This is a genomic window from Diaphorobacter limosus, from assembly GCF_033100095.1.
GTDB lineage: Bacteria > Pseudomonadota > Gammaproteobacteria > Burkholderiales > Burkholderiaceae_C > Alicycliphilus > Alicycliphilus limosus.
This window is the reverse complement of the sequence record NZ_CP136921.1, coordinates 201,808-424,235: the sequence shown is the minus strand read 5'-3', so window position 1 is coordinate 424,235 and position 222,428 is coordinate 201,808. Positions and strand designations below refer to the sequence as shown.

At 67.2% G+C, this 222,428-nt stretch carries 207 protein-coding genes, 10 tRNA genes and 2 pseudogenes (2 of these 219 only partly in view); 93 read left to right on the top strand and 126 right to left on the bottom strand.

Going from position 1 to position 222,428, the window contains the following annotated elements; genetic code table 11:
- The 4 genes from acnB to P4826_RS02090 form a co-directional block, all read right to left on the bottom strand.
- A protein-coding gene (gene acnB, locus P4826_RS02105) for a bifunctional aconitate hydratase 2/2-methylisocitrate dehydratase (protein ID WP_317702355.1) crosses the window boundary here: on the bottom strand, positions 1–2,321 show its 5' portion. 271 nt of this gene lie to the left of the window's left edge; the window shows 2,321 of its 2,592 coding nt (coding positions 1–2,321); its start codon is at positions 2,319–2,321; the stop codon falls past the left edge of the window.
- 119 nt (positions 2,322–2,440) lie between these two features.
- Positions 2,441–3,043, bottom strand: a complete 603-nt coding sequence (locus P4826_RS02100) for a hypothetical protein (RefSeq protein WP_317702354.1) — start codon at positions 3,041–3,043, stop codon at positions 2,441–2,443.
- A 55-nt stretch (positions 3,044–3,098) separates the two neighbouring features.
- Positions 3,099–4,109 (bottom strand): HpcH/HpaI aldolase/citrate lyase family protein, encoded by a 1,011-nt coding sequence (locus P4826_RS02095; RefSeq protein WP_317702353.1) that lies wholly within the window; start codon positions 4,107–4,109, stop codon positions 3,099–3,101.
- A 165-nt stretch (positions 4,110–4,274) separates the two neighbouring features.
- The gene (locus tag P4826_RS02090) at positions 4,275–5,261 is read right to left on the bottom strand and encodes a malate dehydrogenase (protein WP_317702352.1); all 987 of its coding nucleotides are present in this window, start codon (positions 5,259–5,261) and stop codon (positions 4,275–4,277) included.
- Positions 5,262–5,458: 197 nt separating this feature from the next.
- On the opposite strand from P4826_RS02090, the gene P4826_RS02085 reads away from it, so the two are divergent.
- The 15 genes from P4826_RS02085 to rnk all read left to right on the top strand — a co-directional run bounded on the left by P4826_RS02085 (position 5,459) and on the right by rnk (position 19,771).
- Positions 5,459–6,250, top strand: coding sequence for a GntR family transcriptional regulator (locus tag P4826_RS02085; protein ID WP_317702351.1), 792 nt, complete (start codon positions 5,459–5,461; stop codon positions 6,248–6,250).
- Positions 6,251–6,411: 161 nt separating this feature from the next.
- A complete protein-coding gene (gene sdhC, locus P4826_RS02080; protein ID WP_317702350.1) occupies positions 6,412–6,846 on the top strand; it encodes a succinate dehydrogenase, cytochrome b556 subunit in 435 nt (144 codons plus the stop codon).
- 24 nt (positions 6,847–6,870) lie between these two features.
- Entirely contained in the window at positions 6,871–7,236 is a 366-nt protein-coding gene (gene sdhD, locus P4826_RS02075) for a succinate dehydrogenase, hydrophobic membrane anchor protein (RefSeq protein ID WP_317702349.1), read from the top strand.
- Between the two features lie 63 nt (positions 7,237–7,299).
- Positions 7,300–9,105 (top strand): succinate dehydrogenase flavoprotein subunit, encoded by a 1,806-nt coding sequence (sdhA, locus tag P4826_RS02070; RefSeq protein ID WP_317702348.1) that lies wholly within the window; start codon positions 7,300–7,302, stop codon positions 9,103–9,105.
- Positions 9,106–9,136: 31 nt separating this feature from the next.
- Positions 9,137–9,841 (top strand): succinate dehydrogenase iron-sulfur subunit, encoded by a 705-nt coding sequence (locus P4826_RS02065; RefSeq protein ID WP_317702347.1) that lies wholly within the window; start codon positions 9,137–9,139, stop codon positions 9,839–9,841.
- Positions 9,842–9,847: 6 nt separating this feature from the next.
- A complete protein-coding gene (locus tag P4826_RS02060; protein ID WP_317702346.1) occupies positions 9,848–10,120 on the top strand; it encodes a succinate dehydrogenase assembly factor 2 in 273 nt (90 codons plus the stop codon).
- A 52-nt stretch (positions 10,121–10,172) separates the two neighbouring features.
- Positions 10,173–11,465 carry a citrate synthase gene (gltA, locus tag P4826_RS02055; RefSeq protein WP_317702345.1) on the top strand — a complete coding sequence of 431 codons (1,293 nt, stop codon included), beginning with the start codon at positions 10,173–10,175 and terminating at the stop codon, positions 11,463–11,465.
- Positions 11,466–11,640: 175 nt separating this feature from the next.
- Positions 11,641–12,336: a response regulator transcription factor gene (locus tag P4826_RS02050; RefSeq protein WP_317703690.1), complete on the top strand. Its 696-nt coding sequence runs from the start codon at positions 11,641–11,643 to the stop codon at positions 12,334–12,336.
- On the top strand, positions 12,333–13,742 hold the full coding sequence (locus P4826_RS02045) for a sensor histidine kinase (protein WP_317702344.1): 1,410 nt from the start codon (positions 12,333–12,335) through the stop codon (positions 13,740–13,742). The genes P4826_RS02050 and P4826_RS02045 overlap by 4 nt, the downstream gene beginning before the upstream one ends.
- A gap of 199 nt (positions 13,743–13,941) precedes the next feature.
- A complete protein-coding gene (locus tag P4826_RS02040) occupies positions 13,942–14,430 on the top strand; it encodes a tripartite tricarboxylate transporter TctB family protein (RefSeq protein WP_317702343.1) in 489 nt (162 codons plus the stop codon).
- A 31-nt stretch (positions 14,431–14,461) separates the two neighbouring features.
- Entirely contained in the window at positions 14,462–15,973 is a 1,512-nt protein-coding gene (locus tag P4826_RS02035) for a tripartite tricarboxylate transporter permease (RefSeq protein WP_317702342.1), read from the top strand.
- A 186-nt stretch (positions 15,974–16,159) separates the two neighbouring features.
- Complete coding sequence (locus tag P4826_RS02030; RefSeq protein ID WP_317702341.1) at positions 16,160–17,278, top strand: S-(hydroxymethyl)glutathione dehydrogenase/class III alcohol dehydrogenase; 1,119 nt, start codon at positions 16,160–16,162, stop codon at positions 17,276–17,278.
- Between the two features lie 107 nt (positions 17,279–17,385).
- Positions 17,386–18,246 carry an S-formylglutathione hydrolase gene (gene fghA, locus P4826_RS02025; protein WP_317702340.1) on the top strand — a complete coding sequence of 287 codons (861 nt, stop codon included), beginning with the start codon at positions 17,386–17,388 and terminating at the stop codon, positions 18,244–18,246.
- Between the two features lie 81 nt (positions 18,247–18,327).
- Positions 18,328–19,146 carry a mechanosensitive ion channel family protein gene (locus tag P4826_RS02020; protein WP_317702339.1) on the top strand — a complete coding sequence of 273 codons (819 nt, stop codon included), beginning with the start codon at positions 18,328–18,330 and terminating at the stop codon, positions 19,144–19,146.
- A gap of 217 nt (positions 19,147–19,363) precedes the next feature.
- A complete protein-coding gene (gene rnk, locus P4826_RS02015; protein WP_317702338.1) occupies positions 19,364–19,771 on the top strand; it encodes a nucleoside diphosphate kinase regulator in 408 nt (135 codons plus the stop codon).
- A gap of 63 nt (positions 19,772–19,834) precedes the next feature.
- On the opposite strand, the gene P4826_RS02010 is transcribed toward rnk, so the two are convergent.
- The 7 genes from P4826_RS02010 to P4826_RS01980 all read right to left on the bottom strand — a co-directional run bounded on the left by P4826_RS02010 (position 19,835) and on the right by P4826_RS01980 (position 26,991).
- Positions 19,835–20,983 (bottom strand): acyltransferase family protein, encoded by a 1,149-nt coding sequence (locus P4826_RS02010; protein ID WP_317702337.1) that lies wholly within the window; start codon positions 20,981–20,983, stop codon positions 19,835–19,837.
- 164 nt (positions 20,984–21,147) lie between these two features.
- On the bottom strand, positions 21,148–23,784 hold the full coding sequence (mdeB, locus tag P4826_RS02005; RefSeq protein ID WP_317702336.1) for an alpha-ketoglutarate dehydrogenase: 2,637 nt from the start codon (positions 23,782–23,784) through the stop codon (positions 21,148–21,150).
- A gap of 131 nt (positions 23,785–23,915) precedes the next feature.
- Positions 23,916–24,731, bottom strand: a complete 816-nt coding sequence (locus tag P4826_RS02000; protein WP_317702335.1) for a dioxygenase family protein — start codon at positions 24,729–24,731, stop codon at positions 23,916–23,918.
- 48 nt (positions 24,732–24,779) lie between these two features.
- Positions 24,780–25,178 (bottom strand): alternative ribosome rescue aminoacyl-tRNA hydrolase ArfB, encoded by a 399-nt coding sequence (arfB, locus tag P4826_RS01995; protein ID WP_317703689.1) that lies wholly within the window; start codon positions 25,176–25,178, stop codon positions 24,780–24,782.
- An 11-nt stretch (positions 25,179–25,189) separates the two neighbouring features.
- A complete protein-coding gene (locus P4826_RS01990; protein ID WP_317702334.1) occupies positions 25,190–26,071 on the bottom strand; it encodes an alpha/beta fold hydrolase in 882 nt (293 codons plus the stop codon).
- Positions 26,065–26,511: a type II 3-dehydroquinate dehydratase gene (aroQ, locus tag P4826_RS01985; protein ID WP_317702333.1), complete on the bottom strand. Its 447-nt coding sequence runs from the start codon at positions 26,509–26,511 to the stop codon at positions 26,065–26,067. Before aroQ ends, P4826_RS01990 begins: the two co-directional genes overlap by 7 nt.
- A gap of 126 nt (positions 26,512–26,637) precedes the next feature.
- A complete protein-coding gene (locus P4826_RS01980; RefSeq protein WP_317702332.1) occupies positions 26,638–26,991 on the bottom strand; it encodes a hypothetical protein in 354 nt (117 codons plus the stop codon).
- A gap of 201 nt (positions 26,992–27,192) precedes the next feature.
- Between P4826_RS01980 and P4826_RS01975 the strand changes: the two genes are divergently transcribed.
- The 3 genes from P4826_RS01975 to P4826_RS01965 all read left to right on the top strand — a co-directional run bounded on the left by P4826_RS01975 (position 27,193) and on the right by P4826_RS01965 (position 30,446).
- The gene (locus P4826_RS01975; RefSeq protein WP_317702331.1) at positions 27,193–28,998 is read left to right on the top strand and encodes a glutamine--tRNA ligase/YqeY domain fusion protein; all 1,806 of its coding nucleotides are present in this window, start codon (positions 27,193–27,195) and stop codon (positions 28,996–28,998) included.
- A 20-nt stretch (positions 28,999–29,018) separates the two neighbouring features.
- Positions 29,019–29,558 carry a DUF924 family protein gene (locus P4826_RS01970; RefSeq protein WP_317703688.1) on the top strand — a complete coding sequence of 180 codons (540 nt, stop codon included), beginning with the start codon at positions 29,019–29,021 and terminating at the stop codon, positions 29,556–29,558.
- A gap of 75 nt (positions 29,559–29,633) precedes the next feature.
- Entirely contained in the window at positions 29,634–30,446 is an 813-nt protein-coding gene (locus P4826_RS01965) for a DUF4377 domain-containing protein (protein ID WP_317702330.1), read from the top strand.
- An 85-nt stretch (positions 30,447–30,531) separates the two neighbouring features.
- Here the strand turns inward: P4826_RS01965 and P4826_RS01960 are convergent, their stop codons facing one another.
- Positions 30,532–31,935, bottom strand: a complete 1,404-nt coding sequence (locus P4826_RS01960) for an aspartate ammonia-lyase (protein ID WP_317702329.1) — start codon at positions 31,933–31,935, stop codon at positions 30,532–30,534.
- A 383-nt stretch (positions 31,936–32,318) separates the two neighbouring features.
- Here P4826_RS01960 and P4826_RS01955 point away from each other — a divergent pair, with 383 nt between their 5' ends.
- Positions 32,319–33,137 (top strand): peptidoglycan DD-metalloendopeptidase family protein, encoded by an 819-nt coding sequence (locus P4826_RS01955; protein WP_317703687.1) that lies wholly within the window; start codon positions 32,319–32,321, stop codon positions 33,135–33,137.
- Between the two features lie 9 nt (positions 33,138–33,146).
- Positions 33,147–33,752, top strand: coding sequence for a pseudouridine synthase (locus P4826_RS01950; protein WP_317702328.1), 606 nt, complete (start codon positions 33,147–33,149; stop codon positions 33,750–33,752).
- 34 nt (positions 33,753–33,786) lie between these two features.
- On the opposite strand, the gene rarD is transcribed toward P4826_RS01950, so the two are convergent.
- Positions 33,787–34,668, bottom strand: a complete 882-nt coding sequence (rarD, locus tag P4826_RS01945; protein ID WP_317702327.1) for an EamA family transporter RarD — start codon at positions 34,666–34,668, stop codon at positions 33,787–33,789.
- 550 nt (positions 34,669–35,218) lie between these two features.
- On the opposite strand from rarD, the gene P4826_RS01940 reads away from it, so the two are divergent.
- Entirely contained in the window at positions 35,219–35,659 is a 441-nt protein-coding gene (locus P4826_RS01940; protein ID WP_317702326.1) for a thermonuclease family protein, read from the top strand.
- 192 nt (positions 35,660–35,851) lie between these two features.
- Here P4826_RS01940 and P4826_RS01935 read toward each other — a convergent pair whose 3' ends face one another.
- The gene (locus P4826_RS01935; protein WP_317702325.1) at positions 35,852–37,306 is read right to left on the bottom strand and encodes an amidase; all 1,455 of its coding nucleotides are present in this window, start codon (positions 37,304–37,306) and stop codon (positions 35,852–35,854) included.
- Between the two features lie 6 nt (positions 37,307–37,312).
- Positions 37,313–38,236 (bottom strand): DHH family phosphoesterase, encoded by a 924-nt coding sequence (locus P4826_RS01930; RefSeq protein WP_317702324.1) that lies wholly within the window; start codon positions 38,234–38,236, stop codon positions 37,313–37,315.
- Between the two features lie 60 nt (positions 38,237–38,296).
- Here P4826_RS01930 and P4826_RS01925 point away from each other — a divergent pair, with 60 nt between their 5' ends.
- Both P4826_RS01925 and P4826_RS01920 read left to right on the top strand, forming a co-directional pair.
- Positions 38,297–39,067, top strand: coding sequence for a pseudouridine synthase (locus P4826_RS01925; RefSeq protein ID WP_317702323.1), 771 nt, complete (start codon positions 38,297–38,299; stop codon positions 39,065–39,067).
- A gap of 62 nt (positions 39,068–39,129) precedes the next feature.
- A complete protein-coding gene (locus tag P4826_RS01920) occupies positions 39,130–40,965 on the top strand; it encodes a hypothetical protein (protein WP_317702322.1) in 1,836 nt (611 codons plus the stop codon).
- Between the two features lie 535 nt (positions 40,966–41,500).
- Here the strand turns inward: P4826_RS01920 and ylqF are convergent.
- Positions 41,501–42,457 carry a ribosome biogenesis GTPase YlqF gene (gene ylqF, locus P4826_RS01915; protein WP_317702321.1) on the bottom strand — a complete coding sequence of 319 codons (957 nt, stop codon included), beginning with the start codon at positions 42,455–42,457 and terminating at the stop codon, positions 41,501–41,503.
- 54 nt (positions 42,458–42,511) lie between these two features.
- Between ylqF and P4826_RS01910 the strand changes: the two genes are divergently transcribed.
- Positions 42,512–42,736 carry a hypothetical protein gene (locus tag P4826_RS01910; protein ID WP_317702320.1) on the top strand — a complete coding sequence of 75 codons (225 nt, stop codon included), beginning with the start codon at positions 42,512–42,514 and terminating at the stop codon, positions 42,734–42,736.
- Here the strand turns inward: P4826_RS01910 and P4826_RS01905 are convergent, their stop codons facing one another.
- From P4826_RS01905 to P4826_RS01895, 3 genes are all read right to left on the bottom strand, one after another.
- Positions 42,737–44,917, bottom strand: a complete 2,181-nt coding sequence (locus P4826_RS01905) for an FUSC family protein (RefSeq protein ID WP_317702319.1) — start codon at positions 44,915–44,917, stop codon at positions 42,737–42,739.
- Positions 44,918–44,954: 37 nt separating this feature from the next.
- The gene (gene gshA / locus P4826_RS01900) at positions 44,955–46,484 is read right to left on the bottom strand and encodes a glutamate--cysteine ligase (protein WP_317702318.1); all 1,530 of its coding nucleotides are present in this window, start codon (positions 46,482–46,484) and stop codon (positions 44,955–44,957) included.
- A gap of 267 nt (positions 46,485–46,751) precedes the next feature.
- Complete coding sequence (locus tag P4826_RS01895; RefSeq protein WP_317702317.1) at positions 46,752–47,675, bottom strand: SDR family NAD(P)-dependent oxidoreductase; 924 nt, start codon at positions 47,673–47,675, stop codon at positions 46,752–46,754.
- 189 nt (positions 47,676–47,864) lie between these two features.
- Here P4826_RS01895 and P4826_RS01890 point away from each other — a divergent pair, with 189 nt between their 5' ends.
- The 3 genes from P4826_RS01890 to P4826_RS01880 all read left to right on the top strand — a co-directional run bounded on the left by P4826_RS01890 (position 47,865) and on the right by P4826_RS01880 (position 51,056).
- Positions 47,865–49,646: a peptidase M14 gene (locus P4826_RS01890; RefSeq protein ID WP_317702316.1), complete on the top strand. Its 1,782-nt coding sequence runs from the start codon at positions 47,865–47,867 to the stop codon at positions 49,644–49,646.
- Between the two features lie 28 nt (positions 49,647–49,674).
- Positions 49,675–50,064, top strand: coding sequence for a fluoride efflux transporter CrcB (crcB, locus tag P4826_RS01885; RefSeq protein WP_317702315.1), 390 nt, complete (start codon positions 49,675–49,677; stop codon positions 50,062–50,064).
- Positions 50,065–50,192: 128 nt separating this feature from the next.
- Positions 50,193–51,056 carry an LOG family protein gene (locus tag P4826_RS01880; RefSeq protein WP_317702314.1) on the top strand — a complete coding sequence of 288 codons (864 nt, stop codon included), beginning with the start codon at positions 50,193–50,195 and terminating at the stop codon, positions 51,054–51,056.
- Between the two features lie 32 nt (positions 51,057–51,088).
- Here P4826_RS01880 and P4826_RS01875 read toward each other — a convergent pair whose 3' ends face one another.
- The 5 genes from P4826_RS01875 to P4826_RS01855 all read right to left on the bottom strand — a co-directional run bounded on the left by P4826_RS01875 (position 51,089) and on the right by P4826_RS01855 (position 56,970).
- Positions 51,089–52,630 carry a DNA recombination protein RmuC gene (locus P4826_RS01875; RefSeq protein ID WP_317702313.1) on the bottom strand — a complete coding sequence of 514 codons (1,542 nt, stop codon included), beginning with the start codon at positions 52,628–52,630 and terminating at the stop codon, positions 51,089–51,091.
- Between the two features lie 65 nt (positions 52,631–52,695).
- Positions 52,696–53,673, bottom strand: coding sequence for a 2-hydroxyacid dehydrogenase (locus P4826_RS01870; protein WP_317702312.1), 978 nt, complete (start codon positions 53,671–53,673; stop codon positions 52,696–52,698).
- Positions 53,674–53,693: 20 nt separating this feature from the next.
- On the bottom strand, positions 53,694–55,109 hold the full coding sequence (locus P4826_RS01865; protein ID WP_317702311.1) for a sodium:proton antiporter: 1,416 nt from the start codon (positions 55,107–55,109) through the stop codon (positions 53,694–53,696).
- Positions 55,110–55,155: 46 nt separating this feature from the next.
- Complete coding sequence (pncB, locus tag P4826_RS01860; RefSeq protein WP_317703686.1) at positions 55,156–56,355, bottom strand: nicotinate phosphoribosyltransferase; 1,200 nt, start codon at positions 56,353–56,355, stop codon at positions 55,156–55,158.
- 129 nt (positions 56,356–56,484) lie between these two features.
- Positions 56,485–56,970, bottom strand: a complete 486-nt coding sequence (locus P4826_RS01855) for an acyl-CoA thioesterase (RefSeq protein ID WP_317702310.1) — start codon at positions 56,968–56,970, stop codon at positions 56,485–56,487.
- Positions 56,971–57,192: 222 nt separating this feature from the next.
- Between P4826_RS01855 and P4826_RS01850 the strand changes: the two genes are divergently transcribed.
- The 3 genes from P4826_RS01850 to P4826_RS01840 all read left to right on the top strand — a co-directional run bounded on the left by P4826_RS01850 (position 57,193) and on the right by P4826_RS01840 (position 59,948).
- Complete coding sequence (locus P4826_RS01850; RefSeq protein WP_317702309.1) at positions 57,193–57,747, top strand: phasin family protein; 555 nt, start codon at positions 57,193–57,195, stop codon at positions 57,745–57,747.
- A gap of 276 nt (positions 57,748–58,023) precedes the next feature.
- Positions 58,024–59,073: an extracellular solute-binding protein gene (locus tag P4826_RS01845; protein WP_317702308.1), complete on the top strand. Its 1,050-nt coding sequence runs from the start codon at positions 58,024–58,026 to the stop codon at positions 59,071–59,073.
- A gap of 116 nt (positions 59,074–59,189) precedes the next feature.
- Positions 59,190–59,948, top strand: a complete 759-nt coding sequence (locus tag P4826_RS01840) for a 3-hydroxyacyl-CoA dehydrogenase (protein WP_317702307.1) — start codon at positions 59,190–59,192, stop codon at positions 59,946–59,948.
- A 120-nt stretch (positions 59,949–60,068) separates the two neighbouring features.
- Here the strand turns inward: P4826_RS01840 and P4826_RS01835 are convergent.
- The 12 genes from P4826_RS01835 to folC all read right to left on the bottom strand — a co-directional run bounded on the left by P4826_RS01835 (position 60,069) and on the right by folC (position 67,765).
- Positions 60,069–60,145, bottom strand: a tRNA-Asp gene (locus tag P4826_RS01835).
- Positions 60,146–60,192: 47 nt separating this feature from the next.
- Positions 60,193–60,268, bottom strand: a tRNA-Glu gene (locus tag P4826_RS01830).
- Positions 60,269–60,289: 21 nt separating this feature from the next.
- Positions 60,290–60,365 (bottom strand) — tRNA-Ala (locus tag P4826_RS01825).
- A gap of 17 nt (positions 60,366–60,382) precedes the next feature.
- Positions 60,383–60,459: transfer RNA gene (locus tag P4826_RS01820), tRNA-Asp, on the bottom strand.
- 49 nt (positions 60,460–60,508) lie between these two features.
- Positions 60,509–60,584: transfer RNA gene (locus tag P4826_RS01815), tRNA-Glu, on the bottom strand.
- Positions 60,585–60,601: 17 nt separating this feature from the next.
- A tRNA-Ala gene (locus P4826_RS01810) sits at positions 60,602–60,677 on the bottom strand.
- A gap of 61 nt (positions 60,678–60,738) precedes the next feature.
- Positions 60,739–62,160 carry a glutamate--tRNA ligase gene (gene gltX, locus P4826_RS01805; protein ID WP_317702306.1) on the bottom strand — a complete coding sequence of 474 codons (1,422 nt, stop codon included), beginning with the start codon at positions 62,158–62,160 and terminating at the stop codon, positions 60,739–60,741.
- Entirely contained in the window at positions 62,157–63,371 is a 1,215-nt protein-coding gene (locus tag P4826_RS01800; RefSeq protein ID WP_317702305.1) for an O-succinylhomoserine sulfhydrylase, read from the bottom strand. The genes gltX and P4826_RS01800 overlap by 4 nt, the downstream gene beginning before the upstream one ends.
- Before the next feature lie 128 nt (positions 63,372–63,499).
- A complete protein-coding gene (gene purF / locus P4826_RS01795; RefSeq protein WP_317702304.1) occupies positions 63,500–65,005 on the bottom strand; it encodes an amidophosphoribosyltransferase in 1,506 nt (501 codons plus the stop codon).
- A gap of 76 nt (positions 65,006–65,081) precedes the next feature.
- On the bottom strand, positions 65,082–65,570 hold the full coding sequence (locus P4826_RS01790) for a CvpA family protein (protein ID WP_317702303.1): 489 nt from the start codon (positions 65,568–65,570) through the stop codon (positions 65,082–65,084).
- 27 nt (positions 65,571–65,597) lie between these two features.
- A complete protein-coding gene (locus P4826_RS01785) occupies positions 65,598–66,425 on the bottom strand; it encodes an SPOR domain-containing protein (RefSeq protein ID WP_317702302.1) in 828 nt (275 codons plus the stop codon).
- A 14-nt stretch (positions 66,426–66,439) separates the two neighbouring features.
- A complete protein-coding gene (folC, locus tag P4826_RS01780) occupies positions 66,440–67,765 on the bottom strand; it encodes a bifunctional tetrahydrofolate synthase/dihydrofolate synthase (RefSeq protein ID WP_317702301.1) in 1,326 nt (441 codons plus the stop codon).
- A 48-nt stretch (positions 67,766–67,813) separates the two neighbouring features.
- On the opposite strand from folC, the gene P4826_RS01775 reads away from it, so the two are divergent.
- The 4 genes from P4826_RS01775 to argG all read left to right on the top strand — a co-directional run bounded on the left by P4826_RS01775 (position 67,814) and on the right by argG (position 70,816).
- Positions 67,814–68,203, top strand: coding sequence for an ArsC family reductase (locus P4826_RS01775; protein ID WP_317702300.1), 390 nt, complete (start codon positions 67,814–67,816; stop codon positions 68,201–68,203).
- Positions 68,204–68,309: 106 nt separating this feature from the next.
- Positions 68,310–68,966, top strand: coding sequence for a glycine zipper 2TM domain-containing protein (locus tag P4826_RS01770; RefSeq protein WP_317702299.1), 657 nt, complete (start codon positions 68,310–68,312; stop codon positions 68,964–68,966).
- A 127-nt stretch (positions 68,967–69,093) separates the two neighbouring features.
- Positions 69,094–69,411: a pyrimidine/purine nucleoside phosphorylase gene (gene ppnP / locus P4826_RS01765; protein WP_317702298.1), complete on the top strand. Its 318-nt coding sequence runs from the start codon at positions 69,094–69,096 to the stop codon at positions 69,409–69,411.
- Between the two features lie 64 nt (positions 69,412–69,475).
- Positions 69,476–70,816 (top strand): argininosuccinate synthase, encoded by a 1,341-nt coding sequence (argG, locus tag P4826_RS01760; RefSeq protein ID WP_317702297.1) that lies wholly within the window; start codon positions 69,476–69,478, stop codon positions 70,814–70,816.
- Positions 70,817–70,904: 88 nt separating this feature from the next.
- Here the strand turns inward: argG and queC are convergent, their stop codons facing one another.
- Both queC and P4826_RS01750 read right to left on the bottom strand, forming a co-directional pair.
- Complete coding sequence (gene queC / locus P4826_RS01755) at positions 70,905–71,612, bottom strand: 7-cyano-7-deazaguanine synthase QueC (RefSeq protein WP_317702296.1); 708 nt, start codon at positions 71,610–71,612, stop codon at positions 70,905–70,907.
- Positions 71,609–72,280: a 7-cyano-7-deazaguanine/7-aminomethyl-7-deazaguanine transporter gene (locus P4826_RS01750; RefSeq protein ID WP_317702295.1), complete on the bottom strand. Its 672-nt coding sequence runs from the start codon at positions 72,278–72,280 to the stop codon at positions 71,609–71,611. Before P4826_RS01750 ends, queC begins: the two co-directional genes overlap by 4 nt.
- A 160-nt stretch (positions 72,281–72,440) precedes the next feature.
- Here P4826_RS01750 and P4826_RS01745 point away from each other — a divergent pair, with 160 nt between their 5' ends.
- Positions 72,441–72,806: an SPW repeat protein gene (locus tag P4826_RS01745; RefSeq protein ID WP_317702294.1), complete on the top strand. Its 366-nt coding sequence runs from the start codon at positions 72,441–72,443 to the stop codon at positions 72,804–72,806.
- A gap of 106 nt (positions 72,807–72,912) precedes the next feature.
- Here P4826_RS01745 and murB read toward each other — a convergent pair whose 3' ends face one another.
- Positions 72,913–74,001, bottom strand: a complete 1,089-nt coding sequence (gene murB / locus P4826_RS01740; protein WP_317702293.1) for a UDP-N-acetylmuramate dehydrogenase — start codon at positions 73,999–74,001, stop codon at positions 72,913–72,915.
- A gap of 68 nt (positions 74,002–74,069) precedes the next feature.
- On the opposite strand from murB, the gene P4826_RS01735 reads away from it, so the two are divergent.
- From P4826_RS01735 to P4826_RS01725, 3 genes are read left to right on the top strand one after another with little or no spacing between them, the layout of a single operon-like run.
- Positions 74,070–74,555 carry a YajQ family cyclic di-GMP-binding protein gene (locus P4826_RS01735; protein WP_317702292.1) on the top strand — a complete coding sequence of 162 codons (486 nt, stop codon included), beginning with the start codon at positions 74,070–74,072 and terminating at the stop codon, positions 74,553–74,555.
- Between the two features lie 13 nt (positions 74,556–74,568).
- Complete coding sequence (locus tag P4826_RS01730) at positions 74,569–75,213, top strand: retropepsin-like aspartic protease family protein (protein WP_317702291.1); 645 nt, start codon at positions 74,569–74,571, stop codon at positions 75,211–75,213.
- A 26-nt stretch (positions 75,214–75,239) separates the two neighbouring features.
- Positions 75,240–76,238: an HD-GYP domain-containing protein gene (locus tag P4826_RS01725; protein ID WP_317702290.1), complete on the top strand. Its 999-nt coding sequence runs from the start codon at positions 75,240–75,242 to the stop codon at positions 76,236–76,238.
- A gap of 14 nt (positions 76,239–76,252) precedes the next feature.
- Here P4826_RS01725 and plsY read toward each other — a convergent pair whose 3' ends face one another.
- The 6 genes from plsY to P4826_RS01695 form a co-directional block, all read right to left on the bottom strand.
- A complete protein-coding gene (gene plsY, locus P4826_RS01720) occupies positions 76,253–76,885 on the bottom strand; it encodes a glycerol-3-phosphate 1-O-acyltransferase PlsY (RefSeq protein WP_317702289.1) in 633 nt (210 codons plus the stop codon).
- A 30-nt stretch (positions 76,886–76,915) separates the two neighbouring features.
- Positions 76,916–77,416 (bottom strand): Cys-tRNA(Pro) deacylase, encoded by a 501-nt coding sequence (ybaK, locus tag P4826_RS01715; protein ID WP_317702288.1) that lies wholly within the window; start codon positions 77,414–77,416, stop codon positions 76,916–76,918.
- Between the two features lie 62 nt (positions 77,417–77,478).
- Positions 77,479–78,540, bottom strand: coding sequence for an aldo/keto reductase (locus tag P4826_RS01710; protein WP_317702287.1), 1,062 nt, complete (start codon positions 78,538–78,540; stop codon positions 77,479–77,481).
- 66 nt (positions 78,541–78,606) lie between these two features.
- The gene (locus P4826_RS01705) at positions 78,607–79,692 is read right to left on the bottom strand and encodes an ABC transporter ATP-binding protein (protein WP_317702286.1); all 1,086 of its coding nucleotides are present in this window, start codon (positions 79,690–79,692) and stop codon (positions 78,607–78,609) included.
- Between the two features lie 2 nt (positions 79,693–79,694).
- Complete coding sequence (locus P4826_RS01700) at positions 79,695–81,419, bottom strand: ABC transporter permease (protein ID WP_317702285.1); 1,725 nt, start codon at positions 81,417–81,419, stop codon at positions 79,695–79,697.
- A 58-nt stretch (positions 81,420–81,477) separates the two neighbouring features.
- On the bottom strand, positions 81,478–82,803 hold the full coding sequence (locus tag P4826_RS01695) for an ABC transporter substrate-binding protein (protein WP_317702284.1): 1,326 nt from the start codon (positions 82,801–82,803) through the stop codon (positions 81,478–81,480).
- A gap of 152 nt (positions 82,804–82,955) precedes the next feature.
- On the opposite strand from P4826_RS01695, the gene P4826_RS01690 reads away from it, so the two are divergent.
- From P4826_RS01690 to P4826_RS01665, 6 genes are all read left to right on the top strand, one after another.
- A complete protein-coding gene (locus P4826_RS01690; protein WP_317702283.1) occupies positions 82,956–83,888 on the top strand; it encodes an alpha/beta fold hydrolase in 933 nt (310 codons plus the stop codon).
- A 117-nt stretch (positions 83,889–84,005) separates the two neighbouring features.
- Positions 84,006–85,001: a diaminopimelate dehydrogenase gene (locus tag P4826_RS01685; RefSeq protein ID WP_317702282.1), complete on the top strand. Its 996-nt coding sequence runs from the start codon at positions 84,006–84,008 to the stop codon at positions 84,999–85,001.
- Positions 85,002–85,189: 188 nt separating this feature from the next.
- Positions 85,190–86,294 (top strand): peptide chain release factor 2 gene (prfB, locus tag P4826_RS01680; RefSeq protein WP_317702281.1). Its coding sequence is split into 2 segments (ribosomal slippage): positions 85,190–85,270 and positions 85,272–86,294, totalling 1,104 coding nucleotides; the frame shifts between segments, so codons are not numbered across the junction.
- A gap of 18 nt (positions 86,295–86,312) precedes the next feature.
- Complete coding sequence (gene pepN, locus P4826_RS01675; RefSeq protein ID WP_317702280.1) at positions 86,313–89,021, top strand: aminopeptidase N; 2,709 nt, start codon at positions 86,313–86,315, stop codon at positions 89,019–89,021.
- Between the two features lie 23 nt (positions 89,022–89,044).
- Entirely contained in the window at positions 89,045–90,052 is a 1,008-nt protein-coding gene (locus tag P4826_RS01670; protein WP_317702279.1) for a class 1 fructose-bisphosphatase, read from the top strand.
- 12 nt (positions 90,053–90,064) lie between these two features.
- Positions 90,065–90,140 (top strand) — tRNA-Thr (locus tag P4826_RS01665).
- A 573-nt stretch (positions 90,141–90,713) separates the two neighbouring features.
- Here the strand turns inward: P4826_RS01665 and P4826_RS01660 are convergent.
- The 11 genes from P4826_RS01660 to P4826_RS01610 form a co-directional block, all read right to left on the bottom strand.
- Positions 90,714–91,097, bottom strand: coding sequence for a single-stranded DNA-binding protein (locus P4826_RS01660; protein ID WP_317702278.1), 384 nt, complete (start codon positions 91,095–91,097; stop codon positions 90,714–90,716).
- A gap of 19 nt (positions 91,098–91,116) precedes the next feature.
- A complete protein-coding gene (locus P4826_RS01655) occupies positions 91,117–92,067 on the bottom strand; it encodes a hypothetical protein (protein ID WP_317702277.1) in 951 nt (316 codons plus the stop codon).
- Positions 92,057–92,431 (bottom strand): hypothetical protein, encoded by a 375-nt coding sequence (locus P4826_RS01650; RefSeq protein ID WP_317702276.1) that lies wholly within the window; start codon positions 92,429–92,431, stop codon positions 92,057–92,059. The genes P4826_RS01655 and P4826_RS01650 overlap by 11 nt, the downstream gene beginning before the upstream one ends.
- On the bottom strand, positions 92,421–93,011 hold the full coding sequence (locus tag P4826_RS01645; RefSeq protein WP_317702275.1) for a hypothetical protein: 591 nt from the start codon (positions 93,009–93,011) through the stop codon (positions 92,421–92,423). Before P4826_RS01645 ends, P4826_RS01650 begins: the two co-directional genes overlap by 11 nt.
- Positions 93,011–93,316, bottom strand: a complete 306-nt coding sequence (locus P4826_RS01640; RefSeq protein WP_317702274.1) for a hypothetical protein — start codon at positions 93,314–93,316, stop codon at positions 93,011–93,013. Before P4826_RS01640 ends, P4826_RS01645 begins: the two co-directional genes overlap by 1 nt.
- A complete protein-coding gene (locus P4826_RS01635) occupies positions 93,313–93,783 on the bottom strand; it encodes a hypothetical protein (RefSeq protein WP_317702273.1) in 471 nt (156 codons plus the stop codon). Before P4826_RS01635 ends, P4826_RS01640 begins: the two co-directional genes overlap by 4 nt.
- Positions 93,784–93,838: 55 nt before the next feature.
- On the bottom strand, positions 93,839–94,090 hold the full coding sequence (locus tag P4826_RS01630) for a hypothetical protein (RefSeq protein ID WP_317702272.1): 252 nt from the start codon (positions 94,088–94,090) through the stop codon (positions 93,839–93,841).
- Positions 94,091–94,237: 147 nt separating this feature from the next.
- Positions 94,238–94,933, bottom strand: coding sequence for a hypothetical protein (locus P4826_RS01625; RefSeq protein WP_317702271.1), 696 nt, complete (start codon positions 94,931–94,933; stop codon positions 94,238–94,240).
- A 105-nt stretch (positions 94,934–95,038) separates the two neighbouring features.
- Positions 95,039–95,320 (bottom strand): BrnA antitoxin family protein, encoded by a 282-nt coding sequence (locus P4826_RS01620; RefSeq protein ID WP_317702270.1) that lies wholly within the window; start codon positions 95,318–95,320, stop codon positions 95,039–95,041.
- Positions 95,307–95,585, bottom strand: coding sequence for a BrnT family toxin (locus P4826_RS01615; RefSeq protein WP_317702269.1), 279 nt, complete (start codon positions 95,583–95,585; stop codon positions 95,307–95,309). The genes P4826_RS01620 and P4826_RS01615 overlap by 14 nt, the downstream gene beginning before the upstream one ends.
- Before the next feature lie 20 nt (positions 95,586–95,605).
- Positions 95,606–96,964, bottom strand: coding sequence for a tyrosine-type recombinase/integrase (locus P4826_RS01610; protein ID WP_317702268.1), 1,359 nt, complete (start codon positions 96,962–96,964; stop codon positions 95,606–95,608).
- Between the two features lie 175 nt (positions 96,965–97,139).
- Between P4826_RS01610 and P4826_RS01605 the strand changes: the two genes are divergently transcribed.
- Positions 97,140–97,206: transfer RNA gene (locus P4826_RS01605), tRNA-Ser, on the top strand.
- Between the two features lie 54 nt (positions 97,207–97,260).
- Here the strand turns inward: P4826_RS01605 and P4826_RS01600 are convergent.
- The 17 genes from P4826_RS01600 to rpsB all read right to left on the bottom strand — a co-directional run bounded on the left by P4826_RS01600 (position 97,261) and on the right by rpsB (position 112,882).
- Entirely contained in the window at positions 97,261–97,644 is a 384-nt protein-coding gene (locus P4826_RS01600; RefSeq protein WP_317702267.1) for a single-stranded DNA-binding protein, read from the bottom strand.
- A 25-nt stretch (positions 97,645–97,669) separates the two neighbouring features.
- Positions 97,670–98,446, bottom strand: a complete 777-nt coding sequence (locus P4826_RS01595) for a TrmH family RNA methyltransferase (protein ID WP_317702266.1) — start codon at positions 98,444–98,446, stop codon at positions 97,670–97,672.
- Positions 98,443–99,078 (bottom strand): ribonuclease HII, encoded by a 636-nt coding sequence (rnhB, locus tag P4826_RS01590; protein ID WP_317702265.1) that lies wholly within the window; start codon positions 99,076–99,078, stop codon positions 98,443–98,445. The genes P4826_RS01595 and rnhB overlap by 4 nt, the downstream gene beginning before the upstream one ends.
- Positions 99,053–100,201, bottom strand: a complete 1,149-nt coding sequence (gene lpxB, locus P4826_RS01585; RefSeq protein WP_317702264.1) for a lipid-A-disaccharide synthase — start codon at positions 100,199–100,201, stop codon at positions 99,053–99,055. Before lpxB ends, rnhB begins: the two co-directional genes overlap by 26 nt.
- A 16-nt stretch (positions 100,202–100,217) precedes the next feature.
- Entirely contained in the window at positions 100,218–101,018 is an 801-nt protein-coding gene (gene lpxA, locus P4826_RS01580) for an acyl-ACP--UDP-N-acetylglucosamine O-acyltransferase (RefSeq protein WP_317702263.1), read from the bottom strand.
- The gene (gene fabZ / locus P4826_RS01575) at positions 101,018–101,461 is read right to left on the bottom strand and encodes a 3-hydroxyacyl-ACP dehydratase FabZ (RefSeq protein ID WP_317702262.1); all 444 of its coding nucleotides are present in this window, start codon (positions 101,459–101,461) and stop codon (positions 101,018–101,020) included. Before fabZ ends, lpxA begins: the two co-directional genes overlap by 1 nt.
- Entirely contained in the window at positions 101,458–102,456 is a 999-nt protein-coding gene (gene lpxD / locus P4826_RS01570; protein ID WP_317702261.1) for a UDP-3-O-(3-hydroxymyristoyl)glucosamine N-acyltransferase, read from the bottom strand. Before lpxD ends, fabZ begins: the two co-directional genes overlap by 4 nt.
- Positions 102,457–102,484: 28 nt before the next feature.
- Complete coding sequence (locus P4826_RS01565) at positions 102,485–103,009, bottom strand: OmpH/Skp family outer membrane protein (protein WP_317702260.1); 525 nt, start codon at positions 103,007–103,009, stop codon at positions 102,485–102,487.
- Positions 103,009–105,306 carry an outer membrane protein assembly factor BamA gene (gene bamA / locus P4826_RS01560; RefSeq protein ID WP_317702259.1) on the bottom strand — a complete coding sequence of 766 codons (2,298 nt, stop codon included), beginning with the start codon at positions 105,304–105,306 and terminating at the stop codon, positions 103,009–103,011. The genes P4826_RS01565 and bamA overlap by 1 nt, the downstream gene beginning before the upstream one ends.
- A 44-nt stretch (positions 105,307–105,350) precedes the next feature.
- On the bottom strand, positions 105,351–106,712 hold the full coding sequence (gene rseP / locus P4826_RS01555) for an RIP metalloprotease RseP (protein WP_317702258.1): 1,362 nt from the start codon (positions 106,710–106,712) through the stop codon (positions 105,351–105,353).
- A 103-nt stretch (positions 106,713–106,815) separates the two neighbouring features.
- On the bottom strand, positions 106,816–107,991 hold the full coding sequence (ispC, locus tag P4826_RS01550) for a 1-deoxy-D-xylulose-5-phosphate reductoisomerase (RefSeq protein ID WP_317702257.1): 1,176 nt from the start codon (positions 107,989–107,991) through the stop codon (positions 106,816–106,818).
- Between the two features lie 3 nt (positions 107,992–107,994).
- The gene (locus P4826_RS01545) at positions 107,995–108,843 is read right to left on the bottom strand and encodes a phosphatidate cytidylyltransferase (RefSeq protein ID WP_317702256.1); all 849 of its coding nucleotides are present in this window, start codon (positions 108,841–108,843) and stop codon (positions 107,995–107,997) included.
- Between the two features lie 42 nt (positions 108,844–108,885).
- A complete protein-coding gene (gene uppS, locus P4826_RS01540; protein WP_317702255.1) occupies positions 108,886–109,641 on the bottom strand; it encodes a polyprenyl diphosphate synthase in 756 nt (251 codons plus the stop codon).
- 46 nt (positions 109,642–109,687) lie between these two features.
- The gene (gene frr / locus P4826_RS01535; protein ID WP_317702254.1) at positions 109,688–110,248 is read right to left on the bottom strand and encodes a ribosome recycling factor; all 561 of its coding nucleotides are present in this window, start codon (positions 110,246–110,248) and stop codon (positions 109,688–109,690) included.
- A gap of 39 nt (positions 110,249–110,287) precedes the next feature.
- Complete coding sequence (gene pyrH, locus P4826_RS01530) at positions 110,288–111,010, bottom strand: UMP kinase (RefSeq protein WP_317702253.1); 723 nt, start codon at positions 111,008–111,010, stop codon at positions 110,288–110,290.
- A gap of 51 nt (positions 111,011–111,061) precedes the next feature.
- Positions 111,062–111,955: a translation elongation factor Ts gene (tsf, locus tag P4826_RS01525; protein WP_317702252.1), complete on the bottom strand. Its 894-nt coding sequence runs from the start codon at positions 111,953–111,955 to the stop codon at positions 111,062–111,064.
- A 174-nt stretch (positions 111,956–112,129) separates the two neighbouring features.
- Positions 112,130–112,882, bottom strand: a complete 753-nt coding sequence (gene rpsB, locus P4826_RS01520; RefSeq protein ID WP_317702251.1) for a 30S ribosomal protein S2 — start codon at positions 112,880–112,882, stop codon at positions 112,130–112,132.
- A gap of 190 nt (positions 112,883–113,072) precedes the next feature.
- Between rpsB and P4826_RS01515 the strand changes: the two genes are divergently transcribed.
- From P4826_RS01515 to P4826_RS01500, 4 genes are read left to right on the top strand one after another with little or no spacing between them, the layout of a single operon-like run.
- Positions 113,073–114,419 (top strand): amidase, encoded by a 1,347-nt coding sequence (locus P4826_RS01515; protein WP_317702250.1) that lies wholly within the window; start codon positions 113,073–113,075, stop codon positions 114,417–114,419.
- 48 nt (positions 114,420–114,467) lie between these two features.
- Complete coding sequence (locus P4826_RS01510) at positions 114,468–115,715, top strand: FAD-dependent oxidoreductase (RefSeq protein WP_317702249.1); 1,248 nt, start codon at positions 114,468–114,470, stop codon at positions 115,713–115,715.
- 29 nt (positions 115,716–115,744) lie between these two features.
- Positions 115,745–117,265: an NAD(P)H-hydrate dehydratase gene (locus P4826_RS01505; RefSeq protein ID WP_317702248.1), complete on the top strand. Its 1,521-nt coding sequence runs from the start codon at positions 115,745–115,747 to the stop codon at positions 117,263–117,265.
- Positions 117,266–117,274: 9 nt separating this feature from the next.
- Entirely contained in the window at positions 117,275–118,105 is an 831-nt protein-coding gene (locus P4826_RS01500) for an isocitrate lyase/PEP mutase family protein (RefSeq protein WP_317702247.1), read from the top strand.
- Here P4826_RS01500 and P4826_RS01495 read toward each other — a convergent pair.
- The 4 genes from P4826_RS01495 to P4826_RS01480 all read right to left on the bottom strand — a co-directional run bounded on the left by P4826_RS01495 (position 118,087) and on the right by P4826_RS01480 (position 121,199).
- Positions 118,087–118,689, bottom strand: a complete 603-nt coding sequence (locus P4826_RS01495; protein WP_317702246.1) for a hypothetical protein — start codon at positions 118,687–118,689, stop codon at positions 118,087–118,089. The two genes, P4826_RS01500 and P4826_RS01495, sit on opposite strands and share 19 nt — an antisense overlap.
- Before the next feature lie 263 nt (positions 118,690–118,952).
- Positions 118,953–119,936, bottom strand: coding sequence for an MlaD family protein (locus P4826_RS01490; RefSeq protein ID WP_317702245.1), 984 nt, complete (start codon positions 119,934–119,936; stop codon positions 118,953–118,955).
- A 14-nt stretch (positions 119,937–119,950) separates the two neighbouring features.
- Positions 119,951–120,745, bottom strand: a complete 795-nt coding sequence (locus tag P4826_RS01485) for an MlaE family ABC transporter permease (protein ID WP_317702244.1) — start codon at positions 120,743–120,745, stop codon at positions 119,951–119,953.
- The gene (locus P4826_RS01480) at positions 120,738–121,199 is read right to left on the bottom strand and encodes a MerR family transcriptional regulator (RefSeq protein WP_317702243.1); all 462 of its coding nucleotides are present in this window, start codon (positions 121,197–121,199) and stop codon (positions 120,738–120,740) included. Before P4826_RS01480 ends, P4826_RS01485 begins: the two co-directional genes overlap by 8 nt.
- 39 nt (positions 121,200–121,238) lie before the next feature.
- Here P4826_RS01480 and P4826_RS01475 point away from each other — a divergent pair, with 39 nt between their 5' ends.
- From P4826_RS01475 to P4826_RS01445, 7 genes are all read left to right on the top strand, one after another.
- The gene (locus tag P4826_RS01475; RefSeq protein WP_317702242.1) at positions 121,239–123,263 is read left to right on the top strand and encodes a heavy metal translocating P-type ATPase; all 2,025 of its coding nucleotides are present in this window, start codon (positions 121,239–121,241) and stop codon (positions 123,261–123,263) included.
- The gene (locus P4826_RS01470) at positions 123,260–123,643 is read left to right on the top strand and encodes a DUF3703 domain-containing protein (RefSeq protein WP_317702241.1); all 384 of its coding nucleotides are present in this window, start codon (positions 123,260–123,262) and stop codon (positions 123,641–123,643) included. Before P4826_RS01475 ends, P4826_RS01470 begins: the two co-directional genes overlap by 4 nt.
- A 65-nt stretch (positions 123,644–123,708) precedes the next feature.
- On the top strand, positions 123,709–124,329 hold the full coding sequence (locus P4826_RS01465) for a YitT family protein (RefSeq protein WP_317702240.1): 621 nt from the start codon (positions 123,709–123,711) through the stop codon (positions 124,327–124,329).
- Positions 124,330–124,364: 35 nt separating this feature from the next.
- Entirely contained in the window at positions 124,365–124,730 is a 366-nt protein-coding gene (locus tag P4826_RS01460) for a hypothetical protein (RefSeq protein ID WP_317702239.1), read from the top strand.
- Positions 124,731–124,838: 108 nt separating this feature from the next.
- Positions 124,839–125,333, top strand: a complete 495-nt coding sequence (locus tag P4826_RS01455) for a cupredoxin domain-containing protein (RefSeq protein ID WP_317702238.1) — start codon at positions 124,839–124,841, stop codon at positions 125,331–125,333.
- Between the two features lie 25 nt (positions 125,334–125,358).
- Positions 125,359–125,841 (top strand): DUF411 domain-containing protein, encoded by a 483-nt coding sequence (locus P4826_RS01450; RefSeq protein WP_317702237.1) that lies wholly within the window; start codon positions 125,359–125,361, stop codon positions 125,839–125,841.
- A 57-nt stretch (positions 125,842–125,898) separates the two neighbouring features.
- Positions 125,899–126,906 (top strand): P1 family peptidase, encoded by a 1,008-nt coding sequence (locus P4826_RS01445; RefSeq protein WP_317702236.1) that lies wholly within the window; start codon positions 125,899–125,901, stop codon positions 126,904–126,906.
- A gap of 75 nt (positions 126,907–126,981) precedes the next feature.
- On the opposite strand, the gene ettA is transcribed toward P4826_RS01445, so the two are convergent.
- Positions 126,982–128,643 (bottom strand): energy-dependent translational throttle protein EttA, encoded by a 1,662-nt coding sequence (ettA, locus tag P4826_RS01440; RefSeq protein ID WP_317702235.1) that lies wholly within the window; start codon positions 128,641–128,643, stop codon positions 126,982–126,984.
- Between the two features lie 258 nt (positions 128,644–128,901).
- Between ettA and P4826_RS01435 the strand changes: the two genes are divergently transcribed.
- From P4826_RS01435 to P4826_RS01420, 4 genes are all read left to right on the top strand, one after another.
- The gene (locus tag P4826_RS01435) at positions 128,902–130,620 is read left to right on the top strand and encodes a DEAD/DEAH box helicase (RefSeq protein ID WP_317702234.1); all 1,719 of its coding nucleotides are present in this window, start codon (positions 128,902–128,904) and stop codon (positions 130,618–130,620) included.
- 134 nt (positions 130,621–130,754) lie between these two features.
- Positions 130,755–132,617: a M14 family metallopeptidase gene (locus tag P4826_RS01430; protein WP_317702233.1), complete on the top strand. Its 1,863-nt coding sequence runs from the start codon at positions 130,755–130,757 to the stop codon at positions 132,615–132,617.
- Positions 132,618–132,937: 320 nt separating this feature from the next.
- Positions 132,938–133,014: transfer RNA gene (locus P4826_RS01425), tRNA-Arg, on the top strand.
- Between the two features lie 256 nt (positions 133,015–133,270).
- Complete coding sequence (locus P4826_RS01420) at positions 133,271–133,567, top strand: hypothetical protein (RefSeq protein WP_317702232.1); 297 nt, start codon at positions 133,271–133,273, stop codon at positions 133,565–133,567.
- Between the two features lie 226 nt (positions 133,568–133,793).
- Here the strand turns inward: P4826_RS01420 and P4826_RS01415 are convergent.
- The 6 genes from P4826_RS01415 to cysS form a co-directional block, all read right to left on the bottom strand.
- A tRNA-Ser gene (locus P4826_RS01415) sits at positions 133,794–133,886 on the bottom strand.
- 44 nt (positions 133,887–133,930) lie between these two features.
- Complete coding sequence (locus P4826_RS01410; RefSeq protein WP_317702231.1) at positions 133,931–135,199, bottom strand: aspartate kinase; 1,269 nt, start codon at positions 135,197–135,199, stop codon at positions 133,931–133,933.
- Positions 135,200–135,235: 36 nt separating this feature from the next.
- The gene (gene tilS / locus P4826_RS01405; RefSeq protein ID WP_317702230.1) at positions 135,236–136,243 is read right to left on the bottom strand and encodes a tRNA lysidine(34) synthetase TilS; all 1,008 of its coding nucleotides are present in this window, start codon (positions 136,241–136,243) and stop codon (positions 135,236–135,238) included.
- Positions 136,244–136,309: 66 nt separating this feature from the next.
- Entirely contained in the window at positions 136,310–137,284 is a 975-nt protein-coding gene (locus tag P4826_RS01400) for an acetyl-CoA carboxylase carboxyltransferase subunit alpha (protein ID WP_317702229.1), read from the bottom strand.
- Positions 137,285–137,339: 55 nt separating this feature from the next.
- Positions 137,340–137,987 carry a DNA-3-methyladenine glycosylase family protein gene (locus P4826_RS01395; RefSeq protein WP_317702228.1) on the bottom strand — a complete coding sequence of 216 codons (648 nt, stop codon included), beginning with the start codon at positions 137,985–137,987 and terminating at the stop codon, positions 137,340–137,342.
- Positions 137,988–138,032: 45 nt separating this feature from the next.
- Positions 138,033–139,409 carry a cysteine--tRNA ligase gene (gene cysS, locus P4826_RS01390; RefSeq protein ID WP_317702227.1) on the bottom strand — a complete coding sequence of 459 codons (1,377 nt, stop codon included), beginning with the start codon at positions 139,407–139,409 and terminating at the stop codon, positions 138,033–138,035.
- 220 nt (positions 139,410–139,629) lie between these two features.
- Between cysS and P4826_RS01385 the strand changes: the two genes are divergently transcribed.
- The 6 genes from P4826_RS01385 (at position 139,630) to P4826_RS01360 (ending at position 144,961) form a co-directional block, all read left to right on the top strand.
- Positions 139,630–140,742, top strand: coding sequence for a L,D-transpeptidase Cds6 family protein (locus tag P4826_RS01385; RefSeq protein WP_317702226.1), 1,113 nt, complete (start codon positions 139,630–139,632; stop codon positions 140,740–140,742).
- Positions 140,743–140,820: 78 nt separating this feature from the next.
- A complete protein-coding gene (locus tag P4826_RS01380; protein ID WP_317702225.1) occupies positions 140,821–142,215 on the top strand; it encodes a L,D-transpeptidase family protein in 1,395 nt (464 codons plus the stop codon).
- Positions 142,212–142,787: a peptidylprolyl isomerase gene (locus tag P4826_RS01375; RefSeq protein WP_317702224.1), complete on the top strand. Its 576-nt coding sequence runs from the start codon at positions 142,212–142,214 to the stop codon at positions 142,785–142,787. The genes P4826_RS01380 and P4826_RS01375 overlap by 4 nt, the downstream gene beginning before the upstream one ends.
- Before the next feature lie 17 nt (positions 142,788–142,804).
- Entirely contained in the window at positions 142,805–143,332 is a 528-nt protein-coding gene (locus P4826_RS01370) for a peptidylprolyl isomerase (RefSeq protein WP_317702223.1), read from the top strand.
- Positions 143,333–143,340: 8 nt separating this feature from the next.
- Entirely contained in the window at positions 143,341–144,123 is a 783-nt protein-coding gene (locus tag P4826_RS01365; RefSeq protein ID WP_317702222.1) for a UDP-2,3-diacylglucosamine diphosphatase, read from the top strand.
- Between the two features lie 4 nt (positions 144,124–144,127).
- The gene (locus P4826_RS01360) at positions 144,128–144,961 is read left to right on the top strand and encodes a M90 family metallopeptidase (protein WP_317702221.1); all 834 of its coding nucleotides are present in this window, start codon (positions 144,128–144,130) and stop codon (positions 144,959–144,961) included.
- A gap of 12 nt (positions 144,962–144,973) precedes the next feature.
- Here P4826_RS01360 and P4826_RS01355 read toward each other — a convergent pair whose 3' ends face one another.
- From P4826_RS01355 to P4826_RS01330, 6 genes are all read right to left on the bottom strand, one after another.
- Positions 144,974–145,930 (bottom strand): NAD(P)H-dependent flavin oxidoreductase, encoded by a 957-nt coding sequence (locus P4826_RS01355; RefSeq protein ID WP_317702220.1) that lies wholly within the window; start codon positions 145,928–145,930, stop codon positions 144,974–144,976.
- Between the two features lie 79 nt (positions 145,931–146,009).
- A complete protein-coding gene (locus P4826_RS01350; protein WP_317702219.1) occupies positions 146,010–147,800 on the bottom strand; it encodes an acyl-CoA dehydrogenase in 1,791 nt (596 codons plus the stop codon).
- A gap of 79 nt (positions 147,801–147,879) precedes the next feature.
- Entirely contained in the window at positions 147,880–148,812 is a 933-nt protein-coding gene (locus P4826_RS01345; protein ID WP_317702218.1) for an electron transfer flavoprotein subunit alpha/FixB family protein, read from the bottom strand.
- Between the two features lie 71 nt (positions 148,813–148,883).
- A complete protein-coding gene (locus P4826_RS01340; protein WP_317702217.1) occupies positions 148,884–149,633 on the bottom strand; it encodes an electron transfer flavoprotein subunit beta/FixA family protein in 750 nt (249 codons plus the stop codon).
- A 193-nt stretch (positions 149,634–149,826) separates the two neighbouring features.
- A complete protein-coding gene (locus P4826_RS01335; protein ID WP_317702216.1) occupies positions 149,827–150,615 on the bottom strand; it encodes an enoyl-CoA hydratase in 789 nt (262 codons plus the stop codon).
- Between the two features lie 14 nt (positions 150,616–150,629).
- A complete protein-coding gene (locus tag P4826_RS01330; RefSeq protein WP_317703685.1) occupies positions 150,630–151,535 on the bottom strand; it encodes a histone deacetylase family protein in 906 nt (301 codons plus the stop codon).
- 92 nt (positions 151,536–151,627) lie between these two features.
- On the opposite strand from P4826_RS01330, the gene P4826_RS01325 reads away from it, so the two are divergent.
- The 4 genes from P4826_RS01325 (at position 151,628) to mltB (ending at position 156,822) form a co-directional block, all read left to right on the top strand.
- Positions 151,628–152,548 (top strand): AAA family ATPase, encoded by a 921-nt coding sequence (locus P4826_RS01325; protein WP_317702215.1) that lies wholly within the window; start codon positions 151,628–151,630, stop codon positions 152,546–152,548.
- A gap of 1 nt (position 152,549) precedes the next feature.
- Positions 152,550–153,590, top strand: a complete 1,041-nt coding sequence (locus tag P4826_RS01320; protein ID WP_317702214.1) for a DUF58 domain-containing protein — start codon at positions 152,550–152,552, stop codon at positions 153,588–153,590.
- 104 nt (positions 153,591–153,694) lie between these two features.
- Complete coding sequence (locus P4826_RS01315) at positions 153,695–155,755, top strand: transglutaminase TgpA family protein (protein WP_317702213.1); 2,061 nt, start codon at positions 153,695–153,697, stop codon at positions 155,753–155,755.
- The gene (gene mltB, locus P4826_RS01310; protein ID WP_317702212.1) at positions 155,752–156,822 is read left to right on the top strand and encodes a lytic murein transglycosylase B; all 1,071 of its coding nucleotides are present in this window, start codon (positions 155,752–155,754) and stop codon (positions 156,820–156,822) included. The genes P4826_RS01315 and mltB overlap by 4 nt, the downstream gene beginning before the upstream one ends.
- Positions 156,823–157,801: 979 nt before the next feature.
- On the opposite strand, the gene P4826_RS01305 is transcribed toward mltB, so the two are convergent.
- The 9 genes from P4826_RS01305 to P4826_RS01265 all read right to left on the bottom strand — a co-directional run bounded on the left by P4826_RS01305 (position 157,802) and on the right by P4826_RS01265 (position 167,173).
- On the bottom strand, positions 157,802–159,073 hold the full coding sequence (locus tag P4826_RS01305; protein WP_317702211.1) for a branched-chain amino acid ABC transporter substrate-binding protein: 1,272 nt from the start codon (positions 159,071–159,073) through the stop codon (positions 157,802–157,804).
- 18 nt (positions 159,074–159,091) lie between these two features.
- Positions 159,092–159,880 carry a DUF2242 domain-containing protein gene (locus P4826_RS01300; RefSeq protein WP_425605202.1) on the bottom strand — a complete coding sequence of 263 codons (789 nt, stop codon included), beginning with the start codon at positions 159,878–159,880 and terminating at the stop codon, positions 159,092–159,094.
- Between the two features lie 149 nt (positions 159,881–160,029).
- Entirely contained in the window at positions 160,030–161,238 is a 1,209-nt protein-coding gene (locus P4826_RS01295; protein ID WP_317703683.1) for an ABC transporter permease, read from the bottom strand.
- Positions 161,238–162,011, bottom strand: a complete 774-nt coding sequence (locus P4826_RS01290; protein ID WP_317702210.1) for an ABC transporter ATP-binding protein — start codon at positions 162,009–162,011, stop codon at positions 161,238–161,240. The genes P4826_RS01295 and P4826_RS01290 overlap by 1 nt, the downstream gene beginning before the upstream one ends.
- Positions 162,008–163,378 carry an efflux RND transporter periplasmic adaptor subunit gene (locus P4826_RS01285; RefSeq protein WP_317702209.1) on the bottom strand — a complete coding sequence of 457 codons (1,371 nt, stop codon included), beginning with the start codon at positions 163,376–163,378 and terminating at the stop codon, positions 162,008–162,010. The genes P4826_RS01290 and P4826_RS01285 overlap by 4 nt, the downstream gene beginning before the upstream one ends.
- 11 nt (positions 163,379–163,389) lie before the next feature.
- A complete protein-coding gene (locus P4826_RS01280) occupies positions 163,390–164,811 on the bottom strand; it encodes an efflux transporter outer membrane subunit (RefSeq protein ID WP_317702208.1) in 1,422 nt (473 codons plus the stop codon).
- A 74-nt stretch (positions 164,812–164,885) separates the two neighbouring features.
- Positions 164,886–165,926: a tRNA (adenosine(37)-N6)-threonylcarbamoyltransferase complex transferase subunit TsaD gene (gene tsaD / locus P4826_RS01275; protein ID WP_317702207.1), complete on the bottom strand. Its 1,041-nt coding sequence runs from the start codon at positions 165,924–165,926 to the stop codon at positions 164,886–164,888.
- A gap of 55 nt (positions 165,927–165,981) precedes the next feature.
- Complete coding sequence (locus P4826_RS01270) at positions 165,982–166,419, bottom strand: CBS domain-containing protein (RefSeq protein WP_317702206.1); 438 nt, start codon at positions 166,417–166,419, stop codon at positions 165,982–165,984.
- An 88-nt stretch (positions 166,420–166,507) separates the two neighbouring features.
- Complete coding sequence (locus P4826_RS01265) at positions 166,508–167,173, bottom strand: DUF937 domain-containing protein (protein WP_317702205.1); 666 nt, start codon at positions 167,171–167,173, stop codon at positions 166,508–166,510.
- 285 nt (positions 167,174–167,458) lie between these two features.
- Between P4826_RS01265 and P4826_RS01260 the strand changes: the two genes are divergently transcribed.
- The 3 genes from P4826_RS01260 to P4826_RS01250 are packed head-to-tail and all read left to right on the top strand — an operon-like array spanning position 167,459 to position 173,395.
- Positions 167,459–168,757, top strand: coding sequence for an efflux RND transporter periplasmic adaptor subunit (locus P4826_RS01260; protein WP_317702204.1), 1,299 nt, complete (start codon positions 167,459–167,461; stop codon positions 168,755–168,757).
- Positions 168,758–168,770: 13 nt separating this feature from the next.
- Positions 168,771–171,938: an efflux RND transporter permease subunit gene (locus tag P4826_RS01255; protein ID WP_317702203.1), complete on the top strand. Its 3,168-nt coding sequence runs from the start codon at positions 168,771–168,773 to the stop codon at positions 171,936–171,938.
- Positions 171,935–173,395, top strand: a complete 1,461-nt coding sequence (locus P4826_RS01250) for an efflux transporter outer membrane subunit (RefSeq protein WP_317702202.1) — start codon at positions 171,935–171,937, stop codon at positions 173,393–173,395. The genes P4826_RS01255 and P4826_RS01250 overlap by 4 nt, the downstream gene beginning before the upstream one ends.
- Positions 173,396–173,413: 18 nt before the next feature.
- Here the strand turns inward: P4826_RS01250 and P4826_RS01245 are convergent, their stop codons facing one another.
- Positions 173,414–173,827 (bottom strand): DedA family protein, encoded by a 414-nt coding sequence (locus P4826_RS01245; protein WP_317702201.1) that lies wholly within the window; start codon positions 173,825–173,827, stop codon positions 173,414–173,416.
- A gap of 104 nt (positions 173,828–173,931) precedes the next feature.
- Between P4826_RS01245 and P4826_RS01240 the strand changes: the two genes are divergently transcribed.
- The 5 genes from P4826_RS01240 (at position 173,932) to P4826_RS01220 (ending at position 177,648) form a co-directional block, all read left to right on the top strand.
- Positions 173,932–174,321 carry a cupin domain-containing protein gene (locus P4826_RS01240; RefSeq protein ID WP_317702200.1) on the top strand — a complete coding sequence of 130 codons (390 nt, stop codon included), beginning with the start codon at positions 173,932–173,934 and terminating at the stop codon, positions 174,319–174,321.
- A gap of 97 nt (positions 174,322–174,418) precedes the next feature.
- Positions 174,419–175,348, top strand: a complete 930-nt coding sequence (gene ybiB, locus P4826_RS01235) for a DNA-binding protein YbiB (protein WP_317703682.1) — start codon at positions 174,419–174,421, stop codon at positions 175,346–175,348.
- The gene (gene cobA, locus P4826_RS01230; protein ID WP_317702199.1) at positions 175,345–176,085 is read left to right on the top strand and encodes a uroporphyrinogen-III C-methyltransferase; all 741 of its coding nucleotides are present in this window, start codon (positions 175,345–175,347) and stop codon (positions 176,083–176,085) included. The genes ybiB and cobA overlap by 4 nt, the downstream gene beginning before the upstream one ends.
- Before the next feature lie 313 nt (positions 176,086–176,398).
- Positions 176,399–176,680 (top strand): acyltransferase family protein, encoded by a 282-nt coding sequence (locus P4826_RS01225; protein ID WP_317702198.1) that lies wholly within the window; start codon positions 176,399–176,401, stop codon positions 176,678–176,680.
- Complete coding sequence (locus P4826_RS01220) at positions 176,677–177,648, top strand: IS5 family transposase (RefSeq protein ID WP_123676633.1); 972 nt, start codon at positions 176,677–176,679, stop codon at positions 177,646–177,648. Before P4826_RS01225 ends, P4826_RS01220 begins: the two co-directional genes overlap by 4 nt.
- Positions 177,649–177,960: 312 nt before the next feature.
- On the opposite strand, the pseudogene P4826_RS01215 reads toward P4826_RS01220, so the two are convergent.
- Together P4826_RS01215 and P4826_RS01210 are read right to left on the bottom strand one after the other, a co-directional pair.
- A pseudogene (locus P4826_RS01215) lies at positions 177,961–178,991 on the bottom strand (IS110-like element ISPa29 family transposase).
- A 281-nt stretch (positions 178,992–179,272) separates the two neighbouring features.
- The gene (locus tag P4826_RS01210; protein WP_123676633.1) at positions 179,273–180,244 is read right to left on the bottom strand and encodes an IS5 family transposase; all 972 of its coding nucleotides are present in this window, start codon (positions 180,242–180,244) and stop codon (positions 179,273–179,275) included.
- Between the two features lie 441 nt (positions 180,245–180,685).
- Here P4826_RS01210 and P4826_RS01205 point away from each other — a divergent pair, with 441 nt between their 5' ends.
- Together P4826_RS01205 and P4826_RS01200 are read left to right on the top strand one after the other, a co-directional pair.
- Positions 180,686–181,417: an acyltransferase family protein gene (locus tag P4826_RS01205; protein ID WP_317702197.1), complete on the top strand. Its 732-nt coding sequence runs from the start codon at positions 180,686–180,688 to the stop codon at positions 181,415–181,417.
- 35 nt (positions 181,418–181,452) lie between these two features.
- Positions 181,453–181,701: a putative hemolysin gene (locus P4826_RS01200; RefSeq protein WP_317702196.1), complete on the top strand. Its 249-nt coding sequence runs from the start codon at positions 181,453–181,455 to the stop codon at positions 181,699–181,701.
- A 65-nt stretch (positions 181,702–181,766) separates the two neighbouring features.
- Here P4826_RS01200 and P4826_RS01195 read toward each other — a convergent pair whose 3' ends face one another.
- Positions 181,767–184,673 carry a C1 family peptidase gene (locus P4826_RS01195; RefSeq protein ID WP_317702195.1) on the bottom strand — a complete coding sequence of 969 codons (2,907 nt, stop codon included), beginning with the start codon at positions 184,671–184,673 and terminating at the stop codon, positions 181,767–181,769.
- 191 nt (positions 184,674–184,864) lie between these two features.
- Here P4826_RS01195 and P4826_RS01190 point away from each other — a divergent pair, with 191 nt between their 5' ends.
- Positions 184,865–186,265 (top strand): BaiN/RdsA family NAD(P)/FAD-dependent oxidoreductase, encoded by a 1,401-nt coding sequence (locus P4826_RS01190; protein ID WP_317702194.1) that lies wholly within the window; start codon positions 184,865–184,867, stop codon positions 186,263–186,265.
- 6 nt (positions 186,266–186,271) lie between these two features.
- Here the strand turns inward: P4826_RS01190 and sufT are convergent, their stop codons facing one another.
- The 6 genes from sufT to sufB form a co-directional block, all read right to left on the bottom strand.
- A complete protein-coding gene (gene sufT / locus P4826_RS01185) occupies positions 186,272–186,826 on the bottom strand; it encodes a putative Fe-S cluster assembly protein SufT (protein ID WP_317702193.1) in 555 nt (184 codons plus the stop codon).
- The gene (sufU, locus tag P4826_RS01180; RefSeq protein ID WP_317702192.1) at positions 186,823–187,290 is read right to left on the bottom strand and encodes a Fe-S cluster assembly sulfur transfer protein SufU; all 468 of its coding nucleotides are present in this window, start codon (positions 187,288–187,290) and stop codon (positions 186,823–186,825) included. Before sufU ends, sufT begins: the two co-directional genes overlap by 4 nt.
- The gene (locus tag P4826_RS01175) at positions 187,287–188,546 is read right to left on the bottom strand and encodes an aminotransferase class V-fold PLP-dependent enzyme (protein WP_317702191.1); all 1,260 of its coding nucleotides are present in this window, start codon (positions 188,544–188,546) and stop codon (positions 187,287–187,289) included. The genes sufU and P4826_RS01175 overlap by 4 nt, the downstream gene beginning before the upstream one ends.
- A gap of 115 nt (positions 188,547–188,661) precedes the next feature.
- Positions 188,662–189,921 (bottom strand): SufD family Fe-S cluster assembly protein, encoded by a 1,260-nt coding sequence (locus P4826_RS01170; RefSeq protein ID WP_317702190.1) that lies wholly within the window; start codon positions 189,919–189,921, stop codon positions 188,662–188,664.
- Positions 189,921–190,691: a Fe-S cluster assembly ATPase SufC gene (gene sufC, locus P4826_RS01165; RefSeq protein ID WP_317702189.1), complete on the bottom strand. Its 771-nt coding sequence runs from the start codon at positions 190,689–190,691 to the stop codon at positions 189,921–189,923. The genes P4826_RS01170 and sufC overlap by 1 nt, the downstream gene beginning before the upstream one ends.
- Positions 190,692–190,762: 71 nt before the next feature.
- The gene (gene sufB / locus P4826_RS01160; RefSeq protein ID WP_317702188.1) at positions 190,763–192,241 is read right to left on the bottom strand and encodes a Fe-S cluster assembly protein SufB; all 1,479 of its coding nucleotides are present in this window, start codon (positions 192,239–192,241) and stop codon (positions 190,763–190,765) included.
- Between the two features lie 295 nt (positions 192,242–192,536).
- Here sufB and rpsU point away from each other — a divergent pair, with 295 nt between their 5' ends.
- From rpsU to P4826_RS01145, 3 genes are all read left to right on the top strand, one after another.
- Positions 192,537–192,749: a 30S ribosomal protein S21 gene (rpsU, locus tag P4826_RS01155; protein ID WP_007833691.1), complete on the top strand. Its 213-nt coding sequence runs from the start codon at positions 192,537–192,539 to the stop codon at positions 192,747–192,749.
- A gap of 89 nt (positions 192,750–192,838) precedes the next feature.
- Positions 192,839–193,300, top strand: coding sequence for a GatB/YqeY domain-containing protein (locus tag P4826_RS01150; protein ID WP_317702187.1), 462 nt, complete (start codon positions 192,839–192,841; stop codon positions 193,298–193,300).
- Positions 193,301–193,528: 228 nt separating this feature from the next.
- Positions 193,529–194,440: a bifunctional GNAT family N-acetyltransferase/nucleoside diphosphate kinase regulator gene (locus P4826_RS01145; protein ID WP_317703681.1), complete on the top strand. Its 912-nt coding sequence runs from the start codon at positions 193,529–193,531 to the stop codon at positions 194,438–194,440.
- Between the two features lie 21 nt (positions 194,441–194,461).
- Here the strand turns inward: P4826_RS01145 and P4826_RS01140 are convergent, their stop codons facing one another.
- A complete protein-coding gene (locus P4826_RS01140) occupies positions 194,462–195,355 on the bottom strand; it encodes a LysR substrate-binding domain-containing protein (RefSeq protein ID WP_425605252.1) in 894 nt (297 codons plus the stop codon).
- 98 nt (positions 195,356–195,453) lie between these two features.
- Here P4826_RS01140 and P4826_RS01135 point away from each other — a divergent pair, with 98 nt between their 5' ends.
- The 7 genes and pseudogenes from P4826_RS01135 (at position 195,454) to P4826_RS01105 (ending at position 202,759) form a co-directional block, all read left to right on the top strand.
- Entirely contained in the window at positions 195,454–196,542 is a 1,089-nt protein-coding gene (locus P4826_RS01135; protein WP_317702185.1) for a tartrate dehydrogenase, read from the top strand.
- A 113-nt stretch (positions 196,543–196,655) separates the two neighbouring features.
- Positions 196,656–198,005 (top strand): glutathione-disulfide reductase, encoded by a 1,350-nt coding sequence (gene gorA, locus P4826_RS01130; RefSeq protein ID WP_317702184.1) that lies wholly within the window; start codon positions 196,656–196,658, stop codon positions 198,003–198,005.
- Positions 198,006–198,198: 193 nt separating this feature from the next.
- Positions 198,199–199,230, top strand: a complete 1,032-nt coding sequence (locus P4826_RS01125) for a patatin-like phospholipase family protein (RefSeq protein ID WP_317702183.1) — start codon at positions 198,199–198,201, stop codon at positions 199,228–199,230.
- A 44-nt stretch (positions 199,231–199,274) separates the two neighbouring features.
- Positions 199,275–199,562: pseudogene (locus P4826_RS01120) on the top strand (altronate dehydratase); the annotation flags it as partial.
- Between the two features lie 59 nt (positions 199,563–199,621).
- The gene (locus P4826_RS01115) at positions 199,622–201,091 is read left to right on the top strand and encodes an NAD-dependent succinate-semialdehyde dehydrogenase (protein ID WP_317702182.1); all 1,470 of its coding nucleotides are present in this window, start codon (positions 199,622–199,624) and stop codon (positions 201,089–201,091) included.
- A 186-nt stretch (positions 201,092–201,277) separates the two neighbouring features.
- Complete coding sequence (locus P4826_RS01110) at positions 201,278–202,084, top strand: aldolase/citrate lyase family protein (RefSeq protein ID WP_317702181.1); 807 nt, start codon at positions 201,278–201,280, stop codon at positions 202,082–202,084.
- A 36-nt stretch (positions 202,085–202,120) separates the two neighbouring features.
- Entirely contained in the window at positions 202,121–202,759 is a 639-nt protein-coding gene (locus P4826_RS01105) for a DUF938 domain-containing protein (RefSeq protein ID WP_317702180.1), read from the top strand.
- Positions 202,760–203,025: 266 nt separating this feature from the next.
- Here the strand turns inward: P4826_RS01105 and P4826_RS01100 are convergent, their stop codons facing one another.
- Complete coding sequence (locus tag P4826_RS01100) at positions 203,026–204,066, bottom strand: DnaJ C-terminal domain-containing protein (protein ID WP_317702179.1); 1,041 nt, start codon at positions 204,064–204,066, stop codon at positions 203,026–203,028.
- 136 nt (positions 204,067–204,202) lie between these two features.
- On the opposite strand from P4826_RS01100, the gene murI reads away from it, so the two are divergent.
- The gene (gene murI, locus P4826_RS01095) at positions 204,203–205,078 is read left to right on the top strand and encodes a glutamate racemase (RefSeq protein WP_317702178.1); all 876 of its coding nucleotides are present in this window, start codon (positions 204,203–204,205) and stop codon (positions 205,076–205,078) included.
- Between the two features lie 31 nt (positions 205,079–205,109).
- Here murI and hutG (P4826_RS01090) read toward each other — a convergent pair whose 3' ends face one another.
- From hutG (P4826_RS01090) to P4826_RS01020, 15 genes are all read right to left on the bottom strand, one after another.
- A complete protein-coding gene (gene hutG / locus P4826_RS01090) occupies positions 205,110–205,925 on the bottom strand; it encodes an N-formylglutamate deformylase (protein WP_317702177.1) in 816 nt (271 codons plus the stop codon).
- Between the two features lie 32 nt (positions 205,926–205,957).
- The gene (locus P4826_RS01085) at positions 205,958–207,073 is read right to left on the bottom strand and encodes a histidinol-phosphate transaminase (RefSeq protein WP_317702176.1); all 1,116 of its coding nucleotides are present in this window, start codon (positions 207,071–207,073) and stop codon (positions 205,958–205,960) included.
- Positions 207,074–207,077: 4 nt separating this feature from the next.
- Positions 207,078–208,331, bottom strand: coding sequence for an imidazolonepropionase (hutI, locus tag P4826_RS01080; protein ID WP_317702175.1), 1,254 nt, complete (start codon positions 208,329–208,331; stop codon positions 207,078–207,080).
- Between the two features lie 65 nt (positions 208,332–208,396).
- Positions 208,397–208,975 (bottom strand): HutD/Ves family protein, encoded by a 579-nt coding sequence (locus tag P4826_RS01075; protein WP_317702174.1) that lies wholly within the window; start codon positions 208,973–208,975, stop codon positions 208,397–208,399.
- A 25-nt stretch (positions 208,976–209,000) separates the two neighbouring features.
- Positions 209,001–209,750 (bottom strand): IclR family transcriptional regulator, encoded by a 750-nt coding sequence (locus P4826_RS01070; protein ID WP_317702173.1) that lies wholly within the window; start codon positions 209,748–209,750, stop codon positions 209,001–209,003.
- Positions 209,751–209,806: 56 nt separating this feature from the next.
- Positions 209,807–210,733, bottom strand: a complete 927-nt coding sequence (hutG, locus tag P4826_RS01065) for a formimidoylglutamase (protein WP_317702172.1) — start codon at positions 210,731–210,733, stop codon at positions 209,807–209,809.
- Between the two features lie 13 nt (positions 210,734–210,746).
- Positions 210,747–212,459 (bottom strand): urocanate hydratase, encoded by a 1,713-nt coding sequence (gene hutU / locus P4826_RS01060; RefSeq protein ID WP_317702171.1) that lies wholly within the window; start codon positions 212,457–212,459, stop codon positions 210,747–210,749.
- A 215-nt stretch (positions 212,460–212,674) separates the two neighbouring features.
- Complete coding sequence (locus P4826_RS01055; RefSeq protein WP_317702170.1) at positions 212,675–213,796, bottom strand: pyridoxal phosphate-dependent aminotransferase; 1,122 nt, start codon at positions 213,794–213,796, stop codon at positions 212,675–212,677.
- 142 nt (positions 213,797–213,938) lie between these two features.
- Positions 213,939–215,498 (bottom strand): histidine ammonia-lyase, encoded by a 1,560-nt coding sequence (hutH, locus tag P4826_RS01050; protein WP_317702169.1) that lies wholly within the window; start codon positions 215,496–215,498, stop codon positions 213,939–213,941.
- A 54-nt stretch (positions 215,499–215,552) separates the two neighbouring features.
- Positions 215,553–216,323 (bottom strand): histidine utilization transcriptional repressor HutC, encoded by a 771-nt coding sequence (hutC, locus tag P4826_RS01045; protein WP_317702168.1) that lies wholly within the window; start codon positions 216,321–216,323, stop codon positions 215,553–215,555.
- A gap of 14 nt (positions 216,324–216,337) precedes the next feature.
- The gene (locus P4826_RS01040; RefSeq protein ID WP_317702167.1) at positions 216,338–217,117 is read right to left on the bottom strand and encodes an ABC transporter ATP-binding protein; all 780 of its coding nucleotides are present in this window, start codon (positions 217,115–217,117) and stop codon (positions 216,338–216,340) included.
- Positions 217,114–217,947 carry an ABC transporter permease gene (locus P4826_RS01035; RefSeq protein ID WP_425605198.1) on the bottom strand — a complete coding sequence of 278 codons (834 nt, stop codon included), beginning with the start codon at positions 217,945–217,947 and terminating at the stop codon, positions 217,114–217,116. Before P4826_RS01035 ends, P4826_RS01040 begins: the two co-directional genes overlap by 4 nt.
- 37 nt (positions 217,948–217,984) lie before the next feature.
- The gene (locus P4826_RS01030; RefSeq protein WP_317702165.1) at positions 217,985–218,950 is read right to left on the bottom strand and encodes an ABC transporter substrate-binding protein; all 966 of its coding nucleotides are present in this window, start codon (positions 218,948–218,950) and stop codon (positions 217,985–217,987) included.
- Positions 218,951–219,160: 210 nt separating this feature from the next.
- A complete protein-coding gene (locus tag P4826_RS01025; protein ID WP_317702164.1) occupies positions 219,161–220,312 on the bottom strand; it encodes an acyl-CoA dehydrogenase family protein in 1,152 nt (383 codons plus the stop codon).
- An 18-nt stretch (positions 220,313–220,330) separates the two neighbouring features.
- Complete coding sequence (locus P4826_RS01020) at positions 220,331–221,563, bottom strand: CaiB/BaiF CoA transferase family protein (protein ID WP_317702163.1); 1,233 nt, start codon at positions 221,561–221,563, stop codon at positions 220,331–220,333.
- Between the two features lie 91 nt (positions 221,564–221,654).
- Between P4826_RS01020 and P4826_RS01015 the strand changes: the two genes are divergently transcribed.
- On the top strand, positions 221,655–222,428 hold the 5' portion of the coding sequence (locus tag P4826_RS01015; protein WP_317702162.1) for a LysR substrate-binding domain-containing protein. 153 nt of this gene lie beyond the right edge of the window; 774 of the gene's 927 nt are visible here — the first part of the coding sequence; the start codon lies at positions 221,655–221,657; its stop codon lies off the right edge, out of view.

Here is a 222,428-nt window from a genome sequence, read left to right as displayed (position 1 = left end):
CACAGGCTGCAGCCCGGCATTTCGGTGCGCGCGCCGGCCGTGCCAAACGCCGCGTAGTGGCCTTCCTTGATCAGCTCGCTCTCGTCCATCTTGGTGGGCGGGGCCACCCACAGCTTGGTCGGGATGTCGCGCTGGCCGCCCAGCAGCTTGGCGGCTGCGCGGAAGTGGCCGATGTTGGTCATGCACGAACCGATGAAGGCTTCGTCGATCTTGGTGCCGGCGACTTCAGACAGGAACTTGGCGTCGTCCGGGTCGTTGGGGCAGCAGACGATGGGCTCCTTGATGTCGTTCATGTCGATCTCGATCACGGCAGCGTACTCGGCGTCCTTGTCGGCTTCGAGCAGGTCAGGCTTGGCCAGCCAGGCTTCGACCTTCTCGATGCGGCGCGCCAGGGTCTTGGCGTCTGCGTAGCCGTCGGCAATCATGTTCTTCATGAGAACGATGTTGCTGGTCAGGTACTCCTTGATCGGCTCGGGGTTGAGCTTGATGGTGCAGCCAGCGGCGCTGCGCTCGGCCGACGCGTCGGACAGCTCAAACGCTTGCTCGACCTTCAGGTCTGGCAGGCCTTCGATTTCCAGGATCTTGCCCGAGAAGACGTTGATCTTGCCGGCCTTGGCCACGGTCAAGAGGCCTGCCTTGATGGCGTACAGCGGAATCGCGTGCACCAGGTCGCGCAGGGTCACGCCCGGTTGCAGCTTGCCCTTGAAGCGCACCAGCACCGATTCGGGCATGTCGAGCGGCATGACGCCGGTGGCGGCGCCGAAGGCCACCAGGCCCGAGCCTGCCGGGAAGCTGATGCCGATGGGGAAGCGCGTGTGCGAGTCGCCGCCGGTGCCCACGGTGTCAGGCAGCAGCAGGCGGTTGAGCCAGCTGTGGATCACGCCGTCGCCCGGGCGCAGGGCCACGCCGCCACGGTTGCTGATGAAGGCGGGCAGCGTGCGGTGGGTTTTCACGTCCACCGGCTTGGGGTAGGCGGCGGTGTGGCAGAAGCTTTGCATCACCATGTCGGCGCTGAAGCCCAGGCAGGCCAGGTCCTTCAGTTCGTCGCGCGTCATCGGGCCGGTGGTGTCCTGGCTGCCGACGGTGGTCATCTTGGGCTCGCAGTAGGTGCCGGGGCGAATGCCCTGGCCTTCCGGCAGGCCGCAGGCACGGCCGACCATCTTCTGCGCCAGGGTGAAGCCAGCCTTGGATGGAGCCGGAGCTTGCGGCAGGCGGAAGGCGGTGGAAGCGGCCAGGCCCAGGGCTTCGCGCGCCTTGGCGGTGAGCGAGCGGCCGATGATCAGGTTGATACGGCCACCGGCCTGCACTTCGTCGAGCAGTACTTCGGATTTGAGAGCGAAGTCCGCAATCTGGACGCCGGCTTTCTCGATTTTTCCTGCATAGGGGTAGATGTCGATAACGTCGCCCATTTCCATTTTGGAAACGTCCACTTCGATGGGCAGCGAGCCGGAGTCTTCTTGCGTGTTGAAGAAGATGGGGGCAATCTTGCCGCCCAGCGTGACGCCGCCAAAGCGCTTGTTGGGCACGAAGGGAATGTCTTCGCCGGTGGCCCAGATGACCGAGTTGGTGGCGGATTTGCGGCTCGAACCCGTGCCGACCACGTCGCCCACGTAGGCCACGACGTGGCCCTTTTTCTTCAGGTCTTCGATGAACTGCATCGGGCCGCGCACGCCGTCCTGCTCGGGCTTGAAGGCCGCGTCCGGGCGCTGGTTCTTCAGCATGGCCAGGTAGTGCATGGGGATGTCGGGGCGCGTGGTGGCGTCGGGCGCGGGCGACAGGTCGTCGGTGTTGGTCTCGCCCGGCACCTTGAAGACGGTGACGGTGATTTTTTCTGCCACCTTGGGGCGGCTGGTGAACCACTCGGCGTCGGCCCAGCTTTGCATCACTTCGCGGGCCTTGGCGTTGCCGGCCTTGGCCTTGGCCGCCACGTCGTTGAAGTAGTCGAACATGAGCAGCGTCTTCTTGAGCGCCTCGGCAGCCACCCCAGCCACATCGGCGTCGTCGAGCAGCTCGATCAGCGGGTGCACGTTGTAGCCACCCACCATGGTGCCCAGCAGCTCGGTGGCGCGAGCCTTGCTGATCAGCGCCACCTGCACGTCGCCATGCGCCACGGCGGCCAGGAAGGATGCCTTGACCTTGGCCGCGTCATCGACACCCGGGGGCACGCGATGGGTGAGCAAGTCCAGCAGGAACTCGGCCTCGCCAGCGGGCGGGTTCTTGATCAGCTCGATCAAGTCGGCGACCTGCTTGGCATCCAGCGGCAGCGGCGGGATGCCGAGGGCGGCGCGTTCGGCGGCATGGGCTCGGTAGGCTTGCAACATGACTTCTTTCTCCGGAATGGTCAGGGTTTTCAAAGTGGGGGCGATCACCAGTCGGCCACGGGCATGCCCACCGCCAAGGTGGTTAGTGCCAGCGGCCCGCCGACGGGCGCCGGGTTTTCTTATTTGGTTGCGGGGCTGTCCAGCAGGCTGGGCGGCGGGTTCTTCTTGAAGCCCTCGGCCACCGTGAACTGCTGTGGGCTCATGCACTCGTCGGCCATGCGCTGGCCTAGCTTCTGGTTCATGAGCATGGACTTGTTGGCGATCTGGATCCACACGGCGCCGGCCTGCTGATCCTCCAGGCGCACGGCACCGGTGGCCGATGCCACGGGGGCCATGTGGAACTTGAAGCCCTTGCCTTCGACATGGAAGCGGCCGGGCGACTGCGCATCACGCTCCACCTGCACGAAGGCGCCCAGTTCGCAGGCCATGCGGCCGGTGTGCACCTCGTCGGCAATGGCCAGTTCTTCGGGGGTGAGCGCGGCCTCGGCGGCGGAGATGCCGGCCGCGACCTGCATGGCGCCGCTGTGCAGGCGCGTGCGGCTGCTGGTGGGCGCGGCCTTGGCGACGACGGCCGCCTGCGGCTTGGCCTTGGCCTTGGCCGTTTGCGCTGGCTTGGCGGCCGTGCTCTTGGCGACGGTCTTGCCGGCCGGCTGCGCCGCCTGCTGCGCCATGGACCAGGCGGGGGCCAGCACCAGGAGGGCGGAAAGGACGAGGATTTTCATGATGACTCCGGCGGAAATAGGCGAAAACCTTGATTGTGGCGGCGAAATATCCGTATCAGGTCGGTGCGCTGTCAGGATTTGCAAACCAGGCCTGCGCCTGTTGCGGCAATGCACGTCCGGTCTGGTGTGCACGCTCCAGCAACTGCCAGAAATAGCGGTAGCTGGCGCGGTCGTGCAGCACGCCTTCTTCGCTGATGGGGGCCCAATCGGCGTCGATGGCGGCAGCAATGATGCGGGCAGCGCGGGCGATCTCGGCATCCTCGGGCGCGAAGGCGGCCAGGATGGGGCGGATCTGCGCCGGGTGGATGCTCCACATGCGTGTGTAGCCGAATTCGCGCGCGGCGCGACCGGCGGCGGCCTGCATGGCGGCCGTATCGCTGAACTCGGTGACCACGCAGTGCGAGGGCACCTTGCCATTGGCGTGGCAGGCGGCTGCAATCTCCAGCTTGGCGCGAACCACCAGGGGGTGCTGGAACTGGCCGGCAGAGGTCATGCCCGAGGCGGGAATGGCGCCGCCATGCGCCGAGACGAAGTCCATCAGGCCGAAGCTCAGGCTCTGGATGCGCGGGTGGGCGGCGATCTCGAAGGCGCGGTGCACGGCGGCGGGCGATTCGATCAGCGCATGCAGCGGCAGGTGGCCAGCGCCGGCGGCAAGCAGCGCGCGCTCGGCCTGCAGCACGTCATCCACCGACTCCACCTTGGGAATCATGATGTGGCACAGGCGCTGCCCGGCCTGGCCGGCAATGATGTCCATGTCCTGCGCAAATGCGGGGTGATCCACGGTGTGCACGCGCGCCGCCACGCGGGCGCCGGCGGCGGCGTTGCTGGCCAGCTGCGCGACCAGCTGGGCGTGCTCGCGCTCCTGGCCCACGGGGGCGCCGTCCTCGCAGTCCAGCGTGACGTCGAACACGCAGTGGCCAAACTCCTGCTGCATCTCGGCCTGCAGCTGCAGGCTCTTGCGCATGCGTGCCTCAACCCCGCTGTAGTGGTCGCACACGGGCAGGGTCAAGGCCGCCGCCTGGCTGCCAAGCAGTACTTCGCGGGGATGGGGGACGGCAGCGGTCATGCGGATGCGGGGGTTGGGGGCAAAAATCTGGTGTGTGGCCACGGCAGCGCCATGGCAACACAGCAGACTTCTATCAATATAGAAGCTGCTTGCGCTGTGAGGACAAGGATTTCAACATGTTTCAACGCTGAACCCCTTGTCTATCATGCGCAACGCGCTATCGTTTTACAGCAGGTGCTTGACGCCGTCCTGCTCGCCCTGCAGCTCGGCCAGGGTCTTGTTGATGCATTCCTGGCTGAAGGCGTCGATCGGCAGGTCCTTGACGATGTGGTACTTGCCGCCTTCGCAGGTCACGGGGTAGCCGAACATCACATCCTTGGGGATGCCGTATTCGCCGTTGGACGGGATGCCCATGGTGACCCACTTGCCGTTGGTGCCCAGGGCCCAGTCGCGCATGTGGTCGATGGCGGCGTTGGCGGCCGAGGCGGCCGACGACAGGCCACGTGCGGCAATGATGGCCGCGCCGCGCTTGCCCACGGTGGGCAGGAAGGTGTTGGCGTTCCAGTCGTGGTCGTTGATGGTGTCCTTGACGGACTTGCCGCCCACGGTGGCGAAACGGTAGTCGGCGTACATGGTGGGCGAGTGGTTGCCCCACACGGCCAGCTTCTCGATGTCGCCCACGGCCACGCCCATCTTGGTGGCGATCTGGCTGGCAGCGCGGTTGTGGTCCAGGCGCAGCATGGCGGTGAAGTTCTCGCGCGGCAGATCCGGCGCGCTCTTCATGGCGATGTAGGCGTTGGTGTTGGCGGGGTTGCCCACCACCAGCACGCGCACGTTGCGGCTGGCAACAGCGTTCAGGGCCTTGCCCTGGGCGGTGAAGATCTGGGCGTTGGCGGCCAGCAGGTCGGCGCGCTCCATGCCGGGGCCGCGCGGACGGGCGCCGACCAGCAGCGCGTAGTCGGTGTCCTTGAAGGCCGTCATGGGGTCAGAGTGCGCCTCGATGCCGGCCAGCAGCGGGAAGGCGCAGTCTTCCAGTTCCATGATCACGCCCTTGAGCGCGTTCTGGGCCTTCTCGTCGGGAATTTCGAGCAGTTGCAGGATGACGGGCTGGTCCTTGCCCAGCATTTCGCCGGAGGCGATGCGAAACAGCAGGGCGTAACCGATTTGACCTGCGGCGCCGGTGACTGCGACGCGAACGGGCTTCTTGCTCATGAGAAAACTCCAAAAAGGAAGTGACAGAAAAAACCTGTGGGTGCGTGCACCAAGGCCTGTAACCGGCAGCCCGTGCTCCGCAAACAACTGCTGATTTTACTGTCGATTCAGGGTTACGGTCAATTTGTCTTATGTCTTATATAAGATATGATTAGCGACTGGAAACACCCTCGCCCACAGGCACAGCCAGCACCACCATGTCGTCCCTGCTTCCGCCCAGCACCGAAGGCACGCCCCCCGCAAGTGGCGGCGCGGCAACGGTCACGCCGGCCTTCAGCCCGCTGTACCAGCAGATCAAGGGGCTGATACTGCACAGCCTGCAGCATGGCGAGTGGAAGCCCGGCGAGGCCATTCCGAGCGAGATCGAGCTGGCCGCACGCTTTCGCGTGAGCCAGGGCACGGTGCGCAAGGCCATCGACGAGCTGGCGGCCGAGAACCTGGTCACGCGCCGCCAGGGCAAGGGCACGTTTGTGGCCACGCATGCCGAGCGCCAGGTGCAATACCGCTTCCTCAAGCTGCTGCCGGACGCCGGCGACGCCAGCGAGGAAGGCCCGGCCCAGCGCACCATTCTGGAATGCCGCCGGCTGCGCGCCAGCGCCGACATGGCACGCAGCCTGGCGCTGCGCGCAGGCGATTCTGTGATCCAGATCAAACGTATCCTGTCTTTTGTCGGCGTACCGACCATCCTGGAGGACATTTGGCTGCCCGGCCAGGCATTCAAGGGACTGACGGCCGAGCAGCTGGCGCACTACCAGGGGCCCACCTATGCCATGTTCGAGCTGGACTTTGGCGTGCGCATGGTGCGTGCCGAGGAAAAAATCCGCGCCGTGCTGCCCGACGAAACGCAGGCCCAGTGGCTCAACGTGCCCGCCGGCACGCCGCTGCTGAGCGTGGAGCGGCTGGCCTACACCTACAACGATGTGCCCATGGAGTTGCGCCGCGGCCTGTACCGCACCGACACCCACCACTACCACAACAAGCTGAACTGACCGCGGCAGGACGGCCGAATCGAACTGACTCACGCCTGACATTCGACACAATTAGCGCAAATACGCAGTCGCCGCATCACCTCCGTATTGCACTGCAATAGAATTTTGGGTTGTCTGCACCGCGCGATTACCACGCAGTTACCACCAAGAAAGTACCCACCATGACAGAGCTAGCCAAAAAGAAGAGGCCCGAGTTTCGCAACCTCAACCTCTTTTCCGATGTCAGAACCTACCGCCTGCCGCTGGCCGGTTTCATCTCCATCCTGCACCGGGTCAGCGGCATGCTCATGTTCATCCTGCTGCCGCTGGTGATCTGGATGTTCGACACCTCGGTGTCCTCGGAGATTTCGTTTGGCCGTTTCAGCGCCGCCTTCAACGTCGGCCTGGGCTTCGTGCCCGGCTGGTTCATCAAGCTGGTGACGCTGGCCCTGATCTGGGCCTACCTGCACCACCTGGCCGCCGGTGTGCGCCACCTGTACCTGGATGTGTCGCACAAGACCACCAAGGACTTTGGCCGCCAGTCGGCCGTGGCCACGCTGGTGTTCAGCATCGGCCTGACGCTGATCCTCGGCGCCAAGCTGTTTGGCCTGTACTGATTCAACAAGAAAAGGAATGACACCATGGCTGTGACCTACGGCTCCAAGCGCACCGTTGTCGGTGCCCACTATGGCTGGCGCGATTTCGTGGTGCAACGCATCACCGCCATCCTGCTGCTGGCCTTCACCCTGCTGCTGCTGGCGCAACTGCTGTTCACCAAAGGCCCCATCGGCTACGACACCTGGGCCGGCATTTTTTCACCGCAGTGGATGAAGGCGCTGACCTTCTCGGTCATCGTGGCGCTGATCTGGCACGCCTGGGTCGGCGTGTGCAGTGTCTGGTACGACTACGCCAAGCCCGCCGGCCTGCGCCTGGTGCTGCAGGCGCTCAGCGCCATCTGGCTGGTCAGTTGTGGTGGTTGGGCCGTGCAGGTGCTGTGGCGCCTGTGAGCACGCTGCACCCATAGCCCCACCCTTCTTTCAGAACCCATTAGCACCCCACACACCACAACCATGAGTTACACCAAAAAAGATATTGCCGTGCGCAAGTTCGATGTCGTCATCGTCGGCGCCGGCGGCTCGGGCATGCGTGCCTCGCTGGAACTCTCGCGCGCCGGTCTGTCCGTCGCCTGCCTGACCAAGGTCTTCCCCACGCGCTCGCACACCGTGGCCGCCCAGGGCGGCGTATCGGCGTCGCTCGGCAACATGAGCGAGGACAACTGGCACTACCACTTCTACGACACCATCAAGGGCGGCGACTGGCTGTCCGACCAGGACGCCGTCGAGTTCATGTGCCGCGAAGCGCCCAACGTCGTCATCGAGCTTGAGCATTTCGGCATGCCGTTTGACCGCAACGCCGACGGCACCATCTACCAGCGCCCGTTTGGCGGCCACACCGCCAACTACGGTGAAAAGCCCGTGCAACGCGCCTGCGCCGCCGCCGACCGCACCGGCCACGCCATGCTGCACACGCTGTACCAGAAGAACGTCGAGTCCAAGACCAACTTCTTCGTCGAATGGATGGCGCTGGATCTGATCCGCAACAGCACCGGCGACGTGGTCGGTGTAACCGCCCTGGAACTGGAAACCGGCGACCTGTACGAGCTGCACGCCAAGGCCGTGCTGCTGGCCACGGGCGGCGCGGGCCGCATCTTTGCCGCATCGACCAACGCCTTTATCAACACCGGCGACGGCCTGGGGATGGCGGCGCGTGCCGGCATCCCGCTACAAGACCTGGAGTTCTGGCAGTTCCACCCCACCGGCGTGGCCGGCGCGGGCGTGCTGCTGACCGAGGGCTGCCGCGGCGAGGGCGCTATTCTTTTGAATAGCAACGGCGAACGCTTCATGGAGCGGTACGCACCCACCTTGAAAGACCTGGCGCCGCGCGACTTCGTCTCGCGCTCGATGGATCAGGAGATCAAGGAAGGCCGTGGCTGCGGCCCGAACAAGGACTACATCCTGATGAAGCTCGACCACCTGGGCGCGGACACGATTCGCAAACGCCTGCCGTCGGTGGAGGAGATCGGCCACAACTTCGCCAACGTCGACATCACCAAGGAGCCTATCCCGGTGGTGCCCACCATCCACTACCAGATGGGCGGCATTCCGACCAACATCCACGGCCAGGTCGTGGTCTGGGACGGCAGCCAGAACAACATCGTCAAGGGCCTGTACGCCGTGGGCGAATGCGCGGCGGTGTCGGTGCATGGCGCCAACCGCCTGGGCACGAACTCGCTGCTGGACCTGCTGGTGTTCGGCAAGTCGGCAGGCAAGCACATCGTCAAGTTCGTCGGCGAATACGGCAACCACCAGGACATGCCGGCCGATGGCAGCGACCGCACCCTGGCGCGCCTGAACCAGCTGGAGGACTCCAAGGATGGCATCTACGCGCAAGACCTGGCCAATGAGATCCGCCAGACCATGCAGTCGCACGCCGGCGTGTTCCGCACGCAAAAGGGCATGGACGAGGGCGTGGTCAAGATCGCCGCGATCCGCGAGAAGGTCGGCTCCGTCACGCTCAAGGACAAATCCAAGGTCTGGAACACCGCGCGCATGGAAGCGCTGGAGGTGGACAACCTGATCGAGGTGGCGCAGGCCACCATGGTCTCGGCCGCCGCGCGCAAGGAATGCCGCGGCGCCCACACCGTGGACGACTACGAACACCCGGCTGACCACCCCACCGCGCCGCTGGGCCGCGACGACGCCAACTGGCTCAAGCACACGCTGTGGCACAGCGCCAGCAACAGCCTGACCTACAAGCCCGTGAACATGAAACCGCTGACGGTGGACAGCATCCCGCCCAAGGTCCGTACGTTCTGATCGCGCCACCGCCCCACGAAAGACACACACCATGCAACGCACTTTCAAGATCTACCGCTACGACCCGGACAAGGATGCCAAGCCCTACATGCAGACCGTGAGCGTCGAGCTCGACGGCCACGAGCGCATGCTGCTGGACGCCCTGCTCAAGCTCAAGGCGCAAGACCCTTCGCTGTCGTTCCGCCGCTCCTGCCGCGAGGGCGTGTGCGGCTCGGACGCCATGAACATCAATGGCAAGAACGGCCTGGCCTGCCTGACCAACATGAAGACGCTGTCGGGCGACATCGTGCTGAAGCCCCTGCCCGGCCTGCCGGTGATCCGCGACCTGATCGTGGACATGACCCAGTTCTTCAACCAGTACCACTCGATCAAGCCCTACCTGCAGAACGACACCCCCACGTCGCCCTCCAAGGAGCGCCTGCAGTCGCCCGAGGAGCGCGAGGAGCTCGACGGCCTGTACGAGTGCATTCTGTGCGCCAGCTGCTCCACGGCCTGCCCCAGCTTCTGGTGGAACCCCGATAAATTCGTCGGCCCAGCGGGTCTCTTGCAGGCCTACCGCTTCATCGCCGACAGCCGTGACCAGGCCACGGGCGAGCGCCTGGATAACCTGGAAGACCCATACCGGCTGTTCCGCTGCCACACCATCATGAACTGCGTGGACGTGTGCCCCAAGGGCCTCAAGCCCGCCGCCGCCATCAGCAAGATCAAGGAGCTGATGGTGCGCCGCGCCATCTAAGCCGCGATGGCCGACGACGCCCTGCTTGACGAACGGGATGTGGCCATCCTGCGCTGGCGCAGCCGGCGCGGGCTGGTGGAGAACGACCTGTTCATCGAGCGTTTTTTTGAGCGCCACGGCGCGCACCTGACGGCTCGCCAGGCGCACGCGATGACGCTGCTCATGAATCTGTCGGACAACGACCTGCTGGACCTGCTGCTCAAACGCAAGGAGGCCGAAGGCGAGATCGCGACCGACGATGTGCGGGCCGTGCTGGAGCTGCTGCGCGAACGCGCTTGAGGCAGCCCTCCATAGCCCCCTCTTACCGAGTCATCAACCAAGGAAACTGGAAATGAAACTGGCAGACAACAAAGCAACGCTATCGTTCAGCAACGGCAAGCCGAGCGTGGAACTTCCCGTGTACCAGGGCAGCATCGGCCCGGACGTGATCGACATCCGCAAGCTGTACGGCCAGACCGACATGTTCACCTACGACCCGGGCTTTCTGTCCACGGCGTCCTGCCAGTCGGCCATTACCTACATCGACGGCGACAAGGGCGAGCTGCTGTACCGCGGCTATCCCATCGAGCAACTGGCACAAAAGTGCGACTACCTCGACACCTGCTACCTGCTGCTCAATGGCGACCTGCCCAACGAAGGCCAGCGCACCGACTTCCACAAGCTGGTGCTCAAGCACACCATGGTGAACGAGCAGATGCAGTTCTTCCTGCGTGGTTTCCGCCGTGACGCCCACCCCATGGCCGTGCTCACCGGCCTGATCGGCGCCCTGTCGGCCTTCTATCACGACAGCACCGACATCAACAACCCCGAGCACCGCCATATCTCGGCCATCCGGCTGATCTCCAAGCTGCCCACGCTGGTGGCCATGGCCTACAAGTACGGCGTCGGCCAGCCCTACATGTATCCGCGCAATGACCTGTCTTACGCCGGCAACTTCCTGCGCATGATGTTCGGCACGCCCTGCGAGGACTACAAGGTCAACCCGGTGCTCGAGCGCGCCATGGACCGGATCTTCATCCTGCACGCCGACCACGAGCAGAACGCCTCCACCTCCACCGTGCGCCTGTGCGGCAGCTCGGGCACGAACCCGTTCGCGGCCATAGCCGCCGGCGTGGCCTGCCTGTGGGGCCCGGCCCATGGCGGCGCCAACGAGGCCTGCCTGAACATGCTGGAGGACATCCAGCGCAATGGCGGCGTGGCCAAGGTCGGCGAGTTCATGGAGCAGGTCAAGGACAAGAACAGCGGCGTCAAGCTGATGGGCTTTGGCCACCGCGTCTACAAGAACTACGACCCGCGCGCCAAGCTGATGCAGGAAACCTGCAACGAGGTGCTGGCCGAGCTGGGCCTGGAGAACGACCCGCTGTTCAAGCTGGCCAAGCAGCTGGAGAAGATCGCCCTGGAAGACGACTACTTCGTCTCGCGCAAGCTCTACCCGAACGTGGACTTCTACTCCGGCATCGTGCAGCGCGCCATCGGTATCCCGGTCAGCCTGTTCACCGGCATCTTCGCCCTGGCCCGCACCGTGGGCTGGATCGCCCAGCTCAACGAAATGCTGGCCGACCCCGAGTACAAGATCGGCCGTCCGCGCCAGCTGTTCACCGGCTCGCCGCGCCGCGACGTCTAAGCCACCCAAGGCCTCCTGACCACAAAGCCCGCCGGCACAGCGCCTGCGGGCTTTGTGCTTTGTGGGCGAGCCCGCGGCTACCATGGCGGGCACCCGCCTACCTGCCCAAGGAACCTCCGCCGCCATGACCCAGCCCCCCATCGAAGCCCGCATCGCCGCCCTCACGCCCAGCGCGATGTGGCGCTGCCTGGTGATAGAGGACGAGCTGGAGAACGCGCGCTACATCGCCGACGGCCTGCGTGCCCAGGGGCATGTGGCCATCATCGCCCACGAGGCGGGTGACGCGCTGCGCCGCGCCTGCGGCGAGACCTGGGACCTGGTGATCCTGGACCGCATGCTGGGCCCGCAGGTGGATGGCCTGCACATTCTGCAGAGCATGCGCGGCCTGGGGCTGCGCACCCCGGTGCTGGTGCTGTCGGCGCTGAGTGCGCTGGACGAGCGCGTCCGCGGCCTGAAGGCCGGCGGCGACGATTACCTGACCAAGCCGTTCGCCTTCTCCGAGCTGTTGGCACGGCTGGAGGCGCTGGTGCGCCGCTCGCGCACGGGTGAGGAGGTCAAGGCGCTGCAGCTCGGTGACCTGCGCCTGGATCTGGTGCACCGCACGGTGCAGCGCAATGGCCGTCTCATCGCCCTGAAGCCGCGCGAATTCCGCCTGCTGGCCTATCTGCTGATGCATGCCGAGCAGCCCCTGACGCGCACCATGCTGCTGGAGGCGGTGTGGGACTACCGTTTCGACCCGCAGACCAACCTGATCGACGTGCAGATCAGCCGCCTGCGGCAAAAACTGCAGGCGCCGGGCGAGGCGCCGCTGATACACACCGTGCGCGGCGTGGGCTACCGCATCGGCCTGCAAGCCGAGGGCGGCGCATGAACCGAACCGATGCGCCGCGGGCCGCGCAGCCGCTGCGCCTGTGGCGCAGCGCCGGCCTGCGGCTGGCGGCGCTGTTCGGCTTTCTGGTGCTGCTGACCATGCTGACCACGCTGGCGCTGGTGTATCTGCAGGTGTCCACGGTGCTGCACCGCAACCTGGAACGGCAGCTGCAGCAGGCGCAGCAGCGCCTGGCTTTGCAGTACGCCCATGAGGGCCCGCAGGCCACGGCCCAGGCCATCGGCCACATGCTGCAGGACGGGCGCGACACGGATCTGGAGCTGGTGCTGCTCACCACGCCCGATGGCCGCTTCCTCGCCGGCAACCTGGCCGTGCAGGCACTGCCACCGCTGGCGCTGATCGGCGCATCCGCGCACCCGGTGGCTCTGGGTAGCCAGGGCATCACCGCGCAGCTGCTCGCCCACCGCCTGCCCGACGGCGCCATGCTGGTGCTGGGCCACGATCTGCGCGAACTGCGCGACATCGAATCCACGCTGGCCACGGCCAGCCTGATCGCCGGCCTGTTCGCGCTGTCGCTGGCGCTGGTCAGCACCTGGTTCTTCCGCCGCGAGCTCGGCCGCAGCGTCGATGCGCTGCACCAGACCATGGCCCGCATCGCCGGCGGCCAGCTGCACGAGCGCGTGCCCGCCCAGGCCGCCAGGGACGACGAGTTTGCGCGGCTGGAGCAGGACTTCAACCACATGCTCGACCGCATAGAGCAGCTCATGGCGGGCGTGACCCATGTGTCCGACGCCATCGCGCACAACCTGCGCACGCCGCTCACCCGGCTGCGCCTGCGCCTGCAGCACGCGCATGACGGCGCGGCCGATGCCGCTGCGCTGCGCGCGGCACTCGGCAGCGCCATGCACGACATCGACGACCTGAGCCGCGTGCTGGACAAGCTGCTGTCCATCGCCCAGGCCGAATCGGGCACGCGCCGCGCGCCCTTCACGCCGCAGGCATGGGGCGAGATCGGCGCCGACGTGGTCGAGCTGTACGAAGACCTGGCCGAGCACGAGGGCGTCACGCTGACATGGGAATGCACGCACCCGGCCCCCCTGCTGGGCGACCGCAGCCTGCTGGCCGGCGCGCTGGTGAACGTGGTGGACAACGCCATCAAGTACGGCGGCCGGGGCGCCAGCGTGCGCGTGCAGTCGCGCAGCGCGCGGGACGCGGACGGCGCCGCCTGCAGCGAAATCTGGGTGCAGGACGATGGCCCCGGGGCGCCGCCCGAGGCTCTGGCCACACTGGGCGAGCGCTTCCTGCGCCTGCGCCCCGAGCTGCCCGGCCATGGCCTGGGACTGGCCAGCGTGCGCGCGGTAATGCAGCTGCATGGCGGCAGCATGCGGCTGGAGCCGGCCCGGCCCGGCCTGCGCGTGGCGCTGCGCCTGCCGCAGCACACACCCTGAAGTATCAATAGAAAAATAAGCCTCTAGCGCTTAATGGGAAAGCGCCAATAGCTATTATTTTTATAGTTAACAGCGGCAAGCATTACCGTTTGGCAATGCTTTGGTCACCCCGCTTGCGCGGCATGGCGCCTACGATGCCCGCTCCCCCTCTATACACACCAACCCGGCCTGCACGCAGGCCGGTCAGGAGACCTTTGCCTTGAAAATCAATAGCCAGAGAGACTTCACCGCCGGGCTGCTGTTCAGCGCCTTTGGCGTGGCCTTTGCCTGGGGCGCCACCACCTACAACGTGGGCAGCGGCGCCCGCATGGGGCCGGGCTACTTCCCGCTCATCGTCGGCATTCTGATCGCGGTGATGGGCGTGCTCATCACCGCGCGTTCCTTCATCACGCATTCCGAGGATGGCGACCCCATAGGCGCGATTGCCTGGCGTCCACTGGGCTTCATCATCGGCGCCAACCTGGTGTTTGGCGTGCTGCTGGGCGGCCTGCCCAGCATTGGCCTGCCGCCCATGGGGCTGGTGGTCGCCATCTATGCGCTGACGCTGATCGCCAGCCTGGCGGGCGACCAGTTCCAGCTCAAGGGCGTGCTCGTCCTGGCCACCGTGCTCTCCGTGGGCAGCTACCTGGCCTTCGTCGTGGCGCTGAACCTGCAGTTCCCGGTATGGCCCACCTTCATCACCGGCTGAGCCCGGGCGCAACCCATCACGAGGAATCATCATGGAACTGATAGAACATCTTTCACTGGGGTTTCAGGTCGCGTTCACGGCGCAGAACCTGTTGTACGCCTTCCTGGGCTGCCTGCTGGGCACCTTGATCGGCGTGCTGCCGGGCCTGGGGCCGGTGGCCACCATTGCCATGCTGCTGCCCACCACCTACGCCCTGCCGCCCACGGCAGCGCTGATCATGCTGGCCGGCATTTACTACGGCGCGCAGTACGGCGGCTCGACCACCGCCATTTTGGTGAACCTGCCGGGCGAGTCGTCCTCGGTGGTCACGGTGATCGACGGCTACCAGATGGCGCGCAAGGGCCGGGCCGGGCCGGCGCTGGCCTCGGCCGCGCTGGGCTCGTTCGTCGCCGGCTGCGTGGGCACGCTGGTGATCGCCGCCTTTGCCCCGCCGCTGACCGAGGTGGCCTTCAAGTTCGGCCCGGCCGAGTATTTCTCGCTGATGGTGCTGGGCCTGATCGGCGCGGTGGTCATGGCCTCGGGCTCGCTGCTCAAGGCCATCACCATGATCCTGGTCGGCCTGGCCTTTGGCTTGGTGGGCACGGACGTGAACTCGGGCGTGGCGCGCTACAGCTTCGACATCCCGGAGCTGACCGACGGCATCAGCTTCGTGGCGATTGCCATGGGCATCTTTGGCTATGGCGAGATCATCGCCAACCTGTCCGTACCCACGCACCAGCGCGAGGTGTTCACCGACAAGGTGACCGGCCTCATGCCCACCAAGGAGGACTTCAAACGCATGTTCCCCGCCGTGCTGCGCGGCACGGCCATTGGCTCGGCGCTGGGCATACTGCCCGGGGGCGGCGCGCTGCTGTCGGCCTTTGCCGCCTACACCATCGAGAAGAAGTCCAGGCTCAAGCCCGGTGAGATACCTTTCGGCCAGGGCAACATCCGCGGCGTGGCCGGCCCCGAGTCGGCCAACAACGCGGGCTCGCAGACCTCCTTCATCCCGCTCTTGACACTGGGCATTCCGCCCAACGCCGTGATGGCGCTGATGGTGGGCGCCATGACCATCCACAACATCCAGCCCGGCCCGCAGGTGATGACCAGCAACCCGGAGCTGTTCTGGGGCCTGATCGCCTCGATGTGGATAGGCAACCTGATGCTGGTGGTGCTGAACCTGCCCATGATCGGGCTGTGGATCAAGCTGCTGTCCATCCCCTACAAGTGGCTGTTCCCGGCCATCGTGCTGTTCTGTGCGATCGGCGTGTACTCGGAGAACAACAACACCTTCGAGATCTGGATGGTGGCCATCTTTGGCGTGCTGGGCTATGTGTTCCACAAGCTCGCCTGCGAGCCCGCGCCGCTGCTGCTGGGCCTGATCCTGGGGCCGATGATGGAGGAGAACCTGCGCCGCGCCCTGCTGCTGTCGCGCGGCGAGTGGAGCGTGCTGGTCACGCGCCCGCTGTCGGCCTCGCTGCTGGCGGTGGCCGCGGTGCTGGTGATCATCGTCATGCTGCCCGCCGTGAGCAAGAAGCGCGAGGAGGCCTTCGTGGAGGATTGACCACCCTACAGCCTCCGGACATCCGGCGCCCGGGCGCCCGGCCCATGCCCATTGCGGGCCTGGGGCCGGGCGCCTTTGTCATGCCGGGGCCGCGTGCGGGCGGGCCATACTACGAGCCTTGCACCATGCGGGGGGCCTGCCCTGCCCGCCATATCCCCCAATCATTCGCCAGAGGAGAGCGTTTCCATGAAATCCCGCGCCGCCGTTGCCTTCAAGGCTGGAGAGCCCCTGCAGATCATCGAGATCGACGTCGCCCCGCCGCAGCCGGGCGAGGTGCTGATCCGCATCACCCACACCGGCGTATGCCACACCGACGCCTTCACCCTCTCGGGTGACGACCCCGAAGGCATCTTCCCCGTCGTGCTCGGCCACGAGGGCGCGGGCATCGTCGTTGAATGTGGTGCGGGCGTGACCAGCGTCAAGCCGGGCGACCATGTGATCCCGCTCTACACCGCCGAATGCGGCCAATGCCTGTTCTGCAAGAGCGGCAAGACCAACCTGTGCACGGCAGTGCGCGCCACCCAGGGCAAGGGCGTAATGCCCGACGGCACGACACGCTTTTCCTACGACGGCAAACCCCTCTACCACTACATGGGTTGCTCGACGTTCAGCGAATACACCGTGGTGGCCGAGGTCTCGTTGGCCAAGGTCAGCCCCGAGGCCAACCACGAGCAGGTGTGCCTGCTGGGCTGTGGCGTGACCACCGGCCTGGGCGCGGTGAAGAACACCGCCAAGGTGCAGCCGGGCGATACGGTGGCCGTGTTCGGTCTGGGCGGCATAGGCCTGGCGGTGATCCAGGGCGCAAAACTGGCCAAGGCCGGCCGCATCATCGCCATCGACACCAACCCCTCCAAGTTCGATCTGGCGCGCACCTTTGGCGCCACCGACTGCGTCAACCCGAAAGACCACGAGCAGCCCATCCAGCAGGTGATCGTGGAGATGACCGGCTGGGGCGTGGACCACAGCTTCGAGTGCATAGGCAACGTGAACGTCATGCGCGCGGCGCTGGAATGCGCGCACCGCGGCTGGGGCCAGTCGGTCATCATCGGCGTGGCAGGCAGCGGCCAGGAAATCAGTACCCGCCCGTTTCAGCTGGTCACGGGCCGCAGGTGGCTGGGCACGGCGTTTGGCGGCGTCAAGGGCAGGAGCGAGCTGCCCGGCATGGTGGAAGACGCCATGGCCGGCAAGATCCAGCTGGCGCCCTTTGTCACGCACACCATGGGGCTTGCCGACATCAACCGCGCCTTCGAGCTGATGCACGCGGGCAAGTCCATACGCTCGGTGATCAACTTCGCCACGCTGTAAAAAAGTGAGCTGTTTGCGCTTTCATTTCAATGGGTTCACGGCATTTTTTATGTGAATACGCTTCAAACCAAGCGCAAACAGCTACCAATATAGGAGCTTACACCCCCATGTCCGACACCCTGGAATTGCTCTCCAGTCACGCCTGCTTTGGCGGCGAGCAGCGCTTCTACCGCCACGCCTCGCGTGAGATCGGCCTGCCGATGCAGTTCTCCGTCTACCTGCCGCCCCAGGCGCTGGCCGGTGGCAAATGTCCCGCCCTGCTCTACCTGGCCGGCCTGACCTGCACCGAGGAGACCTTCATGGTCAAGGCCGGCGCGCAGCAGCAGGCGGCAGAGCTGGGCCTGGCCCTGATCGCCCCCGACACCAGCCCGCGCGGCGCCGGCCTGCCCGGCGAGGCCGACGCCTGGGACTTTGGCGTGGGCGCGGGCTTCTACCTCGATGCCACGCAGGCGCCATGGGCCGCGCACTGGCGCATGGAGAGCTATCTGCTGGACGAGCTGCTGCCGCTGGCCGGCAGCGCCCTGCCCATCGACGGCGCGCGGCTGGGCATTTTTGGCCACAGCATGGGCGGGCATGGCGCGCTCACGCTGGCGCTGCGCCACCCGGGGCGCTTCAAGAGCCTGTCGGCCTTCGCACCCATCTGCGCGCCCACGCGCTGCCCCTGGGGCGTGAAGGCCTTCACGGGCTACCTGGGCCCGGATCGCGCCGGCTGGGGCGCGCATGACGCCACCGGGCTCATGGAGCAGCAGAGCACAGCGCCCTATCCGGCCGGCATCCTCATCGACCAGGGCCTGGCCGACAAATTCCTGGCCGAGCAGCTGCACCCGGAGCTGTTCAACGCCGCCTGCGCGCTCGTCGGCCAGCCGCTCACGCTGCGCCGCCACGAGGGCTACGACCATGGCTACTACTTCATACAAACCTTTGTCCAGGATCACCTGCGCCACCACGCGCAGCAACTGGCCGGATAGCATCAGGCGTTTGCAATGATTTGCATTGGTCGATAGTCACAGGCCATAGGATGGAGCCCTTTTTTTGCAGCAGGAGGCTCCATGAACGCCCAAGAAATCTGGCAATTCATCAGTCCCCAAGGGGCTGAATTCGGCATCAAGCTGCTCACGGCGATTGCCGCCTGGGTGGTGGGCCGCTGGCTCATCAGCCTGGCGGTGCGCCTGATGGGCAAGGTCTTCGAGCGCGGTAACAAGATCGACGCCACGCTGTCGCAATACCTGCAATCCATCGCCTCGGTGCTGATGAACATCGTCCTGATCCTGGCCATCCTGGACATCTTCGGCGTCAAGACCACCTCGTTTGCCGCCCTGCTGGCCGGCGCCGGCCTGGCCATAGGCGCAGCCTGGAGCGGCATGCTGGGCAACTTTGCCGCCGGCGTGTTCATGCAGGTGCTGCGCCCGTACAAGGTGGGCGACTTCATCAGCGCCGGGGGCGTGGTGGGCACCGTGAAAGAGCTGGGCCTGTTTGCCACCACTGTCATCACGCCCGACAACGTGGTTACCGTGGTGGGCAACGGCAAGGTGTTTGGCGACAACATCCAGAACTACAGTGCCCTGCCCGTGCGCCGCGTCGATTGCGTGGCCAAGGTGGCCAACAGCGTCAACCCGCTGGACGCGATTGCGCGCCTGCAACCGGTGATCGCCGCCATCCCCAACGTAGCGACCGACCCGGCGCCGGTGATCGAGATCCTGGAATTCACGCCCGAGGGCCCCAAGCTGTGCGTGCGCCCCTTCACCCACACCGACCATTACTGGCAGGTGTACTTCGACACCCACAAGGCCATCGTCGAAACCTTTGGCGCCGCCGGCTACCCGGTGCCAGAGACCCCCATGGCCTACCGCCAGTCGGCCATGCAATAGCGCGCTTAAGCGATTGCGCCTGTTTGCGCAAGCGCACAAAAAATCACAGTCGGCCAGTGCGGCAAACCTTGGCAAAAACCCGTACTGGCCCGACAATGGAGCGCAACGCACCGTTGGGTGCCTTTTTTTTGCATGCAAAAACGCCTTGGCCCGGACAACCCCGTTGCCCGGGCTTTTGTCCGTTTTTGCCCCGTCTATTCGTACCAAGGGAACCAACATGAACAGCAAACCATCCATCACCGTCTCGTCGCTGGACTTCGAGCGCCTGGAATCCTTGCTGGAAAAGCAGACCGGCGATTTCCCTGGCCGGGACGCACTGGAGGCCGAGCTTGACCGCGCCGATGTGCTCGACCCCAAGGACATGCCGCCGAATGTGGTCACCATGAACTCCACCGTGCGCTTCACCATGCTGGAGACCGGCAAGAGCAGCACCCTGACCCTGGTCTATCCCAAGGAGATGGACGGCAGCGACAACAAGGTGTCGGTGTTCGCCCCCGTCGGCATTGCCCTGCTCGGCCTGAGCGTGGGCGACGAACTGCCCATGCCCAGCCCCACGGGCCGGGTCACGGTGCGCGTCGATGCCATCGAATACCAGCCCGAGAACGCCGGCGAGCTGCACCGCTGAGCCTGGCGCGGTAGCTGGTTCAACAGGCAGCCCTCGCGGGCTGCTTTTTTTTCTGCCCGTCCCTCACATCAGGGCACTGCTGATCAGCCCGGCACCCACCATGCCCGCCTGCCAGCGCAGCGCCTCCTGCCAGGAAGGCAGTTGGCGCTCGACGCGCTCGTACAGCAGATGGCCGGCGGCAATCGACAGCACAAACGCCAGTACCATGCCCGCGGCTACCGCCCCCAGGGCCTGCGGCCAGAACCAGCTGACCACGGCGTTCACGGCCACGCACACGGCAAAGTGGACGAGAAAGACCGAGTAGGAGATCTGCCCCAGCCGGTTCAAGGGCGCCCAGCCGCCCCAGCGCGCCACGGCCGGCAGGCGCAGGGCCGGCACCAGCAGCAGCGCCGTGGCGCCGGCCAATGCGATGCGCGCGCGCCACTCCAGCGCCAGCGCCGCCAGCACCAGGGCGGCCAGCAACAGCGCCCAGCCCCAGGCACCCCAGGGCCGCCGCGACTGCACGGCCCAATAGGCCAGCATGCCCAGCCCATAGGCGCCAAAAAAGTACAGCGCCCAGTTGTCCCACTGCGCAGCGCGGTTGAAGCCCAGCAGCGACGCAGCCACCCCCAACACCACCAGCAGCTGCGCGCCGGTCATGGCCCAGGGCCAACGGCGCGCCAGCCGGTCGCCACCCCAGCGCGCGCGCAGCCGCGTGGCGGCCGTGGTCGCCCCGGCCAGCAGCATGGTGGTCAGCACGAACAGCTGGAAGTCGATGGCCACATACCAGACCCCGGCCGACAGCGACTCCTCGCCCAGCACGCCCTGCAGCAGCAGCGCATGCGCCAGCAACTGCCACAGGCCGGGCTCGGCCGACACCGAGTCATGCGCAAACCACGGCCGCACCGCCGCCTGCACGAGGATAGCCACGACCAGCGCCACGGCATAGGGCAGCACCAGGCGCACAAAGCGCCGCGCCATGCGCGGCCAGGGGTCATCAAACCGCGCATGGCCACGCGGCGCCAGGCTGGCAGCCGCCAGAAAGCCACCCAGCACCAGAAACACCTGCACCGCCATGCGCGCATCTTCCTGCAGCCAGGCCATGAGGCCGGGCAGAACCTGGCCCAGCTGGTCGGACATGGGGCCATAGAAAGCGAGGTGGTGCCAGACGATGGCCGCGCAGGCCAGGCCCTTGGTGCAGTCGATAAGGGCGCTGCGTTGAATGTGGGACATGAAAGATGGCGGGAGATGAACGGGTGCGCACGGTTCAGCGCCGCCCAGGGCATCGGGCTCGGCAAAGGGGCGCAATGCCAGGCATAACGCGCCAGCCACCCCATTGGTTACAAACTGCGCGCCGCCGCCGCGCCCGAGCCCGCTTTATGCGCTTTACCCGCCCTTCACCCCTGGGCCAGGGCCTGCCGGGCGGCCGCGGCAATATGCGCCGCATCCACCCGGAAGAAGCAGCGCAGCGCGGCGCGCGTGTCGCTGCGGCCAAAGCCGTCGGTGCCCAGTGTGCGGTAGGCACGCCCGACCGGGACATAGGCACGCACGCTCTCGGGCACGGCGCGCACATAGTCGGTGGCGGCGACGATGGGGCCGCCGCAACTCGCCAGCACCTGGGCGATCCAGGGCGTCGCACCGCTGTCCTCGCAGGCCTGGCCATCGCGCGCCAGCTCGCTCCAGCTGGTCACGCTGAGCACTTGCGCGCCAATGCCCTCGGCCGCCAGCAGCTCGGCGGCCTTGACGACCTCGGTGAGGATGGCGCCCGAGCCCAGCAGCGTCACCTGTTTTGCAGATGAAACAGGCGCCTCGCGCCCGTCCGACAAGCGCGGATAGCTATCGAACAAGTAGCAACCACGCAGCACCCCCGGGTGCGCGGTTTCGGGCAGGTCGGGCTGGGCGTAGTTCTCGTTCATCAGCGTGACGTAGTAGAAAACGTCGCGCTGCTCGGTCAGCATCTCGCGCATGCCCGCGTCCACAATCACCGCCATCTCGCCGGCAAAGGCCGGGTCGTAGGCCTTGCAGTTGGGGATGGTGGCGGCGATGAGGTGGCTGCTGCCGTCCTGGTGCTGCAGGCCCTCGCCGCCCAGCGTGGTGCGCCCGCTGGTGGCGCCCAGCAGAAAGCCGCGCGCGCGCTGGTCGGCGGCGGCCCAGATGGCGTCGCCCACGCGCTGAAAGCCGAACATCGAGTAGTAAATGTAGAACGGCAGCATGGCCAGGCCGTGCACGCTGTAGCTGGTGGCCGCCGCCGTCCAGCTGGCGATGGCGCCGGCCTCGCTGATGCCCTCTTCCAGAATCTGCCCGTCCTTGGCCTCGCGGTACGAGAGGATGGAGCCTATGTCCTCGGGTGCGTAGCGCTGGCCGACGTTGCTGTAGATGCCGACCTGCTTGAACAGGTTGGCCATGCCGAAGGTGCGCGCCTCGTCGGCGACGATGGGCACGATGCGCGGGCCCAGGCTGGCGTCTTTGAGCAGGCCGCCGAGCATGCGCACAAAGGCCATGGTGGTGCTCATGTCCTTGCCATCGGCCTGCAGGGCAAATTGGGCGTAGCTGGCCAGCGGCGGCACCGGCAGAGGCTCGCACGTGGCTTGACGCCGTGGCAGGTAGCCGCCCAGCTGCGCACGCCGCGCCTGCAGGTACTGCATCTCGGCGCTGTCGGGCGCGGGCTTCAAGAATTCCAGGCCCACCGCCTGCGCGTCGGTAAGCGGCAGGTTGAAGCGGTTGCGAAATTCGATCAGCTCCTGGTCATCGAGCTTCTTCTGGCTGTGCGTGGTCATCTTGCCCTGGCCGGCCGTGCCCATGCCGTAGCCCTTCTTGGTGTGCGCCAGGATGACCGTGGGCTGGCCCTTGTGCGCGGCCGCTTGCGCGTAGGCGGCGTAAATCTTCACCAGGTCGTGGCCGCCGCGTTTCAGGCGATCGATCTGCTCGTCGGTCATGCCCTGGGCCAGCTGCTGCAGCGCGGGGCTTTGGCCAAAGAAATGGTCGCGGTTGTAGCGCCCGTCCTTGGCGGCAAAGGTCTGCATCTGGCCGTCCACCGTCTCGCCCAGGGTGCGCACCAGGGCGCCCGTCAGGTCGCGCGCGAACAGGCCGTCCCAGTCGCTGCCCCACATCAGCTTGATGACGTTCCAGCCGCTACCGGTGAACAGGCGCTCGAGCTCAGCGACGATGCTGCCGTTGCCGCGCACCGGGCCATCGAGCCGCTGCAGGTTGCAGTTGACCACCCAGACCAGGTTGTCCAGGCCCTCGCGCGAGGCCAGGGTCAGCGCGCTGGTGCTCTCGGGCTCGTCCATCTCGCCGTCGCCAAACACGCCCCAGACCTTGCGCCCGCTGCAGTCGAGCAGGCCGCGGTCGGTCAAGAAGTGCATGAAGCGCGCGTGGTAGATGCTGCTGATCGGGCCTATGCCCATGGAGCCAGTCGGAAACTGCCAAAAATCCGGCATGGACCAGGGGTGCGGGTAGCTGCACAGGCCGCGCACGCCCACCGTGGGGGCGGTGATCTCCTGGCGGAAATGCAGCAAATCCTGCTCGCTCAAAAAGCCTTCGAGGTAGGCGCGCGCGTACACGCCGGGCGCGCTGTGCGGCTGAAAAAACACCAGATCGCCGCGGTGCTGGCCCGGCTCCAGCCCTTCGCGGGCATGGAAGAAATGGTTGAAGCCGGCCTCGAACAGATCGGCCGCGCTGGCGTAGCTGGCGATATGCCCACCCAGCTCGCCATAGGCCTGGTTGGCGCGCACCACCATGGCCAGGGCATTCCAGCGCATCAGGCTGGCCAGGCGCTCCTCCACCGCCAGGTCGCCCGGGAACACAGGCTGCTGCTGCGCGGCGATGGTATTGACATGGGGGGTATTGAGCTCGGGCTGCCAACCCACGCGCCTGGCATGGGCCGCACGCGCCAGCTCGTCAAGGATGAAGCGCGCTCGCTCCGGGCCTTGGGCGGCAACCAGGGCGGCAAAGGCGTCGCGCCATTCGGCGGTTTCTTGCGGATCGGTGTCCGGCATGGTGTTCAGGGCGGAAATGGGCGTGGGAGCATTCATGGACGCCACTGTATGCCCGAATGCGCCACAAAGGGTATTTGAGACGCTTGCTGCCGCCCGACATTGCGCAGTGCTGAAACTCCTTTATTGATAGCTGTTCGCGCTTTTGTACAAAGGGCTATGGGCCAATTTCACCCTAAGGAGAACGCATCCATGGCGAGCATGCCGTACATCACCTCGCGGCTCAGGTACTCGGCGTGGGCGCCCGCACCCGCCGCCCCCAGCGCAAAAAACAGCGGCAGGAAATGCTCCTCGGTGGGGTGGGCACGCCGGGCATGTGGCGCGCGGGCGCGGTAGTCCAGCAGCGCCGCCAGGTCGCCGCGCTCAAGCTGCTGCTCGATCCAGCGGCTGAACTCCAGCACATAGGGTGCGGGCTCGCTCACACCCCCGAAGAATTCCGCCAGGTTGTGCGTCATGCTGCCCGAGCCCGCGAGCAGCACGCCCTGCGCGCGCAGGCCGCGCAGGGCCGCGCCCAGGGCATGCACCTCGGCCGGCCCGGCGCCCAGGGGCAGGGCCAGCTGCACCACGGGCAGGTCGGCCTGCGGGAACAAATGCATCAGCGGCACCCAGGCGCCATGGTCGAAGGGGCGCGCCGCGTCGCCCCGGGCATCCATGCCGGCCTGCCGCAGCAGATCCAGCACCTGGCCAGCCAGGGCCGGATCGCCCGGCGCCGGGTATTGCAGCTGGTAGAGCTCGGGCGGAAAGCCACCAAAGTCATGCCAGGTGGCGGGCCGCGCGCCGGTCATGACGGTAACGCCTTGGGCCATCCAGTGCGGCGACATGACGACCACGCCGCGCAGGTCGGGGTGTTGTGCGCGCAGCTGGGCGCCCCACTGCGTCAACGCCGGGCCGGTGCTGCCCGGCGCCAAAGCAAACAGCGGCGCACCATGCGAGACATACAGCGTCGGCAGCGCCGCCGGGGATATGGGTTGCGGATCTTGGTTCATACACCCCTCATGTGGGCGCGGCGCGCCCAATGCCAAGAGGCCCGCGCCCTATTGCGTATCCGCCGGCCGGGCACGCAGCGCCTTGATGCCGGAACGCCGGCTCTTGGATTCCAGCCGCCGCCGCTGCGAGCCCAGCGTGGGCCGCGTGGCGCGGCGCGGGCGCGGCGGCCGCGCCACGCTGTCCACCAGGGCCTGCAGGCGCGCCAGCGCGTCCTGGCGGTTGGCCTCCTGCGTGCGGTATTGCTGGGCCTTGATGACCAGCACGCCCTGCAGGGTGATGCGGCCATCGCGCAGGGCCAGCAGGCGCAGCTTCACGTCCTCGGGCAGGGAGGACGCGGCAATGTCAAAACGCAGGTGCACGGCGCTCGCGACCTTGTTCACGTTCTGCCCGCCCGCGCCCTGGGCGCGCATGGCGCTCAATTCCACCTCGGCCGGGTTCACCTGCATGGCCGCCACACTCAAGCCCCCAGCTCCGCCAGCAGGGTCTGCGCAAACGCCTGCGGGCGCTCGAACTGCACCCAGTGGCCGGTGTCGTCGATCAGCGCCATGCCGCGAAAGTCCGGCGCGGCGGCGGCATAGGCACCCTCCAGCGCGACTATCCATTCCTTGTACAACGCATCGTCGCGGCCGTAGATGGCATGCACCGGACAGGTCACCCGCGGCAGGGCAAGCGCCAGCGCATCGGTATGCGCCAGGCGCCGGCGCGGCATGCGGTCGCGCACCACGTTGGCCACATGCAGGCCCAGGGCCAGGCCGTCCAGGCCGTCGATCAGCGCCTGGTCCTTGAGCATCAGCGCCGCGAGGTTGTAGCGGTGCGTGGCCAGCTGCCCGTCTGCCGGCAGGTGGCGCCAGGCCTTGAGTTCAAACTGCCGCCTGGGCACCACGCCCATGGCCGGCGCACCCACCAGCACCAGCTGGCGTGCCAGCTCCGGATGCTCGGCCAGCAGCAGGCCGGCCGTGAGGCCGCCAAACGAGAACCCCACCAGATCGCACGGGCGCGGCCCGAACAGCGCGCGCAAGCCCTCGGCCAGCGGTTCGACCAGGGCGTCTGCATCGCCACCCCGGGTGGGCGACGCCGACGCACCAAAACCGGGCAGATCCGGAATCCACAGCTCGCGCCCGGCGGCCAGCAGATCGTCGATGTTGCGCACCCAGTGCGTCCAACTACCGCTGCCGCCATGCAGCAGCACCAGCGGCGGCCGGTCGGGCCGCGCATCGCCCCAGACATGCCAGACCATGTCGCCGTCGCCGCAGGGCGTGGTCTCGCGCCGCGCCAGGGCCTGCAGGCGCAGCACCTCGGCGGGCACGGGCAAGGTGGCCAGCGCGGGGGCGCTCACCATTGCGCCAGCCCGTCTATGGCCAGGGCATAGCCCTGCACGCCAAAGCCGCACATCACGGCCCGGGCCACGCCAGACAGGTAGGAGTGGTGACGAAACGCCTCGCGCGCATGCACGTTGCTGATGTGCAGCTCCACCAGCGGCACGCCCGTGCCCTTGACGGCGTCCAGCAACGCCACGCTGGTGTGCGTATAGGCCGCGGCGTTGAGCACCAGCCCCGCCAGCTGGCCCGCCGCATGCAGGCGGCCGGCCTCGTGGATCCAGTCCACCAGCGCGCCCTCGTGGTTGCTTTGGCGGAACACCAGCGTGAAACCATGGCGTGCGCAGGCCTCGGTGCAAAGCTGCTCGACATCGGCCAGGGTCTGCGAGCCATACACCTGCGGCTCGCGCGTGCCCAGCAGGTTGAGATTGGGGCCGTTGAGAACGTAAACGGTTTTGGTCATACGGTGAGATACGCGGTTCTACCCCGCCTGCGCGGACCCGCAAGCCGTCCATTATGCGGGCCGCTGCCCAAGCAAAAGCGGCCACTGAGGGCCGCCTGTGTCATCCGTCTGCCAGCTGCGCCAGCGTCAATCGCGATGCCCACGGTGACCCCGGTGGCCGTCATGGCCACGATGGCGATCGTGGTGGTGGTGTCCACGCCAGTGGTGGTCATGGCCGCGGTAATACACCGGCGGCGGCGGCGCGTAGTACACGGGACGCGGCGGCACATACACCGCCGGCGGCGGTGCGTAGTACACGGGCGGCGGCGGCACGTAATACATGGGTGCGGCATTGCCGAAACCCATCACCACGCCGGGCGCACCCACGCCCACCGACCAATACACATCACTGCGCGCCTGCGCCGTGCCGGCGCCCGCCATCAAGGCCAATGCCACACCGGCCGATGCGACGGCGGCAAACCAAGAGCGACGTTGGGTCATGAAAAATTCTCCTTTGACGTTGAAACCTGCCTGCCCTCCGCAGGCCACGGCCCCACTGGCGCCATTGAACATGAAAAGGATTGTCAGACTCCACAACGCGCCAGCTGGGCAATAGGATGTCATGAACCCCTGTTTATGTTGTTTCCGAACGTAGCCCCTGCACAGCACAGGCGCTGCAAGCACACGGCCTAAAATCGCGGCATGAGCACCCCAGTCCACAACGACACCACAGAACCCCTCAAGCCCAGCAACTTCCTGCGCCAGATCATCGACGCCGACCTGGCCCAGGGCACACATGCCAACAACCGCTGGGCCGGCACCCCCGGCGACGCCGCCCACCAGCAGGCCGGCGCACTCGACCCGGCGCGGATACGCACGCGCTTTCCGCCCGAGCCCAACGGCTACCTGCATGTCGGTCATGCCAAATCCATCTGCCTGAACTTCGGCCTGGCGCGCGACTATGGCGGCGTGTGCCACCTGCGCTTTGACGACACCAACCCCGAGAAGGAAGAGCAGGAGTACGTGGACGCCATCATCGATGCCGTGCACTGGCTGGGCTTTGACTGGAAAGACCCGGACGGCCACGAGAACCTGTACTTCGCCAGCAACTACTTCGACTTCATGTACCGCGCGGCCGAGTACCTGATCGAATCCGGCAACGCCTACGTGGACGAGCAGACGGCCGACGAGATGCGCGCCAATCGCGGCGACTTTGGCAAGCCCGGCGTGGACAGCCCCTACCGCGGCCGCACCCCAGCGGAGAACCTGGCACGCTTTCGCCAGATGCGCGATGGTGTGCTGGCCGACGGCGCGGCCGTGCTGCGCGCCAAGATCGACATGGCCAGCCCGAACATCAACCTGCGCGACCCGGCCATCTACCGCATCAAGCGCGCCGAGCACCACAACACCGGCGACAAATGGTGTATCTACCCGATGTATACCTTCGCGCACCCGATCGAGGACGCGCTGGAGTGCATCACCCACAGCATCTGCACGCTGGAGTTTGAAGACCAGCGCCCGTTCTACGACTGGCTGCTCGATCGCCTGGCCGAGGGCGGCCTGATCGCCCAGCCGCATCCGCGCCAATACGAATTCGCGCGCCTGAACCTGACCTACGTGGTCACCAGCAAGCGCAAGCTCAGGCACCTGGTGGACAACGGCATCGTCAGCGGCTGGGACGACCCACGCATGCCCACCATCGCCGGCCTGCGCCGGCGCGGCTACACGCCCGCATCGATCCAGGCGTTCTGCGAGCGCATAGGCGTGACCAAGGACTACAGCTGGATCGACTACGCCACGCTCGAAGGCTGCCTGCGTGAAGACCTGGAGGCCAAGGCCCACCGCGCCATGGTGGTGCTCGACCCGCTCAAGCTGGAACTGACCAACTGGGCCGAGGTGTTCGGCAGCGGCGATCACCTGGAGCCCTGCAGCCTGCCCGCCCTGCCCCACGCCGCCGAGGGCGAAACCGTGCCTGAGCGCCGCTTCAGCCTGGGCCGCGAGGTCTGGATAGAGCGCGAGGACTTCGCCGAGCTGCCGCCCAAGGGCTACAAGCGCCTGTTCCCGTCTAACCGCGTGCGCCTCAAGGGCGGCTACGTCATCGAATGCACGGGCTGCGAAAAGGACGCCGCCGGCAACGTCACCAAGGTGCTGGCCACGGTGGTGCCGGACACCAAGAGCGGCACGCCCGGCGCCGACAGCGTCAAGGTCAAGGCCGCCATCACCTGGGTGGGCGTGGCCGACGGCGTGCAGGCCGAGGTGCGCCTGTACGACCGGCTGTTTACCGACGCCCAGCCCGACGCAGGCGGCAAGGACTACCTAGCCCTGCTCAACCCGGACAGCCTGAAGGTGGTGACGGCCTACGTGGAGCCCTCGCTGGCCGCCGCCCAGGCCGAGGACAAGTTCCAGTTCGAGCGCTTCGGCTACTTCGTCGCCGACCGCAAGGATCACGCGCCGGCCAAGCCGGTGTTCAACCGGGTGACGGGGCTCAAGGACAGCTGGGGCAAGTGAGCCCCTTGCCGCTCTCGCACATGACGCCCGAAGCCATCCTGCATTTCTGGTTCGACGAGCTGACGCCGGCGCAGCATTTCGCCAAGGACGCGCAGCTCGATGCCGCCATGGGCCAGCGCTTTGGCGCCCTGCTCGAGGCCGGCGCGCGCGGCGAGCTGTCTGGCTGGCGCGTGAATGCGGCCGGGCGGCTGGCCGAGATCGTGCTGCTGGATCAGTTCTCACGCAACATCTACCGCGACACGCCGCAGGCCTTTGCCCAGGACGGCATGGCCCTGGTGCTGGCGCAGGAGCTGGTGACGCAAGGACTCGACAGGCAATTGCCCAGCGCCCAGCGTGCCTTTGCCTACATGCCCTACATGCACAGCGAATCCCGCGTGGTGCAGGCGCAGTCGGCGCGGCTGTTCGCACAGCCCGGGCTGGAGGTCAACCTGCCCTTTGCGCTGCAGCACCAGGCCATCATCGAGCGCTTTGGCCGCTACCCGCATCGCAACGCCATCCTGGGGCGAGCATCCAGCGACGAAGAGCTGACGTTTCTGCGCCAGCCCGGTTCGGCGTTTTGACCAACCCCGGGCAGGGTTTGACGTTTGCGTGACATTCACGCCCGAACCTTTGCCCCGCAACCGCGCCTAACACCGATGAACAAGAACCAGCGCACCACCCTTCACACCCTCTACGTCCTGGCCCTGGCCGCCCTGATGGGCGCCTGCACCAGCGCCCCATCACAACCCGCGGCCCCCATGCCCCCGACCATCGCGCAGCACAGCACCCCCGACCTGGCCTCGTACGACTGGAACCTGACGGCCGCCTTCGATGCCCAGGGCCAGCCCGACGGGCGCTGGCTGCTGGCCGGGCGCGAGCCGCTGCAACTGCACTTTGAAGACCAGCGCCTGTCGGTGCGCAAGCTGTGCAATGTGCTGGGCGCCGACTTTGGCACCCAGGGCAACGACATCCAGCTGACCCAGACCATGTCCACCAAGCGCGCCTGCGCCGACCAGGCCCTGATGCAGCTGGAGGATCGCGTGGGCGCGCTGCTACCCACCATGAAGCGCTACCAGCTGCGCGCCGCCGGCACGCCCGAGCTGCAACTGTGGTTTGCCGACGGCAGCCGCTGGGAGCTGGCCGGCCAGCCCACGCCGCAGACGCAGTACGGCGGGCCGGCTGAGCGCATCTTTCTGGAGGTGGCGCCCGAACGCGTGGCCTGCAGCCATGGCGTGATGAAGAACGCCCAATGCCTGCGCGTGCGCGAGATCCGCTATGCCGACAACGGCGTGAAGCAGTCGGTGGGCGAATGGCAGATGTTCTACGGCGAGATCCAGGGCTGGCAGCATGAGAAGGGCATGCGCAACGTGCTGCGCATCAACCGCTACGCGGTCAAGACCCCGCCGGCCGATGCCTCGGCCTACGCCTATGTGCTGGACATGGTGGTGGAGACGGAGCGCGTGAAGTAAGCCCCCAAGCGACCACCAAAACCATCATAAAAAAACAGCTGCAGCGCTTTATCAAAAAGCGCTAGCAGCTATTTTTTTGATAGTTTTACTTGTCTGAGGTGATGGCGCCCGCCTGCGTCAGCCGCTCGGCCACCAGCAGCTTCTGCATCTCGGCCTGGCTCATGATGCCCAGGTCTTCGGCCACCTGGGCAATTGGCTTGCCGGTGGCGATGGCGGCCTTGGCGATGGCTGCGGCCTTTTCGTAGCCGATCAGCGGGTTCAGCGCCGTCACCAGGGTCACGGACTCGGCAATGCGCTCGTCCAGCAGGTTCTGGTTGGCGACGATGCCTTCCACGCAGTTGACCTGCAGCGTCTGGCAGGCGCTGGCCAGGTGGTGCAGGCTCTTGTGCAGGGCCCAGGCCACCAGCGGCTCGAAGGCGTTGAGCTGCAGCTGGCCGGCCTCGCAGGCCATGGTGATGGCGACATCGTTGCCAATCACCTCGAAGCACACCTGGTTCATCACCTCGGGGATCACCGGGTTCACCTTGCCCGGCATGATGGACGAGCCCGCCTGGCGCGGCGGCAACTTGATGTCGGCCACGCCCGCCTGCGGGCCCGAGGACAGCAGGCGCAGGTCGTTGCTGATCTTGGACAGCTTGGCGGCGATGCGCTTGAGCACGCCGGAGATGTCGACAAAGGCGCCCGTGTCCGAGGTGGCGGCGATCAGGTTGGCGGCGGCCTTGACCGGCACGCCCGACAGCTCGGCCAGCTTGGGCGTGACCACGTCCACATAGCCCACCGGTGCGTTGATGCCGGTGCCTATGGCCGTGCCGCCCATGTTGATCTCGCACATCAGGTAGGCGGACTCGCGCAGGCGGCGCTCGTCGTCGGCCAGCATGGCGGCGAAGGCGGCGAACTCCTGGCCCAGCGTCATGGGCACGGCGTCCTGCAGCTGGGTGCGGCCAATCTTGAGGATGTTGGCGAACTCCCGCGCCTTCGCCTCGAAGGCGCCGCGCAGCTCGGCCAGGGCCGCCAGCAGGGTCTGGATGCCGAAATACGTGGCCATCTTCACGGCCGTGGGATAGGTGTCGTTGGTGCTTTGCGAGGCGTTGACATGGTCGTTGGGGTGGATCACGTCATAGCGGCCCTTGTGCAGGCCCAGGTACTCCAGCGCGCGGTTGGCGATCACCTCGTTGGCGTTCATGTTGGTCGAGGTGCCGGCGCCGCCCTGGATCACGTCCACCACGAACTGCTCGTGCAGCTGGCCGGCGACCAGGTCGTCGCAGGCCTTGGAAATGGCATTGGCTTGGGTTTCGTTGATCGCGCCCAGCTGCAGGTTGGCATGGGCGGCGGCCTTCTTCACGAAGGCAAAGGCCCGGATCAACTCGGGCATCTGGGCCACGGTCTGGCCGGTGATGGGAAAGTTCTCCACGGCGCGTGCCGTATGCACGCCCCAGTAGGCGTCGGGGGGGATGGTCTTGATACCAATGAAGTCATGTTCTTGACGCATGGTCGATATGCTTTCTGACAAATGGGGGGGAGGGGAAACAAAAAAACAATGCCCGGCTGTGCGAAAACTGAACAACCAAAGCGCATGCAAGCCACCGCGAGCGGGCCGCAAAAAAACTGTGCGGGTGCCATGTACCGTGCGGCGAACCTTGTGGGTCAGCATGAAAGCCGCGCCAGACGTGGCAATGCCCTGACCACCTTGGTGCCCAGGGCATTGGTGCAAATTATCCATCAATATGCAGGGCCGGCATGAGAACCTTGCCTTTTTGCATCGCCCCGCCTCTGGCGCCATGGCGCCGCTCTACACTGCCCGCCGTGCCATATCTGCCCCATCACCTCCCCTCTGCCAGATCCGGCTGCCAGCGCCGCACCATGCTGCAAGCCATGGGCCTGGCGCTGCTGCCCGCCAGCGCAGCGCTGGCCCAGGACGCCACCCCAGGCCCATGGCCCCAGGCGCTGCAGGTGCCCGGCGGCGTGGCCCGGCTGGCGCTGGGCCCGGCGCCCGAGCGTCCGGTGGTTCATGCCGGCGACATTCCGGTGCTGGTGCTGGGCGATGCCAGCGCCTGGACGGCCATCGTCGGCATACCGCTGGCCGCGCCCGTGGGCCAGGCCCATGTCAGCGTGCAGGCCACGGACGGCGCGCCGGCGCGGCGCATCGCCTATCAGGTGGCGGCCAAGAAGTACCGCGAGCAACGCCTGAACGTGGCGCCGCGCACGGTGGATCTTTCGCCCGAGGATCAGGCCCGCTACGAGCGCGAGCGCGACCACCAGCAGCGCGTCATGGCCACCTTCTCCACACCGTTGCCGGCCGACGCATTGCGCATGCGCCAGCCCGTGCCCGGGCGGCGCTCCAGCAGCTTTGGACTGCGCCGCGTGTTCAACGGCCAGGCGCGCAACCCGCACAGCGGCATGGACATAGCGGCCGCCACCGGCACGCCCGTGGTGGCACCGCTGCCGGGCCGGGTGATCGACGTGGGCGACTATTTCTTCAACGGCGGCACGGTCTGGCTGGACCATGGCGGCGGCCTGCTCAGCATGTACTGCCACCTCAGCGGCGTGGACTGCGCCGTGGGCGAGCAGCTCGCCACCGGCCAGGCGTTTTGCCGCGTGGGCGCCACCGGCCGCGTCACGGGCCCGCACCTGCACTGGGGCGTGATGCTGAACCGCAGCATGGTCGATCCGGCCCTGTTCCTGCCCGCATGACCTGACCACATGAGCCAGCGCCCCACGCTGCACCGGCCGGCGCCCGCCGCCCCGCGCCTGCTGCGCTTCAACAAGCCCTACGGCGTGCTGAGCCAGTTCACGCCCGAGGGGCGCTGGCGTGGCCTCAAGGACTTCATCACCGAGCCCGGCGTCTATGTCGCCGGTCGCCTGGACGCCGACAGCGAGGGCCTGCTGCTGCTGACCAACGACGGCCCCCTGCAGGCGCGCATCAGCGACCCGCGCCACAAGATGGAGAAGACCTACTGGGTGCAGGTCGAGGGCATTCCCGACGACGCCGCACTGGATGCGCTGCGACATGGCGTGGCGCTGAACGACGGCCCCACCCTGCCCGCGCGCGTGCGCCGGCTAGACCCGCCGCCTACGCTGTGGCCGCGCGACCCGCCGATACGCGTGCGCCAGAACATCCCGGACTGCTGGCTGGAGCTCATCATCCGCGAAGGCCGCAACCGCCAGGTGCGCCGCATGACGGCCGCCGTGGGTCACCCCACGCTGCGCCTGGTGCGCGCGGCCATTGGGCCGTACCGGCTGGACGGCCTGGCACCCGGTTGCTGGGCCGATGCCGACGTACCAAACTATCAAAAAAAGAGCTGTTAACGCTTATCCCACGGGCGCTACGGCCGTATTTCCATCAAACTTTCTGCGACTGGCCCAGGCGCAGTGCGCCATCGAGCACCAGCACGCCCACGGCCGCGAAAATGGGCCCGTAGCTCGGCCACTGCTCGCGGCCAATGCTCTCGCCCAGGGCCAGCGCCACCAGGGCCAGCAGCACCGGCTCCACATAGCTCAAGAGGCCAAACAAGCCCAGCGGCAGCAGCCGGCTGGCGGCCATGTACAGCGCCAGCGCCACGGCGCTCACCAGGCCCAACACCGGCACCATGGCCCACAGGTGCTGGTGGCCGGCCACCAGGCCCAGCGACGAGGGCGCGCGCGCCACGAACCACAGGGCCGCGGGCACCAGCAGCAGCATGTCCAGCCAGTGCCCGCCCAGGTGGTCGGTGGCCAGACGGCGGCGCAGCACGAAGTACGCCGTGTAGCCCAGGGCGACCAGCCAGGTCTCCCACGACATGCCGCCGGCGCGCAGCACCTCATGCGCCACGCCGGCGCCCGCGAGCAGCGTGGCCAGCCATTGCAGGCCGGTCAGGCTTTCGCGGTACAGCACCCGCCCGGCCAGCACCATCACCAGCGGCAGCAGAAAGTAGCCCAGCGACACCGGCAGCGCGCGCCCGTGCAGCGGCGCCCACAAGAACAGCCACAGCTGCACGCCCAGCAGCGCCGCGCTGGCCAGCAGCCCCAGTGCCAACGACGGCTGGCGCCGTGCGCGCCGCAGCAGCAGGCGCACGCGCCGCCACTGGCCCAGCGCCAGCAGCAGCACGGTGGTGAAGGGCAGCGTGGCCAGCACGCGCCAGCCGAAGATCTGCTCGCCATCGAGCGGCGCCAGCTGGGGCGCCAGGTAGTACATGGCGCCAAACAAAACCGACGCCACGACGGACGCTACAAGACCTTTGAACACGGGTATGGGGGCTGCGAGGAAAACCGGTGATTGTCGGTCATCGGCGGGCGCAGTTACCCTAGAAACGGCAGTTGGACATGCTTGGCAGTGCCGTGATCGGCGTGCCAGGCAAGGGCGAATGCCGCGGCTCCAAGGGTGCCTGTGCACCCTTGGACGGCATGAGCGGGTTCCGCCTCTGGCGGGACCGCGCCCTGCAAGGGGGACGCCGCAGCGGGCTACTGCCCGCAAGGAGGAGCAACGCCGCATGGCGCGGCGAGCGCGGTACTGACAAGTAGCGTAGCGTTGTCGCCCCACAGGTGAGTGCCGACGAAGCAGCAAACCTCAATATTCACGCGGCTTTCGTGAAGTTTGAAAGCGGTCAACTGCCGTTTCTAGGGTTATGCCCACGGCCTGTGGGCGGCCCTGTGGAAAACCACCGGTACAACCAGCCCCAAGCCGCGCCGGTATTGGGCTGCAGCGCATCGCTGATTTTTTAGGCAGCGCCTGCCGCGACCATGGCCGCGGCCCGCAGCGGGTATAGTGCGCCCCCTTTTGTCCTGCCGCCGCCCCCATGCCCGCCTCTACCGCCCTGCTCTGCCTGGTTGTCGCCATCCACGACGGCGACACCCTCAGCGCGCGCTGCGGCGCGCCCGGCGCCTGGCGCCAGGAGCGCGTGCGCATCGCCGTCGTTGATGCCCCCGAGAGCCGCCAGGCCTTTGGCCAGCGCGCGCGCCAGAACCTGGCGCGGCTGTGTTTTCGCCAGCAGGCGCGGCTGTACCGCCTGGGCCACGACAGCTACGGCCGCACCCTGGCCCATGTGCGCTGCCAAGGCCAGGACGTGGCCACGGCCCAGCTGCGCGCCGGCCTGGCCTGGGTGTATGCGCCGCAGGCAAAACAGCACCCCAGGCTAGTGGCCCTGCAGCGCCAGGCACGCGCCAATGGCCAGGGGCTGTGGGCGCAAAAGCGCCCGCTGGCGCCCTGGGACTATCGGCGCCAGTACCTGCGGCCCTAGTACAGCAACCTGGAAGTAGAGGAACACAATGAAAGCGATGGATTCGCGCACAGGGCAAGGCGCAAACCGCAGAGATAGCCGTAGCTATCGCGAGGATTTGCAACGCCGCCATGGGGGCGAAGGCGCGCTTTCATGTTTCGATATTTCCGGGTTGCTGTCCTAGCCATAGCCGGCAGGGAGGCTGGCGTGCGTTCAGGCCCCCGGCCGCACCGCCAGCCAGTCCCCTATCGCCCCTTCGTAGGCCGCTGCCAAGGCCAGCAGCGCCGCATCACCGTGCGGCCGGCCGATCAGCTGCAGCCCCATGGGCAGGCCCTGGGCATTGAAGCCGGTGGGCACGCTGATGCAGGGCAGGCCGGCAAAGGTGGCGTAGATGACCACCTCCATCCAGCGGTGGTAGCTGTCCATGGCCAAGCCGGCGATCTGCTCCGGCCAGCGCTCGGCAGCGTCGAAGGGCCACACCTGGGCGCTGGGCAGGGCCAGCACGTCATGGTGCTCGAACAGGCGCAGCAGCTGCTGGTAGAAGCTGGTGCGCGCTACGCTGGCGCCCATGAAATCGGCGCCGCTGACCTGCGCCGCCTGGTCATGCTCCCACAGCGCCTCGGGCTTGATATGGGCGCGGTTGCCCTCCTTCAGCAGGAAGGGGGCAATGCGCGACGCCACCAGCACGCGCCGCCACACCAGCCAGGCCTGCCACACGCGCTCGGGCGGCATGCCCAGGGCGCAGGGCTGCACGCTGCAGCCCAGGCTTTCCAGGCGCCGCAGCCCCTGGGCGCATATGTCCAGAATGCCGGGCTCCATGGGCAGGTAGCCGTCCAGATCAGCCAGCCAGGCGATGCGCGTGGATTTGACATCAAACAGGCCGCCAGCCATTTCAGGATAAGCGCCTTCAGCTATTGATAGTGGAGCATTTGGCGACCAGCCCGCCTGTGTCGCCAGCAGGCGCTGCAGGTCACGCACGCTACGCCCCATGGGGCCTTCGGTGCCCAGCTGGCTGATCCACACGTCCTGCGCCGGCCACATGGGCACGCGGCCCTGGCTGGGCCTGAAGCCAAAGATGTTCGCCCAGGCCGCCGGGTTGCGCAGGCTGCCCATGAAGTCCGAACCGTCGGCCACCGGCAGCAGCCGCAGCGCCAGCGCCACGGCCGCGCCGCCGCTGGAGCCGCCGGCCGACCTGGCGGGGTCATAGGCGTTCAGCGTGGTGCCGAACACCGGGTTGAAGGTGTGCGAACCCAGGCCGAACTCCGGCGTGTTGCTCTTGCCGATGACGATGCAGCCGGCCGCCTTCATGCGCGCGACCATCAGCCCGTCCTCGTTGGCGACGAAGCCCCGCATCAGCGGCGAACCCAGCGTGGTGGGCAGGCCGGCAGCGTTGGACAGGTCCTTGATCGCCTGCGGCATGCCGTGCATCCAGCCGCGCGACTGACCGCGCTCCAGCTCAGCGTCGCAGGCATCGGCATCGGCCAGCAGATAGTCCTCGGGCCGCAGCGAAACCAGCGCGTTGTAGCGCGGGTTCAGGCGCTGGATGCGCGCCAGGTAGGCCTGCATGACGGCGCGGCAGGAGACGCTGCGGGCATGAATGGCTTGCGACAGCGCGCTGGCGTCGAGCGCGGTGATGTCGTCGATGGAGATGGGCGCGGGCGTGGCCATATTTGCCTATGCCTTGAAGTTGCCGCCCAGCAGCTCGGGCAGGCGATCTGCGGGCAAGCGAAAGCCGCAGGCCTGGGCGTGGCCGCCGCCGCCCATGCTGACAGCCAGCGGCGAGCAGTCGTAGCCGCGCTGCGAGCGCAGTCCCACCTTGACCTGACCGTCCTTGGCCACGGCCCACATCAGCGCGAAGGTGCCGCATTGCTTGGACAGCAGCTCGCCCACCAGGCTGTGGAAGGCCCCGGGCGCGTTCACCATCAGCCCGGCCTGGCCGTTGAACAGCAGCGGCTGGGCGCCGCCGGCCACGTCCTGCGCCAGGTGGCGGAATTTTTCGTCCATGGCCTGGCCGCGCGCGACGAAGGCCGCCGTCTCGGCCGGCGCAAAGTCGGCAATCTGCTGCCAGCGTGCAAAGTCGAAGGGCTCCATGTCCAGCGCCGCCACATAGCCCGCCGTCTCGGGGTACTGCCAGGCCCACAGGTCGCGGTCTTCCACATGGCGCACCAGGTCGGGCAGCGGCGTTTCGGGGTGAAAGAGCTCCCAGGCCAGGCGTGCGCCCGACTTGGTCATGTCGAAATGCAGCGCGCCACAGCGGCAGGCAAAGCCGGCCAGCTGCTCGGCCGCGCTCTTGTGGTGGTCCAGCAGCACCAGCTTGGCGGCGCGTGCGTCGATCTCGGCCAGCAGCTCGGGCCCAAAGGAAAAATCCAGCACATAGACGGCCCGGCCGGCCAGCGGCGGCAGCTCTTCAACATTGCGGATCTGCCCGTGCGACAGGCCCAGGCATTGCACCTGCCCGCCATAGAAGCGCCAGGCGGCCAGCGCGGCGGCAAAACCGTCGGCGCAGCGGTCGTGGTACAGCACCAGGGGCTGGGGATCGTTGAGCGAGGGGGCCGCCAGCAGGGGCAGCGGCAGCAGCGTGGAGCGTGTGGACATCATGGCGGCGCATTGTGCGCCAGCCGATACCATGCCCGGCCTGCCCACTTCGTCTCACCATTCATGGAAACCCAGCCAGGCGCCAGCGCCCACCCACCTCTGTCCATCCTGTGGCAGGACGAGCACCTGGTGGCGCTGTACAAGCCCGCCGGCTGGCTGGTGCACCGCACGGGGCTGGACGCCGGCGAGACGCGCTTCGTGGTGCAGACCCTGCGCGACCAGATCGGCCAGCATGTCTACCCCGTGCACCGCCTGGACAAGGGCACCTGCGGCGTGCTCGTCATGGGCCTGCACCCGGCCGCCACGCGCGCCCTGGCCGGGGCCTTTGCCGCGCATGCCGTGCGCAAGCAATACCTGGCCCTGGTGCGCGGCTGGGCGCCCGAGAGCGCAGAGGTCAACCACCCACTGCGCCCCGACGACGCCCCACCCGATGCGACGGCCCAGGACGCCCACACGACCATCACCCGCCTGGCCCGGCTGGACCTGCCCGAGCCCAGCGACGCGCGCCATGCCGGCACCCGCGCCAGCCTGGTGCTGGCCCAGCCGACCACCGGCCGGCGCCACCAGATCCGCCGCCACCTGAAGCACCTGGCCCACCCCATCATCGGCGACGCCACCCACGGCAAGGGCCCGCTGAACCGCTGGTGGGCCGAGCGCCTGGGCCTGCAGCGCCTGTGGCTGCACGCCTGGCGCCTGCAACTGCCGCACCCGGTGGACGGGCGATGGATCACCCTGGACAGCGGCCTGCGCTGGCCCCAGGCGACACCGGGCGACGGCGCCGCGCCCTGGCGGGACTGGCAACGCGTGTTGGCCCTGCCCTGGCAGAACGACTGAAAGAACGCCTGAGCCGCGCGCCGCCGCGCTACCATGGGCCCCGCCACTGCCCCCAGCCCGCCATGCCCGACCTCACCGCCAGCACCGCGCACACCGAGTCCGACATGAACCAGGCCGACCTGCCGCTGGACGGCACGCTCTGCCCCGGCGAGGCCATGCACGGCCAGCACCTGCACCAGCTGCTGCGCGCCGCGCTGCCCGACAGCAGCCACCACAAGGCCGCGGGCTGGTTCGGGCAGACCGACTTTCTGTTCACGCGCCGCCATGTGGACGAGGACCAAGACGCCTACCACGACGGCCTGTTCATCACCCTCTGGAAGCGCTGGGACTTCTGGCTGGCCCTGCCCGACGACAGTACGGGCCCAGGCGGGCGCCTGGCCCAGGCCTGGGCCAGGCTGCGCCAGGACCATCAGCCCGCGCTTGCTGACGGCCTGCTGCGCCAGTACCGCGCCTATGACGATGCCGGCCGCCCCGGCCCATGGCAGCCGCTGGATGCAGACCATGCCAGCCCCGAGGCGCTGCAGGCCTGCGCCCAGGCCTGGCGCGGCGTGATCGACTACTGGCGCCTGGCCGAGGGCCAGCGCCGCGCCGGCCGGCCGCTGCGCGAGCGGCTGCACGCCGCCCTGACCACCGCGCGCGTGCAGGCGTTGACGCTGCTGCCGGTGTTCACCGGCCGCTACAACGACTGGTGGAACCCCGAGCGCAACGGCTGGTGGCAGGGCGATGTGTGGATAGGCGCACGCCAGCCCGGCCACCAGGGCAGCCGGCACTGGGGCCGGGCCCTGAAACTGAGCTGGCGCAACGGCAGCGAGCAGCCCGGCGACGAGGAGGACGACGCCCACGCCTGCTACCAGATCGACCTGGTCGAGGACGACACCCCGGCCCAGGGCACGGCCCAGCCGCCCGGCCTGCGTCTGAGCTATGGCCAGCGCCAGAGCGACGCCCGCCGCCCCCTGACCAACGACGCCGTGCAGCATATGGCGCGGCTGCTGCAACTGTTTACCGATCTGGAGCAGCAGCTGTACGCGGCCAATGCGCGCGAACAGCGGGCGCTGCGCTGCGCCCCCCTGGCCCCGGCCGGCGCCGCGCCAGCCCTGCCGCGCAGACCCCCGTTTGATCCGGACGAAACCGACGCCGATGTCCTCGGCCCGGCCATCATGGCCCTGTCGCATGGCTGGCAGAGCAGCGGCCGCAGCCACGCCACCCTGGTGCGCGAGCGCTGGACCGCGCAGGCCGAGGGCATGTGCCCCCCCGACGCGCAGCATGCCGGCGCCCCCGCGCCGCCGGCGCTGGTCGATCCGCGCATGGGCCAGGCCACGGATGTGCTACAGCTGGCACACGCCGTGCATGCGCTGGCGGACCCGGACTTGTCGGCACGCTTTCACCGCCGCTTTGCCTTTGCGCCCGGCGCCTTCGAGCACCATGCCGCGCGCAGCGGCCGGGCCGTGGGGCCATTGCTGTGGCAAGCCGATGGCAGTCTGCTGGCCCATGTCGATGGCGCCAGCGGCACGGCCGATCAGACCGGCGCCTGGTGGCAGCTCAGTGCCGATCGCCGGAGCATGACCGCCCTGCCCCCGGCGCAGGCGCCCGCCACCGTGACAAGCGCCGACGCCAGCAGCACGGCCCACGGCGTGACGGTGCGCGGCGACGGGGCCGGCGACCTGCACGGCCTGGCCGAGGACGGCCGCGCCCTGTGGCGCCACCATGTCGGCGGCGCGATCCGCAGCATCGCCCCGGCACCCGACGGCCACACCCTGGCCGTGGGCACGGCCGGCGGCTACCTGGTGCTGCTGCACAAGGGCAGCGGCACCGATCCCTATCTGGTCAGCAACTCGCGCTACGCCGAGGCCAGGCGCTTCATCTTCTGGGGTGATGCGCCGGCGCCGCTGGCCTGGTAGCGGCAAGGTTTACACTTCTTTTTTGATAGCTATCAGCGCTTTTCCCAAGGGCGATACCAGCCTTTTTTACCAAATCTTCGGCATGACTCAAACTCCTTCCCCCTCTGGGCCTGGGTGTCTACACATCTTTTGTATAGCGTGCCACGCAACATGTGTGCGGCCCTGGGGCTGTTTCTCCCTCTCCCGCTGGCGGGAGAGGGGGGGGTGAGGGGGCCAATGCCCGCGCTGCGCCCCATCACCCCCTCACCCCCACCCTCTCCCCCAAGGGGGCGAGGGAGTTGAAGCCCCGTCAAACAAGCGTTCTGCGCTACGAAAAAGGTGTGTAGACACCCATGCCCTCTGGGGGAAGGTTGGGATAGGGGCCAGGAGCGCAGGCATCAGGACGCGAGCGTCGCTGGCCCCACCCCGCCCTCCCCCAGAGTGGGAGAGAGTCAAGACAGCGGTCAGAGGCATATGCCTAATCAAGCTGTTGCAACACAAAAACGGCCAGCTCCGGGATCACCGAGCGGCGCTGCAAACCGGTTCCGGCCTGCAACTATTCACGGCGCTGCGCATTGCGCGCCCGGCGCTCGTCGCGCTTGCGCTGCTCGGCCTTGCGCTCGGCGCGCGCCTTGTCCTGCAGCTGGCCGGCGGCCAGCCAGGCCTCGAACTCGGGCACCGTCTCCAGCGTCAGGCGGCCCAGCGCTGCGCCGCGCAGGTCGGTGAGCACGATCTCGGCGGCCTTTTGCATGTTCAGGCGGCCGCCGCTCATCACGGCGCCGCGCTTTTTCGCGATCAGCTCCAACAGCTCTTCGTCGTGGCGGGCAGCGATCGCCTCTGCATCCAGGCCCAGCTTGTAGCGCGCATCGATCAGCGGCGCGTAGTGCTGCTTGAGGTAGGCCAGCAGCTCCAGCACCACCTCTTCCTCTTCATAGGCGTTGCGCCCCATGGCGCCGCTGGCGGCCAGGCGCAAGCCGCTCTCTGGCACGATGATGCGCGGCCAGAGCATGCCGGGCGTGTCCCACAGGTAGAAGTCATCGTCGAGCACGATGCGCTGCTCCTGCTTGGTGATACCGGCCTCGTCGCCGGTCTTGGCCTGGGTCTTGCGGCTCAGGGTGTTGATCAGCGTGGACTTGCCGACGTTGGGGATACCGCAGATCAGCACCCGCATGGGCTTTGAGAGGCCGCGCCGGTTGGGCGCGAGCTGGCGGCAGGCATCAATCAGCCGGCGCGCGGGCGCCGCGTCGGACGCATCCAGCGCGATGGCGCTGGTATCGGCGCGCGCGTTGTACCAGGCCAGCCAGGCGCCGGTACGCCCGGGGTCGGCCAGGTCCTGCTTGTTCAGCACCTTGAGCGTGGGCTTGTGCGCGGTCAGCTCGGCCAGCAGCGGGTTGCTGCTGGAGCCGGGCAGGCGCGCGTCCAGCAGCTCGATCACCACGTCGATGTCCTTGATGCGCTCGCCTATCGCCTTGCGCGTCAGGTGCATGTGACCGGGGAACCACTGGATGGCCATAAGGCTGTACTTTCACTAATCGGGGCTGGGAAAGGTGGCAAGGATAATCGCCCCATGCCCTCCTCCGACCCGCGCAAACAAGATTCCGAGCTCTTGCTCAAGGGCGTGATCTGCACGCTGATCGGCGCCATCATCCTGCTGGCCCCGCATGTGGCGCGCTCGCCGGATGTGCGCGAGCTCATGGCCCAGGTGTATCTGGCCGGCTGGTTCGCCCTGGTGCTGGGCGGCGCCTTTGTGCTGCGCTGGGGCCTGCTGCGCTGGCGCAGGCGCGGCGGCTGATCAATCGGCCCGCAGCGGCACGACCACCGCCATGGCCTCGCTGCGCAGCTGCCGGGCCAGCTCCTCGGCCAGGCACAGGCGGCGCAGCAGCCAGGGGGCCAGGTCGGTCTCGACCAGTGGCGGCAGCGCCTGCGGCTCGTACACCCCGGCCTGATCGGACGCGGGCGCGGTGGCCACTGCGGCGCCGGTCAACACCGCCTCCAGCCGCGCCGTAGCGGCCTGCAGGGGCTCTTGCACATCCTCGGCACGCAGATGGCCGCGGCGCAGCAGCAGCATGGACTTGACGGCGGTGAGCTGCGCCAGCAGCTGGTAGCAATGCACCTGCATGCGCTCCAGCGGCGCCAGCGGCGGGCGCACGGCGCGCGGCTCCTTCCAGGCGCGCGCCGTGGCCTGCACCAGCACGCCCAGGCTGTCGTAGGCCTCGCGGCGCGCCAGGCGCCAGGCCAGCTCGGGGTGGTTGTCCACGGCCTGCAGCTGGCCCAGGGCCAGGGCCTCGCGCGCATGGCGCGTCTGCGCCGCCAGCGCGCGCGCCACCAGGGCCGGTATCTGCTGGCGCTCCCAGGAGGGCAGCACATAGGCAAAGGCCCAGGCGATGCCGGCGCCTATCAGGGTGTCGGCCATGCGCTCAAGCAGCACGAAGCCGGCGCTGCCGCCCGCGCCCAGCAGATGCGCCTGCACCAGTCCGAGCACGGTGGCCGCCACGGCCGTGAACAGGTAGCGGCGCAGCGTGAAGGCATGGGCCACGGCCTGGGCCAGGGTCACACAGGCCAGCAGCGCCCAGTGCGGCAGGTTGGCCAGCAACACGATCGAGGCCAGCATGCAGCCCAGCAGCGTGCCGGCCACGCGCTCGTTGCGCCGCTCCAGCGTCTGCGCCAGGCTGCCGCGCAGCACGACGACGATGGTCAGCACGATCCAGTAGGCATGCTCGCGCCAGGGCAGCAGCTGCGACAGCGCATAGCCCACGCCGATCGCCAGCGCCGCGCGCATGGCGTGGCGCAGCGGCGCCGCGCTCCAGCGCCACAGGCCCAGCAATGGCCGCCAGCCCCAGCCCGTGGGGCTGACGAACATCTGCCAGCACACGCGCACCAGGGCCAGGTCGGGCGCGGCCTCGCCGCGCGCCAGGGCAACCAGGCGCGCCACCTCGTCATGGATATGGCCTATGCGGTGCGACAGCGCCTGCGCCAGCCGCGCGGGGGAAAAGCCAGCATCGCCCTGAGGCACGGCCAGCTGCAGCTGGGCGCGCAAATCCTCGAACGGCGCCGGCACCTGCCCGCGCAGCAGGGCATCGGCCAGCTGCTCCATCTGCGCGGCCAGCGCCAGCAGCACGCCATGCTGGCGTGTCAGCGCCCCGGCCTGCTCGGGCTGCCGGCGCAGTTCCTCCAGATCCAGCGCGCTGGCCAGCAGATGGTCGCGCATCTCCAGCGCGCACAGCAGCATGCCGGCCAGCCGCTGCTGGCGCGCGCTGCCGGGCGACTCCAGCACGATGTCGCGCGCCGACTGCAGTTGGTCGGCCAGCGTCGCCTGGCGCAGCAAGAGCTGGCCCATGAGCGGGTTGGCGCGCTCGCCCAGGGCCAGCACGGGCGTGAACTGCAGGGCCTGCAGCCGCATCAGAGCGGCCTGCGAGAGCAGCACATCGGCCAGCACCTGCGCGCGGTAGCGGCCATTGAGCAGCCGGTTGACCAGCACCGACCAGGGAACGAACAGCAGCGAGCCCAGGCCAAAGTAAAAGCTGGTGGTAAGGGCCGCGCGCCAGCCCTCGGCCCCGGTGTGCACCGGCACGGCCATGGAGAACACCAGCGCCAGCACGGCGGCGATGGCCACGGGCGCGCCGCGCTTGCCCCAGGCCATGGCCAGGAAGGCAAAAAAACTCGCCGGCACGATGAGCAGACCCAGCAACCAGGGCTGCTCGTGCAGCAGCTGCACGACAAAGAACAGCGGCAGCGCCAGCAGCGGCGCGGGCAGCATGTGCAGGAACTTGCCGCGCCGCGGCGCTGGAATGTCGGGCGGAATGGCGACGATGGCCCCCACCGCGGCCGCCGACCCCGCCGCGCTGCCCAGCAGCACATGCACCAGCGAGGAAATGAGCAGCAGCCCGAGCGCACCGGCCACGCCATTGGCGACGTAATGCGACAGCAGCACCCGCAGGGCGCCGCGCAGCCGGATCTCAAGGGGCATGGTCATGGCGCCCCATCCTACGACCGAATGGGCTCAGCCAGGTTCAGCCGAGCTGGCGCGGATCCATGTACTGCTGGCGCCAGTCCTCGAACGGCAGGGTGTCCGCATCCTCGATGGCCTTTTGCGCCGCCAGGGACTGCGCGGCCAGGGCTTCGTAGTGCTGCTGCTGCGCCGCGTCCCAGGGCATGGCCAGCAGCCGCTCGCGCGCCTGCTGCGACTGCGCGAAGGAAAACGCCTCGTAGCTGCAGCCATGCTGGCCCCGCATGGCGGCCAGCACCCGTGCCGACGGGGTCAGGCTGCTGTCGGCCAGCCGGGCCTGGGCCTGCTGCAGCGCGGCGGCGTAGTCGCCGCCGCCCTGGGCGGCATCCAGCGCCGTGGCGATGGGGGTGCATTCGCCCAGCAGCTGCGCGGCCCAGTCGGCCAGCGGCACCGCCTGGCCCGCACGCAGCAGCTGCAGGCCCGGTTCGCGCCCGCGCTCCGCAGTCTGGTGCTGGTTGTGCTTGATCTCGGCAATCTCCTGCGGCGTGTCCGGCGGACTGTCGGACAGCAGGCAGTGCAGCAAGAATATGTCCAGCAGGCGCATGGTGGGGGCGGTGATGCCCACGTTCTCGAACGGATCCAGGTCCATCAGCCGCACCTCGACATATTCCACGCCGCGCTCGCGCAGCGCATGCAGCGGGCGCTCGCCGCGCTGCACCGTGCGCTTGGGGCGGATGGTGCCGTAGAACTCGTTCTCGATCTGCAGCAGGCTGGTGCCCAGCTGGTTGTAGTCGCCACCGATGTTGCGTATGCCGATCGCCTCATAGGCCGGGTACGGCCGCGTGAGCGCCTCGTACAGCGAGTCGGCATAGCCCGACAGGCCGTTGTAGCTCACGGCCAGGCTGGCCTGGGCGTCGCTCTGGTAGCCCAGGCGGCCCATGCGCAGCGAGGTGGCGTGCGGCAGGTGCAGGGCCTGGCTGCCGTCGCCCATGGGCTGCAGGCTGTGCGTGCGCCCCTCGACGAAGCAGGGGCACAGCGCGGGCGAGGCGCCAAACAGGTAGAGCAGCACGAAGGCGTGGCGGCGGAAGTTGCGGATCAGCGCAAAGTATTCCTCGCTCGTCACGCCCGGCAGCGACCAGTTGTAGTGGATGCCCGAAATCGTCTGCATGCGCCGCCCGTAGCGGTGCGCCAGGCCCATGCGGTAGATGCTCTTGGCGCGGCCGATATGCGAGTTGCCATAGCGGCCTATGGGGATGGTCTCGTCCGTGGGCAGGCCGCAGGGCATGCTGGAGACCCAGAGCATCTCGCCACCCGCGCCGGCCAGCGTGCGCAGCACATATTGGTGGATGTGGATCAGCTCGTCCAGGCAGCCAGAGACGCTTTGGTGCGCGCCAGTGATGAGCTCGATCTGCGACTCGCTGTAGTCGGTGGTGATGCTGGCGTGCGTCAGGGCCGAGCCCAGCGCCTGCGGGTGCGGCGTGAGTGCCAGACCGCCCTCCGGCAGCACGCGCAGCCCCTCTTTTTCTATGCCGCGGCGCATACCCGCCAGGCGCTCGGCCGGCAGGGCTGCGATTCGCTGTTGCCAATTGTTCATTGTGTGCTGTTGCTTTTTTCTGCGAGGGGCCGGAACTTAGCACGCCGGGCCCGCGCCTGCCTGACAGGACCGCCAAGCGCCACGGCCCAGCAAGGGCACTAGTACAGCGACACGGAGGTATCGGAACAAGATGAAAGTGATGGATTCGCGCCCAGGGCAAGGCGCAAACCGCAGCGATAGCCGTAGCTATCGCGAGGATTTGCAACGCCGCCATGGGGGCGAAGGCGCGCTTTCATGTTTCGATATTTCCGTGTTGCTGTACAAGGCCTACGCGCTTACCCCGGCCTCTGCCGCCGCCATGGCCAGGCGGATCTCGTTCTGGCCCTGGGCGGCGCCGCTGGCGGGCACCTGCTCACCGTGGCGCTCGCAGACCTCGGCCAGGCGGGCGGCCAGTTGTTCGGGTACGTCGTCACCCACGCCCAGGTACAGGCCCTGGGTCAGGGTGATATGCGCGGCCTCGAAGGTGCCCGCGCCGGCGCACAGGATGGTGCGCGTGGGCGCGCTCTCGTGCGCCAGCACCAGCATGGCGGGCACCACGGCCTCGGGCCGGATGGCGGCCATGACCTCGTCGGGCAGCAGGCCCGCGGTCATGCGCGTGGCGGCCGTGGGCGCCAGCGCGTTCACATGGATGCCGTACTTGGCGCCCTCGATGGCCAGGGTCTGCATCAGCCCCGCCTGGGCCAGCTTGGCCGCGCCGTAGTTGGCCTGGCCAAAGTTGCCGTACAGGCCGGTGGAGGAGGTGGTCATGACGATGCGCCCATAGTTCTGCGCCTGCATCAGCGGCCACACGGCCTTGCAGCAATGCGCCGCGCCCATCAGGTGCACCTGCACCACCAGGGCGAAGTCGGCCATGTCCATCTTGGCAAAGCTCTTGTCACGCAGGATGCCGGCGTTGTTGACCAGGATGTCCACGCGCCCCCAGGCGTCCTGCGCCTGCTGCACCATGGCCTGCACGGCGGCAAAGTCGGTCACCGAGGCGCCATTGGCCAGCGCCTGGCCGCCGGCGGCGCGGATCTCGTCGGCCACGGCCTGCGCCGCGCCCACGCTGCCACCGCTGCCGTCCACCGCGCCACCCAGGTCGTTGACCAGCACCCTGGCGCCGCGCGCCGCCAGCGCCAGCGCATGCTGGCGCCCCAGGCCACCACCGGCGCCCGTCACGATGGCCACGCGGCCTTGGAAATCGAGGGTCATGGCAATCATCTCCAGAGAAAGAAAGTATAAAAATAAGAGCATCTGGCGCTTGCTACACAAGCGCTAAAGGCCTTTTTCACTCATATTCCCGCGGGCCTGCACGATCCGCGCCGCATGGCCCGGCCGGGTCATGACCTGCAGATAATGACATGCCGCCGCACAGCCCCCTTGCCATTCACCCCCACCACCATGACCGATACCGACACCGGCACCACGCTGCTCGACCTGAACCTGGACCGCACCCTGGATCTGTGGCTGCGCCGCTTCTCACAGCCGCAATGGCGCGGCCGGCATGTCGAGGGCTGGCTGTTCGAGGGCCAGGCCGAGCGCCGCGCGGCCGAGCAGCGGCTGGCGGCCGTGGGCGTGCAGGCGCGCTTTCACAGCGCCTACAAGCCGCTGGTGCAGCATTTCATCGACAACGTCGGCCGCGCGCAGCTGGTGGCGGCCCATGTGCGCTACCCGGTGCCGCAGATCGGCCCAGCGCAGCGCTTCAGGCTGGAGGCCTACCCGCTCGCCGCCCTGCTGCCCGAAGGCGGGCTGACGCTGGAGCCACGCGCCGACGCCCTGCTGCACTACGACGTCGAGCTTGAGCTGCAGGGCGGCAAGCGCCTGACGCAACGCGTGCACGCACCCAACCGCCGCCACGCCGACGCCAGCGGCGCCCCGGCGCTGTCGCCCACGGGCTGGCTGCGCGTGGGCACCATGGCCGGCGCGGCCAACCTGCTGGACTGCGCCGTCAGCACCGACTACGAGCAGGCCTTTGCCCAGGCGCTACACGCCGTGCGCGCCCATCCCTGGCCGGATGCGGAGCCGTATTTCGAGCGCCTGCAGCTGCGCATCGACCTGCCCGGCTACGAGCAGCCCATTGCCTGGGCGGGCGAGAGCATCAGCACGGCCGAGGCGCTGCACGAGGACTTGTACTTCTCGCTGCTCGAGTTCTTCCAGCAGCACAGCGGCCGCCCGCTGGGCGACCGGCGGCTGCAGCCCGGCCAGATCGTGCCCGACATACGCCTGGGCGCCACCACGCCGCGCGTGCGGGTCAGCCTGCAGCCCTTTGATGCGCAGGCGCAGGACGCGCTGGCCGCCGCACAACTGCCGCAGGCGGCAGCAGCGGCGCTGGAGAGTCTGGGCAGCGCCCCGGCGCCGGCCTATATCGCCCAGATCCTGCAGGGCTGGCCCGGCCAGCGCTTTGAGGCGCCCACGCGCCAGGGACGCAGCGTGTGGGGCTATTACCAGGCCGGCACGCAACGGCCGGTGTTCATCAGCGGTGGCCAGCATGCCAACGAGACCTCGGGCGTGGTGGGCGCGCTGCGCGCCGCCGACGCGCTGCGCCATGACGGCAGGGCCCATTTCGCGCTCATCGCGCTGGAGAACCCCGACGGCTACGCCCTGCACCGCGAGCTGTGCTGCCAGCACAGCGGCCATATGCACCATGCGGCGCGCTATACCGCCCTGGGCGACGATGTCGAATACCGCGAGGGCGCGCCACTGTATGAGCGCGCGGCGCGCCAGCAGGCGCTGGCCCTGTCGGGCGCGCAGCTGCATGTGAACCTGCACGGCTACCCGGCGCACGAGTGGACGCGCCCGCTGTCGGGCTATGTGCCGCGCGGCTTCGAGCAGTGGATGTGTCCCAAGGCCTTCTTCCTGATCCTGCGCTACCACGCCGGCTGGCAGCAGCCGGCGCGCACGCTGCTCGAGGCCGTGTGCGCGCGCCTCAAGGCAGTGCCGGGCCTGGCCGAATTCAATGCGCGCCAGCGCGCGCTGTACGAGCAGCATGCCGGCCCGATGCCGTTCGAGCTCATCGACGGCATCGCCTGCACGCAGGCACAGACCACGCACGACGCACCGGTGACGCTGGTGACCGAATTCCCCGACGAAACCGTGCATGGCGACGCCTTCCGCTTTGCACACCTGGTGCAGATGCACACCGTGCTCGCGGCGGTGCAGGCCTGGCAGCAGATCGAGCTGTGACGCGCGCCGGCCTGCCTACAATGCCGCGATGCTGCACGCTCTTGCCATCTGCCTCGGCGCCTGCGCCGGCGCCCTGGCGCGCTGGCGGCTGTCGCTATGGCTCAACACCCAGGGGGCGCTGCTGCCCTGGGGCACGCTGGCGGCGAACCTGATTGGCGGCTATCTCATCGGCCTGTGTCTGGCGCTGTTCCAGGCCCTGCCGCAGCTCGACCCTGCCTGGCGCCTGCTGCTCGTGACCGGCTTTCTCGGCGCCCTGACCACCTTTTCCACCTTCTCGGCCGAGGTGCTGGGCCTGCTGCAGCAGCAGCGCCTGGCGCTGGCCCTGGGCCTGGCTACCCTGCATGTGGCGGGCTCGCTGTGCATGACCTGGGCCGGACTGCAAAGCGCGGCGCTGCTGCGCCTTGAAAGCCGGTTTTAAACTATCATTTACATAGCTGTTAGCGCTTGCCATATAAGCGTTTCAAGCCAATTAATCCAACAATCAAACCGCCCACTGACGCTACTCCACCGCTCAAGCCGACGGCCCTTTTTCCGATACCAAGAATCATGCAAGCCAACACCGACCTTCAAGACAGCCGCCTGGCCAACGCCTGGGCCGAGCTGCACAACTACGCCGTGGCCGGCAATCCGCTGCACGCCGACTCCTATCGCCTGGCCTTTGCCGACCCCGAATTCATGCTGCGCCGCGAGACACGCGGCATCCGCTTTCAGCTGGAGCTGCTGAAGCCCGAGCTGGAACAGGCCGACCAGGGCATAGAACACACGGTGGTGGTGTATGGCAGCGCGCGCTTTGTTGCACCCGAGGACGCGGCCGAGCAGTTGGCCGAAGCCCAGGCCAGCGGCGATGCCGAGCGCATCGCGCGCGCCGAGCGCGCCGTGAAGAACGCCTACTACTACGACCAGGCGCGCCGCTTTGCGCGCCATGTGGCCGAATACAGCCAGACGCGTCCGCCGGCCGAGCGCCTGTACATCTGCACCGGCGGCGGCCCCGGCATCATGGAGGCGGCCAACCGCGGCGCGCACGAGGCCGGCGCGCCCAACATCGGCCTGAACATCACGCTGCCGCACGAGCAAAGCGGCAACAAATACATCACGCCCTCGCTGTCGTTCAAGTTCCACTACTTCGCGCTGCGCAAGATGCATTTCATGATGCGCGCCAAGGCCCTGGTGCTGTTCCCCGGAGGCTTTGGCACGCTGGACGAGCTGTTCGAGGTGCTGACCCTGGTGCAGACCGGCAAGGCCAAGGCCGCGCCCATCGTGCTGTTCGGCTCCGAGTTCTGGAAGCGCCTGATCAACTTCGACGCCCTGGTGGAGCAAGGCACGATCTCGCAGGGCGACCTGAAGCTGTTCCACTACTGCGACGACCCGGCCGAGGCCTGGGCCATCGTGCGCGCGTTCTACGAGCTGTGAGCCCACCTGGCCGCTGCCCGGTGGCCGTGTTCCTAATCGCCTTCGTCCTCTATCAATAAGTCCTCAGCACTCGCGCCGGCATCGTCCAGCGCCTGCTGCCCGGGCGCCGGCAGTTCCTGCACGTCGCGCAGGCGCCGCTGTATGGCGCGCGTGCGCACATCGACCTGCTCGAACTTCCTGGCCGCCGCGTCGATGGACTTGCGCGTCTGATCCACGATGACGCCAAACTTGGCGAATTCACTCTTCACCTGCCCCAGTACGCCCCAGACCTCGGACGAGCGCTTCTCGATCGCCAGGGTCTTGAAGCCCATCTGCAGGCTGCTGAGCATGGCCGCCAGGTTGGCCGGGCCGGTGATCATCACGCGGCAGTCGTTCTGCACCGCCTCCACCAGGCCGGGGCGGCGCATGACCTCGGCAAACAGGCCCTCGGTGGGCAGGTAGAGCACGGCGAAGTCGGTGGTGTAGGGCGGCGCCACGTATTTGCTGAAGATTTTCTTGGCCTCCAGTTTGATGGAGGCCTCGAAGGCATTGCCGGCGGCGGCGATCGCCCCCTTGTCGGCCTGGTCTTGCGCGTCCACCAGGCGCTGGTAATGCTCCACGGGGTACTTGGAGTCGATCGGCAGCCACACCGGCTGCTCGTCGCTGCGGCCCGGCAGGCGGATGGCAAATTCCACCAGCTCGTCGCTGCCGGGCTGGGTCTTGACGTTTTTCTCGTACTGCCCGGGCGTGAGCACGTTGTCGATGATGGCGCCCAGCTGCAGCTCGCCCCAGGTGCCGCGCGTCTTCACGTTGGTCATCACGCGCTTCAGGTCGCCCACGCCGGCGGCCAGGGTCTGCATCTCGCCCAGGCCCTTGTGCACCAGCTCCAGGCGCTCGCTGACCAGCTTGAAGGAGTCGCCCAGGCGCTGCTCCAGCGTGGCGTGCAACTTCTCGTCCACGGTGCGGCGCATTTCCTCCAGCTTGGCGGCGTTGTCCTGCTGGATGGCGGCCAGGCGTTCGTTGAGCGCAGCGCGCAGCGCCTCGGCGCCCTGCTGGCTGCTGGCCGCCAGGCCCGTGAGCTGCTGGCCCACCGCCTCCTGCAGGCCGGCGAACTGGTGGCGCAGCTGCTGCGTATGCGCCTCCAGCTGCGCCTGCACATCGCCCTTCAGGGCCTGGGCGGTCTGCGTGAGCTCGGCGCGGAAGGCGGCCAGCGCCTGCAGCTGCTCATGGCGCGCCTGGGCCTCATCGCTGCGGCCCTGCACCAGTTGCTGCTCCAGCCGCTGCTGCAGCGCGCCAAAGGCTGCCTGCAGCTCGGCGCGGCTGGTGCGCGACTCCTGCGCCGCCAGCTGCAGGCGCTCGTCCAGCAGCACCTGCGTGCTGTGCGTGAAGCCGCGCAGCTGCTGGCCCATGGCGTCCAGCGCGCCATCGTTCTTGGCCACCGCCAGTTGCGTGGCCTGCACTGCCGACTCCAGCGCCTGCAGGCGCTGCGGCCACTCGGGCGGCAGCGCAACACGGGGGCGGCGCAGTAACAGGGCGCACAGCAGCAGCACGACCAGCACCAGCAGGGCCAGCGCGATCATCATTTCAAGGGTCATGGAATACTATCGATTCAATAGCTGTTTGCGCTTTGTGGATAAGCGCTACAGCCTTTTTTTGCTTATTACTGATTGGGGGTATTCACCGGCGTCAGCGCGCCGCGCCCGTCAAAGAAGGCCACCAGGTTGTCCGCCGCCAGCCGCGCCATGGCCAGGCGCGTGGGTACGGTGGCACTGGCGATATGCGGGGTGAGCACCACGTTGGAGCGCTCCAGCAGGCCGGGGTGTACGGCGGGCTCGCCCTCGAACACATCCAGGCCGGCGGCGGCGATGCGCCCCTCCTTCAGGGCCTGGGCCAGCGCCGCGTCATCGACGATGCCGCCGCGCGCAATATTCACCAGCGTGGCCGTGGGCTTCATGCGCGCGAGCTCTGCCGCACCAATGGCGTGGTGCGACTCGGCGCTGTAGGGCAGCACCAGCACCAGGTGGTCGGCCTGGGCCAGCAACTCGTCCTTGCTGACATAGCGCGCCTTGCATTCGGCTTCCAGCTCGGGCGCCAGGCGCGAGCGGTTGTGGTAGATCACCTGCATGCCAAAGCCATGCGCGCCGCGCCGGGCAATGCCCTGGCCGATGCGGCCCATGCCCAGAATGCCCAGGGTGCTGCCATGCACCTCGGCGCCGGCGAACATGTCGTAGCGCCAGCTGTTCCACAGGCCGGCGCGCAGGTAATGCTCGGACTCTGTCATGCGCCGCGCCGTGGCCATGAGCAGTGCAAAACCGAAATCGGCCGTGGTTTCGGTCAGCACGTCGGGCGTGTTCGTGCCCTGCACGCCGGCGGCGGTCATGGCATCCACATCGAAATTGTTGTAGCCGACGGCCATGTTGGCGGCGATTTTCAGACGCGGGCAGGCGGCCAGCAGGGCGGTGTCTATGCGGTGGCTGCCGGTGATGAAGACACCATCCTTGTCAGCCAGGCGCTGGGCCAGTTCTGCCTGGCTCCACAGCACATCCTCGGGGTTGGACTCGAGCGCGAAATGCTGCGCCAGGTAGTCGGTGATCTCGGGAAAGATATGGCGTGTGACCAGGATGCGGGGCTTGGACATGGGGCGTTTCCTTTCTGTAGTCAGCGCAGCCAGATGAAGGTCATGGCGATGAACAGCGGCACCAGGATGCCGCAGGACCAGAGCATGTAGCCGAAGAAGCTGGGCATCTTCACGCCCCTATCCTCGGCAATGGCCTTGACCATGAGATTGGGCGCGTTGCCGATATAGGTGTTGGCGCCCATGAACACCGAGCCGGCGGAGATGGCCGCCAGAGTCGTGGCGTAGGTGGTCATCAGCGTGGCCGGGTCGCCGCCGGCGGTGTTGAAGAACACCAGATAGGTGGGCGCGTTGTCCAGGAAGGAGGACAGCAACCCGGTGGCCCAGAAGTACATGGCCGGGTCGGGCTGGCCATCGGCCCGCGTGACCGCGGAAACGATGGCGCCAAACGGCCCGTTGACACCCGCCTTGAGCATGGCGATGACCGGGATGATGGTCAGAAAGATACCGGCAAACAGCTTGGCCACCTCCTGCATCGGGCCCCAGCCGAACTGGTTGTCGCTGTGCACCTGGCGCGGCGTGAGCACCAGCGACACCAGCGTGATGGCGATCAGCCCCAGGTCGCGCAGCAGGCCGGGCAGGCCCACCGGGGTGCCGGCTATCGTCCATTGCACGCTGGACTTCCACATGCCGCTCATCAGCACCAGGGCCACCACGCCCAGGAGCAGCACGAAGTTGATCTTGCCGTCAAAGCCCAGCGCGGCGCCGCCTGAGTCGGGCGTGGGGTCGGTACGCCGCAGCTCGCCGTCCTGGCGGAAGTACCAGGAGTCAATGGCAAAGAACAGCACCAGCAGCACGGCGATCAGGAACAGCGTCTCGGGGAAGATGTGGCGCAGCGTCCAGAAAAAATCCACACCCTTCAGAAAGCCCAGGAACAAGGGCGGATCGCCCAGTGGCGTGAGCGAGCCGCCCGCGTTGGAGACGACGAAGATGAAGAACACCACCACATGGGCCACATGCCTGCGGTTGTCATTGGCGCGTATCAACGGGCGTATCAGCAGCATGGATGCCCCTGTGGTGCCCATGAAGCTGGCCAGCACCGCGCCCACCAACAGGATGCCGGTGTTGAGCACCGGGCTGCCGCGCAGGTTGCCGCGTATGTAGATGCCACCGGCGACGGTGAACAGCGCCGACAGCAGGATGACGAAGGGCAGGTACTCGGCCGCCAGGGCATGCACAAACTGGGCGCCCGCCGCCTGCGGCCCAAAGACGACCGCAAATGGCAGCAGAAATGCCAGTGACCAACCCACCACCAGCTTGCCGAAATGGTGGTGCCAGAACAGCGGCGCCACCATGGGCAGGAGCGCGATCGACAGCAGGATGCCGGCAAAGGGCACACCCCACAGCAGCGACAGCTGGCCGCCATCGATATCCGCGGCAGCGGCCAGGGCCGGCGCCAGGCTGAGGGCGGTCAGGGTCAGGGTGCGAAAAAGCTTCATGGGACAGTCTCTCCTGGGTTCTTGTTCTGATGCTGCGCAGCGGCGCTCATGGCGGGCTGGGAATGTCGAACACCTGGCGCAGGTAGGCCAGGTATTTCTCGTCGTCGCACATGTTCTTGCCCGGCGCGTCCGACAGCTTGGCCACCGGCTGGTCGTTGCAGCGCGTCATCTTGATGACGATCTGCAGCGGCTCATGGCCCAAATCATTGGTCAGGTTGGTGCCAATGCCAAAGGCCAGCTGGCAGCGGCCATGAAAGCGCTGGTGCAGCTCGATGATGCGCGGCACGGTGAGCGCGTCGCTGAAGATCAGCGTCTTGGTCAGCGGGTCAACGCGGTGGTTGCGGTAATGCTGCAAGAGCCGTTCGCCCCAGGCAAAGGGGTCGCCGCTGTCGTGGCGTGCACCGTCGAACAGCTTGCAGAAGTACAGGTCGAAGTCGCGCAAAAAGGCGTTCATGCCGTATACATCGGACAGTGCAATGCCCAGGTCACCGCGGTACTCCTTGGCCCACATCTCGAAGCCGAACACCTGGGTATCGCGCAGGCGCGGGCCCAGCGACTGGCAGGCCTGCAGGTATTCGTGCGCCATGGTGCCCAGCGGTGTCAGGCCCAGCTGCATCGCATACAGCACATTGCTGGTGCCGGCCAACTGCCCGGCGCCGCCGTTGCCACGGTCGTCGGTGCCCAGGCGTGCGCACAGCACGCGCAGCACCTCCTCATGCCAGGCGCGTGAAAAGCGCCGGCGGGTGCCATAGTCGGCAATCTTCAGGCTCTCCAGGCCGTCGGCCTGCAGCTGCGCGATCTTGGCGTCCAGCCGCCTGCGCCCCTCGGGGAAGTTGGGCTGCTTTTGCGTGTTGCGAAAGTACACCTCGTTGACGATGGCCAGCACCGGGATCTCGAACAGGATGGTGTGCAGCCAGGGGCCGGTGATGCAAATGTCGATCTCGCCTGTGGGCAGGGCGCTGACCTGTATGTACTTTTCGTTCAGCCGAAACAGCGCCAGAAAGTCCACGAAATCGCTCTTGATGAAGCGCAGCGAGCGCAGATAGGCCAGCTCCGCATCCTGAAAGCGCAGGGTGCACAGGGCGCGGATCTCGTCGCGAATCTGATCCACATGGGGCGCCAACTGCACGCCCGGGTTGCGGCATTTGAAGCGGTATTCGACCTGCGCGCCCGGAAACTGGTGCAGCACCACCTGCATCATGGTGAACTTGTACAGGTCGGTGTCGAGCAGGCTGGTGATGATCATGGATGCGCGCGCCAGCCCTGCGGGCCGGTGCTGGTCAGGGGCGGTGGCGGGCACCGCAGGGTGTTTGTCTCTGCGGTGATTCTGGCATCAATGTCTGGCACCCATGGCAATACCCATTGCCACCCTGCCCTATGGCGCCAGGCACAGGGGTTCAAGCACCTGGCGCAGCCGCTGGGGCAAGGGGCGCGGACGGCGATCACCCCGCCCCACATAGACATGCACGAAATGGCCGCAGGCGGCGCTCAACTCCTGGCCCTGGGCGAACAGGCCGACCTCATAGCGCACGCTGCTGCCGCCCAGCCGCGCCACGCGGATGCCGGCCTCAATCGTCTGCGGAAAGGCCAGCGGCGCAAAGTAGTTGCACTGGGTCTCGATCACCAGGCCTATGGTCTCGCCCTGGTGAATGTCCAGCGCGCCCTGCTCTATCAGATAGGCATTCACGGCGGTGTCGAACCAACTGTAGTACACGACATTGTTCACATGGCCATAGATGTCGTTGTCCAGCCAGCGGGTCGTGATCGGCCGCAGCACGGGGTAGGTTTGTCTGGCCTGCGGCGCGGGGCGCTCAGGGGCGCGACCGGCCTGCGAAGGGGAAGAAACATGGGACGCATTCATGGAAGGGTGATTCTGCCAGCCAGGCGCCGCGCATCGGCGCAGCCGTAACCAACGGAACATTGGGGCAATGACCCTAAAAATGTTGCACCGCAACAAAAAAGACTTGCAAGTCTCGCCAGGATGCCTAAAATTCGCCCCATGCTGCACTGCAACATGACTCAACGGTCAGTCAGGGCAGACCTCTTAACCCGTCCGCAAGGGCATTTCAATTGGAGTAATGACATGACCATGACCCCCGAGCAAATCCTCGCTTCCCAAAAAGCCAACATCGAAACCCTGTTCGGCCTGACCAACAAGGCCTTCGAAGGCGTGGAAAAGCTGGTGCAACTGAACGTTGCCGCCTCGCGCGCCGCCCTGACGGAAGCCGCTGCCCACACCCAGGCCGTGCTGTCGGTCAAGGACGCACAAGAGCTGCTGGCCCTGCAAGCCGGCCTGTTCCAGCCCATGGCTGAGAAGGCTGCCGCTTACAGCCGCCACGTGTACGAAATCGCCTCCGGCACCAACGCCGAGTTCGGCAAGGCCTTTGAAAGCCAGACCGCAGAAGCCCAGCGTAGCTTCAGCAACCTGGTGGACACCGCTGCCAAGAGCGCACCCGCCGGTTCCGAAACCACCGTTGCCGTGTTCAAGAGCGCCGTCTCCGCCGCCAACAACGCTTTCGAGTCCGTGCAAAAGGCCGTGAAGCAAGCCAGCGACGTGGCCGAAGCCAACTTCAACGCCGTTGCCAACTCGGCCGCCAACGCTGCCAAGACGGTTGAAGTCGCTGCCCGCAAGCGCTGATAGCCCGGCTGCGCACATGCCCATGTGCGCAGTTCAGGGTTAACACCTAAAATCTCAACTTCGATCTTGTTGTTCTTTTTAATAACAAGGTTCTCCAGTTGTCTCCTTGGATCCTCTCGAAACTCCGCGTTTCTGGGATCCCTTCAAGCCCGGTCTTCTGACTGGGCTTTTTTTGCGTGCTCGATGATGGCCCGCTGGAATCACGGTTTATTTAAGAACGATTCTCGTTTGCCTTATGATCCCGGCATCACATCACCGAGAAGGAACTGATACCCCATGTCCAAGCCCATCAAGTCACTGTTGGTCATCTGTGCACTCGCTGCAGCCGGCATCGCCAGCGCCCAGGAGCAGGTCGTCAACCTGTATTCGGCACGCCACTATCCGACGGACGAGGCCTTGTACAGCGGCTTTACCAAGGCCACGGGGATCAAGATCCAGCGCGTGGACTCGGACGACGCCGGCATCATGGCCCGCCTGAAGGCCGAGGGCTCGGCTTCGCCCGCGGACGTGATCCTGCTGGTGGACGCCGCCCGCCTGTACCGCGGCGAGGCCGACGGCCTGTTTCTGCCGGTGCGCTCCAAGGTGCTCGAGGACGCCATTCCCGCCAACCTGCGCGCAACCCCCACAGCCGACGGCGGCATCCCCTGGTTCGGCCTGTCCACCCGTGCCCGCGTCATCGTCTACAACAAGGCCAAGGTCAACAAGGACGACGTAGACACCTACGAGGAGCTCGGCGACCCCAAGAACAAGGGCAAGCTGTGCATTCGCTCGGGCTCGCACCCCTACAACCTGAGCCTGTTCGGCGCCGTGACCGAACACATGGGCGAACAAAAGGCCGAGGCCTGGCTCAAGGGCGTGGTCGCCAACCTGGCCCGCGCGCCCAAGGGAGGCGACACCGATCAGATCAAGGCAGTGGCCGCCGGCGAGTGCGATATCGCCGTCAGCAACAGCTACTACCTGGCACGCCTGATGCGCTCGGCCAAGCCCGAGGACAAGGCCGTGGTGGACAAGGTGGCCGTGGTCTTCCCGAACCAGCAGTCCTGGGGCACCCACCTGAACATCGCCGGCGGCGCCGTGGCACGCCATACCAAGAACCAGGCGAATGCCATCAAGTTCCTGGAGTACCTGGCCAGCCCGGAGGCGCAAAACTATTTTGCCAACGGCAACAACGAATGGCCCGCAGCCAAGGGCGTGGAACTGGACAACCCGGCGCTGAAAGCCATGACCGACGGCAAGCCTTTCAAGAGCGAGACCATTCCCATCGGGGCCGTGGGCGCCAACACCACCAAGGTGCAGCAGATGCTCGATCGCGTCGGTTTCCGCTGATCCGCTCCGGGGCAAGCCTTCACCGAACCCGGCCCGGCCGGGTTTTTTTTCATCCGATGAATTGCGACGACGTCATAATTGACGTGTACGTCAACGTTATTTGCAGGAGACCAGGAATGGAAATCAAGGGCAAGGTATTCATCGTCACGGGCGGCGCATCCGGCCTGGGCGAAGGCACGGCGCGCATGCTGGCCGCAGCCGGCGGGCTGGTGGTGATTGCCGACATGCAGCAAGACAGGGGTGAGGCCGTGGCACGCGATATTGGCGGCGCCTTCGTCAAGTGCGATGTGGCCAGCGAGGCCGACGGCCAGGCGGTGGTCGCCAAGGCCGTCTCTATGGGCAAGCTCATGGGCCTGGTGAACTGCGCCGGCATCGCCCCGGCGGAAAAAACCGTGGGCAAGAACGGCGCGCACGGCCTGGCCAGCTTCAGCAAGACCATCACCGTGAACCTGATCGGCAGCTTCAACATGATCCGCCTGGCGGCCGACGCCATGAGCAAAAACGAGCCCGAGGCCACCGGCGAGCGAGGCGTGCTGATCTCCACCGCCAGCGTGGCAGCCTACGACGGGCAAATTGGCCAGGCGGCCTATTCCGCATCCAAGGGTGGCGTGGTCGGCATGACGCTGCCGATTGCGCGCGACCTGGCCAAGAGCGGCATACGCAACATGACGATCGCGCCAGGCATCTTCGGCACGCCCATGCTGTTCGGCATGCCTAAGGAAGTGCAGGACGCGCTGGCTGCCGGCGTACCCTTCCCCAGCCGCCTGGGCACACCGGAAGACTACGCCAAGCTGGCGCGTCACATTTTTGAAAACGACATGCTCAACGGCGAGGTGATCCGCCTTGATGGCGCCATACGCATGGCACCGAAGTGATGTATTTTTAAGAGCTGCAAACGCTTGTCACGCCTGCCCTGCAGGCGTTTTTCTTTTGAAACGAAGCAGCAGCAAAAGCAAACGGGCTGCAACTTGCGATGCAGCCCGTTTTGAGAGACTTGGCGGAGTGGACGGGACTCGAACCCGCGACCCCCGGCGTGACAGGCCGGTATTCTAACCGACTGAACTACCACTCCGCGTCGGTGCCGCGTTCGGCTCTTGCGAGCCCAAGTGCGACAAAACTTGGCGACCCTACGGGGATTCGAACCCCGGTACTCACCGTGAAAGGGTGATGTCCTAGGCCTCTAGACGATAGGGTCAAACCTAGAAACTGTGCAGGTTGGTGGAGGTAAACGGGATCGAACCGATGACCTCTTGCATGCCATGCAAGCGCTCTCCCAGCTGAGCTATACCCCCGAACCTTGCGAAAACTTTGGCGGAGTGGACGGGACTCGAACCCGCGACCCCCGGCGTGACAGGCCGGTATTCTAACCGACTGAACTACCACTCCGCGTCGGTAGCTGCGTTGCGACTCTTGCGAGTCCAAGTGCAGCCAAACTTGGCGACCCTACGGGGATTCGAACCCCGGTACTCACCGTGAAAGGGTGATGTCCTAGGCCTCTAGACGATAGGGTCAAAACCTAGATTCAGTGTGGTGGAGGTAAACGGGATCGAACCGATGACCTCTTGCATGCCATGCAAGCGCTCTCCCAGCTGAGCTATACCCCCACTCAGATTTCAGAAACTTTCGTATCCGTCATCTGCTGAGCCTTGAATTATAGACAGGTTTTTAACGACTTTTCAAACGTGTGAGGATTTTTTCGCGCCCCAGGAGTTCCAGCACCGCATCGACCGACGGCGTGTGTGCCTGGCCCACGGTCAGCACGCGCACGGGCATGGCCAGTTGCGGCATCTTCGCGCCCTGCTCCTTCAGCAGTTGCTTGATGGCGGCGGCGATCGCCTCCTTGTTCCACTCCACCGTGGCCATCGCTGTGGCAAAGGCGTCCAGCAGCGGACCGGCCTCGGGCGTGACATGCCTGGCATAGTCTTCGGCGTTGCGCTCCACGCGGTCCAGATAGAACACACGCACCCAGCGTGCCAGATCGACCAGGGTCTCGCAGCGATCCTTGAACAGCGCGCAGATGCGCGGCAGACGCTCGTCCAGCGCCGCCGGGGCCACGCCTTCGTTCTCGACGAAGGGGGCCACCAGGCGCGCGAGCTCAAAGTCGTCGAGTGCCTTCATATGCTGGGCGTTGACCCAGCGCAGCTTGGCCTCGTCGAACTGGCCGGCGCTACGGCCCAGGTGGTCGAGGTTGAACCACTCCAGGAACTGCGCGCGCGAGAAGATTTCGTCGTCGCCGTGGCTCCAGCCCAGGCGCGCCAGGTAGTTGACCATGGCGTCGGGCAGGTAGCCCTCGTCGCGGTACTGCGTGACAGCCTTGGCGCCATTGCGCTTGCTCATCTTCTCGCCCTGCTCGTTCAAGACGGTGGGCAAGTGGGCAAACACCGGCACCTGCGCTCCAAGTGCCTCGAAGATGTGGATCTGGCGCGGCGTGTTGTTCACATGGTCGTCGCCGCGGATCACATGGGTGATGCGCATGTCGATGTCATCGACACAGACGCAGAAGTTGTAGGTGGGCGTGCCCACGGCTTCGCCGTTCTGTGCCGGGCGGGCGATGACCAGGTCGTCGAGCTCGCTATTTTGAAATTCGATGCGGCCCTTGCACTTGTCATCCCATGCCACCACGCCATCCTTGGGTGTCTTGAAGCGCAGCACCGGCTGTACGCCCTCGGGCACGGGCGGCAGCTGCTTGCCAGGCTCGGGGCGCCAGGTACCGTCGTAGCGCGGCTTTTCCTTGGCGGCGGTCTGGCGCTCGCGCAGCGCGTCCAGCTCGGCCATGCTCATATAGCAGGGGTAGACATGGCCGCTGGCCTGCAGCTGGGCCAGCACTTCCCTGTAACGCGCCATGCGCTGCATCTGGTAGTACGGGCCTTCATCGTGATCCAGCCGCAGCCAGGCCATGCCCTCCAGGATCACATCGACGCTGGCCTGGGTGGAGCGCTCGACGTCGGTGTCCTCGATGCGCAGGATGAAGTCGCCACCCATGGCGCGCGCAAAGGCCCAGGGGTAGAGCGCCGAGCGGATGTTGCCCAGGTGGATGAAGCCCGTCGGCGACGGGGCGAAACGCGTGCGTACTTTTGCTTGTGTCATGCCAGAGTGTCCAGGCCGCGCAAGAGGTCGGCCTTCAGGTCGTCGAGATGTTCCAGGCCCACGGAGATGCGCACCAGCCCCTGGCCTATGCCAGCGGCCTGGCGCTGTTCTTCCGTCAGGCGCCCGTGCGAGGTGCTGGCCGGGTGGGTGATGGTGGTCTTCACGTCGCCCAGGTTGGCGGTGATGGAGCACACGCGCGTGCTGTCGATCACGTGGAAGGCGTTGGCGCGCAGCTGCTCGGCGCCCTGCCCCGCCACGTCGAATGCCAGCACCGTGCCACCCATGCCGTTTTGCTGGCGCATGGCCAGCTCATGCTGCGGGTGGCTCTTCAGGCCGGGGTAGTAGACGCGCGCCACCTTGGGCTGCTGCTCCAGCCAGGCGGCCAGTTCCAGCGCGGCGGCGCTCTCGGCCTTGACGCGCAGGGCCAGGGTCTCCAGACCCTTCAAGACCACCCAGGCATTGAACGGTGCCAGGTTCAGCCCGCCGCTGCGCAAAAAGGTGCCCATGACCTTGTCCACCAGTGCCACCGTGCCGCACACGGCGCCGGCCATGACGCGGCCCTGGCCGTCGAGCAGCTTGGTGCCCGAGTGCACGACGATGTCGGCGCCCAACCTGGCCGGCTGCTGCAGCACGGGCGAGGCAAAACTGTTGTCCACCGCCAGCAACGCGCCGTGGGCGTGGGCAATTTCAGCCAGCGCGGCGATGTCGCACAGGTCGGTGAGCGGGTTGGTGGGCGTTTCGGCGAACAGCAAGCGCGTGTTCGGGCGGATCGCAGCCTGCCAGGCCGCCACATCGGTCTGCGAGACAAAGCTGGTCTCCACGCCAAAGCGCGCCATCTCGGTGCCCAGCAGCTTGATGGTGGAGCCGAACATGGACTGCGAGCAGACCACATGGTCGCCGGCCTTGAGGACCGTGAGCGCCACCAGCAGGATGGCCGACATGCCGGTGCTGGTGGCCACGGCGCATTCGGTGCCCTCCATGGCGGCCAGGCGGCGCTCGAAACTGGTGACGGTGGGATTGGCCGTGCGGCTGTAGGTGTAGCCCGCCTCCTCATTGGCAAAGCGGCGCGCGGAGCTGGCGCAGTCGCTCTGCACGAAGCTGCTGCTCAGGTACAGGGCTTCGCTGTGCTCGCCCCACTGGCTGCGCTCCACGGCCTCACGCACGGCCAGGGTGTCGGGGTGCAGGCCCGGGGGCAGGGATTTCTCGGTCACGGTGACAATCCTTATTCAAGAATAGGAGCTGCGTGCGCTTGTTGCACGGTGGTTTGAATCAACTTCTCTTATGAAACCGCCCATTGACAGGCGCAAGGCGCTCACTTTTTTCCGTCTGCGCCGGCAGGCTACTCCTGGGCGTTGGGCAGCGATAGGCGCGAGGTGTCTTCCTCGTCATCCTCGCCGCCGCGCTGGCGCCCCTCGTTCAGGGCCGTCACTTCCTCGTCGGAGATGTCGCCGGTGATGTACAGGCCGTCGAAGCAGGAGGCCTCGAAGCCCTGCACGCCCGGGTTGATCTTGCCCACGGCCTGCTTCATGGCCGCCACGTCCTGGTAGATCAGCGCGTCGGCGCCTATCACCTGGCGGATTTCTTCCTCGGTGCGGTCGTGCGCCACCAGTTCGGCGCGCGTGGGCATGTCGATGCCGTACACGTTGGGGTGGCGCACCGGCGGAGCGGCCGAGGCCAGATACACCTTGACCGCGCCGGCGTCGCGCGCCATCTGCACGATCTCCTTGGAGGTGGTGCCGCGCACGATGGAGTCGTCCACCAACAGCACGCGCTTGCCCTTGAACTCGCTGGCGATGGCGTTCAACTTCTGGCGCACCGACTTCTTGCGCGTGCCCTGGCCCGGCATGATGAAGGTGCGGCCGACATAGCGGTTCTTCACAAAACCTTCGCGGTAGGGCAGGCCCAAGAGCTGCGCCAGCTGCATGGCGCTGGGGCGGCTGGATTCGGGGATGGGGATGATGGCGTCGATCTGGCTCGGTGGCACGGTGGAGACCACACGCTTGGCCAGCGTCTCGCCCATGTTCAGGCGCGCCTGGTAGACCGAGATGCCGTCCATGATCGAGTCCGGACGTGCCAGGTAGACATACTCGAACACACAGGGATAGAGGCGCGGTTGCTGCGCGCACTGCCGGGTTTGCACGGTGCCGTCCAACTGCACGAATACGGCCTCACCCGGCGCGATGTCGCGCTCGAGCCGGTGCAACGTGCCTTCCAGGGCCACCGACTCGCTGGCCAGCATCACCGTGCCGTCAGCGCCCCGGCCCATGCACAGCGGACGGATGCCGAACGGATCGCGAAAGGCCAGCAGGCCATAGCCGGCAATCAGTGCCACCACCGCATACGAGCCCTTGATGCGCAGGTGCACGGCGCGCACGGCGGCAAACACGTCGTCCGTGGTCAGCGATGCGCCGCTGCTGGCGCGCGCCAACTCGTGGGCCAGCACGTTGAGCAGCACCTCGGAGTCGCTCTCGGTGTTGGTATGGCGGTGGTCAGTCTCGGCCAGCTCGCGGCGCAGCTGCTTGGCGTTGGTCAGGTTGCCGTTGTGCACCATGACGATGCCGAACGGCGCGTTCACGTAGAACGGCTGTGCCTCCTCCTCGCTGGCCGCGCTGCCCGCGGTTGGGTAGCGCACCTGGCCCAGGCCTATGCTGCCGGGCAGCGCGCGCATATTGCGCGTGCGGAACACGTCGCGCACCATGCCCTTGGCCTTGTGCATGAAGAACTTGCGCCCCTCCTGGGTGACTATGCCAGCGGCATCCTGCCCCCGGTGCTGCAGCAGCAGCAAGGCGTCATAGATCAGCTGATTCACAGGGGCGGTGCTGACGACGCCGACGATTCCACACATAGTTCGCGTTCCATTTTCAATGGCGGGAGACTTCCCGCCGACAACCATTGACTGCCCGCTGGCAGCAGCGCCCTCGCTACGACGGCAGATGCCGCCCCAGCTCCTCGGGCAGCACGGGCCGCATGCCCTTGAGCGCCACCTGCAGCCAGGGCGCCAGCTGCGACTGCCGCCACCAGGGCGCATCTTGCACCTGCAGCCAGCCGGCGACCAGCGCCACGACCAGCAGCAGCAGCAGGCCACGAAGCACGCCAAACAGTGCCCCCAGCGCCCGGTCGGCCGGCCGCAGGCCGACGGCATCGACAAGCTTCTTGAGCAGCCAGGCCAGCAGGCCGCAGGCAAACACCGCGGCAACAAACACCACCACAAAACCGGCCACATGGCGCCATGCGGCATCCGCCTCGCCCATGGGCAACCAGGCCCCGGCGGCATCGGCAAACCACTGCGCAGCAAAGAATGCAACGACCCAGCCAGCCAGCGACAACAATTCGAACACCAGGCCGCGCCACGCGCCAATCAACAGCGACGCGGCCAGCACCGTCAGAAACACCCAGTCCAGCGCTGCCATCGCCATCCATCCAGAGCCGGTGGCTTGTTACAACGCCAGCACGGAAGCCGACAGGCCAGCGCTCTTGACGCGCCCCACGGCCTTGTCGGCCTCGGCACGGCTGTCAAACGGCCCCAGACGCACGCGCGTGCGCTTGCCGTCCTTGGTGTCCACCACCTGGGTATAGGTCTTGAGGCCCGAGCGTTCCAGCTTCTCGCGCACCTCGCGCACCTTGTCGGCATCGGCAAAGGCACCCACCTGGACGATGAAACGGCCCTGATCGGCCGCAGCCGCGCTGGCGGCCTGCGCCGGCTGCTGGCCCCGACCTTCGAGCAGGGCCCGGGCGCGGGCCGCGTCATCCGGGCGTGCCGGCTTGGCGTCGGGCTTGGGTTCGGGCTTGTGCTCCACCTTGGGCTCGGGTTTCGGCTCGGCTTTCGGTTCCGGCCGGGGAGCGGGCTTGGGCTCAGTCCTGGCTTCAGGTTTGGCCTCGACCTGCGCGGCGGGTTCTGCGCGACTGCTGGTACCGATCACTTCCTCGCCAGCGTCCAACCCGGCCGCAGCCGGCTCTGGCTTGGCCCTGGGCTCGTCCTGGCTGGCGCCCTTGCCTGGTACCGCCAGCGGGGCGACCTTGTTGCGATCGGGAATGTCGATGGCCACGTCCACCGCCACCGGGCGCGGCTGGGTGTCGAAAACCAGCGGAAAGCCGACCACGCCCGCCAGCACCAGCACGGCCGCGCCGATCAGGCGATGGCGCGCCCGGCGGCGCATGTCGTCGATGCTCTCGGCCTGTGCGGCTGCGCGCGAGCGCCGTGCGCCCTTGTTGCTGTCGGCCTGCGGCTCGGCACCGCCGGGCCAACGAAACTTGAAAAATGCCATGGAGTGTGGACTGGTTAGGCGTCCAGATGCTTGGCGTGCAGTCGGGGCACTCCGTTTTTGAGCACGCCGCCCACCGTGTAGAACGAACCAAAGACCACAATTCTATCAGTGGGGTCGGCCGCCTCGACGGCCGCACGCAGCGCCTCTTCGGGACTGGCGTGCAGGCTGGTTCCAGCCTTGCGGCCGGTGGCCGAAGCCGCTGGCAATGTACTCCACTTCTGCTGCAGGCCGGCCGCGCTCTCGGCGCGCGGCGTGGGCAGGTCGGTGAAATACCAGCGGTCGATGAGGGGGGCGATCTTCTCCAGCATGGGCGCCAGATCCTTGTCGGCCATGGCGCCAAACACGGCGTGCGTGGTCGGAAAGTAGCCCATGGCGTCCAGGTTCGCCGTCAGCGCCGCCACCGAATGCGGGTTGTGCGCCACATCCAGCACCAGGGCCGGCTGGCCGGGCACGACCTGGAAGCGCCCGGGCAGCTCCACCCGCGCCAGCCCCAGGCGCACCGCCTGCGCCGTGACCGGCAGGCGCTGGCGCAGCGCCTCCAGCGCCGCCAGCGCGCCCGAGGCGTTGATGAGCTGATTGGCCCCGCGCAGCGCCGGATAGGCCAGGCCGGCATAACGCCGCCCGCGCCCGGCCCAGGACCATTGCTGCTTGTCGCCCGAATAGTTGAAGTCCTGCCCGAAGCGCCACAGGTCGGCGCCGATCTGCTGCGCCTGATCGATCACGCTTTGCGGCGGCAACGGGTCGCTGACCACCACCGGTCGGCCGGCACGCATGATGCCGGCCTTCTCGCGCCCGATCGATTCACGGTCTGACCCGAGAAACTCCACATGGTCGATGTCCACGCTGGTGATCACGGCGCAGTCGGCGTCGATGATGTTGGTGGCGTCCAGCCGCCCGCCCAGGCCGACCTCGAGAATGGCCACATCCAGGCCCGCCTGGCTCATGAACCGCAGGATGGCCAGAGTGGTGAACTCGAAGTAGGTCAGCGACACCTCGGTCCCGGCTTCCGTCCGGGCGCGCTCCACGGCCTCGAAATGCGGCAGCAGCGCTGCGGCAGCGACGCTGTCGCCGCGCACGCGGCAGCGCTCCTCGAAATGCACCAGATGCGGCGATGAATACACCCCGGTGCGGTAGCCGGCCTCCATGGCCACGGCCTCCAGCAGGGCGCAGGTGGAGCCCTTGCCGTTGGTGCCGGCGACGGTGATCACCGGGCAGTCAAAGCGCAACGCCAGCCGGCGCGCCACCTCGCCCACGCGGGCCAGGCCCATGTCGATATTCTTGGCATGCAGCCGCTCGCAATGCTCGAGCCAGCCTTGCAGTGTCTGGGGATAGGTTTGCATAGAGCCCGCGATTGTCGCCGAGCCGGCCATGGGCGATGATGCGCGCCCATGAGTACCCCCACCACGATCATCCTCTACGGCATTCCCAATTGCGACACGGTGAAGAAGGCGCGCGCCTGGCTCGCCGGGCAGAGCCTGGCCTACCAGTTCCACGACTTCAAGAAGCAGGGCGTGCCCGCGGAACGTCTGAGCGCCTGGATGGCCGCCGTGGGCTGGGACAGGCTGCTCAATCGCCAGGGCACGAGCTGGCGCAGGCTGGACGCTGCAGTGCAGTCCAGCGTGCAGGACGCCGCCAGTGCCGCCGCGCTAATGCGCGAACATGCCTCGGTCATCAAACGCCCGGTGGTCGAGTGGAACGGCACAGCCACGGGCCGCGTGACCGTGGGCTTCAAGCCCGAGACCTGGAACGAATTGCTGGCCGCCGGCTCCAAAACATAGGTCTTTACGCCAGATTTACCTGGCCGCCATGGCAGAAAAGCACACCCGGGTGAAACTGCCTGCGACCCTGGTGCGTTACAGGCTGACCGAAAGGAGCTTTCAGTCCATGAACAAGATCATCGTCCTTGCCACCCTCACCATGGCGGCCATGGCCAGCCAGGCCCAGGATCTGGGCCGCGTGCTGTCGGCCACCCCCATCACCCAGCAGGTGGCCGTGCCGCAGCAGGTGTGCGGCAACGAGACCATTTACAACGGGGCGCGCCCGACGACCGGCGGTGGCGCAGTGCTGGGCGCCATTGCCGGTGGCGCCGCGGGCAATGCCATTGGCAGCGGCGGCGGCCGCGCCGCAGCCACGGCCCTGGGCGTGATTGGCGGCGCGCTGCTGGGCAACCAGATCGAGAGCGGCCGCCCCGGCTACCAGAACGTGCAGCGCTGCACCACCGAGACCTACTACGACCAGCGCGTGATCGGCTACGACGTGACCTACGAATACGCCGGCCGCAGCTACACCACACGGACCCAGTCCGATCCCGGGCAGTGGATTCCGATTACCGTGCAGCCGGCCGTGCCGGGCATGTCCGGCTACACGCCGCCCGGCTACGCAGCGCAGAACGCCGGCGATCCCGGCTACGGTCACCCCGGCGCGGTCTACGGCACCCCGCCGGGCCCGCCGGCCTATGTGGTGCCGCCACCGACGGTCTACGAGCACCGCTACCCCTATTACGGCCACTACCCCTATCGCCAGCCGCGCTACAACTACTGAAGATCCGCAGCCACCACAGGAGCCCTCCAGGGCTCCTTTTTTCATGGCGCAGCGCACGCCAGGGGGCAGCGGCGCGCGCGGCCGGCCTAGAATTGCCGGTTTGTCCACCGCTCTTCAGTCACCACCCATGACCACCGAATCGATTGCTGGCGCCACGGTCAGCACCCAGGCCAACGTGTACTTTGACGGCAAATGCGTGAGCCACAGCCTGACGCTGGCCGATGGCACGAAGAAGTCGGTGGGCGTGGTATTGCCGTCCACGCTCACCTTCAACACCGGCGCGGCCGAGGTCATGGAATGCGTGGCCGGCGGCTGCGAATACAAGCTGGCCGGCAGCGATGCCTGGCAGACATCCGGCCCTGGCGACAAGTTCAGCATCCCCGCCAACTCCAGCTTCGACATCCGGGTCGATCAGGCCTATCACTACATCTGCCATTTCGCATGAGCATTTTTAGCCTGTAGCGCTTATCTATAAAGCGCTAACAGCTATCATTTTTGAGAGAACCTCCATGGCAACCATTTTGCAATCCCTGCCCGTCGGCCAAAAGGTCGGCATCGCCTTCTCCGGCGGCCTCGACACCAGCGCCGCGCTGCGCTGGATGAAGAACAAGGGCGCCCTGCCCTACGCCTACACCGCCAACCTGGGCCAGCCCGACGAGGACGACTACGACGCCATCCCGCGCAAGGCCATGGAATACGGCGCCGAGAAGGCGCGCCTGATCGACTGCCGCACCCAGCTGGCGCACGAGGGCATTGCCGCCATCCAGGCCGGGGCGTTTCACATCTCTACAGGCGGCATCAGCTACTTCAACACCACGCCGCTGGGCCGCGCCGTCACGGGCACCATGCTGGTCGCCGCGATGAAGGAGGACGATGTGCACATCTGGGGCGATGGCTCCACCTTCAAGGGCAACGACATCGAGCGCTTTTACCGCTACGGCCTGCTGACCAACCCCTCGCTCAAGATTTACAAGCCCTGGCTGGATCAGCAGTTCATCGACGAACTGGGCGGGCGCGCCGAGATGTCGGCCTTCATGACGAAGGAAGGCTTTGGCTACAAGATGAGCGCCGAGAAGGCCTACAGCACCGACAGCAACATGCTGGGCGCGACGCACGAGGCCAAGGACCTGGAGTTTCTGAACAGCGGCATCCGCATCGTCAACCCCATCATGGGCGTGGCGTTCTGGCGCGACGATGTGCAGGTGTTGGCCGAGGAAGTCTCCGTCACCTTCAACGAAGGCCAGCCCGTGGCCATCAACGGCCGCGAAATTGACGACCCCGTCGAGCTATTCCTGGAGGCCAACCGCATAGGCGGGCGCCACGGCCTGGGCATGAGCGACCAGATCGAGAACCGCATCATCGAGGCCAAGAGCCGCGGCATCTACGAGGCCCCCGGCATGGCGCTGCTGCACATCGCCTATGAGCGCCTGGTCACCGGCATCCACAACGAAGACACCATAGAGCAGTACCGCCTGAACGGCCTGAAACTGGGCCGCCTGCTGTACCAGGGCCGCTGGTTCGACCCCCAGGCCATCATGCTGCGCGAGACCGCCCAGCGCTGGGTGGCGCGCGCCGTCACCGGCACCGTCACGCTGGAGCTGCGCCGCGGCAACGACTACTCGCTGCTGAACACCGAATCGCCCAACCTGACCTACGCTCCCGAGCGCCTGTCGATGGAGAAGGTGGAAGACGCGCCGTTCAGCCCGCTGGACCGCATCGGCCAGCTGACCATGCGCAACCTGGATATTTCGGACACGCGCGACAAGCTGGGCGTGTACTCGCGCGCCGGCCTGCTGTCGCTGGGCGGCAATGCCGCGTTGGCGCAGCTGGAAGATGGCGCCAAGAAATAATGGTTAAACAAGGCTGCAGCGCTTATCCATCAAACGCTGGCAGCTATCAAAAAAGAACCGCCCCGCTGGCCCAAGCCGGGCGGTTTTTTCATGCCTGACGCGCCGCCCACTGTGCCCAGCCCTGGGCGCGCAGCACGCAGGCCGGGCAGTGGCCGCAGCCATGGCCCCAGGCATGCAGCCGGCCGCGCTCGCCCAGGTAGCAGCTGTGCGAGTCGCGCCGAATCAGCTCCACCAGCGCCGCGCCGCCCAGATCCTGCGCCATCTGCCAGGTGGCGGCCTTATCGAGCCACATCAACGGCGTCTCCAGCGTCAAACGCCTGTCCACGCCCAGACTCAGCGCCACCTGCAGCGCCTTCAGCGTGTTGTCGCGACAGTCGGGGTAGCCGGAATAGTCGGTCTCGGACATGCCGCCCACCAGCACATCCAGCCCGCGCCGGTAGGCCAGCGCCGCCGCCAGGGTGAAGAACAGCAGGTTGCGCCCTGGCACAAAGGTGTTGGGCAGGCCGTCTGCCTGCATGGCAATCGTCACCTCGTCGGTCATGGCGCTGCCGCCCAGTTGCGCCAGCACATCCACGGTGAGCAGATGATCCGGCCCCAGCCGGCCCGGCCAGGTCATGGCCTGCAGGCCGGTGCGCAGCCGCTCGCGGCAGTCGAGCTCGACACGGTGGCGCTGGCCGTAGTCAAAGCCCAGGGTCTCCACCTCGGCATAGCGCGTCAGCGCCCAGGCCAGGCAGGTGGCGGAATCCTGCCCGCCCGACAGCAGCACCAGTGCGCGGCGCGGCTGCACGGCGCTCATCGCGCGGCGGCCAGCGGCAGCGGATCCTGGCGCAGCCAGCGCACCACGGCGGCCAGCAGCACGCCATAGGCGGGCACGAACAACAGCAGACTCACCGCGAGCTTGATGACATAGTCCACCCAGGCAATCTCCACCCAGTTGGCCGCCATGAAGGCGTTGGAGCTGTGCCAGAAGGCGATCACAAAAAAGGCCGCCGTATCCAGTGCCTGGCCCACCACCGAGGCCGCGGCCGGCGCCAGCCACCAGACGCGGCTTTGTTGCCGGATGCGGTCGAACACCTGGATGTCCAGCAACTGCCCGAGCACATACGCGGCAAAGCTGGCAAAGGCAATGCGAAAGACAAAGCTGTTGAAGTCAGCCAGGGCGCCCCAGCCATTGAAACCGCCCTCATGGAACAGCACCCCGACGATGTACGAGGCCACCAGCGCCGGCAGCATGGCGCGCGTGATCACGCGGCGCGCGCTGACCTTGCCGATGAGCCGCACCGTGAGGTCGGTGGCCAGAAAGATGAAGGGAAAGCTGAACGCCCCCCAGGTGCTGTGAAAGCCCAGCAGGTTGATCGGCAGCTGCACCAGGTAGTTGCTGGCGATGACGATGGCGATATGGAATGCCACCAGGAGGGAGAGATAGAGCGGCGCGCGCGACGGCGGTGCCTGCAGCGAGGTCATGGCAGTCCTTTTTTGTGGATGGGGGCGAGGGAACCCATGTTGACGAAATCGAGGGGCGCGATTATAGGCGGCGCGGCGCGCAGCAGTGGAACCTTGGCCCCCGCCCGCGCTCTAACAAATTGCCACAATCGAATGGGTATTGCGGCAGGAGGTTGCAGCCATGAGGAACATGAAACATTGGCAGGATCCGCTCAATGCGCTGGTCGGCGCCTGGTTGGTGCTATCGCCCTGGGCCATGGGCTTTGAGGCCCAGATGGCACCCACAGCCAGCAGCGTGGTCGTCGGCTTGGCCCTGATCGCTGCATCGCTGGGCGCCATGTTCGTGCCGCGCGCCTGGGAGGAATGGAGCCAGGCCGTGCTGGGACTGTGGATGATTGCCTCGCCCTGGCTGCTGGGCTTCAGCGCCCAGATGGATGTCATGCGCGTGGCCGTCGCCTCGGGCATCGTCGTGCTGGCCCTGGCCCTGTGGGTGTTGCTGACCGACAAGGAGTACAGCGCCTGGATGCACCACGGCCCAGCCCATTGACGCCATGCGTCACGAGAAAACCGCCCTCGGGCGGTTTTCTTTCGGCACTTTTTGGACCTATCGCTTATCCATAAAGCGTCAGCAGCTATTTAAATATGAGCAACAACTACAACACCACCGGCTCAGGCTCCAGCCGAATGCCAAAGCGCTCATAGACGCTGGTCTGTATCGCGCGGGCCAGGGTCATCACCTCGCCGCCGGTCACGCTGTCATCCGGCGTGCCGCGGTTCACCAGCACCAGGGCCTGTTTGTCGTACACCCCCGCCTTGCCCACGCTCTTGCCCTTCCAGCCGCAGGCGTCTATCAACCAGCCCGCCGCCAGCTTGATGCTGCCGTCCGCCATGGGGTAGTGCACGATCTTCGGGTCGCGCGCGATGATGTCCTGGCACTGCTCGGGCGACACCGTGGGGTTCTTGAAGAAGCTGCCGGCGTTGCCGATGACGGCCGGGTCGGGCAGCTTGGCGCGGCGTATCTCGCACACCCAGTCGAAGATCTGCCGCGCCGTGGGCCGCGCCACACCGGCCTCGATACGCTTCCTCTCCAGATCCAGGTAGCCCAGTTCAGGCGCCCAGTCCTTGCGCAGCAGAAAGCGCACATGGGTGATCACCGCCCGCCCCGCCAACCCCATGCCCCGGCCCCAGTGGCCAGGCAGGCCGGCGCCCTCCTGCTCGGCCAGCGGCGCGGCATGCTTGAACACCGAGTCGCGGTAGCCGAAGGCGCATTGCGCGGCGTCCAGCGTGAAGGGCTGGCCCGTGGCCAGGTCGATCGCGACCAGCGAATGAAAGCGGTCCTGCAGCTCCACGCCATAGGCGCCAATGTTCTGCACCGGCGCCGCGCCCACGGTGCCGGGGATCAGGGCCAGGTTCTCCAGCCCCGGCCAGCCTTGGGTCAAAGTCCAGTCCACGGTGTCGTGCCAGGGCTCGCCGGCGCCGGCCTCGACGATCCAGGCCTTGTCGGTTTCTTCCAGCAGGCGCCGGCCCTTGATCTCCATCTTCAGCACCACGGGCTTCACATCGCCCGTGAGCACGATGTTGCTGCCCCCGCCCAGCACAAACAGCGGCTGGCGCGCCAGGCGGTGGTCGGCCAGCAGCTCATGCACATCCTGCGCCGAGCGCACGCGCACCAACGTATGGGCGCGCGCGGCAATGCCGAAGCTGTTGTAGGGCTGCAGGGGGACGTTTTTCTCGACTAACATCGGCCGGATTGTCGCACCCGCCCCACTGGGCTGCGGGTTTGCCCCAGGTTTGACCAGAGAGTATTGCCATGCCGTCTTTTGATACCGTTTGTGAAGCCAACTTCGTCGAAGTGAAGAATGCCGTGGAGAACACGGCCAAGGAGATAGGCACGCGCTTTGACTTCAAGGGCACGTCGGCCGGCGTGGAGCTCAAGGACAAGGAGATCACGCTGTTTGGCGACGCCGAATTTCAGCTGCAGCAGGTCGAGGACATTCTGCGCGGCAAGCTCAGCAAGCGCAGCGTGGACGTGCGCTTCCTCGACGTGCAAAAGCCGCAGAAGATCGGCGGCGACAAGCTCAAGCAGGTGGTCAAGGTGCGTAACGGCATCGACAGCGAGCAGGCCAAGAAGATCCAGAAGCTCATCAAGGAAAGCAAGCTCAAGCTGCAGGCCGCCATTCAGGAAGAAAAGGTGCGCGTGACCGGCGCCAAGCGCGACGACCTGCAGGCGGCCATGGCGCTGATCCGCAAGGAAGTGGCCGACCTGCCGCTCACATTCGACAACTTCCGCGACTGACCTTCCCCGCACCATGCGCTACCCGCTGACCTGCCTGAGCACCGCGCTGGCGTTTTGCCTGCCGGCGCAGGTGCAGGCGCAGGACGTGGCCCTGGCCGGCATTCTGGGTGGCAAGGCGCTGCTCGTCGTCAATGGCAGCGCGCCGCGCGGCGTGGCGCCGGGCGAGTCCCACATGGGGGTGCAGGTTGTCTCTGTGGGCCGCGAGGATGCCGTGGTGGACAGTGCCGGCGGCCGGCGCAGCCTGCGCCTGGGCGAGGCGCCGGTGCGCGTCGGCGGCAGCGGCACGGGCCAGCGCGTGGTGCTGAAGGCCGATGCGCGCGGGCATTTCGTCAGCAGTGGCCAGATCAACGGCCGCATCATGCAGTACATGGTGGACACCGGCGCCTCCACGATCGCCATAGGCCGGCCTGATGCAGAACGCATGGGCCTCAAGTTCGAGGAACAGGGCCAGAGCGTGAGGATGAACACCGCCAACGGCGTGGCCCAGGGCTGGCGCCTGCGGCTGGATTCGGTGCGCGTGGGCGATGTCGAACTGCGCGGCGTGGACGCCATCGTCACCCCCCAGCCCATGCCCTATGTGCTGCTGGGCAACAGCTTTCTGCGCGAATTCGAGATGAGCCGCAACGGCGACGAAATGATGCTGCTCAAGCGGCGCTGAACCACCCCACACAAACCACCCCGCCCATGACCGCACAGTCACCCGCCAACGCCCCGGATACGGTCGATAGCGAGTACGAAGACTTGCTGGGCCAGTGGTCGGATCTGGAGTCCGCGCTGTCGGTGCTGCTGGCGCGCCCGCGCAGCGTGCAGGACTTTGCGTTCAAGCTGCGCCAGTGCGACCGCTGGCTGCAGGACCTGGTGGCGCACGACATAGACGCCGCCCTGTACCTGATGTTCCAGCTCGCCGCCACCTCCAGCGTGGGCTACAGCGCCGCGCACGCCCTGGTGTGCGCCACGCTGTGCCACATACTTGGACACGAGCTGCGCCTGCCCGTGCAGGAGCGCGACAGCCTGGTGCGCGCGGCCTTCACCATGAACCTGGCCATGACGGCGCTGCAGGACGAACTGGCCCAGCAGCGCGAGCCGCTCACGCCCGCGCAGCGCAGCGCCGTCGATCAGCACCCGCGCGCGGGCCTGGACTTGCTGGAGGAGCTGGGCATCAGCGACGAGCTGTGGCTGGAGGTGGTGGGCCAGCACCACACGCCACAGCCCGAAGCCGACGCCCTGGCCGGCCTGTCGGCGCTGGAGCGGCTGACGCGCATCCTTGGCGCCATAGACCGCTACGCGGCCATGATCAGCCCGCGCAAGTCGCGCGCCGGCCGCAGCGCCACCGATTCGGTGCGGGCCATCGTCGGCCAGGATGCCGACGTGCGCGACGAGGTCGGCCTGACCCTGGTGCGCACCGTGGGCCTGTGCCCGCCCGGCACCTTCGTGCGGCTTGACAATGGCGAGACGGCCATCGTGCTGCGCCGCGGCGAGCGCGCCAACTTTCCGCTGGTGGCCAGCGTCGTCGATGCCAAGGGGGAGCCGCAATCAGAACCCCGGCTGTACCACACCGAGCGCGGCCAGCAGCGCATTCAGGCGGCGCTGGCGCGCTCGGCGGTCACCGTGGAGCTGCCCTACCGCACCATGGTGCGCCTGGGGCTGTATGCGGCGCAGCGCAGCGCCAGCGTCTCGGGCTGATCAGGCCTTCTTTTTCAGGCCTTCTTTTTTGTCCCCAGGCGCGATTCCTTGCCCTGGATGAGCCGCTGAATGTTCGCCTTGTGGCGCCAGGCCAGCAGGCCCGCCATGACCACCATGGCCACGCCCAGCCGCGCATCGCTGTACCAGACCATGCCGGCGCCCAGAAAATAAAAGAACGGCGCAAAAGCCGCCGCCACCAGCGACGCCAGCGAGGAATAGCGGAAGAAGAACGCAACGATGACCCAGGTCAGCAGCGTGGCCAGGCCCAGCCAGCCGCTCACGCCCAGCAGCACGCCCAGCGCCGTGGCCACGCCCTTGCCGCCCTCGAAACGGAAGAACACCGGCCACAGGTGGCCGGCAAACGCCGCCAGGCCGACCATGGCCATGGTGCCCTCCTCCAACCCGAAGGGCGCGCCAAACCAGCGCACCAGGGCCACCGGCAGCCAGCCTTTGGCGGCATCCAGCACCAGCGTGACGACGGCCGCCGCCTTGGAGCCAGAGCGCAGCACATTCGTAGCGCCGGGGTTCTTGCTGCCATAGCTGCGCGGATCGGACAGGCCCATGGCGCGGCTGACGATGACGGCGAACGACAGGGAACCGAGCAAATAGGCGGCCAGGGTGGCGGCAAGGGACAGGAGGATGCTCACGGCAGACAAGGAAGGAGGAAACGAAGCGCCCTATTCTGCCAGCGCGCACTGCACGGTTTTCGCCTGCAGCAGCCGCACGCACACCTGTGGGTCGAGCTGCAGCAGATAGCCGCGCCGCCCGCCGTTGATGGCGATGCGCGGCAGGCTCAAGATGCTTTCCTCGATGAACACCGGCATGTCCTTTTTGGTGCCGAAGGGCGAGGTGCCGCCCACCAGATAGCCGCTATGGCGATTCGCCACCTCGGGCTTGCAGGGCTGTACATGCTTGGCGCCGATCTGGCGCGCCAGGTTCTTGGTGGAGACCTTGCGGTCGCCATGCATGAGCACGATCAGCGGCCTGGCGTCCTGGTCCTGCATCACCAGGGTCTTGACCACCATGTGCTCATCCAGGCCCAGCTGGCGCGCGGACTCGGCGCTGCCGCCATGCTCCACGTAGTCGTAGGGGTGCTCGGTGAACTCCACGCCCTGCGCGCGCAACAGCTGTGTGGCGGGGGTTTCGCTCACATGGGCGTTCTTGTCTTTCTTGGCCATATTCAAAAATCATAGCTGTTTGCGCTTTATGGATAAGCGCTACAGCCGTTTTTTTATTCAAATCATTGCCCGGGGTCGCGCAGCTGCCAGCGCAGCGCGTCCACGGCGGCCAGCAGCTCGGGGGACAGCACCGTGCCCCAGGCGTCCAGGTTTTCGTCCAGCTGTGCCAGCGTGGTCACGCCGATGATGGTGCTGGCCACGCGCCAGCTCTGGTAGCAGAAGGCCAGCGCCAGCTGCACCGGCGTCAGGCCATGGTCGCGCGCCAGCTGGTTGTAGCGGCGCGCGGCGGCCAGGGCCTCGGGCCGGCCCCAGCGCTGCTTGCGCACCGACTCGTAGCGGGCGATGCGCGCCTGCTGGGGCGCGCCGGGTTCATGCGGCGCATGCCGGTCGTACTTGCCGGTGAGCAGGCCAAAGCCCAACGGCGAATAGGCCAGCAGCGACACCCCCAGGCGGTGGCAGCTCTCGTCCATGGCGTTGTCCCAGCTGCGGTTCACCAGGCCGTACGGGTTTTGCACCGACACCACCCGCGGCAGGCCATGCTGCTCGGCCAGGCGCACGAATTCATGCACGCCGTAGGGCGTCTCGTTGGACAGGCCGATGTGGCGCACCTTGCCGGCCTGCACCAGGGCGGCCAGCGCCTGCAGCTGCTCGCGGATGGAGGTTTGCGAGGTCTCCTGGGCGGGCTCGTAGTACAGCTGGCCGAACACCGGCACATGGCGCTCGGGCCAGTGGATCTGGTAGAGGTCTATGCAATCGGTCTGCAGGCGGCGCAGGCTGGCCTCGCAAGATGCCTGGATGTCGGCCGCCGTCATGCCACTGCCGGCGCGTATCCAGGGCATGCCGCGCGAGGGGCCGGCCACCTTGCTGGCCAGCACGATGCGGCTGCGCGCGCCGGGGCGGCTGGCAAGCCAGCGGCCGATGATGGATTCTGTGGCGCCGTAGGTGGCCGCGCGCGCGGGCACGGCGTACATCTCGGCCGTGTCGATGAAGTTCAGGCCGCGCTCCAGGGCGCGGTCGAGGATGGCGTGGGCGTCCTGCTCGCTCACCTGCTCGCCAAAGGTCATGGTGCCCAGGCAGATGGGGGTGACCTGCAAATCGCTTTGACCAAGGGGAATCGTATTCATGGGCTCTTCTTCAGGAAACAAGCGCCCCAGTGTACGGATTCGCCCCCGCCCGTGCAGGGCGCAGGCTCAGCGATGCAGATAGCGCAGCTGCGTGGGCGCAAGCCCCAGCCGCACCTGGGCGCCGGGAGGGAACATGGCGCCGCCCGCGTAATGCGGCTGGTCTGCCACCAGCGCCACCTCGCCCACGCGCACGCGGTAACGCGCAAACTCGCCCAGAAACTCGGCCGCCTCCACCCTGCCCTGCAGCCAGACGCGATCGGCGTCAGCCGGCTCGCCCTCGGCGGCAATGCGGATCTGGTGCGGGCGAAAAGCCAGCGTCGCCGCGCCGGGCGCTGGCGGTTCGGCGGGCACGGGCAGCGTCAGGCGGCCCAGGCCCTGGGCGTCGAACACCAGCGTGTCGCCGTCCAAGGCGCTCACCTGGCCCTCCAACAGATTCGCGGTGCCGACAAAGCCGGCCACAAAGCGGTTGTGCGGCTCGTCATACAGCCCGGCGGCCGTGCCCACCTGCTGCAGCACGCCCTGGTTCAGCACGGCCATGCGGTCGGCGGTGGTCATGGCCTCCTCCTGGTCGTGGGTGACGAAGATGGTGGTCAGGCCCAGCTGGCGCTGCAGGTTCTTCAGTTCCTCGCGCATCTGCACGCGCAGCTGCTTGTCCAGGTTGGACAGGGGCTCGTCGAGTAGCAGCAGCTTGGGTTCAATGACCACCGTGCGCGCCAGCGCCACGCGCTGCTGCTGGCCGCCCGACAGCTGACCGGGGCGGCGCTGGCCGTAGTCCTGCAGGCCGACCAGCTCCAGCGCCGCGCCCACCTTGCGGCGAATCGCATCACGGCTCTCGCGCCGCTCCACCAGGCCGAAGGCCACGTTGTCCCACACCGTCATGTGCGGCCACAGCGCGTAGTTCTGGAACACCATGCCCACGCCGCGCAAATGCGGCGGCACGCCGGAGATGTCCTGGCCGTCGATCAAGAGCTCGCCGCTCTGGTGCTGGTTGAAGCCCGCGATCAGCCGCAACAGCGTGGACTTGCCCGAGCCCGAGGGGCCGAGCAGCGCGAAGAACTCGCCCGGTTCGATCTTCAAATTGACATCGCGCAGCACCGGCGTGGCGCCGTAGGACAGGCTGATATGGCGGCACTCAAGGGAGGCTTGGTTCATGGTCAGGCCTTGGCAGAAGAAGCGACCGTGGCGCGCGAGCGCTCCACGAAACGGTGCGAGAAATACGTGCCCAGGCCCACGACGAGCACGGCCAGCACGCCCAAAGCAGCGCCCGGCCCGCGCCCGGCAATGCTTTGCATGTAGAGGTATATCCCTAAGCTCATCGGCGCCTGGCTTTCGGTCGAGACCAGCACCAGCGTGGCCGACAGCTCCACCGCCGCCGTGATGAAGCTGGTGACGAAACCGGCCAGGATGCCGCCGGCCATCAGCGGCACCGTCACGCGCCGTATGGTGGACAGGCGCGACGCGCCCACGCTTTGTGCCGCCTCTTCCAGCGACACATGCACCTGCTGCAACGCCGCCATGCACGAGCGCAGCGCATAAGGCAGGCGCCGCACGGCGTAGGCCAGCATGATCAGCACCCAGGTCTGCACAACCAGCTCATCGCTGCCCGGCATCGTGACGCCCTTGAACAGCCGCAGATAGCCAATCGCCAGCACCAGGCCGGGAATGGCCAGCGCCGCCGACGCCAGCCAGTCCAGCCACTGGCGCGCCGGCAAGCGCGTGCGCAGGATCAGGTAGGCGATGGCCGTGCCTATGACCACGTCCAGCCCGGCGGCCAGCACGCAGTACAGCAGGGTGTTGGCCATCATGCCGCGCGCGTCGCTGAACACGGTGGCGTAGTGCGCCAGCGTGTAGCTGTCGGGCAGCACCGAGAAGCTCCACACCTGGGCCAGCGACATCAGCAGGATGCCCGCATGCGGCGCCAGCACCACGGCCAGCACCAGAGCTATCCAGCCATAGGCCAGCAGCGCCTCCCACTTGGACAACCGCCGCTTTTGCAGCGCGCCGCCGCCCTTTTGCAGCGTGGCGTAGTCCTTGCCCTTCATCACACGCGCCGCCAGCCACAGCGCCAGGATGGAGAACACGATCATGATCACGCTGATCACGTAGCCCAGCGGGTCATCCACCCCCACCGAGGTGATGCGCAGATAGGCCTGCGGCGCCAGCATGTTGGTCACGCCCATGACCAAGGGCGTGCCCAGGTCGTCGAACACCTTGACGAACACCAGCGCCGCGCCGGCCAGGTAGCCCGGCATGGCGAGAGGAAAGATCACGCGCCGAAACAGGCGCCAGCCGCGCGCGCCCAGATTCAGGGCCGACTCCTCCATGGCACCGTCGATGTTGCGCATGGCGGCCACCAGGTTCAGCAGGATGAAGGGGAAGTAGTGGATGCTCTCGACAAAGGTCACGCCCACCAGGCCATCCATGATGGGAATGGTGATGTCAAACCAGTCGCCCAGCAGCAGGTTGACCGAGCCACTGCGGCCAAAGATCAGCTGCAGCGCCACCGCACCGACGAAGGGCGGCATGATCAGCGGCAGCACGCCCAGTGTCTGTATCAACAGCGCACCGCGGAACTCGAAGCGCACCGTCAGGTAGGCCAGCGGCAGCGCGATGACGCTGGCAAAAAAGGTGCTGGCCAGTGCCACCCACAGGCTGTTGAAGAAGGACTCGCGGAACACCAGCTGGTCGAAAAAATTGCCAAAATGGCCCACGGTCAGGGCGCCGGTGTCGGTGACGAAAGCGGTGTAGATCACCGTGCCCACGGGCAGGATCAGAAACACCAGCAAGAAGGCCAGGATCAGCGCAAAGGCGATCCAGGGCCACAGGCCGGCAGATGCGCGCGGCGCACGCGCGGCGGTCGATAGGTGAGCAACGGGCATGGCGTTCGATCACACCCGCCGCCCAGAGCGGCAGATGTGGCGGTCTTGAATAATGGATTTATCGGGCCAGGCCGCGCGCTTCGTCCGCCAGCTGCTTGGCACGCACATAGTTGGCGCGTGCCTTCTCTGACCACAGCTGCTCCATGCCCGTCAGCTCCTTGGCCACGGCCACGTCGCGCCGGCTCTTGCGAAACAGCTCCAGGAACTCGGGGTTCTTCACGTTATCCGCGCCCACCAGCGGCGTATAGGCCAGGCTGCGCGCCTGCGCTAGTAGCTCGCTGCCCCGGGCGTTAGGCCTGGCCTTGAGCGCGGCCGTGGCCTCGTGGATGGACTTGGTCGCGGCCTGCAGCTCCTTGAGGCGGAAGGTCACCATCTGGTCGAACAGGCTGATGACCACGGGGTAGCGCTGGCCCGACAGCTCGGTGTTGAACTGCACCTTGGCGCGCTTGGCGATGTCCTGCGGCACGGGGTAGCCTGCGGGGGCCTTGAGCATGGAGTACGGCAATATCGGCAGGCGGCCGATCTTGGGGTCGAACAGAATCTGCTGGCCCGCCGCCGACATGGTGTAGGCCATGAACTGCTTGGCCTCGGCCGCGTTCTTGGCGCCAGCGACCAGGGCGATATTGGCCGGCACCACGGCCGTCATGCTGGGGTAGGTGAAGTCCACCGGATAGCCCGAGTACTTGCCCGCCAGCGCCAGGAAGTCGATCACGATGCCTATGCCGTACTGGCCGTTGTTCACGCCGTCGGGCACGGCAAAGCTGCGGTCGGTGACGGCGGCGGCGTTGCCCATGATCTGCAACAGCTGCGACCAGCCCTTGTCCCAGCCCTCGCCCTGCAAAATGGTCTCCACCGTGAGCTGCGTCGTGCCCGAGCGCGAGGGCGACGAGATGGCGACATGGCCGAAGTACTCGGGCCGCGTCAGGTCGCTCCACTCCCTGGGCGCCGCCAGCTTGTGCGCCTTGATGTAGCGCGTGTTCCACGAGATGCCGTAGCCCGCCAGCGCCTGGCCGTAGTACATGCCCTTGGGGTCGTTGAGCGGGTAGTTGCCTATCTTCTCCGGCGCGCTTTTGTTGACCACCTCGGGCGCCTTTTGCAGCAGCTGGTAGCTGGCCAGCACCTCGAAGGCGTCGGGTGCGCTGGCCCACATCACGTCGGGGCGCTGGCCCTCGGGCAGCTCGCGGATGTAGGCCACGGCGGCCGTGGTGTTCTTGTTCAGGATCTCGATCTTGATGCCCGGGTGGGCGGCCTCGAAGGCCTTCTGGTAGGCCGTGGTCAGCTCCTTGGGGAAGGACGTGATCACCGTCACCTGGCCCGCAATGGCCGGTAGCGCCAGCCCACAAAAACCTGCCGCCAATGCCGCTGCCACAATGCTGCGCTGCATGTCTGCCTCCTTATCGTGATGGATGTGCCGGCACTGTATAACCCGGGCGGCGCGCCTGCCTATCATGGTTTGCGCGGCAACCCTCCCGCCCTGCAAACCCGGCCACGCAAGCACCGACCAGCCCACACCGCCCAGCCCACACCGCCCAGCTCATGTACCAAGCCCTACGCCCCAGCCGCAGCGACAGCGTGCGCATCCGCACGCTGAACTACCACGTACGCACCTGGGGCGCGCCGCAGCCGGGCACGGCGCCGCTGCTGCTGCTGCATGGCTGGATGGATGTGGGCGCGTCCTGGCAGTTCGTGGTCGATGCCTTCGGCGAGGCCTTTGCCGCCGGGCGCCTCATCATCGCCCCCGACTGGCGCGGCTTTGGCGGCTCGCGCCTGCCCGCGCCCTGCGACGGCCACCATTTCGTGGACTATCTTGCGGATCTGGATCAGCTGCTGGACCACTATGCGGGCGCGCAGCCGGTGGACCTGGTGGGCCACAGCATGGGCGGCAACGTGGCCATGATGTATGCCGGCGCGCGGCCGGCGCGCATACGCCGACTGGTGAACCTGGAGGGCTTTGGCATGGCCCCCTCCAACCCCGCCCAGGCCCCCGGGCGCTATGCGCAGTGGATGGACGAGATCCGGCAATGGGAGCGCGGCGAGATGGACCTGAAACCCTACGACAGCGCCGACGGCGTGGCCCTGCGCCTGATGAAGACCAACCCGCGTCTGGCCAGCGACAAGGCCTGCTGGCTGGCGCGCCACTGGGCCGGCGCGGACGCGCAGGGGCGCTGGCATATCCTGGGCGACGCGGCGCACAAGATCGTCAACCCGCACCTGTACCGCGTGGACGAGGCTCTGGCGCTGTACGCGGCCATCACCGCCCCCGTGCTCTCGGTGCATGCCAGCGACGACAGCCTGGGCCGCTGGTGGAAGGGCCGCTACACGCTGCAGGACTACCACCAGCGCCTGGCCCATGTGGCCGACAGCCGCAGCGCGCTGGTGCAGGACGCCGGCCATATGCTGCACCACGACCAGCCCCAGGCCGTGGCGGCGCTGATCGAGGATTTTCTGGCAGACAAGATGCCTGCCTGACAATGCCGCCTCGGGCTGCGCCGAGGCGGCCAAAAAATTAAGCAAAACAGCCGGTTTGCGCTCACCCAACAAGCGCTTACAGCTACTATTTTTGAAGCAAACAGAAAGCAAACACCCATGAACGACAAGCAGCCAGCCATACGCATCGCCATCGTCGGCCACGGCAACCTGGGCCGTGGCGTGGAGTCGGCCATCGCCAACAACCCCGACATGACCATTGCCGGCATCTACACGCGCCGCGACCCGGCGCAGCTCCAGCCCCTGACCGCGGGCGTGTCCGTGTACCCCATGGACGCGCTGGCCGGCCACAAGGACAGGATCGACGTGCTCATCCTCTGCGGTGGCTCCAAGGACGACCTGCCGCGCCAAAGCCCGGAGCTGGCGGCGCAGTTCAACCTGGTGGACAGCTTTGACACCCATGCGCGCATCCCCGCGCATTTCGCCGCCGTCGACGCCGCCGCGCAGGCGGGCAAGACCACGGCGCTGATCTCGGCCGGCTGGGACCCGGGCATGTTCTCCATCAACCGCGTGCTGGGCGAGGCCCTGCTGCCCGACGGCGCCACCTACACCTTCTGGGGCAAGGGCCTGAGCCAGGGGCATTCCGACGCCATCCGCCGCGTCAGCGGCGTGGCCGGTGGCGTGCAATACACCATCCCCGTGCCCGAGGCCGTGGACCAGGTGCGCAGCGGCGTGCGCCCGCAGCTGACCACGCGCGAGAAGCACCGGCGCGACTGCTTCGTGGTGCTGGCCCCGGGGGCGGACGCCGAGGCCGTACGCCAGGCCATCGTCACCATGCCACACTACTTTGACGAGTACGACACCACGGTGCAGTTCATCAGCGCCGAGCAGCTGGCGCGCGAGCATGGCGCGATGCCGCACGGCGGCTTCGTGATCCGCAGCGGCAACACCTCGGCCGCCAACAAGCAGGTCATCGAATACCGGCTGCAGCTCGATAGCAACCCCGAATTCACCTCCAGCGTGCTGGTGGCCTACGCACGCGCCGTGCACCGCATGGCCCAGGCCGGGCAGTTCGGCTGCAAGACGGTGTTCGACGTGGCCCCCGGCCTGCTGTCGCCGCAAAGCCCGGCCGAGCTGCGCGAGCGGCTGCTGTAAACCCAGACAATATCAGTCAAAAATGGCTCTGGCGCTTGTACATCAAGCGTCATTAGCTCTTTTTTTGATAGTTACAGCAAACCATACCCCGCCCCTGCGTGGCGCCAAGTCCGGCAGCCACGGGCGCCATCACGCGTCATGAGAAAATCGCGGGTTATCACCAAAGAAACACACAGGACACCCGCACCATGGAAGCAGAACACATCAACCAGATTGGCAACACCCTCGAAGACCTGAGCGCTCGCACGGCCGAGCTACGGAGGTATCTTTGACTACGATGCCAAGTACGAACGCCTGCGCACGGTAAACGCCTCGCTGGAAGACCCGGCCTGCTGGAACGACCCGAAGAAGGCCCAGGAACTGGGCAAGGAAAAGAAGTCCCTCGACGCCGTGGTGCTGACGCTGCAAAAGCTGACGGCCGAGCTGGCCGACAACCGCGAGCTCTACGAGATGAGCTACGAGGAAGACGACGAAGCCGGGCTGCTCACCATAGAGGCCGAGACCGCCAAGCTGCTGCCGCTGATCGAGGAGCTGGAGTTCCGCCGCATGTTCGGGCGCGAAGCCGATCCGCTCAATTGCTACATCGACATCCAGGCCGGCGCCGGCGGCACCGAGGCCTGCGACTGGGCCAGCATGCTGCTGCGCCAGTACCTGAAGTACGCCGAGAGGAAGGGCTTCAAGGCCACGGTCGACGAGGAAACCCCGGGCGACGTGGCCGGCATCAAGAGCGCCACCATCCACATCGAGGGCGACTACGCCTATGGCCTGCTGCGCACCGAGACCGGCGTGCACCGCCTGGTGCGCAAATCGCCGTTCGACAGCTCGGGCGGGCGCCACACCTCGTTTGCCAGCCTGTTTGTCTATCCCGAGATCGACGACTCGATTGAGATCGACATCAACCCCGCCGACGTGCGCACCGACACCTATCGCGCCAGCGGCGCCGGCGGCCAGCACATCAACAAGACGGATTCGGCCGTGCGCCTGACGCACATGCCCACCGGCATCGTCGTGCAGTGCCAGGACGGACGCAGCCAGCACAGCAACCGCGACGTGGCCTGGCAGCGCCTGCGCTCCAAGCTCTATGAGCTGGAGATGCAAAAGCGCATGGAAGCGCAGCAGGCCCTGGAGGAGACCAAGACCGACGTCGGCTGGGGCCACCAGATCCGCAGCTATGTGCTGGACAACAGCCGCATCAAGGATTTGCGCACCAACGTCGAAATATCGGCCACGCAAAAGGTGCTCGATGGCGACCTGGATGCGCTCATCGAGGCCTCGCTCAAGCAGGGCCTGTAAAAAAGAAGGACTAGCACGATGAAAGAAGGACAAGCCAAGGCCATTGAGCGCCTGGACTACGCCCCGCCGGCGTTCTGGATCGACAGCGTGGATCTCACGTTCGACCTGGACCCGGCCAAGACCCGCGTCCTGAACAAGATGCAGGTGCGCCGCAACAGCGCCGCCGCGCCCCAGGCCCTGCGCCTGCTGGGCCAGGAGCTGAACCTGGCGCGCGTGCTGGTCAATGGCGCGGGGACCTCGTTCAAGATCGAGGGCGACGAACTGGTGCTGGAGAACCTGCCGGAGGGCGACGCGCCCTTCGCGCTGGAGATCTTCACCACCTGCGCGCCCGCCAAGAACACGCAGCTGTCGGGCCTGTACGTGAGCCAGGGCACCTTCTTCACGCAGTGCGAGGCCGAGGGCTTTCGGCGCATCACCTACTTCCTGGATCGTCCCGACGTCATGGCCAGCTACCAGGTGCTGCTGCGCGCGAGCAAGGCCGACTATCCGGTGCTGCTCTCCAACGGCAACCTGGTGGAGTCCGGCGAACTCGACGACGGCCGCCACTTCGCCCGCTGGCAAGACCCGCACAAAAAGCCCAGCTATTTGTTCGCCCTGGTGGCCGGCAAGCTGGTGGCGCGCGAGCAGCAGATCACCAGCCGCGCCGGCAACAAGCACCTGCTGCAGGTCTGGGTGCGCCCGGGCGACCTGGGCAAGACCGAGCACGCCATGAACTCGCTGATGGCGTCCATCGCCTGGGACGAGGCGCGCTTTGGCCTCACGCTGGATCTGGAGCGCTTCATGATCGTCGCCACCAGCGACTTCAACATGGGCGCCATGGAGAACAAGGGCCTGAACATCTTCAACACCAAGTACGTGCTGGCCAGCGAGGCCACGGCCACCGACACCGACTTCGCCAATATCGAATCCGTCGTCGGCCACGAGTACTTCCACAACTGGACGGGCAACCGCGTCACCTGCCGCGACTGGTTCCAGCTCTCGCTGAAAGAGGGCCTGACGGTGTTCCGCGACCAGGAGTTCAGCCAGGACATGGCGGGCAGCCCGTCGGCGCGCGCCGTCAAACGCATCGAGGACGTACGCGTGCTGCGCACCGCGCAGTTCCCCGAGGACGCCGGCCCCATGGCCCACCCGGTGCGCCCCGACAGCTACGTCGAGATCAACAACTTCTACACCGTCACCATCTACGAAAAGGGTGCCGAGGTCGTGCGCATGCAGCACCGCCTGGTGGGCCGCGAAGGCTTTGCCCGCGGCATGAAGCTGTACTTTGAGCGCCACGACGGCCAGGCCGTCACCTGCGACGACTTTGCCCAGGCGATTGCCGACGCCAACCCGGCCAGCCCGCTGGCCCTGCACCTGGAGCAGTTCAAGCGCTGGTACAGCCAGGCCGGCACGCCCCATGTCAAGGCCGTGGGCCAGTACGACGCCGACGCCGGTCGCTACACCCTGACCCTGTCGCAAAGCTGCGCCGCCACACCGGGCCAGCCGAACAAGCTGCCCTTCGTCATTCCCGTGGCACTGGGCCTGCTGGACGCGCAGGGCAAGGCCCTGCCCCTGCAACTCGATGGCGAGGCCACGGCAGGCAGCACCGAACGCACCGTGGTGCTGACCGAGGAGAGCCTGACGCTGGGCTTCGTCAACGTCACCAGCCAGCCCGTGCCCTCGCTGTTACGCGGTTTCAGCGCCCCGGTGGTGCTGGACCATGACTACAGCGACACCGAACTACTGACCCTGCTGGCGCATGACGGCGACGCCTTCAACCGCTGGGAGGCCGGCCAGCGCCTGATGCTGCGTATTGCTATCAACGCAATAGCTGACAGCACAATAACAGAGGGCGCAAACGGCCAAATAGACCAAAACCTTTTGCCCGACGCCCTGGTGCAGGCCATGCGCGCCGTGCTGCGCCACCCGCAGCTGGACGCGGCCTTCAAGGAGCTGGTGCTGACCCTGCCCTCCGAGAGCTACATCGCCGAGCAGCTGACGCAAGTCGATCCGCAGCGCGTGCATGCCGTGCGCGAGGCCCTGCGCCTGCAGCTGGCGCTGTCCCTGCAGGCCGACTGGGCCTGGGCCTGGGACGAGCACCAGGCCAGCGGCGCCTACCGCCCCGACGCCACCAGCAGCGGCCGGCGCGCCCTGGCCGGCCTGGCCCTGGCCATGCTGTGCCTGGCCGCGCGCGCCACGGGCGACGAGGTGTGGCCCGGCAAGACCTACCAGCGCTTCAAGATTGCTGCCAACATGACCGACCGCTTCAACGCGCTGTCGGCCCTGGTGATGAGCGGCCACGAGCTGGCCCAGCCGGCGCTGGCGCGCTTTCATGCACTGTTCAAAGACGACGCCCTGGTGCTGGACAAATGGTTTGCCCTGCAGGCCGGCAGCACCGACCGCGGCGGCAACGTGCTGCCCGCCGTCAAGGCTTTGCTGAAGCATCCCGACTTCCACATCAAGAACCCGAACCGCGCGCGCAGCGTGATCTTTAGCTACTGCAGCGCCAACCCCGGTGCCTTCCACCGGCGCGACGCCGCCGGCTACGTCTTCTGGGCCGAGCGCGTGCTGGAGCTGGACGCCCTCAACCCCCAGGTCGCGGCCCGCCTGGCGCGCGCACTCGATCGCTGGAGCAAGCTGGCCGAGCCCTACCGCACGGCCGCACGCGAGGCCATCGCCCGCGTCGCCGCCAAGGCGGACCTGTCCAACGATGTGCGTGAAGTCGTCACGCGCGCTCTCGCCGATTGATTGAAAAGGAAAAGGACCCACCCATGACCGAACGCATCAGCCTGACCCGCTACCTCGTCGAACAACAGCGCGTCGATGGCCGCATCCCGCCCCAGCTGCGCCTGCTGCTGGAAGTGGTGGCGCGCGCCTGCAAACGCATCTCACAGGCCGTCAACAAGGGCGAACTGGGCGACGTGATGGGCACCGCCGGCAGCCAGAACGTGCAGGGCGAGGTGCAGAAGAAGCTGGACATCATCGCCAACGAAACCCTGATCGAGGCCAACGAATGGGGCGGCCACCTGGCGGCCATGGCCAGCGAGGAGATGGAGGGCATCTACGTCGTGCCCAACCGCTATCCGCAGGGCGAATACCTGCTGATGTTCGACCCGCTCGATGGTTCGTCCAACATCGACGTCAACGTCAGCATCGGCACCATCTTCAGCGTGCTGAAGAAGCCCGAGGGCCACCCCGGCGTGCACGACAACGACTTCCTGCAGCCCGGCACCTGCCAGGTGGCCGCCGGCTACTGCGTCTATGGCCCGCAGACCACCCTGGTACTGACCGTTGGCGACGGCGTCGCCATGTTCACGCTGGACCGCGAACAGGGCTCCTTCGTGCTCATCCGCGAGAACGTGCGCATCCCCGAGGACACCAAGGAATTCGCCATCAACATGAGCAACATGCGCCACTGGGACGAACCGGTGAAGCGCTACATCGACGAATGCCTGGCCGGCAAGGAAGGCCCGCGCGAGAAGGACTTCAACATGCGCTGGGTGGCCAGCATGGTGGCCGACGTGCACCGCATCCTGAGCCGCGGTGGCATCTTCATGTACCCCTGGGACAAGCGCGAACCCAACAAGCCCGGCAAGCTGCGCCTGATGTACGAGGCCAACCCCATGGGCTGGCTGGTGGAGCAGGCCGGCGGCGCCGCCACCAACGGCAAACAGCGCATCCTGGACATCAAGCCCACGCAGCTGCACGAGCGCGTGAGCGTGATCCTGGGCTCCAAGAACGAAGTTGAACGCGTAACCAGCTACCACAACAGTATATAATCACGGTCTTTAGCCGGTGTAGCTCAGTCGGTAGAGCAGCTCATTCGTAATGAGAAGGTCGCGTGTTCGATTCATGTCTCCGGCACCAAGTCAGCAAAGGAAAGCGCGCTATCAAACAGGTAGCGCGCTTTTTCTTTTTCTGCCCGGTGTAGCCACAGCGTAGCCACCGGTACAGGGTTTTGCACCAGCAGCGGCCATGAGTGCATCCGAAAATTCACGCGGGATGGTGCTGCGCCTTGCCGTGAACTTAGCGGCCCACCAGGGCCAGCAGCAAAGTTCTTCACTGTCGCGTCAGCACGCGTTGAACGAACGTTGAGCGGGCGTTGCAGTAACGGCGATGTGGCGTTACAGCGGGCGTTGCCCGAAGGGTCTTGCAAGGGTTCTATGCCGTGGCAATGCCATCAACAAAAAAGCCCCTCGCAAGGGGCTTTGTTGGGGCTGTCGCGCGGTCAAAACATCACCGCAACCTTACCCTCGCACCGTGCCGTAATCGTGCCGTTCCGGCGCGTTGCGCCTTGCGGCAATCTTGGGGTTTGCCGTGCGGTTTCTGGTGCCTCTATGGGCGACTCGGAAAATTGCCACCTTGGTGCAACCTTGGTGTTGTGCAGTGCGGGACGAATCCCCCATGGGTGACTCCAGAAACTCCCCGGTCGACACGTCCTCAAAAGTCCAGCGGCTCGCCATCGTCCAATGGGGGATGCTCCCCATGCTGCGCGGCCTGGGGCTGCATGGCGCGGCGCTTGCGTTGGACGTGGTACGGGGTCAGTACCTGAGCGGCCACCATATCCAGGCTGGGGCGGCTGTTGCCCTGCTTGTCCGTCCACACCTTGGGCGTAATGCTCCCGGCCAGGGCCACGCTGTCACCATCGGCCAGCGCCAGCAGGGCAGCACAGGGGCCAGCGTCAAAGGCAATGACGTTCACGAACAGGCTTTCACCATCCCCGGCTGCGGCGCGCACCTTTGCCACAGCGAAGGGCTTGCCGGTCTTGCTGGTGCGCTCGGCAGGCTGGCCGTACAGCTTGCCAGCAATCAGGGCGTCAATCATGGCGTTCTCCTATGTGCGGTCACACGTCCCACGCGCCTACGTCGTGGGCATCGTCCCTGGTGCGCACCCATCCATCATCATCCGGGGCTGCGGTGGGCGGCGTGGGCTGGCTCAATCGCTTGCGTGCCACGGCCTGAGCCATGGCGGCGCGGGCGGTGTCCTTGCGGGTGGGGATGCGGGTCATCCAGCACGAACGGCTACCCACCTTGTCCCACAGTTCGGCCAGTGTCTGGATGGCCCTGGGCTGTTCTTCGGTGGTGGGGGCCACGATGGTTTCGCCGGTCTTTTTGGCGGCTCGCGCACCCTTCCCCCTTCCCTGCCCTTGCTCGCTTTGCTGCGCAGTAGATGGCTTATCTAGAAAGGTGACCCGTGGCGGAACAGCAGAACCGGCCAAAACAGGGGTTTTGGTTCCGTGGCGGAACAGTTCGGGCTTTTTTTGCTGCTTTTTTAGGCAGGGCTGTTCCGTGGCGGAACCGAAAACGGCCTTGCTGTTCCGTGGCGGGTCATGCAAAACTGTTTTTCGAGCACGTCGCCAAGTTGCGGGATGCTCTTCGCTGGGGGCTGTCTCGCCGTGCGCAGCCCAGTCCCGCGTGGTGTAGCTACCCACGACCCCAAGGTCTAACTTGGCGGTATCGCAGTGCACCGGAAACAACGCGCAAGCAAAGAGGCTGCAATCCGTGCGGCCCCCTTGCCGGGTCAATGCCAGCAACCCATGCTCCAACAGCTCGGCAACGGCGCTTTGCAGCGTCTTGCGGCTTGTCCAACCCCTTGCCCGCATGGTGCGCGGTGACAGGCTCAAATCGCCGTTTCCCGTCGCGTTTGGCCCCAGCAGTGCCAGCACGTCAACCAGCAGCTTCAAACCGTGCGGCGACAGTTCTGCGCAAGCCGTGGAACGTAGGAACGAAAGCGGCATGGGCAACCATGCGCCCTGTACGGCAACCCCGTGTTTTTTTGAGCGGTCACGTCCCATGCTGCCCTCCATCGTGGATTGCCTCAGCAGGGGCAACCGGCACCCATGCGACGGCATACTGACTTGCCCGGTTTGGGCGCGCGCCCTTGACCACTTCCAACACCAGCCCCGATTGCACCAGTTCATTTTTCGCACGATGCACGGTGTCGCAGGACGTCCATCCCCTCGGGCGCAGGTGGTTCATGCTGGCAAGCAACCTGCCGTTGTTATCCGGGCGCAGTTGCCGCGCCAGCTCCAGCAGCAACGAGCGCGCAGCATGGCCCAGGCCCATGTACGCCTCGCTGTCGAGAACGACCCACGGCAGGGCCACAAAACCCCCTGCATCGCGGCCTGCATCGCCCTTCTTGCGGTAGTCACGTCCCATGCTCGCCCTCCATTCCGACGTGTTCCCACAACTCGGGCAGGTTCTCCATTTGCGCAGTCAGGCCAGCCAGCACGCGGCCATAGAACGAACTGGGCTTGCTGTAGCTGCGGCTTGCCAGCGTCACCACGGCGGCCACGCGATACCAGCTCACCTCAAGGTCTTGCAGGTCATCGGGCGGACTGGCGCGCAGGCGCTGCACCTCAGCGGCGGCCAGGTCAATTGCAATGCCTGTCTCGATGTCTGCATTGGCCCAATTGGCGGCCAGGCGATGGCGTTCGGCGTGAAGCCGCAACAGGATGCGCGCCACCAGGCCCAAGGACTGCATTGCTACCAGCTTGGCGGCGTCTTGCCCTGGCGCTGCGGGGGCTGTGCTTGCATTCGCCCCGTCCGTGCTGCCCTCCATCAAGCGCGCGGTCAACTCGTCCTCAGCCTGCACAAGCCATTCATCCAGTGCAGCCCCGTTCAGGTCTTGCGCCTGGGTGGTGTCCACGCCGAATTCATTCGCCACCCACGTTTCGCGGTCGCAGTCGGGCGGGATGGCTCGCAGCGCATCGCGGGCGCGGTCGGTATCGGCGTTCATCAATGCGCACCTCCGTTTGCATTGCGGGCGCGGTGCGTCAGGTCGCCCTTCAGCAGCGCCAGCAGGTCATGACGGCGGCGCGGCGACATGCTCGGCAGCTCGGCCAGAAACTCGCGTTGCTCATCGTGCGGCAGCGCCTTTGCCAGCGTCTCGCAATGCTTCATCGCCAGCAGGCCAGCGTGCGCAGCCTTGACCAGCTCGGGGCAGCCATAGCGGTGCACTGCGGCAGCCTGAAACATCAAGCGGCGCGACACGCCCACGCTATCGGCCAGTTGCTGCATGGTCGGGTGCATTGGTGCACTCATGCTGCGCCCCTCTCCCCGAAAAAATCACCCTGACCGGGCGGCGGTAGGCACTTGCGGGCACGCTCGATTGCAGCGGCGCGGCGGTAGGCTTCGGCAGCCTTCGCACGCAGCGCGGCACGGGCCTTGCGAACCTGGGCACACCACGCACCAGCACCGGCAGCGCGGGCAGCATGGATGCAATCCGCTGGCAGGCGGTACGCTGCAACAATCGCCATGCGGCCATCGGTGCAGCCTGTGGCGCGCTCTTCGCTCACGATGGGCCAGGTGTAGCGCTTTTGCAGATAGTCCACATGCGCAGCGGCGCGCATGGTGCTGCACTGTTCCAACGTGTCGGCACTAGTCAGCACTTCACCGGCCAGCAGGCGGGCCAGCACCTCGGCGCAGGCGCTTGCCAGGCGCTTCGGATATGTGAAAATGCGCGTGTTCGGGGCGCTCGGGTTTTCTTTGGAAGGCTCGGGCGTTTTCATTTGGCGGCCCTCCACTGACGCAGGCGAAGCGCCAGATAGAACACTGCGGCCACCATCACGCCACCCCCAGCACGGCGCGGATGCCAGCCACAGGCCAGCCCAAGCGTCCATTGATGCGAACGGGGCGCAGGCCATCGGGGAAGGTTTCAGCGCAGGCCCAGCCCCGCAATGTCTGCGGGCGGCGGTTCAGGTAGTAGGCGGCCTGTTCGGTCGGTACCGTGGGGCTGGTGACGAGCGCCAGCGGCGGATAGGCGGGTTCAGTGACGGCGCGGCGGGTGTCTGCGCTGTGGTGGTGGGCAAGGTGCATGGGGCACTTTCAACCCAGCAGCACGGGCCGGGTATGGTGCATACCTTTTTCGGGGCAACGCTTGCCCCGGAAGCCCTACGAACACCCCGCAAACCCGCATGGATGCTTGCTTTCGCGGGGCAAGCCCTTGCCCCGGTTTTGCTTGCCCTATTTGCCCCGGCGCGGTGCCGTCGATAGCTGTTTGCCCTTGGCGCTTGATATGCCCTTCAATGCGTGGCGCTTGATGTACGCACCAGACAACGGCTTCCCATCGGCGCCCACGATGTCAGCCGCGCGGAACCCGCGTGCAATTTCGTCGGCTATGTCTTGCTGCGACGGAAAATTGTCACGCTCATGGCGCGCCTGAACTATTTCGCGTGCGCGTTTTTGTGCCTGCTCAATCCACTCAGGCGGGGCTTTGGACTGCTGCGCAGGCGCTGCGGCATGGGGCTGTGCAGGCTGGCGTTCTCGCGCTGCAACACGCACGATGGCGGCTGCGCCCTGGTTGACTGTCAACCCTCGCTGTTGAGCCACGTCCAGCCAGTCACGCAATGACCGACGTGTTCGGCTGTGCTCTGCCTCATCCTCGAAAACGCGCGCCATCCGTAGAACGTCCGCGCCATCGGGCAGGGCATTGCCGAACTGGGTTTTCGCGCCCTCCGGGTTCTGCCCATTCAGAAACCTCGCAGCCTCAAGTGGGGATGCGTTCCTCATGCCCGTCCATGCGGTTACTACATCCTCGCCCCATCGTGCGCAAAAGTATCCGCCTGAAAATGCGGCTTCATCGGCCTCGGTGGATTCGGGTCGACCGCCCTCGTTCAATCCTTGCGGCTGTGCATCGATGGCAACTTTTTTCGTCGTCATGGCAACCCTCCCGGCTGCAACTCCCTCGATAGGTGCCCCAGCAGGCCAGCGGGAGGAACTGGCTTTTCAGCAGGATTGCAGCCCTGCCTAGCTGGGGCGAAACTGTCAGGCGTGCGCGTGCAACCAGTCTTTCAAAGCGGCATTGATGCGGGTTTGCCAGCCATCGCCGGTTGCCCTGAACCGCTCCAGCACCTCCACGTCAAGGCGTAGGGTCACCTGGGCTTTTGTGCCACTGCCCAGCGGGCGGCCCCGGCGTGCCAGCGGTTTTGCCTGTTCCCATTCGGCATCGGTGAATGGCATGGCGTCAGGGTCTGCCAGCGCAGCGGCGGTAATGGCTGCATCCTCGGCAGGCGTCGGCATGATGGTTCCGGCTTTAAGTTTCGGCATAGCGTTGCACCTCTCGGTTGTTGGCTTTGCGCAAGCTGATGATTCGGCGCTCGGTCGGCTGCTCGGGCGGGCGGTCAACAAACACCACGGCCATGATGCGCAGGCCGATATAGCCCAGTGCCACCATGCGGGGCTCGCCATAGTCCCGGCGCTTGTCAGGCCACACCACGGCGGTTTCCCATTCAAAGCCCACGGCATCCCGCAATGAAACGCCATGCTTTGCCCGGTTCGCTTCATCCTTGTCCGGGTCGAACGTGATGTTCATGTGCTTTATTGTAGTTATGTTTATTGGCTATTGCCATGGGCAACAATGCGCAGCTTGCCGGGTTCTGCCTGGGCATCCAGCTGCACACCGGCCAGCGCCAGGATATGGGCCTCGATTTGCGCGCTGTATGGGCGCAGGGCATCAATGCTGCGCGGGCGGTAGCCCTCGGCAACGGCGCTTGGGCGATGGCCCATGATTTGCGCGATGGCCCCAGCAGGTGCCCCGGCGGCCTCGCCCAGCAGCGAAAACGAACGGCGCAACCCGTGGAACGTCAGGTGTCCAATTCCCGCCCTTTGCAATGCCGTGGCATGGCTTGCGCGGGCGTCGGTAATGCGCCCTGCCTTGCCCGTGCTGGCAAACACGAACGGGCCTTGCCTGGGCAGCGTTGCCAGCAGTTGCGCCAGGTAGGGCGACAGCGGGATGGTTCGGGAATCGCTGGCCTTGTCGGCAATGGTCAGCTTGCGCCACTGAAAATCCACGTTCGCCCAGGTCAGGGCGGCCACTTCCTCCCGGCGTGCCCCGGTCAGCAGCAGGGCGCGCAGATAAGCGCTTGCGGTGCGGTTGCCCAGCTCGTCCACGCACTGCCACCATGCGGCCACCTGGGCAGCCTCAAGGCAATCCGTGCGGCGCGTGGTGCTGGGGGCCAGGTTCTCCACGATGGCGGGCGCCTTGCCCGCATCGCGGTCGGTCAGGGCGCGGTACTCCGGGCGCGAAGCACACCAGCGCAGGAACCCACGGAACATCATCAGGGCGCGGGTTGCTTGGTGCCTGCCTGCCTGGGCTTCGCGCTCAAACCAGACTTGCAATGCATCCTCGGTCACGCCAGCCAGGGGCAGCGCCAGCAGGGGATGCAGCGGCCCCGGCCTTGTCACGCCCTGCCCTCGCTTCTTGGGTTCGCCCCCTGGGGCTGCCATGGCCTCCAGGTCGGCACGGTAGCGCGGCTTCCATGCCTCTTTGCGCTTGGGCTTGCCGTTTTCCAGGTACAGCGGCCATATCGCGCCCACGGTCACGGCCTGGGCAGCGGCTGCGGCCTGTTCTGCGGCGGCGGCGGCCTGTTGCTGGCGCTCCTGCTCGTTCGGGTTGATGCCCGCGTCAATCAGCACGGCCAGGCGTCGGGCTTCGGTGCGCGCCTGCTCAATCGTCCAGGCGCGCACGTCGCCTATGGTGCGGCGGATGGTTTGCCGGTTCAGCTTGGCTTCAAAGACGAACGCCTTGTGCCCGGTGTTGGTCACGCGCACGCGCAGCCCCGGTGCCTTTGCGTCGCGCAGGAACGCCTGAGCCTTGGAGTCGGTGCGGCAGGTCAGGCGCTCGATAGCCCCGGCGGTCAGGTCTATGACCCTGGTGGTGTCGGGTACATCGGTCTTGCGTGGTCGAACCATGATTGATGCCCTTTTGTCATCGCGTGTAGCCACGGTGTAGCCACCGTGTAGCCACTGTGTAGCCAAAAATCCCCAATTTTGGGGAATATCAATCAACACGCCACCTGTTTTTTTGTCCAGCAAAACACGGATAACGTGTTGATTTATATTGATTCTATCAGCATCAATCAACAGTGCCGAATAGTAGTATCCGCTCATTCGTAATGAGAAGGTCGCGTGTTCGATTCATGTCTCCGGCACCAAATGAAAGGCCCTGATTCGCAAGAATCAGGGCCTTTTTGCTTTGCTGCCTGCCGTCAGAAGTCCAGTGGCTCGCCATCGTCCATGGACTGCTGCCGCGCCTGTGGAGCGGCGCTTTGCTGCATGGCACGGCGCTTGTGCGTGACGTGGTAGGCGGTCAGCACGCGCGCGACCACCATGTCCAGCGCCGGGCGGTGTTGGCCCTCGCGATCGGTCCAGACCTTGGGGGTGATGCTGCCGGCCACGGCCAAGCTGTCCCCGGCAACCAGCGCCAGCAGCGCTTCCACCGACGCCTCGTCGAAGGCAATGCAGTTGACGAACAGGCTTTGGCCGTCGCCACCGGCGGCCGTCATCTTGGCCGTGGCATAGGTTTTACCGGTCTTGCTGGTGCGCTGCTCAGGGTGGGCGTGCAGCTTGCCGGATATCAGGGCGTCAATCATTGGTTTGGCGTACTTGCCGGGCCGTTCAGCCACGCGCCGCAGCGCTGGCATGCAGGCAGATGGCGGCGGCGGCGCCGACGTTGAGCGACTCCTCGCCGCCCGGTTGGGTGATGCGGATGTGCTGGCGCGCGCGCAGCTGCAGCTCGGGTGAAACGCCCTGCCCTTCGTGGCCCATGATCCAGGCGCAGGGCCAGGGCAAGGCGGCACGGTGCAGCCAGTCGCCCTGGTGCGAGCTGGTGGCCAGCAGCGGCACGGCCAGGCGGTCGATGTCCTGCAGTTCCAGGCCTTCCAGCAGGCGCAGCGCAAAATGCGCACCCATGCCGGCGCGCAGCACCTTGGCCGACCACAGGGCCGCCGTGCCCTTGAGCGCGGCGATCTGCGTGAAGCCGAAGGCCGAGGCGCTGCGCAGTATGGAGCCCACATTGCCCGCATCCTGCAGGCGATCCAGCACCACCGTGGGCGCTTGCGCATCCAGCCCCTGCTCGACCGGCAGCGGCAGCACGAAGCCCATGCGCGCAGGTGATTCGAGGCCGCTGATGTCCCGCCACAGGGCATCGGGCATCACTATTGTTTTAATAGCTGCTTGCGCATATTCAGCGGGCGCAAGAGGCCAAAAACTTTCAGAAAACACCGCAATGGCCGGACGCTGGCCACGCACCAGGGCGGCGCCGCACAGATGGTCGCCCTCCAGCCACACCCTACCCTGCTTGCGGTAGGCCGTACTGTCCAGGGCCAGGCGCCGCAGATCCTTGAGCAACGGGTTGTCACGCGACTGGATGAGGGTGGGCTGCTGGCGCGTCATGGTTGTGCGGGCGCAGCCTGCAGGGCGCGCGCCACGAGGGAAAAGGAGCGGCGGTGCTGCGGGCAGGCGCCATGCGCCTGCAGGGCTGCCAGGTGTTCGGCCGTGCCGTAGCCCTTGTGGCCGGCAAAGCCGTATTGCGGATATTGGTCGTGCAGCTGGGCACACCAGCGGTCGCGCGTGACCTTGGCGACGATGGAGGCGGCCGAGATGGCGGCCACCTTGGCATCGCCCTTGACGACGGCCTCGGCCGGAACATCCAGCACAGGCAGCCGGTTGCCGTCCACCAGCGCCAGACGGGGTTTGAGGCGCAGGCCCTGTACGGCGCGGCGCATGGCCAGCATGGTGGCCTGCAGAATGTTGAGCCGGTCTATCTCTTCCACGCTGGCTTCGGCAATGCTGCAGCAAAGGGCCTTGGCGCGGATCTCATCGAACAGCCGCTCGCGGCGCGCCGCCGTGAGGGCCTTGGAGTCGGCCAGGCCGGCAATGGGCTGCAGTTCGTCCAGGATGACGGCGGCGGCGACCACGGGGCCGGCCAGCGGGCCGCGGCCGGCCTCGTCCACGCCGGCAACCAACAGGCCGGGCGCATGCCAGTTGAAGTTGCCCTGCTCAAGCCAGGATTTCTTGGATGGCATTGGCGGCCAGTCGTGGCGTGTCGCGTTGCAGCTCTTCATGCAGCGCGGTGAAACGTTGATGCAGCGCGTCCAGGCGCGCCGGCGGCGCGTCCAGCCACTGCTGCACCGCACCCGACAGGGCCTCGGGCGTGGCAGCGTCCTGCAGCAGCTCGGGCACGACGAAGTCGCGGCACAGGATGTTGGGCAGGCCCACCCAGGGCTGCAGCTGCTTGCCACGCATCAGGCGCCAGCTGATGGGGTGCATGTGGTAGGCAATGACCATGGGGCGCTTGAACAGCGCCGCCTCCAGCGTGGCCGTGCCGCTGGCGATCAGCGTCACGTCGCAGGCGGCCAGCACCTGGTGCGACTGGCCGGTGACAATCTGCAGCTGCTCCAGCACGCCGCAGTCGCGCGCGATCTGCTCGATGCGCGCACGCAGTGCGGGCACCGCAGGGACTACTATTTTGATAGCATTCCGCGCTTTACTGATAAGCGCTGCGGCCTGAAAAAATGGTTTTGCGATGTAGGCGACCTCGGCCGATCGGCTGCCGGGCAGTATCGCCAGCACCTCGTCCTGCGGTGCCAGACCCAGCTGGGCGCGTGCGGCCAGCTTGTCCGGCTGCATGGGGATGACGCTGGCCAGCGGGTGCCCCACATAGGTGGCGGCTATGCCATGGCGCGCCAGCAGCTCGGGCTCGAATGGAAAGATGCACAGCACATGGTCGGCCGCGGCGCGGATCTTGTCCACGCGGTTGGCGCGCCAGGCCCAGATCGACGGGCAGACAAAATGCACGGTCTTCACGCCGGAGTTGCGCAGATCGGCCTCCAGGCCCAGGTTGAAGTCGGGCGCATCCACGCCTATGAACACATCGGGCCTGTCGGCCAGCAGGCGCGTGCGCAGTTGTTTGCGGATCTTCAGGATGCCCAGCAGGCGCCGCACCAGCTCGATGCTGTAGCCATGCACGGCCAGGCGTTCGCTGGGCCACCAGGCGTCAAAACCACGCTCAGCCATGCGTGGCCCGCCTATGCCCATGCTGGCCACACCGGGCCACTGGGCGCGCAGGCCGTCGAGCAGCAGGCCGGCCAGCAGGTCGCCCGAGGTTTCACCGGCCACCATGGCAACGCGGGGAGAGATGCCAGCCATTGCGCCGGAAAAAATATCAGCGCGCAATGCCGCGCTGCGATGCGGCGATGAAGTCGCGCAGCAGGGCGATGTCGCCATCGGCCTCAGGGTGCTGCTGCGGCAGCTCGGCCATGGCCGAGAGTGCCGCCTCCAGCGTCAGGCCCTGGCGGTACAGCAGGCGGTAGGCCTGCTTGATGGCGGCCACGCGCTGCGCCGAGAAGCCGCGCCGGCGCAGCCCTTCCAGGTTCAGACCGCGCACGGCCAGCGGGTTGCCGTCCACCATCATGAAGGGCGGCACATCCTGAGAGATATGGCTGGCAAAGCCCGCCATGGCATGCGCGCCTATGCGGGAATACTGGTGCACCCCCGTCAGCCCGCCGATGATGACCTGGTCGCCGACCTGCACATGGCCGGCCAGCGTGGCGTTGTTGGCCAATATCACCTGGTTGCCCACCACGCAGTCGTGCGCAATGTGCACATAGGCCATGATCCAGTTGTCGTCACCGATACGGGTCACACCCTGATCCTGCACCGTGCCGGTGTTGAAGGTACAGAACTCGCGGATGGTGTTGCGGTCGCCAATCTCCAGGCGCGTCGGCTCGCCGGCGTACTTCTTGTCCTGCGGCGCGGCGCCCAGCGAGGCGAACTGGAAGATGTGGTTGTCCGCGCCTATCGTCGTGTGGCCCTCGATCACGCAGTGCGGCCCGACGCTGGTGCGCGCACCAATGCGCACGTTGGCGCCGATGATGGCGTACGGCCCCACCGTGGCGCTGGGGTCGATCTGCGCCCCGGCCGCGACGATGGCCGTGGGGTGGATGTGGCTCGCGGGCTGCTGCATCAGCCGCCGACGTTGCGCATGGTGCACATGAGCTGCGCCTCGCAGGCCACCTCATCGCCCACACGGGCCACGCCGTTGAACTTCCAGACACCGCCGCGCACGCGGTCGATGGTGATTTCGAGGATCAGCTGGTCGCCCGGCTCCACCGGGCGCTTGAAGCGTGCGCCGTCGATGCCGACAAAGTAGTAGATGTTGTTCTCGTCGGGCACCTGGCCCATGGCGTCGAAGGCCAGCAGGCCGGCAGCCTGGGCCAGCGCCTCAAGAATCAGCACGCCGGGCATGACCGGGCGGCCCGGGAAATGGCCGGTGAAGTATGGTTCGTTGAAGGTGACGTTCTTGATGGCCCGGATGCGCGTGTTGCGCTCGAGCTCCACCACCCTGTCCACCAGCAGGAAGGGATAGCGGTGCGGCAGTTGCTTGAGGATTGCGTGAATGTCCATCATTGTTGTGTGGCGCTCTGGTCGCCTTGTCGTGCTTGTTCAAGGGCCTTGATGCGTTCGCGCAGCTTGTACAGCTGCCGCAGCGTGGCCGCGTTCTTTTCCCACTTGGAATTTTCGTCCATGGGGAACACCCCGGTGTACTGCCCGGGCCGTGCAATCGAATGCGTGACCACCGTGTTGGTGGAGACATGCACATTGTCCGCCAATTGCAGGTGCCCGACGATGGACGCCGCCCCCGCAATGGTGCAATGCGCCCCTATGCGCGTGCTGCCGGCCACGGCCGAGCAGCCCGCCATGGCGGTGTGCCGACCGATGTGCACGTTGTGCGCGATCTGGATCAGGTTGTCCAGCTTGACGCCGTCCTCAATCACCGTGTCCTCGAGTGCGCCGCGGTCTATGCATGTGTTGGCGCCTATCTCCACATCGTCGCCAATGCGCACCGCGCCCAGCTGCTCGATCTTGATCCACTCGCCCCGCTGGCGCGCAAAGCCAAAGCCGTCGGCGCCTATGACCACGCCCGGATGCACCAAGCAGCGCGCGCCCACGCGGCAGCGCTCGCCCACCGTGACGCGGGACTTGAGCACCGTATGTGCACCGATCACGGCCCCGCGCTCGACCACGCACAGCGGGCCTATCGTGGCCGTCGGGTGGACCCGGGCCTGCGCGTCGACCACCGCGCTGGCATGAATGCCGGGCACCGGGGCCTGGCCTTGCGCGCGCACCCACAGCTGGGTGACGCGGGCAAAGTACGCATAGGGGTCATCGGTGACGATGCAGGCGCCGCGGGCCAGCGCCGCGGCGCGCATGGCCGGCGCCACAATCACGCAGGCCGCCCGTGAGGCGGCCAGCTGCGACTGATAGCGCGGGTTGTTCAGAAACGCCAGGTCGCCCTCACCGGCCGTCTCCAGCGGTGCTATGCGCTGGATTTGCGTGTCTGCGCTGGCTCCTTCAAGGCTGCCCCCGAGTGCATCGACGATTTGCCCGAGCCGCAAACTCACGCCTAGCCTGTATTGGTGCGCCCGCGCTTTACTTGCCGGAGTTGCCGGCAGCGTTCATGGCCTTGATCACCTTGTCGGTGATGTCGTGCTTGGGGTTGATGTACACCGCTTCCTGCAGGATGACGTCGTACTTCTCGGCCTCGGCCAACTGCTTGACGACCTTGTTGGCGCGCTCGAGCACCTGGCCCAGTTCTTCGTTCTTGCGCGCGCCCAGGTCTTCCTGGAACTCGCGGCGCTTGCGCTGGAAGTCACGATCCTGATCGACCAGCTGACGCTGGCGCGTCACGCGCTGGCTCTCGGCCATGGTGGGGGCCTCGCGCTCGAATTTCTCGGTAGCGCTCTTCAGGGCATTGCCCATGTCCACGAGCTCTTTCTCGCGCTTGGAGAACTCCTGCTCCAGCTTGGCCTGCGCCGTCTTGGCGGTGTTGGCCTCGCGGAAGATACGGTCGGTATTGACGAAGCCGGCCTTGAACTCCTGGGCCTGGGCAGGCACGGCAGCGGCCAGGGAACCCAGCAGAAAAACCAGGGGAATATGGCGGGAAAGAGATTTCATTAGAAGGACGTTCCGATTTGGAATTGCAGTTTCTGGATTCTATCGCCGGCAAACTTGCGCACCGGCTGCGCATAGGCCAAACGCAGCGGGCCCAGCGGAGAAATCCAGCTCAGGCCCAGGCCCGCGGAAGCGCGCAGCTCGCTCAGCTCCCAGTTGTCATTTTCACCGTAGACGTTGCCGGCATCGACGAAGGCAAACCAGCGCAGCGTGCGGTCATTGCCGGCGCCGGGGAACGGCGCAATCAGCTCGGCGTTCAGCGTGACTTTCTTCGGGCCGCCCAGCGAGGCGCCGGTCACGTCACGCGGGCCCAGCGTACCCTGGTCGAAGCCGCGCACCGAACCCAGACCGCCCGAGTAGAAGTTCTTGAACACCGGGAAGGGCTGGCCATTCATGCCCTTGCCCAGGCCCAGCTCGCCATTGAAGGCAAAGGTGTACTGCTTGTTCAGCGGAATGTATTGCTGGTACTGGTAGTTGCCGCGGATGTAGCGCGCGTCGCCGGCCACGGCCCACTCGGTATTCAAGCGCTGGTAACGGCCGGAGTTGGGCGCCAGCGCGCTGTCGCGGTTGTCGCGTGACCAGCCGATGGTCAGCGGCAGCGACCAGCTGGTGTCGCCAAATTCGCGTGCATAGGCCAGATAGGCGGCAGGGATGTTGGTGCCGGACTTGATCTGTGTCTGCTCCAGGCCGCCACCGAAAAACACGGTGTCGTTCTCGCTGAACGGCACGCCAAAGCGCACGCTGGCGCCGGCCGTGACCAGTTCGTAGTCGCCGCCCTGGTGCTGGTAGGGCTTGGCCGTGCGGTAGTACAGATCCAGCGTGCGCGAGATACCGTCCTGCGTGAAATACGGGTCGGTGGTGGAGAACACCAGCGTGCGGCGGTACTTGCTGGTGTTCACATCCACGCCCAGGTAGTTGCCCGAGCCAAAGACGTTTTCCTGCTTGATGCCGAAGGACAGCGAGACCTTCTCGGCGCTGGAAAAACCCGCGCCCAGCTGCAGCGAGCCGGTGGGCTTTTCGACCACGTTGATGACCAGGTCCACCTGGTCGGGCGACCCGGGCACCTCCTGCGTCTCGACGTTGACCTCGGTGAAGAAGCCCAGGCGGTCGACGCGGTCGCGCGACAGCTTGATCTTGTCGCCGTCGTACCAGGAGGCCTCGTACTGGCGGAACTCACGGCGCACCACGGCGTCGCGCGTGCGGTTGTTGCCGCTGACCTGGATGCGGCGCACATAGGCGCGGCGCGCGGGCTCGGCGCGCAGCACCAGGGCCACGCGGTTGTTCTCGCGGTCGATCTCGGGCACGGCCTCGACGCGCGCGAAGGCAAAGCCGAAGTTGCCAAAATGGTCGGTGAAGGCCTTGGTGGTTTCCGCCACCTTGTCGGCGTTGTAGGGCTCGCCGGGGCGGATGGTGATCAGGGACTTGAACTCGTCGTCACGATCAAGGTAGCTGCCCTCCAGCTTCACACCCGAGACGACGTAGCGCTGGCCCTCGGTGACGTTGATGGTGATGGAGATGTCCTGCTTGTCCGGGGAGATGGCTACCTGCGTGGAGTCGATGCGGAACTCCAGGTAGCCGCGCGCCAGGTAGTAGGAGCGCAGCGTCTCCAGATCCGCATTGAGCTTGGCGCGCGCGTAGCGGTTGCTCTTGGTGTACCAGCTCATCCAGCCACCCGTGTCCTGGTCGAACAGGCCCTTGAGCGTGGATTCGCTGAAGGCCTGGTTGCCGACGATGCGGATGTCCTTGATTTTGGCGGGTTCGCCCTCGGTCACCGTGAAGGTCAGGTTGACACGGTTGCGCTCTATCGGCGTGACGGTGGTCACGACCTCGGCGCCATACAGGCTCTTGTTGATGTACTGGCGCTTGAGCTCCTGCTCGGCGCGGTCCGCCAGGGCCTTGTCGAACGGGCGGCCTTCGGTCAGGCCCACGTCGCGCATGGCCTTCTTCAGGGTGTCCTTGTCGAACTCCTTGGTGCCGGCAAATTCGACGTCGGCGATCGTCGGGCGCTCCTCGACCACCACCACCAGCACATTGCCGGTGGCCTCCAGGCGCACGTCCTTGAACAGGCCCAGGGCAAACAGCGCGCGGATCGCGGCGGCGCCCTTCTCGTCGTTGTACTCGTCACCCACGCGCAGCGGCAGCGACGCGAAGATGGTGCCGGGCTCGACGCGTTGCAGGCCCTCGACGCGGATGTCCTGCACCTTGAAGGGCGCCAGCGCCCAGGCGGCTTGGGTGGCAAAGGCCATGGCCACAAGGGCCGATGCGGTGCGCACGCCCAGGCGATTGATGTGTTTTCTCATGAGTGAAGCTGAAGCCGCCGCTACCGCGCAGCAGCGGCAAAAAGTTAGCCAAATAGCCGGGTGAGATCGTTGAACAGGGCAATGGACATCATCAGCAGGAGCACCGCGACGCCCCCGCGCTGCAGCCGTTCCATCCAGGCGTCGGATACGCTGCGCCCGGTCAGAGCCTCCCAAAGATAATACATCAGGTGCCCACCGTCCAAGACCGGCAGCGGCAGCAGGTTCAGCACCCCCAGGCTGACGCTGATGAGGGCCAGAAACGCCAGGTATTGCGTCAACCCCATGCTGGCCGAGCGGCCCGCATAGTCGGCAATGGTCAGCGGCCCGCTGAGGTTCTTGACCGAAGCCTCGCCGATCACCATGCGGCCCAGCATGCGCAGCGTGAGCACCGACACCTCCCAGGTGCGCTCGGCGCCCTTCCACAGGCCCTCGGCGGCGCCGTAGCGCACGTTCACCATCTCGGGCGCTGCGCCCACATAGGCGCCTATGCGGCCCACGGAGCCACTGGCCTCCTGCACCACATCGGCTTGCACCAACAGATCCAGCTGCCGGCCATCGCGCTCGACGCGCCAGGCCAGTGCCTGCGGCTGGCCGCCGCGCCCGCTGGCGCGGATCAGCTCGCGCAGCTGGCTGCCGTCAACCACATCGCCGGAGCCAACGCGCAGCACCAGGTCACCGGCGCGCAGGCCGGCGCGCTCGGCCGCGCCACCGGCCACCAGCTCGCCCAGCACCGGGCGCGTCCAGGGGCCGACGATGCCAATCCTGCGAAACAGGTGCGCATCGGCCTCGCGCACCTCCAGCTTGTTCAGCGGCAGCACCAGCTCACGCTGGGCCGAGCCACGCTGTGGCTGGAACTGCAGGCGCACGCTCTCGCCATCGAGGGCGCCACGGGTGAGCGTCCAGCGCAGATCCTCAAACGAGCGCACGGGCTCGAAGTCACCCTCGCCCAGGGCGGCGCCAAGCACCAGCTCGCCCCCGTGCAAGCCGGCCTGCTGCGCGATGGAGCCGGCCACGGGGCTGGCCAGCACGGCCTTGGGCTCGTCCACCCCACTCCAGTTGACGGTGGCATACAGCAGCACAGCCAGCAGCAGGTTGGCCATCGGCCCGGCGGCGACGATGGCCGCGCGCGCGCGCAGTGGCTGGGTGTTGAAGGCCAGATGGCGATCTTCAGCGGCGACGGGTGCCTCGCGCTCGTCGAGCATGCGCACATAGCCGCCGAGCGGAAACGCACCGATGACGAATTCTGTCGGCGAGCCCTGGCGCTGCCAGCGCAGCAGCGGCCGGCCAAAGCCCACCGAGAAGCGCAGCACCTTCACGCCGCAGGCAACCGCCACGCGGTAGTGGCCGTACTCGTGCACGGCTATCAGTACGCCCAGTGCGACGATAAAGGCGGCGATGGTGAGCATGCTGGGGCTTCCTTAAAAAAACATAGCTGCTGGCGCTTCATAAACAACGATTCCATCATCAAAACGATTTGAAACCCTTATTTATCAAGCGCTGGCAGCTCACTTAATTGAGTCGCTGCGCCAGTTCCTGCGCCACGGCGCGGGTCTCGGCATCCAGTGCCAACAGGGCGTGCAGCGTATCCGGATTGGAGGGCTGGACGGCCGCCAAAGTTGCAACATTCAGCGCATGGATCTGATCGAAGCGTATGCGCTGCTGCAAAAAGGCCTCCACCGCCACCTCGTTGGCCGCATTCAGCACCGCCGTAGTGCCGGGCGCGGCAGCGAGTGCCTGCCAGGACAGGTGCAGGCCGGGAAAGCGCCGCGCATCCGCCTCCTCGAAGGTCAGCGCCGCCAGCTGCGTGAAGTCCAGCAGCGGAGCCCCGCTGGCGATGCGCTCAGGCCAGGCCAGGCCGCAGGCAATGGGCACGCGCATGTCGGGCGTGCCCAGCTGGGCAATGATGGAAGCGTCCTTGAACTGCACCATCGAATGGATGATCTGCTGCGGGTGGATGACCACCTTGATGTGCTCGGGCGCCAGGTCGAACAGCCAGCGCGCCTCTATCACCTCCAGCGCCTTGTTCATCATGGTGGCCGAGTCGATGGTGATCTTGCGCCCCATAGAGAAGTTGGGGTGGGCGCAGGCCTCCTCTATCGTCACGGAGCGCAGCGTGGCCGGGTCGCGCGTGCGAAACGGCCCACCCGATGCGGTGAGCAGGATGTGATCGACGCGCCGCGCCCAGGTGGCCGGGTCTTCGGGCAGGCTCTGGAAGATGGCCGAATGCTCGCTGTCTATGGGCAGCAGCGTGGCGCCGCCCTGGCGCACCGCCGCCATGAAGACCGCGCCACCGACGACGAGGGCCTCCTTGTTGGCCAGCAGCAGGCGTTTGCCGGCGCGCGCTGCCGCCAGACAGGGCGCCAGGCCGGCGGCGCCGACGATGGCGGCCATGACGGCGTCCACCTGGTCGTGTGACGCTATTGTTTCAAGAGCATCTGGCGCTTGTAACACATGCGTTGACAGGTCATTTTGCTTTAACCTTTCGGCCAGCAGGCGGGCATGCGGGGCGCTGGCCATGACGGCGTAGCGCGGGCAAAATTGCGCGCATTGCGCCAGCATCAGATCCACCTGCGTGGCCGCGCTCAGGGCAAAGACTTCGTAGCGATCCGGGTGGCGCGCCACCACGTCCAGGGTGTTGGTGCCTATGGATCCGGTGGATCCGAGCACGGTCAGGCGTTGCTTCATGCGTCAGGAATAGTGAGAAAGCATCATGGCCAGTGGCAACGTGGGCAAAAGCGCATCGATGCGGTCGAGCACGCCGCCATGGCCGGGCAGCAGGCCGCTGCTGTCCTTGACACCGGCGCTGCGCTTGATGAGCGACTCCACCAGGTCGCCAACCACGCTCATCGCCGCCATGAACAGCGCGCCGATCAGCAGCAGCCACCAGCCGCGCCGCGCCAGGTGGGTGTACAGGCTGGGCACGGCGGTCTGCCAGTGGGCGTCAGCCCATACCCAAGCCAGAGCCAGCGCCAGCACACCAGCCATGCCGCCCCAGACACCCTCCCAGCTCTTGCCCGGGCTGATGCTGGGCGCCAGTTTGCCCTTGGTGAAGCGCAGTCCGAAGGCGCGGCCGGCAAAGTAGGCAAAGATGTCGGCGGCCCAGACCAGGGTCAACACCGACAGTAGAAAGTTGATGCCTGCCACGCGTGCCTGGGCCACGGCCAGCCAGGCCAACCACAGTGCCAGCACGCCACCGACGATGCGCAGGGCGCGCGGCACGCGCGGCCAGCCGTCCACACCCACACGCAGCAGCCAGGCACCGCCCAGCACCCAGGCGGCGCCGCCCAGCGTCCACAGCCAGGGCAGCGCAAGCTGCAGCCAGCCCGCCGCCCAGCTCAGCGAGCACAGGGCCAGGCACAGCGCGCCCAGCACGAGGCTGGCACCGTGGCCCAGGCCATTCAGGCGGCCCCATTCCCAGGCGCCCGCGGCCATCATCACCAGCGTGACCACGGCAAACGGCACGAACGAGGGATAGAACAGCGCCGGCAGCAGTATGGCCAGCAGAACCAGGGCGGTGATGACACGTTGCTTGAGCATCCAAGCCCTTTCGCGAAATGAAAATGCGGCGCACCGCGCCGTTCAGGCGCGCAGCGGGTCGGGTTGCGCCGGCTGCAGTTGCTCGGAGGTCAGGCCAAAGCGGCGCTCGCGCGCGGCGTAGTCGGCAATCGCCGCGTCCAGGGCGGCCTCGTCAAAATCGGGCCACAGGCGATCGCTGAAGTACAGCTCGGAATAGGCGGCCTGCCACAGCAGAAAGTTGCTGATGCGCTTTTCGCCGCCGGTGCGGATCAAGAGGTCGGGGTCGGGCACATGGGACATGCCCATGGCGCCGTGCAGGCTGGCCTCGGTGATGGGCTCGCCGCGCGCGGCCAGCGTGGCGGCGGCCTGGGCGATGTCCCAGCGGCCGCCGTAGTTGAAGCAGACGTTGAGCGTCATGCGCACGTTGGCCGCGGTAGCCGCCTCGGCCTGCTCCAGCGCAGCGCGCATGCCCGCCGACAGGCCGGCGCGCTCACCGACGAAGCGCAGGCGCACGCCATCCTTGGTGAGCTGCGGCACCTCGCGCACCAGCGCCTTGCCCATCAGCTCCATCAGGCCGGAGACCTCGTCAGGCGGGCGGTTCCAGTTTTCGGAAGAGAACGCAAACACCGTCAACACGCGCACGCCACGCGCCACACAGGCGCGCACGCAGCGGCGCAGCGACTCCACGCCCTGGCGGTGCCCAGCTAGGCGCGGCAGAAAGCGCTTGGTGGCCCAGCGGCCATTGCCATCCATGACGATGGCAATGTGCTGCGGCCCGTGGCTGCCGTCAGGCGTTGTGCGTTGTGCGTTGTGCGTCATGGTTTCGGGCGCTGCACGCTGAACGCTCAACGCCCAACCTTTTCCATCAGATCGCCAGGATGTCCTGCTCCTTGGCCGCGACCAGGGAGTCGATCTCTGCAATGTGCTTGTCGGTGGTCTTCTGGATGTCGGCCTCGGCACGCTTTTGCTCGTCCTCAGAGGCGAGCTTGTCCTTGACCAGCTTCTTCACGGCCTCGTTGGCGTCGCGGCGCAGGTTGCGCACGGCCACCTTGGAGTTCTCGCCCTCGTTGCGCGCCAGCTTGGTCATCTCCTTGCGGCGCTCCTCGCTCATGGGCGGCATGGGCACGCGGATCAGGTCACCGAGCGACGCCGGGTTCAGGCCCAGGTCACTCTCGCGAATGGCCTTCTCGATCTTGGCGCCCATGTTCTTTTCCCAGGGCTGCACGCTGATGGTGCGCGCGTCCAGCAGGGCCACGTTGGCCACCTGCGACAGGGGCACCATGGAGCCGTAGTACTCGACATGGATGGAATCGAGCAGCTGCGGATTGGCGCGGCCCGTACGCACCTTGGACAGGTTGTTCTTGAGCGCGGTGATGGACTGGTCCATCTTCGTGTCCAGGGTCTTCTTGATGTCTGCAATCGTCATGTGAAATCCTTCAGCGGGCAGTACTGCGCGGAAAAACGCTCAAGCGTACACCAAGGTGCCTTCGTCCTCGCCCATCACCACGCGCTTGAGCGCGCCGGGCTTCAGGATGGAGAACACACGGATCGGCAGCTTCTGGTCGCGGCACAGCGCGAACGCCGTCGCATCCATGATGCCCAGGTTGCGCACCATGGCCTCGTCGAAGGTCAGCTTGGCGTAGCGCGTGGCCGTCGGATCCTTCATCGGGTCGGCCGTGTACACGCCATCGACCTTGGTCGCCTTGAGCACCAGCTCGGCGCCGATCTCGGCACCTCGAAGCGCGGCCGCCGTGTCGGTGGTGAAGAACGGGTTGCCGGTGCCGGCGGCAAACACCACCACCTTGCCCTCTTCCAGGTACTGCAGCGCCTTGGGGCGCACATAGGGCTCGACCACCTGCTGGATGTCGATGGCCGACATCACGCGCGCGGTCACGCCCTGCTTGTTCATGGCGTCCGCCAGGGCCAGGGAGTTCATCACCGTGGCCAGCATGCCCATGTAGTCGGCCGTGGCGCGGTCCATGCCCTCGGCACCGCCGGCAACGCCGCGAAAGATGTTGCCCCCGCCAATCACCACCGCCACCTGCACCCCCAGGCGCGTGACATCGACCACCTCCTGCACCATGCGCACGATGGTGTTGCGGTTGATGCCGAAGGCGTCGTCGCCCATCAGCGCCTCGCCAGACAACTTGAGCAGGATGCGCTTGTGGGCTGGTGCGGCGTTGGTCATGGGCTGGTTCTCCGTGAGATTGGGTGAAAGTGGTGACGGGGGCAAGGGCGATCAGGCGCCCTTGGCTGCGGCGACCTGCGCGGCCACTTCGGCGGCGAAGTCGTCGGTCTTCTTCTCGATGCCCTCGCCCACCACGTACATGGTGAAGCCCTTGACGGTGGTGTTGGCGCCCTTGAGCATGGCGGCCACGGTCTGCTTGCCGTCGGCGGCCTTCACGAAGACCTGGTCGGCCAGCGAGACTTCCTTGAGGTACTTCTGCACCGAACCTTCCACCATCTTGGCGGCGATGTCGGCGGGCTTGCCGGATTCGGCGGCCTTGGCGGCGGCGACCGAGCGCTCCTTCTCGATCAGATCGGCAGGCACCTCGGCACTGGTCACGGCCACGGGCTTCATGGCGGCCACATGCATGGCCACGTCCTTGGCGGCCACGGCGTCGCCGTCAAACTCGACCACCACGCCAATGCGCGAGCCGTGCAGGTAGTGGGCCAGGTTGTTGCCGGCAAAGCGCTTGAAGCGGCGGAAGGACATGTTCTCGCCGATCTTGCCGATCAGGCCCTTGCGCACGTCTTCCAGCGTCGGGCCGAAGCCGTCTTGTTCGTAGGCCAGTTGGCCCAGGGCCTCGATGTTGGCAGGGTTGTGCTCGGCCACCAGCTTGGCGGCGGCATTGGCCATGGCGATGAAGCTGTCGTTCTTGGACACGAAGTCGGTTTCGCTGTTGACTTCGATCAGCGCACCCAGGTTGCCGCTGATGCTGGCAGCCACCACGCCTTCGGCCGTGACACGCGAGGCGGCCTTGCCGGCCTTGGTGCCCAGCTTCACGCGCAGCAGCTCCTCAGCCTTGGCCATGTCGCCGTCGGCCTCGGTCAGAGCCTTCTTGCATTCCATCATCGGGGCGTCGGTCTTGGCGCGCAGTTCTGCGACCATGCTTGCGGTAATAGCAGCCATCGGTATTTCTCCAGGTTTCAGTTCGGTTCGTTACAAGATTAATTCCGTTTCCAAATCATGCCTGTCAAGGCAAAGCAACGCCGACACGGGTGATTTAGAAGTGGAACAAGGGCTAAAAAAAAGGGGGCTCACAGGGGCCCCGCTTCTTTTGCGACGCATCGCGCGGCCCGGTATTTAGGCGGCGGAGTCCTGGACTTCCACGAATTCGTCGGAGCCCTCGGCGGCAACCGCCTTGACCACCTCATCCACGGCGTTGGCGCGGCCTTCCAGGATGGCATCGGCGATGCCACGGGCGTACAGCGCCACGGCCTTGGCCGAGTCGTCGTTACCCGGGATCACGTAGTCGATGCCCTCGGGGTTGTGGTTGGAGTCCACCACGCCGATCAGCGGAATGCCCAGCTTCTTGGCCTCGGAGATGGCGATCTTGTGGAAGCCCACGTCGATCACAAAGATGGCGTCGGGCAGGGCGTTCATGTCCTGAATGCCGCCGATGTCCTTTTCCAGCTTCTCGAGCTCGCGGGCGAACATCAGCTGCTCTTTCTTGCTCATGGACTCCAGGCCGGCTTCCTGCTGGGCCTTCATGTCCTTCAGGCGCTTGATCGAGGTCTTGACGGTCTTGAAGTTGGTCAGCATGCCGCCCAGCCAGCGCTGGTCAACGTAGGGCACGCCGGCGCGCTGGGCCTGCTCGGCCACCAGCTCACGGGCCTGGCGCTTGGTGCCCACCATCAGGATGGTGCCGCGGTTGGTGGCCAGCTGCTTGGCGAACTTCTGCGCCTCCTGGAACATCGGCAGCGACTTTTCCAGGTTGATGATGTGAATCTTGTTGCGATGACCGAAGATGAAGGGGGCCATCTTGGGGTTCCAGAAGCGGGTCTGGTGGCCAAAATGGACACCGGCTTCCAGCATTTCGCGCATGGTGACGGACATGAAAGTACTCCGAAGGTTGGGTCTAAAATCCAGCCCCAATAATTGCGCCGTGCAACATGTGTTTCATACATGTACTTTTGCAGGCCACAACACCTTGAAAGGGCTGGTTTGCGATTGGTTTTGCCGCATGACTGGCACCGATCAAAGCCGGGCAGCACTCAGCAAAACCCAAGGATTCTAGCATAGCCTCATGTTGACCGACCTTGTCTCCATGCGCAGCCAGCTGGCTGCCGGGCAGTCCAGCGCCGCCGCAGAGCTGGAGCGCTGCATTGCCGCCGCGGCCAGCCCCGCCTGCGCCCATGTATTTCGCCAGACCTGCCTGGATGAGGCGCGCGCCGCGGCCGCCGCGCCGGGCGTGCAGCTGCTGCCGCTGGCCGGCCTGGCGGTGTCGGTCAAGGATCTGTTCGACATAAAGGGGTTGCCCACGGCCGCCGGCTCCAGCGTGCTGGCCGGCGCCGCGCCGGCCACGGCCGACTGCAGCGCCGTGGCACGGCTGCGCCGCTCCGGCGGCGCTATCCTGGGCCACTCGCAGATGGTGGAATTTGCCTTCTCCGGCGTGGGCGTGAACCCGCATTTCGGCACGCCGGCCGCCCATGACGCGCGCTTTGGCGCATTGACCGGCCCGGCGCGCGTGCCGGGCGGTTCGTCCTCGGGCGCGGGGGTGTCGGTGGCGGCGGGCGCGGCCTTTGTCGGCCTGGGCTCGGACACGGGCGGCTCGATCCGCATCCCGGCGGCGCTCAATGGCGTGGTGGGCTTCAAGAACACGGCGCGCCTGGTGCCCACCGATGGCGCCGTGCCGCTATCGACCACGCTGGACACCGCCTGCGCCATCACGCGCAGCGTGCGCGATGCCATCGTAGTGCATGAAATACTGGCCGCGCGCCGCGTCACGCGCAGCCCGGCGCCGCTGCCGGCCTGGCGCTTGGCCGTGCCTTCCACCCTGTTTCTGGACAGCCTGGATGCCACCGTGGCGGCCGCCTTCGAGCGCAGCCTAGACCAGCTGCGCCGTGCCGGCGCGCAGATCACCGAGATCGCCCTGCCGCAAACTGGCGAGCTGGCCGAGGTCAACGCCACCGGCGGCTTCTCGGCCGCCGAAAGCCATGCCTGGCACCGCCCGCTGCTGCAGCAGCATGCCGCCAGCTATGACCCGCGCGTGCGGGCGCGCATCGAGCGCGGCGCCACGATGAGCGCCTGCGACTACATCAACCTGCAGCATGCACGCCGCGCCTGGATAGCGCGCATGGAAGCGGCCGTGGCGGGCTTCGACGCCCTGCTCTCGCCCACCGTGCCCATCGTCGCGCCCACCATAGCCTCGGTCGCGCCGGGCAGCGAGCGCGACGCCGAGTTCTTCCGCGTCAACGCCCTGCTGCTGCGCAACACCAGCGTGGTCAACATGCTGGACGGCTGCGCCCTGTCGCTGCCCTGCCACCAGGCGGGCGAGCTGCCCGTGGGCCTGATGGTCTGGCACGCGGCGCTGCGCGACGACGCGGTGCTGAACATCGGCCTGTTGATCGAGCAGGAACTACAAAAACAATAGCTATTGGCGCTTACCACACAAGCGCTACAGGCACTTTTAACCATATTCATGCGAATTGCCATCGTGGGCGCCGGCATCGTCGGCGCGGCCACAGCCTATGAACTGGCCACTGACGGCCATGAGGTCACCGTTTTCGAGCAGCGCGGCGCGGCCGCCGAGGAGGCCAGCTTTGCCAGCGCCGGGCTGCTGGCGCCGGCGCTGCTCACGCCCTGGGCGCAACCGGCCATGGGCGCTGGCACCCTGCGCCAGCTCTGGGGCAGCGAGGCCACGCTGCGCCTGGTGCGCGGCGCCGGCCCCTCCGGCCTGGCCTGGCTGTGGCGCTGGGCCCAGGCTGGCCGCAGCCCTGCGGCCGGTGGCCTGCTGTCGGCCCTGCAGCAGCTGGGCCGGTACAGCCTGGCGCGCACCCGCAGCCTGGCCGAGCAACTGGAGGTGGACATAGAAACCAGCCGCGGCGCCCTGGTGCTGCTGCGCCGGCCCGAATGCCTGCAGCGCCTGCAGCCGGCGCTGCAGCTGCTGCGCGAGGCGGGCAGCACCATCACGGACATCGATGCCGACACCGCCCGCCTCATCGAGCCCGGCCTGTCCGCCGACACCCCGCTGGCCGGTGCCCTGCATGCGCCCGATGGCGAGGCCGGCAACTGCCGGCTGTTTGCCCTGGTGTTGCGCCAGGCGGCCCAGAACCTGGGGGCGCAATTCATGTTCGGCAGCGCCGTGCGCGCCCTCACCCACGCCCCCACGGGCCTGCAGATCACCGGCGAGAGCGCCCCCCGGCGCTTCGACGCCGTGGTGCTGTGCGCGGGCCTGGCCAGCGCCGCCCTGCTGCGCCCGCTGGGGCCGCGCCTGCCGCTGCGGGCGCTGTACGGCTACACCATCAGCGCACCGCTGCGCGAGGACACGCACGCGCCGCAGGGCGCCGTGATCGACCCGCTGCACCGCCTGATCATCACGCGCCAGGGCCAGCGCGTGCGCGTCTCGGGCGGCGCCGAGATCGGCCATGGCGGCGGCGCCCACCACGCGCCCACGCTGCAGACCCTGTACCTGGCGCTGTCGGGCTGGTTCCCGGGCGGGGCGCTGACCTCCTCGCCCCAGGTGCAGGTCTGGCGCGGCGCCCGCCCCATGCTGCCCGACGGCGCGCCGGTGCTGGGCGCCAGCGGCGTGGCCGGCCTGTGGCTGAACACCGGCCACGGCGCCTGCGGCTGGGCCCAGGCCTGCGGCAGCGCCCGCGCGCTGGCCGATGCCGTGGCCGCTCGCGCGCCGGCCGTCGATCTGCAACCCTTTGCCCTGACCCGCTTTTGATGCCGGCCGGCCGGCGCCACAATGCCTGCATGCAGCGCATCACCGCCCACCAGCCCCACGCCCTCCATGACACCGCGGCCACGCGCCGCATCGAGGCCGCCGCGGCCGCGGCCCTGCCCGAGCACACCCTGATGCAGCGCGCCGGCCGCGCCACGGCGCGCCTGGCGCTGGCCCTGGCGCCACATGCGCGCCGCATCTGGATCGCCTGCGGCGGCGGCAACAACGGCGGCGACGGGCTGGAGGCAGCCATGCTGCTGCACCGCGCCGGCCATCCGGTCGTCGTCACCTGGCTGGGCACACCGGCCGCGTTGCCCGCCGACGCGCGCCAGTCCTGGCAACGCGCGCTGGACGCCGGCGTGCACTTTGCCGGCGAGCCGCCAGAGCTGGGCGCGCAGGACCTGTGCGTGGACGCGCTGCTGGGCATAGGCCTTTCGGCACAGGCCCGCGCCCACGCGCCCGATCCGCGTCTGCCGCAGTGGCTGGCCCGGATGCAGGCCGGCGCCGCGCCGACGCTGTGCGTGGATCTGCCCTCGGGCCTGATCGCCGACAGCGGCCAGTACGCCCCCGGCTTCGAGGCCCTGGCCGGCCCGGCGCGCAGCGCGCGCCATACGCTGAGCCTGCTCACGCTCAAGCCCGGCCTGTTCACCGCCCATGGGCGTGATGCCGCGGGCCAGGTGTGGCTGGACGATCTGGACGTGGATGCGCATGCCAGCCCCGCCAGCGCCCGGCTGGCCGGCCCGCCGACCGCTGCCGCGCGCCCCCATGCCAGCCACAAGGGCAGCCATGGCGACGTGGCGGTGATCGGTGGCGAAGGCCTGGGCGCGCGCGGCCTGGGCATGACCGGTGCCGCCCTGCTGGCCGCCAGCGCCGCGCTGCACGCGGGCGCGGGGCGCGTGCTGCTGGCACTGCTCGATGACGGCGCCAGCAGCGCCCTGCCCGAGCTGCCGGAGCTGATGCTGCGCCGCGTGGAGGCCCTGCGCCTGGAACAGGGCGCCGTGGTCTGCGGTTGCGGCGGCGGCGCTGCCGTGGCCGCCCGGCTGCCCGCCGTGCTGCAACAGGCGCAGCGCCTGGTGCTGGATGCGGACGCTCTGAATGCCATAGCTGCCGACGCAGAGCTGCAGCGCCTGCTGAGCGAACGTGGCCGCCATGCCGACTGCGCCACGGTGCTCACCCCGCATCCGCTGGAGGCCGCGCGCCTGCTGGCCACCAGCGCCGCCGCCGTGCAGGCCGACCGCCTGGCCGCCGCCCAGGCACTCGCCGATCGCTACCAGTGCACGGTGCTGCTCAAGGGCTCGGGCAGCATCATTGCCGCACCGGGCCAGCTGCCGCACATCAACCCCACGGGCAATGCGCTGCTGGCCACCGGCGGCACGGGCGACGTGCTCGCCGGCCTGGTGGGCGCACGCCTGGCCGCGGGCCCGGCCGCCAGCGCCGCGGCAGCCTTTGACGCCGCCACCCAGGCCTGCTGGCAGCATGGCGCCGTGGCCGATGACTGGCGCGCGCCACAGGCCCTGACCGCATCGCGACTGGCGCAGTCCCTGCACCCATAAGGAAACAGCATGCACCCCGACAGCAACCAGATCCGCGCCCGGCGCGCCACCTTCCGCCAGCTGCATGCAGCGGGCTGCTTTGCCATCCCGAATCCCTGGGACGCGGCCTCGGCGCGCTGGCTCGCCGGCCTGGGCTTTCAGGCGCTGGCCAGCACCAGCTCGGGCCATGCCTGGTCGCAAGGCCATGCCGACGGCGGCATGCCGCTGCCGGCCGTGCTGGACTACCTGCGCAGCCTGGTGGCGGCAACCGATCTGCCCGTCAACGCCGACTTCGAGCATGGCTTTGCCGACGATGCGGCGGGCGTGGCGCGCAACGTGGCGCTGGCCGTGGACACGGGCGTGGCCGGCCTGTCCATCGAAGACTCCACCGGCCGGCCCGATGCGCCACTGCTGCCGCTGGACGAGGCGGTGCAGCGCGTGCGCGCCGCACGCGCCGCCATAGACGCCAGCGGCCAGGATGTGCTGCTCGTCGGCCGGGCCGAGAACTTCTTCGTCGGCCGCCCGGATCTGGACGACGCCATTGGCCGCCTGCGTGCCTACGCCGAGGCCGGCGCCGACTGCCTGTACGCCCCCGGCATCCACACGCACGAGCAGATCGCCGCCGTGGTGGCCGCGGTAGCGCCCAAGCCGGTGAACGTGCTGGTGGGCTCGGCCGGCACGCTGACCATGGCCGACCTGGCGGCCCTGGGCGTGCGCCGCGTCAGCGTGGGCGGCGGTCTGGCGCGCGCCGCCTGGGGCGGCTTTGACCGCGCCGCGCGCCTGCTGGCCAATGAAGGCCGCTTTGACGGCTTTGCCGACGCGCTGCCAGGCCAGCGCCTGAATCAGTTCTTTGGCGCCTGAGCGGCGGGCGCGCCGCCGCTCTCGATCAGCGCAATGCGCCGCTGCAAGGCGGCCGCCAGCACCGTATCGCCCGCCGCCTGGGCCTGGGCCACGCGCAGCAGCAGCCAGGCCAGCAGTGGCCGGCGCCAGCCCTGCTGCGACGCGGTGCTGATTGCCAGATCCGCCGTGGCCTCGGTGGCGCGGCCGGCGCGCAGCGCAGCGCCGGCGGCCACCAGGCGCGATAGTGGGTCTTCGATGCCGGCAACGGCCTGCGCGCTGGTTGCCGCCGCGCGCTGGGCGGCCGGTAGCAGCGCCGCCTGCTGAGGCGTGGCGCGGCCAGCCAGGTAGTCGGCATAGGCCAGCTGCGCAGCCGTCGCGTCGGCGCGCAGCGCGTCAAAGGCGCTGCAGGGCGCCGCCACCAGGCTGGTCGCCTGGGCGGCGCAGCGCAGCAGCTCCAGCTGGGCCAGCGCATCGGGGCGGCCGGTGCGCGCCAGCTCGGCGCGGGCGCGCTGCCACTCTTGAGCAGCCACGCGGTCATTGCCCGCCAGGTAGGCGGCGCTGGCGCGCTCGGCCGCGCCACGGGCGTTCTGCTGCCAGTCGGGCACGGGCGGCTGGTTGCCGCAGGCGGCCAATAACGCCGCCAGCAGGACGGCCAGAAAAACCCTGCATGAGACTGGCGCGCTCCATGCGCGGGCAGCCGCGCAAGGGCCGCCCCGCCGCGCTGGCTGCGTCCTCCTGCCCGGCGAAGCCGAGAGCGGGGGCTGAAGGCCGCGGCTCCAAGCCTGCCTGCGCAGGCTTGCACGGCCCTGAAGAGCTGCCGCCTCTGGCGGCTGCACGGAGGCGCGGAGCGACTCAGGGGGGTGTTGTTTCATGGCAGCCTCAGCTCCTGGTCGCGCGCAAAAGGCCATTTGCGGTTGATGTCATTGATCAGGCCCTCCAGCTTGCGCAGGTTGGCCTCGACCTCGGCGCGCAGCGCGCCCAGGTCGGCGCTGGCCTCGCGCGCGTTGGCGCCCACGGCCTGGGCCTCGGCCAGCACCGCGTCCACGCGCGTCAGGCTCTGGCGCGTGTCCTGCAGCAGGCCGCTTGCCTGCGCCACAGTGGCGCGCAGCTCGGCCACCAGGCCGGGCTGGCCGGCGGCGCCAAACACCTGGCGGTCGGCCCGGGCCACCACGGCGTCCATGCGCGCCAGCAGCTGCTGGGTGCGGTCCAGCGTCTGTAGCACCTTGCGCGCATCCTGCTCGTTGCCCATGAGCACGCCCAGCGCGCCGCCCGGCGCGTTCAGCCGCTGCGTGAGCTGGCGCACCTGGGCCAGGGTGTCGTTCAAAGCCGAATCCGGGGCGCTGAGCTGCTGCAGGTTGTCGAGCAGCTGGCGCGCCGTGGCCATGAGCTGCGGGATCTCGGCCGTGGCGTCGCCGCGCAGCACCGGGCGCGCGGCGCCAGCGGCCAGCGGCGGGTCGGTCAGCACGCCGCTGTAGGCCTTGATGGTCGTGCCGCCCACCAGGCCGCGCACCAGGGTGAACACGCTGGATTCGCGCAGCCAGTGGGCGTCGCGACTGGCCACGTCCACGGCGATGCGCACATTGCCGTCGCCCGCCAGCTCGATGCGGCGCACGCGGCCTATGGGAAAGCCCGAGAACGTCATGTCCATGCCCACGGACACGCCCTCGGAGTCGTCGGCAATCAGCACCAGGCGCTGGGTGGGCTCGAAGGCGCCGCGCGCATACAGCAGGTACAGCACCGAGCCGGCGATCAGCGCCAGCGTGAGCAGCAGCAGGGCCGCGGCCTTCAGGCGCAGATGCGCCACGGGGCGCAGCAGCTCCTCGGGGGGTGGAGGTGGCAGGGTTTCAGGCATGGCTCATTCGTGATTCAGTAGTAATTACCCATCAGCGACAGCGCCTCAATGAGCAGCAGCACGGCAAACAGGCGCGCCAGGCTGGCCGGTGCGGCGCCGTCCTGGCCCAGCAGGGCGCCGGGCGGTGGTGGGTGCAGGCCGCCGGCCATGGGGATCAGCGCCACGGCCAGGCTGAACAGCAGGGTCTTGAGCGTGAACACCAGCGTGATCGAGGGCGTGAAGACCTGGCCGAACATGCGCGTGTACGCGCTCAATCCTGCCGTGGTCAGGCCGTACACGCCCAGATAAGCCATGACCAGCGCCACCACGCAGGACAGCGCCGCCAGCGTCACGCTGGCATAGGCGCCGGCGAGCACGCGCGGCAGCAACTCGACACGCAGCGGGTCGGCGCCGCGTGCGCGCCAGGCCTGCAGCACCCCCGCCTGGCGCAGCCGCGCCAGCTGCGCGCCGCTGGGAATGGTGGTGCGCATGGCGACGAACAGCGCCGCGGTGAGCGGTATCAGCTCCAGCACCAGCACGCGTATCACCATCTCCAGCGCATAGCGCGTCAGGCCGTAGCTCAGCGCGGTGACGACGACGATATGGGTGATGACCAGGCTGAGCAGCGCCGCCAGGGCGGTAAAGCCCGGCAGTATGGGCAGCGTGTCGGTGTAGATCTGCCGCGCCAGGCGATCGCGCGCGCTGCGGCCATAGCTGGACGGCGACAGCAGCAGCACCAGCACCACGGCGCCCAGGTCGATGATGCGCCACCAGCCCAGCGCCCAGCGCTGCGCGCCGCGCCACAGGCGGTCCAGGCTGGCGTCAAACATGGCGCAGCGCCGAAGCGCTGGGTTGCGGCGGCAGGTCCTGCGCCTCGGCACGCTCGTGCAGGGCTTCTATCACCTGGCAATGGCCGGCCTGGCCATCGCAGCGGCCACGCAGGCCGCGCAGCTCCTTTTCCAGCACCCGCAGCTCGGCCAGGCGCTGGCGCACATGAGCCAGGTGCTCGTCCAGCGTGGCACAGGCCTGGTGGTCGGCCTGGTCGCTGGCGGCGTCTATGGCCAGCAGGCGGCGCACCTCATCGAGCGACATGTCCATGGCCCGGCACAGGCGTATGAAGCGCAGCCGGTGCAGGTCTGCCGAACTATAAAAACGATAGCTGTTGTCGCCCCGCACACCTGGGCGCAGCAGGCCTTCCTTCTCGTAATAGCGGATATTCGCGGCGGACACGCCCGACAGCCGGGCGGCGTCGCCTATGCGGTGCTGCGGGCTTTGCTGCGGCATGCTTGACCTTGAAGTGGCTTGAAGGTTTCCAATCATCGCATGAACCATAGCACCAGCCCTCTTGGCCATGACCATGGCCATGCGCATGACAGGCCGCACACGCATGAACACGGCGCCGCCAACACCGCCTGCAGCGCCTGCAGCAGCTGCGCCACCGACGACGACCATGACCACGGCACGCTGCCGCCCTGGCCGCGCATTGCCGCCGCGCTGGTGTTGGCCCTGGGCGCCGAAGCCGCCCACTGGCTGCAGTGGACATGCCCCGGCATGGCCCTGGCCGTAGCGGCCATCGCCCTGTCCGGCCTGGGCGTGTACCGCGCCGGGCTCAAGGACCTGGCGCGGCTGCGCCTGGGCATCAACGCGCTGATGACCGTGGCCGTGACCGGCGCCGTGCTGATCGGCCAGTGGCCCGAGGCGGCCATGGTCATGGCCCTGTACGTGGCCGCCGAGCGTCTGGAGCATGGCGCTATGGACAGGGCGCGCAACGCCATCCGCGACCTGCTCAAGCTCGCCCCGGCCACGGCCGATGTGCTGCAGGCCGACGGCAGCCTGCAGCGCCTGCCCGTGGCCCAGGTGCCGCTGGGCGCCACGCTGCGCATCGCCCCCGGCGCCCATGTGCCGCTGGACGGCCAGGTCACGCAGGGCAACAGCGCCGTGAACCAGGCCCCCATCACCGGCGAGAGCCAGCTGGCCGACAAGGGCCCCGGCGACGAGCTGTACGCCGGCAGCGTGAACCAGCATGGCGAGCTGCTGATGCGCGTCAGCGCCGCGCCGGCCGACACGCTGCTGGCGCGCATCGTGCGTGCCGTCGAGCAGGCCCAGGCCAGCAAGGCGCCGGCGCAGCGCTTCGTGGATCGCTTTGCCGCCGTCTACACCCCCATCGTCTTCGTGCTGGCGGTGCTGCTGGCGCTGGCGGCGCCGCAGTTCATGGGCTGGAGCTGGCAGCAGGCCGCCTACCAGGCGCTGGCGCTGCTGGTGATCGCCTGCCCCTGCGCGCTGGTCATCTCCACGCCGGTGACGGTGGTCAGCGCCCTCACCGCGGCGGCGCGCCGCGGCATTCTGATCAAGGGCGGCAACGCGCTGGAGGCGGCGCGCGGCCTGCGCGCGGTGGCGCTGGACAAGACCGGCACGCTGACCACCGGCAACCCGGCGCTGGTGCAGTGGCAGGCGCTGGCGGGTTTTGACGGCGCCCAGGCCGCGGCCATCGCCTGGCAGCTGGCCAGCCGCTCTGAGCACCCGGTCTCGCGCGCCATCGCCACGGGCCTGCCGGCCGTGGCGCACAACGGCGTGACCCAGCTACAGGCCCTGCCCGGCCGCGGCGTGCAGGCCGACATCGACGGCCAGCGCTGGCAGCTCGGCAACCTGCGCCTGATGCGCGAGCAGGGCCTGGCCGACGCGGCCCTGCTGGCCACGCTGGAGGAGCACGAACGCCAGGGCCGCAGCGTCACCCTGCTGGCCGATGAGCGCGCCGTGCGCGCCTGGTTTGCCGTGGCCGACCCGCTGCGCGCCCATGTGCCCGAGGCCATAGACCAGTTGCGCGCCCTGGGCGTAAAGCCCATGGTGCTGAGCGGCGACAACCCGGCCACCGTGCAGGCGATTGCGCTGGAGGCCGGCATCAGCGCCGAGGACGCGCGCGGCGGCCTGCTGCCCGAGGACAAGCTGGCCGCCCTGGCCGAGCTGCAGCACCGCCACGGCCCCACGGCCATGACGGGCGACGGCATCAACGACGCGCCGGCCCTGGCGCGCGCCGACCTGGGCTTTGCCATGGGCGGCGCGCACAGCACGGCCATGGCCATGGAGACGGCGGGCGTGGTGCTGATGCACGACGACCTGCGCCGCATACCCGACACCCTGCGCCTAGCGCAGAAAACGCACCGCGTGCTGTGGCAGAACATATCCCTGGCGCTGGGCGTGAAGGCGGTTTTCTTTATGCTCGCGCTGCTGGGCCTGGCCACCATGTGGCTGGCCGTGCTGGCCGACATGGGCGTAAGCCTGCTGGTGGTGGCCAACGGCCTGCGTCTGCGCCACGCCCTGCCCGCCACTTCCGACCAGCCACGACCATGAGCCAGACCCGCCAACGCGCCGCCTTCGACTTTCTGCTGCAGCAATTTGCCGCCAGCGCCGGCCAGAGCGCCGCCCAGCGCTGGCGCTACCTGGAGGCCGCCCATGTGCTGGGCCAGAACCGCCTGGCCCTGCACCTGCGCGCGCACTGGCAGATGCTGCGCTTTGCCCAGGAGCTGGGTGACCGGCAGGAGCTGACCGGGCAGCTGGGCCACCTGTGCATGGCCCCGGTGGGCCACATGGTGCGGCGCATGCCCTACGGCAACAACGGCCGCGCCATCGTGCCCGCGCTGCACCCCATGGTGCCCAGCGCCGCGCTGCGCAGCTGCATCAGTGAAGCCATGCAGGCCGTCGGAGGTGATGTACCGCAAGACCCGGCGTAAAAGCCGACCCACCCGGCGGCCCATGTCCGTCGAAAGGGCATGCCGAGCAAGGAAAATGGCGCCCCATGTCCGCCACCATCACCACCCCGGCCCCCGCTCCCCACACCCGCGTTGAAGACCTGGTGGCCATCGTCACCGGCGTGGCCATGGTCTCGGTGGGCGTGGCGCTGGTGGGCAGCGCCGGCTTGCTCACCGGCGGCATCACCGGCCTGGCCTTTGTGCTGCACTACGCCACCGGCATAGGCTTTGGCAAGCTGTTCTTTGTACTCAACCTGCCCTTTTACTGGCTGGCGCTGCGCAAGCTGGGGCTGGGCTTCACGGTCAAGACCTTTGCCGGCGTGGCCCTGTTGGCCGTGCTGACCGAGGTGCAGCCGCTGCTGATGCAGGTCGGCAGCATCCAGCCGCTTTATGCCGCGCTGGTGGGCGGGCTGTGCATGGGCATGGGCTTTCTGGTGCTGTTTCGCCACCACTGCAGCCTGGGCGGCATAGGCATTCTGGCGCTGTATCTGCAGGGCCGCTTTGGCTGGCGCGCAGGCGCAGTGCAGATGGCGGCCGACTTCTGCATCGTCGCCGCCGCCCTGGTCACCGTGGAGCCCATGCGCGTGCTGTGGTCCGTCATCGGCGCCGTGGCGCTGAACCAGGTGCTGGCCATCAACCACCGGCCCGGGCGCTACATGGCGGCCTGAGGAACTTGTTGCCCCGCCCCGCTATCATTCAGCCCATGCGCCGCGTTCTCTCCCTTGCCCTGGTCATGCTGCTGCTGATGCGCGGCCTGCTGGGCGACGCCATGGCGCTGGGCCAGGCGCCGGTGCAGCCCACGCCGCAGATGGCGCAGATGGCGCACGCCATGGACGCCGACGCGCACCATGCCGTCGCCATGGCGCAAGACTGCTGCGACCACGCCAGCGACAGCCATATGGCGCACCAGGGCGGCTGCGGCGCCTGCGGCGTCTGCCATTCAACGCTGGCTGTTTCCCCCTGGATGGCAGTGCCCGGCACGGGCGCGCAGCACAGCCCGCAAGCACCTCCTGGCACGCGGTTTACCAGTGCCCTGGCTGCTCAGGCCATCAAGCCACCCATTTTCTGAGACCCGACGCCCGAAGTGCGTCCGCCGACAGCCGTATCCGCCCTCCTTGGCGGGTGCGCGGCATGGCGCATGCGCCCATGCATCCCTCTCAAACAACAATGAATCCATATGAAAGCTATTCAATTCATAGCTCCTTTCGCCCTACTGGTAAGCGCTACGGCTAGTTTTTCTCATGAACCCACCAGCCACCACGGCGACCACGGCCACGCGGCCGCCGCGCCGCAGCAGCAGGCCTGGGGCATTGCCGGCCAGGCCGGCAAGGCCACGCGCACCATCACCCTGCGCATGACGGACGACATGCGCTTCACACCGTCGCACTTCAGCGTCAAGCAAGGCGAGACCGTGCGCCTGCGCGTCGAGAACAAGGGCCAGGTGCTGCATGAGGTGGTGCTGGGCACGCAGGCCAGCCTGGACGAGCATGCGGCCATGATGCGCCAGCACCCGGACATGGAGCATGGCGAGGCCCACATGGCCCATGTCAAGCCCGGCCGCAAGGACGATCTGGTGTGGAACTTCAACCGCACCGGCAGCTTCGACTTTGCCTGCCTGGTCGCCGGCCATTTCGAGGCCGGCATGCGCGGCAGCTTCACCGTCACGCCCTAATCGCAACCTGCCCGGAGAACACAGCATGCACAACACCACCCGCCGCCAATGGCTCACGGCCATCGCCGCCGCCAGCGCCTGCGCCGCCCTGCCCGCCTGGGCCACCAGCAACGCCAACGCCGTCGAGGTCTGGAAAGACCCCAGCTGCGGCTGCTGCCAGGACTGGATCGATCACATGCAGGCCAACGGCTTCAAGGTCACCGTGCACGAAACCGGCAACGCCGCCGTGCGCGCCAAGCTGGGCCTGCCCCAGCGCCTGGGCTCATGCCACACGGCCCTGGTCGGCGGCTACCTGCTCGAAGGCCATGTGCCCGCCGCCGACGTGCACAAGCTGCTCAAGGAAAAGCCCAAGGCCCTGGGCCTGACGGTGCCCGGCATGCCCGTGGGCAGCCCCGGCATGGACGGCCCCGAGTACAAGGGCCGCAAGGACGCCTACGACGTGCTGCTGGTGACCAAGAACCTGATGAACAAGGATGTCTCCACCAGCGTGTTCACCAGCTACCGGTAACGGGTAGCGGCCCGCCGGATGGGCTATCGTGGTGTTTTCTCTGCCCGATGCCCAGCCATGCATGATCCATCCGACCACGGCGCCATCACCCATGTTGCCGGCATAGAGGTAGGCCACCACAGCGACAGTCGCCGCCCCACGGGCTGCACCGTGGTCATGGCGCGCGCAGGCGCCGTGGCCGGCGTGGATGTGCGCGGCGCCGCACCTGGCACGCGCGAGACCGATCTGCTGGCCCCCGGCAATCTGGTGGACAAGGTGCACGCCGTGCTGCTGGCCGGCGGCAGCGCCTGGGGGCTGGACGCCGCCACGGGCGCCGTGCGCTGGCTGGAGGAGCAAGGCGTGGGCCTGGACGTGGGCGTGGGCCGCCTGCCCCTGGTGCCGGCCGCCGTGCTGTTCGATCTGCATGTGGGCGACATGAAGATCCGCCCCGACGCGGCGGCCGGCTACGCCGCCTGCGCCGCCGCCTCACGCCAGGCGCCCGAAGAAGGCAACGTGGGCGCGGGCAGCGGCGCCGTGGTCGGCAAGATGTTCGGCATGCAGCACGCCATGAAGGGCGGGCTGGGCACGGCGTCGGTCACCGTGGCCGGCGTGACGGTGGGCGCGCTGATCGCCTGCAACGCCGTGGGCGACGTGGTCGATCCCGCCACCGGCCTGCCCCTGGCAGGCGCACGCACGGCCGACGGACAAGCGCTGCGCGACACCCGCCGCGCCCTGCTCGCCGGCGCACCACCCCACCCGCTGCTGGCCGGCAGCAACACCACCATAGGCGTGATCGCCACCGATGCGCGGCTGTCCAAGGTGCAGGCCCAGCGCCTGGCCGTGGCCGGGCATGACGGCCTGGCGCGCGCCATCAACCCCGTGCACACCATGAGCGACGGCGACACACTGTTCACCCTGGCCACCGGCGTGCGGGAGCAGCACCCCGGCATGCTGGTGCTGGCCACCATGGCCGCCGAGGCCGTGGCCCGCGCCACCGTGCGCGCCGTGCTGACCGCGCGCGCGCTGCATCTGAACGATGGCCTGCGGCTGCCCTGCCACGCGGACATGGTCAGCACCGGGGGCTGATAGTTCCTGCCGCCAGCGGCAGGCGCAAAAAACAACGGGCCTTTCGGCCCGTTGGTCGTCACGGCATTTCGCGCCTTATTTGAGCGCCTTGTAGCGCATGCGCTTCGGGGCCGCGCCCTCTTCGCCCAGGCGGCGCTTCTTGTCGGCCTCGTACTCCTGGTAGTTGCCGTCAAAGAACACCCACTGGCTGTCCCCTTCGGCTGCCAGGATATGGGTGGCGATACGGTCCAGGAACCAGCGGTCGTGGCTGATCACCAGCACCGTGCCGGCGTATTCCAGCAGCGCGTCTTCGAGCGCGCGCAGGGTTTCCACGTCCAGGTCGTTGGAGGGCTCGTCCAGCAGCAGCACGTTGCCGCCCTGGATCAGCGTCTTGGCCAGGTGCAGGCGGCCGCGCTCGCCACCCGAGAGGTTGCCGACCTTCTTCTGCTGATCCTGCCCGTTGAAGTTGAAGCGCCCGCAGTAGGCGCGGCTGGCCATCTGGAATTTGCCCACATTGATGATGTCCAGGCCACCGGAGACGTCTTCCCACACCGTCTTTTCATTCGCCAGCGCATCACGGTGCTGATCCACGAAGGCCATCTTCACGGTCTGGCCGATCTCCACCCCACCCGAATCAGGTTGCTCCTTGCCGGCGATGAGCTTGAACAGCGTCGATTTACCAGCGCCGTTCGGGCCGATGATGCCGACGATGGCGCCAGCCGGAATGTTCATCGACAGGTTGTCGATCAGCAGGCGGTCGCCAAAGGCCTTGGAGACGTTGTTGAACTCGATGACCTTGCTGCCCAGGCGCTCCGCCACGGGGATGAAGATCTCCTGCGTCTCGTTGCGGCGCTGGTATTCGTAGTCAGACAGCTCCTCGAAACGTGCGATACGCGCCTTGGACTTGGCCTGGCGCCCCTTGGCGTTCTGACGCACCCACTCCAGCTCCTTCTTCAGGGCCTTGGCGCGCGCTTCCTCGCCCTTTTGTTCGGCCTCCAGGCGGTTTTGCTTCTGCAGCAGCCAGTCGGAATAGTTGCCCTTGTACGGAATGCCGTGGCCACGGTCGAGTTCCAGAATCCACTCGGCGGCGTTATCCAGGAAATAACGGTCGTGGGTAATGGCCACCACGGTGCCGGTGAAGCGGTGCAGAAACTGCTCCAGCCACTCGACGGACTCTGCGTCCAGGTGGTTGGTGGGCTCGTCGAGCAGCAGCATGTCGGGCTTGGACAGCAGCAGCTGGCACAGCGCCACGCGGCGCTTCTCGCCACCCGAGAGCTGGCCGATCACTGCCTCCCAGGGCGGCAGGCGCAGCGCGTCAGCGGCGATCTCCAGCTGGTGCTCGCTGTCGGTGCCGGCTGCGGCGATGATGGCCTCCAGCTTGCCCTGCTCGGCCGCCAGGGCGTCAAAGTCGGCGTCTTCTTCAGCGTAGGCGGCGTAGACCTCCTCCAGGCGCGCCTTGGCGTTGTTCACCTCGGCCATGGCCTCTTCCACGGCCTCACGCACCGTGTGCTCGGGGTTGAGCTGCGGCTCCTGCGGCAGGTAGCCAATCGACAGGCCCTGCATGGGGATGGCCTCGCCCTCGAACTCCTTGTCGATGCCGGCCATGATCTTGAGCAGCGAAGACTTGCCCGAGCCGTTCAGGCCCAGCACGCCGATCTTGGCACCGGGGAAAAAGGACAGGGAAATGTCTTTCAAGATCTGCCGCTTCGGGGGCACGGTCTTGGTGACACGGTTCATCGAGAAAACGTACTGGGCCATGGATTCTTTAAAAAAATGAGCAAAGAAAGGCGCCGAAAATGCGGCGCGCAACCGTGGATTATCGGCGCATGCGACAATAGCGCCCGCTCGGGGTTCCAGTTGCCCCGACATCAGCCTAGACAAGCTGGGGACGACGAAAGTATTTTTCTGGCTCCCACCCTTGAAATCATCGGCCTACAGAACTGGTCGGCGACCCACCCGGTCGCCCGGCAACAGGTCGATACCCAGCGCCCAGGATGGGCGCATCCAACCTGAATAATGACATTCGAAGAACTGAAGCTGGCGCCGGCCATTTTGCAGGCCGTGCACGAACAGGGTTACAACAACCCCACCCCCATCCAGGCCCAGGCCATCCCCGCCGTCCTTGCCGGCCATGATTTGCTGGCCGGCGCGCAAACCGGCACCGGCAAGACGGCGGCCTTCACGCTGCCCATGCTGCATCGCCTGGCCGGCAGCGCGGCCGCCACGAGCAAGTTTGGCAACCGTGGCGTGCGCGCCCTGGTGCTCACCCCCACGCGCGAGTTGGCCGCACAGGTCGAGGAATCGGTGCGCACCTACGGCAAGCACCTGGCACTCAAGTCCACCGTGATCTTCGGCGGCGTGGGCATGAACCCACAAATCGAACGCATGAAGCGCGGCGTGGACATCCTGGTCGCCACGCCCGGGCGCCTGCTGGACCTGCAGCAACAGGGTTTCATGGACCTGTCCACGGTCGAAATCCTGGTGCTGGACGAAGCCGACCGCATGCTGGACATGGGCTTCATCCACGACGTGAAAAAAGTGCTGGCGCTGCTGCCCGCATCCAAGCAAAGCCTGCTGTTCTCGGCCACCTTCAGCGACGAGATCCGCGATCTGGCCGGCAACCTGCTGAAGAACCCGCAAAGCATCCAGGTCACGCCACGCAACACCACGGTGCAACGCATCAGCCAGATCATCCACCCGGTCGGCCGCGCCAAGAAGAAGCAGGTGCTGCTGCACATCATCCAGCAGCATGACTGGAGCCAGGTGCTGGTGTTCACGCGCACCAAGTTCGGCGCCAACAACGTGGCCGACTACCTGACGAAGAACGGCGTCACGGCCATGGCGCTGCACGGCAACAAGAGCCAGAGCGCCCGCACCCAGGCATTGGAAGGCTTTAAAACCGGCCAGATTCGGGCGCTTGTAGCTACAGATATTGCAGCACGCGGGATCGACATCGACGACCTGCCGCATGTCGTCAACTACGAGATCCCCAACGTCTCCGAGGACTACGTGCACCGCATCGGCCGCACCGGCCGCGCCGGCCGCGAGGGCCAGGCCGTGAGCCTGGTGTGCATGGACGAGGAAGGCTTCATGATGGAGATCGAGCGCTTCACCAAGCAGGAGATCCCGGTGCAGGTCATCGACGGCTTTGGCCCCGACGAGGACGAGAAGGCCGAACCCATCGCCATGGGCCGCCAGACCATCTGGGGCGGCGCCGGCAAGCCGCCCAGCCGCGAAGTCATGCAGGCGGCAGCCAAGGCCGCACGCTCCGAGATGATGGAGCGCATCCGCACCAACAAGGCGGGCCAGGGCCAGGGTCAGCCGCGCGGCGGCCGCCAGGGCGGTGCTGGCAAAGGTGCTCAGGGCGAAGGCGCGCGCGCGGCCAATGGCCAGGGCGGCCAGGGCCGTGGCGGCAATGCCGGCCGACCCGCAGGCCCGGCTCGCGGCCAGCAGCAACAGCCCCGCGGCGCTGACGGCGGGCGTCGCAGCGGCAACAACCCGGGCAACCGCCGCCATGACGACAGCCAGCCGCGCAGCGAGAACGCCCATCTGGGCACCCAGCTCAGGCATGTGAGCCTCGACCCCCGCCACGGCGGCAGCGGTCGCACCAGCCAGCCCGACCCGATGCGCACCAGCGTGGACAGCATGGCCGACCGTGGTCGCCGTGGCGGCTATCGCGGCGGCGGTGGCGGTGGCGGACGTGGCCCGCGCGGTGGCGGCGGTTTTGGCCGCTGACACAGCGCTGTCAAACTGCGCTGACAAGCTCGGCCCACGCCGGGCTTGTTTGCATCTGGGGCCGCGCGCGCTGCCTGCCCTGGCCGGCATCAGATGAGTGCCGGCTAACATCGGCACATTTCACTCTGCCAACCATGATGACGCACAAGTTCCGTACCCACAGCACCACATGGCCAAGCGCCGCCACGGCCCTGCGCATCAGTGCGCCCGCCTGTCGCAGCGGCGCGGCAGCACTCCTCGCCCTGTTGCTGGCCGCATGCTCCAGCACACCACTGCCCCCCTGGCCGGCGCGGGAGGCCAGCCAATCCGCGGCAGCTCCGCAGGCCCAGCGGCAAGTCCCGCCGCCGCTTGGCACGGGCGCCAGCACGGCGCCTGGGCGCACCGAGGCCATTGCCTCGCCGGTGACCGTTACGCCCTTGCCTGGCACGCCCCCTGCGGCCGAAATCCCCATGCCGCAACAGCCCTACGGCGCGGCCGTGGCGGCACGCTTTCCCGATCCGTCCGTGCGTTACGAAACACCCGGCCTGGCCGATGGGCGCCGGGCCTTCACCACCAATGCCGAGCTCACGCAATGGCTGCGCCAGCTGGCGACAGCGCAGCGCGGCGCCACGCGCACGCAGCTGCTCGATCTGGGTCTTTCGCAGCGCGGCACGCCCATCCATGCACTGGTGATCACACGCACCGCAGCCACCGATGCCGCCGCACTGGCTGCCAGCCGCCGCCCCACGGTGCTACTCATCGGTCAGCAGCACGGCGACGAGCCCGCGGGCAGCGAGGCCCTGCTGGTCGTGGCGCGCGAGCTGGCCCAGGGGCTGCTGGAGCCCATGCTCGACCGCATCAACGTCATCGTCGTACCGCGCGCCAATCCGGACGGCGCCGACGCCGGCAAGCGCGTCACCGCCAACGGCATCGACATGAACCGCGACCACCTGCTGCTGGAAACGCCCGAGGCCCAGGCCCTGGCCAGGCTGGTGCGCGACTATCGCCCCATCGCCGTCATCGACGCACACGAATACACGGTGGCCGGGCGCTTCCTGGAGAAGTTCCACGCCCTGCAGCGCTATGACATGCTGCTGCAACATGCCACCACCGCCAACCTGCCGGAGTTCATGAGCAAGGCCGCGCTGGAGTGGTACCGCCAGCCCATGCTCAAGGCACTGGACACCCAGGGGCTGACACAGGAGTGGTACTACACCACCTCCACCCAGCCGGAGGATCTGCGCCTGTCCATGGGCGGCACGCAACCCGACACCGGGCGCAACGTGAACGGCCTGAAGAACACCGTCAGCATGTTGCTGGAAACGCGCGGCATAGGCATAGGCCGCAGCCATATCCAGCGCCGCGTGCACTCGCATGTCACAGCCGTTACCAGCGCGCTGCGCAGCACCGTCGATCGCGCGGGCAACCTGGAGCAGGTGCGCTCCTACGAAACGCGCGACATCGCCGCCCAGGCCTGCCGTGGCGAGATCGTGGTCGAGGCCGGCCCCACGCCGACCCAGCGCGAACTGCTCATGCTGGACCCGGAAACCGGCGCCGATCGTCCGCTGCGCGTGGACTGGAATTCGTCACTGCAGTTGCAGACGCTGAAGAAACGCCCACGCCCCTGCGGCTACTGGCTTGCGGGCCACAACGACAAGGCCGTCGAGCGCCTGAAGCTGCTGGGCATACAGGTCATGCGCGTGGCCGAAGCCGGCTCCACCCTGGCCGACACCTACCATGAAACCCGCCGCGAAAGCGCCGACCGCCAGGACGTGCGCGGCACCGTGGCCGGCGCCGCGCCCATCATCCGCGTACAGGTCACCCCCACCCGCAGCGCCATCGACGTACCCGCGGGCAGCTACTACGTGCCGCTGAACCAACCCCTGGCCAACCTGGCCGTGGCCGCACTGGAGCCCGATACGCAAAACAGCTACTTCGCCAATCACCTGATCACCAACCTGGGCGACCTGGCACGCGTGATGACACCACCCGCCCTGGTATTTGAGGAAACCGAGTGAAAGTCACCGCACACCAGGTTAATTTACTATGATAAATATAGCTGCTTGCGCTTTACTGCATTGCCTTTGAGCAGGTTTTCTCTGATATTTGATTGCCACAGGATCATGGCCTCGCGATACCCATCAAAGCGCACGCCAATCCGCCTGAGCGGGCAGTACAACCCGCTATGATTCAGCCCCTTGGCGACGCTAACCGCCGGTGGCTCAACCGGCCACGGTGCGCATGCCTGCCAAGCCTTTGGTCGGCAAGCTGGAATCGGTTGCACGACAAGGCGTTTTGAACCACACGCCCACCCCGACGGAACCTCAGGGGCACCTAAGCGACGTTAGCTCAGTTGGATAGAGCAGCGGTCTTCTAAACCGCAGGTCGGGGGTTCGATCCCCTCACGTCGCGCCAATCACCCCGCCATGCGGCTGGAAAACATCACCGTGGCGCCCGCAGCCGTAGAGACAATTCGGCCCTGGACGAGCAGTCCCGCCCTCACATGTAGGACAAGTCCGCAAGCAGTCGGTTACGCACCAGGCATGCATTGCCTCGCCTGCATGAAAATTTGATACTGACTGTGTCGATCGCACCCGAGGGCTTTGCCCAAGGCGCAACACCAAGGCCCGAATCGTGCGTTCACACATCCCAGCTCGTCAGGAGCAAGGCCATGCTCATGCGATTCTTTGATCCTGCATCCGTCTATGCGCGCCGCGCACAACGCTGTCTGGACGATGCCCGTATGGCGGCACTGGAGCATGAAAATGCCGCGGAACATCACATGGCCCTGGCCAAGATGTACCGCCACCGCGCCGCACGACTGGAGGCCGAGCTGGCATCGGCCGATCGCTCGACCCACGCGATGGCAGACACCGCTGGTCAACCGCCACGCATCGCCGCCCTGAAGAAACCCAGGGATCACCGCCAGACACAGCCCACCTTTCTGGCACAGGGCTCATCAGCTTGACCGTGGATGCGCGACATGCCGGGGTGTCAATCGACACCCAGCATGCGATGGCATTGCCACCTCAAGGAGACGGAAGAAACTGCTTGCGCGCAAGTACCCTGTGGGAGCACCGGCAGCATCTGCTGGAGGATGGGCCAGGCATTCCATGCCGGCATCGGTAGAAGCATGGGGAAATCGGTGACAAAAAGAAAAAACCCAAGTGAATCAATCACTTGGGTTCTTGTCTTGGCGGAAACGGAGGGATTCGAACCCTCGATGAGGCTCTACACCCCATACTCCCTTAGCAGGGGAGCACCTTCGGCCACTCGGTCACGTTTCCAATCCCGCTATTATGCCTTAGTTTGAGGCCCCTTCAGGGAAAGGTCAGGCAGCGGACTGATCCAGGTCGAAGGCCTTGTGCAGGGCGCGCACGGCCAGCTCCAGGTACTTGTCTTCGATCACCACGGAGGTCTTGATCTCGGAGGTGGAGATCATCTGGATGTTGATGCCCTCCTCGCTGAGCACGCGGAACATCTTGGCCGCCACGCCCACATGGCTGCGCATGCCGATGCCGACGATGCTGACCTTGCAGATGGCAGTGTCGCCCACCACCTCGAGCGCGCCCAGCTGGGGCACGACTTTCTCGCGCAGCAGCTCCAGCGTGCGCGTGTGGTCGTTGTGATTCACGGTGAAGCTGAAGTCGGTGCGGCCATCCTTGCTGATGTTCTGGATGATCACGTCCACTTCGATATTGGCGTCGGCCACGGGACCCAGGATCTGGTAGGCAATGCCAGGCTTGTCGGGCACGCCAAGCACGGAAATCTTGGTTTCGTCGCGGTTGAAAGCGATGCCGGAAACGACGGCTTGTTCCATTTGTTCGTCTTCCTCAAAGGTGATCAGGGTGCCGGAGGCGGCCTCTTCGTTGATGTCGATGTCCCAGGGCGTGAAGCTGGAGAGCACGCGCATGGGCACTTTGTACTTGCCGGCAAATTCCACCGAGCGGATCTGCAGCACCTTGCTGCCCAGGCTGGCCATTTCCAGCATTTCCTCGAAGCTCACGGTCTTCAGGCGCGTGGCCTGGGGCACGACACGCGGGTCGGTGGTGTAGACGCCATCGACGTCGGTGTAGATCAGGCACTCGCTGGCCTTCATGGCCGCAGCCACGGCCACGGCCGAAGTGTCGGAGCCGCCACGGCCCAGCGTGGTGATGTGGCCCTCGTCGTCGATGCCCTGGAAGCCGGTGATGATGACCACCCTGCCGGCATCCAGGTCGGCGCGCACGCGCTTATCGTCGATGGACTCGATGCGCGCCTTGGTGTAGCTGCTGTCGGTGCGGATCGGCACCTGCCAGCCGGTATAGCTCACGGCCGGCATGCCCTCGGACTGCAGCGCAATCGCCAGCAGGGCCGACGAGGCCTGCTCGCCGGTGGCGGCCAGCATGTCAAGCTCACGGAAGTAAGCCGTGTTGGCATGTGCGGGTGTGAGCTCCTTGGCCAGGGCCAGCAGGCGGTTGGTCTCGCCACTCATGGCGCTGGGAACCACCACCACCTGGTGACCGGCCCGCGCCCACTTGGCTACGCGTTTGGCGACGTTGCGGATGCGCTCGGTGGAGCCCATCGAGGTGCCGCCGTATTTATGAACGAACAGTGCCATGGAATATCTGCAATGACGGAACGCTGAGGAGCGGCGCTATTGCGAAGATTGTTTTGGTGCGCCGCCGTCCCGTGCGGAAATGAAATCCAAAACCGGCTGATTGTACCAACCGAGCAGCTCGCCTTCACGCAGCACATGGCCGCTGCCCACCTTCAATTGAATGCGGTGCCCGCGCGTGCTGCAGGCGGCGATCTGGCGCAGCAGCGCATCGAGCTGCGCGGCCGTGGGCGTGGCGCCATGCTGGCTGCGCAGCCAGTGGCGCAGCACATTGGCCTGGCGTGCACGGCTCAAAGAGCGCAGCGCGGCGATGCGCGGCGGCTGGCCCACCGTGGCCAGATCGGCCTGCGCCAGTTCCTGCAGCAACTCGTGGGCCTGGGCCGCATGGGCGCAACTGCGCGCGAAGGTGTCGCGAAACTGCGGAAACGCCTGCTGCAGCGCGGGCAGCAGCTGGCGCCGGATGCGGTTGCGCGTGTAGCGTTCGTCGCTGTTGGTCGGGTCTTCCACCCAGGCCTGGCCACGCGCACGCAGCCATGCGCGTACCTCCTGCCCCGCCACGCCCAGCAGCGGCCGCTGCCAGTGCAGGCCGCCGCGCTGCCAATGCGCAGGCATGGCCGCCAGGCCGGCCACACCCGCGCCGCGCGACAGGGCCAGCAGCAGGGTTTCGACCTGGTCGTCGGCATGCTGCGCCAATGCTATTGTTTGAATAGCTGATTGCGCTTGTCTGTCATGCGCAAGAGCCTCAAAAGCCTTGTAACGTGCCTGGCGCGCTGCATCCTCGGGGCTTTGGCCTGGCGCGTGCCGGGCATCGACACGCTGCACGCTCAAGGGCAGGCCCAGGCGCATGCAAAGGGCGATGCAGTGCCGCTCGAAATCGTCGGCCGCAACCTGCAGGCCATGGTGTACGTGAAAGGCATGCACCTGGCCCGGCCAGCGCTCGGCGCAGGCCAGCAGCAGCGCCGTGGAGTCCGCCCCGCCGCTGAAGGCCACAGCCAGCGGAAGCCGGGGCGCGAAAGCCTGCATGGCGGCATCGAAACTCTGGGTCATGGGGCGGATGCTCGCACAAAGCACAACGGCCCCGCGGGGCCGTCTGCCGTGGCGCCGAATGCGTGATTAACGCTCGGCCTTGGTGTCGTTGAAGCGGCCGTAGCTTTGCAGCCGCTCATAGCGGCGGTCCAGCAGTTCCTTGGGCTTCAGGTCGGACAGCTGGCGGTAGGCATCGCCCAATGCACGCTTCAGGAAGGCCGCCATCTGCTTGTGGTCGCGATGCGCCCCGCCCACGGGCTCGCTGACAATCTTGTCCACCAGACCCAGGGCCTTGAGACGGTGCGCCGTGATGCCCATGGCGTCGGCCGCGTCCTGCGCCTTGTCACTGGTCTTCCAGAGAATGGAGGCGCAGCCCTCGGGGCTGATCACGGAGTAGATCGAGTACTGCAGCATGATGACCTGATCGGCCACACTGATGGCCAGCGCGCCGCCGGAGCCGCCCTCGCCGATCACCGTGGTGATGATGGGCACCTCCAGCTGCGCCATCTCGTAGATGTTGCGGCCAATGGCCTCGGACTGGCCGCGCTCCTCGGCATCGATGCCGGGAAAGGCGCCCGGCGTGTCCACGAAGGTGAACACCGGCAGCTTGAATTTCTCGGCCGTCTTCATCAGGCGCAATGCCTTGCGGTAGCCCTCGGGGCGGCTCATGCCGAAGTTGCGCGCGGCGCGCTCCTTGGTGTCGCGCCCCTTCTGGTGGCCCAGCACCATGCAGGCATGGCCGTTGAAGCGCGCCAGCCCGCCGACGATGGACTGGTCATCGGCAAAGTGGCGGTCACCGTGCAGCTCCACGAAGTCCGTGAAGATCTCGCGCACGTAGTCCATGGTGTAGGGGCGCTCGGGATGGCGCGCAATCTTCGTGATCTGCCAGGGGCTCAGATCGCTGTAGATGTCCTTGGTGAGCTGCTGGCTCTTCTTGCTGAGCTGCTCTATCTCTTCGGAAATATCCACCGCGCCTTCGTTTTGCACATAGCGCAGTTCTTCGATTTTGGATTCCAGCTCGGCAATGGGTTGCTCGAAATCCAGAAAGGTTTTTTTAGCCAACTTGTTTCTCCTCGGGGCGGTGCCCGAAACCTGCCGCCCTGCTCTCAATGTGTGATCAATAGTCAACCGGCAGGGGGGCAAGCGAGCGCCAAATATACCAACTCGCCACGCTGCACCAGGGATTCCAGGCCTGGGCCACCTCGCGCGCATCGCTGCGGCTCACGGGGTCGCCCGAGAAGTAATGCTGGCTGATGCCCTGGATCAGGGTGGCGTCGTCCAGCGGCAACACATTCGGCCGCGCCAGGTGGAAGATCAGAAACATGTCGGCCGTCCAGCGGCTGATGCCGCGTATGGCCACCAGCTCGGCGACGATGGCCGGGTCGTCCATCTGGTTCCACTGCTTGACATGCAACTGGCCGCTGTCGAAATGCAGGGCCAGATCGACCAGGTACTCCACCTTGCGCGCCGACAGGCCGGCCGCGCGCATGTCGTCCACCTTGAGCTTGAGCACGCTGCGCGGCGTCATGCTGCGCGGCAGCGCCGCCAGCCTGTCCCACACGCGCTGCGCCGACGCCACGCTCACCTGCTGGCCGACGATGGAACGCGCCAGCGTGGTGAAGGCGTCGCCGCGCTGGTACAGCGCCACGTCGCCCACCTGCGGAATTAGGCGGCGCAGCACGCGATCCTTCTTGATCAGGTGCTTGCAGGCCTCGGCCCAATAGTCCGGCGCGCTTGCAATTACTTCTTTTTTTATAGCTGCCACCGCTTATCCTATCTGCGTCAACAGCCAATTTGACTCTGAATTCATTTACTGCGCGGCCTCCCAGGTCGTGCCCGCGGCCGAGTCCTTGAGCACGATGCCCTGGGCCAGCAGCTCGCCCCTGATGCGATCGGCCTCGGCGAAGTTCTTCGCCGCCTTGGCGGCCGCGCGCGCGGCGATCTGCGCCTCGATGGCGGCGGCATCCAGGCCCGCGCCGGCCTTCAGAAAGGCCTCGGGGTCGTCCTGCAGCAGGCCCAGATGGGCGCCGAGTGCCTTCAGCAGGCCGGCAACCTCGGGCGACTTGCCGCGGTTGACCTCGCCGGCCAGCTCGAACAGCACGGCCACGGCCTCGGGCGTGCCGAAGTCCTCGTCCATGGCCGCCTTGAAACGCGCGGCATGCGGCTGGGCCCAGTCGATTACGACCGGCTGGGGCGCCACCAGCGACAACGCCGTGTACAGGCGCTTGAGCGCGGCGCGCGCGTCGTCCAGATGCAGGTCGCTGTAGTTCAGCGGGCTGCGGTAGTGGCTGCGCACGACGAAGAAGCGCACGGTTTCGGCGTCGTACTCCTTGAGCACGTCGCGGATGGTGAAGAAGTTGCCCAGGCTCTTGGACATCTTCTCGTTGTCCACGTTGATGAAACCGTTGTGCATCCACAGCTGCGCAAACGGCTTGCCCGTGGCGCCCTCGCTCTGGGCGATCTCGTTCTCGTGGTGCGGAAAAGCAAGGTCGGCACCGCCGCCGTGGATGTCAAAGCTCTCGCCCAGCAGCGCGCAGCCCATGGCCGAGCACTCGATATGCCAGCCGGGCCGGCCCTCGCCGTAGGCGCTGGCCCATTTCACCTCGGCCGGCTCCTCGGGCTTGGCGCTCTTCCAGAGCACGAAATCAAGCGGATCGTGCTTACCGTCCTGCACCGCCACGCGCTCGCCAGCATTCAGCTCGTCGAGCGACTTGCCCGACAGCCGGCCGTAGCGCGGGAACTTGCGCACCGCGTAGTTCACATCGCCGCTGCCTGCCCGGTAGGCCAGGCCCTTGTCCTCAAGGCGCTGGATCAGGCCCAGCATCTGCGGCACGTATTCGGTGGCGCGCGGCTCGTGCGTGGGGCGCTCGATCCCCAGGGCGTCGGCGTCCTGGTGCAGGGCGTCGATCATGCGGTCCGTCAGGCTGCGTATGGTCTCGCCGTTTTCCACCGCGCGGCGGATGATCTTGTCGTCGATGTCGGTGATGTTGCGCACATAGGTCACGGCCAGGCCCGAGGCGCGCAGCCAGCGCTGCACCACGTCAAAGGCGATCATCGAGCGCGCATGACCCAGGTGGCACAGGTCGTACACCGTCATGCCGCAGACATACATGCGCACATGGCCGGGTTCGAGCGGAGAGAAATGCTCCAAGGCACGCGTCAGCGTGTTGTAGATGCGCAAACTCATGGGATCAAGGTCAGAAACAGGTGGGAATCGCAACCGCCGGCCGGCCTACCACGACGCCAGCAAAGGCCAGCCAGATAGGGCCACGGGGAGGCTCGCTGCCTGGTGCAGAGCACGACTGGGCGGACGGCTGCGTGGCGCCGTCATGACACCCCCTCGGCTACAATCAGTCGCAGTATAAGCCGCCCGCAGGGCCTGCATTTCCCTTGCACAAAGACTACCAATGAAGCACGCACGCCGTCCCCTTGCCCAACTCCTGCGCGTCGCGACCCTGTCTACGCTGTTGGGTATGTCACTGGCCCATGCGGCAGACGATTACTCCGACATCACCCAGCTGCTGCGCGCCGGCAAGGCGCAGGACGCGTTGGCCAAGGCCGACCAGCGCATCTCTACCAATCCGCGTGACCCCCAGCTGCGCTTTCTGCGCGGCGTGGCCCAGGCGGACATCGGCAAGCAGACCGACGCGATCAGCACCTTTACCAAGCTCACCGAGGACTACCCGGAGCTGCCCGAGCCCTACAACAACCTGGCCGTGCTGTACGCCAACCAGAACCAGCTCGACAAGGCACGCACGGCGCTGGAGATGGCAATACGCACCAACCCGGCCTACGCCACGGCGCATGAGAACCTGGGCGACATCTACGCCAAGCTGGCCGGCCAGGCCTACAACAAGGCCCTGCAGCTCGATGCCAGCCAGGCCGGCACCTTGCGCCCCAAGCTGGCGCTGATCCGCGAGCTGTTCTCTGTCGATGCCAAGAGCGCCGGCGCCAAGGGCAGCGCCACCGTCGCCCGCGCTACGGCGCCCGCTCCCACGGCTGCGCCCGTGGCGGCGCCGGCCCCGGTCGTGGCGGCTGCACCCGCCGCCCCCGTCGCAGCACCGGTGCCGCCCCCCGTACCCGTCGCTGCAGCCCCCGCTCCAGCTCCAGCTCCTGCTGCGGCTGCCGCACCGGCCCCGGCGCCAACCCCTGCCCCGGCCAAGGCGGCAACGACCCACAACGCCGCCAAAGACGTGGAAAAGGCCGTGCAGGCCTGGGCTTCCGCATGGGAGGATCAAGACATGGGCGGCTACCTGGGCGCCTATGCCAAGACCTTCCAGCCCAAGGGCCAGACCAGCCGCGCCGCCTGGGAAAAGGAGCGCCGCGAGCGCATCGTGGGTCGCGCCAAGATCAACGTGGGTGTCAGTGATCTCAGCGTCAAGATCGATGGCGACAAGGCCCAGGCGCGCTTTCGCCAGCAGTACAGCTCGGGCAACCTGAATGTCTCCAGCCGCAAGACGCTGGACATGGTGAACCAGGGCGGTCGCTGGGCCATCGTGCGTGAATCCACAGGTGGCTGAAACTCCTGGCGCGTACCCGACCCTAACGCAATGCGGCGCTGACGGCGCCGCATGCCATTTTGACTACACACCCCGCGCATGCCCCTGCTCCCCTGTTCGCTTGGCCAAGTTCTGACCACGGTTGCCGTGGCCATGCTGCTGGCCGCGCCCGCGCCCGCGCTGGCGAAAAAAGGCGAGCAAACAAGCGAGCCGCAGCGCCAGTCCGCCACCAAAAAAAAGGTCAAACGCAAGAACCCAACGCAGACCGCTGCCGCCTTGCGTGACGGCGATGCCGAGCGGCGTCTGCTGGAGATCTCGCAACTCACCGCGCAAGGCCGCGCCCGCGAGGCCCTTCCGCTGGCCGAGCGCCTGGTGCGCGACCACCCGAACTTCCAGCTGGCCCAGCTGGCGCTGGGCGATCTGCTGGCCGCCCGGGCGCGGCCCCTGGGGCGCGTGGGTGATGTGGTGCCCGCGCCCGCCGTGGCCATGGCCGCGCCGCCCCCCATGGCGGGCCTGAAGTTTGCCACCGCCACCGCCGCGCCCGTCCCCCAGCCCAGCGCCGCCGCGTCGGCCTTGCCGGCGTCGGCAACGGACACGCTGTCCAGCCTGCGCAGTGAACTGCGCCTGCGCCTGGACTCGACCAAGGCGCCGCCCCCACAGGGCAGCATTCCGGCGCAGTTTCTGGAGCTGTCGGCACGCACGCGCCATGCGATTGCCATGGATGCCTCGCGCTCGCGGCTGTACCTGTTCGAGAACACCGACAAGGGCCTGGTGCTGGTGGCCGACTACTACGCCTCGGTGGGCAAGCTCGGCACCGAGAAAGTCGTCGAGGGCGACCAGCGCACACCTCTGGGCGTGTACTACATCACCAGCCGGCTCGACCCGGCCACGCTGAACGATTTTTACGGCGCCGGCGCCCTACCCATCAACTACCCCAACCCGCTGGACCAAAGCCGGGGCAAGACCGGTAGCGGCATCTGGCTGCACGGCACGCCACCCGATCAGTTCTCGCGCGCGCCGCAGGCCACCGACGGCTGCCTGGCCCTGGCCAACCCGGATCTGGAGCGCATCCTGAAAACCGTGGAGCCGCGCACCACCCCGGTGGTCATCGCGCGCCAGCTGCAGTGGGTCAAGCCCCACGCACTGCAGGCCGAGCGCCAGTCCTTCCATGCCGTGCTCGAGGCCTGGCGCACGGCCAGGTCGCATGGCGACATGCAGCGCCTGCTGACCTTCTACGCACCCGAGTTCCAGGGCCTGCGCAACCTCGATCTGGAGCAGTGGACGCAGACGCTGCAGGCCGAGCACCGCACCCTGCGCGGTCGCGCGGTATTGCTCAAGGACAAGAGCATGCTGCGCTGGACCGACAGCAGCGACACCATGGTGGTCACTTTCGGCGAACTGGCCGAAGGCGCGCGCACCGGCACCACCAGGCGCCAGTACTGGACGCGCAAGGGCGCGCACTGGCAGATATTTTTTGAAGGAGTGATTGGATGATTTCCAGAAGAAATACGGCTGTAGCCGTTGCCGGTATTGCGCTGGCAGCTATGTTTTCTACAGCAAATGCACAGCAGGCCCCCAAGGTCAAGCTGGCCACCAGCCTGGGCGACATCGTGGTGCAGCTCGATCCGGCCAAGGCGCCCAAGACGGTGGAGAACTTCCTCGCCTATGTCCAGGACAAACATTACGACGGCACGGTGTTTCACCGCGTCATCGACGGCTTCATGATCCAGGGCGGCGGTTTCACGCCCGACCTGGTGCAGAAGAGCACGCGCGCGCCGATCGCACTGGAGGCCAACAACGGTCTGAAGAACGACAAGTACACCATCGCCATGGCGCGCACCTCCATCCCGGATTCAGCCACGGCGCAGTTCTTCATCAACGTGAACAACAACGCCATGCTCAATGCCCCCAGCCCGGACGGCCATGGCTATGCCGTGTTCGGCAAGGTCGTCGAGGGCATGGCGGTGGTCGACAAGATCAAGGGCGTCGCCACCGGCAACAAGGGCCCGCACCAGAACGTGCCCAACACGCCCGTGCTGATCCAATCCGCAACCCTGGTCAAATAACCGAAAGGAAAAGCGCCATGAGCAACCCGCAAGTCGAACTGCACGTCACCATCAACGTCGCCGAGACCGCCACCCAGGGCGTGATCACGCTGGAGCTGGACGCCGTGAACGCGCCCAAGTGCACCGCCAACTTCCTGGCCTACGTGAACAAGGGCCATTACGACGGCACCATCTTCCACCGCGTGATCAAGGGCTTCATGATCCAGGGCGGAGGCTTTACCGCCGACATGAAGCAAAAGGGCACGGACGCGCCCATCGAGAACGAGGCCGCCAACGGCCTGAAGAACGACAAGTACACCATCGCCATGGCGCGCACCGGCGAGCCGCACAGCGCGACGGCCCAGTTCTTCATCAACACGGTGGACAACGGCTTTTTGAACCACACCTCGCCCACCCCCCAGGGCTGGGGCTATGCCGTGTTCGGCAAGGTGGTCAAGGGCGAGGACGTGGTGGAGAGCATCAAGAAGGTGCGCACCACGCGCAAGGGTTTCCACGACGACGTGCCGTTCGACGCCGTGGTGATCGACAAGGCCGTGGCGCTGTAAGCCAGGCCATGCAGCAGGCCGTGCCGCCGATGGCCGAGCTGGTCGCGCCAGCGGGCTGGCGCACGGTCGATTTCCTGGCCGACCTGCACCTGGAGCCGGGCCAGCCGGCCACGCTGCAGGCATTGCGTCAGTATCTGGAGAGCACGCCCGCCGATGCAGTGTTCCTGCTCGGCGACCTGTTCGAGGTCTGGGTGGGCGACGACGCCATTGATGAGCCGGACAGCTTCGAGGGTGCATGCAGCGCCCTGCTGGCCGGCGCCGCGCGCCAGCGGCCCATGTACTTCATGCATGGCAACCGCGACTTTCTGGTGGGCGCAGAGTTCACGCGCCGCACCGGCGTTGCCCTGTTGGCCGACCCCACGGTGCTGCAATTTCTGGATCAGCGCTGGCTGCTGTCGCATGGCGACGCGCTGTGCCTGAACGATGTCGAATACCAGCGCTTTCGCGCCGTCGCGCGCAACAGCGCCTGGCAGGCCCAGCTGCTGGCGCGCCCGCTGCACGAGCGCCGTGCCCAGGGCCGCAGCGCCCGCAGCGAGAGCGAGGCGCGCAAGCAGGCGGGCACGGCCGTCTATGCCGATGTGGACGAGCCCACCGCCCTGGCCTGGCTGCAGGCCGCGCGGGCCCAGGCGCTGATCCACGGCCACACCCATATGCCGGCCGACCATGTGCTGGCCCAGGGCCTGGCGCGCCATGTGCTCACCGACTGGGATCTGGCCGCCGACCCGCCGCGCGCCGGATTGCTGCGCCTGACGGCCCAAGGATTGCAACGCCTGCCCATCGCCCCCATGTAGCGGCATGGCTCCCGCTGCATTGCGTTTTCTGAATCACCTTGCCCGGCGTGTACGCGCCGCCGTGGCGCCGGTTCCCGACATTGGCGCCGAGCTGTGGCTGCAGACGCTCGGCCGCCACCCCTTCCTGGCCGCCCTGCCGCTGCAGGACCAGGCCAAGCTGCGCGCGCTCAGTGCCCTCTTCCTGCAGCGCAAGGAGTTTTCCGGCGCCCATGGCCTGGTGGTGACCGACGCCATGGCCGTCGCCATCGCCGCCCAGGCCTGCCTGCCGCTGCTGCACTGGGGCGCGCCCGACAAGGCGCTGGCCTGGTATGACGACTTTGTCGGCATCGTCGTGCACCCGGCCGAGGCCCTGGCGCGGCGCAAGGCCGTGGACGAGGCCGGCGTGGTGCACCACTACCACGAGGTGCTGCTGGGCGAGGCCATGGAGCATGGCCCCGTCATGTTGAGCTGGCCGGCCGTGGACGGCGCCGGCCGCCATGGCGCGACCAGCGTGGTGATCCACGAGTTCATGCACAAGATAGACATGAGAAACGGCCCGGCGGACGGCTGCCCGCCGCTGCCCGCGGGCTTTTTGGGCCAGGCCGGGGCGCGCAACGCGCATGCCGCCTGGCAAGCGGCCTGGCAGCCGGCCTATGAGCAGTTCAGAGAGCAGGTGATCATCGCCGAGCGCTTTGGCGGCGACTGGCCCTGGCTGGACGCCTATGGCGCCACGGCGCCGGCAGAATTTTTTGCCGTGGCCTGCGAGGCCTACTTTGTCGACAGGCCGCGCTTTGCGCAGGAGTTTCCGACGCTGGCGCCAATGCTGCAGGCCTTCTTCCAGCCCGCCCTCACGGGCTGACGGCGTAACGCATCAAGCCAGCGTCAGACGCGCGCGTGCCGTCTGGTATTCGCGCGCCAGGCGTGCGACGAGCTCTGCCGCCGGCACCACCTCGGTAATGCTGCCAATGCCCTGACCACAGCCCCAGATGTCCTTCCAGGCCTTCTTGGCATCGCCGCCAAAGTTCATCTTGCTCGGGTCGGACTCGGGCAGGTTCTCCGGGTCCAGGCCGGCGGCGCGGATCGAGGCCGCCAGGTAGTTGCCATGCACGCCGGTGAACAGGTTGCTGTAGACGATGTCGTCCGACGAGCCATCGACGATGGCCTGTTTGTAAGCATCGTGGGCGCGCGCCTCCTTCGTGGCGATGAAGGCCGAGCCGATATAGGCAAAGTCCGCGCCCATGGCTTGCGCGGCCAGAATGGCGCCGCCCGAGGCAATGGCGCCCGACAGCGCGATCGGGCCGTCGAACCACTGGCGGATCTCCTGGATGAGCGCAAACGGACTCTTCACGCCCGCATGACCGCCGGCGCCGGCCGCCACGGCGATCAGGCCGTCGGCGCCCTTCTCGATCGCCTTGCGCGCAAATTTGTTGTTGATGATGTCGTGCAGCACGATGCCGCCCCAGCCATGCACGGCCTGGTTCACGTCCTCGCGCGCGCCCAGGGACGTGATGACGATGGGCACCTTGTATTTGGCGCAGACCTGCATGTCGTGCTCCAGCCGGTCATTGCTCTTGTGCACGATCTGGTTGATGGCAAACGGCGCCGCCGGGCTCTCGGGGTGCGCCCTGTCCCAGGCGGCCAGGGTCTCGGTGATCTCGGCCAGCCAGTCCTCCAGCTGCGCGGCCGGGCGGGCGTTGAGCGCGGGCATGGAGCCGACGATGCCAGCCTGGCACTGCGCTATCACCAGCTGGGGGTTGCTGATGATGAACAGTGGCGCGCCAATCACGGGCAGCGAGAGCTTTTGCAGGGCCGGCGGCAAGCTGGACATAGGGCAGTCTCCTTGGCAATAAACAGGGCTGCAGCGCTTATCCATCAAGCGCATGCAGCTATCAAAACAATATCAATCGTCAAAACGCATCGAGCGCCAGCGCCGTGACGCTGGCCGCGCCCTCGACGATGGCGTCGCGCTGCGCCGGGGCCTTCACCAGAATGTGCTCGGCATAGAAGCGCGCCGTGGCGATCTTGGCCTGCATGAAGGCCTGATCCTGTCCCTTGGACGACAGCTGCTGCGCCACCAGCAGCGCGCGACCCATTTGCCAGCCGGCCACCAGGTTGCCGGCCAACATCAGGTAGGGCACGCTGCCGGCAAAGGCGGCGTTCGGGTTGGCCTTGGTATTCGCGGCCATGAAGTCCACGGCATCCAGAAAGGCCTGGCGCGCGGCTGCCAGCCGCCGGGCCACGGCCTGGGCGTCGGCAGTGCCGCTGGCCTGCAGCTCGGCCTCGGTCTGCTCGATCTGCGCGGCGACTGCCTTCGCCAACTGACCGCCGTCGCGCGCCGTCTTGCGCCCCACCAGGTCATTGGCCTGGATGGCGGTCGTGCCCTCGTAGATGGTCAGGATCTTGCTGTCGCGGTAATGCTGGGCGGCCCCGGTTTCCTCGATGAAGCCCATGCCGCCATGCACCTGCACACCCAGGCTGGTGACCTCCTGGCTCATCTCGGTGCTGTAGCCCTTGACCAGCGGCACCAGGAACTCATAGAAGGCCGCGTTATCCCTGGCCACCTGCGGGTCAGGATGGTGATGCGCCGCATCGAAGGCGGCCGCGGCCACGCTGGCCATGGCGCGGCAGCCCTCGGTGTAGGCACGCATGGTCATCAGCATGCGGCGCACATCGGGGTGGTGGATGATGGGGCCGGCGGCCGGCAGGCTGCCATCGACGGGGCGGCTTTGCACGCGCTCGCGCGCATACTGCACGGCCTGCTGGTAGGCGCGCTCGGCCACCGCAATGCCCTGTACGCCCACGCCGTAGCGGGCGGCGTTCATCATGATGAACATGTACTCCAGGCCGCGGTTCTCCTCGCCCACCAAATAACCGATGGCGCCGCCGTGGTCACCAAACTGCAGCACGGCCGTGGGGCTGGCCTTGATCCCCAGCTTGTGCTCGATGGAGACGCAATGCGCATCGTTGCGCGCGCCCAGGCTGCCATCGCTATTGACCATGAACTTCGGCACCACGAACAGACTGATGCCCTTGACGCCCTCGGGCGCCCCGGCCACGCGCGCCAGCACCAGGTGCACGATGTTCTCGGCCATGTCGTGCTCACCATAGGTGATAAAGATCTTGGTGCCGAAAACCTTGTAGGTGCCGTCGCCCTGCGGCTCGGCCTTGGTACGCACCTGGGCCAGATCGGAGCCGGCCTGGGGCTCGGTCAGGTTCATGGTGCCGGTCCACTGGCCGGAAATCAGCTTCTCCAGGTAAATGGCCTTGAGTTCCTCGCTGCCAGCGGTGAGCAGCGCCTCGATGGCGCCATCAGTGAGCAGCGGGCACAGCGCAAAGCTCAGGTTGGCGGCGTGCAGGATTTCGCCGCAGGCCGCTCCAATGGTCTTGGGCAGGCCCTGGCCACCAAAGGCTGCCGGGTGCTGCAGCCCCTGCCAGCCGGCCTCGGTGAACTGGGCGTACGCGTCCTTGAAACCGGGCGTGGTGGTGACCTGACCGTCCTTGAACGAGGACGGGTTGCGGTCGCCCTCCACGTTCAGCGGCGCCACCACCCCCTCGTTGAACTTGGCGCATTCCTCCAACACGGCGGCGGCCGTGTCCAGGCCCGCATCCTCAAAGCCGGGAATCTGCGCGACGTGGTCGATGCGCGCCAGGTGCTCGATGGCAAACAACATGTCCTTGACGGGGGCGGTATAGCTCATGGGAATGGATATGGTTGGATGGAGATGGGTGGCGAAAAAAAGGGCATCGCACGCGATGCCCCGGTACGGTGGCGCGCGCTCAGAGCGCGTTGACCAGCTCCGGCACCGCCTGGAACAGATCCGCCTCCAGCCCGTAGTCGGCCACGGAGAAGATGGGCGCCTCGGGGTCCTTGTTGATGGCCACGATGACCTTGCTGTCCTTCATGCCCGCCAGGTGCTGGATGGCCCCGGAGATGCCGCAGGCGATGTACAGCTGGGGCGCGACGATCTTGCCCGTCTGGCCCACCTGCAGGTCGTTCGGGGCGTAGCCCGCGTCCACCGCGGCGCGGCTGGCGCCGATGGCCGCGCCCAGCTTGTCGGCCAGCGGGGTGATGACCTCGTTGAACTTCTCGGCGCTGCCCAGCGCGCGGCCACCCGAGACGATGATCTTGGCTGCCGTGAGTTCGGGCCGGTCGCTCTTGGTGACCTCGCGGCCGACGAAGCTGCTCTTGCCAGCGTCCTGCACGGCGGCCACGCTGTCCACGGCGGCGCTGCCACCGCTGGCAGCGGCGGCGTCAAAGCCGGTGCCGCGCACGGTGATCACCTTCACCGCGTCGGCGGACTGCACGGTGGCGATGGCGTTGCCGGCGTAGATCGGGCGCTCGAAGCTGTCGGGGCTGACCACCTTGGTGATGTCGCTGATCTGCGCCACGTCGAGCTTGGCGGCCACGCGCGGGGCGACGTTCTTGCCCGATGCGGTGGCGGGGAACAGGATGTGGCTGTAGCTGGATGCAATCGCCAGGACTTGCGCGGCCAGGTTCTCGGCCAGGCCGTCCTTCAGGGACGCGCCGTCGGCGTGGAGTACCTTGGCGACGCCGGTGATCTGTGCGGCGGCGGCTGCGGCGGCGGCTGCGCCTTCGCCGGCGACCAGCACATGCACGTCGCCACCGCAGGCCAGGGCTGCGGTGACGGTGTTGAGCGTGGCGGCCTTGATGGAGGCGTTGTCGTGTTCTGCAATAACGAGTGCGGTCATGAAATCAGTTCCTTATCGGTTGGGGACAGAGCAAATTTGCTTCGCAAATCTTGGGCTGTCCCGCAAAACATTCAGATTACTTTGGCTTCGTTCTTGAGTTTGGCGACCAGGGTCGCCACGTCTGGCACCTTGATGCCGGCGCCGCGTTTGGCGGGTTCGACCACCTTGAGGGTCTTCAGGCGCGGGGCGACATCGACGCCCAGGTCTTCGGGCTTGACGGTGTCGAGCTGCTTTTTCTTGGCCTTCATGATGTTGGGCAGCGTGACGTAGCGCGGCTCATTGAGGCGCAGGTCGGTGGTGATGACCGCCGGGGTGGACAGCTGCAGGGTTTCCAGGCCGCCGTCGACCTCGCGCGTGACGTTCACCTTGTCGCCGGCCAGTTCGACCTTGCTGGCGAACGTGGCCTGGGGCAGGTCGGCCAGGGCGGCGAGCATCTGGCCGGTCTGGTTGGCGTCGTCGTCGATGGCCTGCTTGCCCAGGATGACGAGGCCGGGCTGTTCCTTGTCCACCAGGGCCTTGAGCAGCTTGGCCACGGCCAGGGGCTGCAGTTCTTCGTTGGTTTCGACCAGGATGCCGCGGTCGGCGCCGATGGCCATGGCGGTGCGCAGGGTTTCCTGGCATTGCGCCACGCCGCAGCTGACGGCGACGACTTCGGTGACGACGCCTTTTTCTTTCAGACGCACGGCCTCTTCGACGGCGATTTCGTCAAAGGGGTTCATGCTCATCTTGACGTTGGCGATGTCCACACCCGTGCCGTCCGACTTCACGCGGACCTTCACGTTGTAGTCCACCACGCGTTTGACGGGGACCAAGACCTTCATTGCTGCTGCTCCTTCAATTGTTGATTGACGTGTACGTAAATCGGATCATTCTATTGCGCACTGCAGCATTTTGACCATCGGCAATACCTGCAAGCCCGCACTTTTTAAAAAAAGAACGATCGTACTTTTAAATGATTATGCCAGGGTACCGATGCGCAGCCAAGCGGCTGCGACACCTTTGCCACCGGGACGATCAGCCCGGCTTCCAGGCCGGCTGACGTTTCTCGGCAAAGGCGCGCGCGCCCTCCTGGGCCGCCGCGTCCATCATGTTGCAGGCCATGGCCTGACCGGCCAGCTGATAGGCGGCCTCCAGTCCCAGTTCGCGCTGTTGATAGACCAGGGCCTTGCCCATGGCGACGGCCGCGCGGGGCTTTTCCACGATGGACTGCACCAGCAGCTCGACCTCGACGTCCAGCAGCCCAGGCGCCACGACGCGGTTCACCAGCCCCTGCTCCAGGGCCGTGCGCGCGTCGATGAAATCGCCCGTGAGCAGCATTTCCATGGCCCGCTTGGTCGGCACGTTGCGCACCAGGGGCACGCTGGGCGTGGCGCAGAACAGGCCGTAGTGGATGCCGCTGGTGGCAAAGCTGGCGGCCTCGCTGGCCACGGCCAGGTCGCATTGCGCCACCAGCTGGCAGCCGGCCGCCGTGGCCATGCCCTGCACGCGCGCGATCACCGGCACGGGCAGCTTGTGGATGGCCAGCATCACGCGGCTGCAGCGCCCAAACAAGTCCTGGTACCAGGCCAGATCCGGGTGCTGCGCCATGTCCTTGAGGTTGTGGCCGGCGCAGAAGGCCTTGCCGGCCGCGGCCAGCACCACCACGCGCGCGCCCTCGTCCCGCGCCACATCGGCCAGCGCCTGCTGCAACGCGGCCAGCATCTCGTGGCCCAGGGCGTTGAAGCGTTTCGGGTCGTTCAGCGTCAGCGTGACCACGCCGCGCGCATCGCGCTCCACCTGCAGCAAGTCGGCTTCATCGGACATTGGTGCCCACTCCTTCACAGATCGGCCAGTACGCGCACATGGGCTTCCACGCTGCGCGCCAGTGGCCCCATCACGTAGCCGCCCTCCAGACAGGAGACGATGCGCTTGTTGGCAAAGCGCCGCGCCACGTCCTTGATGCGCATGGTGATCCAGGTGTAGTCCTGCTCGGTCAGGCCGAGCTGGCCCATGTCGTCGTCACGGTGCGCGTCAAAGCCGGCGCTGACAAAGATCATCTCGGGCTTGAAGGCCTCCAGGCGCGGCATCCAGACCATCTCCACGATCTCGCGCACGTCCATGCCCTTGGTGTAGGCGGGCACGGGCACGTTGAGCATGTTGGGCGCCGGATCCTGGTCTCCGCTGTAGGGGTAGAAGGGGTGCTGGAAGATGCTGACCATGAGGGCGCGCTCGTCGCCGGCCAGGATGTCCTCGGTGCCGTTGCCATGGTGCACGTCGAAATCGATCACGGCCACACGCTTCAGGTTGTGGCGTTGCAGCGCATATTTGGCAGCCACGGCCACGTTGTTGAAAAAGCAAAAGCCCATGGCCTTCTTGTGCTCGGCATGGTGGCCGGGCGGGCGCACGCTGCAGAAGGCGTTTTCCAGCTCGCCGGCCATGATGGCATCCACGGCATCGACCGCCGCACCCGCTGCGCGCAGCGCCGCCGTCCAGGTGTGGCGATTCATGGCGGTGTCGGTGTCGAGCTGAAAATAGGGTGAGCCGCCGGCCTCTTCTTCCTCGACCAGGCGCAGCGACAGGCCTCGCAGCGCCGCCACATGCATGCGGTCGTGTGCCAGTTCGATGTCGGCCAGGGAGGGCAGCGGCGCCTCGCGGTGATCGAGGGCGGCCGACACGCCGGAGACCAACAGCCTGTCCTCGATCGCATCAAGCCGCGCCGGACATTCGGGGTGACCCGGCCCCATCTCGTGCAGGCGGCAGTCGCGATGCGTGTAATAGCCCGTCTTGCTCACAGTCAATCTCCCGTGTATCAATTGTTTTCGGATAACGTCAGGCCATGCACGCACAGCACAAGATCCAATCACTTTTAAGTCAGCTTAACACGGTGATCACCGGGAAAAGCTTACAAGTCCAGGACTGCGTCACCTGCCTGCTGGCGGGCGGGCATCTGCTGATAGAAGACGTTCCCGGGGTCGGCAAGACCACCCTGGCGCATGCCCTGGCGCGCACCTTTGGTCTGTCGTTCACACGCGTGCAATTCACGGCCGACCTGATGCCCAGCGACCTCACCGGCGTGTCCATCTATGAGCGCGGCAAGGAGTCTTTCGTGTTCCACCCCGGCCCGGTGTTCACCCAGGTGCTGCTGGCCGACGAGATCAACCGTGCCAGCCCCAAGACGCAGAGCGCGCTGCTCGAGGCCATGGAGGAAAAGCAGGTCTCGGTGGAGGGCGCCACGCGCCCCCTGCCCCAGCCCTTCTTCGTCATCGCCACGCAGAACCCGCACGACCAGCTGGGCACCTTTGCCCTGCCCGAGAGCCAGCTGGACCGCTTTCTGATGCGCATCTCCCTGGGCTACCCCGATCGCGCCAGCGAGCGCCAGCTGCTGGCCGGCGGCGACCGCCGCGACATGCTGACCGCCCTGCCGCCACTGCTGTCCGAGGCCGAGCTGGCCGCTCTGCAGCACCAGGTGCTGGCCGTTCATGCGGCCGCTCCGCTGCTCAACTACGTGCAGGACCTGATCGCCGCCACGCGCTCGGGGCGCTGGTTCGTGCAGGGCCTGTCGCCGCGCGCCGGCATTGCGCTGATGCGCGCGGCCAAGGCCCAGGCGCTGATAGAGGGGCGCGACTATGTGGCGCCCGACGACGTGCAGGCCATCCTGCCGCAGACCATCGCCCACCGCCTGGTGCCCGTGGGCGACGCCGGGCGCGGCAGCGTGGAGCAGGTGCGCGCCATGCTCGAATCCGTGCCCCTGCCCTGACATGCCAACAACCCCTGGCCAGGCGGTGAACCCCGCGGCCCCATTTCCTCCGACAAGCCCACCGGCAAGGCGCCGCACCGGCCTGCTCGCGCGCTGGTACCGCTGGTGGAGCGCGCGCCTGCCGCGCACCGACACATTGCAGCTGACCCAGCGCAACGTCTTCATCCTGCCCACCGGCGCGGGCTGGATGCTGGCGCTGACACTGCTGGTGCTGCTGGTGGCGTCGATCAACTTCCAGCTCAACCTGGGCTATCTGCTGACCTTTCTGCTGACTGGCAGCGCGGCCGCCAGCCTGTACCTGTGCCACGCCACGCTGCGCGGCCTGTCGCTGCGCCTGCTGGTGCCCGAGCCGCAGTTCCTGGGCGCGGGCGCAGTCCTGCAGGTGCAGTTGCACAACGCCGCCCGCGCCACACGCTATGGCATAGGCGTGGCCGTGCGCGGCAGCCATCAGTCGCGCGAATGGGTCTGGTGCGACGTGCCCGGCCAGGGCAGCGCCACGGTGCAGGTGGCCTTTGCGCCCGCGCGGCGCGGCCTGCAAGGCGCGCCGCTGTTGAAGCTGGAGACGCGCTACCCGCTGGGCACCTTTCGCAGCTGGGCGCTGTGGCGCCCGGCGGCGCAGGTGCTGGTTTATCCCCGGCCCGAGACCCCTGCACCGCCGCTGCCGCCACCTGAGCCGCACAGCAGCGGCCCCGGCCAGGCCCGCGCGCGTGGCCTGGGAGAATTTGACGGCGTGCGCGCCTACCAGCGCGGCGACCCGCTGAAGCTGGTGGTCTGGAAGAAGGCCGCCAAGTCGCTGGCCACCGGCAGCAACGACCTGGTCAGCCGCGATACCCAGCAGTCCCAGCGCCAGCAGCTGTGGCTGGACTTTGCCGCCACCGGCCTGCCGGCGCCCGAGGATCGCCTGTCGCGCCTGACGGCCTGGGTGCTGCAGGCCGACCGCCTGGGGCAGGACTACGGCCTGCGCCTGCCCGGGCGGGAGATCGCGCCCGACCATGGCCCGGCACACCGGCGCCGCTGCCTGGAGGCCCTGGCGCTGTGCTGATCGGAAATATGAACAAAATTGGCAACTAACGCAATGCCACCAAGCGCAAACAGCTATATTTTATATAGCGAAAAGACTGGCGACAAAAGCACTGGAGGCCGGCCATGACCCTGGCCGGCCGCCTGGCCCCGCTGTCGCGCCTGCCGCGCGATGCGCGCGACACGCTGTTTCTGCTGGCCGTCATCGCCTGCTGCATCGCGCCGCTGGCCGCGCACCTGCCGGCCTGGGCCAGCGCCATGACGGCCACGCTGCTGGCCTGGCGCGGCTGGCTGGCCGTGGGCGGTCGGCCGCTTCCAGGGCGCTGGCTCACGGCCTTGCTGCTGGCGCTGGTGGTGCTGCTGACGCTGCTGTCGCACGGCACCATCGTCGGGCGCGACGCCGGCGTGACCCTGATCGTCATGCTGCTGGCGCTGAAGACGCTGGAGTTGCGCGCACGACGTGACGCCATGGTGGTGTTCTTCCTGGGTTTTTTCACGCTGCTGGCCAACTTCTTCTATTCGCAGGCGCTGCCGATTGCCGCGCTGATGCTGGTGGCGCTGCTGGGCCTGCTCACGGCGCTGGTCAACGCACATATGCCGGTGGGTCGGCCGCCGTTCCTGCAGGCCATGCGCACGGCGGCGCACATGATGCTGCTGGGCGCGCCCCTGATGGCGCTGCTGTTTGTGCTGTTCCCGCGCATGGCCCCGCTATGGGGCCTGCCCGTGGACAAGACCAGCGCGCGCACCGGCCTGTCGGCGCAGATGAGCATAGGCAGCATGGCGTCGCTGGTGCAGGACGGCAGCGTGGCGCTGCGCGTGCGCTTTGACGGCGGCGAGCCTCCAGCGCCGCAGGAGCTGTACTTTCGCGGCCCGGTGCTCACGGCCTTCAATGGGCGCGAATGGTTTGCCCTGTCGCAACCCGAGGCGCGCGCCGTCGCCGGCTGGGCCGCGCCCACGGCCGCCAACCTGCAGGTGCAGGGCGCGCCGCTGGGCTACGAACTGACGCTGGAGCCGCACCAGCAAACCTGGCTGCTGACCCTGGACGCCGCCCAAGCCCCGCCCGAGCTGCCCCATGGCGGCCGCGCGCTGATGTCGCCCGAGCTACAGTGGAGCGCCACCCGCCCCATCCACAGCGTGCTGCGCTACCGCGCCGAGAGCCACCTGCGCTTCACCCACGGCCCGCAGCGGCGCACGCCGCAGATGCAACCCTATGTACAACTGCCGCCCGAGCTGAACCCGCGCACCCTGGCCCTGGCGCGGCAGATGCAGGCCAACCCCCGGCTCGCCGCTGGCGGCGCCCAGGCCTTCGTCGATGACGCCCTGCGGCGACTGCGCAGCGGCGGTTACCGCTACACGCTGGAGCCCGGCCTGTATGGCGCGCACACCGCCGACGAGTTCTGGTTTGACCGCAAAGAGGGCTTTTGCGAGCACATCGCCTCGGCCTTCGTGGTGCTGATGCGCGCGCTGGACGTACCCGCGCGCATCATCACCGGCTACCAGGGCGGACAGCAAAACCCCATAGACGGTTACTGGACCGTGCACCAGAGCGACGCCCATGCCTGGGCCGAGGTCTGGATCGCCGGCCGCGGCTGGGTGCGCGTGGATCCGACGAGCGCCGTCGCCCCCGGCCGCGTCGGCCAGTTGCAGCGCCTGCAGGCGCCGCGCGGCATGCTGGGCACGGCCATGGACGCCGTCGTCAGCCCCACCCTGGTGCAGCACCTGCGCACCGTCTGGGAGGCGGCCAACAACGGCTGGAACCAGTGGGTGCTCAACTACACCCAGGCACGCCAGTTCGACCTGCTCAAGACCCTGGGCTTTGCCGCACCCAGCTGGCTGGACCTGGTGCGCCTGCTGGGCCTGCTGATCTGCGCCGCCGCCCTGGCCGGCGCCCTGTGGGCGCTGTGGGAGCGCAGCCGCCAGGACCCCTGGCAGCGGCTGCTGCTGAAGGCGCGCGCGCGCCTGGCACGCGCCGGCCTGGCGCTGCCCGCCCACCTGCCGCCGCGCGCCATGGCCAGCCAGGCGCGCGAGCGGCTGGGCGCACCCGCCGAGGCCGCCGCGCAATGGCTGCTGCGCCTGGAGCAAACACGCTACGCCCCGCAACCCGACGCCACCCTGGGACAGCTGCGGCGCGAATTCGCCCGCCTGCCCTGGCCCACGGCACAATCGCGCGGCACAGGAACGCCATGACATTCTTGACCTTCAAAACTACATTTTTGATAGCTGCTTGCGCTTTATCTATAAGCGCTACAGCCAAAAACAACCCTAAAAAACAGCCTGCCAAGGCAGCTCCCGCCCCGCATTACGCCGAAAGCGCCGAAGCCATGCGCTTCGCCGACGACCTGGCCGAACGCCGCGGCCTGGACCGCGAGTGGGTGCGCCAGGCCATAGGCCAGGCACGCCTGCTGCGCGAGGTGCCGCGCCTGGTGCTGCCGCCGCCCAAGGGCCAACCCAAGAACTGGGCCGCCTACCGCGCGCGCTTTGTCGAGCCGGTGCGCATACGCGCGGGCCTGCGCTTCTGGCAGGACAACGCCGAGACGCTGGCGCGGGCCGAGAAAGAGTACGGCGTGCCGGCCGAAATCATCGTCGGCATCATCGGCGTGGAGACCATCTACGGCCAGCACATGGGCGGCTACCGCGTCATCGACGCGCTGGCCACCCTCGCCTTCGACTTCCCCGACGCCCACCCGCGCGCGCCCGAGCGGCGCGCCTTCTTCCAGCGCGAGCTGGAGCAGTTCCTGTCCCTGATGGATCGCACCGGCACCGACCCGCACAGCCCGCGCGGCAGCTACGCCGGCGCCATGGGCCTGGGCCAGTTCATGCCATCGAGCTGGTCACGCTGGGCGGTGGACTTTGACGGCGACGGCCGCATCGACCTGTGGCGCAGCGCGCCGGACGCCATAGGCTCGGTGGCCAACTACTTCGTGGCCCATGGCTGGCACAGCGGCATGGCCACGCATTACGCCGTGGCCTTCGACACCGCCAGCCTGCAGCTTGACGAGCTGCTGGCCCCCGACATCCTGCCCACCTTCAGCGTGGCCAGCATGGCCGCCAAGGGCGCCCAGGTGCAGGGCGACGGCGCCACGTACGCCGGCCCGCTAGCCCTGGTGGAGCTGCAAAACGGCGCCGCACCAGCGAGCTACGTGGCCGGCACCGAAAACTTCTACGCCGTCACGCGCTACAACTGGTCAAGCTACTACGCCATGGCGGTGATCGAGCTGGGCCGGGCGGTGGCGGCGGCGCGCGGCGTGCCCTGACGGCTACAAAACTCCCCATCGCCACCGCTCTCCGCGGCCACGGGCTTGGGCTTGGGCTTGGGCTTGGGCTTGGCCAGGGCCGGTGGTCTGGCGGCACGGGATTAACTGGGATTAATTGGGGTCGGATTAATTGGGGTCAGACTCCAATTAGTAATTGGGGTCAGACTCCAATTAGGTGCCGAATCTGGTTCTAGCCATTTTGATTATGGCGTAGGCCGCTATTCTTTTTGATATTGCTGGCCGGGATGTGCGCCCGGCGGCGCACCTACCTTTCTTTGCTTCGTCAAAGAAAGGTAGGCCAAAGAAAGACGACCCTACTGTCCGTGTCCCCTTCGCTGCGCTACGGGGCAACCTGCGATGCTCGCTCGCGGGGCGTGCCGCAGAACTCGCTACGCGCTGCGCGCTACGCTCAAACAACTGCGGCAAGTCAGTTCACGAAGGCTGGCGTCCTGCGGCGCCAGCCCGCCCCGCGCCCTGCGCTTCTCGGCACGGCCAGAAGGGAGGGGGGAACGGTACGGGCCATCGCTGCGCTCGGCCTCGTGAGGGGCGCGTCTTCTGCCGGGCCAAGCGCAGCGATGGCCCGTGTCGGGCTGTTCACCCCCCTGTGGCTGCGCCTGGGGCGGGGTGCTTTCGGGGTGAGCGTGGGCGTCGCAGCGCCCACGCATCGTTGTCTGACTTGCCGCGGTTGTTTGAACGGAGCGCCGCAGGCGCGCAGTGAGTTCTGCGGCACACCCCGCAAGCGCCCCGACCCAGGTTTGCCCCGTAGCTCAAGCGTTGGGGTCGCAGACTTGGGGGCGTGTTCTTTGCCTCCTTTCTTGCACGAGCAAGAAAGGAGGTCGCCCGCCGGGGCGAGTCTCGGCCAGCTACATCAAAAAGAAGAGCTGCGAGCGCCCTACCAGCAAGCGCCAAATGCCGAAATTAATTGGAATCTGACCCCAATTAATTCGCCAATTAATTCGACCCAAATTAATTCACAGGCTCAAGGCCGCTGCATCTGGCAGGTCGTGGGCTGTGCTGCCTTCTCCGCCGTGATCTGGCGCACCACGCGAAAGCCGTAGCCCGAGCCTTCGACGTCGAACCTGACGCCCGGGGCGCCGAGGCGATCCATCACGCCGACCACCAGCGACTGCTGGAACTGGTGATCCGCCGCGCGCATGGCGCCCGCCTGGCCGTACAGGCTGACGCTGGCGCCCTCCAGCGCGCGCGCCACGGGCAGCGCGTCGGTGCTGGCGGCCTTTTCCATGGCCTGGGCCAGGGCCTCGATCATGAGCTGCATGCGCATGTGCACGTAGTCGTCCTGCGGCTTGGGGAAGCGCTCGCGAAACGCGCGGTAGAAGGCGGCACTGCCCTCGGTGGGCAGGTTCGGCAACCAGTCGGCCACGGCCACCACCTTGCCCACGCCGGCCTCGCCCAGGGCGGCGGGCGCGCCCAGGGCGTTGCCGTAGAAGGTGTAGAACATGCCGTCGTAGCCCACCTCGCGCGCGGCCTTGACCAGCAGCGTCAGGTCGTTGCCCCAGTTGCCGGTGATGACGGCCTGGGCGCCGCTGGCCTTGATCTTCACGGCGTAGGGGGCGAAGTCCTTCACCCGGCCGACGGGGTGCAGCTCGTCGCCGACGATGGTGACGTCCGGCCGCTGCGCGGAGAGCTGGCGCCGCGCCTCGCGCAGCACGGCCTGGCCGAAGCTGTAGTCCTGGCCTATCAGGTAGGCGCGCTGCAAAGCCTTGTCCTCGCGCAGCACCTCCATCAGCGCGGCCATGCGCATGTCGGCATGGGCGTCGAAGCGGAAATGCCAGAAGTTGCAGCGTTCGTTGGTCAGCAGCGGATCGACGGCCGAGTAGTTGAGGAAGACCACGCGCCGGCCCGGTTCGCGCTGGTTGTGTTTGCTGATAGCCTCGATCAGCGCCGCCGCCGTGGCCGAGCTGTTGCCCTGCAGCACGAAGTGCACGCCATCGTCGATGGCCGCGCGCAGGGCGGATAGCGCCTCCTCGTTGCTGCCCTTGCTGTCGTAGCGCAGCAGTTGCAGCGGCCTGGCACCGCCCGGCAGCTTGACGCCGCCGCGCGCGTTCACGCGCTCGGTGGCCCAGAGCAGGTTGCGGAACACCGCCTCGCCGGTGTTGGCAAAGCTGCCCGAGAGGCTTTCGATCAGCGCCAGCTTGGTGGGCGCGCCCTGGGCGCTGGTGGTGGTGGCAGACAGCGGCAGCAGCGCCAGTGAACAGGCGCGCACGGCCTGGCGACGGGATAAGGAGGGCATGGAAGAACCTGAGAAAAATTACTGCTGCCCGACGGGCGCAGCGGGCGGCATGGCCGCATCCGGCGGCAACGCCGTGGCTGCGGCACGCTGCTCGGCCTCGGGCTCTTGCAGCGGCAGCGGCTGGGAACTGGCTGCCGGTTGCACCACACCGGCGGTGGTGGCCGGGGCTGGCGCCAGCACCGGCCCCTGCGCCGGGGTGCTGGCCGGGTGCATCAGCGCCGGCTCGGTGCCCGGCGGCGCCAGGCGCACATAGCGCTCGAACAGCTGGAAGAAGCGGGCGTAGAACTGCGCGTCGGTGATCGTCTCGCTGCCGACCTTGACCAGGGTGTCGTCGGTGGCCGACACCGGCAGCGACACCGAGCCCAGCCCGCCCACGCCCAGCGAGGCGGAGTTGTTCACCTTCTTGATCACGTAGCGGTCCTGCAGCGCACTGGCGAAGGCCGAGGTGCGCGCATCGCCCTGCCCCTCGGGCGCGCAGACCACGCGCATCTGTACCTCGTAGTGCACGTCCTGGTGCGGCTGGTAGTACTTGCGCCCGGCCACCGTGTCGGCGCTGGCGGTGTTCACCAGGTAGCCCTGGCTGAGCAGCGCGCGGCGCGCGGCCTCGCAGGTGTTGGCCTGCGAATCGAGCACATGGCGCGTGTGCATGCTGGCGGCATCGAAATCGTTCGGGGTGAACTGCAGGTGGCGCTGCTCCAGCCCGGGCATGGCCTCCGGCAGGCGCGCGCAGCCCGCCAGGGCGCTGGCCAGCAGGCCGGTGCAAACGGCAAGGAACAGGCGTGGGGATGAAATCAGGGAAGCAATCACGGCGAAACAGTCGGCAGTGCAACCCGCATTGTGCAGGCCGGCCGGGGCCGTGGCCGGCCGAAGGCCCTTGGTAGCATCTATTTTGCTATAATTAAAATAGCTATTTGCGCTTATCCATAAAGCGTAAACGGCCAATTTTCCTTCAACCCTCACTCATGCCGCAGCGCCTCGATGGGATCGAGCCGGGCCGCGCGCCGCGCGGGAAAGAAGCCGAACACCACGCCGATCACGGCCGAGAACACGAACGCCAGCACATTCACCCCCGGATGGAAGATGTAGGGAATGCCCATGGCCCCAGCCAGCAGCATCGAGGCGCCCGTGGCCAGCACGATGCCTATCAGCCCGCCCAGCGCCGCCAGCACCACGGCCTCTATCAAAAACTGCATCAGCACCTCGCGCTCGAGCGCGCCGATCGCCAGGCGCAGGCCGATCTCGCGCGTGCGCTCGGTGACGCTCACCAGCATGATGTTCATGATGCCTATGCCGCCCACCAGCAGGCTCACCGCGGCCACCGCGCCCAAGAGCGTCGTCATGACGCGCGTGGTGCCCGAGAAGGTGTCGGCCAGCTGCTTGGTGTCGAGCACGTTGAAGTTGTCGTCGTCGCTGTCCGAGAGCTTGCGCCGCTCGCGCAGCAGCTCGGTCAGGCTGGCCTTGACGCGCTCGGCGTCGCTGCCGTCCTTCATCGACACCAGCAGCGTGGGCACGCGCGTGCTGCCGATCACGCGCCGCTGCAGGGTCTTGAGCGGCAGCAGCACCACATCGTCCTGGTCGTTGCCAAACGCCCCCTGCCCCTTGGAGGCCAGCACGCCCACCACCTCGCAGGAGAACTGGCGCACGCGCACGCGCTCGCCCAGCGGGTCGGTGCTGGCGCCGAACAGCTCGCGCTGCACGGTCTGGCCGATCAGGCACACGGCCGCGCCCACGCGCTGCTCGTCGGGCGTGAACTCGCGGCCGCGCGCCAGCGTCCAGCTGCCGGTCTGCAGCCAGTCATTGGTGCTGCCCAGCACGCTGGTGGTCCAGTTGCGCCCGCCCGCGACGGCGGTGGCGCTGGTGCGCGCCTCGGGCGCGACGGCCAGAATGCCGCCGATCTGCTGGGCGATGGCGTCGGCGTCCACGTCCTTGAAGGCCGGCGCGCCGCTGGCGCCGCCCGGCCCCATGCGCTGGCCCGGGCGCACCTGCAGCAAATTGGTGCCCAGGCTGGCAATCTGCGCCTGCACCGACAGCGTGGCGCCGTTGCCCAGCGTGACCATGGTGATCACCGCGCTGACGCCGATGACGATGCCCAGCACGGTGAGAAACGAGCGCATCAGGTTGCGCCTTATCGAGCGCAGCGCCAGCAGCAGCGAGTTGAGCAGCATCATGGCGCCACCTCCGCCGGCTGCGCCGCCGCCGCGCGCGCCAGCGCGTAGGGCTCGGGGTTGGCCCGGTCGCTGTCGATGCGGCCATCGACAAAGCGCACGATGCGCCGCGCGTACTGCGCCATCTCCATCTCGTGCGTGACCATCAGCACTGTGATGCCCTGATCGACGTTCAGGCGCCAGAGCAGCTCCATGATCTCGCGGCTGCGCTGGGTGTCGAGGTTGCCCGTGGGCTCGTCGGCCAGCAGCACCGCCGGCTGGCTGACCATGGCGCGTGCAATCGCCACCCGCTGCTGCTGGCCGCCCGAGAGCTCGGCCGGCGTATGGTGCTCCCAGCCCGTGAGGCCCACAGCCTGAAGCGCCCGGGCCGCGGCCGCGTGGCGCGCGGCCGCGCTCTCGCCGCGGTAGAGCAGCGGCAGCTCCACGTTCTCCTGCGCCGAGGTGCGCGCCAGCAGGTTGAAGCCCTGGAACACAAAGCCCATGAAGCGCCGGCGCAGCCTGGCCCGGTCGTCGCGCGACAGGGCCTGCACCGGCACGCCGCGAAACAGGTAGTCACCGGCGCTGGGCCGGTCCAGGCAGCCGATGACGTTCATGGCCGTGGACTTGCCCGAGCCGCTGGGGCCCATGATGGCCAGGAACTCGCCGGCCGCTATGTCCAGATCCACGCCCTTGAGCGCCTGAAAGGCCAGCGCGCCCTCGCCATAGACCTTGGTGATGCCGCGCAGGCGGATCAGCGGCTGGCTGTCTTGCGACGGCTGCGCCTGGGCGCTCATGGCTTGGCCCCCGCCGCCAGCTGGTCGGTGATGACCTGCATGCCAGGCTGCAGCGCGTCGCTGTGTACCTCGGTCACACGGCCGTCGCTGATGCCGGTCTGCACGCGCACGGCCTTCGGGCTGCCTGCCTCCAGCACCCAGATCTGGCGCTGCCCGGCGCCCGCCTTGCCATTGCCGTCGGCGGCGCTGCGGCGCTGGCCCGTGGGGCGCGGCATGCGCGGCATCAGCTGGCCCATGATGCCGCTGCCGCCGCCCGCCTTGTCGCCGCCGGCGGCCGGCTTGGAGCCCTGGGCGGCGCCGTCGCCGGCCGCGCCCATGGGCGTGAAGCGCAGCGCCGTGTTGGGCACGGTGAGCACGTCATTGCGCTCGGTGGAGGTGATGGTGGCCGCCGCCGTCATGCCCGGTCGCAGGCTCAGGTCGGCGTTGTCCACCTCCAGGTAGGTGATGTAGGTGACTACGTTATCGGTCTTGGTGGAGCCAAAGGCCACGCGCGTGGTGCGCGCCGGGTAGGGGCGCGAGGGGTAGGCGCTGACGGTGAAGCTGGCCTGCTGGCCCGGCTGCACCGAGCCCACGTCGGCCTCGTCCACGTTCACCTCCAGGCGCAGCCGGCCCAGGTCTTCGGCCAGCGTGAGCAGGGTCACGGCCTGCAGCGAGGCGGCCACGGCATTGCCCGGCTCGACCACGCGCGACAGCACCACGCCGTCGATGGGCGAGCGGATCGAGGCCTTGGTGACGTTGGTCTCATCGGTGGCCAGCGCCGCCCTGGCGTCCTGCACGCTGGCGCGGGCGGCGGCCTCGTCGGCCTGGGCGCGCTCGTAGGCGGCGCGGCCGGCGTCCAGCTCGGCGGCCGAGGGCACCTTGCCGCCAGACAGGCGCGCCACCTCTTCCAGCCGCGCCAGGCTGGCGCGCGCCTCCTTGGTGGTGGCCGTAGCCTGCGCCAGCCTGGCCTGGGCCGAGGCCACCGAGGCACGCGAGCGCAGCACCTGGGAGTCAAGCTTGGTGGTATCCAGCTCCACCAGCACCTGGCCCTTCTTCACCTGGTCGTTCACATCCACCAGCACGCGGCGCACCGTGCCCGACAGCTCGCTGCCAATGGTCACCGAGCGCGTGGGCTGCAGCGTGCCGTTGGCCGCCACGGTCAGTTTGACCTGGCCGCGCTGCACCTCCTGCGTCACATAGCGCGGCGCGGCCTGGGCCTGTTGGCTGGACTGCCAGTACCACCAGCCACCGGCCACGGCGGCCACGGCCAGCAGGCCCAGCCACAGCGTAATGCTCTGCCACCAGCGCCGGGCCAGGCCGTCGCCCAGCAGGGTCTGCAGATCGGTGGACGAGGCGGCCTGTCGCGTTGCTTGTGTTTGCTTGTTCATTCCTGTCCCTGTCAATTGCTTTGCCAGCCGCCGCCCAGTGCCTTGTACAGGCGCACATGGCCCGTGCCTATGCTGGCGGTGGTGCTGGCCACGCCGTCCTGGGCCGAGAGCAGCTGGCGCTGTGTGTCCAGCACGGTCTGAAAGTCCACCAGACCGCTGGCGTACTGCTGCTGCGCCAGCAGGGCCGCGTTGCCCGCGGCATCGGCCGCGGCGTTCAGGCGCGTCAGCCGCTCGCGCTCGCCCTGCAGCGCCACCAGCGCGTCCTCCACATCCTTGAGCGCGCCCAGCACCGCCTCTTCATAGCCCGCGCGGCTTTGCTCCAGCGCGGCCTGCTGCGCGCGCACCTGGGCGCGCAGCGCGCCACCATCAAACACCGGCAACGACACGCTGGCCAGCAGCGATGCCGCCGTGGCGCCGCCGCCCGTGAGCGCCCCCAGGGTCAGCGCGCGCAGGCCCAGCGTGCCACCAATGCGCAGGCTGGGCAGGCGCTGGGCCTCGGCCTGGGCCACGCGCTCCCAGGCGGCGCGCACGCGGTGTTCGGCCTGGCGCACATCGGGGCGCTGGCGCAGGGTATCGGCGGGAAAGGCCAGCGCCAGGTCGGCCGGCGGCAGCGGCACGGCGGCGGTGGCCGCCAGGGCCTGGTCCAGCGCCGCGGGCGGGCGACCGGTGAGCACGGCCAGCGCATGGCGCGACTGGGCCATGGCCGAGCGCAGCGCGGGCAGCTGGGCGGCCGTCTGCTCGACGATGGTGCGCGCCTGCTGCTCGGCCAGCGAATTCGCCAGGCCCGCCTGCACGCGCCATTGGGTGATCTGCGCCGTCTCGCGCTGCGCGGCCAGGTTGCGCTCGGCAATCGCCAGGCGCTGCTGCTGGCCGCGCAGGTCGATGTAGTTCACCGCCACCTCGGCCGCCAGCGCCACCCGGGCCGCGGCCAGGCCGGCCTCGGCGGCCAGCAGGTCGGCGTCGCCAGCGCGTACGCCACTGCCAATGCGGCCAAACAGGTCGGGCTCCCAGCTCGCGTCCAGCCCCGCCTGGAAGCTGTTGGCTGTATTGCCGCTGCTGCGGCTACGCTGGGCCGAAGCGGACCCATCCACCGACGGCAGCAGGCCCGCGGCCTGCATGTCGCGCTGGGCGCGCGCCTGCTCCACGGCAGCGCGCGCGCTGCGCATGCTGGTGTGGGCCTGCAGCGCCTCGTCGATCAGGCCAGTGAGCTGGGCGTCGCCCAGCTGCTGCCACCACTGGGCCAGGTTGTCTGGCCCGGGCACAGCCTGCGTGGCTGGCCGATTCGCCCAGGCTGTGGGTACGACCACAGGGCTGCCCAGCGGCTCGGATGGACCCGTAGCGGCGCAGCCGGCCAGCGCCAAGGCCAGCAGCGGCGCCAGAGCCAACGCTCGCGGCCGGGCTGCCGGGAGGGGAGATTGCGGCGTAACAAACATGCCGGCATTGTTACCGCGCCATTTGTAGCGCCCGCCAGCGGCGCATGAACTTTTGTAAAGACGCAGCGCAACCTTCAGGTAGCTATGGCATCCAGCGGCCAGCGCGGCTTGACGTCAAAGGCGTAGTCACGGTTGGCCTGCTGACGGCCAGCCTGCAGGCGCATGGCGGCGGCCATCGCGATCATGGCGCCGTTGTCGGTGCACAGTTCCAGCTCGGGGTAATGCACGCGCACGCCGCGTGCCGCGCAGGCGGCGTCCAGCTGCGCGCGCAGCAGCCGGTTGGCGCCCACGCCGCCGGCCACCACCACGCGGCGCATGCCGCTCTGGTCCAGGGCCGCCAGGGTCTTCTTGACCAGCACCTCGACGATGGCGGCCTGGGTGCTGGCCGCCAGGTCGGCCTTGCGCGTCACCAGCTCGTCGCCCAGCTTTTTGGCCTGGGTCAGCACCGCCGTCTTCAGGCCGGCAAAGGAAAAGTCCAGGTCGCCGCTGTGCAGCAGCGGGCGCGGCAGCTTGAAGGCCTTGGCGTCGCCCTGCTCGGCCAGGCGCGACAGGGCGGGACCACCGGGGTAGCCCAGGCCCATGAGCTTGGCGGATTTGTCGAAGGCCTCGCCGGCCGCGTCGTCTATGGTTTCGCCCAGAATTTCGTAGCGGCCGACGCCGTCCACGCGCATCAGCTGGGTGTGGCCGCCGGAGACCAGCAGGGCGATGAAGGGAAACTCGGGCGGGTCGCTGCTCAAAAACGGCGACAGCAGATGGCCTTCCAGGTGGTGCACCCCCAGCACCGGAATGTCCAGCGCCGCGCCCAGCGCACAGGCCACGCCGGCGCCGACCAGCAGCGCGCCCGCCAGGCCGGGGCCGCGCGTGTAGGCCACCACATCCACGGCGTCCAGATGTTCACCGGCTTCGTGCAACACGGTTTGCGTCAGCGGCAGCACGCGGCGGATATGGTCGCGGCTGGCAAGCTCCGGCACCACGCCGCCATAGGCCTGGTGCATGTCGATCTGGCTGTGCAGGGCATGGGCCAGCAGCCGCGGCACGCCGCCGCCCTCGGCACGCACCAGGGCCACGCCGGTTTCGTCACAGGAAGATTCGATGCCCAGGATCAGCTGACTCATGCCCGGGAGTGTAGTGGCGCCCCGCAGCACTTGGGCTGCGGGGGCTTATGCGGCATCACCAGACGCGGGTGATGTATTGCTCCATCTGCGTGATGATGAACTGCTGCTCGGAGATCACGCTCTTGACCAGGTCGCCGATGGACACCAGGCCGACCACCTGCTCGCCGTCCATCACCGGCAGGTGGCGCAGGCGGTTTTCGGTCATCAGCGCCATGCATTCCTCGGCGCTGTTGGTCGGGTGCACGAAGCGCACGGCGCGCGTCATGACCTCGCTGATCGGGGTGTCGATGGAGGCCCGCCCCAGCAGCACCACCTTGCGGGCATAGTCGCGCTCGGTGAAGATGCCGGCGATCTTGTCGCCCTCCATCACCAGCAGCGCACCGATGTGCATGTCGGCCATGAGCTTCAAGGCGGAGAGCACGGTGTCCGTCGGCTTGACCGAATGCACCTTGCCGTCGGGTTTGGACTTGATGATTTCTGCAACAGTTGTCAAAGCGGCCTCCCAGGCTGTCAAGTGAAACGAGGGCCTGAGTTTCCGCCGAACCGGGGCCTGAATGCAACCCGGTACCTGTCAGCGTGTATCAGCGCCGCCCGCCCAACAGACTACCACCAAGTTTGAGCAAATCACCCAATCCCAGCTGGCCATCGCCGTCCTGATCGAGCAGGCTGCTCAGCAGGTCGCCACCGGGCGCGCCCTGGCGCTGGGCGCTGGCACGCTCCTGACCGAGCATCTGCCCCAGGCCGCCGGCGTCCATGCCGCCCGAGCTCACGCGCTGGGCCAGAAAGGACATGACGATGGGCGCCAGCATTTGCATCAGCTGGCCGGCGTTTGCCCCCAGGCCGCTGGCCTGGCCCAGCCCGGATTCGGCACGCTCGCGTCCACCGCCAAAAATATGCCCCAGGATGGCAGCGCCGGCACCACCGCCCATCGCAGCACCGGACGGTGCGTCGGCACCGAGCACGGAGCCAAGCAGGCCGCCCAGATCCATGCCGCCCAGGCCCAGTGCCTGCTGCGACGCCGCATCCATGTGGTCGCGCTGCAAGGCGCCGAACAGCGACTGCGCGCCCTGCTCGTCCTGGGCGTTGCGGCCCAGGGCGCCGAGCAACAGCGGCAAGGCCATTTCCACCGCGCTTTGCGTCTGTGCCTGGTCCGAACCCAGTTGCTGGGCCATCTGCTGCAGGGGCGCGCCCTGCAGGTGCTGCATCAACTCTTGGGCCAACAGGGGGGTGGATGCGGGGGTGTTCATGACAGGTTGCTCCTATGCAAGGTCAATGGGATCAGCGACAGCGACCCAACCGTGCATGGTATGCGCTACCCGAAACCGGACATGCGGCAAGGCCCGGCCAAGCAACCAAGTTTGACAATTGCGCGCGGCAGGGGCGAGTAAAGAAAAATGAAGTAGGGCAGCCAGCGCAACAGGCCCGGCGGCGATATGCGACAGTGCGACGTTTACCTTCGGTGACATTCAACCGAGGCTTGCCACACCACGAAGACAATGATGGCTTCGCCAGGACTATTGCGCTGCGCCCCCATGACTACCGCGACCCGCGACCACCGCCCCACCGCCCTCGTATTTCCGCACCCGCTGCGCCGCCACGGCGGACGGCTGCTGGGATCACTGAGCCTGGCCCTGGCCCTGGCGGCCTGTGGTGACAAGGCGGCAAGCCCGGTGGCCCAGCAGGGGCCGGCCCAGGTCGGCGTGATCACGCTGCAGACGCAGCAGCAGCAGCTTGACGCCACCCTGCCCGGGCGCACCCGCGCCTCGCTCACGGCCGAGGTGCGGCCACAGGTCTCGGGCATCGTGCAGCAGCGCCTGTTCACCGAAGGCGCCCTGGTGCGCAAGGGCCAGGCGCTGTACCAGATCGACGACCGCGCGCTGCGCGCCGCCGAGGCCAGCGCCGAGGCCGCCCTGGCCAGGGCCGAGGCCAGCGCACGCACGCTGGAGGCCACGGCACGGCGCAACGCCGAGCTGTTGAAGATAGACGCCATCAGCCACCAGGCCCATGACGAGAGCCAGGCCGCGGCCGCGCAGGCGCGCGCCGACATGGGCGTGGCCCGCGCCAACCTGGAGACGGCACGCATCAACCTGCGCTACAGCCGCATCGAGGCGCCGATCGCCGGGCGCATCAGCCTGTCCAGCGTCACGCCCGGCGCCCTGGTCACGGCCAACCAGACCAACGCCCTGACAACCATAGTGCAGATGGATCCGATGTACGTGGACTTCACCCAGTCCAGCAACGAGATCGTGCAGCTGCGCCGCGACTGGGACGCGGGCCGCTACCAGAAGCTGGACGGCAACCAGGCGCGCGTGCGCATACGCCTGGACGACGGCAGCGACTACGCGCACGAGGGCCGGCTGCAATTCGCCGGCATGATCGTCAACGACAGCACGGGCACGGTGACGCTGCGCGCCGTGGTGCCCAACCCCGAGGGCGTGCTGATGCCAGGCATGTATGTGCAGGCACTGCTGCCCACGGGCCTGGCGAGCGACGCCCTGTTGATACCGCAGCAGGCCGTGAACCGCGACCTGACGGGCCGCGCCAATGTGCTGGTGGTGAACGCCGACGACGTGGTCGAAAAGCGCCCCGTGGAGCTGGCGCGCGCCCTGGGCAGCCGCTGGCTGCTGGACAGCGGCCTGGTCGCCGGCGAGCGCCTGGTGATGGACGGCTTTCAACGCGTCAAGCCCGGCGACAAGGTCAGCCCCCAACCGGTGGTCCTGAAGACCAGCAAGGGCGAGGCCGGCCCGCCCCAGGCCCCCGAGGACGGCTTGCGCCCCAGAAATGGCCAGGGCGTGAACATCGCCACGCCGCAGGCCGGCGCCCCTCGATAAGCGGCAGGCGCACATGGCCCAGTTCTTCATCAACCGCCCCATCTTCGCGTGGGTGCTGTCCATCATCGTCATGCTCGCCGGCGGCCTGGCGATCTTCACGCTGCCGCTGGAGCAATACCCCGACATAGCGCCGCCGCGCGTCACCATCTCGGCGCAGTACACGGGGGCATCGGCCGAGACGGTGGAAAACTCGGTGACGCAAATCATCGAGCAGCAGCTCAAGGGCATAGACAACATGATCTACATGAGCTCGACGTCGGACGCGTCGGGCCGATCGGCCACCACCCTCACCTTTGCGCCAGGCACCAACATCGACGTGGCCCAGGTGCAGGTGCAGAACAAGCTGCAGTCGGCCATGAACCGCCTGCCCGAGGCCGTCAAGAGCCGCGGCGTGTTCGTCAACAAGGGCGGCCAGGACTACCTGGTGACCTACAGCTTCTTCTCGGGCGACCCCAAGGTCACGGCCGTGGATGTGGGCGACTACCTGAACTCCAACCTGGTGGACGTGATCGGCCGCCTGGACGGCGTGGGCGACATCCGCGTGTTCGGCACCTTCTACGCCATGCGTATCTGGATGGATCCGGCGCGCATGGAGAAGTACCAGCTCATGCCCTCGGACCTGATCGCCGCGCTGAACGCGCAGAACGCGCAGGTCTCGGCCGGCCAGCTGGGCGCCCTGCCGGCCGTGCCGGATCAGCAGCTCAACGCCACCATCACCGCGCGCACCAAGCTGCAGACCGTGCCTGAATTTGAAGCCATAGTACTCAAAACCGCCACGGATGGTGCGGTGGTAACTATCAAAGATGTAGCACGCGTGGAGCTGGGCCCGGATACCCTGTCGATCAAGGCCAAGCTCAACGGCCGGCCCGGCGCCGGCATGGGCATCGTGCTGGCCGACGGCGCCAACGCCATGGCCGTGTCCGACGCCGTGGCGGCCAAGCTGGCCGAGCTCAAGCCCTTCTTCCCCAACGAGATCGACTACTTCGTCAGCTCCGACTCCACGCCCTTCGTGCGCGCCTCCATCAAGGAGGTGGTCATCACCCTGGCCGAGGCCATGGTGCTGGTGGTGCTGGTGATGTTCGTCTTTCTGCAGAACCTGCGCGCCACGCTGATCCCGGCGATCGCCGTGCCGGTGGTGCTACTGGGCACCTTTGGCGTGCTGGCGGCCGCGGGCTATTCCATCAACACCCTGACCATGTTCGCCCTGGTACTGGCCATTGGCCTGTTGGTGGACGACGCCATCGTGGTGGTGGAGAACGTAGAGCGCGTGATGCACGACACCGGCCTGCCGCCGAAGGAGGCCACACGCCAGTCGATGCGCGAGATCACGCCGGCCCTGGTGGGCATTGGCGTCACGCTGGCCGCCGTGTTCGTGCCCATGGCCTTCTTTGGCGGCTCCACGGGCGTGATCTACCGCCAGTTCTCCATCACCATCGTGGCGGCCATGGCGCTGTCGGTGTTCGTGGCGCTCACGCTCACGCCGGCGCTGTGCGCCAGCATCCTCAAGGCGCCCACGCACGGGGGCGGCGCGCCCCGCATCCGCACCGGTCTGCTGGGCCTGAGCGATCGCTTCTTTCTCTGGTTCAACCGCCAGTTCGACGCCGGGGCCGCCCGCTACCAGGGCCGTGTGGCCTGGATGCTGCACCGCGCCAAACGCATGCTGCTGATCTTTGCCGCCATCTGCCTGGCCGTGTGGTGGATCATCACCCGCGTGCCGACCTCCTTCCTGCCCGAGGAAGACCAGGGCTACATCCTGGCCAGCATCAACCTGCCCGCGGGCGCCACCGACGCGCGCCTGCAGGGCGTGCTCGACGAGGTGAACGCGTATTTCAAGGCTGTGCCCGAGGTCATCAGCTTCAACCAGGTCTCGGGCCTGAGCGGCGACCAGAGCTCGGCGCGCGCCTTCATCCGCCTCAAACCCTGGGCCGATCGCCCGCTCAAGAGCCAGACAGCCGGCGCCATCGCCCACCAGGCCACGCAGGATCTGGGCCGCATCCGCGACGCCCGCATCTTCATCTCGCCGCCGCCGGCGGTGCGCAGCCTGGGCTCCACCTCGGGCTTCAACTTCATGCTCAAGGACGTCAACGGCCTGGGGCACCAGGCGCTGCTGGCGGCGAAAGACCGCTTCCTGCAAGAGGCGCACAAGCGCCCCGAGCTGACCGGCCTGCGCAGCACCAACCTGGACGACGCCACCGAGTTGCGCCTGGATATCGACGACCGCAAGGCCGCCGCGCTGGGCCTGAGTTATGAGGCCATCAACGGCGTGCTCTCCAGCAGCATAGGCGGCACCTACGTCAACGACTTCCTGCACCAGGGCCGCGTCAAGCGCGTCTACATCCAGGGCGACGCGCCGCACCGCATGCTGCCGCAGGACGTGGGCAAATGGGCGGTGCGCAACAAGAACGGCGAGATGGTGCCGTTCGGCGCCTTCTCGCGCGCCTACTGGGCCTATGGCTCGCCGCAGCTGCTGCGCTACAACGGCGCGCCGGCCTATGAGATGGTGGGCAACGCCGCGCCGGGCGTGAGTTCGGGCGTGGCCATGAAGGTGGTCGAGGACATCCTGAAAGACATGCCGCCGGGCATCGCCTACGAGTGGACCGGCGCCTCGCTGCAGGAGCGCCAGTCGGGCACGCAGGCGCCGCTCTTGTATGCCGTCTCCATCCTGTTCGTGTTCCTGTGCCTGGCCGCGCTGTACGAGAGCTGGACCGTGCCGGTGTCGGTGATGCTGGCCGTGCCCTTGGGCGTGCTGGGCGCGCTCTTGGCCACCTGGTCACGCGGGCTGGCGAACGACGTGTACTTCCAGGTGGGGCTGATCACCACCGTGGGCCTGGCCTCCAAGAACGCCATCCTGATCGTCGAATTTGCCGTGCAGCTGCAGGAGCAGGGCAAACAGCTGTTCGAGGCCACCCTGCAAGCCGTGCGCCTGCGCCTGCGCCCCATCCTCATGACCTCGCTGGCGTTTGGCTTCGGCGTGCTGCCGCTGGCCCTGGGCACGGGCGCCGGCGCCGGCGGGCGCAACGCCATCGGCACGGCGGTGCTGGGCGGCACGGTGGCCTCCACCGTGCTGGGCATCTTCATGGTGCCGGTGTTCTTTCTGCTGATCCGCAGCTGGTTCAAGAGCCATGCGCGCCAGGACGACGCGGCCCAAACCACCCCCGCCCACCCGGAGAGCGCCGCATGACGCACAAGAGTTCTTTCACGCCCCTGGCCACCGCGCTGGCCTGCGCCCTGCTGGCCGGCTGCAACCTGGCGCCGCAGTACCAGGCACCGCCGCTGCCCGTGCCCGAGACCGTGGCCCCGCCGCTGGCCCCGGACAGCAGCCCAACGCAGGCCGTGCCGCTGGCCGAGGCCGGCCCCATGCAGTGGCAAGACTTTGTGCAGGAGCCGCGCCTGCGCCAGCTCGTCGGCCTGGCCCTGGAGCACAACCGCGACCTGCGCCTGGCCCTGCTGGCCATCGACAAGGCACGCGCCCAGTACGGCGTGGCACGCGCCGACCGCCTGCCGACCGTCAACGCCAGCGGCGCCGGCAGCCGCGCCCGCACGGCCGACGACCTGACTACGCCCGGACGCCCCAACACCAGCGGCCAGTACAGCGCCACGCTGGGCTTCAGCAGCTATGAGATCGACTTCTTCGGCCGCGTGCAAAACCTGAACGACGCGGCGCTGCAGGAATTTCTGCGCGTGGCCGAAAACCGCCGCAGCGTGCAGCTGAGCCTGGTGGCCGAGGTCATGGGCGCCTGGCTGCTGCTGGACGCCGACGCGCGCCGCCTGCGGCTGGCGCGCGACACGCTGGCCACGCGCGAGCAGGCGCTGGCCCTCACGCGCCGCAGCCATGAGCTGGGCGCCACCTCCGCCCTGGCGCTGGCCCAGGCCCAGTCCAGCGCCGACACCGCGCGCGTGGATGCGGCCGCCTTTGCCTCGCAGGTGGCGCGCGACCGCAATGCGCTGGCGCTGCTGGCGGGCGCACAGGTGCCCGATGCCCTGCTGCCCGCCAGCATGGGCGCCACCCAGGCGCCGGCCACCACCGCAACGACCGCCACGGCGCTGCTGGCCGTGCCCGCAGACCTGCCCTCCAGCGCCCTGCTGCAGCGCCCGGACCTGCGCGCAGCAGAGCACGCGCTGCGCGGCAGCTACGCCAACATCGGCGCGGCGCGCGCGGCGTTCTTCCCTGCCATCACGCTGACCGCTTCGGTGGGGACGGCCAGCAATGCGCTGTCCGGCCTGTTCGACGGTGGCAACGGCACCTGGACTTTTGCCCCGCAGCTGCGCCTGCCCATCTTCGACGCCGGGCGCAACCAGGCGAATCTGCGCGTGGCCGAGGTCACGCGCGATCAGTCCCTGGCCCAGTACGAGAAGACCATACAGACGGCCTTTCGCGAGGTGGCCGACGCCCTGGCCGAACGCGCCACGCTGAGCGAGCGCCTGGCCGCCCAGGCGTCGCTGGTGCAGGCCACGCGGCGCACGCTGGAGTTGTCGGACGCGCGCTTTCGCCTGGGCGCGGACAACTACCTCTCGGTGCTGGACGCGCAGCGCTCGCTGTACGCGGCCCAGCAAGCCGAGATCGCGCTGCAGCTGGCCGAGCAGGTCAACCGCGTCACGCTCTACAAGGTGCTGGGAGGCCAGTGGGCCGGAGGCTGATCGGCCACCCGCGGGCCCTCAGCGCCGCACGGCATGCCTGACATGGGCCCACAGCCACCAGAGCAGCCAGAGCACTTCGCTCATTCCAATCGCCACGGGCCCGGCGATGCGCAGGCCATACAGGAAACGGATGGACAGGATCAGCCCCAGGTTGTGCCGATCCAGCAGCGCACGGGCATGCGCCGTGCGTGCCACCAGGGACGGATACCGCGCCAGCAACCGCTTGCCGTAGCGCCGCCCCAGGTAAAACGACAGCTGGTCGCCGCCCAAGCTGGCCAGGGCCGCAACCGCCACCACCGCGGGCAGCGACAAATGGCCCCGGCTTGCCGCGGCCCCGGCCACCAGCAGCATGGTCTCGCCCTCCAGGAAGGGACCCGCCGCCACCGCCCAGTAGCCATAGCCTTGAATCAGTTCAACCAGCGACATTGCCATGCCATGCCTCACCTTATCTGCACCTGCCGGCGCGCAAAAAGCATAACCCCGCCCACGTCGTCCAGCGCACAATGTTTATCTGCCAGCAGCCCAAGGAGAACACCATGTCCGCAACCGGATTTGTCGCCTCGCACGCCCGGGATGCCCGGTTTGAACGCGGGCTGCGCTCCTTCTTCGAGTACCGCGACCTCGGCATCCGGCAGGCCACGGGGGGCGAGGTCGTGGCCCATGTCATACGCGCCGCGGCCGGGCAGGAGTTCTCCAGCCAGCCGCACCGCCACGCGACCCGGTTTCAGCTGGTCTACATCCTCAAGGGCTGGATAGAGTTCGAGTACGAGGGCCAGGGCCGCGTGCGGCTGGAGGCCGGATCCTGCGTCTACCAGCCGCCCTCCATCCGCCACCGCGAGCTCGGGCACAGCGAGGACATCGAAATGCTGGAGATCGTGATGCCCGGAGATTTCGCCACGGAACTGGTGCCATCAGTGGACGCATAGAGCCGGGCCCAGACCGGGCGCCCGCGAACAGGTATGCATATGACTTTTGGCTATCAGATATGCCGGAAAATATGCAAAACACTTGCAACGCATCACCATGGGCATAGGCCACTACATCAAGGAAATCGGCCGCGGCGCACGCGGCGCCAAGGCATTGGATCGCGCCCAGGCCGCCGACCTGCTCGGGCAGGTGCTCGACGGCCAGGTGAGCGACCTGGAGGTCGGCGCCTTTTGCGTGGCCATGCGCATCAAGGGCGAGACGGTGGAGGAGATGTGCGGCTTTCTCGATGCCGTGCAGGAGCGCATCGCGCGCTTTCCCGCCTGTGCGGGCGGCCAGCCCCTCGTCGTGCTGCCCAGCTACAACGGCGCGCGCAAGCTGCCGGTGCTGACGCCGCTGCTGGCCCTGCTGCTGGCGCGCGAAGGCTGCAGCGTGCTGCTGCACGGCATGCGCACCGAGTCGCGCCGCGTTTTGGCATCAGAAGTGCTTGAAGCGCTTGATATACAAGCGCTGACAGCTCCCAATCAAATAGCATCTGGCACGGTGGCCCATATCGCCACCGGCACGCTGCTGCCGGGCCTGGCACGGCTGCTGGCGGTGCGCGAGGCGATAGGCCTGCGCACGCCGGCGCACAGCCTGGTGAAGCTGATCACCCCCTGCGCCGGGCCCGCGCTGCTGGTCGCCAGCTACACCCATGGCGAGTATTTCGAGCTGCTGGGCGCCACCTTTGCCGCGCGCGGCATGCATGCGCTGCTGTCGCGCGGGCTGGAGGGCGAGGTGGCCGCCGACCCGCGCCGCCGGCCGCGTTATGACGCCTATATCGCCGGCGCGCACCAGCTGCTGCAGGAGCAGCAACCCGGCACGGCCGCGGAGGTGCCGGGCCTGTCCGCCGAGATCGACGCCGCCAGTACCGCCGCCTACACGCGCCGCGTGCTCGCCGGCCAGGCGCCCGTGCCCGAGGCGCTGGCGCAGCAGGTGCGGCATATCGTGCGGCTCGCCCAGCAAATCAGCGCACGGGCACAGCCATGAGCGGCAGCTGCACCCTGGTGGGCGCCGGCCCCGGCGACCCGGATCTGCTGACCCTGAAGGCCGTGAAGGCCATCCAGGCGGCCACGGTGCTGTTCGTGGACGACCTGGTCAGCGAGGCCATCGTCGCCCTGGCCCCAGCGGGCGCGCGCATCGTGCGCGTGGGCAAGCGCGGCGGCTGCAAGAGCACGCCCCAGGCGCAGATCGAGGCGCTGATGCTGGCGGCCACGCGCCAGGGCGAGGCGGTGGTGCGCCTCAAGGGCGGCGACCCCTTCATCTTTGGCCGCGGCGGCGAAGAGGTCGAGCACCTGGCCGCCGCCGGCATCCCCGTGCAGGTGGTCAACGGCATCACCGCCGGCCTGGCCGGCATGACGCTGCTGGGCGCGCCACTGACGCACCGCCAGCATGCCCATGGCGTGGTCTTCATCACCGGCCACCACCAGCCCGGCGGGCACCCCACCAACTGGCGCCAGCTGGCGGCCACGGCACGCGACGCCAGGCTGACGCTGGTGATCTACATGGGCGTGAAGAGCTGCGCCTACATCCAGGCCGAACTGCTGACCGCCCTGCCCGCGCACACGCCGGCGGCCGTGATCCAGCACGCCAGCCTGCCGCAGCAGCGCCATGCCGTCACCACCCTGGGGCGCTTGCAGCAGACCATAGAGCACGAAGGGCTGGACAGCCCCTCGGTGATCGTCGTCGGCGACGTGGTGCGCGGCATCCGCGCTGCGGCGCAATAGCCTCATCCGGGTTTGCGTTCCACCGGACAACTGGGCGAAAAGCCGCAGAAAGTCCCGCGGCACGGCAATCCCTCCACCTGCGCCAGCTCGGCACGCATGCTGCCGTACCGCGTGCGCAGACGCTCCAGCAGTTTGAGCTGGTACGGCGCACTGCGGGAATGCAGGGCAGGTTGTTTATCCGCAAAAATTTAGGTTTTCCCAAAATGGAAGCCTCTTGGCACTTTTCAGGGGCTCGGATAACCTGTCATTCGTTCTATCCAACGACGGCGAATCATTCCAACGTCGTCTAATTCCAGTTAGGCGCTCATCAAGCATGAAAAATACAAGAGTTAACGAAATCGATCTGCTCCGATTTTTTGCGGCACTCGCAGTCGTATTTTTTCACTACTCTTTCCGCGGATATGCTGCCGATGCCATGTCAATCATGCCGTACCCGCTACTGGCCTCACTGTCCAAGTATGGCTACCTTGGAGTCGAGCTTTTTTTCATGATTAGCGGATTTGTCATACTGATGACTGCCGCTAAGGAAATCCTGCAAAACCTCCCCATTTGTCTGGTAGCTGTCAGCCACCGCTGGCATCCTCAGCATCTATGAAGCAAATTAGCCTCGCCTTGAACCTGAGCACGCGCCAGACCCGCAAGCAAGTCTTCCTCGAACAGATGGAGCAGGTCGTGCCCTGGCAAGAGCTGGTGCAACTGATCGCCCCGTACTACCCCCAGGGCAGGAACGGGCGCCCGCCCTTTGAGCTGCAGACCATGCTGCGCCTGCACTTCTTGCAGCAGTGGTTCAAGCTGTCGGACCTGGGGATGGAGGAAGCCTTGTTTGACACGCCCCTGTACCGGGACTTTGCCCAGCTCGATGCCCACGGGCGGCTGCCTGACGAGAGCACCATCTTGCGCTTTCGCCACCGACTGGAGCGCCACAAGCTGGCCGAGCAGATGCTGGCCACCGTCAACGACCTGCTGTGCGCCAAAGGCCTGCAGCTCAAGGAAGGCACCATCGTGGATGCCACCTTGATTGCCGCGCCGAGCTCAACCAAGAACAAAGACAACGCGCGAGACCCCGAGATGCATTCGAGCAAGAAGGGCAACCAGTGGTACTTCGGCATGAAGGCCCATATCGGCGTGGATGCCGACAGCGGCCTGGTGCACACCGTGCGCTGCACCTCGGGCAACGTCGGCGACGTGGTCGAAGGCAACAGCCTGCTGCACGGACAGGAGGTGCAGGTCTTTGGCGACGCTGGCTACCAGGGAGCGGACAAACGCGCCGATGCGCCTAACGACGTGCCGTGGCACGTTGCCATGGGGCCGGCCAAACGCAAGGCATTGGACAAAGAACACAGTGCTGTAGATGCTCTGGTCGATCAGCTCGAGCGCGTGAAGGCGCAAATCCGCGCCAAGGTGGAACACCCGTTTCGCGTCATCAAGCGCCAGTTTGGCTACACCAAGGTGCGTTATCGAGGCCTGAAGAAAAACACCCTGCAGATCGTGACGTTGTTTGCGCTCTCGAACCTGTGGATGGCGCGCCATCAGTTGATGCAGCAGCAAGGAGCACGGGGATGAGTGCGCCCGAAAACAGGGCGCGGGCCGCCAAAAGCGGCAAAAAGCCCTGTTTCAAGGGCAAAAGGCAGGGGAAACTGCCGAAATCAACTCAAGTTTGCACCATCTGAAAAATAGCCCAGGCGTAGCACGCCTGGGAATGAGTTGTTCAGGGCATCCTTAGTCGGGCTTTGGGATGGCTCCCATGAGTCCCCTTGAGTTAACCGAGCATTCCCCGGCGCAGGTCCTTGCCTTTTGCACATCAACGACTGCCTTCACGCGGCGGATTTCTGATCTGTCAGCTTGTTCTGGTGTCTGTTGCGTAGCCGGCCCAGCTCACGCGGGCATCTTGAAGGCCTCCCCGCGCTGCAGCACGGCCCAGCACATGCGGGCGTTCTTGGCGGCAATGGCCACCACGGCGCGCCAGTAGCCCCGGCGCTCGGCCAGGCTGCGGGCCCAGCGGCTGATGGGGTCTTGCTGCTTGGCGTGCGGGTGTTCATGGCAGCGGCAAGCACCGCTCTGGCTCCCATCACCAGCAGGCTGCGCAGGTAGGCGTCTCCGGCTTTGGTGATGCGTCCCAATCTCTGCTTGCCGCCCGAGCTGTATTGCCCGGGCACCAGGCCCAGCCAGGCGCTGAAGCTGCGCCCGCAGGCGAAGTCGTGGCCATTGCCCACGGTGCTGATGAGTGCCATGGCGGTGGTCTGGCCAATACCGCCGAGTTGCATCAACTGCTGCGCCTGGGTGCTGTGGCGGGCCATGAGGGCGATGTGGCGGTCGTACTCGGCGATGCGTTCATCAAGCCGGGTGACTTCACTCAAGAGATCGCCGATGACGGTGTTGGCCCAGCCGGGCAGCTCTTCGAGGCGTGCCAGCGCTTCACGGCGCACGGTGGCGGCTTTGAGGGGCAGCACCAGCCCCAACTCCGAGAGCAGACCCCGAATGCGGTTGAGCGTGGCGGTGCGTTGTTCCACGAATCCCTGGCGGGTGCGGTGCACCATGAGCTGGCCTTGCTGCTCGATGCTCTTGTGGGGCACGAAACGCATCTGGGGGCGGGTGACGGCTTCGCAGATCGCTGCGGCATCGGCCGCGTCGTTCTTGCCGCGTTTGCCCGAGAGGCGGTAGGGGGCGACGAACTTGGGGGCCATCAGGCGCACGGTGTGGCCGAGCTTCTCGAATTCCCGGGCCCAGTGGTGGGCGCCGGAGCATGCCTCCATGCCGATCAGGCACGGGGGCAAGGTGGCGATGAGTTCCAGCAGGTTGCTGCGCGCTACGCTCGGGCGCACGAGGGCTGGCTTGCCTGCCGCATCCACGCCGTGTACGGCAAAGACGTTCTTTGCCAGGTCGATTCCTACGGTTACGATGGTCATGGACTTCCCCTTCCAATGAAACAAGCGTGTTGATGAGAGATTGCACTTCCCATCGTGGCACTTTGATGCCGTTCTGCGCAAATACGCGCTGCGCTTGGGACGGGGAAGTCCCTTTCATTCGTTAGGGATGCCCTGAACAACTCATTCCCAGGCGTGCTACGCCTGGGCTATTTTTCAGATGGTGCAAACTTGAGTTGATTTCGGCAGTTTCCCCTGCCTTTTGCCCTTGAAACAGGGCTTTTTGCCGCTTTTGGCGGCCCGCGCCCTGTTTTCGGGCGCACTCATCCCCGTGCTCCTTGCTGCTGCATCAACTGATGGCGCGCCATCCACAGGTTCGAGAGCGCAAACAACGTCACGATCTGCAGGGTGTTTTTCTTCAGGCCTCGATAACGCACCTTGGTGTAGCCAAACTGGCGCTTGATGACGCGAAACGGGTGTTCCACCTTGGCGCGGATTTGCGCCTTCACGCGCTCGAGCTGATCGACCAGAGCATCTACAGCACTGTGTTCTTTGTCCAATGCCTTGCGTTTGGCCGGCCCCATGGCAACGTGCCACGGCACGTCGTTAGGCGCATCGGCGCGTTTGTCCGCTCCCTGGTAGCCAGCGTCGCCAAAGACCTGCACCTCCTGTCCGTGCAGCAGGCTGTTGCCTTCGACCACGTCGCCGACGTTGCCCGAGGTGCAGCGCACGGTGTGCACCAGGCCGCTGTCGGCATCCACGCCGATATGGGCCTTCATGCCGAAGTACCACTGGTTGCCCTTCTTGCTCGAATGCATCTCGGGGTCTCGCGCGTTGTCTTTGTTCTTGGTTGAGCTCGGCGCGGCAATCAAGGTGGCATCCACGATGGTGCCTTCCTTGAGCTGCAGGCCTTTGGCGCACAGCAGGTCGTTGACGGTGGCCAGCATCTGCTCGGCCAGCTTGTGGCGCTCCAGTCGGTGGCGAAAGCGCAAGATGGTGCTCTCGTCAGGCAGCCGCCCGTGGGCATCGAGCTGGGCAAAGTCCCGGTACAGGGGCGTGTCAAACAAGGCTTCCTCCATCCCCAGGTCCGACAGCTTGAACCACTGCTGCAAGAAGTGCAGGCGCAGCATGGTCTGCAGCTCAAAGGGCGGGCGCCCGTTCCTGCCCTGGGGGTAGTACGGGGCGATCAGTTGCACCAGCTCTTGCCAGGGCACGACCTGCTCCATCTGTTCGAGGAAGACTTGCTTGCGGGTCTGGCGCGTGCTCAGGTTCAAGGCGAGGCTAATTTGCTTCATAGATGCTGAGGATGCCAGCGGTGGCTGACAGCTACCAGACAAATGGGGAGGTTTTGCAGGATTTCCCTAACGAATGGAGCCCCCGGCGCGCGTCTTTCATCAGGGTTTGCTGCCAACCAGAAGGCAGCGTAATGACCGTTTGTAGTCACGCCGTCCGCACCGTTTGCCAAGAAGCATCGACGCGCTGCATGCACAAGGCTGGGAGCTGATCTGAAATTGACGAAAACCATGCCTGGGTTGATCGCTGTGCGATCAACCCAGGGAGAGGTATTGCTTGCAAAGGTGGGGAAGCCCTTGTAGGAAGTTTACGCAGCTTTGCCATCTCAAGAATTGTCCGACTTTACCCTGCCTTTTGGGCATGCTGTACCGTAACTTTTTTTGGTAACTCTCGCCATTGGAGAGCCTCGCTACTCGGCATCTATTGACCAATACTTAGCCAACATGACTATGCTGAGCGGCTTTATTGGCGTACCATCGATTGATGGCGCATATTGGTCATTATTTGTAGAAATTCGCTTTTATGCATTGGTTGCAATCGTATTGGTGATTAGAAGAATACATCAGGCTCAAGTATTCATATTTATTTGGTTGACTCTATCAGTTGCCCTTGAAATCCATCCAGTTTACAAACTACGCTACTTTTTTATAACCGATTACTCGGCCTATTTCATCGCTGGCGCAACATATTTCTTAATCTGGTCAAAAGGCCCGTCTCTAATAAGAATTATAATCATCACCATTTCATGGTGGCTCGCGATGTTTCAGGCCACAAATGGACTGCAGGGGTTTGAGAAACATTACGGCACATCCATGAATACCTATGCTGTTGCTGGAATAATAACTATCTTTTTTGCTGTAATGATGCTTGTTTCTTTAAGACGCACAGGAATATTTGGCCGTACACATTGGCTACTGGTTGGATCACTCACTTATCCTCTCTACCTACTCCATCAGAATATCGGCTTTATGGTTTTCAACGTTGCGTATCCAACCATCAATGCACACATACTATTTTGGGGCACTATAGTTGCGGCTCTCATATTCGCATATGCCGTGCACTTTTTCATTGAAAGGCGGCTCTCATCACCGCTGAAAGCCTCCCTAAATACGTTTGCAGACCATATACAACGCCTAACAATGCGCTCCAGCGGACGCGCTGAAACGCGCCGCTGAGCTTGGCCTTTCAGCTGCTAAAAAAGAGAAGCATCATGAAGATTTCTTCAAACCACGAATTATTGTTCAGCATGGTCGTACTCGCATTGCTTGGCGGTTGCAGTTCCACGGAAGCCGGCCCCACTGTGGCGATCGCCAACCCAGCTTCCGAACATTGCGTGAAGAAAGGTGGAAAACTTGAAATTATCAAAGATGCCGCAGGAGAAAAAGGGATGTGCCATCTCCCTGATGGAACTGTCGTAGAGGAGTGGGAGTTGTTTCGCCGTGACAATCCACAGAAATAATCGACAGCAGCCTAACCATCCATTCAAGCCGACGCTGCTTCGCGGCGCAGCTTAATTCGCTCGCATCAATAACCCCGCAGGTCATCCACCGGCATCAGCAGCGGCTCGCCGCCACGGATGCGCAGCAGGGTGCGCGTGACTACCTCCACGTCGTTGTCGAAGCTGCCATGCGCGGTGTCGGTCGTGGCCAGGGGTTTGCCGCTGGCGTCCAGCGCCGTGGTGACGCGGTCGGCGTCCAGCACCGTGGTGCGCCGCGCCAGTTTGACCTTGGCAGCGGCGGCGCGCCAGCCGGCCAGGGCCTCGCCGGTGTCGGAGGTGCCGTCCCAGCCGTTGTAGCTCGCGTCATGGATGCGGTCGAGCCCCAGGATGGGCAGGCGCAGGTCGGTCTCCAGCGCGTTGGAGACAAAGTACAGCAGCGATTTGCGATAGATCTTGCCCACGGTGTCGCGGCGCTCTACGCGGTCGGACAGCACGTCCAGGTGCAGCCGCTCCATGACATGCGGGTTGCGCGCATAGCGCTGGTTGGCAAAGGCCACGCTGCAGGCCGGCGCGTACAGGTGCACCGATGCCAGGCGGTCGTGCAGGCCGCTGTCGCGCTTGTCGTCCTTGCGCTGCTTGAGCGTGGCCAGCAGGTGACCGAGGGCGATGGCGCCGGCCGAATGGCCCACCAGGTGCAGCTCCAGCGCATCCTCCCAGATCACGCTCAGGCCCTGCAGGGCGTCGAGCAGCAGGTCTCCGCCATGGCGCGCCTCGTAGGCCAGGCCGGCGTTTTCTTTCATCTCGCTCCAGATCGGCTTGGCAAAGGGGCGGCCTATGGTTTTCTCCAGGAATTTGTCCGTCTTCTCGCTCAGCCATTCGCCAGCGCCGGCCATGGCGGGCTGGCGCTGCAGGCGGTCGCTCAGGATGTCGCCCAGCGATTCGATGAGCCCGGTCTTCCAGACCAGGAACAGCGGGTAGCAGCCGTTGGCGACAAAGAAGCGCCCCATGGCGCTGGCGCGCTCTATGGCGCCGTCTTCGCTGTTGAGGCCGCCATGCACGTACAGCACCAGGCGTTTCTTGGCGTCGGGCTGGGTGCGGAACCATGCATCGGGCAGCGTGGTGCACTGGTGCTGCAGCTTGCGCGGCTGTGCGTCCTGCGTCAGGTAGCGGCGCACGCGCCCGTCGTTGCCCAGCACCACGCTGTGCTGGTAGGCCAGGCCTTTGTCCCACCACTTGGATCGGTCTGCGCCGGCCAGTGCGCCCGCCTGACCGTAGTCCACGGCCAGCCGGCCCGAGATGACGCCCGGCACGCCCAGCGCGACCACCCAGGCATCCATGCCATTGGCCAGCCAATCCAGATAGGTCAGCACGGCAAAGCCGCCCGTGCCCCAGCCCGTGCCCCAGGAGTTCTGCACGATGAAGCCGTCGGCGTTGTAGCCCACCAGCGCAAAGGCATGGCCCTGGGTCTGCGACGGCCGGCCGTCGAAGGCGATGCGCGGCAGGTCGTCATGGCTCTTGGGCGCCGTTTTGCGCTCGGGCACGGCGTCCCAGCCGTCGTGCGTGAAGGCGGATGCAAACACCGCCCGGTGCTGGTGAATGGCCGCCTGCATGTCGGTGATGGACTTGGTGTCCACGCGGTAATACACGCCCACCGTGTGCTGCGCGGCGCGGTCGGCAAAGCCGTAGCGCGCGGTGTCGGACTGATCGGCCACGTAGGGCCAGTCGCTCTCCAGGCAGACGCCATTGTTGAACCAGCCCTTGAGGGCGCCGCGGCAGGACGAGCCGTCGTAGTTCTCGCCGTCGTACTCGTCATGCTGGCGCGCCAGCGTGTAGAGCATGCGCGGGCTGACCGACTCCATGCGCTTGGGGTTTTTGGCCTTGATCCAGCGCAGGTAGTTGATGACGCAGGACAGGCCGAAGCCGGTGCAGGCGCCCTCGCCGCCCTGGTTCAGGATCAGGCCGGCGCCGGTGTAGCCGGGCAGGAAGCGGCTTACGTCGTCGGGCGTGGGCACGGCGTCGGGCAGGGTGATGGCGACGGGCTGGAACAGCCGGTCGCGCAGGTCCGCCGGGTCTTTGCGCGTGCGCATGTCGCGCGCCACGGCTGCGGCGGCTGGCGCCGGTTTGCGCCTGGTGGCGCGGGCAGCGCCGGCGCGGCCGGCGGTCACTGGCGCGGTCTGCGGCCAGAAGGCGTCGGCGCGCTTGAACACGTCGGTAAAGCTGGCCAGCCCATGCGCGCCGCCATTGACCAGCTTGCGCGCGGCAGCCAGGTTGCCGGCCAGCACGGCGGCGCGGAACTTGTCGGCCTTGTCGGCCAGAAACTGCGCCAGCACCACGGCCGCCACCTCGGGCGCATTGGCCCGGTCCGGAAAGGCGACCAGGTCGATGCCGATGCGCTTGCCGTAGGTGGTGTAGTTGGCCTTGCCGGTCAGTTGCACGAAGCCGCGGCCGCGATAGCGCTCGCCATCGCCACGGGCGCCGTTGCCCAGGTTCTTGCGCAGGTCGTAGAGCGAGAACGGCGCGCCGTCGGGTGGGGTGTTGAAGCGCGACTGCAGCTCGGCGATCGGCACGAAGCCTTCGGTCTCGGCGCGTATGGTGCCCAGCGCGCCCACCACCATGGCCCGGTCGGTTAGGCCCGCGGCGCCCAGCGCCGCCTCCACGTAAGGCAGGTAGCGCGCGATATTGGCCGGCTTGGTGGCCGGAAACAGCCGGCACACCAGACCCACATCCATGGGCGGGTTGAGCTGCAGCGGCACGGCCTTGCGCAGGCCCAGCAGCACCTGGCAGCGCGGCCCGACGATGCCGTCGGCAATGATGCCCACGCCCGACTGCCAGCGGCGTATGGCGGCGTCAAAATCTTCGTCGATGGCGCTGCCCGGCGCCGCCGCCAGCGATGGGAAGGTGGCCGCCGCTGGGGCCCCCAGCGTTGCCGCCAGCGCGGTGCGCAGACGATCCACCAATTCACCGGCATTGCCTTTGACGATCAGCTGTTGCATGAGGGTCTCCTCGAAAAGCTGTTTGGACTTGCGCGGCTGGCAACGTTAGTACCAACTACCAGTCGATGCAAGAGGCTGAGGCCCCTGCCGGCCGGTGGCGCCCATGCGGCCAGGCGCCGCGCATGGCATAGCGGCCGCGCAGACGGCGGCTGGGCGACAATGGCCGGCTTTGCCCGTCAGACTGCTGCCCCGTGTCCACTCCGTTTTTTGATGCCGTCATCATCGGCGCCGGCGCCGCCGGCCTGTTTTGTGCCGCCCAGGCAGGCCAGCGCGGCCTGAAGGTGCTGCTGATCGACCATGCGGACAAGGTGGCCGAGAAGATCCGCATCTCGGGCGGCGGGCGCTGCAACTTCACCAACCGCGAGCTGGATGTGCGTGCGCCGCACAAGCATTTTGTCGGGCAGAACCCGCAGTTCTGCCGCTCCGCCCTGTCACGCTACACGCCTGCGGACTTCATCGCCCTGGTGCAGCGCCACGGCATCGCCTTTCACGAGAAGCACAAGGGCCAGCTGTTTGCCGACCGCTCGGCCGAGGACATCATCGCCATGCTGCTGGCCGAATGCGCCGATGGCCGGGTGGAGCGCTGGCAGCCCTGCGGCGTAAAGAGCGTGGTGTTTTTGGCGGCCGAGCGACTTATCGCAAATCAGGCGGCAAACCCTCACCCCCGCCCTCTCCCAGAGGGAGAGGGAGCAAAACCAGCGCAACCGATCGCCCTCGCCCCTTTGGGGAGAGGGAGGGGTGAGGGGCATCCACGCCCTGGGAACTCCCAAGCTTTATCTGGCTTTATCGCAGATGCAGAAAGCGCTGGCAGCTATCAAATCAATACCGATCGCGGCCCGGTGCTGGCGCGCAGCCTGGTCATCGCCACGGGCGGGTTGTCCATCCCCAAGATAGGCGCCAGCGACCTGGGCTATCGACTCGCCCAGCAGTTCAAGTTGCCCCTGGTCGAACGCCGGCCCGGCCTGGTGCCGCTGACCTTCGACGGCGCCGAGTGGGCGCCTTATGCGCAGCTGGCCGGCCTGGCGCTGCCGGTGGAGATCAGTACCGGGGCCAAGAAAGAGCGCATGGCCTTTCACGAGGATCTGCTGTTCACCCACCGCGGCCTGTCGGGGCCGGCGGTGCTGCAAATCTCCAGCTACTGGCGGGACGGCCAGCCGCTGGCCATCGACCTGGCGCCGGGTGTGAATCTGGGCGAGGCGCTGCGGATGGCCAAGGCGCGCTCCAGAAAACGCATCGCCAACGAGCTGGCCACCCTGGTGCCCACCCGCCTGGCCGAGGCCTGGGCCAGCACCGACGCCGACTGGCAGCGCCCCATCAACGAGGCCGCCGACAAGGCCCTGGCGCGCCTGGCCGAGCGGCTGGCGCGCTGGCAGCTCACGCCCACCGGCACCGAGGGCTACAAGAAGGCCGAGGTGACGCTGGGCGGCGTGGACACGCGCGCCCTGTCGCAGCAGAGCATGGAATGCAAGAGCCAACCCGGCCTGTACTTCATCGGCGAGGTGGTGGACGTGACCGGCTGGCTGGGCGGCTACAACTTCCAATGGGCCTGGGCCAGCGGCCATGCCTGCGCGCAGGCGCTGCCGCTGGGCTGACGCGCGCTACAGCCCCAGCGCCAGCTGCGCCTCTTCGCTCATCATGGCGCGCTCCCAGGGTGGGTCGAACACCAGGTTCACGGTGATGTCGCCCACGCGCGGCAGGGTCAGCACCTTGTCGCAGACCTCGTTGGCGATCGATTCGCCCATGCCGCAGCCGGGGGCGGTGAGCGTCATGTCGATGACCACGCGCACCTTGTCGGCGTCGTCCGAGGGCTCGAAGTCGAGCCGGTAGACCAGGCCCAGATCGACGATGTTGACCGGGATCTCGGGGTCGTAGCAGGTGCGCAGCGTGTCCCAGATCAGCGGCTCCAATTCGTCCAGCGGCAGGTCGGCCGGCACGACGATGGTCTCGGGCGGCTGCTTGCCGATGGCGTCGGCGTCCGCCCCTTTCAGGCGCATCAGCTGACCCTCGACCAGCAGGGTGAAGGACGAGCCCAGGGCCTGCGTGATCTGCGCCAGCTGGCCGGCTTCCAGCTCCACGGGGTAGCCGGTGGGGATGGTTTCCACGGTGACGCTGCGGCGCACCAGCACGTCCTCGCGGTGGCGGCGGTTCATCATGGCTGGCCCTCCTCTTCGGTGCTCACCGCCTGGCCGTCGTTGTCGGCAATGGCATGCATCAGCGCGTGCCAGCCCAGCAGCGCGCATTTGATGCGGCTGGGGTATTGGCGCACGCCGGCCAGGCTGACCAGCTTGCCCAGGGGCGCGTCCTCGGGTTCTTCCTCGCCCGTGAGCACGGCGCGGAAATGCTGCTGCAGGGTCTTGGCCAGCTCCACGTCGCGGCCCTTGACGGCCTCGGTCATCATCGAGGTCGATGCCATGCAGATGGCGCAGCCCTGGCCGGTGAAGCGGATGTCGGCCACCCTGTCGCCGTCCATCTGCAACTGCACGGCCACGCGGTCGCCGCACGACGGGTTGGTGCCCTGGGCCTGGTGCGTGGCATGCGCCAGCTGCCCAAAGTTGCGCGGGGCGCGCTTGTGCTCCAGCACCACTTCCTGGTAGAGATCGTTTTCAGCACTGCTCATTGAAAAACCTTGATGGCATGGGCCACGGCGGCGACGAAGCGATCGACCTCGTCGCTGGTGTTGTAGAGCGCGAACGAGGCGCGCGTGGTCGGCCCCAGGCCCAGGTGATCCAGCAGCGGCTGGGCGCAGTGGTGGCCGGTGCGCACAGCGATGCCGCGCTCGTCCAGCAGCGTGCCGATGTCGTGCGGGTGCACGTCGTGCGAGACAAAGGACACCAGCGAGGCCTGCGTGGCATGCGGCGCCAGCACGCTGATGCCATCTATTGCCTGCAAGCCGGCCAGCGCCTGCGCGCGCAGGGCATGCAGGTGCTGGTCGATGGCGGTGCGCCCCACCTCGTCGATAAAGCGCGCGGCGGCCGCCAGACCCACGGCCCCGGCCACGTTGGGCGTGCCGCCCTCCAGGCGTGCGGGCAGCTGGGCGTAGCCGGCTGCCTCGTAGCTGACCCAGTCCACCATGTCGCCGCCCAGGCGCAATGGGTATAAAAATTGTAGCGCCTCGCGCTTGCCTACCAAGGCGCCCGTGCCCATGGGGCCGTACATCTTGTGGCCAGAGAAGGCCATGAAGTCGCAGTCCAGGGCCGACAGAGCGGGCATGGCGTGGCCCACGGCCTGGGCGGCGTCCAGCACCGTCAGGGCGCCAGCCTGGCGCGCCAGGGCCAGCATTTCTTCGTAGGGCGGGCGCTCGCCGGTGGCATTGGCGCCGGCCGTCACGGCAAACACCCTGGTGCGCGCGCCCAGCAGGCGCTGCAGATCCTGCGTATGGATGCGGCCCTCGGCGTCGGGCCTGAGGATGACCAACTCGGCCCCGCTCATGCGCGCTGCCTGCTGCCAGGGCACGATGTTGGCGTGGTGCTCCAGGCCGCTGACGATGATCTCGTCGCCGGGTTGCAGCCAGGCCTTGCCCGGCCCTGCGGCCCACAGGCCCTGGGCGACCAGGTTCAGCGCCTCGGTGGTGCCGCTGGTGAAGACCAGCTCATGCGCCGACCCGGCGCCGACGAAGGTCTTCAGCGTGGCGCGCGCGGCCTCGAAAGCGTCGGTGGCGCGCTGGCTCAAGGTGTGCACGCCGCGATGGATGTTGGCGCGGTCGCGCTGTTCAAACTGCTGCATGGCCTGTTGCACGGCCAGCGGGGTTTGCGTGGTGGCGGCGTTGTCCAGATAGGCCAGGGGGTGGCCGTGGATCGATTGGGCCAGGATGGGGAATTGGGCGCGCAGGCGGCTCAGGTCTTGCTGCTCTTGCTCGCCTGGCTGGCCCCTCACCCCTACCCTCTCCCCAGCGGGGCGAGGGAGCGAGGCCGCGCCGGTATCAACCCCCTCTCCCCCTGGGAGAGGGTGGGGGTGAGGGCCGGCGACACCCACACGCTCAGCCAGTGAGTCAGCCATGCCGCACCTCCACATCGGCTTTCAGCTGCACCGCTATGGCGCGCGCCAGCCAGCCGCCGCCCAGCCACTGCGCCAGCAAGCCGTCGTCGTCCTGGCCCAGGCAGCGCTGCAGCAGCGCGCGCGCCATGCCCTCGATGATCAGGCTGCGCGCGCTGGCCTCGTCCAGGCCGCGCTGGCGGGCGTAGAACAGCGCGTCCTCGGGCAGCGCGCCCCAGGTGGCACCATGCGCGGCCTGCACGTTGTCGTGCAATATCTCCAGGTGCGGGCGCAGGATCAGGCGCGGGTTGCCCGACAGCGGCACGCCCGCCAGGCGCTGGCGCACGTTGGCCTCGTCGGCGCCGGCGGCGATGGTGGTGTAGGCATTGGCCACCGCATGGGCCTTGCCCTGGGCCAGCGTCAGCGTCTCCACCGTGCTGGCGCTGTGCGCGGCCTGCATGCGGGTGTAGCTCTGGTGGTCTATCTTGTGCGCGCCGGCCAGCAGCAGCGCCGCGCTGTGCGCCTGCGCGCCCTTGCCCTGCAGCTGCACCAGGCTGCGCTGCAGGTGGTAGCCGGCCGATGTGGCGACCAGCGCCTGCGCGTACTGCGCGCCGGCGGCAACGTTGATGTGCAGGTGGTGCGCCACGCTGTCATCGGCCACGGGCGCGGCGATGCGCAGGTGCTGCAGTTGCGCGCCGGCGCCCAGGTGGATATGGGCGTGCAGGTTTTGCGCCACCGCGTGCTGGCAGCTGCCGACCTCGCGCTCATGGCTTTCGATGAGCACGCAATGCACGCCAGGGTCCACCTCCAGCACCAGCAGCGGCGCCTCGGCCTGGGCGCGCGGCTGGTGGCGCAGCTCCAGCCAGACGGGTTCGCGCTCCTTGCCCGGCGTGGCGCTGATGCGCAGGCGCAGGCCCAGGCGGCACAGCGCGCGGTGCGCCCAGGCAAAGGGCGCGGCCTCGCCGTCAACGCCCGTGTTGCCCGGCCGTGGCAGGCCGGCAAACAGCTCGCTGCGTTCGGCGGGGTCGTGGGCATCGAGCCAGCGCGCATGGATGCCGCTGGCGCCGTGGTTGCCGTCCGGGCGATGCAGGGGGTGCAGCGTCCAGCCCGCGCCGCTCAGGGCCGGGATCTCGCAACCGCTCTCGCCTTGCGCGCCCAGCCATTGGTCCAGCGCCGGCGGCGGCAGGTGGTGAAAGGCTTCGCTCTTGCGCGCGATCCAGCCCTGCTGCTGCAGGTGCTGGCGCGCGGCCAGGATGTCGGCTCTTGCGCTGTCCATCATGCCTCCACGGCCTGCGGCGCGCGCGCAAAGCCGGTACGCGCGATCTCGCGCGCCAGCTCCAGGTCGCCGGTCTCGGCAATGCAGCCCTGGTGCAGGCGCAGCACGGCATCGGGCTCCAGGGATTCGATCATCTGCAGGTAGTGCGAGATGACGATGAAGGCCGTGCCCTCGGCGCGCAGCTTTTGCACCAGGGCGACGACGGCGCGCACGCCGTCCACGTCCATGCCCGAGTCGATCTCGTCGAGCAGCGCCAGGCGCGGCTTCAAGAGCGACAGCTGCAATAGCTCGTTGCGCTTACGCTCACCGCCGGAGAAGCCCTCGTTGACCGGGCGGCCCAGCATGGCTTCGGGCAGGCCCAGATCCTTGGCGGCCTTCTTGGCGCTGGAGAGGAAGTCGAAGGCATCCAGCGGCTCCTGGCCACGCGCCTCGTGCTGGGCATTCAGCGCGGTGCGGATGAACAGGTTGTTCTTCACGCCCGGCACATCGGGCGGCGACTGGAAGGACAAAAACAGCCCGGAGCGCGCGCGCTCATGCGCCGGCAGCGCCAGCAGATCCTGCCCCGCCAGCAGCGCCTGACCGCCCTGCACCTGGTAGTGCGGATGGCCGGCCAGGGCCATGCCCAGCGTGCTCTTGCCGCTGCCGTTGGCGCCCATCAGCACGACGAGCTGGCCGGGCTGCACGTCCAGCGATACGGAATGCAGCACGGTGCGCTCGCCAATGTTCACGCGCAGGTCGCGCACTTGCAGCAGGGGTGGGGTGTGTGTCATGTGGGTTCCTATTATTTTGATAGCTTCTCGCGCTTTATACATAAGCGCTACAGCCCGTTTTTATCTGAATATCAGCCTACCGCGCCTTCCAGCGACACGGCCAGCAGGGCCTTGGCCTCCAGGGCAAATTCCATCGGCAGCTCCTCCAGCACGGCCTGGCAGAAGCCGCCCACGATCAGCGCCGTGGCGTCCTGCGCGTCTATGCCGCGCTGCTCGCAATAAAACAGGCGCTCCTCGCTGATGCGCGTGGTCGTGGCCTCATGCTCCACCACGGAATCGCTGCGCGCCGTGTCCACATAGGGATAGGTGTGGGCGCCGCAGTGCGGGCCAATCAAGAGCGAGTCGCACTGCGTATGGTTGCGCGCGCCGGCGGCGCCGGGGTTGATGCGCACCAGGCCGCGGTAGCTGTTTTGCGCGTTGCCGGCGCTGATGCCCTTGGAGACGATGCGGCTGGTGGTGTTCTTGCCCAGGTGGATCATCTTGGTGCCGGTGTCCGCCTGCTGCCAGTGGTTGGACACGGCGATGGAGTGGAACTCGCCATTCGACTCATCGCCGCGCAGCACCACGCTGGGGTACTTCCAGGTGATGGCCGAGCCGGTCTCGATCTGCGTCCAGGCGATGCGCGAGCGCTTGCCCGCCGCCAGGCCGCGCTTGGTGACGAAGTTGTAGATGCCACCCTTGCCGTTCTCATCACCCGGGTACCAGTTCTGCACCGTCGAATATTTGATGAAGGCGTCGTCATGCGCGACGAGCTCCACCACGGCGGCGTGCAGCTGGTTCTCGTCGCGCTGCGGGGCGGTGCAGCCCTCCAGGTAGCTCACCTGGCTGCCCTCCTCGGCAATGATCAAGGTGCGCTCGAACTGCCCGGTGTTCTGGGCATTGATGCGGAAGTAGGACGACAGCTCCATCGGGCAGCGCACGCCCTTGGGGATGTAGACGAAGGAGCCGTCGGAAAACACCGCCGAGTTGAGCGCGGCGTAGAAGTTGTCGCCCTGCGGCACCACCGTGCCCAGGTACTTCTCGACCAGCTCGGGGTGGTTCTGCACCGCGTGCGAGAAGCTGCAGAAGATCACGCCCACGTCGGCCAGCTGCTTGCGAAAGGTGGTGCCCACCGAGACCGAGTCGAACACCGCATCCACCGCCACGCCGGCCAGCGCCGCGCGCTCGTGCAGCGGCACGCCGAGCTTTTCGTAGGTCTCAAGCAGCTTGGGATCGACCTCGTCCAGGCTCTTGGGGCGATCCTTCATGGACTTGGGCGCCGAGTAATACGACAACGCCTGGAAGTCGACGGGCGCGATGTTCAGCCGCGCCCAGTCGGGCAGCTCCATCGCCTGCCAGCGCTTGAACGCCGCCAGTCGCCAGTCGAGCAGGAATTGCGGCTCGCGCTTGATGCGCGAAATGGAGCGGATGGTGTCCTCATCCAGGCCCGGCGGCAGGCTGACGGACTCGATGTCAGTGACAAAACCATGCTGGTAGGGGCGCGCAAGCGCCTGTTCAAGCGCCGGCGCCTGCTCTACGGGCGTATCCAAATTCTCTGACGGTGTAGACATGGCCATTCGATGAGCGTTTAAACATTCATATGGTATGAATCTTTTGCAGATTCAGCAAAGCGCCAGGCTGTCCCTGTATGCGCGCCAGGGCTATTGTCGCCTTTCAACCCCCACCCGCCGGCTTGCGGCGCGCATAGCCTTGCTCGCATGCGGCTTATCGCTATAATGCTTGGCTTTGCTGGCAAACCCCGTCGGCCGGATACTAGTTACAAGACGGGGAACCCGCCGCACATGGCAGCCCGGCCCGATCTTCCTGGCTACCCTCTGTGGGCATATTTTGGAAACACCTTAGCTAATGACCACCATTCGCGTTAAAGAAAACGAGCCTTTTGACGTTGCCCTGCGCCGCTTCAAGCGCACCATCGAGAAGCTGGGCCTGCTGACCGACCTGCGTGCCCGCGAGTTCTACGAAAAGCCCACCGCCGAGCGCAAGCGCAAGAAGGCCGCCGCCGTCAAGCGCCACTACAAGCGCGTGCGCAGCATGCAGCTGCCCAAGAAGCTGTACTAAGCACAGCCCGGCGTTTTTACTGACGCCCACAAAACCCGCGCTAGGGACGCCAAGCGCGGGTTTTTGCTTTTTTGACTTGGAGAAACCCCATGAGCCTCAAAGACCAGATCACCGAAGACATGAAAACCGCCATGCGCGCCAAGGACAGCGAGCGCCTGGGCACCATCCGCCTGCTGCAGGCGGCCATGAAGCAAAAGGAGGTGGACGAGCGCATCACTCTGGACGATGCCGCCATCGTCGCCATCGTGGACAAGCTCATCAAGCAGCGCAAGGACAGCATCACGGCGTTTGAGGGCGCGGGCCGCCAGGATCTGGCCGACAAGGAAAAGGCCGAAATGGCCGTGCTGCAGGCCTACCTGCCGGCGCGCATGTCCGAGGCCGAGATCCTCGACGCGGTCAAGGCCATCGTCGCCGAACTGGGCGCGGAACTCGGACGCCAGGCAGGCCCAGGCGACATGGGCAAGGTCATGGGCGTGGTCAAGACCCGCCTGGCCGGCAAGGCCGAGATGGGCCAGGTATCCAGCGCCGTGAAGGCCGCGCTGGCGGGTTGAGCATCGATTCGGCCTTAGCCCCAGTTACTATTATTTTAATAGCCTCAAGCGCTTGATAAACAAGCGTTTGAAGCTATTTTTTTTTGGAACAACGGCACGCCCCATGCGGCTACTGCACGGCATCACGCCCCGCTCGCGCGCACTGCACTAAGATGGCCGCCCTGTCGAAAGAACCGTCATAGCCACGGCCATGAAAGGCTTTCATTCTTGCAACCAACCGTGGTGAAGATGAGCAAGCCTTTCATTTCTCTGTGCCCGGAGATCACGCGGGCACACGCGCTGCATTTGATGGACTGGCTGGAGGACGAGAGCGTCACCCGCTATTTGAGCGATTCGCGCCATGTCTCGCGGTTCATCGAACAGGTCATCGGCCGGGTTCAGCTGCCGATCCTGACCCATCTGTTCAATCAGGGCGGTCGCTTCTTCATGGCCTACGACCGGCATGACCAGCCGGTGGGCTTTGTCCGCCTGGTCAAGAACGGGCCTGACTGCGAGATCGTCCTGCTCATCGGCAGCCGCGACAACTGGGGCCGAAACCTTGGCGCCAGCGCCCTGCGCGAAGGCATGAAACTGGCCTTCTTCGACATGCGCGCCGAGAGGCTTGTCGCCAAGATCCACGCCGACAACACGCGCTCGCTGAAGGCCTTTCAGCGCTGCGGATTTCTGCCTGACGGCGCAACGCCCACACTGAAGTCCTATGCCATGACCTCGGCGCACTATCTCCAGCACTTGCGCGCAGGCACCATGGGCGACTCCTGCCAGATCCACATCACCGAAGTCGACCAGGCGCGGCTGCGGGACCTGGTGGCGCTGGAGCTGGACGCGCATGTGGTCGATCTGGAACACGAGATCGAACGCGCCATCGTCGTCGATGCCCGGCAAGTGGCGCGCAATGTGGTCACGATGAACTCCAGGGCCTTGCTGCATCTGGACGACGAGAAAGTGGAGGTGGCCCTGGTCTACCCACAGGACGCCGACGACAGTGCCGGAAAGCTGTCGGTTTACTCCGACATCGGCACCGCCATCCTGGGCTACAAGGAGGGTGACGCCTTCGACTGGCGGATTCCGAACCGCACGCGCCGCATTTCGATTGAGAAAGTGCTTTACCAGCCAGAAGCCGCGGGCGATTTCGACCTGTAGTGCACAGCGGGCACCCCGCAATCACCCCCATTCCTGCCGGAAGTACGCCTGCAGAAACTCCACGCACACGCGCACCTTGGCCGACAGCTGCAGCCGCGTGGGGTAGACGGCCCACACGTTGGCCTCCTGACGCCACTCGGGCAGCAGCTGCACCAGGCGCCCCGCATGCAGGTGCTGCTGCACATCCCAGCGCGAACGCAGCGCGATGCCGCAGCCATCGACGGCCCACTGCACCACCATCTCGCCGTTGTTGGCCGACAGCGGGCCCGTTACCTTCAGCGACTGCTCCTGCGCACCCGCGCGCAGGCGCCAGACGCCGAACGGGTGGTCGCGCTCCTTGATCACCAGGCAGTCGTGCGCGGGCAGCTCGGCCGGGGTGCGCGGCGTGCCGCGGCGCGCCAGGTAGCTGGGCGCGGCGCAGAGCACGCGGTGGTTGTCGGCCAGGCGCCGCGCGATCAAGTGCGGCGCGATCTCGTCGCCCACGCGCACGTCCAGGTCAAAGCCCTCGGCCGCCACGTCCACCAGCCGGTCGAACACCTCCAGCCGCACCTGCAGACCCGGGTGCTGGCGCACCAGGCGCGACAGCGCCGACGCCACCACGTTGCGGCCAAAGCCGAAGCTGCTGGAGACGCGCAGCAGGCCACGCGGCTCGCAGCGCGTGACCGCTACCTCCTGCAGCAGCTGATCCATGTCGTCCAGGATGCGCTGCGCCCAGTGGAACACGCGCTCGCCCTGGTCGGTGACCACTACGCGGCGCGTGGTGCGGTGCAAGAGCGGTACGCCCAGTTCCTGCTCCAGCAGGCGGATGCGCTTGCTGACATAGGCGGGCGAGGCTCCCAGCTCCTGCGCGGCGGCGGCAAAGCCGGCCTTGCGCACCACGGTGCAGAACACGCGCAAATCGTCGGTGGGTGGTATTTTCTGCACGATGTGTGAACAATGAAACCACGAAATGGCTCATTGTATGAACCTCGTGATCAGTGAACAATGGCGCCCATCACCCCTTGGAGCACCCCATGCAAACCACCTACAAGATTGCCGTCCTGCCCGGCGACGGCATTGGCAAAGAAGTCATGCCCGAAGGCCTGCGCGCCGTCGAGGCCGCCGCCCAACGCTTTGGCCTGTCGCTCGAATTCCACCACTTCGACTGGGCGCATTGCGACTACTACGCGGCCCACGGAAAGATGATGCCCGACGACTGGAAGGCGCACCTACAAGGCATGGACGCCATCTACTACGGCGCCGTGGGCTGGCCGGCCACCGTGCCGGACCATGTGTCGCTGTGGGGTTCGCTGCTGAAGTTCCGCCGCGAGTTCGACCAGTACATCAACCTGCGTCCGGTGCGCCTGTTCGAAGGCGTGCCCTGCCCGCTGGCCGGCCGCAAACCCGGCGACATCGACTATTACGTGGTGCGCGAGAACACCGAGGGCGAGTACACCTCGCTGGGCGGCATCATGTACGAGGGCACCGAGCGCGAGATCGTCATCCAGGAATCGGTCTATTCGCGCCACGGCGCGAACCGCCTGCTCAAGTTCGCCTTTGAGCTGGCGCAAAGCCGGGCGAAGAAGCATGTGACGCTGGCCACCAAAAGCAACGGCATCGCCATCAGCATGCCCTGGTGGGACCAGCGCGCCGAGGACATGGCCAAGCACTACCCCGAGGTGGCGCTGGACAAACAGCACATCGACATCCTCACGGCGCGCTTTGTGCTGCAGCCGGGGCGCTTTGACGTGGTGGCGGCCACCAACCTGTTTGGCGACATCCTCTCCGACCTGGGGCCGGCGACCACCGGCACCATTGGCCTGGCGCCGTCCGCCAACCTGAACCCCGAGCGCAGCTTCCCCAGCCTGTTCGAGCCCGTGCACGGCTCGGCGCCCGACATCTGCGGCAAGAACATCGCCAACCCCATCGCCATGATCTGGTCGGGCGCGCTGATGCTGGACTTTTTGACGCAAGGCCAGGGCGCGGGCCGCGCCGCGCACGATGCCATCGTGGCCGCGATCGAGCAGGTCATCAAGAGCGGGCCGCGCACGCCCGACCTGGGCGGCCAGGCCAGCACCCAGCAGGTGGGCAAGGCCATCGCGGCGACGATCACCAAGGGCTGACGCCCACCGCCGCCAGCCGGCGCCGGCGCCGGCATTGCCCCTGCTCGGCCCCCTGCTTGCAGGACAGGGCAAAATGGCCCCGTTGCAAGACAGCCAAACAGCAGGAGTCCGGGATGAAGCACTACGACTACATCGTCATCGGCGGCGGCAGCGGCGGCATCGCATCGGCCAACCGCGCCGCCATGTACGGGCGCCGGTGCGCGCTGATCGAGGCCCATGAGATCGGCGGCACCTGCGTCAATGTCGGCTGCGTGCCCAAGAAGGTCATGTGGCATGCGGCCCAGATCGCCGAAGCCATACACCGCTACGGCCCCGACTATGGCTATGACACCCGCGTGAACCGCTTCGACTGGCAGCGCCTGATCGAGAGCCGCAGCGCCTACATCGCGCGCATCCACGAGTCCTACGACAGTGGCCTGCAACGCAACAAGGTGGATGTGATCCGTGGCTTCGGCCGCTTCGTGGACGCGCGCACCATCGAGGTCGAGGGCCGGCGCCTGAGCGCCGACCATATCCTGATCGCCACCGGCACCCGTCCCACATGGCCAGCGATACCGGGCGCCGAGCTGGGCATGGACTCCGACGGCTTCTTCGCCCTGCCCACCCTGCCCGCGCGCACCGCCGTCGTGGGCGCCGGCTACATCGCCGTGGAACTGGCGGGCGTGCTCCACGCGTTGGGCTCGCAGACCCATTTGTTTCTGCGCCGCGCATCGGCGCTGCGCCATTTCGATCCCATGCTGGGCGAGACGCTGATGCAGGTCATGGAGGCCGAGGGCCCGACGCTGCACCGCCATGCCACGCCCCAGTCCGTCACGCGCAATGCCGACGGCAGCCTGTGCCTGCGGCTGGAGGATGGCCGCAGCCACAACGTGGACTGCATCGTCTGGGCCATAGGCCGCAGGCCCGACACCTCGGGCCTGGGCCTGGAGGCCGCGGGCGTGGCGCTGGACGAAGGCGGGTACATACAGGTCGACAAGTTCCAGAACACCAATGTCGGCGGCATCTACGCCGTGGGCGACATCACCGGCCGCATCGAGCTCACGCCCGTGGCCGTGGCCGCGGGCCGGCGCCTGTCCGAGCGCCTGTTCAACAACCGGCCGGACGAGTTTCTGGACTACGAGAACATCCCCAGCGTGGTCTTCAGCCATCCACCCATAGGCACGGTGGGACTGACCGAGCCCCAGGCCCGCGAGCGCTTTGGCGACGCCCAGGTCAAGGTCTACCAGGCGGCGTTCACGGCCATGTACACGGCCGTGACCCGGCACCGCCAGAGCGCGCGCATGAAGCTGGTCTGCGCCGGCCCCGAGGAGCGCATCGTCGGCATCCACGGCATAGGCCATGGCATGGACGAGATCCTGCAGGGCTTTGCGGTGGCACTCAAGATGGGCGCAACCAAGCGCGACCTGGACGACACCGTAGCCATCCACCCGACGGCGGCCGAGGAATTCGTGACCATGCGCTGAGCGGCGCAGCGCGCGGTGCCCGGCATGGCAAGCACCATCAAGCCACTTTCAATTTAATAGCTATCAGCGCTTGCCAGATAAGCGCAAACGGCCATTTTTGCCCTGATCTCTTCGCACCAGAACAGCATTGCCGACGAGGCCGAGAATCACCCGCCCTATACTCCCCGCCCCTATGAATGCAGGATTTTCTGGCATGCGCCGGCATGCTGTCTGGCGCCCACTGGCCGCCATCGGCCTGGCCGGACTGGCCGCATGCAGCAACACCACGCCGAGCCAGCCCACGATCACGCCGCAGGCCACGGCCACCGCCCCGCCCGCCCCCATCAAGATCGGCATCGCGCTGGGCGGCGGCGCGGCCAAGGGCTTTGCCCATGTCGGCGTGATCAAGATGCTGGAGGCCAACGGCCTGGCGCCGGCGGTGGTGGCCGGCACCAGCGCCGGCAGCGTGGTGGGCGCGCTGTACGCCAGCGGCATGAACGCGTTTGAGCTGCAGGACAAGGCCGTGGCGCTGGACGAGTCCAAGGTGCGCGACCTGCAGCTGTCCTCGGGCGGGCTGGTGCAGGGCCAGAAGCTGGAGGACTACGTGAACGAACAGGTGCGCCGCAAGAGCCTGGAGCAGCTCGCCAAGCCCTTCGTGGCCGTGGCCACGCGGCTGGAGGACGGCGAGCGCACCCTGTTTGCGCGCGGCAACACCGGTCAGGCCGTGCGCGCCTCCAGCAGCGTGCCGGGCGTTTTCCAGCCGGTCAGCATTGGCAAATACCACTTCGTCGATGGCGGCGTGGTCAGCCCCGTGCCGGTGGATGCGGCGCGCCAGCTGGGCGCGGACATGGTGATCGCCGTGGACATCTCCAACAAGGCGCGCGGCAAGACGCCCGAGCACATGCTGGGCGCGCTGAACCAGTCGATCGCCATCATGGGCCAGAAGCTCGGCCAGGCCGAGCTGGCACGCGCCGACGTGGTGATACGCCCGCAGGTGCTGGACATGGGCCCGGTGGACTTCAACCAGCGCACCCAGGCCATCGCCGAAGGCGAGAAGGCCGCCCTGGCCGCCATGGCGCAGATCCGCGAACGCATTGCGCAGCTGCAGGCCGAGCGCGCACAGGCCACGCGCCTGGCGCAGCAAAAGGCCTCCGAGGCCGCGCGCCAGGCCTGCCTGGACCAGCGCTCGCGCCTGCAGAAGCTGGCCGATATGGCCGGCATGGACGGCTCCTGCGAGCCGCGCTGAACTACTGCGCCAATAACCTGGCCTCTTCCCGCAGGCACTCCACCAGCGGCGCCAACCTGATCTGCTTTACCACCGGGCGCGGCTCCATGTTCGGCAGCAAGCCCGCGCCCACCATGAAGCTGGCCAGCAACACGGCCATGTACCAGCGCCTGTCGGAGGACATGGACATCAACTGCGGCCTGATAGTCGATGGCGAGTGCAGCGTGGCCGAGATGGGCCAGCGCATCTTTGAACAGATCCTGCGCCACGCCAGCGGCGAGCCCACCAAGAGCGAACAACTGGGATTGGGAGACAATGAGTTCGTGCCCTGGCACCTGGGCATTGTTAGCTAAAACCATAGCTTCAAGCGCTTATCCATCAAGCGTTAGCAGCCAATTTGACTGATAACACCATGCCTCTGACCCTGACCCGCCCCGACCTCATCCGCAGCGCCAACTTTATCGCCGGCCAGTGGAGCGCCACGCCCGCCGCCCGCCTGGCCGTGACCGACCCGGCCACGGGCGCCACCATCACCGAGGTGCCCGACTCGGGCGCTTTGGAGGCCCGCGCCGCGCTCGACGCCGCCCACGCCGCCTTCCCCGCCTGGCGCAAGGTGCCGGCCAAACAGCGCGCGGCCATCATCAAACGCTGGAACGACCTGGTGCTGGCGCACCAGGACGACCTGGGCAAGCTCATCAGCCGTGAGCAAGGCAAGCCCCTGGCCGAGGGCAAGGGCGAGGTGGCCTACGCCGCCAGCTACATCGAATGGTTTGGCGAAGAGGCCACGCGCATGAATGGCGAGATCATCCCCGCGCCCCTGCCGGGCCGGCGCATGTTCGCGCTCAGGGAACCGGTGGGCGTCGTGGCCGCCATCACGCCCTGGAACTTTCCCGCCGCCATGATCGCGCGCAAGATCGCTCCGGCCCTGGCCGCGGGCTGCACCGTGGTCTGCAAGCCAGCCGAGGACACGCCGCTCACCTCCCTCGCCCTGGTGCTGCTGGCGCAGGAGGCGGGCGTGCCCGCCGGCGTGCTGAACATCGTCACCGCCTCGCGCGAGAAGACGCCCGAGGTGGTCGATGTGTGGCTCGACGACGCGCGCGTGCGCAAGATCACCTTTACCGGCTCCACCCCCGTGGGCAAGCATTTGGCGCGGCGCAGCGCCGATACGCTGAAAAAACTCTCGCTGGAGCTGGGCGGCAACGCCCCCTTCATCGTCTTTGACGACGCCGACGTCGATGCCGCCGTGGACGGCCTGATGGCCGCCAAGTTCAGGAACGGCGGCCAGACCTGCGTCTGCCCGAACCGCGTGTTCGTGCAGCGCGGCGTGTTCGATACCTTCGCGCAGAAACTTGCCGCGCGCGTGGCGGCGCTCAAAGTCGGCCCCGCCAGCGACCCGGCCTCGCAGATCGGCCCCATGATCAACGACCGCGCGGTCGAGAAGATAGAGCGCCATGTGCAGGACGCCGTGGCCAAGGGCGCCAAGGTGCTTGCCGGCGGCAAGCGTTTGCCCGAGCTCGGCGCCACTTACTACGCCCCCACCGTGCTCAGCGGCGCCGACGCCCGCATGGCCTGCGCCTGCGAGGAAACCTTCGGCCCCGTCGCACCGCTGACCATGTTCGACAGCGAGGACGAGGCGCTGCAGGCCGCCAACGACACGCCGTTTGGCCTGGCCGCCTACTTCTACAGCCAGGACGTGCGCCGCATCTGGCGCGTGGCCGACGCGCTCGAATCCGGCATCGTCGGCATCAACGAGGGCGCCATCTCGGCCGAGGCCGCGCCCTTTGGCGGCGTGAAGGAATCGGGCTACGGCCGCGAGGGCTCCACCCACGGGCTGGACGATTACCTGCACACCAAGTACATCTGCCAAGGCCAGTTGGACTGAGGATGAAACACAACCCCCTGAGCCGCTGCGCGGCTTCCCCCTTCTCTCGCATCGCTGCGCGCCGCGGGAAGGGGGACGACGCCAGCGCGGCGGGGCGGCCCTTGCGCGGCGTCTGCCGGCCTGCGTCGCGACCGTTTCACGCGCCGCGGATAGTGCGCGGCGCCATGGACAACTGAGGATCAAGCAATGCCCGCACACAACCCCTTCAAGACCGCCCTGGCCGAACGCCGCCCGCAGATCGGCCTGTGGCTGTCCATGGCCGACCCCTACCTGGCCGAGGCCGCCGCCACCTGCGGCTACGACTGGCTGCTGATCGACGGCGAGCACGCGCCCAACGACCTGCGCAGCACCTTGGCCGCCCTGCAGGCCGTGAACGCCTACCCGGCGCATCCGGTGGTGCGCGTGGTCGAGGGCAGCCAGGCCCTCATCAAGCAGATGCTGGACATAGGCGCCAAGACCCTGCTGGTGCCCATGGTGGACACGGCAAGCCAAGCCCGCGCCATCGCCGCCGCCACGCGCTACCCGCCGCAGGGCGTGCGCGGCGTCGGCAGTGCCACGGGGCGCTCGTCGCTGTGGAGCAGCCGCAGCGACTATCTGAACGTGGCCAATGACGAAGTCTGCCTGCTGCTGCAGGCCGAGACCGCCACGGCCCTGCAGAACCTCGAAGCCATCTGCGCCGTGGACGGCGTGCACGGCATCTTCATAGGCCCGGCCGACCTGGCCGCATCCATGGGCCACCGCGGCAACCCCGGCCACCCCGAGGTGCAGGCCGCCATAGCGGGCGCGATGAAGACCATCATCGCCAGCGGCAAGGCGGCCGGCACGCTGACATCCGACCCGACGCTGGCCCAGCGCTACCTCGACCTGGGCTGCACCTTTGTCGCCGTGGGCGTGGATGTGCTGCTGTTCGTGAACGCCGCGCGCCGCCTGCGCGGCCAGTTTGCCGGCGCGGGCGCAGCCCCTGCGGCAAGCGGCCCGAGCGCGGCCTATTGAACGCGGGGCCATGGCAGATCCCGCATCATGCGGGGCATGACCGAACCCCGCCCCGACCACCTGCCGTCTTCCCTTCCCTTCTCCCAGGCCTGCGAGAACAACCAGGCCCCCATACTCGCCGTGCTGCAGCAGGCCTTTGCCGACCGGCGCCAGGTGCTGGAGGTGGGCTCGGGCACGGGCCAGCACGGCGTGTACTTTGCGCCGCGCCTGCCGCACCTCGTCTGGCAGACCAGCGACCTGGCCGAGAACCACCCCGGCATACGCGCCTGGCAGGCCGCACACCCGGCGCCCAACCTGCGCGCGCCGCTGCTGCTGGACCTGGCAGGCAGCGCCTGGCCCGACGGCGCCTTCGACGCCGTCTTCAGCGCCAACACCACGCACATCGTCGCCTGGCCGCTGGTGCAGCGGTTGTTCGCTTTGGCCGGCGCCCACCTGCCCGCAGGCGGCGCGCTGGCGCTGTACGGCCCGTTCAACTACGGCGGCAGCTTCACCAGCGACAGCAACCGCGCGTTTGACGCCTGGCTGCGCCAGCGCGATGCGCGCAGCGGTATACGCCATTTCGAGGACATCGTGGCGCTGGGCGTAGAGCATGACCTGGCGCTGGAGGCGGACAACGCCATGCCGGCCAACAACCGGCTGCTGGTGTTTCGCCGCGGGGCGCCGGCCGGCGCATAGGCTGGCTGCTGCAACCCCGCCACTGTGGCACACACCTTGGATGTTATTGGCCTGATTCGCCCGCCCCATAAGCGCGAGAAGCTATTTTTTTGAAAGCAAGCAGACATTCCCAGCGGCTGTGCCGGCTGAAGGACCTATTCAAGTGAAGCGAACAACCGCATCCGGCGATGCGGCCACCACCGGTGGGGCTCACGGTTACACCCGAGGCTGGGCTCTACCGGCCAAAAGCGGGCAGCGGGCCATCATGCTGATGGCCGTCAGGGGTCTCACCTGCGCCGATCCTGCCAGCTATCCACCAACCGGGTCCATGCCGCCATTTGGTCGCCAGCCGACGTACCTGCCGCCCCGGAGTTGCTACTCACCAGCCGATCGATCGCTGCCTCCTGCTCCGGGCTGAATTCTTGCGGAAACATCGGCGCGACGGTGACGATGCAGTCCGCAGCCTCTCCAGTGTTCGTCCAAGGCAGGCCCGCATTTTTGATGCGATAGCTCAGGGAGCCTCGTCGCAGCTTCATCTGTTGCAGGCCGCGAGGGGTTGGAACCTCGATCCAGCGATTGGCCATCCATGCAAAACCGTCGACGGGTAGCTCGCACCTCAAGGTTCCGTCGGCTTCGGCCGTGAAGAACTCGTGCGGCTGCAGTTCCACGCGCACGCGCAGCGCCAGCCTGTGCTGACGCTGCCTGCCTTGCACGTTGGCCGTGACATTCAGCAGGTCGCCCGCATGCGCACCCGGCGCGACCTGCACCCGGCAGCGGTATTTGGTCGCCGGCGCCTTCCCGCTGGCCCCGCAGGCGGTGCAGGCTTGGTGCGTCTTCCCCTGCCCCTGGCAGGCGGTGCACTCGACGGTGGACGATACCCAGGTGAACCAGAGGTGCTGTCGGATGTGGCCGGCGCCATTGCATTCGCTGCACTCGGTCGCCTGCAATTGCAGGCCACTGCCTTCGCATTCGACGCAGTCTTCGACCACCTCGCCCCGCACTTCCCTGACGCAGCCGCTCACCACATCCTCAAGCGTCAGGCTCACGGAGTGCTCGACGGTGAATTCCTCTGCACCAGGGGCGGGATCCTCGGCTTCGGCCGCCGGCTCAGCCCGGGCCTGGCGGATCGCTTTCAGTGCCCAATTGATACGCTGCATCTTTTGCAGGGCCTGCGGGCTGTCGTTGCGATCCGGGTGCCAGCGCGCTGACAGGCGGCGCCACGCGGCCTTCACCTCGGCATCGCTGGAACCCGGTGCCAGACCAAGTTCGTGGTAAGAATCGTCGAGGTGCATGATCTCCGTTGCGCAAGATTTGCTGCGATGCAGCATGGTAGCAGGCACAGCTTGCCGTCGCGCCTCTCACGCTGGATGCACTGGGCTGGCACCCACCCAGGCATACTTGCCACCCGCGCCGCCGCCGCGACGGCAGGCGCGCCCGACTACACCAACCCTCCCCACGCCTTCCATGACATCGCCCCCCGCCGCCCGTCCCATAGGCGTATTCGACAGCGGCATAGGCGGCCTGAGCGTGCTGCAGGCCCTGCGCCACGAGCTGCCGCACGAGGACTTCATCTACCTGGCCGACAGCGGCAACGCGCCCTATGGCGATGAGAAGGGCGAGGCCTTTGTGCAAGAGCGCACGCTGGCCATTGCCCGGTGGCTGCTGCAGCGGCACGACATCAAGGCCCTGGTGGTGGCCTGCAACACGGCCACGGCGGCGGCGGTGGAGCGGCTGCGCGCCAGCCTGCCGGATCTGCCGGCGATTGGCGTGGAGCCGGCGCTCAAGCCCGCCGCCGCGCGCAGCCAGACGCACCATGTAGGTGTGCTGGCCACGCGCGGCACGGTTGGCAGCGCGCGCTTTGAGCGCCTGCGCGAGCAGCATTCGGCGCACACGCGCTTTGCCGTGCAGGCCTGCGACGGCCTGGCACGGGCCATAGAGCAGAGCACCGAGGAGCCCCTGCCGGCGCTCGAATCTGCAGCAAAAATAAGAGCGCTTTGCGCACAATACACGGGCGCTTTAGGCCCGTTTGGCCTGAAAACCGGCGACATCGACACGCTGGTGCTGGGCTGCACGCACTATGTGTTCGCCAAGGATGTGTTGCGCGCGCTGGTGGGCCCGGACGTACAGATCCTGGACACCGGCGCCGCCGTGGCGCGGCAGACGCGCCGCATCCTGACCCAGGCCGCCGCGCTGGCGCCCGAGCAGGCGGCGGACGGCGAGCTGGCCGCGCCGGGACGCATCAGCCTCTACACCACGGGCCAGCTGGGCGCACTGCAGGCCGCGGCCGTGCGCTGGCTGGAGCTGCCGGCCCACTGCTGCGCGGCGCTGCCCCAGGGCTGAATCCGAACCAGCCCCACTACCGCTACTGCCGCTACTGCCGCGACCGGGCGAAGGCCAAGGCCGCATAGACCATGCGGCGCAGGTGCGGCAGCACGCAGGCCGCCACCTCGGGCAGGTAGTCAAACGGCAGTGCCTCCTGCATGTAGCTGCACTGCGTCATCTCCAGCTGCACGGCGTGGATGTTGCGCGCGGGCGCGCCATAGTGGCGCGTGATGTGGCCGCCCTTGAAGCGGCCGTTGAGCACGGCGGTGTAAGCCGTGGCGGCGCGGGCCTCGCCCAGCAGGGTCTGGGCCAGGGCCGGGTCGCAGCTGATGCCGTCGCCCGTGCCCAGGTTCAGGTCGGGCAGCCGGCCCACGAAGAAGCGCGGCAGCACCGAGCGGATGGAGTGCGCGTCCCAGAGCACGGCCACGCCGTGCGCGGCGCGCAGGCGCTCCAACTCGGCGCGCAGCTGGGCGTGGTAGGGCGCCCAGTAGGCGGCGCGGCGCGCGGCGACCTCGGCCTCATCGGGCAGATCGGCGGGATTGGCGTACAGCGGCCGGTCGTCGAAGGTATCGACGGGGCACAGGCCGGTCACGCTCTGGCCGGGGTAGAGGCTGGTGCCGTCGGGCGGGCGGTTCAGGTCCACCACGTAGCGCGAATGCGTGGCCACGAGGATGGAGGCGCCCAGCGCCTGGGCAAAGTCGTACAGGCGCGGTAGGTGCCAGTCGGTGTCGGGCACCTGGCGCGCCTCGGGCGTCAGGCGCGCGGCGATGGCCGGCGGCACATGGGTGCCCGCATGGGGCATGGAGATGAGCAGCGGCGCCGTGCCCTGGTGAAAGAGGAACGGCGCGGGGGCGGTGTCCGGCATCGTGTGAGTCCCTGGAAGGTTGTGAACAGGTCCTAAAGCGCCAGGATGCCTTCAAGCGCCCGCGCGAAGCGCTCGTTCTCGGCCTCGGTGCCTATGGAGACGCGGATGAAGTGCTCGAAGCCCGCCTCCTTCCAGGGCTTGACGATCAGTCCCTGGGCCAGCAGCGCCTCGTTCACGGGCGCATTGGGGCGGCCCAGGTCGAGGAACAGGAAGTTGGTGGCCGAAGGCGCCACGCGCACGCCCGGCAGCGCGGCGAGCCGCGCCGCCAGCCGCCCGCGCAGGCGCACGGTCTCGGTCACGCCCCGGCGCATGAAGTCTTCGTCGCCCCAGGCGGCCAGCGCCGCCGTCTGCGCCGCATGGTTCACGTTGAAGGGCGTGCGCACGCGGTCGAGCAGTTGCACCAGCGCCGCATCGCTGGCCAGGCCGTAGCCCACGCGCAGGCCGGCCAGGCCCCAGGCCTTGGAGAAGGTGCGCAGCACGATCCAGGGCATGGCGCGGCCGCGCAGCAGGGCCAGTACATCGGGGTAGCCGGGGGCCAGGCGGGCATATTCGTAATAGGCCTCGTCCATCACCAGCAGGGTGTGCGCGGGCGTGGCGGCGAGCAGTTGCTGCATCTCGGCCGCACTGAACATGCAGCCCACGGGGTTGGAGGGATTGGCCAGCATGGCGAGCTTGGGGCCGCGCGCCAGCGCCGCGCACCAGGCATCCACGTCAAAGCCCAGCCGCGGCGTGAGCGCCAGCAGCTCGACCTGGGCGCCCATCATGCGCGGGTAGATCTCATGCAGGCCAAAGGCCGGGCGCTGCGTGAGCACGCGCTCGCCCGCGGACAGGAAGGCCTGGCACAGCATCTGCAGGATGTCCTCGGAGCCGTTGCCGATGACGATGGCCGCCGGCGCCACGCCCGTGCGCGCGCCAATCGCCGCGCGCAGCGCGCTGCAGTTCGCGTCGGGGTAGCAGCCCACGCGCGTGGCCAGGTCGGCCAGGGCGCGCGCCACGGCGGGGCTGGCGCCGTAGGGGTTCTCGTTGCTTGCCAGGCGCGCGATCTCGCTCACGCCGTAGCGCGCACGCACGGCCTCGGACGACAGGCCGGCGTTGTAGGCGGGCAGTTGCGGCACTTCGGGCCGCGCCAGGGTCTGGATCATGTGCATGGCTTCACGCTCCCTTGACGATGCGGCCCTGGCGCACGATGGTACGCGCCGGGTTGTGGCCGAACCAGTAGGCCAACTCGGCGGCTTCGCGCAGGTTCCACAGCACAAAGTTGGCGGGCCGGCCCGCCGCGATCAGGCCGTGCGTTTCCGACAGGCCCAGCGCGCGCGCCGCGTGCGTGGTGATGCCCGCGAGCGCCTCGGGCACCGTGAGGCGGAACAGGGTGCAGGCCATGTTGGCCATGAGCAGCAGGCTCAATGCGGGCGAGGTGCCGGGGTTGTGGTCGGTGGATACGGCCATGGGCACGCCGGCCGCGCGCAGCGCCTCAATGGGCGGCAGATGCGTGTCGCGCAGCGTGTAGTAGGCGCCGGGCAGCAGCACGGCCACGGTGCCGGCGGCGCGCATGGCGTCTACTCCGTCCTGCGACAGGTGCTCGATGTGGTCGCAGGACAGGGCGCCATGGCGTGCGGCGAGCCGCGCGCCGCCCATGTCCGAGAGCTGCTCGGCATGCAGCTTGACCGGGATGCCAAGCTTTTGCGCGGCCTGGAACACCTGCTCGGTTTCCGCCAGCGAAAAGGCGATGCGCTCGCAGAACACGTCAACGGCGTCCACCAGGCCCTCGGCCGCCAGCGCGGGCAGCATCTCGCTGCATACCAGGTCGACATAGTCCTGACTCCGCCCCGCATATTCGGGCGGCAGCGCGTGCGCGCCGAGGAAGGTGGTGCGCACCGTCACGCCCAGCGCCCGGCCCAGGCGGCGCGCCACGCGCAGCTGCTTACGCTCATGCTCCAGGGCCAGGCCATAGCCGGACTTGATCTCGATGGCGCACACGCCCTCGTCCAGCAGTGCCGAGAGGCGCGGCAGCGCGGCGGCGAACAGCTCGTCCTCACTGGCGGCGCGCGTGGCGCGCACGCTGGAGACGATGCCACCGCCGGCCCTGGAAATCTCTTCATAGCTGGCGCCGGCCAGGCGCATGGCGAACTCCCCCGCACGCTGGCCGCCATAAACCAGGTGCGTGTGGCAATCCACCAGGCCGGGCGTGGCCAGCAGGCCGCCGCCGGCATGGCGCGCCAGTCCTGCGTAGTCAAGAGGCAGCGCCGAGGACGGTCCCACCCAGCGCAGCACCCCGCCCTGCACCACCAGGCTGGCGGCCTCATGCTCGGCCAAGGGCCTGTCGTCACGGAACAGCCCGGGGGCAAGGCGCAGGTCTTCCCAGACGCCGTCGGCGCTGGGGGCAGTGGTGGAATCAGCGTGTTTCATGGCTCATTTACTACATTAGTTATAGCTATCGGCGCTTGCCCATCAAGCGCAAGTGGCATATTTCATCAAATAACAGGCCGCAATTCCACCCAGGCCAGGGCGGGCGCATCGCCGCCCTGCCCCGCCTGCGGCACGAGCGCAGGGCCGGCCTCGGCGGCGCTCCACCACAGGCCCTGGCCGGCGGTCAGCCGATCGTCACCCCGACTCCAGCGGCCCGCGAGCACCAGGCACAGGCCCACGGGCGTGCTGCCGGGCTGGCGTGGGTCGCGCACCACCTGCACCTCGCCGCGCCAGCGGCCCCGGCGCAGCATGAGGTTGAAGTCGGTGGAGGTGCCGCCCAGCAGGGTGCAGTCCACGGCCACCTCGCCCGCAAAGGCCAGCGGCTGCCAGCGCCTGTCCAGCCGGTGATCCAGGCTGCCGTCCCGGGCGCGCAGCTGCATGCCGTCGCCATCGAGCAGCATGATGCGGCGATCCACGCCGGCGAAGGCCGAGAATGGCCCGGGCGCGGCGATGGTGGCCACGCTCACGCGCCACTCGAAGCCCTCCATGCCCGCGCCAGGCGGCCAGCAGGCCAGCTCGCGCGTGTGGCCGCCGCCGTTCTTCCAGGGGGTGTGCGGCACGGCCGCGAGGTCGAAGGAGTGCATGGGCAGATCAGGGCTTGCAGAGGATTCAGTGGATTGCCAACTGGCGCGATATGCGCGCCGCAGCGACGACGGCCATGCGGATCAGCACCTGCTCCTGCCCCTGGGCACGCAGGATCGGCGCCATCAGCGTGAGGGCGCCCACGGCCTGGCGCGTGGCACCGAACAGCGGCACGCTGCAGCCCCAGACGCCGGGGTCCACCTCGGCAGCGCTCATGGCAAAGCCGGCGCGGCGAATGGCATCGAGCTCATCCTGCGCGGCCTGGCGTGCGGGCGTGCCCGGGCCCCACTGGGCGTCGAGCACGGCCGCGCGTGCCGCCTCGGGCAGGTGGGCCAGCAGGCATTTGGCCGAGGCGCCCGCACGCAGAGGCACGCTGCGCCCCTTCTCGAACGAGCAGCGCAGCGACTGCTGGCTCTCCACCATGTCCAGGCAGATGGCCCGGTCGTTCACGGCCACGACCAGACCCACGCTTTCCTGCGACTGCTGCGCCAGCTCCACCATGGCGGGGCGCGCCTGGCGCACCAGGTGCGAGGCCAGGTCGAACCCCAGCGCGAGCTGCAGGCCGAGCGGCCCGGGCGCGTAATAGCCGTCGCTTTCGAGCACGAAGCCCCAGCGCTTGAGCCGCGCCAGCTGGCGGTACAGCGTGCTGCGCGCCAGGCCCGTGTGCTCCATGAGCTCGGCGGCCGACAAGGCCTTGCCCTGCTGGGCCAGCACGGCCAGCACCTGCAGCACACGGTCGGCCGTGGGCACCGCGGTGGGCGAAACACTGTGGGTCATGGCGGCAGTACCAAAGTCAAAGAATGGGAATGCGGGCCCCTCTTCAATACGCCTGTTCAGCACACCCTGGCAATGCGCGCCGCCAAGCGGGCGACCACTTTGGCGGTGATGCCGTCGCGGTCGAAGGCGGGGTTGAATTCGGCCACATCGGCCGCCACCAGCTTGCCGCTGGCGAGCACCGCATCCACCACAGCCTCCACGCACCACAGCGGCACGCCCAGCGGCGCAGGCGCCGACACGCCGGGGGCCACGGCGGCGGGCAACACGTCGGTATCCAGGGTCAGGTACACGGCGTCGCAGGCCTGCAGGTCGGGCGCCAGATCGGCCAGCGCGGCGTGTACGCCGGCTTCGGTCTGCAAGGCGTCGTCCAGCACATAGCGCACCTGCAAGGCATCGGCACGGTCGAACAAGGCCTGGGTGTTGGCAAAGCGGCTGATGCCCAGCACGCGGTAGTCAAACGGCAGGCCCCGCGCGGCGCAGTGTTCCTGGATCTGGCGGAACGGCGTGCCCGAATTGCCCTCGCGCGCCTGGCGCAGGTCGAAATGCGCGTCCAGGTTGACGATGAGGATGCGCGCGCCGGGCCGTGCCAGCGCCACGCCCTGGAAGGTGCCCCAGGCCACCTCGTGCCCACCGCCCAGCACCAGGGGCGTGCAGCCCTGCGCCAGGGCCTGCGCCACCCGCTGCGCCAGGGCGGTTTGCGCCGCATCGAGCGCACCGCCTTCGCAGACCGCATCACCCGCATCCCAGAGCGCCGGCTCGCCCAGAATGGGCAGGTTGGCCAGCGCCTTGCGCGCCGCCGCTGGTCCTTGCGCGGCGCCCGGGCGGCCGCCGTTGCGGCGCACGCCCTCGTCCACGGCAAAGCCGATCAGGGCCACGCCTGAGCGGCTCTGGGGTGTAAAAGGCTGCACGCACTGGTGCCAACGGCGGCTGTCGCCCACTTCTTCGGTGTCGATGCGGCCTTGCCAGACAAAGGGTGCGCTCATGGTGTCCCCTGGTTTACTTGATCATGGGAAGTTTCAGGCCCTGCTTCCTCGCCGTCGCAATGGCCAGCTCGTAGCCTGCATCGGCATGGCGCATCACGCCCGAGCCGCAGTCATTGACCAGCACGCGCGCCAGGCGCTCGGCCGCGGCGTCCGTGCCGTCGGCCACGATGACCATGCCCGAGTGCTGGCTGTAGCCCATGCCCACGCCGCCGCCATGGTGCAGGCTGACCCAGGTGGCGCCGCCGGCGGTGTTGAGCAGGGCGTTGAGCAGCGGCCAGTCGGAGACGGCATCCGTGCCGTCGCGCATGGCCTCGGTTTCGCGATTCGGGCTGGCCACGCTGCCGGTGTCCAGGTGGTCGCGGCCGATGACGATGGGGGCCTTGAGCTCGCCGTTCTTCACCATCTCGTTGAAGGCCAGGCCCGCCAGGTGGCGCTCGCCCAGGCCCAGCCAGCAGATGCGCGCGGGCAGGCCCTGGAAGGCGATGCGCTCCCTGGCCATGTCCAGCCAGCGGTGCGTGTGCTTGTTCTCGGGGAACAGCTCCTTGATCTTGGCATCGGTCTTGTAGATGTCCTCGGGATCGCCCGACAGCGCCACCCAGCGGAACGGCCCCTTGCCCTCGCAGAACATGGGCCGGATGTAGGCGGGCACGAAACCGGGGAAGTCGAAGGCGCGCTGAACGCCCTCGTCGAACGCCACCTGGCGGATGTTGTTGCCATAGTCCACCGTGGGCACGCCCATGGCCTGGAAGTCGAGCATGGCCTGCACATGCACGGCGCAGCTCTTGGCGGCCGCGGCCCTGAGCGTGGGATGCTGGCCGGGATCGGCCGCGGCGGCGTTCCACTGCTCCACGGTCCAGCCCATGGGCAGGTAGCCGTTGATCAGATCGTGGGCCGAGGTCTGGTCGGTCACGATGTCGGGCCGGATGCCGCCAGCCTTGGCGCGGCGGGCCAGCTCGGGCAGGATTTCCGCGGCATTGCCCAGCAGGGCGATGGAGACGGCCTCGCCCCTTTCGGTGTGGTGTTTGATCAGGGCCAGCGCATCGTCAATGTCCCTGGCCTGCTTGTCCACATAGCGCGTGCGCAGGCGGAAGTCGATGCTGGACTGCTTGCACTCGATGTTCAACGAGCAGGCGCCGGCCAGCGTGGCGGCCAGAGGCTGGGCGCCGCCCATGCCGCCCAGACCGGCCGTGAGGATCCACTTGCCCGTCAGGTCGTTGTTGTAATGCTGGCGGCCGGCCTCGACGAAGGTCTCGAAGGTGCCCTGCACGATGCCCTGGCTGCCGATGTAGATCCAGCTGCCGGCGGTCATCTGGCCGTACATGAACAGGCCCTTGCGGTCGAGCTCGTTGAAATGCTCCCAGTTGGCCCACTTGGGCACCAGGTTGGAGTTGGCGATCAGCACGCGCGGTGCGTTTTCGTGGGTCTTGAATACGCCCACGGGCTTGCCGGACTGGATCAGCAGCGACTCATCGGCTTCGAGCTTCCTGAGCGACTCCAGGATCTGGTCGTAGCACTCCCAGTTGCGCGCCGCGCGGCCGATGCCGCCGTAGACCACCAGGGCCTTGGGGTTCTCGGCCACGTCCGGATCCAGGTTGTTCTGGAGCATGCGGTAGGCGGCTTCGGCGAGCCAGTTCTTGCAGTGCAGCTGGCTGCCGCGCGGCGCGCGGATCACGCGGCTGGCGTCAAAGCGGGGATCGGCGGGAATGAATTTTTCGGTGGCGTTCATGGCAAATACTCCAGTGAAAAAAAACAATGACAGGGTTCAGACTGGGCTGGGCCGGATGCTCAGCAGCGTGGCGGGAAGATCGGCCCTCAGCGCCCACTGGCGCACGGCCTCGATATCGGGCGCCAAATAGAGGTCGGCGTCCAGGAAGGACGCCTTTTCGCGCAGCTTGCCAAATTCGGCCTCTAACAGCGGTGGGCTTTTCAGGTTGTGCTTGATTAACGAACTGTCGCAGTTTCACAGTCGATATTGCGCAGGGAAGCGATAAGCCTTTCGTTCTGCTCGCGTCCTTTAAGCGACACCCTCAGCGTGGCCGTGTTCTGAAGGCCGTCGAAGGATGTCGCATCTGCCACAACAATGCCCTGGCTCGCGAGCATCGATGCAACTTCGGCGGAGGAGCAAGAGGCAAGCTCTAGCAGCATCATGTTTCCATGGCAACCGACAACGCGAACCGACGGATGGCTACTGAGTTGCGCACGGAAGTAGGTGCTTTCCTCCAAAAATTTCTCGCTGCATTGACGTAGAAAATTCTCATCCTGAAGGGCGGCGATGGCTGCAACCGCCGCAGGAAGCGAAACATTGAACGGTGGGGGTCCGATGTTGGCGATATCAATGAGCTTTTGGTTAGCAATGGCATAGCCCACGCGCATGCCAGCGAGCCCAAAAAACTTCGAGAAGGTTCGCAAAATGGCGACATTGTCGAACCTGTCGACCAGTCCGACAGCCCCCTCTTTGATGGGATTGATAAGTGCTTCGTCGACCACGAAGATCGTGTCCGGGTAGGCCCCGGCCAGATGCTCGATCACCTCCACCGGGATGATCTCTCCAGTCGGATTGTTCGGCGTGCAGATAAAGGCGACAGAGATGTCATCTTTCTGCAATGCGCGTTCGTAGCGCTCGGCATCGAACTGCGTTGCCACTTCGCCCTGTACGCTAATTACCTGGCATCCCCGTAGGCGCGCCTCAAGCGCGTAGCGGGGAAACGTGGGCAGGTGGATGAGAACCTTGTCCCCCTCTGAGGCCCAGGCCTGTAATAAAAGCTTGATGACATCGTCGAGCCCCCCGCCGAAGAAGAACCGATCCGGTGATTGGCAATGCTTGCTCGAGAGCGCGAGTCGCAGCTCGGAAAGATTGACATCAGGATAAAGCTGCACTTGCCCAAGTGACAGGCTAATTGCATCGATTGCGCCTGCGGAGCAGCCAAACGGATTTACGTTCAGGGAGAAATCGATCATGTTCGATTGCTCGAGGCCGTGTCTCTCCGCCAAGAATTCGAGGGAGGTCTCTTGTTCGTAGAGTCGGGTGCTTGCCAGAGACTGGCTGTATTTGTTGATGCTCATATCAAGTTTGCTCAGAATGACCGGGCAAAGCGGGGCTGGCACTGAATGGGTTCTTGTTGCTGCCCAGATGTACTGCCGTGGGGAACATGTATTTCACGGCTGGCGTTGAAGCGGGTGTCTTGTTGGGTCATGACAAGTCTCCTTAAGCTGAAATGTGGCTGGGCAGGATGCTCAGCAGGGCGGCAGGCAGTACCGCGCGCAAGGCCCACTGGCTCATGCTCTCGATATCGGGTGCGAGGTAGCGGTCTTGTTCGAGGAAGGCCACCCGTTGGCGAATAGCGGCGAACTGCGCCTCGATGAGCGGTGAAGACTTCAGGTTGCGATCGAACTCCATGCCCTGCGCGGCCGACATGGCCTCGATGCCCACGATCACGGCCGTGTTGCGCGCCATGTCCGCGAGGCGCCGCGCGCCGTAGGTGGCCATGGAGACATGGTCCTCCTGGTTGGCCGAGGTGGGCAGGCTGGTCACGCTGCTGGGGTGGGCCAGGCACTGGTTCTCAGCGGCCAGGGCCGCGGCCGTGACCTGGGCGATCATGAAGCCCGAGTTCAGACCGCTCTCGCGGATCAGGAACGGCGGCAGGCCCGACAGGCCGGGGTCGAGCAGCAGCGACAGACGCCGCTCGGAGATGGCGCCGATCTCGGCCAGCGCCAGCGCGATGATGTCGGCCGCGAAGGCCACGGGCTCGGCGTGGAAGTTGCCGCCCGAGATCACCTCACCGGTATCGGTGAACACCAGCGGGTTGTCCGACGCGGCATTGGCCTCGATGCGCAGCACGCGCGCGGCGTGCGTGAGGTTGTCCAGGCAGGCGCCCATGACCTGGGGCACGCAGCGGATGGAGTACGGGTCCTGCACGCGGCCGCAGTGCGGGTGCGAGGGGTCGATGGCACTGCCTTCGAGCAGCGCGCGCACGGCGGCCGCCACGGCAATCTGGCCCGCCTGGCCACGCGCCTCGTGAATGCGCGCGTCGAACGGCTTGACCGAACCCTTGATGGCCTCGAGCGTCAGCGCGCCCGACACCAGGCCGGCCGCGAACACGCTCTCGGCCTGGAACAGGCCGGCCAGCGCCAGCGCCGTGGACACCTGCGTGCCATTGAGCAGCGCCAGCCCCTCCTTGGGGCCCAGCACGAAGGGCGCCAGCCCCACGGCCGCCATCGCCTCGCGGCCTGAGACGATCTGGCCCTTGACCTTGGCCTGTCCCTCGCCGATCAGCACGCAGGCCAGGTGCGCCAGCGGCGCGAGGTCGCCCGAGGCCCCCACCGAGCCCTTGGCCGGGATCACCGGCAGCACATCGGCATTGGCCAGGGCCAACAGCGCATCGACCAGTGCCGGGCGCACGCCCGAGTGGCCGCGCGCCAGGCTTACGGCCTTGGTGGCAAGCACCATGCGCACCACCGGGTCGGGCAGCGGTTCGCCCGTGCCCACGCTGTGCGACAGCACCAGGTTGCGCTGCAGGTCGGCCAGGTGATCGTGGGCGATCTTTGTGCTGGCCAGCTTGCCAAAGCCGGTGTTGATGCCATAGACCACCTGGTCTTCATCGACGATGGTCTGCACCGTGGCCTGCGCCGCCAGCATGCCCGCTAACGCTGCGGGATCGAGCGTGAGAAGTACGCCACCCGCGCTCAGGCGGCGCAGCTCGGCCAGGCTGACATGTCCAGGCCGCAGCACCAGAGTGTCACAAGAGGCTTGATTTGCAGTAGTCATAAGTTTAATCCTGTATATACAAGTTGGCACAAGCGAAAAAGAAGGTGTGAAGTCTTATCCAAGCACCGGGTTTCCGTCTGCACGGAAGCGGCTGCCCAGGCGATAGCGCGATGCGGGATGCAGGCAGTGCACCATGGTCACGGGCACGCCCCGGCTCCAGGTGCGCCGGATGAGCAGCAGGCAGGGCTGGGCCGCGCCCATCTCCAGCAGGCGTGCCTGCTCGGCCGTGGGCAGCACGGCCTCAACCACATGCTCGGCCTGGTCGAAGGGCACGTTGCGCACCAAATACTCGGAGGGCGGCACCTGGACGAAATCCTGCTGCAAGAAATCGGGCGCCATGCGCGGATTGACATAGCGGTCTTCCAGCTGCACCGGCACGCCGTTTTCCAGGTGCACGCACAGGGCGTGGAACACCGATTCGCCCAGGCGCATGTCCAGGGCCGTCGCCACGTCCATGGTGGCGGCGACGCGCTCCACGCTGAGCAGTCGGCAGTCGTAGTCGTGCCCGCGCTGGCGGATTTCACTCGCCAAATGGGCGATCTGCAGCAGCGTGGACTGGGGCTTTTCCTCGGCCACGAAGCTGCCCACGCCCGCCACGCGCACGATGCGCCCCTGCTCCGTGAGCTCGCGCAGGGCGCGGTTCACGGTCATGCGCGAGATGCCGAACTGCAGCACCAGTTCGTTCTCGGAGGGCAGGCGGTCGCCCGCCTTCCACGAGCCGTCCTGGATCTTGCGCGCAATATAGTCCTTGACTTGCTGGTACAGGGCCAGAGCCGGAGTCTCGAGTTGCGCAGCCTTGGTGCGGAAGTCGGATGCTGTCGGCATGGTGCTGCGCGCCCTCAATGCGCCTCGGCGGCCATGGACTCGGCGCGGATTTCCTCGGTGAGGCGCGCCTTCAGATCCATGAACTCGGGCGAAGTCTTGATCGTGTAATGGCGCGGGTGCGGCAGATTCACGGCGATCTCGCTCTTGATGCGCCCCGGGCGCGCACTGAACACGGCCACGCGGTTGGCCATGAAGATGGCCTCGTCGATGTCGTGCGTGACGAACATCACGGTCTTGCGCTCGGCCTCCCAGATACCCAAGAGCAACTCCTGCATGAGTACGCGGGTCTGGTTGTCGAGCGCACCGAAGGGCTCGTCCATGAGCAAAATCTTAGGGTCATTGGCCAGGGCCCGGGCAATCGCCGTGCGCTGCTGCATGCCGCCCGAAAGCTGCTTGGGAAAATGCTGCTCGAAGCCGCGCAGCCCCACCTTGGCGATGAAATACTGCGCGCGCTCCTTCTGCTGCGATTCGGGCATGCCGCGCTCGCGCAGGCCGAAACGGATGTTCTGCTCGATCGTGAGCCAAGGAAACAGCGTGTAGCTCTGGAACACCATGCCGCGATCGGCGCCGGGGCCCTCCACCGGACGGCCATCGAGCAGCACGCGGCCCGAGGTCGGATGATCCAGCCCCGCCACGATGCGCAGCATCGTGGACTTGCCGCAGCCCGAAGGGCCAAGGATGGTGACAAAGTCGTTTTCCTTGACGTCGAAATCGACCGGCAGCAGAGCCTGCGTGGATTTTCCTTTTTCGCTGGTGAATGTGCGCGAAACACCTTGGATCGACAGCTGGCTCATCGCAGGGCACTCCATGCAAACATGCGGCGGTTGATGTATTTGAAGAACGAATCCGACACCAGACCGATGAGGCCGATGATGATGATGCCGAAGATGATCTGGCCCGTATTCAACAAAGCCTGGCTGTCGGTGATCATGTGGCCTATACCCGAGGATGAGCCAATCAGCTCGGCCACGATGACATAGGTCCAGGCCCAGCCCAGCACCAGGCGCAGGATTTCGGCAATGTCGGGCGCGGCGCCCGGGATCAGCACGCGGCGCACGATACCCGAGGGCTTGGCGCCCAGTGTGTAGGCGGCTTCCACCAGGTCTTTGCGCGCATTGCCCACGGTGACCGCCACCATCAGAACGATCTGAAACACCGAACCGATGAAAATCACCAGCAGCTTTTGCACCTCGCCCAGCCCCGCCCACAGAATTAGCAGCGGAATGAAGGCCGAGGCCGGCAAGTAGCGGCAAAACGACACGAAGGGCTCCAGAAACGCCTCGACTCCCTTGTGCGCGCCCATGGCGACGCCCAGCGGTACGGCCACGATGGCCGCCAGGATGAAGCCGCCCAGCACGCGCCACACGGTCATGCCGATGTCGTGCAGAAAGCCGAACTCGGTGAACAGCAGCCAGCCTTCCCGGGCCATGGTGATGGGGCTGGCCAGGAACGTGGGCGAGACAAAGCCGCCCAGCGTGAAGAAGGCCCACACCGCAAAGAACATCACAAAAAATCCCACCCCCAGGGCCACCCGCGCGCGGGCGCTCACGGGCTCCAGCGGTGCCAGGGCACGGCGGCGGCGCGGCGCCGCCTCCTGCGCCCCGAGCGGGGGCGTTACGCTCATTGCTTGATTCATATCGCTGTCCTTTGGCACCATGTGCTCACTTGATGAAGCTGCCGTCGTACATCGCTCCGTAGTTGTCCGGCAGTTTGCGGATCACGCCGGCCTCGAGCAGGATGGCCGCGGCATCCTTCATGAATTGCTGCAGTTCGCCCGCAAAGAACTTCTGGTTCGCCGCCTTGTCCTGCCAGCGCAGGTAGGACGCGGACTTGGCAAAGGCCTCGCCCGTCTGCTTGACGGCCGCGCCCATGATCTCGTAGGACTTGGCGGGGTCGGCTTTGACCATCTCCACCGCCTCGAAGTACGAGTTGGCCAGGGCCTGCGCGGCCTTGGGGTTCGCCTTGAGCCAGGCGGGGTCGCAACCCACGGTGTCCATCACCATGGGATAGTCGATCGTCGTGGCCAGAATCTTGCCGGCCTGCGGGTTGGCGCGCACGGTGGACAGGTAGGGCTCATAGGTCATGGCCGCATCGTTCTGGCCCGACACGAAGGCCTGGGCGGCGGGCTGGGGCTCCAGCGAGACGACCTTGACGTCCTTGAGGCTCATGCCGTTCTTGGACAGCATCCAGGCCAGGCCGAAGTACGGCGACGTACCCGGGGCACTCACACCGATGGTCTTGCCCTTGAGGTCGGCAAAGCTCTTGACCTCATTGCGCACCGCCAGGCCATCGGCGCCATACGACTTGTCCAACTGGAAGATCTGCACGATGGGCACACCATTGGTGTTCCAGGCCACATGCGTCTCCACCGTGGTCGCGGCGCACTGGATGGCCTTGGAGGCCAGGGCCAGGTGGCGGTCCTTCTGCGGAATCATCTTCAGCTCCACATCCAGGCCGTTCTTTTTGAAGATGCCGGCCTTGTCGGCCAGCGTCAACGGTGCAAAACCTGTCCAGCCCGACATACCCAGCGTCACCTTGGTCTCCTGGGCCTGCGCCGGTGCGGCCAGCCCCGCTACACAGGCCACCGTCGCCACCAGCGACGCCATCCTCACAACCGCTTGGCTCATATATCGTCTCCTGTAGGAAAAAGTTCTTTGGCTTGCCCAGATTGGGAAGCAGGCATTGCTTCCTTGCCGCGATGATCGGGGCTCCCTCGCACCTGTCTATACAGGGTAAACACCAGGAATACACTGCTCGGACGTCAGGAAAACGGCCTTCTTCCCACCTCCCGGGAACACGCTGCGGCGCTTCCCGCAACGGGGCACCGCAAGGGCCGATCAGTCGGCCAGCACCATGCGTGCGATGATGTTGCGCTGCACCTCGGACGAGCCCTCGTAGATGCGCAAGATGCGCGCATCGCGCACGTAGCGCTCCAGCGGCATCTCGCGCGTGTAGCCGTAGCCGCCGTGGATCTGCAGCGCGGCGTCGGTCACAAAGCCCACCATCTCGGAGGCGTGCAGCTTGGCCATGGCCGACTGCAGCGTGAATGGCTGGCCTGCCTGGCGCAGCGCGAGCGCCTGCAGTGTGAGGGCCCAGGATGCTTCCAGGCGCAGCTTCATGTCCGCCAGCATCCATTGCAGGCCCTGCTTGCTGGCGATGGGCTCGCCGCCGATCTGGCGCTCGCGCATCCAGCGCGTGGCGTCGGCCAGCGCGGCCTCGGCGATGCCCAGGGCCGTGGCCGCCACGTCCAGGCGGCTGTTGTCCAGCACCTTCATCGCCGTCTTGAAGCCCGTGCCCTCGGCGCCCAGGCGGTTCGCGGCGGGCACGCGCACGCCGTCGAACGCCACCTCGAACGCGTGCGCGCCCTGGATGCCCATGAGCTTCTCGGGCGATGAAATGCTGATGCCCGGAGAGTCAGTCTCCACCACGAAGGCGCTGACGCCGCGCGCACCCGCTTCCGGGTCGGTCTTGGCAAAGACCACGAGAAACCTGGCCTCCTTCGCGTTTGAGATGAAATGTTTCACGCCGTCGATGCGGTAATGCTCGCCTTCACGCACGGCGCGCGTGCGCAGGTCGGCCGGATGCGAGCCGCCGCGCGGCTCGGTCAACGCGAAGCCCGCCAGCCACTCGCCGCTGGCCGCGCGCGGCAGCCAGCGTGCGTGCTGCTCAGGGCTGCCGCCGATGAGCACCGCATCGGTACCCAGGTAATGCGCGCCGATCATCGAGGAGGTGGCAGCGCAGGCGCGCGAGATTTCCACCAGCGACAGCAGCATGGCCGTGGGCGTGACACCCGCGCCACCCAGTTGCTCTGGCAGGTTCATGCCCATCACGCCCAATGCGGCCAGTTGCGGCACATGGCAGGTAGTGGACAGGCCGTGCTCATCGATCTCCCGCGCGCGCGGCGCAAGGGTCTCGGTGGCGAAGCGGGCCACGGCGTCAGCCACGGCCTGATCATCGGGGCTCACGCCCAAGCGGTTTGTCTGGTTCATTTCATCGGCTCCTGAACATCAAAGTGAAACGGTGTGTGTCATGGCAGGGCCGAACAGTCCCGCCGCGCGCAGCGCGGCCAGCCGCTCGCCGCCTGCCTGCAGCAGCCCGGCCATAAGCTCGTCGGTGTGCTGGCCCAGCGCAGGCGCGGGCTCGGTGCGGTTCGGGGCAGAGCCGCCAAACTTCACGGGCTGCGTGGGCACGCGCAGCCCGGGCAGGCGCGGATCGTCCACGGCGGACAGCAGGCCGCGCGCCAGGCCCTGCTCGGATTCGAGGGCCTGCGCCATGGTCCACAACGGGCTGCCGGGCACGCCGGCGGCCTCCAGCTGCGCCACCACCTCGGCCACGCTGTGCTGGCCGGCCCAGGCCTCGATGGCGGCGGCCAGCTCGCCCTCGTGCGCCCGGCGCAGCTCGTCGGTGGCAAAGCGCGCGTCCTGCGCGAAACCAGGCACGCCAATCAACGCCGCCAGCGTGGCAAACAGCTTGTTGTTGAGCACGGCCAGCGCAAAATGCCCGTCGCGCGCGCGATACACGCCAAACGGTGCCGAGAAGGAATGCCGATTGCCGCTGCGCCGCGCGCTCTCGCCCGTGAACAGGTAGCGGCCCACGCCTGTGACGAGGAAGGCCAGCGTGGCGTCGAACATGGCCACGTCCACATGCTGGCCCTGGCCCGTGCGGCGCTGCTGCAAGAGCGCGGCCAGCGTGGCCCAGGACGCGAACAGGCCGGCGATCACGTCCGACACGGCCTCGCCCACCATGGTGGGCGGCCCCTCGGGCTCGCCCGTGGCCTCCATCAGGCCGCTCATGGCCTGCACGATGATGTCGTAGGCCGGCAGGTGCGCCAGCGGCCCCGTCTGGCCGAAGCCCGACACGCTCACGTACACCAGGCGTGGGTTGGCACTGCGTAGCGCCTCGGGGCCCACGCCCAGGCGCTCGGCCACGCCGGGGCGGAAGTTTTCCACCACCACATCCACGTTCTGGACCAGTTGGGCGACGGTTGCCGCGGCTTCGGGGTGCTTGAGGTCCAGCACCAGGCTCTTCTTGTTGCGGTTGAGCGCGGTGAACAGGCTGCTGATGCCATCGCGCATGGGGCCGATATGGCGGTAGTCGTCACCGCCAGGCGGCTCGACCTTGATGACCTCGGCCCCCAGGTCGGCAAGCAGCGCCGTGGACAGCGGCCCCGCGAGGACGCGGCTGAAATCAAGGATGCGCAAGCCGTCGAGCGGCCTGGTGGTGGGGGGCGATGCGGACATGCGGGGCTCCTTCGGGTATGCAAGGTGCCCATGGTTGCCCAAACCGATATCAAAATAAAATATTCAATCTTGATAATTTGAATCAATCATTTTGATAAACATCAGCCTGCGCCAGCTCGAATACTTCGCCGCCGCGGCCCAGCATGGCGGCGCGGCGCGCGCGGCCGAGGCGCTCAGCGTGTCGCAGCCCAGCATCTCCAAGGCCATTGCCGACCTGGAGGCGCTGTGGGGCGAAACGCTGTTCGTGCGCCGCCATGCGCGCGGCCTGGAGCTTACGGCCGCGGGCCAGATGCGCCACCGGGAGACGCACGCGCTGCTTGAGCGCGCACGCGCGCTCGAAGGGCCGCGCACGGACGAGGAAGCCGGACTGCTGCGCGTCGGCTGCCTGGCCACGCTGGCACCACGCCACCTGCCCGCCATGCTGCTGCGCATGCGCGAGCGCCATCCGCGGGTGGAGATCGAGGTGCACGAGGCTGACACCGAGTCGCTGCTGCAGATGCTTGAGCGTGGTGCCCTCGATGCCGCCCTGCTCTATGACATGGGCCTGGCACGTCCGGTGCGCCTGGAGGCCGTGACGGCCTTCGTGCCCTACGCCCTGCTGCCCGCGGGCCACGCGCTCGCAGCGCGCAGCAGCCTGCCGCTGGCCGCGCTGGCGCAGGAGCCCTTCATCCTCATCGACCTGCCGCACAGCCGCGAGTACTTCCTGTCTCTGTTCCGCCAGGCGGGCGTGGCACCTCGCATCGCTCACGCCTCACCCTCGATCGAAATGGTGCGCTCGCTCGTGGCCAATGGTCTGGGCGTCTCCCTGCTCACCACGCGCCCAGTGCGCGATTGGAGTTACGACGGCAAGCGCCTGGCCTGCCGG

What these genes read in the sequence shown, in the direction of transcription:
- P4826_RS02100 (WP_317702354.1), bottom strand. Translation starts at nt 3,043, where the DNA reads ATGAAAATCCTCGTCCTTTCCGCCCTCCTGGTGCTGGCCCCCGCCTGG.
- P4826_RS02095 (WP_317702353.1), bottom strand. Translation starts at nt 4,109, where the DNA reads ATGACCGCTGCCGTCCCCCATCCCCGCGAAGTACTGCTTGGCAGCCAG.
- P4826_RS02090 (WP_317702352.1), bottom strand. Translation starts at nt 5,261, where the DNA reads ATGAGCAAGAAGCCCGTTCGCGTCGCAGTCACCGGCGCCGCAGGTCAA.
- P4826_RS02085 (WP_317702351.1), top strand. Translation starts at nt 5,459, where the DNA reads ATGTCGTCCCTGCTTCCGCCCAGCACCGAAGGCACGCCCCCCGCAAGT.
- sdhC (WP_317702350.1), top strand. Translation starts at nt 6,412, where the DNA reads ATGACAGAGCTAGCCAAAAAGAAGAGGCCCGAGTTTCGCAACCTCAAC.
- sdhD (WP_317702349.1), top strand. Translation starts at nt 6,871, where the DNA reads ATGGCTGTGACCTACGGCTCCAAGCGCACCGTTGTCGGTGCCCACTAT.
- sdhA (WP_317702348.1), top strand. Translation starts at nt 7,300, where the DNA reads ATGAGTTACACCAAAAAAGATATTGCCGTGCGCAAGTTCGATGTCGTC.
- P4826_RS02065 (WP_317702347.1), top strand. Translation starts at nt 9,137, where the DNA reads ATGCAACGCACTTTCAAGATCTACCGCTACGACCCGGACAAGGATGCC.
- P4826_RS02060 (WP_317702346.1), top strand. Translation starts at nt 9,848, where the DNA reads ATGGCCGACGACGCCCTGCTTGACGAACGGGATGTGGCCATCCTGCGC.
- gltA (WP_317702345.1), top strand. Translation starts at nt 10,173, where the DNA reads ATGAAACTGGCAGACAACAAAGCAACGCTATCGTTCAGCAACGGCAAG.
- P4826_RS02050 (WP_317703690.1), top strand. Translation starts at nt 11,641, where the DNA reads ATGTGGCGCTGCCTGGTGATAGAGGACGAGCTGGAGAACGCGCGCTAC.
- P4826_RS02045 (WP_317702344.1), top strand. Translation starts at nt 12,333, where the DNA reads ATGAACCGAACCGATGCGCCGCGGGCCGCGCAGCCGCTGCGCCTGTGG.
- P4826_RS02035 (WP_317702342.1), top strand. Translation starts at nt 14,462, where the DNA reads ATGGAACTGATAGAACATCTTTCACTGGGGTTTCAGGTCGCGTTCACG.
- P4826_RS02030 (WP_317702341.1), top strand. Translation starts at nt 16,160, where the DNA reads ATGAAATCCCGCGCCGCCGTTGCCTTCAAGGCTGGAGAGCCCCTGCAG.
- fghA (WP_317702340.1), top strand. Translation starts at nt 17,386, where the DNA reads ATGTCCGACACCCTGGAATTGCTCTCCAGTCACGCCTGCTTTGGCGGC.
- P4826_RS02020 (WP_317702339.1), top strand. Translation starts at nt 18,328, where the DNA reads ATGAACGCCCAAGAAATCTGGCAATTCATCAGTCCCCAAGGGGCTGAA.
- rnk (WP_317702338.1), top strand. Translation starts at nt 19,364, where the DNA reads ATGAACAGCAAACCATCCATCACCGTCTCGTCGCTGGACTTCGAGCGC.
- P4826_RS02010 (WP_317702337.1), bottom strand. Translation starts at nt 20,983, where the DNA reads ATGTCCCACATTCAACGCAGCGCCCTTATCGACTGCACCAAGGGCCTG.
- mdeB (WP_317702336.1), bottom strand. Translation starts at nt 23,784, where the DNA reads ATGAATGCTCCCACGCCCATTTCCGCCCTGAACACCATGCCGGACACC.
- P4826_RS02000 (WP_317702335.1), bottom strand. Translation starts at nt 24,731, where the DNA reads ATGAACCAAGATCCGCAACCCATATCCCCGGCGGCGCTGCCGACGCTG.
- arfB (WP_317703689.1), bottom strand. Translation starts at nt 25,178, where the DNA reads ATGCAGGTGAACCCGGCCGAGGTGGAATTGAGCGCCATGCGCGCCCAG.
- P4826_RS01990 (WP_317702334.1), bottom strand. Translation starts at nt 26,071, where the DNA reads ATGGTGAGCGCCCCCGCGCTGGCCACCTTGCCCGTGCCCGCCGAGGTG.
- aroQ (WP_317702333.1), bottom strand. Translation starts at nt 26,511, where the DNA reads ATGACCAAAACCGTTTACGTTCTCAACGGCCCCAATCTCAACCTGCTG.
- P4826_RS01980 (WP_317702332.1), bottom strand. Translation starts at nt 26,991, where the DNA reads ATGACCCAACGTCGCTCTTGGTTTGCCGCCGTCGCATCGGCCGGTGTG.
- P4826_RS01975 (WP_317702331.1), top strand. Translation starts at nt 27,193, where the DNA reads ATGAGCACCCCAGTCCACAACGACACCACAGAACCCCTCAAGCCCAGC.
- P4826_RS01970 (WP_317703688.1), top strand. Translation starts at nt 29,019, where the DNA reads ATGACGCCCGAAGCCATCCTGCATTTCTGGTTCGACGAGCTGACGCCG.
- P4826_RS01965 (WP_317702330.1), top strand. Translation starts at nt 29,634, where the DNA reads ATGAACAAGAACCAGCGCACCACCCTTCACACCCTCTACGTCCTGGCC.
- P4826_RS01960 (WP_317702329.1), bottom strand. Translation starts at nt 31,935, where the DNA reads ATGCGTCAAGAACATGACTTCATTGGTATCAAGACCATCCCCCCCGAC.
- P4826_RS01955 (WP_317703687.1), top strand. Translation starts at nt 32,319, where the DNA reads ATGGGCCTGGCGCTGCTGCCCGCCAGCGCAGCGCTGGCCCAGGACGCC.
- P4826_RS01950 (WP_317702328.1), top strand. Translation starts at nt 33,147, where the DNA reads ATGAGCCAGCGCCCCACGCTGCACCGGCCGGCGCCCGCCGCCCCGCGC.
- P4826_RS01940 (WP_317702326.1), top strand. Translation starts at nt 35,219, where the DNA reads ATGCCCGCCTCTACCGCCCTGCTCTGCCTGGTTGTCGCCATCCACGAC.
- P4826_RS01935 (WP_317702325.1), bottom strand. Translation starts at nt 37,306, where the DNA reads ATGGCCACGCCCGCGCCCATCTCCATCGACGACATCACCGCGCTCGAC.
- P4826_RS01930 (WP_317702324.1), bottom strand. Translation starts at nt 38,236, where the DNA reads ATGATGTCCACACGCTCCACGCTGCTGCCGCTGCCCCTGCTGGCGGCC.
- P4826_RS01925 (WP_317702323.1), top strand. Translation starts at nt 38,297, where the DNA reads ATGGAAACCCAGCCAGGCGCCAGCGCCCACCCACCTCTGTCCATCCTG.
- P4826_RS01920 (WP_317702322.1), top strand. Translation starts at nt 39,130, where the DNA reads ATGCCCGACCTCACCGCCAGCACCGCGCACACCGAGTCCGACATGAAC.
- ylqF (WP_317702321.1), bottom strand. Translation starts at nt 42,457, where the DNA reads ATGGCCATCCAGTGGTTCCCCGGTCACATGCACCTGACGCGCAAGGCG.
- P4826_RS01910 (WP_317702320.1), top strand. Translation starts at nt 42,512, where the DNA reads ATGCCCTCCTCCGACCCGCGCAAACAAGATTCCGAGCTCTTGCTCAAG.
- P4826_RS01905 (WP_317702319.1), bottom strand. Translation starts at nt 44,917, where the DNA reads ATGACCATGCCCCTTGAGATCCGGCTGCGCGGCGCCCTGCGGGTGCTG.
- gshA (WP_317702318.1), bottom strand. Translation starts at nt 46,484, where the DNA reads ATGAACAATTGGCAACAGCGAATCGCAGCCCTGCCGGCCGAGCGCCTG.
- P4826_RS01895 (WP_317702317.1), bottom strand. Translation starts at nt 47,675, where the DNA reads ATGACCCTCGATTTCCAAGGCCGCGTGGCCATCGTGACGGGCGCCGGT.
- P4826_RS01890 (WP_317702316.1), top strand. Translation starts at nt 47,865, where the DNA reads ATGACCGATACCGACACCGGCACCACGCTGCTCGACCTGAACCTGGAC.
- crcB (WP_317702315.1), top strand. Translation starts at nt 49,675, where the DNA reads ATGCTGCACGCTCTTGCCATCTGCCTCGGCGCCTGCGCCGGCGCCCTG.
- P4826_RS01880 (WP_317702314.1), top strand. Translation starts at nt 50,193, where the DNA reads ATGCAAGCCAACACCGACCTTCAAGACAGCCGCCTGGCCAACGCCTGG.
- P4826_RS01875 (WP_317702313.1), bottom strand. Translation starts at nt 52,630, where the DNA reads ATGACCCTTGAAATGATGATCGCGCTGGCCCTGCTGGTGCTGGTCGTG.
- P4826_RS01870 (WP_317702312.1), bottom strand. Translation starts at nt 53,673, where the DNA reads ATGTCCAAGCCCCGCATCCTGGTCACACGCCATATCTTTCCCGAGATC.
- P4826_RS01865 (WP_317702311.1), bottom strand. Translation starts at nt 55,109, where the DNA reads ATGAAGCTTTTTCGCACCCTGACCCTGACCGCCCTCAGCCTGGCGCCG.
- pncB (WP_317703686.1), bottom strand. Translation starts at nt 56,355, where the DNA reads ATGATCATCACCAGCCTGCTCGACACCGACCTGTACAAGTTCACCATG.
- P4826_RS01855 (WP_317702310.1), bottom strand. Translation starts at nt 56,970, where the DNA reads ATGAATGCGTCCCATGTTTCTTCCCCTTCGCAGGCCGGTCGCGCCCCT.
- P4826_RS01850 (WP_317702309.1), top strand. Translation starts at nt 57,193, where the DNA reads ATGACCATGACCCCCGAGCAAATCCTCGCTTCCCAAAAAGCCAACATC.
- P4826_RS01845 (WP_317702308.1), top strand. Translation starts at nt 58,024, where the DNA reads ATGTCCAAGCCCATCAAGTCACTGTTGGTCATCTGTGCACTCGCTGCA.
- P4826_RS01840 (WP_317702307.1), top strand. Translation starts at nt 59,190, where the DNA reads ATGGAAATCAAGGGCAAGGTATTCATCGTCACGGGCGGCGCATCCGGC.
- gltX (WP_317702306.1), bottom strand. Translation starts at nt 62,160, where the DNA reads ATGACACAAGCAAAAGTACGCACGCGTTTCGCCCCGTCGCCGACGGGC.
- purF (WP_317702304.1), bottom strand. Translation starts at nt 65,005, where the DNA reads ATGTGTGGAATCGTCGGCGTCGTCAGCACCGCCCCTGTGAATCAGCTG.
- P4826_RS01790 (WP_317702303.1), bottom strand. Translation starts at nt 65,570, where the DNA reads ATGGCAGCGCTGGACTGGGTGTTTCTGACGGTGCTGGCCGCGTCGCTG.
- P4826_RS01785 (WP_317702302.1), bottom strand. Translation starts at nt 66,425, where the DNA reads ATGGCATTTTTCAAGTTTCGTTGGCCCGGCGGTGCCGAGCCGCAGGCC.
- folC (WP_317702301.1), bottom strand. Translation starts at nt 67,765, where the DNA reads ATGCAAACCTATCCCCAGACACTGCAAGGCTGGCTCGAGCATTGCGAG.
- P4826_RS01775 (WP_317702300.1), top strand. Translation starts at nt 67,814, where the DNA reads ATGAGTACCCCCACCACGATCATCCTCTACGGCATTCCCAATTGCGAC.
- P4826_RS01770 (WP_317702299.1), top strand. Translation starts at nt 68,310, where the DNA reads ATGAACAAGATCATCGTCCTTGCCACCCTCACCATGGCGGCCATGGCC.
- ppnP (WP_317702298.1), top strand. Translation starts at nt 69,094, where the DNA reads ATGACCACCGAATCGATTGCTGGCGCCACGGTCAGCACCCAGGCCAAC.
- argG (WP_317702297.1), top strand. Translation starts at nt 69,476, where the DNA reads ATGGCAACCATTTTGCAATCCCTGCCCGTCGGCCAAAAGGTCGGCATC.
- queC (WP_317702296.1), bottom strand. Translation starts at nt 71,612, where the DNA reads ATGAGCGCCGTGCAGCCGCGCCGCGCACTGGTGCTGCTGTCGGGCGGG.
- P4826_RS01750 (WP_317702295.1), bottom strand. Translation starts at nt 72,280, where the DNA reads ATGACCTCGCTGCAGGCACCGCCGTCGCGCGCGCCGCTCTATCTCTCC.
- P4826_RS01745 (WP_317702294.1), top strand. Translation starts at nt 72,441, where the DNA reads ATGAGGAACATGAAACATTGGCAGGATCCGCTCAATGCGCTGGTCGGC.
- murB (WP_317702293.1), bottom strand. Translation starts at nt 74,001, where the DNA reads ATGTTAGTCGAGAAAAACGTCCCCCTGCAGCCCTACAACAGCTTCGGC.
- P4826_RS01735 (WP_317702292.1), top strand. Translation starts at nt 74,070, where the DNA reads ATGCCGTCTTTTGATACCGTTTGTGAAGCCAACTTCGTCGAAGTGAAG.
- P4826_RS01730 (WP_317702291.1), top strand. Translation starts at nt 74,569, where the DNA reads ATGCGCTACCCGCTGACCTGCCTGAGCACCGCGCTGGCGTTTTGCCTG.
- P4826_RS01725 (WP_317702290.1), top strand. Translation starts at nt 75,240, where the DNA reads ATGACCGCACAGTCACCCGCCAACGCCCCGGATACGGTCGATAGCGAG.
- ybaK (WP_317702288.1), bottom strand. Translation starts at nt 77,416, where the DNA reads ATGGCCAAGAAAGACAAGAACGCCCATGTGAGCGAAACCCCCGCCACA.
- P4826_RS01710 (WP_317702287.1), bottom strand. Translation starts at nt 78,540, where the DNA reads ATGAATACGATTCCCCTTGGTCAAAGCGATTTGCAGGTCACCCCCATC.
- P4826_RS01705 (WP_317702286.1), bottom strand. Translation starts at nt 79,692, where the DNA reads ATGAACCAAGCCTCCCTTGAGTGCCGCCATATCAGCCTGTCCTACGGC.
- P4826_RS01700 (WP_317702285.1), bottom strand. Translation starts at nt 81,419, where the DNA reads ATGCCCGTTGCTCACCTATCGACCGCCGCGCGTGCGCCGCGCGCATCT.
- P4826_RS01695 (WP_317702284.1), bottom strand. Translation starts at nt 82,803, where the DNA reads ATGCAGCGCAGCATTGTGGCAGCGGCATTGGCGGCAGGTTTTTGTGGG.
- P4826_RS01690 (WP_317702283.1), top strand. Translation starts at nt 82,956, where the DNA reads ATGTACCAAGCCCTACGCCCCAGCCGCAGCGACAGCGTGCGCATCCGC.
- P4826_RS01685 (WP_317702282.1), top strand. Translation starts at nt 84,006, where the DNA reads ATGAACGACAAGCAGCCAGCCATACGCATCGCCATCGTCGGCCACGGC.
- pepN (WP_317702280.1), top strand. Translation starts at nt 86,313, where the DNA reads ATGAAAGAAGGACAAGCCAAGGCCATTGAGCGCCTGGACTACGCCCCG.
- P4826_RS01670 (WP_317702279.1), top strand. Translation starts at nt 89,045, where the DNA reads ATGACCGAACGCATCAGCCTGACCCGCTACCTCGTCGAACAACAGCGC.
- P4826_RS01660 (WP_317702278.1), bottom strand. Translation starts at nt 91,097, where the DNA reads ATGATTGACGCCCTGATTGCTGGCAAGCTGTACGGCCAGCCTGCCGAG.
- P4826_RS01655 (WP_317702277.1), bottom strand. Translation starts at nt 92,067, where the DNA reads ATGGGACGTGACCGCTCAAAAAAACACGGGGTTGCCGTACAGGGCGCA.
- P4826_RS01650 (WP_317702276.1), bottom strand. Translation starts at nt 92,431, where the DNA reads ATGGGACGTGACTACCGCAAGAAGGGCGATGCAGGCCGCGATGCAGGG.
- P4826_RS01645 (WP_317702275.1), bottom strand. Translation starts at nt 93,011, where the DNA reads ATGAACGCCGATACCGACCGCGCCCGCGATGCGCTGCGAGCCATCCCG.
- P4826_RS01640 (WP_317702274.1), bottom strand. Translation starts at nt 93,316, where the DNA reads ATGAGTGCACCAATGCACCCGACCATGCAGCAACTGGCCGATAGCGTG.
- P4826_RS01635 (WP_317702273.1), bottom strand. Translation starts at nt 93,783, where the DNA reads ATGAAAACGCCCGAGCCTTCCAAAGAAAACCCGAGCGCCCCGAACACG.
- P4826_RS01630 (WP_317702272.1), bottom strand. Translation starts at nt 94,090, where the DNA reads ATGCACCTTGCCCACCACCACAGCGCAGACACCCGCCGCGCCGTCACT.
- P4826_RS01625 (WP_317702271.1), bottom strand. Translation starts at nt 94,933, where the DNA reads ATGACGACGAAAAAAGTTGCCATCGATGCACAGCCGCAAGGATTGAAC.
- P4826_RS01620 (WP_317702270.1), bottom strand. Translation starts at nt 95,320, where the DNA reads ATGCCGAAACTTAAAGCCGGAACCATCATGCCGACGCCTGCCGAGGAT.
- P4826_RS01615 (WP_317702269.1), bottom strand. Translation starts at nt 95,585, where the DNA reads ATGAACATCACGTTCGACCCGGACAAGGATGAAGCGAACCGGGCAAAG.
- P4826_RS01610 (WP_317702268.1), bottom strand. Translation starts at nt 96,964, where the DNA reads ATGGTTCGACCACGCAAGACCGATGTACCCGACACCACCAGGGTCATA.
- P4826_RS01600 (WP_317702267.1), bottom strand. Translation starts at nt 97,644, where the DNA reads ATGATTGACGCCCTGATATCCGGCAAGCTGCACGCCCACCCTGAGCAG.
- P4826_RS01595 (WP_317702266.1), bottom strand. Translation starts at nt 98,446, where the DNA reads ATGACGCGCCAGCAGCCCACCCTCATCCAGTCGCGTGACAACCCGTTG.
- rnhB (WP_317702265.1), bottom strand. Translation starts at nt 99,078, where the DNA reads ATGCCATCCAAGAAATCCTGGCTTGAGCAGGGCAACTTCAACTGGCAT.
- lpxB (WP_317702264.1), bottom strand. Translation starts at nt 100,201, where the DNA reads ATGGCTGGCATCTCTCCCCGCGTTGCCATGGTGGCCGGTGAAACCTCG.
- lpxA (WP_317702263.1), bottom strand. Translation starts at nt 101,018, where the DNA reads ATGCAGCAGCCCGCGAGCCACATCCACCCCACGGCCATCGTCGCGGCC.
- fabZ (WP_317702262.1), bottom strand. Translation starts at nt 101,461, where the DNA reads ATGATGGACATTCACGCAATCCTCAAGCAACTGCCGCACCGCTATCCC.
- P4826_RS01565 (WP_317702260.1), bottom strand. Translation starts at nt 103,009, where the DNA reads ATGAAATCTCTTTCCCGCCATATTCCCCTGGTTTTTCTGCTGGGTTCC.
- bamA (WP_317702259.1), bottom strand. Translation starts at nt 105,306, where the DNA reads ATGAGAAAACACATCAATCGCCTGGGCGTGCGCACCGCATCGGCCCTT.
- rseP (WP_317702258.1), bottom strand. Translation starts at nt 106,712, where the DNA reads ATGCTCACCATCGCCGCCTTTATCGTCGCACTGGGCGTACTGATAGCC.
- ispC (WP_317702257.1), bottom strand. Translation starts at nt 107,991, where the DNA reads ATGAAGCAACGCCTGACCGTGCTCGGATCCACCGGATCCATAGGCACC.
- P4826_RS01545 (WP_317702256.1), bottom strand. Translation starts at nt 108,843, where the DNA reads ATGCTCAAGCAACGTGTCATCACCGCCCTGGTTCTGCTGGCCATACTG.
- uppS (WP_317702255.1), bottom strand. Translation starts at nt 109,641, where the DNA reads ATGACGCACAACGCACAACGCACAACGCCTGACGGCAGCCACGGGCCG.
- frr (WP_317702254.1), bottom strand. Translation starts at nt 110,248, where the DNA reads ATGACGATTGCAGACATCAAGAAGACCCTGGACACGAAGATGGACCAG.
- pyrH (WP_317702253.1), bottom strand. Translation starts at nt 111,010, where the DNA reads ATGACCAACGCCGCACCAGCCCACAAGCGCATCCTGCTCAAGTTGTCT.
- tsf (WP_317702252.1), bottom strand. Translation starts at nt 111,955, where the DNA reads ATGGCTGCTATTACCGCAAGCATGGTCGCAGAACTGCGCGCCAAGACC.
- rpsB (WP_317702251.1), bottom strand. Translation starts at nt 112,882, where the DNA reads ATGTCCGTCACCATGCGCGAAATGCTGGAAGCCGGTGTCCATTTTGGC.
- P4826_RS01515 (WP_317702250.1), top strand. Translation starts at nt 113,073, where the DNA reads ATGTTGACCGACCTTGTCTCCATGCGCAGCCAGCTGGCTGCCGGGCAG.
- P4826_RS01510 (WP_317702249.1), top strand. Translation starts at nt 114,468, where the DNA reads ATGCGAATTGCCATCGTGGGCGCCGGCATCGTCGGCGCGGCCACAGCC.
- P4826_RS01505 (WP_317702248.1), top strand. Translation starts at nt 115,745, where the DNA reads ATGCAGCGCATCACCGCCCACCAGCCCCACGCCCTCCATGACACCGCG.
- P4826_RS01500 (WP_317702247.1), top strand. Translation starts at nt 117,275, where the DNA reads ATGCACCCCGACAGCAACCAGATCCGCGCCCGGCGCGCCACCTTCCGC.
- P4826_RS01490 (WP_317702245.1), bottom strand. Translation starts at nt 119,936, where the DNA reads ATGCCTGAAACCCTGCCACCTCCACCCCCCGAGGAGCTGCTGCGCCCC.
- P4826_RS01485 (WP_317702244.1), bottom strand. Translation starts at nt 120,745, where the DNA reads ATGTTTGACGCCAGCCTGGACCGCCTGTGGCGCGGCGCGCAGCGCTGG.
- P4826_RS01480 (WP_317702243.1), bottom strand. Translation starts at nt 121,199, where the DNA reads ATGCCGCAGCAAAGCCCGCAGCACCGCATAGGCGACGCCGCCCGGCTG.
- P4826_RS01475 (WP_317702242.1), top strand. Translation starts at nt 121,239, where the DNA reads ATGAACCATAGCACCAGCCCTCTTGGCCATGACCATGGCCATGCGCAT.
- P4826_RS01470 (WP_317702241.1), top strand. Translation starts at nt 123,260, where the DNA reads ATGAGCCAGACCCGCCAACGCGCCGCCTTCGACTTTCTGCTGCAGCAA.
- P4826_RS01465 (WP_317702240.1), top strand. Translation starts at nt 123,709, where the DNA reads ATGTCCGCCACCATCACCACCCCGGCCCCCGCTCCCCACACCCGCGTT.
- P4826_RS01460 (WP_317702239.1), top strand. Translation starts at nt 124,365, where the DNA reads ATGCGCCGCGTTCTCTCCCTTGCCCTGGTCATGCTGCTGCTGATGCGC.
- P4826_RS01455 (WP_317702238.1), top strand. Translation starts at nt 124,839, where the DNA reads ATGAAAGCTATTCAATTCATAGCTCCTTTCGCCCTACTGGTAAGCGCT.
- P4826_RS01450 (WP_317702237.1), top strand. Translation starts at nt 125,359, where the DNA reads ATGCACAACACCACCCGCCGCCAATGGCTCACGGCCATCGCCGCCGCC.
- P4826_RS01445 (WP_317702236.1), top strand. Translation starts at nt 125,899, where the DNA reads ATGCATGATCCATCCGACCACGGCGCCATCACCCATGTTGCCGGCATA.
- ettA (WP_317702235.1), bottom strand. Translation starts at nt 128,643, where the DNA reads ATGGCCCAGTACGTTTTCTCGATGAACCGTGTCACCAAGACCGTGCCC.
- P4826_RS01435 (WP_317702234.1), top strand. Translation starts at nt 128,902, where the DNA reads ATGACATTCGAAGAACTGAAGCTGGCGCCGGCCATTTTGCAGGCCGTG.
- P4826_RS01430 (WP_317702233.1), top strand. Translation starts at nt 130,755, where the DNA reads ATGATGACGCACAAGTTCCGTACCCACAGCACCACATGGCCAAGCGCC.
- P4826_RS01420 (WP_317702232.1), top strand. Translation starts at nt 133,271, where the DNA reads ATGCTCATGCGATTCTTTGATCCTGCATCCGTCTATGCGCGCCGCGCA.
- P4826_RS01410 (WP_317702231.1), bottom strand. Translation starts at nt 135,199, where the DNA reads ATGGCACTGTTCGTTCATAAATACGGCGGCACCTCGATGGGCTCCACC.
- tilS (WP_317702230.1), bottom strand. Translation starts at nt 136,243, where the DNA reads ATGACCCAGAGTTTCGATGCCGCCATGCAGGCTTTCGCGCCCCGGCTT.
- cysS (WP_317702227.1), bottom strand. Translation starts at nt 139,409, where the DNA reads ATGAGTTTGCGCATCTACAACACGCTGACGCGTGCCTTGGAGCATTTC.
- P4826_RS01385 (WP_317702226.1), top strand. Translation starts at nt 139,630, where the DNA reads ATGAAGCACGCACGCCGTCCCCTTGCCCAACTCCTGCGCGTCGCGACC.
- P4826_RS01380 (WP_317702225.1), top strand. Translation starts at nt 140,821, where the DNA reads ATGCCCCTGCTCCCCTGTTCGCTTGGCCAAGTTCTGACCACGGTTGCC.
- P4826_RS01375 (WP_317702224.1), top strand. Translation starts at nt 142,212, where the DNA reads ATGATTTCCAGAAGAAATACGGCTGTAGCCGTTGCCGGTATTGCGCTG.
- P4826_RS01370 (WP_317702223.1), top strand. Translation starts at nt 142,805, where the DNA reads ATGAGCAACCCGCAAGTCGAACTGCACGTCACCATCAACGTCGCCGAG.
- P4826_RS01365 (WP_317702222.1), top strand. Translation starts at nt 143,341, where the DNA reads ATGCAGCAGGCCGTGCCGCCGATGGCCGAGCTGGTCGCGCCAGCGGGC.
- P4826_RS01360 (WP_317702221.1), top strand. Translation starts at nt 144,128, where the DNA reads ATGGCTCCCGCTGCATTGCGTTTTCTGAATCACCTTGCCCGGCGTGTA.
- P4826_RS01355 (WP_317702220.1), bottom strand. Translation starts at nt 145,930, where the DNA reads ATGTCCAGCTTGCCGCCGGCCCTGCAAAAGCTCTCGCTGCCCGTGATT.
- P4826_RS01350 (WP_317702219.1), bottom strand. Translation starts at nt 147,800, where the DNA reads ATGAGCTATACCGCCCCCGTCAAGGACATGTTGTTTGCCATCGAGCAC.
- P4826_RS01345 (WP_317702218.1), bottom strand. Translation starts at nt 148,812, where the DNA reads ATGACCGCACTCGTTATTGCAGAACACGACAACGCCTCCATCAAGGCC.
- P4826_RS01340 (WP_317702217.1), bottom strand. Translation starts at nt 149,633, where the DNA reads ATGAAGGTCTTGGTCCCCGTCAAACGCGTGGTGGACTACAACGTGAAG.
- P4826_RS01335 (WP_317702216.1), bottom strand. Translation starts at nt 150,615, where the DNA reads ATGTCCGATGAAGCCGACTTGCTGCAGGTGGAGCGCGATGCGCGCGGC.
- P4826_RS01330 (WP_317703685.1), bottom strand. Translation starts at nt 151,535, where the DNA reads ATGGGGCCGGGTCACCCCGAATGTCCGGCGCGGCTTGATGCGATCGAG.
- P4826_RS01325 (WP_317702215.1), top strand. Translation starts at nt 151,628, where the DNA reads ATGCACGCACAGCACAAGATCCAATCACTTTTAAGTCAGCTTAACACG.
- P4826_RS01320 (WP_317702214.1), top strand. Translation starts at nt 152,550, where the DNA reads ATGCCAACAACCCCTGGCCAGGCGGTGAACCCCGCGGCCCCATTTCCT.
- P4826_RS01315 (WP_317702213.1), top strand. Translation starts at nt 153,695, where the DNA reads ATGACCCTGGCCGGCCGCCTGGCCCCGCTGTCGCGCCTGCCGCGCGAT.
- mltB (WP_317702212.1), top strand. Translation starts at nt 155,752, where the DNA reads ATGACATTCTTGACCTTCAAAACTACATTTTTGATAGCTGCTTGCGCT.
- P4826_RS01305 (WP_317702211.1), bottom strand. Translation starts at nt 159,073, where the DNA reads ATGCCCTCCTTATCCCGTCGCCAGGCCGTGCGCGCCTGTTCACTGGCG.
- P4826_RS01295 (WP_317703683.1), bottom strand. Translation starts at nt 161,238, where the DNA reads ATGCTGCTCAACTCGCTGCTGCTGGCGCTGCGCTCGATAAGGCGCAAC.
- P4826_RS01290 (WP_317702210.1), bottom strand. Translation starts at nt 162,011, where the DNA reads ATGAGCGCCCAGGCGCAGCCGTCGCAAGACAGCCAGCCGCTGATCCGC.
- P4826_RS01285 (WP_317702209.1), bottom strand. Translation starts at nt 163,378, where the DNA reads ATGAACAAGCAAACACAAGCAACGCGACAGGCCGCCTCGTCCACCGAT.
- P4826_RS01280 (WP_317702208.1), bottom strand. Translation starts at nt 164,811, where the DNA reads ATGTTTGTTACGCCGCAATCTCCCCTCCCGGCAGCCCGGCCGCGAGCG.
- tsaD (WP_317702207.1), bottom strand. Translation starts at nt 165,926, where the DNA reads ATGAGTCAGCTGATCCTGGGCATCGAATCTTCCTGTGACGAAACCGGC.
- P4826_RS01265 (WP_317702205.1), bottom strand. Translation starts at nt 167,173, where the DNA reads ATGAACACCCCCGCATCCACCCCCCTGTTGGCCCAAGAGTTGATGCAG.
- P4826_RS01260 (WP_317702204.1), top strand. Translation starts at nt 167,459, where the DNA reads ATGACTACCGCGACCCGCGACCACCGCCCCACCGCCCTCGTATTTCCG.
- P4826_RS01255 (WP_317702203.1), top strand. Translation starts at nt 168,771, where the DNA reads ATGGCCCAGTTCTTCATCAACCGCCCCATCTTCGCGTGGGTGCTGTCC.
- P4826_RS01250 (WP_317702202.1), top strand. Translation starts at nt 171,935, where the DNA reads ATGACGCACAAGAGTTCTTTCACGCCCCTGGCCACCGCGCTGGCCTGC.
- P4826_RS01245 (WP_317702201.1), bottom strand. Translation starts at nt 173,827, where the DNA reads ATGGCAATGTCGCTGGTTGAACTGATTCAAGGCTATGGCTACTGGGCG.
- P4826_RS01240 (WP_317702200.1), top strand. Translation starts at nt 173,932, where the DNA reads ATGTCCGCAACCGGATTTGTCGCCTCGCACGCCCGGGATGCCCGGTTT.
- ybiB (WP_317703682.1), top strand. Translation starts at nt 174,419, where the DNA reads ATGGGCATAGGCCACTACATCAAGGAAATCGGCCGCGGCGCACGCGGC.
- cobA (WP_317702199.1), top strand. Translation starts at nt 175,345, where the DNA reads ATGAGCGGCAGCTGCACCCTGGTGGGCGCCGGCCCCGGCGACCCGGAT.
- P4826_RS01225 (WP_317702198.1), top strand. Translation starts at nt 176,399, where the DNA reads ATGAAAAATACAAGAGTTAACGAAATCGATCTGCTCCGATTTTTTGCG.
- P4826_RS01220 (WP_123676633.1), top strand. Translation starts at nt 176,677, where the DNA reads ATGAAGCAAATTAGCCTCGCCTTGAACCTGAGCACGCGCCAGACCCGC.
- P4826_RS01210 (WP_123676633.1), bottom strand. Translation starts at nt 180,244, where the DNA reads ATGAAGCAAATTAGCCTCGCCTTGAACCTGAGCACGCGCCAGACCCGC.
- P4826_RS01205 (WP_317702197.1), top strand. Translation starts at nt 180,686, where the DNA reads ATGACTATGCTGAGCGGCTTTATTGGCGTACCATCGATTGATGGCGCA.
- P4826_RS01200 (WP_317702196.1), top strand. Translation starts at nt 181,453, where the DNA reads ATGAAGATTTCTTCAAACCACGAATTATTGTTCAGCATGGTCGTACTC.
- P4826_RS01195 (WP_317702195.1), bottom strand. Translation starts at nt 184,673, where the DNA reads ATGCAACAGCTGATCGTCAAAGGCAATGCCGGTGAATTGGTGGATCGT.
- sufT (WP_317702193.1), bottom strand. Translation starts at nt 186,826, where the DNA reads ATGATGAACCGCCGCCACCGCGAGGACGTGCTGGTGCGCCGCAGCGTC.
- sufU (WP_317702192.1), bottom strand. Translation starts at nt 187,290, where the DNA reads ATGAGCAGTGCTGAAAACGATCTCTACCAGGAAGTGGTGCTGGAGCAC.
- P4826_RS01170 (WP_317702190.1), bottom strand. Translation starts at nt 189,921, where the DNA reads ATGGACAGCGCAAGAGCCGACATCCTGGCCGCGCGCCAGCACCTGCAG.
- sufC (WP_317702189.1), bottom strand. Translation starts at nt 190,691, where the DNA reads ATGACACACACCCCACCCCTGCTGCAAGTGCGCGACCTGCGCGTGAAC.
- sufB (WP_317702188.1), bottom strand. Translation starts at nt 192,241, where the DNA reads ATGTCTACACCGTCAGAGAATTTGGATACGCCCGTAGAGCAGGCGCCG.
- rpsU (WP_007833691.1), top strand. Translation starts at nt 192,537, where the DNA reads ATGACCACCATTCGCGTTAAAGAAAACGAGCCTTTTGACGTTGCCCTG.
- P4826_RS01150 (WP_317702187.1), top strand. Translation starts at nt 192,839, where the DNA reads ATGAGCCTCAAAGACCAGATCACCGAAGACATGAAAACCGCCATGCGC.
- P4826_RS01145 (WP_317703681.1), top strand. Translation starts at nt 193,529, where the DNA reads ATGAGCAAGCCTTTCATTTCTCTGTGCCCGGAGATCACGCGGGCACAC.
- P4826_RS01135 (WP_317702185.1), top strand. Translation starts at nt 195,454, where the DNA reads ATGCAAACCACCTACAAGATTGCCGTCCTGCCCGGCGACGGCATTGGC.
- gorA (WP_317702184.1), top strand. Translation starts at nt 196,656, where the DNA reads ATGAAGCACTACGACTACATCGTCATCGGCGGCGGCAGCGGCGGCATC.
- P4826_RS01125 (WP_317702183.1), top strand. Translation starts at nt 198,199, where the DNA reads ATGCGCCGGCATGCTGTCTGGCGCCCACTGGCCGCCATCGGCCTGGCC.
- P4826_RS01115 (WP_317702182.1), top strand. Translation starts at nt 199,622, where the DNA reads ATGCCTCTGACCCTGACCCGCCCCGACCTCATCCGCAGCGCCAACTTT.
- P4826_RS01110 (WP_317702181.1), top strand. Translation starts at nt 201,278, where the DNA reads ATGCCCGCACACAACCCCTTCAAGACCGCCCTGGCCGAACGCCGCCCG.
- P4826_RS01105 (WP_317702180.1), top strand. Translation starts at nt 202,121, where the DNA reads ATGACCGAACCCCGCCCCGACCACCTGCCGTCTTCCCTTCCCTTCTCC.
- P4826_RS01100 (WP_317702179.1), bottom strand. Translation starts at nt 204,066, where the DNA reads ATGCTGCATCGCAGCAAATCTTGCGCAACGGAGATCATGCACCTCGAC.
- murI (WP_317702178.1), top strand. Translation starts at nt 204,203, where the DNA reads ATGACATCGCCCCCCGCCGCCCGTCCCATAGGCGTATTCGACAGCGGC.
- hutG (WP_317702177.1), bottom strand. Translation starts at nt 205,925, where the DNA reads ATGCCGGACACCGCCCCCGCGCCGTTCCTCTTTCACCAGGGCACGGCG.
- P4826_RS01085 (WP_317702176.1), bottom strand. Translation starts at nt 207,073, where the DNA reads ATGCACATGATCCAGACCCTGGCGCGGCCCGAAGTGCCGCAACTGCCC.
- hutI (WP_317702175.1), bottom strand. Translation starts at nt 208,331, where the DNA reads ATGAAACACGCTGATTCCACCACTGCCCCCAGCGCCGACGGCGTCTGG.
- P4826_RS01075 (WP_317702174.1), bottom strand. Translation starts at nt 208,975, where the DNA reads ATGCACTCCTTCGACCTCGCGGCCGTGCCGCACACCCCCTGGAAGAAC.
- P4826_RS01070 (WP_317702173.1), bottom strand. Translation starts at nt 209,750, where the DNA reads ATGACCCACAGTGTTTCGCCCACCGCGGTGCCCACGGCCGACCGTGTG.
- hutG (WP_317702172.1), bottom strand. Translation starts at nt 210,733, where the DNA reads ATGAGCGCACCCTTTGTCTGGCAAGGCCGCATCGACACCGAAGAAGTG.
- hutU (WP_317702171.1), bottom strand. Translation starts at nt 212,459, where the DNA reads ATGAACGCCACCGAAAAATTCATTCCCGCCGATCCCCGCTTTGACGCC.
- P4826_RS01055 (WP_317702170.1), bottom strand. Translation starts at nt 213,796, where the DNA reads ATGAGCATCAACAAATACAGCCAGTCTCTGGCAAGCACCCGACTCTAC.
- hutH (WP_317702169.1), bottom strand. Translation starts at nt 215,498, where the DNA reads ATGACTACTGCAAATCAAGCCTCTTGTGACACTCTGGTGCTGCGGCCT.
- hutC (WP_317702168.1), bottom strand. Translation starts at nt 216,323, where the DNA reads ATGCCGACAGCATCCGACTTCCGCACCAAGGCTGCGCAACTCGAGACT.
- P4826_RS01040 (WP_317702167.1), bottom strand. Translation starts at nt 217,117, where the DNA reads ATGAGCCAGCTGTCGATCCAAGGTGTTTCGCGCACATTCACCAGCGAA.
- P4826_RS01035 (WP_425605198.1), bottom strand. Translation starts at nt 217,947, where the DNA reads ATGAGCGTAACGCCCCCGCTCGGGGCGCAGGAGGCGGCGCCGCGCCGC.
- P4826_RS01030 (WP_317702165.1), bottom strand. Translation starts at nt 218,950, where the DNA reads ATGAGCCAAGCGGTTGTGAGGATGGCGTCGCTGGTGGCGACGGTGGCC.
- P4826_RS01025 (WP_317702164.1), bottom strand. Translation starts at nt 220,312, where the DNA reads ATGAACCAGACAAACCGCTTGGGCGTGAGCCCCGATGATCAGGCCGTG.
- P4826_RS01020 (WP_317702163.1), bottom strand. Translation starts at nt 221,563, where the DNA reads ATGTCCGCATCGCCCCCCACCACCAGGCCGCTCGACGGCTTGCGCATC.